237 protein-coding genes, 3 tRNA genes and 1 pseudogene (2 of these 241 running past the window's edge) are annotated in these 221,186 nt (G+C 64.8%); 126 read left to right on the top strand and 115 right to left on the bottom strand.

Annotated features, from left to right (window positions below; all coding sequences use genetic code 11):
• Positions 1 to 197: the final stretch of a Trk system potassium transporter TrkA gene (gene trkA, locus MU558_RS14485; RefSeq protein WP_246967529.1), read on the top strand. The gene continues 1,138 nt to the left of window position 1, outside the view; only the last 197 of its 1,335 coding nucleotides appear in the window; its start codon lies beyond the left edge, outside the window; the stop codon is at positions 195 to 197.
• A 27-nt stretch (positions 198 to 224) separates the two neighbouring features.
• Here the strand turns inward: trkA and MU558_RS14480 are convergent, their stop codons facing one another.
• Both MU558_RS14480 and MU558_RS14475 read right to left on the bottom strand, forming a co-directional pair.
• Positions 225 to 1,859: a potassium channel family protein gene (locus tag MU558_RS14480; RefSeq protein WP_246967526.1), complete on the bottom strand. Its 1,635-nt coding sequence runs from the start codon at positions 1,857 to 1,859 to the stop codon at positions 225 to 227.
• A 114-nt stretch (positions 1,860 to 1,973) separates the two neighbouring features.
• Positions 1,974 to 2,201, bottom strand: a complete 228-nt coding sequence (locus tag MU558_RS14475) for a hypothetical protein (protein ID WP_246967523.1) — start codon at positions 2,199 to 2,201, stop codon at positions 1,974 to 1,976.
• Positions 2,202 to 2,470: 269 nt separating this feature from the next.
• On the opposite strand from MU558_RS14475, the gene MU558_RS14470 reads away from it, so the two are divergent.
• Together MU558_RS14470 and MU558_RS14465 are read left to right on the top strand one after the other, a co-directional pair.
• Positions 2,471 to 4,012, top strand: a complete 1,542-nt coding sequence (locus MU558_RS14470; protein WP_246967520.1) for a TrkH family potassium uptake protein — start codon at positions 2,471 to 2,473, stop codon at positions 4,010 to 4,012.
• Positions 4,013 to 4,075: 63 nt separating this feature from the next.
• Complete coding sequence (locus MU558_RS14465; RefSeq protein ID WP_246967517.1) at positions 4,076 to 4,600, top strand: gamma carbonic anhydrase family protein; 525 nt, start codon at positions 4,076 to 4,078, stop codon at positions 4,598 to 4,600.
• Positions 4,601 to 4,622: 22 nt separating this feature from the next.
• Here MU558_RS14465 and MU558_RS14460 read toward each other — a convergent pair whose 3' ends face one another.
• From MU558_RS14460 to mvk, 3 genes are all read right to left on the bottom strand, one after another.
• Positions 4,623 to 5,129, bottom strand: a complete 507-nt coding sequence (locus MU558_RS14460; RefSeq protein WP_246967514.1) for a hypothetical protein — start codon at positions 5,127 to 5,129, stop codon at positions 4,623 to 4,625.
• Between the two features lie 63 nt (positions 5,130 to 5,192).
• The gene (locus MU558_RS14455; protein WP_246967511.1) at positions 5,193 to 5,936 is read right to left on the bottom strand and encodes an isopentenyl phosphate kinase; all 744 of its coding nucleotides are present in this window, start codon (positions 5,934 to 5,936) and stop codon (positions 5,193 to 5,195) included.
• Entirely contained in the window at positions 5,933 to 6,919 is a 987-nt protein-coding gene (mvk, locus tag MU558_RS14450) for a mevalonate kinase (protein WP_246967508.1), read from the bottom strand. Before mvk ends, MU558_RS14455 begins: the two co-directional genes overlap by 4 nt.
• Before the next feature lie 154 nt (positions 6,920 to 7,073).
• Here mvk and MU558_RS14445 point away from each other — a divergent pair, with 154 nt between their 5' ends.
• The 5 genes and pseudogenes from MU558_RS14445 to MU558_RS14425 all read left to right on the top strand — a co-directional run bounded on the left by MU558_RS14445 (position 7,074) and on the right by MU558_RS14425 (position 10,339).
• Positions 7,074 to 7,562: a hypothetical protein gene (locus MU558_RS14445; RefSeq protein ID WP_246967505.1), complete on the top strand. Its 489-nt coding sequence runs from the start codon at positions 7,074 to 7,076 to the stop codon at positions 7,560 to 7,562.
• Positions 7,563 to 7,711: 149 nt separating this feature from the next.
• On the top strand, positions 7,712 to 7,894 hold the full coding sequence (locus MU558_RS14440) for a cytochrome oxidase (protein ID WP_246967489.1): 183 nt from the start codon (positions 7,712 to 7,714) through the stop codon (positions 7,892 to 7,894).
• Positions 7,891 to 8,376: pseudogene (locus MU558_RS14435) on the top strand (cytochrome c oxidase subunit II); the annotation flags it as partial. The gene MU558_RS14440 and the pseudogene MU558_RS14435, both read left to right, overlap by 4 nt.
• A 14-nt stretch (positions 8,377 to 8,390) precedes the next feature.
• Entirely contained in the window at positions 8,391 to 10,145 is a 1,755-nt protein-coding gene (locus MU558_RS14430; protein WP_246967487.1) for a b(o/a)3-type cytochrome-c oxidase subunit 1, read from the top strand.
• 17 nt (positions 10,146 to 10,162) lie between these two features.
• Positions 10,163 to 10,339, top strand: a complete 177-nt coding sequence (locus MU558_RS14425; RefSeq protein ID WP_246967484.1) for a CbaC protein — start codon at positions 10,163 to 10,165, stop codon at positions 10,337 to 10,339.
• Between the two features lie 49 nt (positions 10,340 to 10,388).
• On the opposite strand, the gene rpsB is transcribed toward MU558_RS14425, so the two are convergent.
• From rpsB to MU558_RS14360, 13 genes are all read right to left on the bottom strand, one after another.
• On the bottom strand, positions 10,389 to 11,168 hold the full coding sequence (gene rpsB, locus MU558_RS14420; protein ID WP_246967481.1) for a 30S ribosomal protein S2: 780 nt from the start codon (positions 11,166 to 11,168) through the stop codon (positions 10,389 to 10,391).
• Positions 11,165 to 12,370, bottom strand: coding sequence for a phosphopyruvate hydratase (gene eno, locus MU558_RS14415; protein WP_246967478.1), 1,206 nt, complete (start codon positions 12,368 to 12,370; stop codon positions 11,165 to 11,167). The genes rpsB and eno overlap by 4 nt, the downstream gene beginning before the upstream one ends.
• Positions 12,367 to 12,546: a DNA-directed RNA polymerase subunit K gene (locus MU558_RS14410; protein WP_246967475.1), complete on the bottom strand. Its 180-nt coding sequence runs from the start codon at positions 12,544 to 12,546 to the stop codon at positions 12,367 to 12,369. Before MU558_RS14410 ends, eno begins: the two co-directional genes overlap by 4 nt.
• The gene (locus MU558_RS14405; RefSeq protein WP_246967472.1) at positions 12,546 to 12,740 is read right to left on the bottom strand and encodes a DNA-directed RNA polymerase subunit N; all 195 of its coding nucleotides are present in this window, start codon (positions 12,738 to 12,740) and stop codon (positions 12,546 to 12,548) included. The genes MU558_RS14410 and MU558_RS14405 overlap by 1 nt, the downstream gene beginning before the upstream one ends.
• Before the next feature lie 12 nt (positions 12,741 to 12,752).
• A complete protein-coding gene (locus MU558_RS14400; RefSeq protein ID WP_246967469.1) occupies positions 12,753 to 13,151 on the bottom strand; it encodes a 30S ribosomal protein S9 in 399 nt (132 codons plus the stop codon).
• Positions 13,145 to 13,627, bottom strand: a complete 483-nt coding sequence (locus MU558_RS14395; RefSeq protein WP_246967466.1) for a 50S ribosomal protein L13 — start codon at positions 13,625 to 13,627, stop codon at positions 13,145 to 13,147. Before MU558_RS14395 ends, MU558_RS14400 begins: the two co-directional genes overlap by 7 nt.
• Complete coding sequence (locus tag MU558_RS14390; protein WP_246967463.1) at positions 13,624 to 13,977, bottom strand: 50S ribosomal protein L18e; 354 nt, start codon at positions 13,975 to 13,977, stop codon at positions 13,624 to 13,626. The genes MU558_RS14395 and MU558_RS14390 overlap by 4 nt, the downstream gene beginning before the upstream one ends.
• A 63-nt stretch (positions 13,978 to 14,040) precedes the next feature.
• A tRNA-Leu gene (locus MU558_RS14385) sits at positions 14,041 to 14,125 on the bottom strand.
• Positions 14,126 to 14,253: 128 nt separating this feature from the next.
• Positions 14,254 to 15,003 (bottom strand): DNA-directed RNA polymerase subunit D, encoded by a 750-nt coding sequence (locus MU558_RS14380; protein ID WP_246967460.1) that lies wholly within the window; start codon positions 15,001 to 15,003, stop codon positions 14,254 to 14,256.
• A 3-nt stretch (positions 15,004 to 15,006) separates the two neighbouring features.
• Positions 15,007 to 15,396, bottom strand: coding sequence for a 30S ribosomal protein S11 (locus MU558_RS14375; RefSeq protein WP_006182145.1), 390 nt, complete (start codon positions 15,394 to 15,396; stop codon positions 15,007 to 15,009).
• A complete protein-coding gene (locus MU558_RS14370) occupies positions 15,397 to 15,918 on the bottom strand; it encodes a 30S ribosomal protein S4 (RefSeq protein WP_246967457.1) in 522 nt (173 codons plus the stop codon). It abuts the gene before it with no gap.
• Complete coding sequence (locus MU558_RS14365; protein WP_246967455.1) at positions 15,918 to 16,433, bottom strand: 30S ribosomal protein S13; 516 nt, start codon at positions 16,431 to 16,433, stop codon at positions 15,918 to 15,920. Before MU558_RS14365 ends, MU558_RS14370 begins: the two co-directional genes overlap by 1 nt.
• A 74-nt stretch (positions 16,434 to 16,507) precedes the next feature.
• Positions 16,508 to 16,590, bottom strand: a tRNA-Ser gene (locus tag MU558_RS14360).
• 202 nt (positions 16,591 to 16,792) lie between these two features.
• On the opposite strand from MU558_RS14360, the gene MU558_RS14355 reads away from it, so the two are divergent.
• The 3 genes from MU558_RS14355 to MU558_RS14345 are packed head-to-tail and all read left to right on the top strand — an operon-like array spanning position 16,793 to position 20,204.
• Entirely contained in the window at positions 16,793 to 17,719 is a 927-nt protein-coding gene (locus MU558_RS14355) for a DUF4129 domain-containing protein (RefSeq protein WP_246967452.1), read from the top strand.
• Positions 17,716 to 19,683 (top strand): DUF58 domain-containing protein, encoded by a 1,968-nt coding sequence (locus MU558_RS14350; protein ID WP_246967449.1) that lies wholly within the window; start codon positions 17,716 to 17,718, stop codon positions 19,681 to 19,683. Before MU558_RS14355 ends, MU558_RS14350 begins: the two co-directional genes overlap by 4 nt.
• The gene (locus MU558_RS14345; RefSeq protein ID WP_246967446.1) at positions 19,680 to 20,204 is read left to right on the top strand and encodes a DUF7519 family protein; all 525 of its coding nucleotides are present in this window, start codon (positions 19,680 to 19,682) and stop codon (positions 20,202 to 20,204) included. The genes MU558_RS14350 and MU558_RS14345 overlap by 4 nt, the downstream gene beginning before the upstream one ends.
• Before the next feature lie 97 nt (positions 20,205 to 20,301).
• Here the strand turns inward: MU558_RS14345 and moaA are convergent, their stop codons facing one another.
• A complete protein-coding gene (gene moaA, locus MU558_RS14340; protein WP_246967443.1) occupies positions 20,302 to 21,261 on the bottom strand; it encodes a GTP 3',8-cyclase MoaA in 960 nt (319 codons plus the stop codon).
• Positions 21,262 to 21,436: 175 nt separating this feature from the next.
• On the opposite strand from moaA, the gene MU558_RS14335 reads away from it, so the two are divergent.
• Both MU558_RS14335 and MU558_RS14330 read left to right on the top strand, forming a co-directional pair.
• Complete coding sequence (locus tag MU558_RS14335; protein ID WP_246967440.1) at positions 21,437 to 22,141, top strand: helix-turn-helix domain-containing protein; 705 nt, start codon at positions 21,437 to 21,439, stop codon at positions 22,139 to 22,141.
• 69 nt (positions 22,142 to 22,210) lie between these two features.
• Entirely contained in the window at positions 22,211 to 22,438 is a 228-nt protein-coding gene (locus MU558_RS14330) for a hypothetical protein (protein ID WP_246967437.1), read from the top strand.
• 30 nt (positions 22,439 to 22,468) lie between these two features.
• Here the strand turns inward: MU558_RS14330 and MU558_RS14325 are convergent, their stop codons facing one another.
• Positions 22,469 to 23,116, bottom strand: a complete 648-nt coding sequence (locus MU558_RS14325; protein ID WP_246967435.1) for a helix-turn-helix domain-containing protein — start codon at positions 23,114 to 23,116, stop codon at positions 22,469 to 22,471.
• Between the two features lie 140 nt (positions 23,117 to 23,256).
• On the opposite strand from MU558_RS14325, the gene MU558_RS14320 reads away from it, so the two are divergent.
• The gene (locus tag MU558_RS14320) at positions 23,257 to 24,525 is read left to right on the top strand and encodes a hypothetical protein (RefSeq protein WP_246967432.1); all 1,269 of its coding nucleotides are present in this window, start codon (positions 23,257 to 23,259) and stop codon (positions 24,523 to 24,525) included.
• Between the two features lie 135 nt (positions 24,526 to 24,660).
• Here MU558_RS14320 and MU558_RS14315 read toward each other — a convergent pair whose 3' ends face one another.
• Positions 24,661 to 26,121, bottom strand: coding sequence for an RtcB family protein (locus MU558_RS14315; protein WP_246967416.1), 1,461 nt, complete (start codon positions 26,119 to 26,121; stop codon positions 24,661 to 24,663).
• A 48-nt stretch (positions 26,122 to 26,169) separates the two neighbouring features.
• A complete protein-coding gene (locus MU558_RS14310; protein ID WP_246967414.1) occupies positions 26,170 to 26,592 on the bottom strand; it encodes an archease in 423 nt (140 codons plus the stop codon).
• 136 nt (positions 26,593 to 26,728) lie between these two features.
• On the opposite strand from MU558_RS14310, the gene MU558_RS14305 reads away from it, so the two are divergent.
• The 4 genes from MU558_RS14305 (at position 26,729) to bcp (ending at position 30,063) form a co-directional block, all read left to right on the top strand.
• Positions 26,729 to 27,202, top strand: coding sequence for a GNAT family N-acetyltransferase (locus MU558_RS14305; RefSeq protein WP_246967411.1), 474 nt, complete (start codon positions 26,729 to 26,731; stop codon positions 27,200 to 27,202).
• Between the two features lie 234 nt (positions 27,203 to 27,436).
• Positions 27,437 to 28,615, top strand: coding sequence for a DNA primase small subunit PriS (gene priS / locus MU558_RS14300; RefSeq protein WP_246967408.1), 1,179 nt, complete (start codon positions 27,437 to 27,439; stop codon positions 28,613 to 28,615).
• Positions 28,612 to 29,499: a hypothetical protein gene (locus MU558_RS14295; RefSeq protein ID WP_246967405.1), complete on the top strand. Its 888-nt coding sequence runs from the start codon at positions 28,612 to 28,614 to the stop codon at positions 29,497 to 29,499. The genes priS and MU558_RS14295 overlap by 4 nt, the downstream gene beginning before the upstream one ends.
• Positions 29,500 to 29,589: 90 nt before the next feature.
• Positions 29,590 to 30,063 carry a thioredoxin-dependent thiol peroxidase gene (gene bcp / locus MU558_RS14290; RefSeq protein WP_246967402.1) on the top strand — a complete coding sequence of 158 codons (474 nt, stop codon included), beginning with the start codon at positions 29,590 to 29,592 and terminating at the stop codon, positions 30,061 to 30,063.
• A gap of 85 nt (positions 30,064 to 30,148) precedes the next feature.
• Here the strand turns inward: bcp and MU558_RS14285 are convergent, their stop codons facing one another.
• A complete protein-coding gene (locus MU558_RS14285; protein WP_246967399.1) occupies positions 30,149 to 32,410 on the bottom strand; it encodes a CDC48 family AAA ATPase in 2,262 nt (753 codons plus the stop codon).
• Positions 32,407 to 32,655, bottom strand: coding sequence for an Hsp20/alpha crystallin family protein (locus MU558_RS14280; RefSeq protein ID WP_246967396.1), 249 nt, complete (start codon positions 32,653 to 32,655; stop codon positions 32,407 to 32,409). Before MU558_RS14280 ends, MU558_RS14285 begins: the two co-directional genes overlap by 4 nt.
• A gap of 316 nt (positions 32,656 to 32,971) precedes the next feature.
• Between MU558_RS14280 and MU558_RS14275 the strand changes: the two genes are divergently transcribed.
• Complete coding sequence (locus MU558_RS14275; protein WP_246967393.1) at positions 32,972 to 33,748, top strand: alpha/beta fold hydrolase; 777 nt, start codon at positions 32,972 to 32,974, stop codon at positions 33,746 to 33,748.
• Between the two features lie 6 nt (positions 33,749 to 33,754).
• On the opposite strand, the gene panB is transcribed toward MU558_RS14275, so the two are convergent.
• The gene (panB, locus tag MU558_RS14270; RefSeq protein ID WP_246967390.1) at positions 33,755 to 34,567 is read right to left on the bottom strand and encodes a 3-methyl-2-oxobutanoate hydroxymethyltransferase; all 813 of its coding nucleotides are present in this window, start codon (positions 34,565 to 34,567) and stop codon (positions 33,755 to 33,757) included.
• Between the two features lie 114 nt (positions 34,568 to 34,681).
• Here panB and MU558_RS14265 point away from each other — a divergent pair, with 114 nt between their 5' ends.
• Complete coding sequence (locus MU558_RS14265) at positions 34,682 to 34,915, top strand: DUF5822 domain-containing protein (RefSeq protein ID WP_246967388.1); 234 nt, start codon at positions 34,682 to 34,684, stop codon at positions 34,913 to 34,915.
• A gap of 21 nt (positions 34,916 to 34,936) precedes the next feature.
• Here the strand turns inward: MU558_RS14265 and MU558_RS14260 are convergent, their stop codons facing one another.
• A complete protein-coding gene (locus MU558_RS14260) occupies positions 34,937 to 35,980 on the bottom strand; it encodes an NAD(P)-dependent alcohol dehydrogenase (RefSeq protein ID WP_246967386.1) in 1,044 nt (347 codons plus the stop codon).
• 163 nt (positions 35,981 to 36,143) lie between these two features.
• Here MU558_RS14260 and MU558_RS14255 point away from each other — a divergent pair, with 163 nt between their 5' ends.
• Both MU558_RS14255 and MU558_RS14250 read left to right on the top strand, forming a co-directional pair.
• Positions 36,144 to 37,202, top strand: coding sequence for an amidohydrolase family protein (locus MU558_RS14255; RefSeq protein WP_246967383.1), 1,059 nt, complete (start codon positions 36,144 to 36,146; stop codon positions 37,200 to 37,202).
• Positions 37,202 to 37,996 carry a metal-sulfur cluster assembly factor gene (locus MU558_RS14250; protein WP_246967380.1) on the top strand — a complete coding sequence of 265 codons (795 nt, stop codon included), beginning with the start codon at positions 37,202 to 37,204 and terminating at the stop codon, positions 37,994 to 37,996. The genes MU558_RS14255 and MU558_RS14250 overlap by 1 nt, the downstream gene beginning before the upstream one ends.
• Before the next feature lie 112 nt (positions 37,997 to 38,108).
• On the opposite strand, the gene MU558_RS14245 is transcribed toward MU558_RS14250, so the two are convergent.
• The 3 genes from MU558_RS14245 to MU558_RS14235 form a co-directional block, all read right to left on the bottom strand.
• Positions 38,109 to 38,648, bottom strand: a complete 540-nt coding sequence (locus tag MU558_RS14245) for an HAD family hydrolase (protein ID WP_246967377.1) — start codon at positions 38,646 to 38,648, stop codon at positions 38,109 to 38,111.
• Between the two features lie 77 nt (positions 38,649 to 38,725).
• Positions 38,726 to 39,637, bottom strand: a complete 912-nt coding sequence (locus MU558_RS14240; protein WP_246967374.1) for a dihydrodipicolinate synthase family protein — start codon at positions 39,635 to 39,637, stop codon at positions 38,726 to 38,728.
• 112 nt (positions 39,638 to 39,749) lie between these two features.
• On the bottom strand, positions 39,750 to 40,424 hold the full coding sequence (locus MU558_RS14235; RefSeq protein ID WP_246967371.1) for a helix-turn-helix domain-containing protein: 675 nt from the start codon (positions 40,422 to 40,424) through the stop codon (positions 39,750 to 39,752).
• A gap of 350 nt (positions 40,425 to 40,774) precedes the next feature.
• Here MU558_RS14235 and MU558_RS14230 point away from each other — a divergent pair, with 350 nt between their 5' ends.
• Positions 40,775 to 41,326 carry a hypothetical protein gene (locus tag MU558_RS14230; protein ID WP_246967368.1) on the top strand — a complete coding sequence of 184 codons (552 nt, stop codon included), beginning with the start codon at positions 40,775 to 40,777 and terminating at the stop codon, positions 41,324 to 41,326.
• A 73-nt stretch (positions 41,327 to 41,399) separates the two neighbouring features.
• Here MU558_RS14230 and MU558_RS14225 read toward each other — a convergent pair whose 3' ends face one another.
• On the bottom strand, positions 41,400 to 42,647 hold the full coding sequence (locus MU558_RS14225; protein WP_246967365.1) for an HAD family hydrolase: 1,248 nt from the start codon (positions 42,645 to 42,647) through the stop codon (positions 41,400 to 41,402).
• 137 nt (positions 42,648 to 42,784) lie between these two features.
• Between MU558_RS14225 and MU558_RS14220 the strand changes: the two genes are divergently transcribed.
• From MU558_RS14220 to MU558_RS14175, 10 genes are all read left to right on the top strand, one after another.
• Positions 42,785 to 43,876: a glucose 1-dehydrogenase gene (locus MU558_RS14220; RefSeq protein ID WP_246967362.1), complete on the top strand. Its 1,092-nt coding sequence runs from the start codon at positions 42,785 to 42,787 to the stop codon at positions 43,874 to 43,876.
• Positions 43,873 to 44,508: a transcriptional regulator GfcR gene (gfcR, locus tag MU558_RS14215; protein WP_246967358.1), complete on the top strand. Its 636-nt coding sequence runs from the start codon at positions 43,873 to 43,875 to the stop codon at positions 44,506 to 44,508. Before MU558_RS14220 ends, gfcR begins: the two co-directional genes overlap by 4 nt.
• Positions 44,509 to 44,556: 48 nt before the next feature.
• On the top strand, positions 44,557 to 45,864 hold the full coding sequence (locus MU558_RS14210; RefSeq protein WP_246967355.1) for a PQQ-dependent sugar dehydrogenase: 1,308 nt from the start codon (positions 44,557 to 44,559) through the stop codon (positions 45,862 to 45,864).
• A 51-nt stretch (positions 45,865 to 45,915) separates the two neighbouring features.
• Positions 45,916 to 46,260 (top strand): glutaredoxin family protein, encoded by a 345-nt coding sequence (locus MU558_RS14205; protein WP_246967352.1) that lies wholly within the window; start codon positions 45,916 to 45,918, stop codon positions 46,258 to 46,260.
• Positions 46,261 to 46,383: 123 nt separating this feature from the next.
• The gene (locus tag MU558_RS14200) at positions 46,384 to 46,962 is read left to right on the top strand and encodes a DUF7110 family protein (protein ID WP_246967349.1); all 579 of its coding nucleotides are present in this window, start codon (positions 46,384 to 46,386) and stop codon (positions 46,960 to 46,962) included.
• 154 nt (positions 46,963 to 47,116) lie between these two features.
• Positions 47,117 to 48,103 (top strand): patatin-like phospholipase family protein, encoded by a 987-nt coding sequence (locus MU558_RS14195; RefSeq protein ID WP_246967346.1) that lies wholly within the window; start codon positions 47,117 to 47,119, stop codon positions 48,101 to 48,103.
• 156 nt (positions 48,104 to 48,259) lie between these two features.
• Positions 48,260 to 48,565, top strand: coding sequence for a zinc ribbon domain-containing protein (locus MU558_RS14190; protein WP_246967343.1), 306 nt, complete (start codon positions 48,260 to 48,262; stop codon positions 48,563 to 48,565).
• Between the two features lie 118 nt (positions 48,566 to 48,683).
• Complete coding sequence (locus MU558_RS14185) at positions 48,684 to 49,820, top strand: SPFH domain-containing protein (RefSeq protein ID WP_246967340.1); 1,137 nt, start codon at positions 48,684 to 48,686, stop codon at positions 49,818 to 49,820.
• Positions 49,821 to 49,900: 80 nt separating this feature from the next.
• On the top strand, positions 49,901 to 50,341 hold the full coding sequence (locus MU558_RS14180; protein ID WP_246967338.1) for a universal stress protein: 441 nt from the start codon (positions 49,901 to 49,903) through the stop codon (positions 50,339 to 50,341).
• Positions 50,342 to 50,491: 150 nt separating this feature from the next.
• Complete coding sequence (locus tag MU558_RS14175) at positions 50,492 to 51,463, top strand: phosphoadenosine phosphosulfate reductase family protein (RefSeq protein WP_246967335.1); 972 nt, start codon at positions 50,492 to 50,494, stop codon at positions 51,461 to 51,463.
• Between the two features lie 416 nt (positions 51,464 to 51,879).
• On the opposite strand, the gene MU558_RS14170 is transcribed toward MU558_RS14175, so the two are convergent.
• The 4 genes from MU558_RS14170 to MU558_RS14155 form a co-directional block, all read right to left on the bottom strand.
• Positions 51,880 to 52,071 carry a DUF7333 family protein gene (locus MU558_RS14170; protein WP_246967332.1) on the bottom strand — a complete coding sequence of 64 codons (192 nt, stop codon included), beginning with the start codon at positions 52,069 to 52,071 and terminating at the stop codon, positions 51,880 to 51,882.
• Positions 52,072 to 52,139: 68 nt separating this feature from the next.
• Complete coding sequence (locus tag MU558_RS14165) at positions 52,140 to 52,910, bottom strand: hypothetical protein (RefSeq protein ID WP_246967313.1); 771 nt, start codon at positions 52,908 to 52,910, stop codon at positions 52,140 to 52,142.
• Positions 52,911 to 52,986: 76 nt separating this feature from the next.
• Positions 52,987 to 53,820, bottom strand: coding sequence for an aldo/keto reductase (locus tag MU558_RS14160; protein WP_246967310.1), 834 nt, complete (start codon positions 53,818 to 53,820; stop codon positions 52,987 to 52,989).
• A gap of 110 nt (positions 53,821 to 53,930) precedes the next feature.
• Positions 53,931 to 55,301, bottom strand: coding sequence for a geranylgeranyl reductase family protein (locus MU558_RS14155; RefSeq protein ID WP_486641995.1), 1,371 nt, complete (start codon positions 55,299 to 55,301; stop codon positions 53,931 to 53,933).
• Between the two features lie 262 nt (positions 55,302 to 55,563).
• Here MU558_RS14155 and MU558_RS14150 point away from each other — a divergent pair, with 262 nt between their 5' ends.
• From MU558_RS14150 to tuf, 4 genes are all read left to right on the top strand, one after another.
• Positions 55,564 to 56,472, top strand: coding sequence for an RsmB/NOP family class I SAM-dependent RNA methyltransferase (locus MU558_RS14150; protein ID WP_246967307.1), 909 nt, complete (start codon positions 55,564 to 55,566; stop codon positions 56,470 to 56,472).
• Positions 56,472 to 57,014, top strand: coding sequence for a DUF7122 family protein (locus tag MU558_RS14145; RefSeq protein WP_246967305.1), 543 nt, complete (start codon positions 56,472 to 56,474; stop codon positions 57,012 to 57,014). The genes MU558_RS14150 and MU558_RS14145 overlap by 1 nt, the downstream gene beginning before the upstream one ends.
• Before the next feature lie 74 nt (positions 57,015 to 57,088).
• Entirely contained in the window at positions 57,089 to 57,982 is an 894-nt protein-coding gene (locus MU558_RS14140) for a universal stress protein (protein WP_246967302.1), read from the top strand.
• 88 nt (positions 57,983 to 58,070) lie between these two features.
• The gene (gene tuf, locus MU558_RS14135) at positions 58,071 to 59,336 is read left to right on the top strand and encodes a translation elongation factor EF-1 subunit alpha (RefSeq protein WP_246967299.1); all 1,266 of its coding nucleotides are present in this window, start codon (positions 58,071 to 58,073) and stop codon (positions 59,334 to 59,336) included.
• Positions 59,337 to 59,346: 10 nt separating this feature from the next.
• On the opposite strand, the gene MU558_RS14130 is transcribed toward tuf, so the two are convergent.
• The 3 genes from MU558_RS14130 to MU558_RS14120 form a co-directional block, all read right to left on the bottom strand.
• Complete coding sequence (locus MU558_RS14130; RefSeq protein ID WP_246967285.1) at positions 59,347 to 60,186, bottom strand: alpha/beta fold hydrolase; 840 nt, start codon at positions 60,184 to 60,186, stop codon at positions 59,347 to 59,349.
• 101 nt (positions 60,187 to 60,287) lie between these two features.
• Positions 60,288 to 61,829: a DUF790 family protein gene (locus tag MU558_RS14125; protein ID WP_246967282.1), complete on the bottom strand. Its 1,542-nt coding sequence runs from the start codon at positions 61,827 to 61,829 to the stop codon at positions 60,288 to 60,290.
• A 116-nt stretch (positions 61,830 to 61,945) separates the two neighbouring features.
• Complete coding sequence (locus MU558_RS14120; RefSeq protein WP_246967278.1) at positions 61,946 to 63,352, bottom strand: DEAD/DEAH box helicase family protein; 1,407 nt, start codon at positions 63,350 to 63,352, stop codon at positions 61,946 to 61,948.
• Positions 63,353 to 63,564: 212 nt separating this feature from the next.
• On the opposite strand from MU558_RS14120, the gene MU558_RS14115 reads away from it, so the two are divergent.
• The 3 genes from MU558_RS14115 to asd all read left to right on the top strand — a co-directional run bounded on the left by MU558_RS14115 (position 63,565) and on the right by asd (position 66,342).
• Entirely contained in the window at positions 63,565 to 64,794 is a 1,230-nt protein-coding gene (locus tag MU558_RS14115) for a cation:proton antiporter (protein ID WP_345781502.1), read from the top strand.
• A 145-nt stretch (positions 64,795 to 64,939) separates the two neighbouring features.
• Positions 64,940 to 65,131, top strand: coding sequence for a 30S ribosomal protein S17e (locus MU558_RS14110; RefSeq protein ID WP_246967275.1), 192 nt, complete (start codon positions 64,940 to 64,942; stop codon positions 65,129 to 65,131).
• Positions 65,132 to 65,307: 176 nt separating this feature from the next.
• Entirely contained in the window at positions 65,308 to 66,342 is a 1,035-nt protein-coding gene (gene asd / locus MU558_RS14105) for an aspartate-semialdehyde dehydrogenase (RefSeq protein ID WP_246967272.1), read from the top strand.
• A gap of 1 nt (position 66,343) precedes the next feature.
• Here the strand turns inward: asd and MU558_RS14100 are convergent, their stop codons facing one another.
• The 3 genes from MU558_RS14100 to MU558_RS14090 form a co-directional block, all read right to left on the bottom strand.
• On the bottom strand, positions 66,344 to 66,775 hold the full coding sequence (locus MU558_RS14100; RefSeq protein WP_246967269.1) for a universal stress protein: 432 nt from the start codon (positions 66,773 to 66,775) through the stop codon (positions 66,344 to 66,346).
• A 257-nt stretch (positions 66,776 to 67,032) separates the two neighbouring features.
• Complete coding sequence (locus MU558_RS14095) at positions 67,033 to 68,001, bottom strand: D-2-hydroxyacid dehydrogenase (protein ID WP_246967263.1); 969 nt, start codon at positions 67,999 to 68,001, stop codon at positions 67,033 to 67,035.
• 123 nt (positions 68,002 to 68,124) lie between these two features.
• The gene (locus MU558_RS14090; RefSeq protein ID WP_246967260.1) at positions 68,125 to 68,337 is read right to left on the bottom strand and encodes a YgaP family membrane protein; all 213 of its coding nucleotides are present in this window, start codon (positions 68,335 to 68,337) and stop codon (positions 68,125 to 68,127) included.
• A gap of 157 nt (positions 68,338 to 68,494) precedes the next feature.
• Here MU558_RS14090 and MU558_RS14085 point away from each other — a divergent pair, with 157 nt between their 5' ends.
• The 4 genes from MU558_RS14085 (at position 68,495) to MU558_RS14070 (ending at position 72,228) form a co-directional block, all read left to right on the top strand.
• Positions 68,495 to 70,219, top strand: coding sequence for a formate--tetrahydrofolate ligase (locus tag MU558_RS14085; RefSeq protein WP_246967257.1), 1,725 nt, complete (start codon positions 68,495 to 68,497; stop codon positions 70,217 to 70,219).
• A gap of 166 nt (positions 70,220 to 70,385) precedes the next feature.
• Positions 70,386 to 71,339: an NADPH:quinone reductase gene (locus tag MU558_RS14080; protein WP_246967254.1), complete on the top strand. Its 954-nt coding sequence runs from the start codon at positions 70,386 to 70,388 to the stop codon at positions 71,337 to 71,339.
• Between the two features lie 168 nt (positions 71,340 to 71,507).
• Entirely contained in the window at positions 71,508 to 71,657 is a 150-nt protein-coding gene (locus MU558_RS14075) for a hypothetical protein (RefSeq protein ID WP_246967251.1), read from the top strand.
• Positions 71,658 to 71,868: 211 nt separating this feature from the next.
• Positions 71,869 to 72,228 carry a thioredoxin family protein gene (locus tag MU558_RS14070; RefSeq protein ID WP_345781501.1) on the top strand — a complete coding sequence of 120 codons (360 nt, stop codon included), beginning with the start codon at positions 71,869 to 71,871 and terminating at the stop codon, positions 72,226 to 72,228.
• 45 nt (positions 72,229 to 72,273) lie between these two features.
• Here MU558_RS14070 and MU558_RS14065 read toward each other — a convergent pair whose 3' ends face one another.
• On the bottom strand, positions 72,274 to 72,573 hold the full coding sequence (locus MU558_RS14065; RefSeq protein WP_246967248.1) for a DUF6199 family natural product biosynthesis protein: 300 nt from the start codon (positions 72,571 to 72,573) through the stop codon (positions 72,274 to 72,276).
• Between the two features lie 114 nt (positions 72,574 to 72,687).
• On the opposite strand from MU558_RS14065, the gene MU558_RS14060 reads away from it, so the two are divergent.
• On the top strand, positions 72,688 to 73,245 hold the full coding sequence (locus MU558_RS14060; protein WP_246967245.1) for a DUF6663 family protein: 558 nt from the start codon (positions 72,688 to 72,690) through the stop codon (positions 73,243 to 73,245).
• Here the strand turns inward: MU558_RS14060 and MU558_RS14055 are convergent.
• Positions 73,242 to 75,137 (bottom strand): bacterio-opsin activator domain-containing protein, encoded by a 1,896-nt coding sequence (locus tag MU558_RS14055; protein WP_246967242.1) that lies wholly within the window; start codon positions 75,135 to 75,137, stop codon positions 73,242 to 73,244. The genes MU558_RS14060 and MU558_RS14055 overlap by 4 nt on opposite strands.
• Positions 75,138 to 75,472: 335 nt before the next feature.
• Here MU558_RS14055 and MU558_RS14050 point away from each other — a divergent pair, with 335 nt between their 5' ends.
• Genes MU558_RS14050 through MU558_RS14035 form a run of 4 tightly spaced genes read left to right on the top strand, consistent with a single transcriptional unit; the run spans position 75,473 to position 81,813 of the window.
• Positions 75,473 to 76,492, top strand: coding sequence for a 4Fe-4S dicluster domain-containing protein (locus MU558_RS14050; RefSeq protein ID WP_246967239.1), 1,020 nt, complete (start codon positions 75,473 to 75,475; stop codon positions 76,490 to 76,492).
• Between the two features lie 4 nt (positions 76,493 to 76,496).
• Complete coding sequence (gene nrfD, locus MU558_RS14045; RefSeq protein WP_246967236.1) at positions 76,497 to 77,783, top strand: NrfD/PsrC family molybdoenzyme membrane anchor subunit; 1,287 nt, start codon at positions 76,497 to 76,499, stop codon at positions 77,781 to 77,783.
• A complete protein-coding gene (locus tag MU558_RS14040) occupies positions 77,780 to 81,076 on the top strand; it encodes a molybdopterin-dependent oxidoreductase (protein WP_246967233.1) in 3,297 nt (1,098 codons plus the stop codon). Before nrfD ends, MU558_RS14040 begins: the two co-directional genes overlap by 4 nt.
• Positions 81,073 to 81,813: a TorD/DmsD family molecular chaperone gene (locus tag MU558_RS14035; RefSeq protein ID WP_246967231.1), complete on the top strand. Its 741-nt coding sequence runs from the start codon at positions 81,073 to 81,075 to the stop codon at positions 81,811 to 81,813. Before MU558_RS14040 ends, MU558_RS14035 begins: the two co-directional genes overlap by 4 nt.
• Before the next feature lie 167 nt (positions 81,814 to 81,980).
• On the opposite strand, the gene MU558_RS14030 is transcribed toward MU558_RS14035, so the two are convergent.
• The 5 genes from MU558_RS14030 to MU558_RS14010 form a co-directional block, all read right to left on the bottom strand.
• A complete protein-coding gene (locus MU558_RS14030) occupies positions 81,981 to 83,405 on the bottom strand; it encodes a carotenoid oxygenase family protein (RefSeq protein WP_246967228.1) in 1,425 nt (474 codons plus the stop codon).
• Between the two features lie 62 nt (positions 83,406 to 83,467).
• Entirely contained in the window at positions 83,468 to 85,117 is a 1,650-nt protein-coding gene (locus MU558_RS14025; protein WP_246967225.1) for an acetate--CoA ligase, read from the bottom strand.
• A 32-nt stretch (positions 85,118 to 85,149) separates the two neighbouring features.
• Positions 85,150 to 85,983 carry a hydroxyethylthiazole kinase gene (thiM, locus tag MU558_RS14020; protein WP_246967222.1) on the bottom strand — a complete coding sequence of 278 codons (834 nt, stop codon included), beginning with the start codon at positions 85,981 to 85,983 and terminating at the stop codon, positions 85,150 to 85,152.
• Entirely contained in the window at positions 85,976 to 86,611 is a 636-nt protein-coding gene (gene thiE, locus MU558_RS14015) for a thiamine phosphate synthase (protein WP_246967219.1), read from the bottom strand. Before thiE ends, thiM begins: the two co-directional genes overlap by 8 nt.
• Positions 86,612 to 86,714: 103 nt before the next feature.
• Complete coding sequence (locus MU558_RS14010; protein WP_246967216.1) at positions 86,715 to 87,404, bottom strand: triose-phosphate isomerase; 690 nt, start codon at positions 87,402 to 87,404, stop codon at positions 86,715 to 86,717.
• A 126-nt stretch (positions 87,405 to 87,530) separates the two neighbouring features.
• On the opposite strand from MU558_RS14010, the gene cobA reads away from it, so the two are divergent.
• From cobA to MU558_RS13945, 13 genes are all read left to right on the top strand, one after another.
• Positions 87,531 to 88,499: a uroporphyrinogen-III C-methyltransferase gene (cobA, locus tag MU558_RS14005; protein WP_246967202.1), complete on the top strand. Its 969-nt coding sequence runs from the start codon at positions 87,531 to 87,533 to the stop codon at positions 88,497 to 88,499.
• A 9-nt stretch (positions 88,500 to 88,508) separates the two neighbouring features.
• A complete protein-coding gene (locus MU558_RS14000; protein WP_246967200.1) occupies positions 88,509 to 89,132 on the top strand; it encodes a precorrin-2 dehydrogenase/sirohydrochlorin ferrochelatase family protein in 624 nt (207 codons plus the stop codon).
• 111 nt (positions 89,133 to 89,243) lie between these two features.
• On the top strand, positions 89,244 to 89,801 hold the full coding sequence (gene cbiT, locus MU558_RS13995; protein WP_246967197.1) for a precorrin-6Y C5,15-methyltransferase (decarboxylating) subunit CbiT: 558 nt from the start codon (positions 89,244 to 89,246) through the stop codon (positions 89,799 to 89,801).
• Positions 89,798 to 90,562 (top strand): cobalt-factor II C(20)-methyltransferase, encoded by a 765-nt coding sequence (locus MU558_RS13990; RefSeq protein ID WP_246967194.1) that lies wholly within the window; start codon positions 89,798 to 89,800, stop codon positions 90,560 to 90,562. Before cbiT ends, MU558_RS13990 begins: the two co-directional genes overlap by 4 nt.
• Positions 90,559 to 91,407 (top strand): cobalt-precorrin-4/precorrin-4 C(11)-methyltransferase, encoded by an 849-nt coding sequence (locus MU558_RS13985; protein WP_246967190.1) that lies wholly within the window; start codon positions 90,559 to 90,561, stop codon positions 91,405 to 91,407. The genes MU558_RS13990 and MU558_RS13985 overlap by 4 nt, the downstream gene beginning before the upstream one ends.
• Before the next feature lie 239 nt (positions 91,408 to 91,646).
• Positions 91,647 to 92,621, top strand: a complete 975-nt coding sequence (gene cbiG / locus MU558_RS13980; RefSeq protein WP_246967187.1) for a cobalt-precorrin 5A hydrolase — start codon at positions 91,647 to 91,649, stop codon at positions 92,619 to 92,621.
• On the top strand, positions 92,618 to 93,463 hold the full coding sequence (locus MU558_RS13975; protein WP_246967184.1) for a precorrin-3B C(17)-methyltransferase: 846 nt from the start codon (positions 92,618 to 92,620) through the stop codon (positions 93,461 to 93,463). Before cbiG ends, MU558_RS13975 begins: the two co-directional genes overlap by 4 nt.
• Before the next feature lie 2 nt (positions 93,464 to 93,465).
• Complete coding sequence (cobJ, locus tag MU558_RS13970; protein WP_246967181.1) at positions 93,466 to 94,503, top strand: precorrin-3B C(17)-methyltransferase; 1,038 nt, start codon at positions 93,466 to 93,468, stop codon at positions 94,501 to 94,503.
• Between the two features lie 24 nt (positions 94,504 to 94,527).
• Complete coding sequence (locus MU558_RS13965) at positions 94,528 to 94,800, top strand: ferredoxin (protein WP_246967178.1); 273 nt, start codon at positions 94,528 to 94,530, stop codon at positions 94,798 to 94,800.
• Positions 94,797 to 95,480, top strand: a complete 684-nt coding sequence (locus tag MU558_RS13960) for a cobalamin biosynthesis protein (protein ID WP_246967176.1) — start codon at positions 94,797 to 94,799, stop codon at positions 95,478 to 95,480. The genes MU558_RS13965 and MU558_RS13960 overlap by 4 nt, the downstream gene beginning before the upstream one ends.
• Positions 95,477 to 96,709 carry a CbiX/SirB N-terminal domain-containing protein gene (locus tag MU558_RS13955; RefSeq protein ID WP_246967173.1) on the top strand — a complete coding sequence of 411 codons (1,233 nt, stop codon included), beginning with the start codon at positions 95,477 to 95,479 and terminating at the stop codon, positions 96,707 to 96,709. The genes MU558_RS13960 and MU558_RS13955 overlap by 4 nt, the downstream gene beginning before the upstream one ends.
• 39 nt (positions 96,710 to 96,748) lie before the next feature.
• Complete coding sequence (locus tag MU558_RS13950) at positions 96,749 to 97,126, top strand: DUF3209 family protein (RefSeq protein ID WP_246967170.1); 378 nt, start codon at positions 96,749 to 96,751, stop codon at positions 97,124 to 97,126.
• A 2-nt stretch (positions 97,127 to 97,128) separates the two neighbouring features.
• On the top strand, positions 97,129 to 98,406 hold the full coding sequence (locus tag MU558_RS13945; RefSeq protein WP_246967167.1) for an outer membrane protein assembly factor BamB family protein: 1,278 nt from the start codon (positions 97,129 to 97,131) through the stop codon (positions 98,404 to 98,406).
• A gap of 39 nt (positions 98,407 to 98,445) precedes the next feature.
• Here the strand turns inward: MU558_RS13945 and MU558_RS13940 are convergent, their stop codons facing one another.
• The 3 genes from MU558_RS13940 to MU558_RS13930 all read right to left on the bottom strand — a co-directional run bounded on the left by MU558_RS13940 (position 98,446) and on the right by MU558_RS13930 (position 101,425).
• Positions 98,446 to 98,910, bottom strand: coding sequence for a type II toxin-antitoxin system VapC family toxin (locus MU558_RS13940; RefSeq protein WP_246967164.1), 465 nt, complete (start codon positions 98,908 to 98,910; stop codon positions 98,446 to 98,448).
• Complete coding sequence (locus MU558_RS13935) at positions 98,903 to 99,184, bottom strand: AbrB/MazE/SpoVT family DNA-binding domain-containing protein (protein ID WP_246967161.1); 282 nt, start codon at positions 99,182 to 99,184, stop codon at positions 98,903 to 98,905. Before MU558_RS13935 ends, MU558_RS13940 begins: the two co-directional genes overlap by 8 nt.
• A 78-nt stretch (positions 99,185 to 99,262) precedes the next feature.
• Positions 99,263 to 101,425 carry an ATP-binding protein gene (locus MU558_RS13930; RefSeq protein ID WP_246967158.1) on the bottom strand — a complete coding sequence of 721 codons (2,163 nt, stop codon included), beginning with the start codon at positions 101,423 to 101,425 and terminating at the stop codon, positions 99,263 to 99,265.
• 49 nt (positions 101,426 to 101,474) lie between these two features.
• On the opposite strand from MU558_RS13930, the gene cobN reads away from it, so the two are divergent.
• From cobN to MU558_RS13905, 5 genes are read left to right on the top strand one after another with little or no spacing between them, the layout of a single operon-like run.
• Entirely contained in the window at positions 101,475 to 105,353 is a 3,879-nt protein-coding gene (gene cobN, locus MU558_RS13925) for a cobaltochelatase subunit CobN (RefSeq protein WP_246967155.1), read from the top strand.
• Positions 105,346 to 106,098, top strand: coding sequence for a precorrin-8X methylmutase (locus MU558_RS13920; RefSeq protein WP_246967152.1), 753 nt, complete (start codon positions 105,346 to 105,348; stop codon positions 106,096 to 106,098). The genes cobN and MU558_RS13920 overlap by 8 nt, the downstream gene beginning before the upstream one ends.
• A complete protein-coding gene (locus MU558_RS13915) occupies positions 106,095 to 106,889 on the top strand; it encodes a cobalt-precorrin-7 (C(5))-methyltransferase (RefSeq protein WP_246967149.1) in 795 nt (264 codons plus the stop codon). Before MU558_RS13920 ends, MU558_RS13915 begins: the two co-directional genes overlap by 4 nt.
• Positions 106,886 to 108,199, top strand: a complete 1,314-nt coding sequence (locus MU558_RS13910) for a cobyrinic acid a,c-diamide synthase (protein ID WP_246967146.1) — start codon at positions 106,886 to 106,888, stop codon at positions 108,197 to 108,199. Before MU558_RS13915 ends, MU558_RS13910 begins: the two co-directional genes overlap by 4 nt.
• 37 nt (positions 108,200 to 108,236) lie before the next feature.
• A complete protein-coding gene (locus MU558_RS13905; protein WP_246967143.1) occupies positions 108,237 to 108,941 on the top strand; it encodes a cob(I)yrinic acid a,c-diamide adenosyltransferase in 705 nt (234 codons plus the stop codon).
• An 84-nt stretch (positions 108,942 to 109,025) separates the two neighbouring features.
• Here MU558_RS13905 and MU558_RS13900 read toward each other — a convergent pair whose 3' ends face one another.
• On the bottom strand, positions 109,026 to 111,557 hold the full coding sequence (locus MU558_RS13900) for a PAS domain-containing sensor histidine kinase (protein WP_246967140.1): 2,532 nt from the start codon (positions 111,555 to 111,557) through the stop codon (positions 109,026 to 109,028).
• A gap of 20 nt (positions 111,558 to 111,577) precedes the next feature.
• Between MU558_RS13900 and MU558_RS13895 the strand changes: the two genes are divergently transcribed.
• Positions 111,578 to 112,003: a thiamine-binding protein gene (locus MU558_RS13895; RefSeq protein WP_322987019.1), complete on the top strand. Its 426-nt coding sequence runs from the start codon at positions 111,578 to 111,580 to the stop codon at positions 112,001 to 112,003.
• A gap of 78 nt (positions 112,004 to 112,081) precedes the next feature.
• Complete coding sequence (locus MU558_RS13890; protein WP_246967129.1) at positions 112,082 to 112,705, top strand: dienelactone hydrolase family protein; 624 nt, start codon at positions 112,082 to 112,084, stop codon at positions 112,703 to 112,705.
• Between the two features lie 183 nt (positions 112,706 to 112,888).
• Here the strand turns inward: MU558_RS13890 and MU558_RS13885 are convergent, their stop codons facing one another.
• The 5 genes from MU558_RS13885 to MU558_RS13865 form a co-directional block, all read right to left on the bottom strand.
• The gene (locus MU558_RS13885; RefSeq protein WP_246967127.1) at positions 112,889 to 113,515 is read right to left on the bottom strand and encodes a universal stress protein; all 627 of its coding nucleotides are present in this window, start codon (positions 113,513 to 113,515) and stop codon (positions 112,889 to 112,891) included.
• 86 nt (positions 113,516 to 113,601) lie between these two features.
• Positions 113,602 to 115,437: an acetyl-CoA carboxylase biotin carboxylase subunit gene (locus tag MU558_RS13880; protein WP_246967125.1), complete on the bottom strand. Its 1,836-nt coding sequence runs from the start codon at positions 115,435 to 115,437 to the stop codon at positions 113,602 to 113,604.
• 53 nt (positions 115,438 to 115,490) lie between these two features.
• Positions 115,491 to 116,168 (bottom strand): helix-turn-helix domain-containing protein, encoded by a 678-nt coding sequence (locus MU558_RS13875; RefSeq protein WP_246967123.1) that lies wholly within the window; start codon positions 116,166 to 116,168, stop codon positions 115,491 to 115,493.
• A gap of 88 nt (positions 116,169 to 116,256) precedes the next feature.
• Entirely contained in the window at positions 116,257 to 116,583 is a 327-nt protein-coding gene (locus tag MU558_RS13870; RefSeq protein WP_246967121.1) for a DUF8022 family protein, read from the bottom strand.
• Complete coding sequence (locus MU558_RS13865) at positions 116,583 to 118,127, bottom strand: acyl-CoA carboxylase subunit beta (RefSeq protein ID WP_246974999.1); 1,545 nt, start codon at positions 118,125 to 118,127, stop codon at positions 116,583 to 116,585. Before MU558_RS13865 ends, MU558_RS13870 begins: the two co-directional genes overlap by 1 nt.
• 284 nt (positions 118,128 to 118,411) lie before the next feature.
• Here MU558_RS13865 and MU558_RS13860 point away from each other — a divergent pair, with 284 nt between their 5' ends.
• A complete protein-coding gene (locus MU558_RS13860; RefSeq protein WP_246967119.1) occupies positions 118,412 to 119,644 on the top strand; it encodes an ABC transporter substrate-binding protein in 1,233 nt (410 codons plus the stop codon).
• 252 nt (positions 119,645 to 119,896) lie between these two features.
• Here the strand turns inward: MU558_RS13860 and MU558_RS13855 are convergent, their stop codons facing one another.
• The 11 genes from MU558_RS13855 to MU558_RS13805 all read right to left on the bottom strand — a co-directional run bounded on the left by MU558_RS13855 (position 119,897) and on the right by MU558_RS13805 (position 135,375).
• A complete protein-coding gene (locus MU558_RS13855; protein WP_246967117.1) occupies positions 119,897 to 120,601 on the bottom strand; it encodes an ABC transporter ATP-binding protein in 705 nt (234 codons plus the stop codon).
• Positions 120,601 to 121,440: an ABC transporter ATP-binding protein gene (locus MU558_RS13850; RefSeq protein WP_246967115.1), complete on the bottom strand. Its 840-nt coding sequence runs from the start codon at positions 121,438 to 121,440 to the stop codon at positions 120,601 to 120,603. Before MU558_RS13850 ends, MU558_RS13855 begins: the two co-directional genes overlap by 1 nt.
• Positions 121,433 to 122,779, bottom strand: a complete 1,347-nt coding sequence (locus MU558_RS13845) for a branched-chain amino acid ABC transporter permease (protein ID WP_246967113.1) — start codon at positions 122,777 to 122,779, stop codon at positions 121,433 to 121,435. Before MU558_RS13845 ends, MU558_RS13850 begins: the two co-directional genes overlap by 8 nt.
• On the bottom strand, positions 122,776 to 123,879 hold the full coding sequence (locus tag MU558_RS13840; RefSeq protein ID WP_246967111.1) for a branched-chain amino acid ABC transporter permease: 1,104 nt from the start codon (positions 123,877 to 123,879) through the stop codon (positions 122,776 to 122,778). The genes MU558_RS13845 and MU558_RS13840 overlap by 4 nt, the downstream gene beginning before the upstream one ends.
• 222 nt (positions 123,880 to 124,101) lie before the next feature.
• The gene (locus MU558_RS13835) at positions 124,102 to 124,818 is read right to left on the bottom strand and encodes an SDR family oxidoreductase (protein WP_246967109.1); all 717 of its coding nucleotides are present in this window, start codon (positions 124,816 to 124,818) and stop codon (positions 124,102 to 124,104) included.
• 405 nt (positions 124,819 to 125,223) lie between these two features.
• Positions 125,224 to 125,622 carry a secondary thiamine-phosphate synthase enzyme YjbQ gene (locus tag MU558_RS13830; protein ID WP_246967106.1) on the bottom strand — a complete coding sequence of 133 codons (399 nt, stop codon included), beginning with the start codon at positions 125,620 to 125,622 and terminating at the stop codon, positions 125,224 to 125,226.
• 50 nt (positions 125,623 to 125,672) lie between these two features.
• Positions 125,673 to 126,371 (bottom strand): HEAT repeat domain-containing protein, encoded by a 699-nt coding sequence (locus MU558_RS13825; protein ID WP_246967098.1) that lies wholly within the window; start codon positions 126,369 to 126,371, stop codon positions 125,673 to 125,675.
• A gap of 129 nt (positions 126,372 to 126,500) precedes the next feature.
• Positions 126,501 to 129,704 carry a SpoVR family protein gene (locus tag MU558_RS13820; RefSeq protein WP_246967096.1) on the bottom strand — a complete coding sequence of 1,068 codons (3,204 nt, stop codon included), beginning with the start codon at positions 129,702 to 129,704 and terminating at the stop codon, positions 126,501 to 126,503.
• Complete coding sequence (locus tag MU558_RS13815) at positions 129,697 to 131,025, bottom strand: YeaH/YhbH family protein (RefSeq protein ID WP_246967094.1); 1,329 nt, start codon at positions 131,023 to 131,025, stop codon at positions 129,697 to 129,699. The genes MU558_RS13820 and MU558_RS13815 overlap by 8 nt, the downstream gene beginning before the upstream one ends.
• Positions 131,016 to 133,301 (bottom strand): PrkA family serine protein kinase, encoded by a 2,286-nt coding sequence (locus MU558_RS13810; protein ID WP_246967091.1) that lies wholly within the window; start codon positions 133,299 to 133,301, stop codon positions 131,016 to 131,018. The genes MU558_RS13815 and MU558_RS13810 overlap by 10 nt, the downstream gene beginning before the upstream one ends.
• A 1-nt stretch (position 133,302) precedes the next feature.
• On the bottom strand, positions 133,303 to 135,375 hold the full coding sequence (locus MU558_RS13805; RefSeq protein WP_246967090.1) for a PrkA family serine protein kinase: 2,073 nt from the start codon (positions 135,373 to 135,375) through the stop codon (positions 133,303 to 133,305).
• Between the two features lie 577 nt (positions 135,376 to 135,952).
• Between MU558_RS13805 and MU558_RS13800 the strand changes: the two genes are divergently transcribed.
• The 5 genes from MU558_RS13800 (at position 135,953) to MU558_RS13780 (ending at position 139,784) form a co-directional block, all read left to right on the top strand.
• Positions 135,953 to 136,354, top strand: a complete 402-nt coding sequence (locus MU558_RS13800; protein WP_246967088.1) for a DUF5820 family protein — start codon at positions 135,953 to 135,955, stop codon at positions 136,352 to 136,354.
• Positions 136,355 to 136,379: 25 nt separating this feature from the next.
• The gene (locus MU558_RS13795) at positions 136,380 to 136,838 is read left to right on the top strand and encodes a UPF0179 family protein (RefSeq protein ID WP_246967085.1); all 459 of its coding nucleotides are present in this window, start codon (positions 136,380 to 136,382) and stop codon (positions 136,836 to 136,838) included.
• 52 nt (positions 136,839 to 136,890) lie between these two features.
• Complete coding sequence (locus MU558_RS13790) at positions 136,891 to 138,117, top strand: HD domain-containing protein (protein WP_246967072.1); 1,227 nt, start codon at positions 136,891 to 136,893, stop codon at positions 138,115 to 138,117.
• A gap of 59 nt (positions 138,118 to 138,176) precedes the next feature.
• Positions 138,177 to 139,193, top strand: coding sequence for an amidohydrolase family protein (locus MU558_RS13785; protein ID WP_246967070.1), 1,017 nt, complete (start codon positions 138,177 to 138,179; stop codon positions 139,191 to 139,193).
• A 111-nt stretch (positions 139,194 to 139,304) separates the two neighbouring features.
• Positions 139,305 to 139,784 carry a universal stress protein gene (locus MU558_RS13780; protein WP_246974996.1) on the top strand — a complete coding sequence of 160 codons (480 nt, stop codon included), beginning with the start codon at positions 139,305 to 139,307 and terminating at the stop codon, positions 139,782 to 139,784.
• A gap of 11 nt (positions 139,785 to 139,795) precedes the next feature.
• Here the strand turns inward: MU558_RS13780 and MU558_RS13775 are convergent, their stop codons facing one another.
• The 5 genes from MU558_RS13775 to MU558_RS13755 all read right to left on the bottom strand — a co-directional run bounded on the left by MU558_RS13775 (position 139,796) and on the right by MU558_RS13755 (position 143,664).
• On the bottom strand, positions 139,796 to 140,731 hold the full coding sequence (locus MU558_RS13775) for a biotin--[acetyl-CoA-carboxylase] ligase (protein ID WP_246967065.1): 936 nt from the start codon (positions 140,729 to 140,731) through the stop codon (positions 139,796 to 139,798).
• 168 nt (positions 140,732 to 140,899) lie between these two features.
• Positions 140,900 to 141,895 (bottom strand): tyrosine--tRNA ligase, encoded by a 996-nt coding sequence (locus MU558_RS13770; protein WP_246967063.1) that lies wholly within the window; start codon positions 141,893 to 141,895, stop codon positions 140,900 to 140,902.
• 156 nt (positions 141,896 to 142,051) lie between these two features.
• The gene (locus tag MU558_RS13765; RefSeq protein ID WP_246967061.1) at positions 142,052 to 142,207 is read right to left on the bottom strand and encodes a hypothetical protein; all 156 of its coding nucleotides are present in this window, start codon (positions 142,205 to 142,207) and stop codon (positions 142,052 to 142,054) included.
• A 168-nt stretch (positions 142,208 to 142,375) separates the two neighbouring features.
• The gene (locus MU558_RS13760; RefSeq protein ID WP_246967059.1) at positions 142,376 to 142,645 is read right to left on the bottom strand and encodes a DUF3006 family protein; all 270 of its coding nucleotides are present in this window, start codon (positions 142,643 to 142,645) and stop codon (positions 142,376 to 142,378) included.
• Positions 142,642 to 143,664: a ComEC/Rec2 family competence protein gene (locus MU558_RS13755; protein ID WP_246967057.1), complete on the bottom strand. Its 1,023-nt coding sequence runs from the start codon at positions 143,662 to 143,664 to the stop codon at positions 142,642 to 142,644. The genes MU558_RS13760 and MU558_RS13755 overlap by 4 nt, the downstream gene beginning before the upstream one ends.
• A gap of 239 nt (positions 143,665 to 143,903) precedes the next feature.
• On the opposite strand from MU558_RS13755, the gene MU558_RS13750 reads away from it, so the two are divergent.
• Both MU558_RS13750 and MU558_RS13745 read left to right on the top strand, forming a co-directional pair.
• A complete protein-coding gene (locus MU558_RS13750) occupies positions 143,904 to 144,323 on the top strand; it encodes a VOC family protein (protein ID WP_246967055.1) in 420 nt (139 codons plus the stop codon).
• A gap of 73 nt (positions 144,324 to 144,396) precedes the next feature.
• Positions 144,397 to 144,708, top strand: coding sequence for an ASCH domain-containing protein (locus tag MU558_RS13745; protein ID WP_246967053.1), 312 nt, complete (start codon positions 144,397 to 144,399; stop codon positions 144,706 to 144,708).
• A gap of 109 nt (positions 144,709 to 144,817) precedes the next feature.
• Here MU558_RS13745 and MU558_RS23540 read toward each other — a convergent pair whose 3' ends face one another.
• From MU558_RS23540 to MU558_RS13705, 9 genes are all read right to left on the bottom strand, one after another.
• Positions 144,818 to 144,901 carry a DUF7989 family protein gene (locus MU558_RS23540; RefSeq protein ID WP_486641999.1) on the bottom strand — a complete coding sequence of 28 codons (84 nt, stop codon included), beginning with the start codon at positions 144,899 to 144,901 and terminating at the stop codon, positions 144,818 to 144,820.
• Positions 144,902 to 145,065: 164 nt separating this feature from the next.
• Positions 145,066 to 145,560 (bottom strand): SRPBCC family protein, encoded by a 495-nt coding sequence (locus MU558_RS13740; protein WP_246967051.1) that lies wholly within the window; start codon positions 145,558 to 145,560, stop codon positions 145,066 to 145,068.
• 99 nt (positions 145,561 to 145,659) lie between these two features.
• Positions 145,660 to 146,088, bottom strand: coding sequence for an HTH-type transcriptional regulator LrpA1 (gene lrpA1, locus MU558_RS13735; protein ID WP_246967050.1), 429 nt, complete (start codon positions 146,086 to 146,088; stop codon positions 145,660 to 145,662).
• A gap of 234 nt (positions 146,089 to 146,322) precedes the next feature.
• Complete coding sequence (locus tag MU558_RS13730; protein ID WP_246967048.1) at positions 146,323 to 147,258, bottom strand: thiamine pyrophosphate-dependent enzyme; 936 nt, start codon at positions 147,256 to 147,258, stop codon at positions 146,323 to 146,325.
• 3 nt (positions 147,259 to 147,261) lie between these two features.
• Entirely contained in the window at positions 147,262 to 149,163 is a 1,902-nt protein-coding gene (locus tag MU558_RS13725) for a 2-oxoacid:acceptor oxidoreductase subunit alpha (RefSeq protein ID WP_246967046.1), read from the bottom strand.
• Positions 149,164 to 149,397: 234 nt separating this feature from the next.
• The gene (gene aroC / locus MU558_RS13720; RefSeq protein ID WP_246967044.1) at positions 149,398 to 150,549 is read right to left on the bottom strand and encodes a chorismate synthase; all 1,152 of its coding nucleotides are present in this window, start codon (positions 150,547 to 150,549) and stop codon (positions 149,398 to 149,400) included.
• Positions 150,550 to 150,754: 205 nt separating this feature from the next.
• Entirely contained in the window at positions 150,755 to 152,038 is a 1,284-nt protein-coding gene (locus tag MU558_RS13715; protein WP_246967042.1) for an alkaline phosphatase family protein, read from the bottom strand.
• A 61-nt stretch (positions 152,039 to 152,099) separates the two neighbouring features.
• The gene (aroA, locus tag MU558_RS13710; RefSeq protein WP_246967040.1) at positions 152,100 to 153,395 is read right to left on the bottom strand and encodes a 3-phosphoshikimate 1-carboxyvinyltransferase; all 1,296 of its coding nucleotides are present in this window, start codon (positions 153,393 to 153,395) and stop codon (positions 152,100 to 152,102) included.
• Positions 153,396 to 153,479: 84 nt separating this feature from the next.
• On the bottom strand, positions 153,480 to 154,631 hold the full coding sequence (locus MU558_RS13705; RefSeq protein WP_246967032.1) for a LolA family protein: 1,152 nt from the start codon (positions 154,629 to 154,631) through the stop codon (positions 153,480 to 153,482).
• A gap of 126 nt (positions 154,632 to 154,757) precedes the next feature.
• Between MU558_RS13705 and MU558_RS13700 the strand changes: the two genes are divergently transcribed.
• On the top strand, positions 154,758 to 155,954 hold the full coding sequence (locus tag MU558_RS13700; protein ID WP_246967030.1) for a M24 family metallopeptidase: 1,197 nt from the start codon (positions 154,758 to 154,760) through the stop codon (positions 155,952 to 155,954).
• Here the strand turns inward: MU558_RS13700 and MU558_RS13695 are convergent.
• Positions 155,951 to 156,940: a M48 family metallopeptidase gene (locus MU558_RS13695; protein WP_246967028.1), complete on the bottom strand. Its 990-nt coding sequence runs from the start codon at positions 156,938 to 156,940 to the stop codon at positions 155,951 to 155,953. The two genes, MU558_RS13700 and MU558_RS13695, sit on opposite strands and share 4 nt — an antisense overlap.
• Before the next feature lie 145 nt (positions 156,941 to 157,085).
• Here MU558_RS13695 and MU558_RS13690 point away from each other — a divergent pair, with 145 nt between their 5' ends.
• The 6 genes from MU558_RS13690 to MU558_RS13665 all read left to right on the top strand — a co-directional run bounded on the left by MU558_RS13690 (position 157,086) and on the right by MU558_RS13665 (position 161,817).
• Positions 157,086 to 157,865, top strand: coding sequence for a prephenate dehydrogenase/arogenate dehydrogenase family protein (locus tag MU558_RS13690; RefSeq protein ID WP_246967026.1), 780 nt, complete (start codon positions 157,086 to 157,088; stop codon positions 157,863 to 157,865).
• Positions 157,862 to 159,334 carry a small ribosomal subunit Rsm22 family protein gene (locus MU558_RS13685; protein ID WP_246967024.1) on the top strand — a complete coding sequence of 491 codons (1,473 nt, stop codon included), beginning with the start codon at positions 157,862 to 157,864 and terminating at the stop codon, positions 159,332 to 159,334. The genes MU558_RS13690 and MU558_RS13685 overlap by 4 nt, the downstream gene beginning before the upstream one ends.
• Before the next feature lie 54 nt (positions 159,335 to 159,388).
• Positions 159,389 to 160,201 carry a 5'/3'-nucleotidase SurE gene (surE, locus tag MU558_RS13680; RefSeq protein ID WP_246967022.1) on the top strand — a complete coding sequence of 271 codons (813 nt, stop codon included), beginning with the start codon at positions 159,389 to 159,391 and terminating at the stop codon, positions 160,199 to 160,201.
• Positions 160,202 to 160,240: 39 nt separating this feature from the next.
• Positions 160,241 to 160,471, top strand: coding sequence for an Rdx family protein (locus MU558_RS13675; RefSeq protein WP_246967020.1), 231 nt, complete (start codon positions 160,241 to 160,243; stop codon positions 160,469 to 160,471).
• A 198-nt stretch (positions 160,472 to 160,669) separates the two neighbouring features.
• Positions 160,670 to 161,071, top strand: coding sequence for a helix-turn-helix transcriptional regulator (locus MU558_RS13670; protein WP_246967018.1), 402 nt, complete (start codon positions 160,670 to 160,672; stop codon positions 161,069 to 161,071).
• Positions 161,072 to 161,364: 293 nt separating this feature from the next.
• Complete coding sequence (locus tag MU558_RS13665) at positions 161,365 to 161,817, top strand: OsmC family protein (RefSeq protein WP_246967016.1); 453 nt, start codon at positions 161,365 to 161,367, stop codon at positions 161,815 to 161,817.
• Between the two features lie 646 nt (positions 161,818 to 162,463).
• Here MU558_RS13665 and MU558_RS13655 read toward each other — a convergent pair.
• Positions 162,464 to 162,769 carry a MazG nucleotide pyrophosphohydrolase domain-containing protein gene (locus MU558_RS13655; protein WP_246967012.1) on the bottom strand — a complete coding sequence of 102 codons (306 nt, stop codon included), beginning with the start codon at positions 162,767 to 162,769 and terminating at the stop codon, positions 162,464 to 162,466.
• Between the two features lie 129 nt (positions 162,770 to 162,898).
• On the opposite strand from MU558_RS13655, the gene MU558_RS13650 reads away from it, so the two are divergent.
• The 6 genes from MU558_RS13650 (at position 162,899) to MU558_RS13625 (ending at position 166,382) form a co-directional block, all read left to right on the top strand.
• Positions 162,899 to 163,513 carry a hypothetical protein gene (locus tag MU558_RS13650; RefSeq protein ID WP_246967010.1) on the top strand — a complete coding sequence of 205 codons (615 nt, stop codon included), beginning with the start codon at positions 162,899 to 162,901 and terminating at the stop codon, positions 163,511 to 163,513.
• Between the two features lie 84 nt (positions 163,514 to 163,597).
• The gene (locus tag MU558_RS13645; protein WP_246967008.1) at positions 163,598 to 163,810 is read left to right on the top strand and encodes a heavy-metal-associated domain-containing protein; all 213 of its coding nucleotides are present in this window, start codon (positions 163,598 to 163,600) and stop codon (positions 163,808 to 163,810) included.
• Positions 163,811 to 164,230: 420 nt separating this feature from the next.
• Positions 164,231 to 164,590, top strand: a complete 360-nt coding sequence (locus tag MU558_RS13640) for a hypothetical protein (RefSeq protein ID WP_246966999.1) — start codon at positions 164,231 to 164,233, stop codon at positions 164,588 to 164,590.
• Positions 164,591 to 164,689: 99 nt separating this feature from the next.
• Positions 164,690 to 165,136 (top strand): hypothetical protein, encoded by a 447-nt coding sequence (locus MU558_RS13635; protein WP_246966997.1) that lies wholly within the window; start codon positions 164,690 to 164,692, stop codon positions 165,134 to 165,136.
• 243 nt (positions 165,137 to 165,379) lie between these two features.
• On the top strand, positions 165,380 to 165,802 hold the full coding sequence (locus MU558_RS13630; RefSeq protein ID WP_246966995.1) for an SWIM zinc finger family protein: 423 nt from the start codon (positions 165,380 to 165,382) through the stop codon (positions 165,800 to 165,802).
• A gap of 127 nt (positions 165,803 to 165,929) precedes the next feature.
• Positions 165,930 to 166,382 (top strand): ribbon-helix-helix domain-containing protein, encoded by a 453-nt coding sequence (locus tag MU558_RS13625; protein ID WP_246974993.1) that lies wholly within the window; start codon positions 165,930 to 165,932, stop codon positions 166,380 to 166,382.
• Between the two features lie 362 nt (positions 166,383 to 166,744).
• Here the strand turns inward: MU558_RS13625 and MU558_RS13620 are convergent, their stop codons facing one another.
• The 13 genes from MU558_RS13620 to MU558_RS13560 all read right to left on the bottom strand — a co-directional run bounded on the left by MU558_RS13620 (position 166,745) and on the right by MU558_RS13560 (position 176,592).
• A complete protein-coding gene (locus tag MU558_RS13620; RefSeq protein ID WP_246966994.1) occupies positions 166,745 to 167,005 on the bottom strand; it encodes a hypothetical protein in 261 nt (86 codons plus the stop codon).
• Positions 167,005 to 167,733, bottom strand: a complete 729-nt coding sequence (locus MU558_RS13615) for a hypothetical protein (RefSeq protein ID WP_246966992.1) — start codon at positions 167,731 to 167,733, stop codon at positions 167,005 to 167,007. Before MU558_RS13615 ends, MU558_RS13620 begins: the two co-directional genes overlap by 1 nt.
• A 1-nt stretch (position 167,734) precedes the next feature.
• Positions 167,735 to 170,713 (bottom strand): hypothetical protein, encoded by a 2,979-nt coding sequence (locus MU558_RS13610; RefSeq protein WP_246966990.1) that lies wholly within the window; start codon positions 170,711 to 170,713, stop codon positions 167,735 to 167,737.
• The gene (locus MU558_RS13605; RefSeq protein ID WP_246966988.1) at positions 170,710 to 171,210 is read right to left on the bottom strand and encodes a hypothetical protein; all 501 of its coding nucleotides are present in this window, start codon (positions 171,208 to 171,210) and stop codon (positions 170,710 to 170,712) included. Before MU558_RS13605 ends, MU558_RS13610 begins: the two co-directional genes overlap by 4 nt.
• Before the next feature lies 1 nt (position 171,211).
• Complete coding sequence (locus tag MU558_RS13600) at positions 171,212 to 171,727, bottom strand: hypothetical protein (RefSeq protein ID WP_246966986.1); 516 nt, start codon at positions 171,725 to 171,727, stop codon at positions 171,212 to 171,214.
• On the bottom strand, positions 171,724 to 172,374 hold the full coding sequence (locus MU558_RS13595; RefSeq protein WP_246966984.1) for a hypothetical protein: 651 nt from the start codon (positions 172,372 to 172,374) through the stop codon (positions 171,724 to 171,726). The genes MU558_RS13600 and MU558_RS13595 overlap by 4 nt, the downstream gene beginning before the upstream one ends.
• A complete protein-coding gene (locus MU558_RS13590) occupies positions 172,367 to 174,004 on the bottom strand; it encodes a hypothetical protein (RefSeq protein WP_246966982.1) in 1,638 nt (545 codons plus the stop codon). Before MU558_RS13590 ends, MU558_RS13595 begins: the two co-directional genes overlap by 8 nt.
• A complete protein-coding gene (locus MU558_RS13585; RefSeq protein ID WP_246966980.1) occupies positions 174,004 to 174,210 on the bottom strand; it encodes a hypothetical protein in 207 nt (68 codons plus the stop codon). The genes MU558_RS13590 and MU558_RS13585 overlap by 1 nt, the downstream gene beginning before the upstream one ends.
• 3 nt (positions 174,211 to 174,213) lie before the next feature.
• Complete coding sequence (locus tag MU558_RS13580) at positions 174,214 to 174,405, bottom strand: hypothetical protein (protein ID WP_246966978.1); 192 nt, start codon at positions 174,403 to 174,405, stop codon at positions 174,214 to 174,216.
• A 9-nt stretch (positions 174,406 to 174,414) separates the two neighbouring features.
• The gene (locus MU558_RS13575) at positions 174,415 to 175,134 is read right to left on the bottom strand and encodes a hypothetical protein (protein WP_246966975.1); all 720 of its coding nucleotides are present in this window, start codon (positions 175,132 to 175,134) and stop codon (positions 174,415 to 174,417) included.
• Position 175,135: 1 nt separating this feature from the next.
• Positions 175,136 to 175,690 carry a hypothetical protein gene (locus tag MU558_RS13570; RefSeq protein ID WP_246966974.1) on the bottom strand — a complete coding sequence of 185 codons (555 nt, stop codon included), beginning with the start codon at positions 175,688 to 175,690 and terminating at the stop codon, positions 175,136 to 175,138.
• A gap of 3 nt (positions 175,691 to 175,693) precedes the next feature.
• A complete protein-coding gene (locus MU558_RS13565; RefSeq protein ID WP_246966972.1) occupies positions 175,694 to 175,978 on the bottom strand; it encodes a hypothetical protein in 285 nt (94 codons plus the stop codon).
• A 386-nt stretch (positions 175,979 to 176,364) separates the two neighbouring features.
• A complete protein-coding gene (locus MU558_RS13560) occupies positions 176,365 to 176,592 on the bottom strand; it encodes a hypothetical protein (protein WP_246966970.1) in 228 nt (75 codons plus the stop codon).
• Positions 176,593 to 176,620: 28 nt separating this feature from the next.
• On the opposite strand from MU558_RS13560, the gene MU558_RS13555 reads away from it, so the two are divergent.
• From MU558_RS13555 to MU558_RS13530, 6 genes are read left to right on the top strand one after another with little or no spacing between them, the layout of a single operon-like run.
• Positions 176,621 to 177,010 carry a hypothetical protein gene (locus MU558_RS13555; RefSeq protein ID WP_246966968.1) on the top strand — a complete coding sequence of 130 codons (390 nt, stop codon included), beginning with the start codon at positions 176,621 to 176,623 and terminating at the stop codon, positions 177,008 to 177,010.
• Complete coding sequence (locus tag MU558_RS13550; RefSeq protein ID WP_246966966.1) at positions 177,007 to 177,618, top strand: hypothetical protein; 612 nt, start codon at positions 177,007 to 177,009, stop codon at positions 177,616 to 177,618. Before MU558_RS13555 ends, MU558_RS13550 begins: the two co-directional genes overlap by 4 nt.
• Complete coding sequence (locus MU558_RS13545) at positions 177,615 to 178,058, top strand: hypothetical protein (protein WP_246966964.1); 444 nt, start codon at positions 177,615 to 177,617, stop codon at positions 178,056 to 178,058. The genes MU558_RS13550 and MU558_RS13545 overlap by 4 nt, the downstream gene beginning before the upstream one ends.
• On the top strand, positions 178,055 to 178,330 hold the full coding sequence (locus MU558_RS13540) for a hypothetical protein (protein WP_246966962.1): 276 nt from the start codon (positions 178,055 to 178,057) through the stop codon (positions 178,328 to 178,330). Before MU558_RS13545 ends, MU558_RS13540 begins: the two co-directional genes overlap by 4 nt.
• Positions 178,327 to 178,533 (top strand): hypothetical protein, encoded by a 207-nt coding sequence (locus tag MU558_RS13535; protein ID WP_246966960.1) that lies wholly within the window; start codon positions 178,327 to 178,329, stop codon positions 178,531 to 178,533. Before MU558_RS13540 ends, MU558_RS13535 begins: the two co-directional genes overlap by 4 nt.
• Positions 178,534 to 179,310 carry an ATP-binding protein gene (locus MU558_RS13530; RefSeq protein WP_246966958.1) on the top strand — a complete coding sequence of 259 codons (777 nt, stop codon included), beginning with the start codon at positions 178,534 to 178,536 and terminating at the stop codon, positions 179,308 to 179,310.
• 324 nt (positions 179,311 to 179,634) lie between these two features.
• Here the strand turns inward: MU558_RS13530 and MU558_RS13525 are convergent, their stop codons facing one another.
• The 4 genes from MU558_RS13525 to MU558_RS13510 form a co-directional block, all read right to left on the bottom strand.
• Complete coding sequence (locus MU558_RS13525; RefSeq protein WP_246966956.1) at positions 179,635 to 183,453, bottom strand: helix-hairpin-helix domain-containing protein; 3,819 nt, start codon at positions 183,451 to 183,453, stop codon at positions 179,635 to 179,637.
• A 113-nt stretch (positions 183,454 to 183,566) separates the two neighbouring features.
• On the bottom strand, positions 183,567 to 183,887 hold the full coding sequence (locus MU558_RS13520; RefSeq protein ID WP_246966954.1) for a hypothetical protein: 321 nt from the start codon (positions 183,885 to 183,887) through the stop codon (positions 183,567 to 183,569).
• Between the two features lie 126 nt (positions 183,888 to 184,013).
• Entirely contained in the window at positions 184,014 to 184,448 is a 435-nt protein-coding gene (locus MU558_RS13515) for a hypothetical protein (RefSeq protein WP_246966952.1), read from the bottom strand.
• Positions 184,445 to 184,774: a hypothetical protein gene (locus MU558_RS13510; protein WP_246966950.1), complete on the bottom strand. Its 330-nt coding sequence runs from the start codon at positions 184,772 to 184,774 to the stop codon at positions 184,445 to 184,447. Before MU558_RS13510 ends, MU558_RS13515 begins: the two co-directional genes overlap by 4 nt.
• A gap of 123 nt (positions 184,775 to 184,897) precedes the next feature.
• On the opposite strand from MU558_RS13510, the gene MU558_RS23535 reads away from it, so the two are divergent.
• Positions 184,898 to 185,095 (top strand): DUF8053 family protein, encoded by a 198-nt coding sequence (locus MU558_RS23535; RefSeq protein WP_486641994.1) that lies wholly within the window; start codon positions 184,898 to 184,900, stop codon positions 185,093 to 185,095.
• 518 nt (positions 185,096 to 185,613) lie between these two features.
• Here MU558_RS23535 and MU558_RS13505 read toward each other — a convergent pair.
• Positions 185,614 to 186,954 (bottom strand): ISH6 family transposase, encoded by a 1,341-nt coding sequence (locus MU558_RS13505; RefSeq protein ID WP_246966948.1) that lies wholly within the window; start codon positions 186,952 to 186,954, stop codon positions 185,614 to 185,616.
• Positions 186,955 to 187,080: 126 nt separating this feature from the next.
• Here MU558_RS13505 and MU558_RS13500 point away from each other — a divergent pair, with 126 nt between their 5' ends.
• Positions 187,081 to 187,650, top strand: coding sequence for a hypothetical protein (locus tag MU558_RS13500; RefSeq protein ID WP_246966946.1), 570 nt, complete (start codon positions 187,081 to 187,083; stop codon positions 187,648 to 187,650).
• On the opposite strand, the gene MU558_RS13495 is transcribed toward MU558_RS13500, so the two are convergent.
• On the bottom strand, positions 187,637 to 187,984 hold the full coding sequence (locus MU558_RS13495; RefSeq protein WP_246966943.1) for a hypothetical protein: 348 nt from the start codon (positions 187,982 to 187,984) through the stop codon (positions 187,637 to 187,639). The two genes, MU558_RS13500 and MU558_RS13495, sit on opposite strands and share 14 nt — an antisense overlap.
• Positions 187,985 to 188,256: 272 nt before the next feature.
• The gene (locus tag MU558_RS13490) at positions 188,257 to 189,072 is read right to left on the bottom strand and encodes an HNH endonuclease (RefSeq protein WP_246966941.1); all 816 of its coding nucleotides are present in this window, start codon (positions 189,070 to 189,072) and stop codon (positions 188,257 to 188,259) included.
• 299 nt (positions 189,073 to 189,371) lie between these two features.
• On the opposite strand from MU558_RS13490, the gene MU558_RS13485 reads away from it, so the two are divergent.
• From MU558_RS13485 to MU558_RS13465, 5 genes are all read left to right on the top strand, one after another.
• A complete protein-coding gene (locus MU558_RS13485; protein ID WP_246966933.1) occupies positions 189,372 to 190,037 on the top strand; it encodes a hypothetical protein in 666 nt (221 codons plus the stop codon).
• Between the two features lie 116 nt (positions 190,038 to 190,153).
• Positions 190,154 to 190,816 carry a site-specific integrase gene (locus MU558_RS13480; RefSeq protein WP_246966931.1) on the top strand — a complete coding sequence of 221 codons (663 nt, stop codon included), beginning with the start codon at positions 190,154 to 190,156 and terminating at the stop codon, positions 190,814 to 190,816.
• Between the two features lie 115 nt (positions 190,817 to 190,931).
• Positions 190,932 to 191,237 carry a hypothetical protein gene (locus MU558_RS13475; protein WP_246966929.1) on the top strand — a complete coding sequence of 102 codons (306 nt, stop codon included), beginning with the start codon at positions 190,932 to 190,934 and terminating at the stop codon, positions 191,235 to 191,237.
• A 202-nt stretch (positions 191,238 to 191,439) separates the two neighbouring features.
• Complete coding sequence (locus tag MU558_RS13470; protein WP_246966927.1) at positions 191,440 to 192,081, top strand: hypothetical protein; 642 nt, start codon at positions 191,440 to 191,442, stop codon at positions 192,079 to 192,081.
• A gap of 459 nt (positions 192,082 to 192,540) precedes the next feature.
• A complete protein-coding gene (locus MU558_RS13465; protein WP_246966925.1) occupies positions 192,541 to 193,224 on the top strand; it encodes a hypothetical protein in 684 nt (227 codons plus the stop codon).
• An 8-nt stretch (positions 193,225 to 193,232) separates the two neighbouring features.
• Here MU558_RS13465 and MU558_RS13460 read toward each other — a convergent pair whose 3' ends face one another.
• Positions 193,233 to 193,412, bottom strand: a complete 180-nt coding sequence (locus tag MU558_RS13460; RefSeq protein WP_246966923.1) for a hypothetical protein — start codon at positions 193,410 to 193,412, stop codon at positions 193,233 to 193,235.
• A gap of 348 nt (positions 193,413 to 193,760) precedes the next feature.
• A complete protein-coding gene (locus tag MU558_RS13455) occupies positions 193,761 to 194,087 on the bottom strand; it encodes a helix-turn-helix domain-containing protein (RefSeq protein WP_246966921.1) in 327 nt (108 codons plus the stop codon).
• A gap of 194 nt (positions 194,088 to 194,281) precedes the next feature.
• Here MU558_RS13455 and MU558_RS13450 point away from each other — a divergent pair, with 194 nt between their 5' ends.
• From MU558_RS13450 to MU558_RS13425, 6 genes are all read left to right on the top strand, one after another.
• The gene (locus MU558_RS13450; RefSeq protein WP_246966919.1) at positions 194,282 to 194,650 is read left to right on the top strand and encodes a hypothetical protein; all 369 of its coding nucleotides are present in this window, start codon (positions 194,282 to 194,284) and stop codon (positions 194,648 to 194,650) included.
• Positions 194,651 to 194,652: 2 nt separating this feature from the next.
• Entirely contained in the window at positions 194,653 to 194,970 is a 318-nt protein-coding gene (locus MU558_RS13445) for a PadR family transcriptional regulator (RefSeq protein ID WP_322987018.1), read from the top strand.
• Positions 194,967 to 195,734, top strand: coding sequence for a hypothetical protein (locus MU558_RS13440; protein ID WP_246966917.1), 768 nt, complete (start codon positions 194,967 to 194,969; stop codon positions 195,732 to 195,734). Before MU558_RS13445 ends, MU558_RS13440 begins: the two co-directional genes overlap by 4 nt.
• Complete coding sequence (locus tag MU558_RS13435) at positions 195,731 to 195,940, top strand: hypothetical protein (RefSeq protein WP_246966915.1); 210 nt, start codon at positions 195,731 to 195,733, stop codon at positions 195,938 to 195,940. Before MU558_RS13440 ends, MU558_RS13435 begins: the two co-directional genes overlap by 4 nt.
• A complete protein-coding gene (locus tag MU558_RS13430) occupies positions 195,937 to 196,182 on the top strand; it encodes a DUF7389 domain-containing protein (RefSeq protein ID WP_246966913.1) in 246 nt (81 codons plus the stop codon). The genes MU558_RS13435 and MU558_RS13430 overlap by 4 nt, the downstream gene beginning before the upstream one ends.
• Positions 196,183 to 196,426: 244 nt before the next feature.
• Positions 196,427 to 197,431, top strand: a complete 1,005-nt coding sequence (locus tag MU558_RS13425; protein WP_246966911.1) for a tyrosine-type recombinase/integrase — start codon at positions 196,427 to 196,429, stop codon at positions 197,429 to 197,431.
• A gap of 113 nt (positions 197,432 to 197,544) precedes the next feature.
• Here the strand turns inward: MU558_RS13425 and MU558_RS13420 are convergent.
• A tRNA-Ala gene (locus MU558_RS13420) sits at positions 197,545 to 197,616 on the bottom strand.
• 355 nt (positions 197,617 to 197,971) lie between these two features.
• On the opposite strand from MU558_RS13420, the gene MU558_RS13415 reads away from it, so the two are divergent.
• From MU558_RS13415 to MU558_RS13395, 5 genes are all read left to right on the top strand, one after another.
• Complete coding sequence (locus MU558_RS13415) at positions 197,972 to 198,169, top strand: hypothetical protein (protein WP_246966909.1); 198 nt, start codon at positions 197,972 to 197,974, stop codon at positions 198,167 to 198,169.
• A gap of 196 nt (positions 198,170 to 198,365) precedes the next feature.
• On the top strand, positions 198,366 to 198,833 hold the full coding sequence (locus MU558_RS13410) for a 30S ribosomal protein S15 (RefSeq protein WP_246966907.1): 468 nt from the start codon (positions 198,366 to 198,368) through the stop codon (positions 198,831 to 198,833).
• Complete coding sequence (locus MU558_RS13405) at positions 198,834 to 199,994, top strand: exonuclease (protein WP_246966905.1); 1,161 nt, start codon at positions 198,834 to 198,836, stop codon at positions 199,992 to 199,994.
• A complete protein-coding gene (locus MU558_RS13400; RefSeq protein WP_246966903.1) occupies positions 199,991 to 200,257 on the top strand; it encodes a KEOPS complex subunit Pcc1 in 267 nt (88 codons plus the stop codon). The genes MU558_RS13405 and MU558_RS13400 overlap by 4 nt, the downstream gene beginning before the upstream one ends.
• On the top strand, positions 200,254 to 200,895 hold the full coding sequence (locus MU558_RS13395) for a 30S ribosomal protein S3ae (RefSeq protein ID WP_246966901.1): 642 nt from the start codon (positions 200,254 to 200,256) through the stop codon (positions 200,893 to 200,895). The genes MU558_RS13400 and MU558_RS13395 overlap by 4 nt, the downstream gene beginning before the upstream one ends.
• A 228-nt stretch (positions 200,896 to 201,123) precedes the next feature.
• Here the strand turns inward: MU558_RS13395 and MU558_RS13390 are convergent, their stop codons facing one another.
• On the bottom strand, positions 201,124 to 201,561 hold the full coding sequence (locus tag MU558_RS13390; RefSeq protein ID WP_246966899.1) for a cupredoxin domain-containing protein: 438 nt from the start codon (positions 201,559 to 201,561) through the stop codon (positions 201,124 to 201,126).
• A 107-nt stretch (positions 201,562 to 201,668) separates the two neighbouring features.
• Between MU558_RS13390 and MU558_RS13385 the strand changes: the two genes are divergently transcribed.
• The 4 genes from MU558_RS13385 to MU558_RS13370 all read left to right on the top strand — a co-directional run bounded on the left by MU558_RS13385 (position 201,669) and on the right by MU558_RS13370 (position 207,270).
• Positions 201,669 to 202,388: a protein sorting system archaetidylserine synthase gene (locus MU558_RS13385; protein ID WP_246966897.1), complete on the top strand. Its 720-nt coding sequence runs from the start codon at positions 201,669 to 201,671 to the stop codon at positions 202,386 to 202,388.
• 75 nt (positions 202,389 to 202,463) lie between these two features.
• Positions 202,464 to 203,696, top strand: a complete 1,233-nt coding sequence (locus MU558_RS13380) for a HEAT repeat domain-containing protein (protein ID WP_246966889.1) — start codon at positions 202,464 to 202,466, stop codon at positions 203,694 to 203,696.
• Between the two features lie 45 nt (positions 203,697 to 203,741).
• The gene (locus MU558_RS13375; RefSeq protein ID WP_246966888.1) at positions 203,742 to 205,574 is read left to right on the top strand and encodes a phospholipase D-like domain-containing protein; all 1,833 of its coding nucleotides are present in this window, start codon (positions 203,742 to 203,744) and stop codon (positions 205,572 to 205,574) included.
• Between the two features lie 271 nt (positions 205,575 to 205,845).
• Positions 205,846 to 207,270, top strand: a complete 1,425-nt coding sequence (locus MU558_RS13370) for an MBL fold metallo-hydrolase (RefSeq protein WP_246966886.1) — start codon at positions 205,846 to 205,848, stop codon at positions 207,268 to 207,270.
• Positions 207,271 to 207,282: 12 nt separating this feature from the next.
• Here MU558_RS13370 and han read toward each other — a convergent pair whose 3' ends face one another.
• Positions 207,283 to 209,184, bottom strand: coding sequence for a Hef-associated nuclease (han, locus tag MU558_RS13365; protein ID WP_246966884.1), 1,902 nt, complete (start codon positions 209,182 to 209,184; stop codon positions 207,283 to 207,285).
• Positions 209,185 to 209,315: 131 nt separating this feature from the next.
• Between han and MU558_RS13360 the strand changes: the two genes are divergently transcribed.
• The 3 genes from MU558_RS13360 (at position 209,316) to MU558_RS23190 (ending at position 210,594) form a co-directional block, all read left to right on the top strand.
• Positions 209,316 to 209,810 carry a Mov34/MPN/PAD-1 family protein gene (locus MU558_RS13360; protein ID WP_246966882.1) on the top strand — a complete coding sequence of 165 codons (495 nt, stop codon included), beginning with the start codon at positions 209,316 to 209,318 and terminating at the stop codon, positions 209,808 to 209,810.
• 52 nt (positions 209,811 to 209,862) lie between these two features.
• Positions 209,863 to 210,306: an FAD synthase family protein gene (locus tag MU558_RS13355; RefSeq protein WP_246966880.1), complete on the top strand. Its 444-nt coding sequence runs from the start codon at positions 209,863 to 209,865 to the stop codon at positions 210,304 to 210,306.
• Between the two features lie 165 nt (positions 210,307 to 210,471).
• A complete protein-coding gene (locus MU558_RS23190) occupies positions 210,472 to 210,594 on the top strand; it encodes a hypothetical protein (protein WP_265781313.1) in 123 nt (40 codons plus the stop codon).
• Here MU558_RS23190 and MU558_RS13350 read toward each other — a convergent pair.
• Positions 210,591 to 211,283 (bottom strand): competence/damage-inducible protein A, encoded by a 693-nt coding sequence (locus MU558_RS13350; RefSeq protein ID WP_246966878.1) that lies wholly within the window; start codon positions 211,281 to 211,283, stop codon positions 210,591 to 210,593. The genes MU558_RS23190 and MU558_RS13350 overlap by 4 nt on opposite strands.
• 136 nt (positions 211,284 to 211,419) lie before the next feature.
• Between MU558_RS13350 and MU558_RS13345 the strand changes: the two genes are divergently transcribed.
• From MU558_RS13345 to queC, 4 genes are all read left to right on the top strand, one after another.
• Positions 211,420 to 211,779, top strand: a complete 360-nt coding sequence (locus tag MU558_RS13345) for a winged helix-turn-helix domain-containing protein (RefSeq protein ID WP_246966876.1) — start codon at positions 211,420 to 211,422, stop codon at positions 211,777 to 211,779.
• 298 nt (positions 211,780 to 212,077) lie between these two features.
• On the top strand, positions 212,078 to 212,560 hold the full coding sequence (locus MU558_RS13340) for a 6-pyruvoyl trahydropterin synthase family protein (protein ID WP_246966874.1): 483 nt from the start codon (positions 212,078 to 212,080) through the stop codon (positions 212,558 to 212,560).
• Between the two features lies 1 nt (position 212,561).
• Complete coding sequence (locus MU558_RS13335) at positions 212,562 to 213,383, top strand: 7-carboxy-7-deazaguanine synthase QueE (protein WP_246966872.1); 822 nt, start codon at positions 212,562 to 212,564, stop codon at positions 213,381 to 213,383.
• Positions 213,384 to 213,395: 12 nt separating this feature from the next.
• Complete coding sequence (gene queC / locus MU558_RS13330; RefSeq protein WP_246966870.1) at positions 213,396 to 214,127, top strand: 7-cyano-7-deazaguanine synthase QueC; 732 nt, start codon at positions 213,396 to 213,398, stop codon at positions 214,125 to 214,127.
• Positions 214,128 to 214,191: 64 nt separating this feature from the next.
• Here queC and MU558_RS13325 read toward each other — a convergent pair whose 3' ends face one another.
• Positions 214,192 to 215,592 carry an outer membrane protein assembly factor BamB family protein gene (locus MU558_RS13325; RefSeq protein WP_246966868.1) on the bottom strand — a complete coding sequence of 467 codons (1,401 nt, stop codon included), beginning with the start codon at positions 215,590 to 215,592 and terminating at the stop codon, positions 214,192 to 214,194.
• Between the two features lie 156 nt (positions 215,593 to 215,748).
• Positions 215,749 to 216,651 (bottom strand): DMT family transporter, encoded by a 903-nt coding sequence (locus MU558_RS13320; RefSeq protein ID WP_377070699.1) that lies wholly within the window; start codon positions 216,649 to 216,651, stop codon positions 215,749 to 215,751.
• Positions 216,652 to 216,739: 88 nt separating this feature from the next.
• Here MU558_RS13320 and MU558_RS13315 point away from each other — a divergent pair, with 88 nt between their 5' ends.
• Complete coding sequence (locus MU558_RS13315) at positions 216,740 to 217,588, top strand: EamA family transporter (protein ID WP_246966859.1); 849 nt, start codon at positions 216,740 to 216,742, stop codon at positions 217,586 to 217,588.
• A gap of 9 nt (positions 217,589 to 217,597) precedes the next feature.
• Here MU558_RS13315 and MU558_RS13310 read toward each other — a convergent pair whose 3' ends face one another.
• From MU558_RS13310 to MU558_RS13295, 4 genes are all read right to left on the bottom strand, one after another.
• Positions 217,598 to 218,155 (bottom strand): NAD(P)/FAD-dependent oxidoreductase, encoded by a 558-nt coding sequence (locus tag MU558_RS13310; RefSeq protein WP_246966857.1) that lies wholly within the window; start codon positions 218,153 to 218,155, stop codon positions 217,598 to 217,600.
• Between the two features lie 176 nt (positions 218,156 to 218,331).
• Positions 218,332 to 218,970, bottom strand: a complete 639-nt coding sequence (locus tag MU558_RS13305) for a nitrous oxide reductase accessory protein NosL (RefSeq protein ID WP_246966855.1) — start codon at positions 218,968 to 218,970, stop codon at positions 218,332 to 218,334.
• 188 nt (positions 218,971 to 219,158) lie between these two features.
• Positions 219,159 to 219,461, bottom strand: coding sequence for a DdfA family disk-determining factor (gene ddfA, locus MU558_RS13300; RefSeq protein WP_246966853.1), 303 nt, complete (start codon positions 219,459 to 219,461; stop codon positions 219,159 to 219,161).
• A 111-nt stretch (positions 219,462 to 219,572) separates the two neighbouring features.
• Positions 219,573 to 221,186, bottom strand: partial view of a PAS domain S-box protein gene (locus MU558_RS13295; protein WP_246966845.1) — the 3' portion only. The gene runs 1,521 nt beyond the window's last position; 1,614 of the gene's 3,135 nt are visible here — the last part of the coding sequence; its start codon lies beyond the right edge, outside the window; its stop codon occupies positions 219,573 to 219,575.

Here is a 221,186-nt window from a genome sequence, read left to right as displayed (position 1 = left end):
TCGGCACCGACAGCGTCCTCGCGGGCCGGGAGATCGCGGAGGCGACTGCGGACCTCCCCGACTGTGTCGTGATCGGGGCGATCTCGCGCGCGGGGAACCTCGTGACCCCTCGCGGAACGACCGTCGTCCGGCCCGGCGATCACGTCGTCGTCTTCGTCGACGCGGCAGCGCTCGACGACGTCATCGAAGTAATCTGACGGGGATGGCCGACTCGCTGCTCGCGGTCAGCCGAACAGTTCGACGAACCGGTTCGTGCCCTCGTCGGTGCCGGCGATTATCAGCTCGTCCCCTCGACGGATCCGGAAGCCGGGACCAAGGTCGGTGATGACCGCTCCGTTCCGTTCGACGGCGACGACCGTGCAGTCGGTCCGCTCTCTGATCCGGGCCCCCTCGAGCGTGTCGCCGACGAGGTCTGGCGCGGTCGTTCGGATGGTCTCGACCTGGGTGTCCGTCGAGAGTACCTCCTCGTCCTCCAGCACCTCGGAAGCGATCGACCGTCCGGTCACGGTCGCGAGCGCCAGGACGTATTCGGCTCCCGCGCGGTAGGTTTTCTTGACGGTCTCGGCCCTCTCGGCGCGCGCGACGATTTCGGCGTCATCGTTCAGGTCTCGCACGACGAGGGTCGTGAACTCTGTCACGGTGTCGTCGGACAGCGCCAGGACGACCGTCCGCGCCTCCTCGACGCCGGCCTCTCGCAACACGTCCGGATCGGTCGCCTCGCCGACGACGTCGACGCCCTCACTGTCGCGTCTGTCGACGACGGTGTAGGGAAGGTCGGCGTCGGAGAGCGCCGCCGTGACAGTCTGACCGACGTCGCCGTGGCCGACGACAACCGTCCTCCCGCGGCGAAATCGGCGGACGGTCGAGAGCGTCGCCCGTTTGAGCCGCTCGAGTTGGTCTTCGTGGCCGGTGACCAGCAGGATCGTTCCGCTGTCGAGCGTGGCGTTCGGCGGGGGCGGCGTCTCGAACTCGCCGTGGAACCACGCCCCGACGACGTTCACGCCGTAGCGCTCCCTGATGCCGCTGTCGGCCAGGGTCGTCCCCGCCAGTCTGCTCCCGTGGTGGATCGGAAACTCCGCGATGTCGAAGTCCTCGCCGATCCGGATCGTGTCGCCGAGGTTCGTGCTGACGCCCGCCGTCACCTTGTGAGCGAGACTCTCGCCGACCAGTCGTCGCGGCGAGAAGACGACGTCGGCACCCGCCAGTCTGTGGTACGTGGCCTGATCGGGCTCCTCGACGACGCTCACGACAGCGACGTCCTCGGCGGTCTCTCTGGCTGCGAGGACGATACTCGCATCGATCCGGTCGGACACGTCGGCGACGAGCGCCCGCGCGTCCGCGAGGTTGACGCCCTCGAGTCCCGACACCGACGCCGGGTCCACGTGAACGACCGTGTGCCCGTCCGCGTAGAGATCCATCGCCCGGTCGCGGTCGGGTTCCACGAGGACGTACTCGACCCCGTGGGAACGCAATTCCGCGATGAGCGTCTCGGCTCGAGCCGAGTACGAACAGATTACGACGTGATCGTTGAAGCCGTCGTCGAGTGCCGTCGGAACCGATGGCGAGAACACGTCCTCGAACAGCGGGAAGAGCAAGACGGGAAGCGCCAGGAAGAATAGCGCGACGCCAGTCAGGTCCATGAGTATGACCAGCAGGTTCATCTGGGGACTCGCCCAGGGCGAGTCCGAGCCGTATCCGGTCGCGGTGAACGTTTCGACGGTGAACTGCAGCGAGTGCAGATAGGCCTGAGACTCCCCCTCGAACGTCCGAATCCCGTAGTGGTACGCGGTCGAATAGAACACGATGAGCAGCGCGATGAACCCGAGGTAGTAGATGGCCCGACGCTGTAGGCTACGCATGTTCGCCGAATTGTTCAATATCTGTAAAATGGTTCCGCTCCCGACGATCGAGCGTAGACTGTGGCGAACCGTGAGTCGGTTTCGACGACCCACCGACACCTGCTGGAAATTCACTCACCGGCGGTCTCGACCCGTTCTCTGTGCGCTTCGCTCGAGGATCTTGTCGATCGCCCAGCCGACCCAGAAGAACACGATGGCGACGAATGCGACCATCTCGAGGCGGACGATCGAGCCGTGCCAGACGTACAGCACGGCGGCCATAACGGCGATGCCGGAGATGGCGACGCCGAACACGTCGTAGAACGACCGCGGGTTACGAATACTCGGTGCGCGAGTCTCCATGGGCGACAGTTAGACGCGAGTCAGTATAGTTCGTCGACCCACGAATGACGTCAGCCGAACCACGTGACGCTCACACGACAGCCCGTACACGCCCGATCGCGTCTCGGTATTCGTCGCCGACCAGCGTGGGCGACTCGAGTGCGATCGATCTGTGATCCGTGTTGTCCAGCAGTCGACGGGTCGATCGTCGTTGCGATGGATTAATGCACCATCCTTGATTCGCGTTACACTGTGAGTCGAACGCGACGTCGTGTGGGTGGGGGGTTCCCGTGAACGTCAGAGTCGACTGGCGTGCGAGCGTCGCGCTCACGGGGACCGTTCTCAAGTACCTGGCCGTCTCCTTGCTCGTCCCGCTGGTCGTCGCACTCGTCTACGGCGACGACGTCGCCGTCTTCGCCGGGACGCTCGTCGTTACCGTCGGCCTCGGCCATCTCCTGGAGCAACTCAGCTCCGAGCCGGACGTCAGACCGCGAGAGGCGATGTTGCTGGTCGCGCTCTCGTGGCTCGCCGTGGCGTTCGTGGGTGCGATTCCGTACGTCCTCGCGGGCTATGGCACCGACTCGACGCTCGTCGATCCCGTGAACGCACTCTTCGAGTCGATGTCCGGGTTCACGACCACCGGGGCGACCGTGATGGGCGAGATTTCGCTCGAGCAACACTCGCACGCGCTGCTCATGTGGCGTCAACTCACCCAGTGGCTGGGCGGCATGGGGATCGTCGTGTTGATGGTCGCGATCCTCCCGGAACTCGCGGTCAACGGCGCGCAACTCATCCGGGCCGAGGCACCCGGCCCACAGCTCCAGAAACTCACGCCGCGGATCGCCGAGACGGCGCGGATCCTCTGGATGATCTACTTCGCATTCACGGTCCTGTACGTCGCGATCCTCTACGGACTCCACCTCGTGGGAATGGCTCCGAACATGACGTTCTACAATGCGGTCGCACACGGGTTCACGACGCTCCCGACGGGCGGGTTCTCGCCGGAGGCCGACAGCGTCGCGGCCTTCTCGGCGGCCGTCCAGTGGGTTGCGATCCCCTTCATGGTCGTCGCCGGGACGAACTTCGCGCTGTTCTGGCACCTCTTTTCCGGCGAGGTAGAGCAGATCTTCGAGAACCCCGAGTTCCGGGCCTACACCGGCGCGATTGCCGTCCTGACCGCGATAACCGGTGCGCTCCTGTTCGGCGGTTCGGCACCCGCGCTCGCCGAACTCGGCGGCGCGACCCAGGGCGTGACCGAAAACTCACTCCGGCAGGCAGCGTTCCAGATCACGTCGATGCTGACCTCGACCGGGTACGCCACGAGCGACTTCGCCCAGTGGGACTCGCAGAGCCAACTCGTGGTGCTCTTCGCCATGTTCGTCGGCGGGAGCGCCGGCTCGACCGGCGGCGGCATCAAGGTCATCCGGTGGTTGATCGTCATGAAGGCGCTGCGTCGAGAACTGTTCACGGCCGCTCACCCCGAGGCGGTCCGTCCGATCCGCCTCGGCGGAAACGTCGTCGACGAAGACGCCGTCCGCGGTATGCTCGGTTTCTCGTTCATGTACCTCGTCGTCTTCGGTGTCGCGACGGTCGTCATCGCGATCGACGCCAGTCGGGTCGGCGACCTGTCGTTGACGCCGCTCGAGGCGATCAGCGCCAGCCTCGCGACGCTCGGGAACATCGGTCCGGGGTTCGGCGAGATCGGCCCGTACGGGAGCTACGAAGCGTTCCCTCCCACGTCGAAACTCCTGATGGTCTTTCTCATGTGGATCGGTCGCCTCGAGATCGTCCCGGCGCTCGTGTTGTTCACCGGGGGGTTCTGGACCCGGTAGCTGCGCCGTCGGGACGCGAAGAAGTTGCGAACTATTATGAGGGTCGTCGCCCCTGGAGGCGACATGATCCGATCGTTCGACGGGCACGAACCGGAAATCGCCGACTCGGCGTACGTCGACGAGAGCGCGGTCGTCGTCGGCGAGGTCACGATCGAAGCCGACGCGAGCGTCTGGCCCGGCGCGGTGCTTCGCGGCGACCACGGCCGCATCGTCTTGCGCGAGGGGGCGAACGTCCAGGACAACGCCACGATCCACGAGGGGGCGGAGATCGGTCCGTACGCGACCGTCGGCCACAACGCCATCGTCCACAGCGCGACGGTGGGACGGCGGAGCATGGTCGGGATGGGCGCGATCGTCCTCGACGGAACCGAGGTCGGCGAGAAGAGCCTCGTCGGCGCGAACAGCGTCGTCACCGAGCACACGACGATCCCCGACTCGGTCCTCGCTGTCGGCTCACCCGCCGAGGTCGTCAAGCAAGTCGAGGACTCCACCTGGCACGAGGCCGGCGACCGATACGTCGAGCTCTCGAGAACGCACGCCGAGACGTCGGAGGTGCTCGAGCGCGGGACGGTCTCCCCCGAGGACTGATCGTCGAAGTGGACGCCGGTCGCTACTCGAGGACGGTCTCCGGGCGCTTCAGGTAGAACTCCTGTTCCGTGACCCGTTCGTAGACGTCGTACAGCGTCTCGACGGCGCTCTCGTCCGGATCGAACCGGATGTGCGGGGCCAGGTGGTAGCCCTTGCAACTGGTCAGGAAGAAGTACAGCGTCTGGTGGTGTTTGGGCGTCGCGTCGACGACCCCGAGGTCGCGTCCGCCGAGGTCGTCCGAGAAGTCGTTGAGCAGCGCCGCGATGTCGTCGTGGAGCTGTTCGTCCGGTCGGTGCAACGTCGTGCCAAAGGTCTGTTGCAGGTACTTGCTCGTCGCCGCGAGAAACGGGTTCGAATCGATGCCAGTGGGATCGACGGACGCGAAGTCGTCGTACAGCGACAGCAGCGTCGACAGTTCCGCTCGAGTGACCGCGATGGGCATCACCGGGTCGCCTTCGGGGATCGAGTACGACGGGAAGCTGTGTGACTGCGGGTCGGGGAGCTCCGAAAAGATGCTATCGAGTGCCATATCAGACGTTCGACGCGCACGCCCCTAACGGTTGGTCCGGGACTCACCCGGCGAGATCAGTCGCTACTCCACCGTCGTCCCCGGTTCGTCGCCCTCGAGGAACGACTCGAGCGCGTCGAGGCCGAAGATCGACGCCCGCGCGTCTAACTCGAGCAACGCCCGGACCTTCGCGGCCATGCCTCCGGTCACGTCGGTCGCGTCGCTGCCGCCGAGGACGGCCTCGACGTCCGCGAACGACGTGATCCGGTCGATCACGGCGTCGTCGGTGTCGAGCACGCCGGGAACCGTCGAGCAGAGGCCGATCCGGTCGGCCTCGAGTGCCGTCGCGAGCTCCGCCACGAGTTCGTCCCCGCTGACGATCGTCACGCCCTCGCCGGCGTGGGCGACGACGTCGCCGTGGAGGACGGGGACGAACCCCTCCGCGAGCAAGGTCTGGACCTGTCCCGTCGACAGGTGGAGATCACCGTCGTCGTCGCGGTGGGCCGCCGAGAACGGGTGGACCGGCAGCGCCGGGACGTCGCGCTCGAGCAGGGCCTCGAGGACGAACTCGTCGAGCGTCTTCATCGCCCCGTGGATCGCGAGGGCGGCGTCGGCGTCGTGGGTCCCCTCCGTCGTGCTGACTCCGTGTTCGCTCGCGTGGTGGTGACCGAAGCTGCCGCCGCCGTGGACGACGACGAGCCGTTCGACTGCGCCACTCGAGACGGCGGCGGCCACGGCATCGGCTGCTCGCTCGAGTGCCGGCCCGTCGAGGGTCTCCGCGCGGTCCTTGTCGGTGACGACGCTTCCGCCGAGTTTCAGGACGATCATTCGAGCCGCTTCACCCCCTCCTCGGCGAGCTCCGCGCGGAAGGCGTCTTCACAGCCGGGCGTGAATTTCAGGGCCGTCTCCGTCGCGTCCGTCGGATCGAGCGCGACGATACAGCCGCCGCCGCCCGCGCCCGTCAGTTTCGCGCCGTAGGCGCCGGCGTCGCGGGCCGCCCAGACCATCGCGTCGAGCGACCGCGAGGAGACCCCAAGCGCCGAGAGCAGCCCGTGGTTGAAGTTCATCAGCCGGCCGAGTTCCTCGAGGTCGCCGGTCGCGAGGACGTCCTCGCCGTTTCTGACCACGTCGCCGATCGCTTCGACCGTGTCGCCGGCGAACTCGTACTCCTCGCGAAGTGCCCGGACGCCCGCGACGAGTGCGCCCGTATCACCTGCCCCGCCGTCGAAGCCGACGACGATCGGGAGGTCGGGGGCCTCGATCGAACGGCAATCGTCGCCCTCGACGCGGACTGCCCCGCCCGTCGCCGAACAGAACGTGTCGGCACGCGAGGCCTGTCCGTCCTGGACCTCGTACTCGGTTTCGAACGCCCGTCTGGCGATCTCATCGCGCTCGAGCGTGACGCCGAGTTCGCGGCTCGCGGCGTCGATGGCCGCGACGACGACCGCTGCGGACGAGCCCAGTCCCGCCCCCAGCGGGATGTCACTCTCGATGGTGACGTCGAAGCCGACCTCGTCTTCGCCCGTGGCGTCTCGAACCTGGTCGATCGCCCCGTCGACGTACCCCATCGCTGCGTCGATCAGCCCCTCGGAAACGTCGACGTCCGGGCGGTCGTCCGTCTGTCCGCCGTACTCGACGGTGAAGCCGTCGAGGGAGAGGTCTTCGGCGTGAACGCGGAGTTTGTCGTCGTCGCGCCGTCGCACCTCCACGCGAGCACGTCGCTCGATGGCACACGGCACCGCCGGCTCGCCGTAGACCACCGCGTGCTCCCCGAACAGGTACACCTTGCCGGGAGCGCTCGAGAGAGTCATGCCCGCCAGTTCGTCCGACGACGCTTAATAGCTGTCCGATTCGACCGCCGCGGGATGGCCGAACGATCCACCACGCACTCGTCGGCCGCTCGCTTATCTTCTCGGCTGTTCGAGTGGGCGTATGTCACGAGGCGATCGACGTTCACGCCGATCGATGCTGACGCTCGCCGGCGGAACGGTCGCGACCGCGCTCGTCGCCGGCTGTACCGAGGGGACTGGCGACGGCAACGACGTGCCGCCGTCGGAACAGGGTGAACCAGAGGGGGACCTCGACGACGTGGCCAACGACAGCGCCCCGTCGGCCGACAGAGACGAGTGGGCGGACGTCGACACGATCGAACTCGAGGCGACCACCGACGGCTGGACCGGGCGAGCGCCGGCCCACGTCGACGGCGACGTGAATCCGACGCTCCTCCTCGCAGAGGGCCGCGAGTATAAGTTCGTCTGGACGAACGCGGACGGCGAAACGCATGGGCTCGCCCTCAGGAACGACGACTACGACGAGGTCGCCTCGACCGAGATGACCGACGACGAAGGCGGTTCGCTCGAGTTCACCGTCGAGGCGACGAGCGAAATGACGCTGTACCTCTGTCTGGCCCACGGCGCCGAGATGGCCGGTGGCATCGAGACGTATTCGACGTGACCGTTCTCGTCCCTTTTCGAGAGGTACGAGAAGTGACTGGCCGACTGTGCGCGAACGAGTTGCATGCGAGACTCGACCTTCTCCAGTGGCGTCAGAAGTGGCCGTTCCGTGTTAGCTATAAGAATCCAGGCGTGGTGAGACCCCTATCCATGCCAAACTCGAGTATTGCCGTCGAGACAACTCGGGAACGCACGCTCGGTCACGACGAGTTCGACCCGATCGGGACGCTCGCCCTGATCACGCTGTACTTTCTCATTCTCGTCGTGATGTGGCTGTTCATGTACTTCGTCGAGTTCGTCGGGAACGGACCGACGGTGGTGGGTGTCGTATGAGGATACACACCTACGAGAAACTCTGGCTGGTCGGGGCGCTGGTGCTCGTCGTCGGGTTCATCGCGACGGTCACGTACGGAGCCGTCGGGCTGGGAATCTCGATGATCGACGACTCCGGTGGCACGCTCAGCCCGAACGCGGTCGGCGACGACGGGCGGTTCGCAGAGCCACGCGTTGAGCAGGTCGGCGAGAACGAGTACGAGGCGTACGTCGTCGCGTCGCAGTTTATCTTCCAGCCCGATCCGATCGAAGTGCCTGCCAACAGCACCGTGACGTTCTACATTACCAGTTCTGACGTGATCCACGGGTTCAGCGTCGTCGGGACGAACGTCAACACGATGGCCATTCCGGGTGAAGTCGCCAGGCTGACAGTCGAGTTCGAGGAACCCGGCGAGTACGGCCTCATCTGTCACGAGTACTGTGGTGCAGGCCACCACACGATGGAGGGGCAACTGATCGTCCACCCCGAGGACGAGTACGAACCGGGTGGTAACGCATGAGCACGTTCGTCGATGAGTATCCGTCCGAAGCGCGCGTGATCCGGATGTCCTTCTGGAGTTCGTTCGTCGCACTCACACTCGGTGCGGTCTTCGGGCTCATCCAGGTGCTCCACCGGACGGACGTCTACCGCTTCATCGACTCGACCGACTACTACACCGTCCTGACGGGCCACGGGGTCTTCATGGTCATCACGTTCACCATCTTCTTTCTCGTTGGCGTCTTCCAGTGGGCGGTGACCAGCAGTCTCGAGCGCGGTCCGGTCGACATACGGTTCACCTGGATGTGGTACGGCGTGATGTCACTGGGGTCGATACTGGTAGCGGTCGCGATCCTCGCGGGCTTTACCGACGCGACCGACGTGAGTTCGGACGTCCTCTTTACGTTCTACGCGCCGTTGCAGGCTCACCCGCTGTTTTACATCGGCCTGGTTCTGTTCGTGATCGGCACCTGGCTCGCCGGCGCCAGCTGGTTCTGGACGTGGTGGACCTGGAAAGACGATCACCCCGACGAGCGGATCCCGCTGCCGACGTTCATGGTCCTGACGACGATGATCATGTGGTACATCTCGACGATCGGCGTCGCGATTTCGATCCTCGCGTTCCTGTTGCCGTGGTCGCTCGGACTCGTCGACTCGGTCAATCCGCTGCTGACGCGGACCCTGTTCTGGTACTTCGGTCACCCGGTCGTCTACTTCTGGCTGATGCCGGCGTACCTGCTGTGGTACAACGTTCTCCCCAAGCTCTCCGGCGGTCGCCTGTTCAGCGATCCGCTCGCGAGGGTCGTGTTCATCCTCTTTATTCTGCTTTCGACGCCGGTCGGCATCCACCACCAGTACATGGACCCCGGGATCGCGGAGGGATTCAAATTCATCGTGATGACGAACACGATGTTCCTCCTGCTGCCGAGTTTCCTGACGGCGTTTACCGTCGTCGCGAGCATGGAACACGGTGCCCGTCAGCGCGGCGGCGAAGGGTACTTCGGCTGGCTGGGGGCACTGCCCTGGCGCGATCCGTCGTTCACCGGGATGGCGCTCGCGGGACTCGTGTTCTCCTTTGGCGGCTTCACGGGCATAGTCAACGCCGGCATGAGCCTCAACTACCTCGTTCATAACACGTTCTGGATCCCGGGCCACATTCACACCCAGGTCGGAACGGCCGTCGCGCTCACATTCATGGCTGGGTCCTACTGGCTCGTTCCGCAAGTGACCGGCAACCAGCTCGTGAGTCGGTCGGTCGGACTCTTCCAGGTCGTCCTCTGGTTCGTCGGCATCGTGTTCATGACGAACGCGATGTACCGCGGTGGGCTGGTCGGCATTCCGCGCCGAACCGCAGAACCACAGTACCAGGGTTTCGAGTACGAACCGCTGGTTGGCTCCGTTGCCGAACTGGACGCTCAGGTCGCCCTCGGCGGGACGCTCCTCTTTCTCTCCGCAGTCCTCTTTCTCTGGAACATGCTCCTCACCGCGTTCAACAGCGGCAGTGAACCGCTCGTCGACGGGACGCTTCCGCCCGCACTCTCCGGACCCGAGGACTCCCCTCGCGTCCTCGACAACCTGAAACTGTGGACTGCGATCGCCCTCGTGCTCATCCTCCTCGCGTACTCGATGCCGCTCGCGGGCATCATTCAGGACGGCGGCCTGTTCGGGCCCAACGTCGACGCGTTCCCGGTCTTCGTCGACGCCGTCTCCACCTCCGTCGACGCGACCGTCTCTTCTGTCTCGCTCGAGTCAATCCGAGGGATTATCACCTGATGCGGATCTCCCGGGCAATGCTCCTCGTGTTGATCGCGATCATCGCCGTGGTCGGCGTCGAGTTACGGACGGCACTCGGGTTCTTCGACATCCAACTGTCGATCACGTCGGTAATCGTGCTCATCGTGCTCGCGATCGGGGTGCTCGTGTTCTGGGCGACACTCCCCACTGCGGGTGAGTCGAACGAGGAGTAAACGCGACGCTCCGGCAGAAACAGAAACGGACGAGAATCGAAAAAACCGATCAGACCACGCTCTCGAAGTCCTCGAGCGAGTACGACGGCTCCGCGCCGCGGCGGTCGAGGACCTCGTTTGCGAGCAGCCAGTAGACGACCGAGAGGGCCTTGCGACCTTTGTTGTTCGTCGGGACGACGAGGTCGACGTTGCTGGTCTGGTTGTTCGAGTCACACATCGCGATGACCGGGATGCCGACCGTAATCGCTTCCTTGACGGCCTGTGCGTCGCCGATCGGGTCCGTGACGACGACGACGTCGGGTTCGATGTAGCCGTCGTACTTGGGGTTCGTGAGCGTGCCGGGGATGAACCGGCCCGTCCGTGCTCGCGCACCGACGGCCTCGGCGAACTTCTCCGCCGGGAAGCGACCGTACTGGCGCGAGGAGGTGACGAGGATCTGCTCCGGTGCGTAGTTCGCGAGGAAGTCCGCGGCCGTGCGGATGCGCTGGTCGGTCTTCGAGACGTCCAGCACGTAGAGGCCGTCGGTCCGGACGCGGTGGATGAACCGCTCCATGTCCTCGGTCTTCTGCTGGGTACCGATGTGGACACCGGCTCCGAGGTAGTCCTCGACGGGGATGAGCAGGTCGGCCTCCTCGTCGGACATCACGTCGTCGTCGAGGCTCGGCCCCTCGTCTGCTTCGGCCTCGGCTTCCGCCTCGGCGTCCTGTTCGTCCGCGGGTTCGACGTCCTCGGAGGGTTCGGCGGCGGGACCGGCTCCTTCGGCCGGTTCCTCGTCGATCTCCTCTTCGGCGGCGTCGAGCCCCTCCTGTTGTGCGTTGTCGTCAGTCATGTCGCGTCGTCTGCGATTCGAATGAGCTCGTTTAACTTTGCGGTTCGCTCGCCGCCGACAGCGCCCGTCTTGATGAACGGCGCGTCGGTCGCGACGGCGAGGTGTGCGATCGTCGCGTCCTCGGTCTCGCCAGACCGGTGGGAGACGACCGAGTCGTAGCCGTTGTGCGTCGCGAGTTCGATCGCGTCGAAGGCGTCGGTCAGCGTGCCGATCTGGTTGGGCTTGATCAGGATGCTATTGGCCGCGCCCTGTTCGATCCCCTCTGCGAGACGATCGGTGTTCGTCACGAACAGATCGTCGCCACAGATGAGCGTCTGCTCGCCCACGCGGTCGGTGAGCTCGGCGAACGCTTCGTAGTCGTCCTCGTCGAGCGGGTCCTCGACGTAGACGAGGTCGTACTCTTCGACTAGTGAGGCGACGTACTCGATCTGTTCGTCCGTGTCTCGAGTCCCGTCTCCGTACTCGTAGACGTCGGCGTCGGCGTCGTACATCTCGGAGGCTGCGACGTCGAGACCGAATTTGATCTCGAAGCCGACGTCGTCTTCGACCGTCGAGACGGCCTCGTCGACGATCTCGAACGCCTCCGCGTCGTCGATCGACGGCGCCCACGCGCCCTCGTCACCCTTGCCGCAGGCCTCGCCCCGTTCCGCGAGCAGGTCGGCGACCTCCCCGTGGACAGCGGCGTTGGCGAAGACTGCGTCGGCGACGTTCGGCGCGCCGACGGGTGCTGCAAGGAACTCCTGGATGTCGGTCGCGTCGGCGGCGTGTTCGCCGCCACCGACGACGTTGCCGAGTGGGATCGGGAAGTTCTCGCCGCGGAACGTGCCACCGAGGTGCTGGAACAGCGGCGCACCGAGCACGTCGGCACCTGCCTTCGCGGCGGCCATCGAGATGGCGACTGCGCTGTTCGCGCCGATCTCCGAAAAGTCGTCGGTGCCGTCGGCAGCGCGCAAGATTGCGTCGACCTCGCGCTGATTGCCCGCGTACGCCTCGCCGACGAGGCGCGGAACGGCGTGTTCGCGTGCCGCCGCGATCGCCTCGCCGGGCGGACGCTCGATCGCTTCGTACTCGCCCGTGCTCGCCCCCGAGGGAGCAGCCGCACGACCGAAGCCGCCGCTCTCGGTGAGGACGTCGGCCTCGACGGTCGGGTTGCCCCGCGAGTCGAGCACTTCACGGAGCCGGACGTCGGTGATCAGCGTCATTGCCCACCCCGCTTGACGGTGAAGGGAAGCACTCCCGCGTCGTACTCTTCGGCGGCGATCAGGATCGGCTCCGTCTGGTCGCTCTCGATCAGCACGGGCGCCCCGTGGGAGACCTGCAACGCTCTCGCACCGAGGATGCGTGCCTTCTCGTATCGGTTGTGGCGTTGTCCCTGCATTACTGGTATGGTGAGACGACGTCGACGAGGTCGGTGTGCGAGACGAGCATCCGTCGACAGCAGTAGCGCTCGACGCCGAGGTCGTCCAGCACTTCCGCTGGGTCCTCGTCGCCATCTTGAGCGCGTGCTTTGAACTCCTCCCAGTGTTCGCCCACGACGTTACCGCACGTGAAACACCGGACCGGTACCATCATGTCTGAATCACCTTAGCGGTAGGACTTCTGGTAGCGAGCCCGAGCGCCGGGACCGCCCCACTTCTTGGGTTCGGACTGGCGAACGTCGTTGACCAGCAGCGATCGGTCGAACTCCATGTAGGCGTCGCGGAGTTCGGCGTCGTTCGTGTACTGGACGATTCCGCGTGCGATGGCGGTTCGGACGGCGTCGGCCTGTCCGCTGATGCCACCACCTTCGACGCGAACGTCGATGTCCATCTCGCTGCGCAGGTCCTCCCCGGCGATGCGGAACGGCTCGAGCATCTTCAGCCGGGACATCTCCGGTTCGACCAGCTCGACGGGCTGGGAGTTGATTCGCACGCGACCTTCGCCGTCGTGCACCGTCGCGCGAGCGACGGCGGTCTTCTTCTTTCCGCTCGTGTTCGTTACCATGTGACGTTAGCACCGAGTTGGTCAGAGACTTCGCCCAGGTGGACGAAGCGGATGTTCGAGAGTCGATCCAGCGACGTCCCCTCGAGGATCTCGGCTTCGACGGCTTCGCCGTCTCCGCTTCGCGGACTCCGCGAGCCCGCGCTCTCCCCGTACGGGTTGCCGACGTAAACGCGGACGTTTTCGAACGCCTCGCGACCGCGCTGCTTCTTGTACGGCAGCATGCCCCGGATGGACCGCTTGAAGATCGTGTCCGGTCGCTTGGGGTAGTACGGTCCGCTGTCGGAACCGAGCTGGAGCCGCTTGCGGTACGTCTCGAAGACGTCTTCTTTGTCGCCGGTGATGACCGCGTCTTCCGCGTTCACGACCGCGATGCGCTCGCCCTCGAGGGCGCGCTCTGCGACCTGGCTCGCGACGCGACCCAGGATGCAGTCGCGGGCGTCGACGACGACGTCTGCGTCAAATTCTGCGAGACTCATCGAATCACCCGAACGTCAGATCCGTCTGGGTTCTCTTCGAGCAACTGCTCGAGCGGTACCGACTCGCCGACCTGGTCGATCTTCGTCTCTGCCGACGACGAGAAGTCGACGGCAGCGACAGTCACGTTCTTTTGCAACGCGCCGCTTCCCAGCACCTTGCCGGGAACGACGACCGTCTCTTCTTCGCGTGCGTATCGCTCGATCCGCCCCAGGTTCACCTCTGCGTGGGTGCGGCGGGGCTTCTCGAGTCGATCCGCAACGTCTCGCCAGACGTCGGCGTCCGTTTCGCGGGACGTCGACTTCAGCTCGGCGATGAGATCGTTGAGCCTCGGGTTCGTTTTACTACTCATTGATGTCCTCCAAATGTGGAAGTGGCGACTACACGGGATGTAGTCACAGTCACGGAGAAGTGATGCAGGGAGCAGGATTTGAACCTGCGGACTCCTACGAGACAGCGCCCTGAACGCTGCGCCGTTGGCCAGACTTGGCTATCCCTGCTCGCACTTCCGTCTACTGGGTGCCCCTTCAAACCCCTTTCGATTCGAGCCGATCTCGAGCGGTCGCCGGCCTCGTAGCTCTCGGCACCGGCAACCGACGTCTCGTGGGGTGAGAGGCGGGAAGTCATTCTATAGCTGTACTGCTTCTTCGAGTTCGGTCGCGCGAGCCTCGATCGAGTCGACGGCTCGAGCGACCAGTTCGTCGACCGTGAACGACCCGTCGGTCTCGACGTGGAAGACGAAGGCGTTCGGGACGTCCTCGACGCGGACCTCCTTCCCCGGGTACCGGTTCGAGAGGTCGTGGTCGAACTCGCTCGTCGGAACGAGTTCGCCGTCTTCTTCGATCACGCCGCGGACGATCCGACGCTCCTGTTCTTCGAACTCGGGGACGTCGTCGCCGACCTCCACGCGCTGGAGGTGGCGGTAGCCGACCGCGACCCCGCCCTGGTGTTTGGCGTGGTCTTTGCCTCGGTCCAAGACGGCGTCGGCCTCTGCCTCGAGGCGCTGGTCGTCTTTGAGTTCGATGATCGGGACGTTCTCGTCGGCCGGCTGGACGAGGGCGTCGCTCGAGACGAGGTCGCCCGAGTAGGCGGTCGCCGGGCCTTCGACGTCGATCGAGAGGGTGACGGTGTCATCCTCGGTGAACTCGCCTTCCGGCGGCGTCGTCAGCGGGACGAGCCCGAGCCGCAAGGCGAGTTGCTCGTCGAACATGACCGACGAGTTCTCGACGAACCTGACGGTGTCGATGGCCATGGTAGGGACGTCCGCGATCATCGCCCGGCGGATGCCGTTGGCGAACGCGGGCGTAACCCCGCGGACGAGAAATCGCGCCTTGCGATCCTCGCGTTCGACGAACTCGACGTCGTACTCCTCGGTCATGATCTAGTAGCCGCCCTTGCCTTTCGGTGCGCGCGATCCGTCGTGTGGGATCGGCGTGACGTCTTCGATGCGACCGATCTCGATACCCGAGCGTGCGAGCGCGCGGATCGTCGCCTGCGCACCCGGCCCCGGGGACTTCTGGAGGTTGCCGCCTGGGCCACGGACGCGAACGTGCAGACCCGTGATGCCGGCAGCTTTGACCTCCTCGGCGACGGACTCGGCCATCTGCATGGCCGCGTACGGCGATGCCTCGTCGCGGTTCTGCTTGACCGCCGTCCCACCGGAGGACTTGGCGATCGTCTCCGCGCCCGTGAGGTCGGTCACGGTCATGACGGTGTTGTTGAACGATGCGTGCACGTGGGCGATTCCCCACTTTTCGTCGTCTTGACTCATTTATTGACCCTCCGCGCGTTCCGGGTGGAGTTCGTCAGCGAGCGGACTGTTCTCGTCGAACGCGACGAGGCCTTCCTCGTCGACGTCGACGACGTACGATGGAACCCGCTGGCGCTGCTCGCCGAGCACGACGTGCCCGTGCGTGATGAACTGCCGGGCCTGCTGGGTCGTGTTGGCCAGCCCCTTGCGGTAGACGACCGTCTGCAGTCGGCGCTCGAGAACGTCCTCGATCTCGAGGCCGAGGACGTCGCCGAGGCCGTCTTCCTCGTCGAGGATACCGACGCGCTTGAGTCGGCCGAGGAACTCCTCGGAGCGGCGCTGGACCGTCTCGTCGCCCTGGGCCTGTCCGAGCAGGTCGCGGGCCTCGCGCCGATAGGATCGAAGTTCGGACTGGGCACGCCAGAGCTCTTCTTTGTTCTGCAGGCCGTACCGGTCGAGAAGCGAGTGCTCGGTGGCGATGCGTTCACCCTGGAACGGGTGATTCGGCGTCTCGTACTGCTTGGTATCGGTTCCAAGTGGCATTATTCACCACCCTCCTCGCCGCCTTCGGCTTCCTCTTCACGGATCTCCTCGACGTTGACTCCGATGGTGCCCTCCGTACGACCGGTGGACTTCGTCCGCTGACCGCGGACCTTCTGGCCGCGCTTGTGGCGGACGCCTCTGTAGGAGTCGATCATCTTCATCCGGTTGATGTCGTGCTGTCGCGTCAGCTGGAGATCGTTGCCGATCTCGTGGGTCGTTTCGCCGGTGTAGAAGTCCCGCTGGCGGTTGGTGAGCCACTCGGGTACCTCGTCGGCGTAGTTCTCTACGAGTTCGACGACGTCGTCGATCTGGTCGTCCTCGAGTCGGCCGAACGTCGCCGTTCGGTCGACACCCGCCTCTTCGGCGATGATTCGGGCGGTTCGGCGACCGATCCCGTTCATCTCCGAGAGCGAGCGCTCGACGCTTTTCGTCCCGTCGAGGTCGGTCTGACCGATCCGGACGAAGTATCGAAGGTCGTCGTCGTCCTCCTGTTGTTGAGGTTCTTCCTCGCTCATGTGTCGTGTATCTGTGTCTGTTGTGCGCGCGTTGCGAGTACCGGCGGAAAGCTGCCGGTGTGGTCTGAATCCGACGTCGTGGCGGGGATTCGAACCCCGGAGGCTTGACGCCACATGGTTAGCAACCATGCGCCTTGGGCCGCTTGGCTACCACGACTCGCGTCTATCATCGCCCTTCCGGACTCGGGGACGCGTCCCCTGCAGCGTATTGCACTCGAACGTACCCGCGTGGGGTACTTAAGCGCAACGAAAGTTCGGTCGGACGGTGGCGGTCTGCTCGCCGTCTCCCCTCTGACCGTGTAATGTCAACGCAATCCACTGCCCTTTATCACCACCGAACTGATACTCCGACTAGACAGGTGTCCCCGAACGACTTCCTGGGACGGCTCGCCGTCGCCGTGGTGGGTATCGTTGCCGTCGGCATGGCTGCGGCGACCGTCTCCGACACGCTCGAGGTCGGTGGATCCGGCGGCTTCGGAGCCGACAGCGGATCCGGCTCCGGCTACGCACCGCCAGCCGACGACCCCTCCGCAGGCGGCAGTTTTCCCGCCTTCCTCGAGTACCTCCTCGCCGCGCTCGTCGTCTTGCTGGCGCTCGCACTCGCCTGGTACCTCCTCGTCCACCGGCGGGAACTGGTCAAGATCCTCGCGGTGGTTCTCGTCGTCAGTGTCGTCGTAACCGCCATCGTCCTCGCGCTCTCGCAACTCGACTGGGGCAGTGCGATGAACGCGACGCCAGAAACGCCGGCGACGAACGAAACCCCTGGCGGTTCGCCGGGCGACGGCGAGGGCGAGATGCTCCCGATCTCGCTCGCTCCGGTCTTCGCCGTCCTCGCGGTCGTCGCCGCAATCTTCGCAGGCGCGCTCGTCGTCAGTCGCGACGACGAACGAGACGTGACCGTCGACACCGACTCAGACCTCACGGACGAGGACGTCGCCGCAGTCGGTGCCGCCGCCGGCCAGGCGGCCGAACGGATCGAGGGCGACGACGCGTCCGATACCCTCGACAACGAGATCTACCGCACCTGGCGCGACATGACTCGACTCCTCGAGGTCGACCGACCCGAGACGAGCACGCCAGGCGAGTTCGCGACCGCTGCAGTCGAAGCAGGGATGGATCGCGCGCACGTGAACGAACTCACTCGGCTGTTCGAGGACGTCCGATACGGCCACGCGGAACCGACCGCAGAGCTGGAGTCGCGGGCCATCGCCGTCCTGCGGGAGATCGAGGCGACGTACGCCGACGAAGACGACGAACCGACGGGAACGCGTGGTGACGAGCCGTGAGCGCGAGTCGCCGCTCGCTCGCCCTCCTGGGCGGCGTCCTCGCGTTCGCCGGTGCCGTCGCCGTCCTCGCGGGCGTCGTCGCGGTCGGGATGGTCCAGGGAACGATTCCGCTCGTCGGTATCCTTGCCGTCTTCGTGGCGGCGAGCGCGACGTTCCGGCGACGGACGACCGTCGATCGGACCGAGACGCCCGATCCCGAGCGTCGGCGGCACGTTCCGGTCCCCGGTGACGACCTCCTCGAGACGGTCGACCAGTTTCGCTCGAGCGAGTTCGGGTTCACGCCCACGACTCGCCGGATCACCGCCGGACTGCGCAGCGCGGCTGCCGCCGTCCTGACGCGGTTCGAAGGGCTCTCGGCCGACGAAGCCCGCGAACGGATCGAAGACGGGACGTGGACCGACGACCCACACGCCGCGGCTTTCCTCTCGCCGACCCTCGAGGAGCCAGGACGTCCGCTTCGAGAGCGAATCGCCGCGACGCTCGGCAGGACGTCGACGTTCCGGACCGGCGTGCGACGGACCGCCGCCGCCGTCGCGTCGATCGGGTACGCCGACGCCAGTCGCGACGAGTCGCCCGGGACGGTGACACTCCCCCGGTACGACGCCGAACGCGAGTCGGTCACCACTCGAACGACGTCCGACGCCGTCACCGGGACGGCGACCCGGACGAGTCGGTCGACGGGCTACTGGGTCGGGATCGGGACCGTCGCCCTCCTCGCGATCGGTCTCGGCGCGCTCGCCGAATCGTCGGCGGTCGTCCTCGCAGGCGTCGTCGGCATCGGCTACGCGGGCTTCGCGCGGACGAGCGAACCGCCGGTCCCCGAGATCGACCTCGAGCGGACGACGGGCGACGACTCGCCGGAACCCGGCGACGAGGTCGCGGTTACGGTGACGATCACCAACGAGGGCGGGACGCTGCTGCCAGACCTCCGGTTCGTCGACGGCGTTCCGTCCGGCCTGTCCGTGACCGACGGCTCCGCGCGACTCGGCACCGCCCTCCGTCCCGGCGAGTCGGTCACGCTCGAGTACACCGTCACCGCCCGCCGCGGCAGGCACACGTTCGATCCAGCGCTCGTACTCACCCGCGACCTCTCGCGTGCGACCGAGCGCGAGACGCTCGTCGCCGAGGAGACGACGCTCGTCAGCGAACCGGTCTCGCGTCCGACGGCGACACCGGTCCCGCTCCGGGCTGCGGCGGCGACGTTCGCCGGTCGGCTCTCGACCGCCGACGGCGGCTCCGGGACCGAGTTTCACTCCGTCCGGGAGTACCGCAAGACCGATCCGCTGAACCGCGTCGACTGGAACCGCCACGCCCGGACCGGCGACCTCGCGACCCTCGAGTTCCACGAGGAACGGGCGGCCCGCGTGCTCGTCCTCGTCGACGCGCGCGAGGCGGCTTACCTCGCCCCGGAACCCGACGCCGCCCACGCGGTCGACCGCTCGGTCGAGGCCGCGGGTCGCATCGCGGCCTCGCTGCTCGAGGACGGCGACGCGGTCGGTCTCGCGGCGCTCGGACCGACGTCACGTCCGGACGGCTCCGACGCGGACGAACCGTGCTGGCTCGCGCCGTCGTCGGGTCGCCACCACCGGGAACGGCTGCGCGAGTCGCTTGCGACCCATCCGCAGTTCTCGACGCTACCGCCCGTGCGCCAGTCGAACTGGCTCGGGCAGTTGCGGGCGATCCGTCGGCGGCTGTCGGCCGGGACACAGATCGTCTTGCTCACGCCGCTCTGTGACCAGGGATCGGTGGACGTAGCGAGACGGCTCGACGCTCGCGGGCACGCGGTCACGGTCGTCAGTCCCGATCCGACGACAGACCGGACGACGAGCCAGCAACTCGCGCGCGTCGGCCGTCGCATCCGGCGGTTCGACCTCCAGCGCGCCGGCGTTCCGGTCGTCGACTGGCAGGCCGACGAGACGATCGACGAGGCGTTCGCCCGGACGAACGCCGGTGGTCGCCGGTGAGCGAGATCACCCGCCGGCCGACGACAGTCGGGAGCGCGGTCGCGGTCGTCGCGGCGGTCGTCGCCCTCGCCGCCAGCGCCAGTTCGACGTCCGGGCTCGTTTTCGGGTTCGCCGGCGTCGGCGTCGTTACCGTCGGGGTGACTCGAGGACGCCGGCGTGCCGTCGACATCGGCGCTCTCGCGCTCTTTCTCGGCGTCGTCACGGGTGGGCTCGCCGGAGGCTCCGTCGAGGCGACCTTGCTCGGAACCGTCGGAACGGTCCTCGCGTGGGACTGCGGTCAGAGTGCGGTCGACCTCGGCGAGCAACTCGGCCGCGAGGCGGACACGTGGCGACTCGAGGCCGTCCACGCCGGCTCGAGTCTGCTGGTCGGGCTGGCGTCGGCGACGATCGGGTACGCGGCGTACGTCGTCGCCGGCGGCGGCCAGCCGGTCGCGGCTGTCGTCCTGTTGTTGACCGCGGCGATCCTCGTCACGATCGGCCTGGGCACGGATCGCGTTCGGCGCGACGGCGCTCGCCGGTAGGACTCGCGTCGTCGGTAGCGGACCGGGACGTCCGCGCCGTCGATAACGGACGGCCAGTAGCCGAGACGTCCGGGGGCGTAACTGAATCGGAACAGAACTAGACGCCGATGTACTCGTCGTTGAGTTCCCACTCGCCGTCGTCGCCGCGGACCATGTACTCGCCGTAGTAGGGGACGCGATTGGCCACGGTTTCGCGGAACGCCTCGCGGATCTCCGGTTTGGTCATCTCGCCCATCGGGCGCAGGTCGTCGTTGCGGTTGAGACAGCCCTTCAGGTAGCCGTTGTGCGTCACCCGGACGCGGTGGCAGTTCGCACAGAAGGTGGGGTTCTCGACGGGATCGACGATCTCGACCATACCCCCGTTTACCCAGTAGCGCTTTCGGTCGTGCATCTCCCGGTGTTCGACCTCGTCGGCCTGCTCGGCGAGCCAGTCGTGGACGCGTTCGATGTCGATCGCCCACTCCGGCTTGCCGGTCAGTTCGGGCATGTACTCGATGAGCTGGAGCTGGAGGCCGTCGTTCTCTGCGACGTGGTCGACCATCCCCGGCACGTAGCCCGCCGTGTGCTCGAAGACAACCATGTTGAGCTTCACGGGGTCGAGCCCCGCCTCGAGTGCCGCCTCCACGCCCTCGATCACCCTGTCGTAGGCCCCGCTCTTGGTGATCTCGGCGAACGCCTCGGGCTCGAGGGCGTCCTGGGAGACGTTGACCCGCTCGAGTCCGGCGTCGACGAGCGCCTCCGCGCGGCCCGGCAGGAACGTCCCGTTGGTCGTCAGCGATACCTCCATCGAGTCCGGCGTGCGTTCGATGATCTCCTCCAGGTCCTCCCGGAGCATCGGTTCCCCGCCGGTGAACTTGACCGCGTCGACGTCGAACTCGGCGGCGACCTCGAGGAAGCGAACGACGTCGTCGGTGCTCATCTCGTCGTCCTGTGGTTCCATCGGACCGCGCGTGTCCCCCAGTCCCTCGTTGTGACAGTAGACGCAATCGAAGTTACACCGATCGGTGAGCGAGACGCGAACCCCGGTCACCTCGCGCCCGAAGTCGTCGGTGAGCATGTCACCCTGTTGCAGTCGAAACTAATTAAATACGTTGGGGGAACCCGCACTTCGATAACCGAAACTGGTTTCGAAATAGTCGGCAGATCTGACGGTGTTCGAATCGGGACGGTCGGGGCGTCCGGACGGATCGGCCCCGTGGCTCTTTATTCGCAGGCGTGGTCGTACGTGCCCGATGGGAACGAGTACGATCGCCGAACTCGCGATCCCGACCGAGGAGTTCGCGCTCCGACGAACGCTCGAGTCGGTATCCGGGATCGACGTCGAGGTCGAGCGAGTCGTCGCCCACGAACAGGACCGCGTCATGCCGTACGTCTGGTTCTCGGACGGCGAGTCGGACCTGGCCGACCTCGACGAGGTGCTCGAGGCAGATCCGAGCGTCGAAGACATGGAACTGCTCACCGACCTCGACGACGAGCGCCTCTACCGGATGAGCTGGGTCGAAGACGTCGCGGTGATCGTCCACGTGCTCACCGAGGAGGAAGCGACGATCCTCGACGCCTCGGGCAACGCCCACCGGTGGCGGCTCCGGATCCTCTTTCCCGAGCGTGACGCACTCTCGCGGACCTACGACTTCGTGACCGACCGGGGCCTCCAGCTCGACATCGAGAAGATCCACGAACTGAACGAGGATCGACACGGCCGGTACGGGCTCACCGACGCCCAACACGAGACGCTCGTGACGGCACTCCAGCGAGGCTACTACCAGATCCCGCGCGAGGTCGACATGGAAGGCCTCTCCGACGAACTCGGGATCTCTCACCAGGCGCTGTCCGAACGGCTTCGGCGCGCACACCGGACGCTCGTCGAAGACGCGATCGAGGTCGGTCCCCCGGACGAGGGCGACTCGAGCGACCGCTTCCAGAGTGGCCAACGCTAGCCGCGGTTCGGAGTCGGCAGTCCTCGTCGCTGGCACAACAGCTACCCCTCGTGACGTCTAACGACGCCTATGGACGACGACATGCTCGCAGACCAGCATCGCCTGGTCGAACTCGTCGAAGCGGACGACTGGGAGGTGACGGACGTCGAGCTCTCGGCGTACGACAGTCCCTGGGCCGACGAGAGCAATCCCGAAGCGACGGTGACCATTACGGCGCGAAAGACGTACGAGAGCGAGGCGGACGAAGGCGGCGACGAGGACGAAGACCAGGACGACAACCCGTTCCGGGTGAAGTGATCGCAGCCGCGATCCGACTCGAGACGCGGATTAACTCACGTTCAGGAGATATTCGTCGACGAACCAGGAGATGATACTCCCCTCTGCGCGGTGGAGGACGTCGCTACAGGTCGCCTTCGAGATGCCGAGGTCGTCCGCCACCCCGGTGAGGGTCGTCTCCCGAGGCGTCGCGTAGTATCCGCCGTCGACTGCCGCCAGGAGGAGTTCTCGCTGTCTGTCCGTCAGGATTCGATCGGCCTGGTTGGTCCCGAGTTCGTGGACGTACTCGATGTCGTACGAAATGCCGGCGTCCTCGAGTCGCGTTCCGAGGTCGGACAGACGCGCCGACGACGTCGTCAGCTGCCACGTCGCCGTGCCGTCCCGGATCTCGAAGGGCATCTCGATCGGGACGCTCGCCTGCCACACCGGCAGGAGCAGCGGCGGGCTCGTCGTCTCGAGTTGCAACAGCGCGGTCTCGTCGTGCTTCCAGAGGAGGTCCAACTCGACGACGTCTTCGCTCCGATCGATGGCGGTGATGACCGGGAGTGACTCGTCCGTCCGCACTTCGACGAGCCCGATGCCCGTTCGTTCGCCGGCCAGCAGCGTGACGACCCGGAAAACGGCGTCCGGATACGTCGTCGAGACGTCGTGAATCCACGTTTCTCGAGGAACGGTGATCGACAGCTTCGCGCGCGGCATACTCGTTCTTGCTCCCGAGGGTCCCTGAGGACGAGTGCGAACATGTTCGAACGGACGAACTCGTTTGCGCTCCGCCGATGTGTTCGGCCGAACCGCCAACCGACGGGCGCGACAACTGGGAGGTACGAGGTCGTTCCAAGATGCAAATGCGCAAGGACCCGTTCCTGCTCGTCGCCGGACTGTACCTGACGGTCGGACTGCTCGCCGTCGGCGGCCGGCTGGCGTTCGAGGCAGGGCTAATCGAATCGCTCCCCCGACTCCGGTGGCTGACGATCCACTTCGTCACCATCGGCGGGATGACACAGGCGTTGTTCGGCCTCCTGCCGTCTCTCGTCGGCGCGGCGGACGGCTCGAGAGCGGACATCAACGAGGGTTCTCGATGGCTGCAGTGGCTGGTGCTGAACGCCAGTTATCCGCTCGTCCTGATCGGCATGGCGGCCGGGTCGACCATCACTGCAGTCGTCGGTGCGACGGGGGTCCTGGTGGCGCTCGCACTCCTCGCGGTGACTGTCTACCGGACGAGCGCGGGCGGTCACGAACTGCTTCGCTACTACCGGATCGCCCCGTGGTTCCTCGTCGCAGGGCTCCTCGCGGCGCTCGGCATGCTGTCGAACGTCCACGGGCCCGGCGGCTACTTCGGCTCGATCGAAGCGCACGTCCACGCCAACGTCTGGGGCTTCCTCGCGCTCGTCGTCGCCGCGACGCTCCTCCTGGTCCTCCCCGTCCTCCTCGAGACGGACCTCCGCTATCCGCACCTGGTCCCGGTCACGTTCTGGGGACTGACGCTCGGCGCTGGCGGACTCGTCGCCGGTCCGTGGCTCGCCCGCCACGCGCTCACGATGCTCGGACTCGTCGTCTACGTCGGCGGGACCGTCGCGCTCCTCGCGAACGTCGTCGGCACCTGCCGGGCCAGCGATCGCAGCCCGAACAGTCGCGTCGCGCTCGTCCTCGGGGCGTACCTGTGGCTCGTCTTCCCGGTGCCGTGGGCGCCGTTCGTGTTGCTGCTTCCGGACGTCGTCCCCGCCGGGGCGATCGAGGTCGCGGCCATCGACGGTCTCGTCTTCGGGTGGATGCTCCAGCTCGCGATGGCGTTCCTCCCGGTCGCGGCTGTCGCACTCGACCGGACCGACGGCGATCGATTTCTCGAGAACGTCGTCGCGGCTGCCGACGCCGTTCCGCGGCCGTCCTGGCTCCAGGTGGGGAGCGTGAACGTCGGGGTGCTCGCGCTCTGGCTGAGTGCGCTGCCGCCGCTCGAGGGCGTCGGCGACGCGCTGACGCTCGGCGGGTACGCCCTGATCGCGGTCGCCTGGACCCTGTTCGCGGCGTCGCTCTGGTGGTCGATCGCGGACGCACCGGCGTCCGGTACGCGGCACGTCGAGGACGTCGACGTCGTGCGAGAGCGGACGTAGCGAGCGACGACGGGCTGCGCTCTCGAAGCAAGAGTCGGGCGAGAGACCCTCTCATACGGACCGCTGTACGTCAAGTACCGGGGCAACCGCGAACCGTCTTGCGGTCGCCCCGGGACACAGGTACAGCAGACCGTATCAGCCCTTGATGTTACAGACGGGGAACGTCCGCGCCACCTTGTCGCCGATGCCGAGTTCGTCCGAGACGCGGACGACTTCGTCGACGTCCTTGTAGACCCCCGGCGCTTCCTCGGCGACGGTCGCACCCGACTGGGCTTTGACGTAGATCTGCTGCTGGTCGCGCAGTTCCTGCTGGACGTCGCCGCCCCAGTAGTCTTTCTTCGCCTGCGTGCGACTCATCACTCGACCCGCGCCGTGGGCCGTCGAGCCGAACGTGAGTTCCATCGAGTTGTCGCCACCGGAGAGGACGTAACTGCCCGACCCCATGCTGCCCGGGATGATGACCGGCTGGCCGACGCTGCGGTAGGCCTCTGGTACCTCGGGGTGGCCCGCCGGAAACGCCCGTGTCGCTCCCTTGCGGTGGACGAAGTACTCGCCCTCCTCGCCGTCGACGGTGTGCGTCTCCTTTTTCGCGATGTTGTGGGCGACGTCGTAGAGCAGTTCCATCCCCATCTCCTGCCACGGCCGATCGAAGACCTGCTCGAACACCTGCCGCGTGCGGTGCATGATGAGCTGGCGGTTGACCCACGCGAAGTTGATCGCTGCGTTCATCGCGCCGTAGTAGTCCTCTGCGAGCTGTGAGCCCGCGGGTGCGGCCGCGAGTTCCTTGTCCGGGAGCTGGTTCAACAGCCCCTGGTGTTGTTTTTCGATCTTTCGCAGGTAATCGTTACACGTCTGGTGACCCAGCCCTCGCGACCCACAGTGGATGAGGACGACGATCTGATCCTCCTCGAGTCCGTACGCGTCGCCGATCGTCTCGTCGAAGACGTCCGTGACTCGCTGGACCTCGAGGAAGTGGTTGCCCGATCCCAGCGAGCCGACCTGATTCTTCCCGCGGTCTTTCGCCTTCTGGGAGATCTTCGAGGCGTCGGCCTCCGCGCGGAAGCCCTCGTCTTCACAGTGGGCCAGGTCGTCCTCGACGGCGTGGCCGTTCTCGAGCGCCCACCGGACGCCACCCTCGAGGATCTCGTCGATGGTGTCGACGTCCGTCTCGACGACGCCGCCGCCGCCCAGCCCCGACGGAATGTTCTCGAACAGGGCGTCGACGAGCTCCTGTTCGGTGCCCTGTACGTCGTCGTAGGCCAGGTTAGTTTTCATCATCCTGACGCCGCAGTTGATGTCGTAGCCGACCGCTCCCGGAGAAATACAGCCGTCTTCGGCATCGAGCGCCCCCACACCGCCGACCGGGAAGCCGTAGCCCTGGTGGCCGTCGGGCATGCAGATCCCGTACTTCGTCATTCCCGGCAGCTGCGTCGAGTTTTTCAACTGTTCTAGGGTCTTGTCACCGGCGATCTCCTCGAGCAGGAGTTCGCTCGCGAACACGCGAGCGGGAACGCGCATGTCCCCCTCCCGTGGAATCTCCCAGACGTACTCCGATACCTGCTCGAGCGTGATGCCGTCTGCGTCGAACGTGGTCATACTCGACCGTCCGCGAGCATCGGTGAAAGACCTGTTCCTGCAACGCGGCTACACGTCGAAGACGACGTACGCCTCCCACCCCTCCCCGGTCTCCTCGAGGCGCATCTCGGAGTAGGTGACGGCTTTCACGTCGCGGGCGTCGACGGCCTCGAGCGGGACCCCGCGGGCGCTTCCCTCGAGGTGCCACTCGTCGTCGCCATCGGGTTCCGTGATCGTCGCGTGGTTGTCGACGGGGAGTTCGCCGCGAACGTCGCGCAGGTAGATCAGTTCGTCGAGGTAGTCGAACAGCAGCGCCTCTCGACTTTCGGCGCGAACGTCGACGTCGAACCGGGCGCCTTCTTCGGGCACGTCGTCGCAACTGGCTGCCGCGAGGCCGTCGGCGACGGCGGCGAAGACTGCCTCGAGCGTCGGTCCCGTCGCGGCGACGGCGACGTCGGCTGTGTGCTCGCGGAGTTCGAAACTCGTACGCATTCGACAGTGGGTTCGACGGCAGGGGTAGTAGGTCCATCGCCGCAGTGGACCGCGGCTTCGTGATCGGCTTCGAAATCGACGGACTTGCGAGCAGTTGCCGGTGGAATTATATTGACGTCGCTGTTACTCGAGGGTAGTGAGCGTCAACGTCGACAGCCGTGTCGTCGCCCCGGGCAGTGACGAGTACGTCGAAGACGCCTGGGAGCTCAAAGAGCGCATCCACCAACGCGAGGGCGTGCTCAAACAGCGACGCGGCTTCTTCACGGACGCCTACCGCCGCGCGACGGTCCACTGCTCGCTCGAGGACGAGAAACTGGTCGGCTTCGCGGCCGTCCGTCGCGACGGATACATCCTCTTTCTGGCCGTCTCGCCGGAGTATCGCGGCGAGGGGATCGGCAAGCGACTGATCGCCTGCGTCGCGGAGGATCACAACACGATCACCTGCCACGCCCGGACGAGTAACGAGAACGCCCTCCAGTTCTACGAACACCTCGGCTTCGAGATCAAACGCCGGATCGACAACTACTACGAGGATGGCGGCGACGCCTACTACCTCAAACTCGGCGACGGCGGCATCACGGATCGGATCTCGGACCTGGTACGGCGGTAGGCCCGGTCCAGTCACGACCTCCCATTCCCCCGAGCGACGCGTCGGTGGAACGCTCCTCGTCGCCTCAGAACGGTTCGCAGTGTCGACAGTCGATCCCGTCCGAACGACCCTCGTTCGAGAACGTCAGACGAGAGCGACTGACCCTCGCCGGCGACAGTCGAATGCGAACGACTCTCGAGCGGCGACGACAGTCCGGCAATATTATACCATCGGCAGGCCGAGTAAGCGAGGCGCATGGAGGAGCGAACGAGAGCCTACCTACGTGGGCGATTTCGAGATCACTACCGCCGGACGGAGATCACGCTGCCACCCGCAGCCAACGAACGCGAGTGGGGATACATCCCGTGGACGGACGGACCGGGAACGACGATGGTCCGTCACCGCTCGCTGCTCGAGCTCGGCGCCGTCGAGGAGTTCCTCGAGCGCGAACGCCCCCGGCACGTCTACTTCTCCGCCGGCCGGTACGACGATCCCGGCGCGAGCTCGATGAGCGAGAAAGGCTGGCGCTCCTCCGACCTGGTCTTCGACCTCGACGCGGATCACCTGCCCGCAGTTACGCTCGGCGAGGACAGCTACGCCGAGATGCTCGCGAAGTGCAAAGACGCCCTCTGTCGACTGCTCGACTTCCTCGAAGACGACTTCGCGTTCGAGGACCTCGAGGTCGTCTTCTCCGGCGGTCGCGGCTACCACGTCCACGTTCGCGACGAGAGCGTCCGCCACCTCGACCGCGAGCACCGCCGCGAGATCGTCGACTACGTCCGCGGCATCGGCCTCGAGTTCGACGAACTGGTCGAGACCGAGACCGTCGCCGGACTGGGACGGAAGACGCCGACGGAGCGACGCACCCTGCGGACCGACGGCGGCTGGGGCCGCCGAACTCACCGGCGGTTCGTCGCGTTCGTCGACGAGTTGCTCGAACTCGAGGAAGCAGCGGCCCTCGAGCGCCTCCAGGCGTTCGACGGCATCGGCGAGGGGAAGGCGACCGCCACACTCAACGCCGCCCGGAACAACCGCGAGGAGCTCGAGGCGGGCAACGTCACCGTACACACGGCCGTCGCCCAGCTCGCAGAACGATTCGCGACGCGGGCGGTCGAGCGCGACAACGCGCCGATCGACGAGCCGGTGACGACCGACACCAACCGGCTCATCCGGCTGCCGGGGAGCCTCCACGGCGGGAGCGCCCTCGAGGTGCGTCGCATCGACCGGGACGAACTCGACGCGTTCGATCCGCTGGTCGACGCCGTCCCCGAGACGTTCCGCAGCCACGAGATCGCGGTCGACGTCACTCGCGGCGGCGAGGTCGAACTCGACGGCGACATCTTTACAGTTCCGGAGGGTGACCAGTCACTCCCGGAGTACGTCGCGACGTTTCTCATGGCGCGTGGCAGGGCAGAAAAGGAGAAAGAACGATGAACCTAGACGAGTTGCGCACGGTCCAGAGCAAGGAGCGCCAGAAAGACAGCCTCCAGAACCTGCGCCCCTCGTTCTACCAGGAGGTCGGCGAGTACATCGCCGATCTCGAGGACGAACGCAACCGCGCCGCCGAACGCGCCGACGATCCGTTCGCCTCGCCCGAGGTGGGGCGGCTCACGGACGAGATCGAAGCCGCTCGAGACGTCGTCGAGGCGATCTACGAGCGGCGAATGGGCAAACTCGTCAAGCAGGCGAGTCTGGCCGCCGCGGGGATGCCGGCCGACGACGACGGCCTGACCGCGGAGGAACAGGATCTCTTTTCCGACCTCGTCGACCGCATCCAGACGAACAAGGGGCGCGTCCTCGACGTCCTCGAGGGGGAGCGTCCCGACGAGTCGGATGCGGCCGACGACTCGACGGACGACCCCACCGGGACCGACAGCGCGGCGACGGCACCTGCCGACGACGTACCGCCAGTACCGCCGGAAGAACCGCCGGACGACCGACCTACAGACCCGGGCGCTGCCACCGGCGACGCGGAGCCGTCGTCGGTCTCGGCAGCCGACGTCATGGCCGGGGACGTCCCCACGGAACCCGAGCCGTCCGCGGACGCCCCGCCGTCACCTCCCGACCCGGCGACGACCCGTACCCCCGACGACGAATCGGCCGACAGCGACGGGACAGAAACGGACGGCGAACACACCGACGCCGACGACCCGGACCGAAGCGTCGATCGCGTCACCGTCCGGATTACCCGAGACGTCGGTTCGATCCTCGGCGTCGACGATCGCGAGTACACCCTCGAGAGCGACGACGTCGTCACGCTCCCCCAGGCGAACGCGACGCCGCTCGTCGACCGCGACGCGGCGGAACCGCTCGAGTGAGCGACCTCGAGTAAACGGCCAACAACGTATGCGAAGTTTTCACTCGGTTGATACCGATAAACATACCTTCGATCAGTCGAATTCACGGCTATGCTTGACGTAGGGGCGGACGCACCGGAGTTCGAACTGCCCAACCAGCACGGCGAGACGATCCGACTCTCGGAGTTCGAAGGGCAGCGAGTCGTCGTCTACTTCTATCCCCGTGCGAACACGCGCGGCTGTACCATTGAGGCCAAGAGCTTTCGCGACGCCAGAGCCGCGTTCGACGACCTGGACGTGGCTGTCGTCGGGATCAGTGACGACCCCGTCGACGACTTGGCGGCGTTCGCCGACGACCACGACATTCCCTTCGACATGCTCTCGGACGAACACGGCGAGGTGTCGACACTGTACGATTCCTACGGCGAGAAACAGATGTTCGGCAACACCTTCGACGGCGTCTTCCGTAACACGTACGTGATCGACGCGGACGGATGCGTCGAGGCCGTCTACGAGGACGTCTCACCGGAGGGTCACGCCGACGAGATCCTCGCGGAACTCGAGTCGGCACCGGCGGCTCACTGAGACTCGTGTCCGGCGGTCGTCTCGGTCGATCGGAAAAATCGACGTCTCGGGGGACCGCTACGCGGTAGTCAGACCGGCTGGAACATCACTGGAACGTCCGGCCGACTTCAGCCTCGGTCTCGGGTTCGGACGTCGTGAACTTCTCTTCGATCTCCTCGTAGCGTTCGCGGGTCTCGGGGGTCACGCTCGGGCTGACCTCCTCGAGTGCGTGCTCGAAGTGTTCGCGGCTGATGCGGACGTTGCCGATGGTGTCGTCCACGTCGTCCGGATCGACGGAGTTGATGAACTCCCGGGTGGCTGCCATCGACGCCTCGCGACAGACCGCCTCGATGTCGGCACCGACGTAGCCGTCGGTCTCACTGGCGAGCCATTCGAGGTCGACCGCGTCGGCCAGCGGCTTGTCCCGGGTGTGGACTTCGAAGATCCTCTTGCGGCCGTCCTCGTCGGGGACGGGCACGTGGACGTGCCGGTCCAGTCGTCCGGGACGGAGCAGCGCGGAGTCGATGAGGTCCGGCCGGTTCGTGGTGGCGACGACGACGACGTCTTCGAGCTCCTCTAGCCCATCGAGTTCGGTCAGCAGTTGCGAGACGACGCGTTCGCCAACGCCGGAGTCGCCGGTTCGCCGGCCGCGCTCGCCCGCGATGGAGTCGATCTCGTCGAAGAAGATCACGGTCGGTGCGTTCGACCGCGCCTTCTCGAAGACCTCGCGGACGCCCTTCTCGGACTCGCCGACGTACTTGTTCAGCAGTTCGGGGCCCTTGATCGAGATGAAGTTCGACTGGGCCTCGTTGGCGACGGCTTTCGCGAGCAGCGTCTTGCCGGTTCCCGGCGGCCCGTACATGAGGACGCCCTTGGCGGCCTGCATGTCCATCTGCTCGAACACCTCGGGGAAGTCGAGCGGCCACTGGATCGTCTCGCGCAGTCGCTCTTTGGTGTCCTCTAGGCCGCCGACGTCGTTCCAGGTGACGTCGGGGACCTCGACGAAGACCTCGCGAAGCGCGGACGGTTCGATGCCCTTGAGTGCCTCCTTGAAGTCGGCCTCCGTGACCTGCAGCGACTCGAGGACCTCGGCGTCGATCTCATCGCTCTCGAGGTCGAGTTCGGGGCGGATGCGCCGCAGGGCGGTCATCGCGGCCTCCTTGGTCAGACTCTCGAGGTCGGCCCCGACGAAGCCGTGGGTGTTCTCGGCGTACTGATCCAGGTCGATCGAGTCCGACAGCGGCATCCCGCGGGTGTGGACCTGCAGGATCTCCTTGCGTCCGTCCTTGTCCGGGACGCCGATCTCGATCTCGCGGTCGAAGCGACCGCCACGGCGGAGTGCGGGATCGAGCGCGTCCACGCGGTTCGTCGCGGCGATGACCGTGACGCGACCGCGCTCCTCGAGACCGTCCATCAGGCTGAGCAGCTGGGCGACGACGCGCCGTTCGACGTCACCGCCGGCTTCCTCGCGCTTTGCCGCGATGGAGTCGATCTCGTCGATGAAGACGATCGCGGGTGCGTTCTCCTCGGCCTCCTCGAAGACCTCGCGGAGCTGCTCTTCGGACTCGCCGTAGTACTTCGACATGATCTCCGGCCCGGAGATCGTCTGGAAGTCAGCGTCGATCTCGTTGGCGACGGCTTTCGCCATCAGCGTCTTGCCGGTCCCCGGTGGGCCGTGCAGGAGGACGCCTTTGGGCGGCTCGATGCCGAGTTGCTGGAACAGCTCGGGGTGGCGCATCGGCAACTCGATCATCTCACGGACCTGGTCGAGTTCGTCGTCCAGGCCGCCGATGTCCTCGTAGGTGACGTTCGGGACGCCCTCGGGCGACTCACGACCGGCGGCGCTGATCTGCTCGGCGGGGGTCTCGCTGATCTCGATGTTCGTCGAGTCGGTGATGACGACCGTCCCGCTCGGCGAGGTGCTCGCGATCTTCAGCGGGACCGACTGACCGGAGCTGGTCATCGGCCCGAACGACAGCGAGAACGGCACCGTCTGTCCCTCGGTGACGGCCTGACCGCTCAGTTTGTCGCGCACGAGCGGTCCGATGTCCCCCCGAATGCGCAGATTCTGGGGGAGCGCGACGGTCACGGACGTGGCGGGTTTGACGTCGGCCGGTTCGACGGTGACGCGGTCGTCGATCCCGACGCCGGCCTCCTGTCGAAGGCGACCGTCGATCCGAACGACGCCGCGGCCCTCGTCCTCGGGGTAGCCGGGCCAGACCCGAGCGACCGCTTGCCCGTCGCCGTTGCCCTCGATGAGGATGTAGTCCCCGTTCTCGAGGTCGAGTTCGCGCATCGACGCGCGATCGATCGCCGCGAGTCCGCGCCCCGCATCTTTCTGCTTGAGGGGTTTGACGGTGAGTTTCATGCGTCTACCTCCATCTCGATAGTGAGCACGCCGTTTCTGATAAACGCTTGCGCGTCCTCGACGTCGGCCGGGAGCTCGAGCTCCCGCTGCTCGTCGTCGAAGACGACGATTACGGTGCCGTCGACGACGTCGACCGACGCGTCTGCACCGGCCGGGCCGAAGTCGACGGCCAGTACCGTCTCGTCACCGTAGTCGTACTGCCGCGCCAGTCGTCCGTCGTCGCGGACGAATCGTTCGAGATTCATGGTTCAACTAACTCGAGGTAAGTTCCATTCATATTTAAATCTTTTGCCCACTAATCGAAGGACGTGAGTGGGTACGGAGAAATAACGATGTTCGCGGTTCACAGTCTCCAGCGCCGCCAATCGGTCAGTACGTAGACGAGTCGGCGGGCGCGTCGCGGGCGATAGCGGACGATCGCCGGTCGCCTCCAAACGGAGTCACGTCGTCGACGGCGCGTCGATCCTCGCCCGAGCAAGTCGACAGGGTCCAGACGCCTTTGAGTACACTGGCGGTTGACCGACTCGAGGGTTTATCTTTGGAACGGTAGTTTGCATATGCATGGAGACGACGACGAATTTCGGGCGGGAGATCGCCTACGACTACTCGGACCGCGGCGGTGGCGGCGCGCCAGCGCTGTTGGTTCACGGCGGCGGCGGGACACACGCCGTCTGGAAGTCCCAGCACCGTCTCTCGGACGAACGGCCCGTCGCCGCGCTCGACCTCAGCGGTCACGGCGAGTCCGACGACGTCGACGCCAGTCCCGGCTTCACCACGCTCTCGGCGTACGCCGACGACGTTCTGGCTGTCGCCGAGGCGACGGACGCGCGAGTTCTCGTCGGTAACTCGCTCGGCGGTGCCATCGTGATGCACGTCTTGCTCGAGCGCGAGTTCGATGCCGACGCGGCCGTCCTCACCGGCACCGGGGCACGACTCGGCGTTCTGGAGGACCTCCTCGAGTGGCTCAAAAACGACTTCGAGCGGGCGCTCGAGTTCCTCCACGGCGAGAATCGCTTCTTCCACGACCCCGACCCGCGGATTCGCGACCTCTCGATGGAGACGATGCGCGAGACCGGACAGGAGATCACGCGCCGGGACTTTCTCACCAGCCATCAGTTCGACGTCCGCGACCAGCTCGACGAGATCGACGTCCCCGTCCTCGCAGTCTACGGCGAGTACGACCAGCTGACGCCACCGTGGTACCACGAGTACATCGCAGAGAACGTCGCCGACGGCACCCTCGAGGAGATCGACGACGCGGCACACCTGGCGATGCTCGAGCAACCGGAGGCGTTCAACGAGGCGGTGACGTCGTTTCTCGAGGCCGTCGAAGGCTAAAAAGTCTCAGTAGAGGCTGTCGAGATCCGTCTCCTCGTGGCTGTGCTCGTCGGCCGGGAACTCCTCGCGTTCGACCGCGGAGACGTACCCCTCGACGGCCCGCTCCATCTCCGCCCGGACGTTTCCGAACTGCTTTGCGAACGACGGACTCCACTCGCTCAGGCCGACGGCGTCGTTGAAGACGAGCACCTGTCCGTCACAGTCGGGACCCGCACCGATGCCGATGGTCGGAATGTCGAGTGCGTCGGTCACGTCCGCCGCGAGGTTCGAGGGGACATGCTCTAAGACGAGCGAGAACGCGCCCGCCTCCTCGTGTGCGCGTGCGAGTTCGAGAATGTGCTCTGCGGCCTCCTGGTCGGTCCCCTGTCGCGGGTACCCGCCGTACCGGTTGACGTGCTGGGGCGTGAGTCCGAGGTGGGCCATCACCGGGATGCCGAGCTGGACCATCGTCTCCGTGAGGTCGACGGTGTGTGGCCCGCTTTCGAGTTTGACCGCCTGTGCGCCCTCTTCTTTGAGCATTCGACCGGCGTTCTCGAGGCTGGTCCGTTCGTCCGTGCCGTAGCTGAGGAAGGGCATGTCGGCGACGACGAGCGCCGATTCGGTCGCCCGGGAGACGGCACCGACGTGTCTCGCCACGTCGTCGACGGTGACCGGGAGCGTCGTCTCGTAGCCCAGCGTGGCGTTGCCCACGCTGTCGCCCACGAGAATCACGTCGACGCCCGCTTCGTCGACGATCTTCGCCGTCGGCGCGTCGTAGGCCGTCAGCATCGTGATCGGTTCCTCGCCGGCTTTCGTTCGCACGTCCCGCACGGATGGCATACACACACGTTCGTCTCTGACGATTAAACCTCACCGTTCTTCTGCCGATTGGCGCGCGCGGCGTTCGATCGGGGAAACGGGGTGCTTAATACGACAGACGCGCGAACGGCAGTCGTGCCAGAACCCGTCGAGACGACGAATCCGGAGGGCGTCGACTACGGCTGGGTCATGCAGGTGACGTTCGTCACCACGATCGCCGTCGGCGCGCCCGTCGTCGCCCTGCTGTCGACAGTGTTCACGCTCCCGACGTGGGGTTCGCGCGTCGGATTCGCCGTCCGCGTCGGCGCAGTCATCTGGTTTTTGACGGCGCTCGTCGTCTTCGCGTACGCGAAACGCCACCAGGAGTAGGAGTGATCCAGACGTGGCCGCTCAGGGCGGAAGCACGACCGCACGACCCTCGATCTCCCCGTGCTCGAGTTGTTCGGCGACCGCGTTGATCTCGTCGAAATCGTGGCGTTCGGTGCGGAGTTCGACGTCGCCGCGATCGACGAGCGAGACGAGTTCCTGGAGTTCGGTATAGCGGCCGACGAGCGTCCCCCTGAACGAGAACTCGCCGTCTACCAGCGCCTGGCATGGCTCGTGGATGTGGCCGCCGTAGCCGACGACGTGGTGGTCGCCGCCGTCCGCGACGAGATCGGGCGCGTAGCCGGTCGTTTCGTCGGCCCCGACGAAATCGAGCACCTGCTGGGCACCCACGTCGTCGGTGAGATCTGCCACGACCGACGGCAGATCTGCCTCGCTCGAGTCGACCGTGTGGTGAGCGCCCAGCTGTTCGGCCAACTCGAGCGCCTCGTCTTTGACGTCGGCGGCAACAATATTTACGGCGCTCATCGCCTCGAGACACTGCAGTCCGATGTGGCCCAGGCCGCCGATGCCGATCACGACGGCGGTGTCGCCGGGGTTCAACTCGCGGACGGCCTTCTTGGCGGCGTGGTAGGCGGTGATGCCCGCGTCCGCGTGTGGCGCGATGTCGATGGGATCGACGCCCTCGGGGAGTGGGATGACCGCTCGTTCGTTCGTCTGCAGGTACTCGGCGAAGCCGCCGTCGGCCGTGAGACCGTTGAACTCGCTGTTCTCGCAGTACATGTCCTCGCCGAGCCGGCAGGGACGACAGATACCGCAGGTCTGGACGGGGTGGCAGATGACTGGATCGCCCTCCTCGACCAGCGTCACCTCGTCGCCGACCTCCGTGACGACGCCCGCGTTCTCGTGACCGAGCGTCATGGGGAGTTCCTGTGGGACGTACCCCTCCCACATTCCCTCGATGATGTGATTGTCCGTCTGGCACCAGCCGGCACCCTCGACCTCGACGATCACGTGATCGGACCGCTCGACCGTTGGCCGATCGACGTCGTCGATCGAGAGGGCACCGGTCATGTCCTCGGTGTACTCGTGGAGACGTGCTGCTTGCATAGTGTCGACTCATAACACACCACACTGTGATAAAAATCCTCGCAGCGGAACCGGAACCGGTCGATGACGGCCGGCGCGTCGGCTTCGGACCTGCATTCTGTCTAGACATTCTATCCGATGCGGGAAAACACAGATGTTCCATGGTATATATTACCATGGTGAGATGTACCAGCACGACGGCGAGGACGTGTTCGTCATCGACGCCCACGTTCACCTGTGGGACGCGTCCGAGGAGAACATCACACACGACGGGGGAGAACAGTTCATCCAGTGTTTCTACGACTATCACACGACGTTCACGCCCGACGATCGGCAGTGGGACATGGACGAGTATCGGAAGTACGGCCAAGAGCGGATGGTCGAGGACCTGTTCGGGAACGCCGCCGCGGACGTGGCCATCTTCCAGCCGACGTACCTGACCGACTTCTACGACGAGGGGTTCAATACGACGGAACAGAACGCCGAACTCGCACTCGAGTATCCCGAACGGTTCGTCCTCAACGGCACGTTCGATCCGCGTGACGGCAAAGAGGGACTCGAGTACCTGGAGGAACTCCACGACACCTACGACATCCAGGGCGTCAAGCTCTACACCGCCGAGTGGCGCGACGAGTCGAAAGGGTGGCGACTCGACGACGAGGAGGCGTTTCGCTTCCTCGAGCGGTGTTCCGACCTCGGGATCGAGAACATCCACGCCCACAAGGGGCCGACGATCCGGCCGCTGAACCGCGACGCCTTCGACGTGAAAGACGTCGACGACGCCGCGTCGTCGTTCCCGGAGCTCAACTTCGTCGTCGAACACGTCGGGCTGCCCCGACTCGACGACTTCTGCTGGATCGCCGCCCAGGAGACGAACGTCTACGGCGGGCTGGCCGTCGCCGCTCCGTTCGCCCAGAACCGGCCGGGGAAGTTCTCGGAGATCGTGTCCGAACTGCTGTGGTGGCTTGGGGAAGATCGGCTCCTCTTTGGCTCGGACTACGCGCTGTGGAACCCCGACTGGCTCGTCGAAGAGGTCATAGAGGCCGAGTTGACCGAGGAACACCGTGCGGAGTACGGCGTCGAGTGGGACCTCGAGACGAAAAAGAAGGTGATGGGCGAGAACGCTGCCGAACTCTACGACATCGACGTCGAGGAGAAGAAACGACAGTTCCGCGAGGACGAGATCAGCCAGCAGTTCGACCTCACGGACCACTACGGCGAACCCGCGGCAGCGGACGACTGATGACCGACGCACGCGATACGGACGAGACGATCGACCGACGCGCCGACGCGCCAAACCGAGAGCGGGTACGCGAAGCCCTGGACGACGTGACCGATCCCGAACTCGACCGCTCGATCGTCGAACTCGAGTACGTCGACGCGATCGAGATCGACGACGAGCGCGTGACGGTCGCGTTCACCCTCCCGACGGCGTGGTGTTCGCCGGCCTTTGCCTGGATGATGGCAGTCGACGCCCGCGACGGGATCGAAGCGCTACCCGGCGTCACGGAGACGCGGGTGATCCTCCGCGATCACATGCACGACGAGGTGATCAACCGCGGAGTAAACGAGCGACTGTCGTTCGAGGAGACGTTCCCCGACGCCGACGGCGGCGTCGACGCCGTCCGTGCGGAGTTAGACGAGAAAGCGCGCATCGCCAGACAGTACGACGCCGTCGAGCGGCTGCTCGAGGCCGGCCTCGAGCCAGCCCAGATCGCTGCCTTGCGGGTGGCGGACGTCGAACCGGCCGACGAGACGGGAGACGTCGCGGCCGTCTACCTGCGCGACCGCGCGCTCGCGGTGACGGTCCCGATGGAGCCGATCGAGTCCTACCTCGAGAAGGCCGAGGCGACGGGCGTCGTCTCGACTCCCGACGACGCGCTGTTCAGAACGCCGGAGGGCGAACCGATCGATCCCGAGTCGTTCGATCTGGTCCACCGGCGCGGCCGACTGGCGACGGTCAACATGTCCGGGCAGGGTGGCATCTGCGACGGCCTCCGGGAGGCACGACAGCAGCGGCTCGCGGTCGACGACTGATCGTCCAGTCGTCCCGTCGGCCGACAGTATCATACGGACCGCTGTACGTCAGTACCGGGACAACCGCGCACCGTCTTGCGGCCGCCCCGGTACACAGGTACAGCAGACCGTATCAGTGGCCGGAGGGACCGTCGCCGACGTACTCGAAATCCGTCCCCGCCTGTTTCGCCGTCTCCTCGTCGCGCGCGGAGTCGCCGACGAACAGCGTCCGCTCCGGTTCGACCGACAGCGCGCGAACGGCCACGAGTAGCGGCTCCGGGTGCGGTTTCCGGTTGGTGACCGTGTCCCGTCCGACAACGACGTCGACCGCCTCGAGCAAGCCGTGTCTCTCGAGGGCGAGGCGACAGGCTGCCTCGGAGTTGAGCGAACAGACGCCGACGGGCCCCTCGCGGGCGAGTAACTCGTCTGCGTGTGCGAGTTGCTCCGAGGTGCGCGCTCCGTCGCGTTCGTGGGCGGCGAGTACCGCCTCGACTTCTTCGTCCAGGCCGACCTCCTCCGAGAGCGCGAGCAGGTCCCAGAGGTCGTCGCTGGGCGGGTCGATGGCCGCCTCCTCGTACACCTCGCGGACGTCGACGGCCGCCGCGTCCCAGTCGACGTCGAGGCGGACGAGCGTCCCGTCGAGGTCGTAGACGACTGCGTCGTACTCTGTCACGTTCGCCGATACGGCGGCGGGACGATTCAAGACTTCGGTAACTCACTACAGGATGGTCCGTCAACCAGTCGACGGACCTAGAGCACCTCGAGTTCCTCGAGTCGATCCCGAAGGGTCGCCTGCTCGTCGTCGGTCATGGCCCGCAGGGGACTTCGCAGCGGGCCGGCGTCGAAATCGCGCAACTCGAGGGCGCTTTTGACCCCAGACATGTAGCCGCCGCCGGACTTGAACGCGTCACGGACCGCGAACGTCCGACTCTGGAGTTCGCGAGCGCGCTCTTCGTCGCCGCCGTCGTACGCCTCGTAGAGGTCGACGACGAGTTCCGGGACGGCGTTCGCGACGGCGCTGACCATCCCCGAACAGCCGATCTCGAGGCCGGTGAAGCAAAGCGAGTCAGACCCCGCGAGGAAGGTCATGTCGGGGTTGGCGTCGATCGCCTGTGCGAGCCACGGGACGTCCTTGCTCGAGTCTTTCACCCCGACGACGTTGTCGATGGCGGCGAGTTCGTCGAGCGTCGACAGGGGGATCGCGTTGCCGGTTCGGCTCGGAATGTGGTAGACGTAGACCGGGAGGGAGACGGCGTCGGCGACCTGGCGGTAGTGCTCGAGGTAGGCCTCGTCGTCTAACGGATAGTAGTAGGGCGTGACGACGACGACGCCGTCCGCGCCGACGGCTTCGGCGTGTTCGGCGCGGGCGACGGTCCGGCGGGTGCTCGGTGCACCGACACCGGCGATGACGGGGACCTCGTCGCCGACCTCGTCGACGACGGCCTCGACGACGCGGTCGCGCTCGTCGTCGGTCAGCAAGGCGAACTCCCCGTTGGTTCCAAGCGGGAAGACGCCGTGGACGCCGCGGTCGACGACGAACCGGGCGTGGGCCGCCGTCTGCTCGTAGTCGACTGACTCGTCTTCCGCGAACGCGGTGACGGTCGGTGGAACGACGCCGTGAAGCGAGAGGGGATCGGCTTCCCCGGGGTCGTGGTAAGCCATGTCGGGTCTTGCGTCGGTACAGCCATAAACACCCACGTCGGGTGAATGGCGACTCTCGAAATCGGCCGACAGGCTCGAGTGGCCGCGTCGGCACACGTCGCCGATCGGCTCGTCAGTGGGCCAGCTCGGGCGTCGGTTCGTCGAGTTGCTCGCCGGCGAGCACCTTGTTCGCCCGTCGAAGCCGTTCGGACAGCGCCTGGTGGGAGATCCCCAGTTCGTCGGCGAGTTCCTCGAGCGAAATCTCCCGCGGGACGTCGTAGTAACCGCGCCTGTAGGCCTCGCTGACCGCCTCCTCCTGGGCCTCGGTCAGCGCCGCACTGACCTCGAGATCGCCGTCGCGCCCGGCGTCGATCATCCGCTTGACGTCGATGCGGACGTCCAGGTCCTCGAGATCGGCGATCGCACTCGAGAGGGAGTCCCGGTCGGGGAACAGCAGCCGAAGCGTCCAGCGACCCGACGAACACTCCGCGTCGAGGACCGTGCCGTCGTGCTCGAAGACGATTCCACAGCGGTCGGTGACGACGTCGGCGTACTCGAATCGGTACAGCCACTCCCGCTGGTCAGGCTCCTCGAGCAGTCGCGTGAACGTCTCGACCGAGGGATCGGCCTCGAGGCCGTCCTCGAGGTCGTCGACGTCGACGCCGCCGATCCAGACCAGCGGCATCGGTCGCAACGGCCCTTCGGCGACGACGCTCTCGACGCGCAACTCGGCGTCCGGAAACGAGGTGATCGTCTCCTCGAGCGCGAGGTCTGCCGCGGACAGCGTGATCTCGGCGACGGTCGTCATAGTACCTCTCCCCCTCGCGGGACGTCTGTGAGTCGGTCGCGGGCGGTGCGACTGTCTACGGGCGTGGATACGTGAAGTTGCATGGTTCGTGGGGCAGTGTGGTGTTTCAGCCTCGGGTCCACGGATGGTGAGGGTCAGAAAAAACGGCCATCCCGATGGACCGTCGGCGGGTACGCAACGGTTGGCCGTCGATAGCATTGGCCTTCGGGCCTGTTTGTTCCGACCGCTTAAGTGCCGATCGAGAGGCTCGACTACCGAACGACCGCGAGAGCGGTTCATACCTGCTTTTTGCCAGCTTTCGAACGAGAACGAACCCAACGTTTTTGGCAATTTCGACCGCCAGACGACGTATGCACGTCGCCAGACGGGACCTCCTGGTCGGAGGGGTGCTGTGGACGATCGGAATCGCGGGCTGTCTCGACGATACTGACGAGGACGACGGTGCCGACGAAGACGACGGCGGAGCGCAGACGACCGACGGCCAGCCGAACGACTCCGATGCTGGCGACTCGACGGCTTCGGACGAAACGGACCTCGACCTCCGCGAAGCGAACGTCACCGCCGTCGCCGTCGAGCAGAACGACGACGGATACCGATTCGACGTCACGCTGTACCACGACGACGACGGCGAGGACGGCTACGCGAACTGGTGGCAAGTCGAGACGCTCGAGGGGGACCGGCTGGGACGGCGGGACCTCGCACACGCCCACGGAACGCAGGAGTTCACCCGATCCGCGACCGTTTCGGTTCCGTCGGACGCGACCTGTGTCGTGGTCCGCGGACACGACCAGACCCACGCGTACGGCGGCCAGGCGATGCTCGTGACCCTCGAGACCGGTGCGACGCGGGCGGTCCGGCAGGGAAGCGAGAACCAGTCGTTCGAGACAGCCGAGTGTCCCTGATGGACGCGACGGCAGTTACCCTTCGACGAGACGATCGGCGACGCGCACGCGCCTCTCTCGTGTCGATCGTCGACTACTGCCCGAGGCGTGCGAAGCGGTTGAGCGCGTAGATCGTTCGCAGGACGTCGACGCTCTTGCCGCGGTCGAAGACGAGTTCGTCGGTGTGGATGACGTGATCGAGCGTCTCGCGCGAGGCGTGCTCCGGCGCGGCGGCGATGCCCGCGTCGTTCTCGGCGGCCCACTCCATCACGCGCAGGTCGCTCTTGGAGTCGCCCATCACCAGCGCGAACGGGTCGTCGACGCCCAGCACGTCCAGCGCCCGCTCGACGCCGACGACCTTGTTCAGCTCGAGGCTGCCGATCTCGGCGGCGTCGGCCTCGTAGTAGGCGACGTCGATCCGCTCGAGGACGGCTGTGAGGTCGTCGGGAACGTCGGCCGGAGACACCTCGGGATAGGCCCCTTCCTGCTCGAGGACGCCCCTGATCTCGGGGTCCTGGTCGGCGTAGAACGCACGGGTCCAGGCGACGGCCTCGTCGGTCTCTACCTCGATGGCGGTGGCGACCGCGTCGGCCAGCAGATCGACGAGGTAGACCAGCGCCTCGTCGATGATCTCGCGAGCGCGTCCGGAGCCCGTCTCGTAGTTGGGCTTCATCGTGACGTTGAACTCGTTGCCCTGCAGGTGACACCCACGCCGGAGGTCTTCCGGGGCTTCGGGCAAGACGCGAGAGCGGACGTCGTCGAAGACGTCGCGGATGTCGCCCTCGAGGTCCTCGTAGAGCAGTTGCTTCGTGTCCGCGCCGTGGCCCGGCGTGAACACGCCCGTTCCCGCCTCGTAGACGATCGAGAGCTCTCCGGAGTGGACGATCTCGCTGCCGAGTCCCTGGATGGCAAAGCCCTTGACGTTCTCGAGTGTCTGTCCTGTACAGATGACGATCGGGACGCCCGCCTCGTGAAACTCCGTGAGGATGTGAAGCGTCTCGCGGGGAATCTCGTTGTCCGTCCCGCCAGCAGAGCGCAGCGTCTCGTCGACGTCTAACACGAGGACGTTCACCGGGCGACCGTACTTTGCCTCGAGGTCGAGTGCGGTGAACGCCTGATCACGCGTCGTGTGAGCGGCGACCTCCGCGAAGGTCTCGCCCGCCGCGAACTCGTTTCGGATCTCGTCCTTTCGGCGCTCCAGTTCCTCGCTCGCGCTCTGCCAGTGCTCGAGTGCGACCCGGGAGTCGATCGCCGGGAAGACGTCGACGAACTCCTGGTACTCCCGAAGCCGCTGGGTGTCGAACTCGTCGTAGAGCTGATAGACGAGGTCGTATCGTTCCATGGCACGAACACCGAAGGGCAGAGAGATAATCGTTTTCCGTCTCGATCCTCGCTTCCAGCGCAGTCCCGTTCGCCGATACGGACAATTTTACTCAATAAAGAATAAATCTTTAACCCTCTGGCTCCAACTGACACGGTATGAACGTGATCGCAGTCGAACCAGGGTCGGGCGAGCCCACTGTACTCGAGAAGCCCGTCCCCGAACCAGCGCCGGGCGAGGCTCTCGTCCGGACGCTTCGCGTCGGCGTCGACGGCACCGACCGCGAAGTGATCGAGGGACGCCACGGCGACGTCCCCGACGGCGACGACCACCTCGTGCTGGGACACGAAGCCGTCGGCGTCGTCGAAGACGCGAACGGGACCGACCTCGAGGAGGGGACGGTCGTCGTACCGACGGTTCGGCGGCCCCTGGACGGGCCGACCGAGCACTTCGAGCGCGGCCAGCCGGACATGGCCCCAGCGGGCGAGTACGTCGAACGTGGCATCGTCGGTGCTCACGGCTTCATGGCCGAGTACTTCACCAGCCCCGCCGAGTACCTCGTTTCGATCCCCGAGGAACTCGCACCGCTTGGCTTCCTCGTCGAACCCATCAGCATCTCGGAGAAGGCCATCGAGCACGCCTACGCCACCCGCTCGGCGTTCGACTGGCGACCCGAATCCGCGCTCGTCCTCGGGAACGGCTCGCTCGGACTGTTGACGCTGGCGATGTTCGAGGAGGTCCTCGAGTACGATCGCACCTACTGCCTCGGCCGACGGGACAGGCCAGACCCGACGATCGACATCATCGAGAACCTGGGCGCGACGTACGTCGACTCGAGGGAGACGCCGGTCTCGCAGGTCGCCGACGCATACGAGGGGATGGACGTCGTCTACGAGGCGACGGGGTACGCGAAACACGCCTTCGAGACGATCGACGCGCTCGCCCCCAACGGCGTCGGCGCACTGCTCGGCGTCCCCGAAGACTGGACGTTCGAGGTCGACGGCGGCCGACTCCACCGGGAACTCGTCTTGCAGAACAAGGCGCTGGTCGGCAGCGTCAACTCCCACCGCGGCCACTTCGAGTCGGCCATCGAGACGCTCGCAGCCCTGCCGACGTGGTTCACCGACGACCTCGTGACCGGCGTCTACGGACTCGAGGAGTTCGAGCGGGCGTTCTCGCTTGCCGAGGAGTCGACGTTTGCAGACGACGACACGACTATAAAAACGGCGGTCGAATTCACGTCCATATGAAAAACGTCGACGACTTGATCGAGAGTGCGGCGGAACTCGCGGATCGCGGCCTCTCGAAGGGCGAGATTGCGGACGAACTGAACGTCTCCCGGGAGACTGCGAGCTGGCTCGTCGAGCGCAGCGGCGCGGCGACCCAGGCACAGAACCGATCGGCGACCGGCGGCCCACAGGACATCCACGTCGACTGGTCGGCTGTCGGCCGGGACAGCAAGCGGATGGGCGCGATCGCGGAAGCGATGGCAGACCTCCTGGCGAAACACGGCGAGGACGTCGACCTCACCGTCGGCATCGAGAAAGCCGGCGGCCCGATTGCGACCCTCGTCGCCCGCGAACTCGAGACCGACCTCTCGACGTACACCCCCTCGAAACACCAGTGGGAGGAAGGCGACATCGAGGAACTCGGCGGCACCTTCTCGCGGAACTTCGCCGGCATCCGCGACCGCGAGTGCTACGTCGTCGACGACACCATCACCAGCGGGACGACCATGCGCGAGACGATCCAGGCGATCCGCGCCGAAGGCGGCGAGCCGCTTGCCTGCGTTGTCCTCGCGGACAAACAGGGTCTCGACGAACTCGAGGGCGTCCCCGTCTACTCGCTGTTGCAGGTCATCAGCGTCGGCAAAGAAGAGTAGCGTCGACCGTTCCCGCATTTCTATACGCTTTCGCCGCGTACTCCGACCGTGCTCGACACGACGCGCAGACGCGTTCTTGCGGCGACGGCGTCGCTCTCGCTTCCCGTCGCTGGCTGTCTTACGGACGGCAGCGAACCCCAGCTGGCAGACCCCGGCGACGCGCCGGGCGACGGCCTGCCGGTGCCGGAGTGGGAGCCGGCCGAGGGGTCGCCTTACGACGCAGCCGTCGAGGCGACGACCGTCGTCTCCGGCTTCGAGATCCCCTGGAGTCTCTCGTTTGCCGGACCCGACGTCTTCGTGACCGAACGAGACGGTGGCGTCTTGCGATTCGACCGCGACGCCGTGACCGATCGGGACGGACTCGAGCCGTCCGACGCCGAGGTCGTCCTCGCTCGCGACGAACTCCCCGACCAGGCGGCCCACGGCGAAGGCGGCACCCTCGGCGTCGCGACCCACCCCGACTATCCAGACGTTCCCGACCTGTTTATCTACTACACCGCCGACGACGGGAACCTCGAGAACCGGGTGGTGCGCTACGACGTCGACGACGGCGACCTCGAGCCGATCCTCGAGGGGGTTCCCGGCGCGATGATCCACGACGGCGGCCGCCTCGCGTTCGGCCCCGACGACGCGCTGTGGGTGACGACCGGCGACGCCGACGATCCCGCGCTCGCCCAGGACCCGTCCTCGCTCGCCGGAGCCGTCTTGCGGATCACGCCCGACGGCGACCCGGCACCGGACAATCCCGACTTCGGCGACGAGAGCGATCCACGGACGTATACGCTCGGCCACCGCAACCCGCAGGGGCTCGCGTTCACACCGGCCGACGTGCCGATCGCCGCCGAACACGGACCGAGCGCCCGCGACGAGGTGTCGGTCCTGCGGGCGGGCGCAAACTACGGCTGGGACGTCGTCCGCGGCGGCCCCGACGACCCGCAGTACGACGCCTACGGCGAGTACGAGGCGGTCACGCCGCCGATCCTGAACACGAGCCCGGACGTCACGTGGGCTCCTTCCGGCATCGCCTTCTACACCGCCGACGCGATTCCAGCCTGGCGACACCGCCTGTTCGTCTGCGGACTCGCATCGGAGACGCTGTTCGCCGTCACGCTGACCCACGATGGCGAGGAGCCGCCGCTCGAGGGCGACGCAGTCAGATACGACGCCGACTGGCTCGACGATCGCTTCACCGCGACCGCCCATCCGTTCTACGACGGCGAGTTCGGTCGGCTGCGCCACGTCGAACAGGGACCGGACGGAGCGCTCTACCTGTTGACGTCGAACCGCGACGGGCGAGCAAGCGGTGAGTTCCCTCGAGACGGCGACGACCGACTGCTTCGTCTCGAGCCCACCTGACGACCGCTCGAGGACGCAAAGTCTATCCGACGGACGCTCGTATGTGGATGCATGACGTTCCAGCCAGACAGCAGCCTCGAGCAGGAGGAAGTCGACGAGATCGTCGCGGGGGCTATCGAGACGAACGAGGTCGTTCTGTTCATGAAGGGAACCGAACTTATGCCCCAGTGTGGCTACTCCCAGCGAGCACTCGAGTTGATCGGCAACCACCGGACTGAGTACGAGACGGTAGACGTCCTCGAGTCCCTCGACGAGTACCGGACCGCACTCGCGGAACACAGCGGCTGGGAGACGATCCCCCAGACGTTCGTCGACGGCGAGTTCGTCGGCGGGTCGGACGTCCTCGCCGAACTCGAGGATCGAGGCGAACTCGCGGAGACGCTCGAGACGTCGTGATCGACCGTTCGATCCGACCGATCATTCATCCACCCCACCGGAATGGGAATTTAACAGCAGGTCATATAAGCGACGCTCCCGTACTACAAACCAGACGACTGTCGCCGCACACACCTTCCCACCATGTCAACAGAGGAATCCAGACACGTATATCGACTTCACTCGACGCTCGAACTGCCACTCGAAGACCTCCGCGAATACATCGGTGACGCGACCTACCCGGACGGGATCGCCGACGTGGAGATCACACGCAGGAACAACACGCTGATCCTCAAGGCCGTCGCCGAGGACGAGAACGTCAGCAAGTACACGCCGACGGCCCAGCTCAAAGCGAGCATCACCGAAAACCGGGTCTACGAGGAAGACCCCGACGAACGACGGAGTTCGTTCCGCTGGGACGAAGAGGAGGAAGAGGAAATCGAGTCCGAACTCGTCGAGTTCGCCGCGTTCAAAGGCGACCGCGAGACCGTCCTCCAGAACTCGCTGCTGCAGTACGAGATGTTCCTCGTCCTCTGTGGCATCGCCGAGCAGACCGAGAAGGGGACGCTGACCGCGATCTCCGAGAACGACGGTGACCTCGAGGCGACCCGCATCGTCGACGGCGAAGCTCGGCCGGCCGACGTCGAGGTCGTCGAAGGGCCACGCGACCGGCAGAGTTCGCAGGGTGGGGTCAACTGGCGAGACAACAAGTTCATCTCGTAACGGCATCTGAAAGCGTTCTACGACGAGCAGCGAATAGCGGGGTCCATCGCGGATAGACGCCTTCGCGACAGAATCCACACGGCCACGCTTCTCGACGCCTTCGTCACGTGATCGCTTCCCGGAACACTAAGGTAAAATACGTTGACATCGGCACATGAGCACCGGTGCCGACGTCGACAGTACCACTCGAGTCGCGATCGCCTGCCAGGGAGGCGGTAGCCACACTGCGTTCACCGCTGGCGTGCTCAAACGACTTCTCCGCGAGTGTGACACGCGCTCGTACGAACTCGTCGGCCTGAGCGGGACGTCCGGCGGGGCCGTTTGCGCGACCGCCGCGTGGTATGGCCTGCTCGCAGGTGGGACGGAGCGTGCCGTCGAGGCGCTCGAGGGGATCTGGCGGGATTTCTCGGCCCGGTCGCCGGTCGACAGGATCGCCAACGAGTGGGCCGTCGCGCTGGCAACGTTCGCTGCCCGCGGTGGGCCGTTGCCGTTGTTCAGTCCGTACGAGGTACCGTACACCGACGCCGGACGTGATCGGTTTCTCGACACGCTCGAGACGCACATCGGGTTCGATCACATTCCCGAACTCGCCGGCGGTGCGTCCGTGGATCTGATCGTCGGGGCGGCGGACGTCACCGAAGGCGAGTTCGCAACCTTCCACAACGAGGCAGTCACTGCGGAGACGGTTCTCGCGTCGGCAGCGATTCCGACGCTGTTCGAAGCGGTCGAGATCGACGACCACTGGTACTGGGACGGCCTCTTTTCGCAGAATCCGCCGATTCGAGACTTTCTGACGATGCCAGACGACGCGGCGGAGAAACCAGACGAGATCTGGATCGTCCAGATCAACCCCAGACACCGCGAGGAGGTGCCAAAGTCGGTAGAGGACGTCGTCGACCGACGTAACGAACTGGCGGGCAATCTCTCGCTGTACCAGGAGGTCTACTTCATCGAAAAGATCAACGACCTGATCGAGAGCGGGAGTCTTCCGGAACAGTACAAGCCGATCGACGTCGAGTTCATCGACCTGGGCAGTGACCTCTCCGTACCGTCGAAAGTCGACCGGGATCCGGAGTTCGTCGATCGGTTGCTGCAGCGGGGAACGCGACGCGCCGAGCGCTTTCTCAGGGAACGAACGTAGTTGGGCGGAGCGGATCGTACGTACGACGGGTCCGTCCGTCTCGAGCGGTTCGGCTCCGGTATTTGGCCGCCACCATCGCTCGCCGTCTCTCGTCGGAACGGCCGGCGAGGATTTCCGGGTGATACTGTTTTATTCTCGCCGTGTTCCAGATCTACCATGGACGATCCCGGAACGGTGGAAACGATCTGGCGACTCGCCGTCGCAGCGCTCGTCATGATCGCCCCGACGCTGCTCTTTCTCGGCCTGGTACGAGGGCTCGAGCGACTGCGCGACGACGCGTTCGTCGAGCGGTGGCTGCACGAACAGGGCCACGAACTCGAGGACGACGTGCTGACCGCGCTGGCGATCGGAATCGACGTCGAGGCCGATGGTTCCTCGAGTCTCAGGTGCCCGGGGTGTGGCGAATCGAATACGTCGAACGCGAGGTACTGCCGGAACTGTCTCGGGCGGCTACCGTCGTGAGCGGCGAGACGTCCCGATCCGATCGCCTCGTCCGCGCGACCCGCCGGAACCGACGAACTGGTCGTGATGTGTGACTATGTACCAAAGGTTATCTGGCCGGGCCCCTCCTGTATACGTAATGAACGCTTCGGCACTCGTTCCCCTGCAACTCGCTGACCCGGCACTCGCCGTCGGAGCGCTCGCCGTCGCGGTCGTGGCCATCACCGTCTGGCAGATGGTCGAGATCGTCGACGCGTACGACAGGGGTGCCCTCACCGTCTTCGGTGAGTATCGCAAACTCCTCCAGCCGGGACTGAACGTCGTACCCCCGTTCGTCTCGCGAGTGTACACCTTCGACATGCGAACCCAGACGCTCGACGTACCGACCCAGGAGGCGATCACGCGCGACAACTCGCCCGTGACCGCCGACGCCGTCGTCTACATCAGGGTAATGGACGCCAGACGTGCGTTCCTCGAGGTCGACGACTACAGGCGGGCGGTTTCGAACCTCGCCCAGACGACGCTGCGTGCCGTCCTGGGTGACATGGAACTCGACGAGACGCTCAGCAAGCGCGAGCGGATCAACGCGCGGATTCGCGAGGAACTCGACGAACCCACCGACGAGTGGGGGATCCGCGTCGAGAGCGTCGAAGTTCGAGAAGTGACGCCGTCCCGTGACGTGACGGGAGCGATGGAACAGCAGACCGCCGCCGAACGGCGGCGACGGGCGATGATCCTCGAGGCACAGGGCGAACGCCGCAGCGCCGTCGAACGGGCCGAAGGCGACAAACAGAGCCGGATCATCCGCGCGCAGGGCGAGAAACAGAGTCAGATCCTCGAGGCGCAGGGAGAGTCGATCTCGACCGTCCTCAGAGCCCGTTCGGCGGAGTCGATGGGCGAACGCGCCGTCATCGACAGGGGTTTGGAGACGCTCGCGGACATCGGCCACAGCGAGTCGACGACGTACGTCCTCCCGCAGGAACTGTCGTCGATGGTCGGCCGCTACGGCAAACGCCTCACCGGCAGCGACGTCGAGGGTGACGGCGCTCGGCTCGAGAGTCTCGAGTTCGACGAGGAGACGCGCGAACTGATCGGGCTGGACGACATCGCCGAGATCATCGGCGAGATCGATCGAGAAGCAGAGGTGGACCTCGAGGCGATGGAACGGGAGGCGAAGGCGATCCAGGAGGGCGAGGACGTGCGGACCGACGATGCCGGCAGTAGCGACGTGTCGGCACCCGACGACGGGCCCGAACCCGGATCGAAGCGACGCTGAACGCCACCACCTGCGGAGTCGAAACACTTCTGACCACGGAGTGAGAGGGGACACGTAGCCGAGCGAGAGGTCCCAGATCGATGTACGACAACGTTCTCGTCCCGACAGACGGCAGCAGCACCGTTCGCCAGACGCTCGAGCACGCGCTCCCGATCGCCGAGACCAACGACGCGACCGTCCACGCGCTCTACGTCGTCGACACGCGCCTCCTGCAGGCGGCGACCGACGGAACGCGAGCGGAGATCGAAGCCAACCTCGAGGGAGAAGGCCGAGACGCCGTCGCAGACGTCGCTGACCGGGCGAGCGAGGCCGGCCTCGAGACGGTCGAGGAGGTCAGACACGGCACGCCGGACAAGGAGATTCTCAGGTATGCCGACGACGTGGACGCCGACCTGATCGTCATCGGGACACAGGGGAAGAGCCCACGGGAGAAACAGATTTCGATGGGCAGCGTCTCGGAGCGGGTCGTCGACAACGCGTCGGTTCCCGTCTTCGTCGTGCGAGACGCGAGCGACGAGTAACGGGTCCTCGAGCCGATCGATTCTGTTTGTCGTCGCGTGCTGATCGTGAGAGCGCCCCAGCGACCGACAAGCGTTAACGCATTAACTCCCGTCAGAGGTTTCCGCCGGCAAAAAGAGTTTAAGCCTACTAATTATATCTAATTACACCCTATGTCCGAGAACTTCCCCGAGTACGTCGACGTCGACTACGACGATGGCGACGGCGAAGATCCGGCAGACTACCCGCGTCTCGAAGACAAAATCGAGAAGGCGATCGAGGTCACCCAGAAGGGCCTCGAGGAGTACGAGAACCCCGCCGTGATGTGGACCGGCGGCAAGGACTCGACGCTCACGCTCTACTTCGTCAAGGAAGTCGCCGAGAAACACGGCTACGACCTCCCGACGGCGATCTTCATCGATCACTTCCAGCACTTCGATGCGATCCACGGCTTCGTCGAGAAGTGGGCCGACGAATGGGACCTCGAGGTCGTCTACGCCCGCAACGAGGATATCGGCGACTACGTCGACGAACACGGTCTCGAACCGGGCGACGACGTCCCCGTCGCCGACCTCTCGGAGCACAACCAGCACCACGTCCGCGAGATCCTCGAGTACGAAGAGGACACCTTCCCGTTCCTGCTCGACACCTACGCGGGCAACCACCTGCTGAAGACGGTGGCGCTGAACGACGCCCTCGAGGACTTAGGCGTCGACGGCGTTATCTCCGGCGTCCGCTGGGACGAGCAGGAGGCTCGCGCCGACGAGACGTTCTTCTCGCCCCGTCACGATCCGGACATCTACCCGCCCCACGACCGCATCCAGCCCATCCTCCAGTTCGACGAGGCCGCCGTCTGGGAGGCCTTCTGGAACTACGTCGTCCCCGACACCGTCGAGGCGTACCCCGACGACGGCTACGTCCCACAGGGCGACGACGACCTGCCGAACGACCTCACCCAGGACGACATCCCCGTCTCGCCGAAGTACTTCGCCGGCTTCCGTTCGCTGGGCAGCGAAGTCTCGACCGAGAAGTCCGACACCGAACCCGCGTGGCTGCAGGACCTCGAGAGCACGACCGAACGTGCGGGTCGTGCACAGGACAAAGAGGACCTGATGGAGCGGCTGCGCGACCTGGGTTACATGTAACCCAAACTGGACTCCTCCGGTTCGAAAGCGACGATTCTCTTCGCATAGAGCGGTCTCGAGTCGGTCGTGTCGACGGCCGTGTCGACGGCCGTGTCGTTCCCCCTTCGCCGACCGAAACCGTCGAGAACGGTCACGAACGGGACGAGGACGCCACGGCCACGGAGTTCGTCCCGTCTGACGCCACTGGACTGTGAGCAGTCATACTGCTGGACAAAACGGTTCAGGCATCGATCGCACTCGAGACGCTGTCGCCAGCGGCGACAGACGGCGAGACGCGATCGAGTAGTCACTGACCGTTGTCCAGTAGTAACAGGATCGCGGCGATCGCCGACGCGTACGGCGAGTACGTCCGGATAGAAACGCTCGGTGGAGTTCCGAACGCGATACGGACGGTCGCGAACGCGTTCGACGGATAATCAGTGCGTCGCGCGGTACTGGCCGTGTGCGACGCCGATACCCAGCATAATCAGCCCGAATACGATCATCGACGGCGCAACCATCATCAACACGGTGTCGGCGGTCATCATCGGCGCGGCGAGGAGGCCACCGACGCCGATCCCGATCACGACGACGAACGCGATGGCCGTCTTGGCTACGTCGAGTTCCATATCTCGAGGTTAGGAGGTAGCCTACCTAATGGTATCGACAGCGGAGAGTCCATAGGGAAAACCGTCCATTACCCTCGCTCGGACGGTCTGACGAGGTTCGCCAGCGCGACGACGACGCCGAAGAACCAGCCCAGCGGGAACGAGAAGCCGAGCCACATCCCCGCGTAGGCGGCTCCCTCGAGCGTGTAGTTCGTCCGGAGGAACTCGTTGACCCCGCCGACGAACAACACGTTGTCGAGCAACCACGCCGCGAGGTCGTAACTCGGCTCGAGGACGTACCCCTCGAGCGACGGCGTGACGAGCGCCGCGACGACCGGCGGGAGGAACAGGGCCGTCATCGCGAACGGGTACGCGAGGGCGACCGACGTGCCCCGGCCGCCGACTTTCGAGAACGTCGCGGCGAGTGCGGTCGCGACCGTCGCGACGCCGCTGGCCGCCGCGACCGCGACGACCGCGTCGAGGGGGATGTCGATCTGTTCCATGTACGACATCGCCCCCCAGGCGACCGTCAACAGTCCCCAGCCGAGCAGTGCGACACCCGTGACACCGAGGATGCCGAGACGAGTCGTCGTCGAGTCGAGTTTCGCCGCGTAAAAGCGGGTCGCGAAGCCGATGACGGTCAGCGGGTAGAGGAGGAGCAAGCCGACCGTCCCGAGGACGCTCCAGAAGTGGTAGCCAATCTTCTGTGGAAGCGTCTCGGGTCGCCACTTGCCCATCACGGAGTGGCCGCGGCCACGCTGGCGAGGGAAAACGATCTCCATCCACGCGCCGTGTAACCGCTGCAAGTCGACTTTCACCGCGCCGACGATGCCACCGCTGTTGCGTGCGCGGGTAGCCATACCGAACCCGTGACACCGGCGTACCGTTAACGTTCCGGCTTTTCTCGGCACGAAGACAGTCACGTCGACTGACTGTTCATCGGTTCCAGGGACCGAAGTCCGGATCGACCTGGCGATCCGTGCGGTCGATCGCGTCGATCATCTCGACATCCTCGTCGTCTAGCTCGAGGTCGAGCGACCGCCAGTTGTCCTCGACGTGGGCCTGACTCGTCGCCTTGGGGATCGCAGTGATGCCTTTCTCGCGGAGCCAGGCGAGACTGACCTGCGCCTCGCTCGCGTCGTGTTTGGCCGCGATTTCCTGGATCTCGGGCACGTCGAAGACCTCGCCGCGCGCCAGCGGCGAGTAGGCGACGACCTCGACGTCGTGGCGCTCGCACGCCTCGCGAAGCTCCTCCTGAGGGTGCAGCGGGTGTAGCTCGACCTGGTTGGCGAAGATCGGCACGTCGCAGACGTCGACCGCTTCCTCGAGGAGGTCGGGCGTGAAGTTGCTGACACCGACCCGTTCGATCAGCCCCTCGTCGTACAGCTGTTCGAACGCCGGCAGCGTCTCCTCGGCGTCGTACGGACCCGCCGGCCAGTGGACGTACAGCAGGTCGACGTAATCGACGCCGAGCCGATCGAGACTCGCCCGCGCCGTCTCGAGGACGTCGTCGGACGCCAGGTTCGAGTTCCAGACCTTCGTCGCGAGGAAGACGTCCTCGCGATCGACGTCGGCAGCCGCGAGTCCGTCACCGACGGCCTCCTCGTTGTCGTAGGCCTGTGCGGTGTCGACGTGGCGGTAGCCGACCTCGAGTGCGGTCTGGACGCTCTCGGCGCACTGCTCGGGGTCGGTGTTCTGCCACGTGCCGAGTCCGAGGACCGGCATGCCGTTGGCTGTCGGGTAGCGATCGACGGGGATCTCGTCTGTCATCGCCGACGGGTAGTCGACCGGTGGGAAAAGGGGTTGGGATCGCGGCCAGCGGTTCGCCGTCCGACAGGGCGAGTCGCTCTCGAGTACGTACTGGCTATTGTCAGATAGTATCAGTACTTCGGCTCCGCACCCGTGACGTCGTACAGTCGGTCCATGACGGCGTCGCGCTCTTTTTGCCAGGCGTCGAAGTAGGCCGGGTCGCCCGGGTAGGAGTCGTAGACGTCTTTGAGATCGGCGGCGAGACTCTGGACCCTGTAGAGTTCGTAGAGGACGTCCCAGTGGCCGAACGTCTTCAGGATCGTCTTGAGCTTCAGGCCGAGCCCCATGGAGGCAGTGCCCCGTTTCCCGATGGCGTCGACGAGTTGCTGGCCGGGCAACGAGGTGATCACCGAGACCAGTTCGTCGACGTCGTGAGCGCCGCCGAAAATGTTGTAGAGGTCCATCGCGGCGAAGCGCTTGCCGAAGCCGGTCTGGACGCGTCGGTTGTACTCCCACAGCGCGGCCTCGCCGACGTCGCCGTCGCCGATCGCCTCGATGGCGACCTCCGCCGCCCAGTGGCCCGCCTTCGCCGCGCCCGGAATCCCGCCGCCGGTACAGGGATTGACGTGGGCTGCGGCGTCGCCGACGGCGACGTACCCCGGATGGACGGCCGAGTCGTAGGGCCGCCGGGTCGGGAGAGCGGCACCCAGTTTGTCCGTCACTGTCGCGTTCCGGAACTCGGGTCGGGTCTCGAGGTCGCGTTTGAGGTCCTCGACGAGTTTCATCGGCGGCTTGTTCATCTGAAAGCCCAGCCCGGCGTTGATCTCCGTCGAGGAGCGCGGGAAGTACCAGAGGTAGCCCAGTTCCTCGGTGGGCTTGAACACCAGCGCGTCGTCCCAGTCGACGGGGTCGTCGACCTCGAGGATCTCACGATAGGCAGAGCAGAACTGCTGGTAGGTGACGTTGGTGTCGAACGTCGACCCGGAGAAGTCGATCCTGTCCTGGAGCAACGAGAGCGATCCCGCCCCGTCGACGACGACGTCGGCCTCGTACGTGACTGGCTCTCCGTTCCGCATCGCCGTCACGCCCTCGACCCGATCGTCGGGCTGGACGACGTCCTGAACGACCGTCTCGTAGTGGATCTCCGCGCCGGCACGGTCGGCCTCGTCGAGGAGCACCCGCCCGTACGTCCAGCGGTCGACGACGCCGCCGGACTCGTCGAACGGGACGTCGATCGACTCGCCGGTCTGGGGATTCTCGAAGATCGCCCTGCTGATGTTCCGGTTGGTAAACGCCTCCTCGTCGAGCCGGTCGCGGTCGACGACGTCGGGAAACGCACTCGCGCCCTTGATTCCGTCGCCACAGGCGATGTGTCCCGCCTCCTCCTCGGTCTTGCGCTCGAGGAGGACGACGTCGACCCCTTCCTGGGCAGCGGTCGCCGCGGCGAAGCAGCCGGCGGTTCCGCCGCCGATGACCACTACGTCGTGACTTTCCGTAGACATCTCTATCGCTCCCGGAGCGGTCCCACGATAAAAAATGGGCAGGATCCGTTCTGACGCCGGAAAAACGACGAGAAACGGGTCACGAGACGACCTGCCACGTCATCAGTCACCGTCTCGCGTCGCCAGCCTCGGTTCGGTGCCGGTCACCACTCTCGTGCCCGTTCTCGAGGTCACGCCGTCGACGGCGCGGGCGCTACTCCTGGGACGTCGGACCGCCCCCGCTTCGAAACCCACAAACGGCGAGCGACCGAACAGGCGAGCAATGGAGCCACTCGAGCGGTACCGACCGATCGTCGACGACTTCGAGGCCTTCCTCGAGGCGTGTCGGCGACCGCTCGGCAACGCCGTCCGCGTGAACACGATCAAGGCGAGCGTCGAGCGGGCGACGGCCACGCTGGACGAGGAGGGCGTCGAGTACGACCAGGCAGCGTGGAACCCGCGGGTCCTGCGTCTCGAGACCGACTCGCCGGGGTCGACCTGGGCGTCGTACCACGGGTTCACGCACGGACAGGAGGAGGTGTCGGCGGTGCCGCCGGTCGTCCTCGACCCCGAGCCCGGCGACCGGGTCTGGGACGCCTGTGCCGCTCCGGGCGGGAAGACGACCCAGCTCGCGGCACTGATGGACGACCGGGGAACCGTCGTGGGCAACGACAGCAACCTCGGGCGACTCTCGGCGCTGCGGTTCAACGCCGAACGCCTCGGTGTGACCTCGATCGCAGTGACCAACCAGGACGCGCGCAACTTCTCGATGAAGCCCCTCGCGTTCGACGAGTTCGACCGGTCGCTCGTCGACGCGCCGTGTTCCTGCGAGGGAACGATCCGGAAGAACCCCGACGCGCTCTGTGACTGGTCCGTCGGTCACGTCAAGTCCGTCTCGGGCATCCAGAAGGGGATCCTCCGGCGGGCGGTCCAGGCCACCCGCGAGGGCGGGTCCGTCGTCTACTCGACCTGTACGTTCGCCCCCGAGGAGAACGAGGCCGTCGTCGACTACGTCCTCGAGGAGGAGGACTGTCGCGTCGTCGACGCCGACGCCGACCTCGAGTACGCGCCCGGACTCACCGAGTGGGACGACGAGGCGTACGACTCGAGCCTCGAGCGGGCGATGCGAATCTACCCACACCACAACGACACGGGCGGCTTCTTCGTCGCGAAACTGGAGGTGACCGCCTGATGTCGGGTGACGCGGGCGACGGCGACCTCGAGGAGAACGTCGGCCAGCGGTTCGATCGACTGCCGGCGACGGCCGACGAGCGGACCGTCGAGGGACGGGTGAGCCGTGCGGAGACCCTCGAGTACTTCGCGGACCGGTTCGGCATTCCGCCAGAAACCTTCGACGACCACACGTTCTGGGAGAAAGGAGCAGGAAAGATCTGGATCTACGCGGGCGAGTCGCCGACGCCGGTCGAACTCGAGGCACTCGGGATGACCTGCCTGCGGACGCGCCAGGAACACTGGAAGCCGACGACCGACTTCGTCCAGCGCTTTGGCGGACACGCGACCGACTGCGTGATCGACCTGACCCGCGAGCAGGCGCGGCGGTTCGTCGCCGGCGAGGACCAGGACCTCGAGTGGGACGGCGACTGGGGGTACCTGATCGCCGCCCACACGGTCGCAGGCGAGCGCGAACCGCTCGGCGTCGGACTCTACCTCCACGGCGAGTTGCGCTCGCTGGTACCGAAAGGGAGACGGCGCGACCTCGCCGGTCGAACGTAGCGGAGCGGCTCGCCGTTCGGCCGACGTGACGTCGCCACGTAGTATCTTGTACGTCGACGTCGTACCGTCGTGACATGAACCGATCCATCGAGTCGGTCCTGATCCCCACCGACGGGAGCGAGGGCGCACTCGCCGGTGCGAGGCGGGGGATCGACCTCGCGAGCACGGTCGACGCAGACGTCCACGTCCTCTCGGTCGTCGACGTGACCCACGCCGCCGAAGCCCTCGAGTTCGACGGTGACGGCCAGTCGCCGCTCGAGCGCGAGGCCGAGCGAGCGGTCGACGCGGTCGCGACGCTCGCCCGGGACGCGGGCGTCGACGCCACCACAGCAGTCGAGCGCGGCGTTCCGTTCGAGATCATCGGCGCGTACGCCGACGAGCACGACGTCGACGTCGTCGCGATGGGGACGAAAGGCCGGACAGGCCTCGAGCGGGTCCTACTCGGCAGCGTCACCGAGAACGTTCTCCGGACGACGAGTTCGCCGGTACTCGCGGTCCCGCCAGCAGCAGGCGACACGCCAGCAGACGGCTACGACTACGACGACGTTCTGTTGCCGACCGACGGGAGCGAGACGGCAGCGGTCGCAGTCGAGTGGGGCGTCACGCTGGCGGACGCGTTCGACGCGATGGTCCACGCGCTGTACTCGGCCGACACGAGCCGGCTGGTGAGCGGCGAGGGAGCAGACGAGATCTTCGAGGCGCTCGAGTTACAGGGGAAGGGTGCGCTCGCGACGGTGCGAGAACGCGCGCTCGAGGCAGACGTCAGCGTCACGGGAACGGTGGCCAGCGGTCCCCCATCGCGGGTGATCCTGACGTACGTCGAGGACGAAGACGTCGACCTCGTCGTTATGGGTACCCACGGGCGGTCCGGCGTCAAACAACGCCTTCTCGGAAGCGTCACCGAGAACGTCGTTCGCAACGCCTCTGTGCCGGTGTTGTGCGTGCCGATGGCCGACGGGGAGCCCTAACCGGCCGCGACAATCCCTTCAAATATGTTGGGTGTCCATCAAGCGTTTTGCCCTGGTGTCACGTACCATAGTACTCGAGGGGATCGAAATGGTAGATAAACCACACCAGAACCTGGCGATCATCGGCCACGTCGACCACGGAAAGTCGACGCTGGTCGGCCGACTGCTGTTCGAGACGGGGAGCATCCCCGAGCACGTCATCGAACAGCATCGCGAGGAAGCAGAGGAGAAAGGCAAGGGCGGCTTCGAGTTCGCCTACGTGATGGACAATCTGGCCGAAGAGCGAGAACGCGGCCTGACGATCGACATCGCCCACCAGGAGTTCGAAACCGACGTCTACTACTTCACGGTCGTCGACACGCCCGGCCACCGCGACTTCGTGAAGAATATGATCACAGGGGCGTCGCAGGCGGACAACGCCGTCCTCGTCGTCGCCGCAGACGACGGCGTCGCACCCCAGACCCAGGAGCACGTCTTCCTGGCACGGACGCTCGGCATCGACGAACTGATCGTCGGCGTCAACAAGATGGACGTCGTCGACTACGACGAGGACCGCTATCGCGAGGTCGTCGAGGAGGTCAAGGCCCTGCTCGATCAGGTCCGTTTCGCCACCGAGGACGCGAGTTTCATCCCGATCTCGGCGTTCGAGGGCGACAACGTCGCCGAACTCTCCGAGAACACGCCGTGGTACGACGGGCCGACGATCCTCGACGCCCTGAACGACCTGCCGGAGACGGAACCCCCGACAGACGCGCCGCTTCGCTTGCCGATCCAGGACGTCTACACCATCTCGGGCATCGGTACCGTTCCCGTCGGGCGGGTCGAGACTGGCGTCATGGAAATCGGCGACACCGTCTCCTTCCAGCCCAGCGATGTCGGCGGCGAGGTCAAGACGATCGAGATGCACCACGAGGAGATTCCCCGCGCCGAACCCGGCGACAACGTCGGGTTCAACGTCCGCGGCATCGGCAAAGACGACATTCGTCGCGGCGACGTCTGCGGTCCGGCCGACGACCCGCCGACCGTGGCACGGACCTTCCAGGCCCAGATCGTCGTCATGCAACACCCCTCGGTCATCACCGCGGGGTACACGCCGGTCTTCCACGCCCACACGGCACAGGTCGCCTGCACGCTCGAGACGATCGACCAGAAGATCGATCCCTCGAGCGGCGAGGTCGAAGAGGAGAACCCCGACTTCATCCAGTCGGGCGACGCCGCCATCGTGACCGTCCGCCCGCAGAAACCGCTCAGCGTCGAGCCCTCGAGCGAGATCCCCGAACTCGGGAGTTTCGCCATTCGCGACATGGGCCAGACGGTCGCCGCGGGTCGCGTGCTCTCGATCGACGAAGGCTGAGTGCGAGACCTCACCCGTAGGAGACCTGCGTCGGCTCGCTCGTGAGGAATCGAGTGACCCAGTTGTCGAACCCCGCCTTCCGCTCGAGGAACGCACCGTGGCGGACCTCGCGAAACATCGCTAGCTGTGCGTCAGGGATCTCCTCGTGGGTTTCTCGGAGGATCGGCTCTGGAAAGTAGAGATCGTCGGTCCCCCCGATGACCAGCGTCGGTGCGTGGATCCGTTCGAGTCGCTCCCGGCTGTCGAACTCGAGGACGGCGTCGATCGAGACGACGACGTCGAGCGGATCGGCGGGGTTCGGCGGTCGAACGCGGCCGATCGTCCGCGAGAGTCGCGGATAGACCGCGCGCCGCCAGCCGGTGTAAAGTTCCCGGAGCAGTTCGCTGCGAAGCGCCGTCCAGTCGTGCTCGAGCGCCCGTCGGCGGTTCCGACGGATCGTCGGCACGCTCTCGGCTGCGACCCGACAGCCGGAGACGGCGAGGACGAGCCGATCGACCAGATCCGGTCGGTCGATCGCGAGGTCCTGTGCGATCAGTCCGCCCATCGAGGCCCCGATCACCGACGCGGGGCCGAGCTCCTCGTCGAGGACGCGGCCGTAGTCGCGTGCCATGTCCCGGATCGACGTTCCCTTGGCGAGTCCACGCGGTCGACTCACCAGATACACCGTGTGGTCGTCGACGTACTCACGGAGAAACGCCCGGAGACCCCAGGAGGCGAGCTGACCGTACTCGCCGTCGAACAGCGCGTCGCCGATGCCGGGAATCAGGAGGAGCGTGCGTGGGCCGTCGCCGACTCGAACGTACGGAAACTCGTCCAGCAACTGGCCTCGTTCGGGTCGCGAAGTATCCATTCGAGATCTCCCTCGTCGACCGTCGTACACCGGCAACGACCAAAAAGGCCCAGTCGTGGTTGCTCGAGTCGAACTCGCTGCCGATCGGCCGCGCCGTCAGATCAACGTTCGCGGACGGTCCCGCCCGACAGCCCCTCCCACTCGACGCGGTAGCCGAGCCGCGACAGCGCCGCGCTCGAATCCGTCAGGCCGGCGTCGTCGAGGATCGCCTCGGCGTCCCCGAGTGCCATTCCCGCCTCGAGGTCGTCGGCCAGGTCCTCGAGGACGCGAGGGCGGACCAGCGTCCGGCCGACGAGTTCGTGATCGGGAAACGACGCGTCCGCGAGCGCCTCCTCGCTGACGCCGCGTCGGGCCGCGAGGTCGGCGAGGGAGATCACGTCCTCGTCGGGCACGAGTTCGTCGGGCAGGGCGGCGGCGCTTTCGGCGACCAGGTCCCGTTCGTACTCCCGGAGAACGTCCACGACGTCCTTGACGCGGACGGTGTCGGTGTAGGGGATCGCCCGGTGGTCGCGAGCCGCGATCTCCTCGCCGACGCCCAGCGACTCGTCGACGGCCACAAGCAGGTCCACGTCTTCGACCGACTCGAGTTGCGAGAGCTTCTTCTCGACGTACTCGGGCGTCCAGAAGCCCATGATCTCGAAGTAGACGCGAAAGTCGCCGTCGCATGACTCGTTCGCTGCGCTCGAGTCGGGACGCCCGTAGCGGTAGTCGAACGCGAAGTCGGGGATCATCACCCGGGTTCCCGTCGCGAGCGGTTCGGGTTCGCGAACGAGGTCCCACGGGAGATCGAGGTTCGAAAATCGAGCGGCGAAGTCGGCCTCGACGCCGCTGTCGAACGACACCGTCGCGACGGGGGCGGCGTCGGGGACGCGAATCGGATCCTCGTGGGAGAGGTCGAGCGGACGTTCGGTGCCCCGGTCGTCGATCGTCGCCTCGAGGTGCCACTCCTCGGCTCTGGCTACCGTCCGGAGCAGGCGAGCGAAGCGCGTCCCGTACCGGCGCGTGGCCCGAAAGAGGTGCGTCGGGCCCGTGACGACGACCTCGCGTCCGGCTGCCGTCTTTCGAATCTCGTACATCAGCCGGAGGCGCTTGATCGCCGAGACGAGCGCCTTCGGATCGCTCGAGCGTACCCGGACTTCGGTCGCGTCGAACAGCGCCGTCTGGGCCAGCGAGAGGTTGTACTGGGCGACCAGGCCGTCGGGGTCCCACCGGGAGTCGACCGCCGCGAGGACCTGTCGCTCGTCGAGGTCGGCGTACAGCGACGCCTCGAGGTCGTCTGCCGAGACGCCGAGTGACTCGCCCACCTGCTCGAGTGCCGTCTCCCGCTCGTCGGCCGTCACGACGCCGACGGCCTCGGCCGCCCGGAACGTCGCTCGGCGCGCCCGGACGGGATCGATCGCTGCCCGCGTCTCGAAAGTCGACTCGCGCTCGAGCAGCGCCGCGAAGCCGCGGACGAGTTTGTAGTCGTCCGCGTCGCGCTCCAGATCGGCGAGCGCGGACTCGAGGCGCTCGCGCGATTCGCCGACGTGGCCCTGGAACGTTCCGATGACCCGGGCGGCAAGCGGCCGGTGTTCGCGTCCGGCGAACTGCGGGTGGAAGCCACCGCCGGCCCGAGAGACGCGCAACAGGTCCTTCGTCAGCATCTACTCACTGGTGGGAGCGACGTCGCCAAAAGTCACCCGGACGCGGCCGTTCGACGAGCACGGTTGCTGTGCGGCTGGTGCAGTCGGCACGATACTCGAGTAGTCCGGCAGTCGGATCAGTGACGGCGGTCGGCGACGCGTTCCTCGGCGGTATCGCCGCTGACGACCTCGTACAGCAGGGCGCGGCCGCCGTCGGCTTTCGGCCGGAGGATGCGACCGAGGCGCTGGGTAAACTCGCGCTCGCTGCCGCTGCCCGAGAGCACGACCGCGACGTTGGCGTCGGGTACGTCGACGCCCTCGTCGAGTACGTTCGAGGTCACCACGCGCGAATAGGTTCCCTCGCGGAACCGCTCCAAGATCTCTCGGCGCTCGCTCGCCCCCGTCTGGTGGGTGATCGCCGGGATCAGGAACCGCTCGGCGACGTCGTACGCGAGGTCGTTGTACGCGGTGAAGACGATGGTCCGATCGTCGCGGTGGTCGTCGAGGATCTCCTCGAGCGCGTCGACTTTCGCCTCGCTGCCGAAGACGATCTCGCGGGCGCGCTGTTTGGCGAGCAGGGCCTCGCGCGCCCTGGGATCGGAGCCGGAGCGTTTGACCAGTTCCCGGTAGTCCGAGCCGCTTCGAAGCTGGAGGTTCGACCGTGCGAGGTAGTTCGTAAACACCTCCTGGTTCCGGTCGTACTCCTCGCGTTCTTCGGGCATCAGCGACACCTCGAGTCGCTTGACGTCGTAGTCGGCGAGGTGGTCGCCGGCGAGTTCGTCGACGGCGACGCGGTGACAGCGCGGCCCGACGACGTCCTCGATCACCTCGTGTGCACCGTCGGGGCGTTCGAACGTCGCGGTGAGACCCAGCCGTGCGGGAGCGGCGAGCAGGCGGGCGATCTCCCGGTAGCCCTCGCCGCCGAGGTGGTGGGCCTCGTCGAAGACGACGCAGCCGAACCGGTCGCCGACGACGTCGGCTTTCAGGTACGCCGAGTCGTACGTCGAGACCGTGATCGCCTCGCGTCGCTGTTCGCCGCCGCCGAACCGTCCCACCGGGAGCGAAAACTCCCGCTCGAGTTCGCGTGCCCACTGCTCTAGCAGGTCGATCGTGGGAACGACCACGAGCGTCGGCACGGCGAGCCGTTCGATCGCCTTCAGCGCGGCGACCGTCTTCCCGCTGCCGGTCGGCAACTCGAGCACGCCCGCTGGCGCTCGCGTCGAGGTCTCGCGGCCGTCCCAGCGATCGGTCGCGAGCCAGTCGTCGAGCGCCTCGCGCTGGTAGGACCGCAGTTCGTACGCCGAGTGAAGCGCCGAGAGGGAATCGAGGTCGAGGACGCGATCGACGTACTCGAGGCCGCTGTCGTCCAGCGTTGCGCGGAGGTCGGCGTATCGGTACGCCGGCGCGCGACGGCCTCCCGTTCGCTGGTCGGCCTCGAGCCACGGGATCGCCTCGAGTGCGTCGCCGCCGTCGACGCGGATCGTCCCGTCTTCGTACTCGAGTTCGATCGGAGCCACGTCGTGTGGTCGGGGCGGCGCGTACATAGTTCCCGCGACCGCGGTGGATCGACTGCAGGTGGACCCCCACGTGCGGAAGGGGATGAGGATTTTGTCGGTGGGTGTCGTAGCACGGGCCATGTCGGTCGCGACATCCGGCCAGCGCCGGGCGGCCGTGACGCACGGTTCGCGATGGCGGATCGGCAGTTCGTCCGACGAGTACCACGTCGAACGTCGCAGTCGAGGGGGTCGGTGAACCGGTGTCCGTCCACGTCGACCTCGACCTCATCGCGCTCGTCGCGGCCATCGTCGCATTCGGCGTCACAGCCCAGTTTCTCGCCGCGAAGTACCGCGTCCCCAGCGTGCTGTTTCTCATCGTCGCGGGCGTCACCATCGGCCCCGAGGGACTCGGCGTCATCACGACCGACACCTTCGGGGAGGCGCTCTCGACGATCGTCGGGGTGAGCGTCGCCATCATCGTCTTCGAGGGATCGTTCCGACTCGAGCACGAGACCGTCCGAAACGCACCGCGGGCGGTCTGGTGGTTGATCACGGTCGGCGCGGCGATGGCGTTCGTCGGGACCGCCCTGACCGTCCGGCTCCTGCTCGGGGCGAGTCTGGACGTCTCGCTTCTCGTCGGCGCGCTGCTGGTCGCGACCGGGCCGACGGTCATCACGCCGATCCTCGCGGTCGTTCCCGTCCGCGAGGAGGTCGCGACGACGCTCGAGACAGAAGGGATCGTCAACGACGTCACCGCGGCGATCCTCGCGATCGTCCTCTTCAAGGCGATGACGGCCCAGGAACTCGCGCCAAGAGGGTACGTCTTCCTGTTCGCACAGCGCCTCGGGATGGGAATCCTCACCGGCCTCGCGATCGCGGGCGTCGTCTGGTATCTCCTCACGCGGGTCGACCTCCCGGAGCAGGCGGCACCACAGACGGCCCGGTTACTCGCGCTGGCCGGAGCAGTCGTCGCCTTTGCGATCGCGGACTCGGTGTTCTCGGAGGCCGGCATCGCGGCCGCAGCCACCGCGGGCTTTACCCTCGGGAACCTCGAACTCCCCCACCGGGAGAGCATCCTGCAGTTCAACCAGGACGTGACGCTGCTCGTCCTCTCGTTCGTCTTCATCACGCTCGCGGCGTTGCTCGAGTTCTCGGAACTCCTCGCGCTCGGCGTCGCCGGCCTCGCGGTCGTCGCCGTGTTGACGCTGCTGCTTCGCCCGCTGCTCGTCTTCGTCTCGACGGCCGGTGGAGGGTTCTCGACCCACGAACGGCTGTTCATCAGCTTCGTCGGGCCTCGGGGGATCGTCCCCGCATCGGTCGCGACCCTCTTTGCCATCCGCCTCGAGACGGAGACGCCGCCCTCCGATCCCGCGGGTGCGGAGGTCCTGCTCGGCACGGTCTTTCTGGTCATCCTCGTGACGGTCGTCGTCGAGGCGGGCTTCGCGAGACAGATCGCGGCCGCACTCGGCGTGATCCAGTCGGACGACTGATGCGGTCTGCTGTAACTATTTTCCGCAGCGACCGCGTCCCGTCGGGCGGTCGCTGCGGTAAGTACTTACAGCGGTCCGTATGAACCCGGGTCGTCGATCAGCAGAAATGGTGCGTTATAAGGGCCTCTAGACGGAACCACTCTGTATGGCAATCAAACCGGCCTACGTCAAGAAGACCGGGAACATCCTGCTCGAGCGATACCCGGACGCGTTTACGACCGACTTCGAACAGAACAAAGACAGCGTCGAGAAGCTGACCAACATCGACTCGAAGGGCGTTCGCAACCGGATCGCGGGCTACGTCACCCGCAAGAAGGGCGCACAGGTTCCGGCGTAAACTGGATTCTCGTCTCGATTCTCCGTCCCTCGAGTTGCGACGCCGTCCCCCGTCGACGCCGATCGCGAGCGTCGGCCACCGCCTCGTGTCCGGCGAGTGCCGACCGCGGCGTTCCGGCCGATGCAAACCGTGACACGACCCAAATGGTTTTAGACCACCGTCACCGAGGGCCGTCAATGGCAGTACGAGTTGGCGTACTTGGCGCGACCGGCGCCGTCGGACAGCGATTGATCGGACTCCTCGACCCACACCCCGACTTCGAGATCGCCGCACTCACCGCGAGCGACTCGAGCGCGGGCGAACAGTACCGCGACGTGGCCAAGTGGCGCGTCGACAGCCCCATTCCCGAGGACGTCGCCGAGATGACCGTCACGGCGACTGATCCCGACGAGGTTCCCGACGACGTCGATCTGCTCTTCTCGTCGCTTCCCTCGAGCGTCGGTGCCGAGGTCGAACCCGGCTTCTGTGAGGCTGGCTACGTGCTCTCCTCGAACTCCTCGAACGCGCGGATGGCAGAAGACGTGCCGCTGGTCATCCCCGAGGTCAACGCCGACCACATCGACCTGCTCGAGGTCCAGCGCGACGAACGCGGCTGGGACGGCGCGATGGTGAAGAACCCGAACTGCTCGACGATCACCTTCGTCCCCACGCTCGCCGCCCTCGCCGAGTACGGCCTCGAGACCGTCCACGTCGCCACCCTGCAGGCAGTCTCCGGTGCGGGCTACGACGGCGTCACCTCGATGGAGATCATCGACAACGCCATCCCCTACATCGGCGGCGAGGAGGACAAACTCGAGACCGAATCGCGCAAACTGCTCGGCACGTTCGACGGGGCCGAACTCGAGCTGAACGACGTCGAGGTCGGGGCCTCGTGTAACCGCATCCCGACGATCGACGGCCACCTCGAGAACGTCTTCGTCGAGACCGAAGACGAACTCACTCCCGTGGAGGCCGCCGATGCGATGCGGGAGTACCCCTCGATCGACCTGCCGTCCTCGCCCGACCAGCTCATCGAGGTCTTCGACGAACCCGACCGCCCACAGCCGCGACTCGACCGCACGCTCGGCGACGGCATGGCCATCGCCGCCGGCGGCATCCGCGAGTCGACGTTCGGTCTCCAGTACAACTGTCTCGCCCACAACACGATCCGCGGGGCTGCCGGCGCGAGCGTCCTGAACGGCGAACTCTTGCTCGAGAAGGGCTACCTCTAGCTCACTCGCCGTCCTGCGGGAGAGCGACGACGGGTATCTCTGCGTTCCTGACCAGTTTTCGGGCCACGTCGCCCGTCAGCAGTTCCACGAGACGATTGCTCTGTCGCGGTACGAACGCCACCGCGTCCGCGTCCCAGTCGATCGCCCCGTCGAAAATCGTCTCCACGACGTCGGTCCCGTACAAAATCTCGGTCTCGACCGGGACGTCCGCCGCCTCGAGCGGCTGGCGGGCGCGCTCGAAGATCCGCTCGGCGTACCCCTCGCGCTGTTCGACCGACGCCTTGTCGATGCCGCCGCCGGCTTTCTCGACGACGTAGACGACGACGGCAGTACCCGTCGGTTCGATCTTCGGTGCGAGCGTGGCCGCGGTCCGTTCGGCGTCGTCCGGATCGGCGACGGGGACGATCACCCGCCCGTCGAACGAGAGCGTCATCGCGAGGTCACCGCCCGGTGGACGCCGTCGTTCTCGTGTGCAGCCCTCTCGTGTCGCCTCGAGACGCGACGAACTCGTGGTGAATCCATGCTGGCCGAGGGTTCGGCCTCGAATGTGATAAACCCGCGTCGACTCGAGCGCGCCGGAAGCGAGACCGGAGCCTGATACCGTCTGCTGTACGTCAGTTCTGGGGCAACCGCCGGACGGCTTGCGGGTGCGCCGGGAAACAGGTACAGCAGGCGATATGAACCCGCGAGTCAGGGCAGGACCTGGTTTTCGAGACCGTCCGTCTCGCTGGTCTCGCGAATCCGGTCGACGTTCTCGGCGACGATGTCGGCCAGTCGTTCGTAGTACTTCGGCGTGTGTCCGGCGTTGTGTGGCGTGATCTGGACGTTCTCGAACGTCCACAGCGGGTGGTCTTCGGGCAGCGGTTCGGGATCGGTGACGTCGAGAGAGGCCCCGCGGATCCAGTTCGACCGAAGCGCCTCGACGAGTGCGTCGGTGTCGACGACGGGGCCGCGAGCGACGTTCACGAGCACCGACTCCGGCGGCAGCGTGACGAACGCCTCGCGGTCGATCAACCCGCGCGTCGCGTCCGTCAGCGGACACGCGAGCACGAGGTAATCCGTTCGTGCGAGCGCGTCGTGGACGGCGTCGTCGTCGAAGCCGACCACCTCGTCGGTTGGCCCACCCTTCTCGGGGGTGTACCGGACGCCGATCGTCTCCACGCCGAAGGGCTCGAGGCGCTCGACGACCGCCCGCCCGATCGCGCCGAGTCCGACCACGGTGACGGTCGATCCCTGGAGTTCGTGGGCCCGGTAGTGGCGCCACTCCCGGCGTCGCTGTCGGCGCGCGCCCACGTGGAACCGACGGGTGAACGAGAGGATCGACCCGAGGACGTGCTCGCCCATGTTCGGCCCGTGGACGCCCGAGGCGTTCGTCACCGTGACGCCCCGTTCCCGGAGGCGCTCGAGCGGGAGGTGACCCGTCCCCGCGTAGGCACACGCGAAGACCTCGAGGTCGGCGGCGGTCTCGAGCAGCTCCTCCTCGAGAGTCATGCCGGTGACGAACCGCGCGTCCCGGATCGCCTCGCGCTCCTCGGCGGGCGTCCGTGCGAGGCGAACGTCCGTCTCGGGCAGTCGCTCTCTGATCGCCGCTGCGTACTCCTCGACTGGCGTTCCGTGCGTCCCCTTGCGGAGCACGAGGACGTCGAACTCGTCGGCCATGCACGGACACTCGCAACGATCGGGCAAGAATCTGTGGTCCCCGGCGATTCGATTGGCCGTCTGCCGACTACGTCTATTCGGTGCGTCTCGAGCGCTCTCGAGCGCCGACGCGCCGTCGATCCGTCACCGAGTCGTGTCGACGCCTGCGGCTTCGTTGATCGGGCACTTCTGGGTCGTACCGGTCACGACGAGGATCACTCCGACCAGAAGCGCTGCGACACCGATCGCGATGCCGACGGCCCAGTAGCCGGCCAGTCCGGCGACTCCGGCGACAGTGAGGAACGCTCCGACGACGATGCGTGTGGTTCGATCGATCCCGCCCACGTTCTTTTCCATACTTACACCCGCTGTACAGCCGATCTTCGCCTCGAACGGCCAAAAGGGTTCACACGAGTCGACGAAAGCGACTGTCCGCGTGGCCGATTCGGTCGTCGTTCCCGTCGAACGAGAACGGCAGCCAGAACGTTTGTCCCCGGCCCTCGTACGATCGGGTATGTCGCCACCAGATCCCCACCCGGAAGACGAAGACGAGAGCGTACCGGACGACCTCGAGATCGCACGTGCGGCAGCGCCCAGCCCGATCTCCGACGTCGCAGCGAAGCTTGGGTTCGAGCCGGACGACCTCGAGCGCTACGGAGACCACGTCGCGAAGCCGTCGGTCGACGCGCTCCAGCGGGCGCTCGAGCGCGAAGCGACGGGGAACCTCGTCCTCGTCACGGCCATGACGCCGACGCCCCAGGGCGAGGGAAAGACCGTCACGACGGTCGGACTCGGCCAGGCACTCGCCAAACGCGGCGAGTCGGCGGCGGTCGCGATTCGAGAGCCCTCCCTCGGCCCCGTCTTCGGCATCAAGGGTGGCGCTGCCGGCGGCGGCTACTCGCAGGTCCTCCCGATGGAGGACATCAACCTCCACTTCACCGGTGACATCCACGCGCTCACGTCGGCTCACAACCTCGTCGCCGCCGCGGTCGACGCACACCTCCACCACGGAGCCGATCCGCCGATCGATTCGCGATCGGTCACCTGGCCTCGAGCGCTCGACGTCAACGACCGCGCACTCCGGGAGATCGTCCTGGGTCTCGGCGGGCAGGCAAACGGCGTCCCGCGGGAAGGCGGCTTCCAGATCACCGCCGCCTCGGAACTGATGGCGACGCTCGGCCTCGCCGAGGACTACGCGGACCTGAAGGCGCGACTCGAGCGCATCGTCGTGGCCTACGACCGCGACGGCGACCCCGTCACGGTCGCCGACCTCGAGGTCGGCGGTGCCGTCGCCGCTCTGCTTCGCGACGCGTTGCGTCCGAACCTCGTCCAGACGATCGAGGGCGTCCCCGCGTTCGTCCACGGCGGCCCGTTCGCCAACATCGCCCACGGGACGAACACGGCGATCGCCGACCGCGTCGGACTCGCGGGTGCCGAGTACCTCGTCACCGAGGGCGGGTTCGGCTCGGAACTCGGTGCGGAGAAGTTCGTCGACGTCGTCACCCGCCAGACGGGGCTCGCACCCGAGGCCGCGGTGCTGGTCGTCACCGTCCGCGCGCTGAAACGCCAGGGGCTGTCGATGTGGCCGAGCGAGACAGAGCGACTGGCCGAACCCGACGTCGAGGCCGCCCTGGACGGCCTCGAGAACGCGCTCGCCCACGTCGAGATCCTCGAGCGCCTCGGGATGCCCGTCGTCGTCGCGCTCAACCGCTTCCCCCAGGATACAGACGAGGAGGTCGACGCCGTCCTCGAGGCGTTCGCCGAGCGGGGGATTCCGGCCGCCGAATCGACGGTCCACCGGGACGGCGGCGAGGGTGGCACGGAACTCGCCCAGCTGGTGACCGACGCCGTCGACGAACCGGGACGGGGACAGCCGCTGTACGACTCCTCTGCGACGGTCCGCGAGGCGATCGAGACCGTCGCGACCGAGGTCTACGGCGCTCGAGACGTCGAGTACGTCGACTCGGCACCCGACGATCTCGAGCGGATCGAACGGCTCGGACTCGAGGAGCTGCCGGTCTGTCTCTCGAAGACGCCGTACTCGCTGTCGGACGACCCCGAACGAACGGGCGTCCCGACCGACTGGACGCTCACCGTCCGCGAGATTCGGCCAGCGGCCGGCGCGGGCTTTCTCGTCGCGCTCACCGGCGACGTGCTGACGATGCCCGGGTTGCCGTCTGACCCCGCCGCGACGGACGTCGACCTCGAGGCGGACGGGACGATCACCGGGCTGTTCTGATACTACCGGACAACAGTCAGTGACTACTCGATCGCGTCTCGACGGCTGTCGTCAGCGACGACAGCGTCTCGAGTGCGATCGATGTCTGAACCGTGTTGTCCGGCAGTATGAACCCACTCGAGCACGCCTCGCGGACGTTTTTACGACGGCCGTTCTTCGTGTCCGTATGCGCGCCGTTCGATACCACGACCACGGCGGACCCGAGGTACTGACCGTCGACGAGATCGACCGACCCCAACCGGCTGCCGACGAACTCCTCGTTCGCGTCGAAGCAGGGGCGGTCAACCCCGTCGACACCTACTTCCGCGAGGGGTCGTACCCGCCTGGCGACCTGCCCTGGATCACCGGCTCCGACGTCGCGGGTGTCGTCGAGGAGACGGGCGCGGACGCCGACTTCGAGGCCGGCGACCGCGTGTTCGCGACCGGGCTGGGCAACGACGATCCGGGGACCTGCGCCGAGTACGTCGCCGTCCCCGACGACCTCGCCGCCACGCTGCCCGCGTCGGTCGACTTCGAAACGGGTGCCGCCGGCGCGCTCGTCGGCGTCACCGCCTGGCAGTCGCTCGTCGACGCCTGCGACCTCGAGCCCGGCGAGCGGGCGCTCGTCCACGGCGGCAACGGCGGCGTCGGACACGTCGCCGTCCAGCTCGCCGCCGCGACGGGCGCGGACGTGACGACGACCGCCGCCCCCGAGTACCACGACCGTCTCGCCGACCTCGGTGCCGAGACCGTAATCGACTACGCGGCCGACGACCTCGAGGAACGGATCGAGGCCGCGGGCGCACCCGACGCGATCCTCGATCACCGACTCGACGACTACCTCGGGCTGGACTGTCGCGTCGCGGCCTTCGACGCGGACGTCGCCGCGATCGGTAACACGGACCTCGAGGCGACGTTCCCGAACGTCCCTGCCGCGCGAGGGAAGGCGCTCACCGTCCACCACGTCAGCATGTTCAACACGCCCGACGTCGCGGCCGTCCTCGAGCGTCTCGCCAGGCTGTACGAACGTGGCGACGTCGAACCGGTCGTCGACCGAACGTACGACCTGGCGGACGTCGCCGACGCACAGGAGGACGTCCTCTCGGAGAGCTTCCTCGGGAAACTCGTCGTCGTTCCCTGATACGGTCTGCTGTACCGATTTACCCGTGCAACCGCAGGACGGTTGCGATTGCACCGGAAATGACTGACAGTAGTCCGTCTGACGGCACTCGAGGTCGTCGCCCTCGTCTCACCGACTCGAGTCGGGGTCCGGGGAAACCCATTTGACGAGACGCGGTGTACGGCCGGTATGACCAGACCCGGCGAACACGAACGACGGCCGTTTTACGCGTGTGACAGCTGTGGGGTCGTCTACGCACGCCACGGCAAACCGAAGGCGTGTGCCGTCTGTGGAAGCGAAACGTTCGTCGAAGTGATGCCCAAGGAACTCAAGTACTGACCCACCTCGTTTTCGCGCGTCCTGTCGTCCCGCTCGCCGCCGTCGCTCGCCGCCGTCGCTCGTCGCCGATACTGCCGGGAGGCTGTCACTTGTGGTGCAACACGACCGTCGTGCAAGTAGACCGAGTTCGGGGACGGTCGACGAGACGAATCGTTCCGTGGTACCGTCTGTCAGCGAAACACAGAGATAGCTCCGACACCTACGTCGACGCGTGACTGACGATACGAACGCCACGACGGACACGCCCGACCGACCGGTGTCGCTCGCCGACGAGGACGACCTCGACGACCTGGTCTCGAGTCACCCGCTCGTGCTGGTGGAGTTCTATACCGAAGGCTGTGGCATCTGCCAGAGCATGGAACCAGTGCTCGGCGGCGTCGCACGCTCGACGGATGCCGTCGTCGGGACGGTCAACCCGCGCGACGATCCGCCGCTCGTCGACCGCTTCGACGTTCGCAGCGTCCCCCTGCTGGTCCTGTTTGCCGACGGCGACCCGGTCGCACGCCGCGCGGACGGCTTCGTCGGTGCCGAGGAACTCCGCGAGTGGGTCGACGCAGAACGCAATCGCTGACGACGTCACCGAGATCGAAAATAGTCGTCCGTCGGATCGGACCGGTCAGGCCGCGGTCTCCGTCTCCGTCTCCGCGCCCGCCTCGAGTTCCGACTCCGCCATCTGTTCGGCCTGGGCTCTGTCTTCCAGCAGGACGCCAGCGATTCCGGCCGCGACCAGTCCGACGCCAGCGGCGCGAACCAGCCGGACGTACCACGGCCTGGGCTCGAGGTCGGCGACGTTCTCGAAGCCACAGCCCCAGATTCGGAGGTTGAGAGCGAGGCTTCGCCGGGGGCTCGCGGCGGCGGCGAGACCCTGCACGATCATCCAGCCGTACCAGAGCTTTCGGAGTCCAGATGTGACCATGCGTGGTTGTTTCACCTCGAGTGACATGAATCGTCTGGTCTCGATCTCGACGGGTCGAGACCTCCGTCGGGCGTCCTGGAACATATTTACTTCCCCCCGACCAACCGGCGGGTGATGCTCCCCACGACGGCGGGTACGTTCCGCGTGTACCCGGGACGACGCGACGACGAGTGGCTGTTCCTCGAGGTCGAGTCGGCGGACCCGACGTACGTTCCGGCGGACGCCGCGCCGGACGTCACCCCCGGCAATCGCGTAGAGGCGTCCCTCGAGTGGGACGACGAGACGCCCACGGTCGCCGACTGCGAGGTGCTCGAGGAGACGCGATTCCGGTTCGTCCGCACCGACGAGCCGATCTTCCAGGCCGCCCAGGCCTGCTTCGAGGAGGCGCGGTCGGCGGGCGAGGCGATGAACTCACGGGTCACCTACAGCACGGACAACGAACCGAACGGCGTCGTCTACACCTTCGCCGACCAGCCAGGCCAGCGCGACCTCTTCGCGGAGTTTCGCGACGGCGTCAAACCCCTCGAGCCGCTGGTCGCCCGCGCCGCCGAGTCCACCGCGCCGCCGTTCTCGGTGTGGGTGCTCGACCCGCAGGAGCCGTTCGTGCTCGTCTACATCGTCCTCGATCCCGACGGGTTGCTCGAGGAGACGATGCGCGACACCTATCTTTAGTCGGCGCTGGCGGCGACGCCGCGTCGACGGTCGACGTCGGTCGCCTCGTCGGCGTCGAAGATCTCCTCGAAGACCTTCCGCTGGCCGGCGCGGAGGTGCTGGAGGAACGTCGACTGGCTGACGTCCATCTGTTCGGCGAGGTCCTCGCCGCTCGACTCCCGCGGCCACGCGAAGAAGCCACCGAAGTGGGCACGCTGGATGGCTTCGCGCTGTCGGTCGGTGAATCGCTCCTCGAGTGTCGTCCGGAACTCCCCGCGAGTCTCCGCCGTCCGTTCGCGCTCGCGCTGTCCGACGAGGCTGGCACCCGGGTGTGACCCGGAGACGGCTTCGACGACGCTGCGAACGTCGGCTGTTTCGGAGAGTTCTGCCGTGAGCCGCCCTTCGCCGCCGTCGGCAGAGAGCGACCGGACGACGGCCCCGTGTTCCGCGAGTGTGGCGACGATCGACGATCCGGTGACGACGAACCGGAACAGGCACTCGTCGTCTCGATCGCAGACGGCCTGTGCGTCGTCGACGCCGTCGCTTTCGGCCGCGTACTCGAGGACGTCGTCTGCGGCGGTCTCGCAGACGGTGACGTACGCGACGAGGTCGCCGTCGCCGCTCGACGAGAGGCGCTCGAGGGCGAGTTCGCACTCGAGGTCGTCGGCGAGCGCCACCAGCGGGTCGTCTCCGGCGGTGAGCCGGAACGTGAGCGCGGTCACGCGATCGGTCACGAGCAACCGCTTGCTCTCGGCGGCGTTGATCGCGTACGCGACGGTCTCGCCCAGTTCGTCGAGGACGTCGACGTCGACCGCGTCGGCAGCGCCGGGATCGCTCGCGTGGACGACGAGCGCCCCGTAGCGTGCACCGCGGTACGACAGCGGAACGGCGACCGTGGCGGCCGCGTCGACCGCCGCGTACCGGTCGCCGCCCTCGTCCGTCCCTGCCACGACCTGGGTCGCGTCGGTCTCGAGTGCCCGGTCGACGGCCGTCTCGCGATCGGCGTCGTTGATCGCCGCGATCACCGCCTCGAGGGTGTCGTCGTCGACGCCGGTACTCGTCTGTGCCCGGACGGCGTCGTTGACCACGTTCCGGGTCGCGATCCACGCCGACTCGTAGGGGTCGGCCGCGGCGAACTGCTCGCAGGCCGCCGCCTCGACCTCCGCTTTCGAGTCGGCTTGCACCAGTTCGCGGTTGACATCCCTGATGACCTCGTTGGTCGTGTTCAGCAACTCGAGGCGCGTCTTCTGCTCGCGGATGCGCAGTTCGCGCTCCTTGCGGTCGGTGACGTCGGTGTCGACCGCGACGAACTGCTCGACGTCGCCGTCCGCGTCGGTGATCGGGGCGATGGTCATGTCGACCCAGCAGAGATCGCCGTTCTTTCGACGGTTGATGATCTCGCCGTCCCACACCTCGCCGGCGGTGATCGTTGTCCAGAGGTCCTCGTAGAACGCCTCCTCGTGCTCGCCGGATTTCCACAGGCGGGGGTTCGTCCCGACGACTTCGTCGGGTTCGTACCCTGTCACGTCCTCGACGGCGGGATTCGCGTACTCGATGGTTCCCTCGGTGTCGGTCAGGAAGATGGCGTGGCCGGCGTGTTCGACGGCCTTTCGGAAACTCCGCAGGCGATCGTTCGTCTCCTCGAGTTCCGTCTTGATGCGACTCTCCTCGGCGACGTACCGCGCGAGGTAGTGGACCGTCGCGACCGCGAGGACGCTGACGACCAGCCCCGGCAACTCCTCGAGTCCTGTCCCGCCGGCCGTCTGTGCCGTCCAGAGCTGGCGCGACGCCATGAGCCCCACCATTACGGTCAGGAAGGCGAACCGCCGGTCGCCACTGCGGTACAGCAACGCGACCGAGTACCCCGTCCCCGCGAGTCGCAACGCGATCGATAACGCGAGTAGCGGGTTCACTGCCACCACCCCCGACGGCCCGTTCGTCGCGACCAGAAGACGACCATACGCGACTGGACGGCTCGTCGACACAAATAGCCCGTCACGCAGTCCCGGATTCCGGGAGAAAGGCGACTCGAACTATCTCGGCGTCGATTTCGACCGTTTCGGTGAGAGCGACCTCGAGGTCGACGCACCGTCCCAAACAGTATCGGTATCCGACCGTCGTGGGTACGCTGCGCCTGCGAGCGTGCCCAACAGTATCGGTAGTCCGCTCAGCCTCCTGGGGACCCTCTCTGTACCTGTATGACTTCGAAACAGTGGGTACGGGTTCGGCCGACGGCCGGTGGGTCGCGATGAGCGGCACCGACGAGCCGCTGCCGAGCGTCCCGGACGACCCCAGCCGGGAGGCACTCGACGCCATGGTAGACCGGGAGGCGCTGGACCCGCGCGACGAACTCGAGAAGACGGCGTATCGGACCGACCTCGGTATTGCGATGGCCGAGGACGCGCGCCGCGTCGGTCGCGGCGAACTGTCGAGCGAGGCGTACTGGCAGAAGTACGACCGCGCGGCCGCCGCGGAGTTCGGCGACGACTACCGCGAGACGCCGAATCCCGCCGTCGATCACCGCGAGCAGACGATCGACGACGAGGTCGCCGAGTCGCTGTCGTGTTCGGTCGGCTCGATGGAACGCGTCGCCGAGTCGCTCGAGGTGACGGCGGTCGAGGAAAGCGAGGGCGGGATCGACGAGAAATGGGGCATGGTGATCGACCTCCAGAAGTGCGTCGGCTGTGATTCGTGTACGGTCGCGTGCAAGGCCGAGAACCGGACGCCGCCCGGCGTGACGTACAACGTCGTCATGGAGGACGAACACGGGGCGTACCCGGATGTCACGCGGACGAACGTCCCCCGGCCCTGTATGCAGTGTGACAACCCGCCCTGCGTGCAGGTGTGTCCGGTGTCGGCGACGTACAAGATGGAAAACGGTGTCGTGAACGTCGACTACGACCGCTGTATCGGCTGTCGGTACTGCATGATCGCGTGTCCGTACGGCGCGCGCTACTTCGACTTCGGCGAGAACTACGACGAGGTCGACGGCGCGGGCGAGGTCCAGAGCCCGGAGTACGGCGTCGACCGCGGGCCGCGAACCGACGGCGAGTCGCCGGTCGGCAACGTGCGCAAGTGTAGCTTCTGTACACACCGGTTGAACCGCGGCGAAGAGCCAGCCTGCGTCGAGACGTGCATCGGCGACGCTCGCAACGCGGGCGACCTGAACGACCCCGATAGCGAGGTGTCGAAGCTGGCCGACTCCTCGCGGGCCTTCCAGCTGAAGGAGGCCGAAGGGACCGATCCGAACGTCTACTACCTGAAATAGAACCATGTCGACGATAACGGACATCACGGAACGATACGACCCCGGGTTCCGGAGCGAGACGGTCCGGTACGCGTGGTACGGCCTCCTCGCCGTCCTCCTGCTGGTCGGCGGGTGGGCGACGTGGCGACGGCTCACGGTCGGCATGGCGAGTACGAACCTCTCGAGTGTGACCCCGTGGGGCGCGTGGGTCGCGTTCTACATCTACTTCGTCGGCCTCTCGGCCGGCGCGTTCCTCGTGAGCACGCTCGCCAACGTCTTCGAGATGGAGGGCTTCGAGCAGATCGACCGGGACGCGCTGTTCGCCGCGGTCATCAGCATGATCGTGGCGCTGCTGTTCGTCTGGGTCGACCTCGGCCGGATGGACCGCATGTACTACCCGTTCGTCTGGCGACAGCCGACCTCGGCGCTGTCCTGGGAGGTTCACGCGTACGTCGCGTACGTCGCCGTCCTCGTCACGGAGCTGTACTTCTCGATGCGCCTCGACCTCGCACGCGTCGCGGCGCGCGCTCGTGGCTGGCGAGCGACGCTCTGCCGGCTGTTGACCCTCGGACGCACGTCGACGGGCGAAGAATCGGGACGGACCGACCGTCGGTGGCTCAAACGCGCCGGTCTGGTCGGCATCCCGCTGGCGATTTTCATGGTCCACGGCGGGACGGGCGTGCTGTTCGCCGTCGCGAAGGCCCGGCCGTACTGGAACAGCGGGCTGTTCCCGATCATCTTCGTCGTCTCGGCGGTGGTCTCGGGAACCGCGCTCGTGACGATCCTCTACGTCGTCCGGACGAAACTGATCGCCGGCGACGCCGTCGACCGCGACCTGCTGGACCGGCTGGGACAGCTGCTCGCGGCGTTCGTCCTCACCGACGCGGCCCTCACCGCCATCGAGGCACTCATCGCGATCAACAGCCTCCACCCGCACGAACTCGAGACGTGGCTCGTCATCCTCTTCGGCGAGATGTCGTGGTCGTTCTGGTGGTTCATGGTCGGCTTCGGCTGGGTGTTCCCGCTTGTCATCTTGAGCAAGCGCTCGTGGCGACGGTCGCCGCTCCCGGCGGCGATCGCCGGGCTGTTCGTCGTGGTCGGCATCGTGGCCGTCCGGTTCAACATCGTCGTCCCACCCCAGATCCTTCCGGTGATGGAAGGCCTGCCCCACGGCTCGTACGTTCCCTCGACCGTCGAGTGGCTCACAAGCCTGGGAATCGTCGCCGTCGGCCTGCTGCTGTACTCGCTCGGCGCGGAGGTACTGCCCCTGAAACCGCTCGAGTCGACTCCCAACGGAGGTGACGACACGTGAGTTCTCACGATCCAGACGCAGACGCGACACCCGACAGTTCCGACGAACAGCCGTCGCTCGATCGACGCGACTTTGTCAAGGCGGCCGCCGGAATCGGCGCGGTCGCCGCCGCCAGCAACGCGACGTTCGACCTCGACCCGTCCTCGCTCTGGACGGACGACGATGACCACGGCGTCGGCACGGACTACGGCGAGTACGACGCCGACGACGTACTGTACACCACCTGCGGGCAGTGCAACACGTTCTGCCCGATCACGGTGCGACTCGCCGACGAGTCCGGAGACGGCCAGTACAGTTCGCTCGTGCGCAAACTGGCGGGCAACCCCTACTCGTTTCTGAACACGCAGCCGTTCGCCCAGGTTCCCTACGGGAGCGACCCCGAGGACGTCGCGACCGGCGACCTCGAGGGCACCGGCGACGTCGACACCGCGCGCTGGTCGCTGTCGGGCGGCCGGATGTGCCTGAAAGGACAGGCGGGTATCCAGACCGCATTCGACAGCTACCGCGTTCGCAAGCCGATGAAACGCGTCGGGCCGCGAGGCAGCGGCGAGTGGCAGACGATCTCCTGGGAGCAGGCGATCGAGGAGATCGTCGAGGGCGACGACGAACTCGGTCACCCCGGCATCAGGGACGTGTGGGCGTACGCCCCCGAAGACGAGGTCATGGCCGACTGGGAGGCCGTCCAGAACGGCGACCTCGAGCGAAGCGAGTTCGACGAGCGCTACGAGGACGTCCTCATCGACACCGACCACCCCGACCTCGGCCCGAAGGCGAACCGGATCGTCGACGTGGGCGGCTTCCGGCGGAACTTCATCCGGACGCGCCTGTGGCACCAGGGACTGGGGTCGATCAACAGCCACCACCACGCTGGCACCTGCGGGTTCTCGAGCGTGATGGGCAACGTCCGTTCCTACGCCGGGCAGAAGAAACGCCAGTACCCCGACGTCGAGAACTGCGAGTACCTCCTCGTCTGGGGGACGAACCCGATGGTCGCCAACAAGGGGCCGACGTGGCTCGCCCCGAAGCTGACGAACGCGATCCAGGACGGCATGCGGATGGACGTCGTCGACCCGCGGCTGTCGAAGACCGCCGAGAAGGCCGAGAAGTGGGTTCCGGTCGATCCCGGCAGCGACGCCGCGCTGGCGATGGGAATGGCCCGGTGGATCGTAGAGCACGACCGCCACGACGTCGAGTACCTCCGAAACCCCGCCGAGACAGCTGCCGCAGACGACGGCGAGCCGACCTGGAGCGACGCCACCCACCTCGTCCTCGTCGACGAGGAGGCCGCGCCGAAGGCTCGAGCCGCGGACCTCGGTCTCGAGACGGCCGGAGGCGGCGACGGGGACGAGTTCGTGGTCGTCGACGCCACGACGGGCGAGCCGGTTCCCGCGAGCGAGGCCGACGAGGGCGTCCTGGACGTCGAGTTGACGATCGACGGACGGCGCGTCAAGAGCGCGTGGACGCTGTACAGAGAGCGCGTCTTCGAGTACACCCTCGAGGAGTACGCCGAGATGGCCGGCGTCTCGGTCGCAGACGTCGCGGAACTGGCCGACGAGTTCACGAGCCACGGCAAGCGCGCGGCGATCATGGCCTACCGCGGCCCGGCGAAACACTCGAACGGGTTCTACACCCAGCGTGCGGTCGCCACCCTCCAGCACCTGATCGGCAACTACGACTGGAAGGGGGGCCAGATCACGCCCTACGCCGGCTTCGCCACGATGAGCGGCCGGTACGACCTCGGAACCGTCCCCGACGGGTACGAGCCGTGGGGGATCCCGATCGTTCGCGGCGGCGTCTCCTACGAGGAGACGACGCTGTTCGACCGCGACGACGGCTATCCGGCCAAGCGGCCGTGGTTCCCCGTCGCGCCGCCACACGAGGTCCAGGAACTCTACGCGAGCGCCGACGACGAGTACCCCTACTCGATCGGGGCGCTGTTCATCCGGCCGTACTCCAACAACCACGTGATGGCGGTCGCCGGCGGCGACGAGATCCCCGACGTGTTGGCCGACGAGGACGCCATCCCGCTAGTGGTCGCCGCAGACACGGTCATCGGCGATACGAGCCAGTACGCCGACTACGTGCTGCCGGAGCCGACCTACCTCGAGCGCTGGGAGAACTTCGGCACCTACCCGAACAAACGGCTCGCGGACGAGAAGATCAGCCAGCCGACGGTGAAAGTCGTTCCGGACGCCCGGCCGTTCGAGGAGGTACTGATCGATATCTGGAAGCGCATGGACCTGCCGGGCGTCGGTGAAGACGCCATCCTCGACGCCGACGGCGAGACCTGGCCGCTCCACCGGGCCGAGGACTTCTACCTCAAGCTCGTGGCGAACGTCGCCTACGACGGCGACCCGGTCGCCGACGCCAGCGACGAGGAACTCGCGGTGTTTCGGAACGCCCACGAGAAGGGCCTGGGCGAGCACTTCGACCTCGAGCGCTGGCGGGCGGCCGTGAGAGACGAGGAGTGGCGGAAGGTCGTCGCCGTCCTCAACCGTGGCGGTCGCTTCGAGGAACCGGTCGAGGACTACGAGGAGGCGTTCGCCGAACACGGCTACGACTACGATTACGCCGGCCGGTACGGCGACCGGTCGAACGCCTACGACGGCGAGCATATGCGGTACAAACTCGGATCGCGGGTAAACTTCTACAGCGAAGTCGTGGCGACGGGCAAACACTCCTACACCGGCGAACGGTTCGATCCACTCCCTCGCGTCGACGACGTCCGCCACTACGACGAGTCGGTGCAGGTCCCTGTCGTCTCCGAGGACGCACCCGATCGGCCGCTGCAGTTGATAAACTGGAAGCCACGCACCCAGGGGATGACCCGGACGCACAACAGCCCGTGGCTGCGGGAGACGCGCCCGGAGAATCCCCTGTGGATCAACCCGCGAGACGCCGAGGAACGCGGCATCGAGAACGGTGACGCGATCGAGATCGACGCCGGTCGCCGAACCGTCGAGGCGACCGCGATGGTCACGAACGGCATCCGGCCCGGTGTCGTCGGGACCATGTGGGGATGGGGGCGCACCGGCGACGGCGCGACCGCACAGACCGTCGACGGCTCGACTCGAGAGCCGGTCGATCGGTACGGCCACACCCCCTACGAGTTCGACACCCCGACGCGCGAGGAGGCCGGCTACGCGAAGGGCCGCGACGCCGGCTTCGCCGTCAACCATCTCCAGCCGCTCGACACCGAACTGGGCGACACCGGAATGAGCGACCTCGTCGGCGGCAGCAACGCCCAGTTCGACGCTTACGTCGAGGTCCGCAAGCGAGGTGACGGCGAGTGAGCGACCCCGAGTCGGTTGCCGATCGCGTCCGGGAGCCAGCCCCCGACTCGAGCGGACGACCCGCGGACGTCTCGCCACGCGACCCCGCGCTCCTCCGGTCGCGCTCGCGGGTGTACGCGCTCCTTGCCGCCGCGCTCGACGGCGACGTCGACACTCTCGAGGCGGCGATCGCCGAGGGGACCTTCGACCGCCTCTCGGCGCTCGTCCCGAACGAGGCCGACGTCGACCTCGAACCGCTCCTCGAGGAGACGTACGACGCGGACGCGCTTTCGATCGGGTACGACAACCTGTTCGTCGTGCCCGGTCCCCATTACGTGCCGCCGTTCGCCTCCGCATACGCGACCGACCCGAGCGAGGGGCTCGAGTCGGACTCGCGGTACCACGACGCTGGCGAGGCCGGGGAACTCCTCGGAGACTCCGCAGCGGCGATGGCGCGCCGTTACGAGCGGGTTGGATTCACTCCCGCACACGGCGACGGCATCCCGGACCACGTCGCCGCGATCCTCGAGTTCCTCGCGTCGCTCGCCGACGCGGAAGCGCGTCACAGAGCGCGCGGCGACGTGGAGATGGCCGCCGCGCTGTGTGACCTCCAGCGGGAGACGCTTGCGGACCTCGGCTGGCTCGACGCGTTCCACGAAGCCGTCGCCGAACGCGATGCGCGCGAGGGCGTCTTCGCTGCGCTGGTCGCCCTGGTCCGCACCGTCGCGGCGTGGGACGTGCGAGTCGGCGTCGAGTGATAATGGTGGCTGTGACTGGTTGCCGACGCAACCGCAAGACGGTTCGCGGTTGCGGCGGGAAAGACTCACAGCCATCGTTATAATGGTGGCTGTGACTGGTTGCCGACGCAACCGCAAGACGGTTCGCGGTTGCGGCGGGAACGACTCACAGCCATCGTTATGAGCGCTCACTCGAGGGCGTCCCGGAAGAACCGGCCGTGGAACCCGAACGGGACGGCGTGGGGCAGGTAGGCCCGCGCGCGTTCCTCGAGCGTCGCCGCGTCGAAGACGAGCAACATCGACCGCTCGCGTTTCGTGTCGAGCGCCGGTGCCAGGACGACGCCGTCGTCCTCCGCGCTGGCGTCCGGTCGCCGGACGACGCGGGGTTCCTCGACGTAGACGGATCGCTCCCACCACTCCGTTGCCGTCTCGCGCTCGGTGTCGATCTTCGCGAGACCGTTGGCACCCCGCCGGTCCGTCGCCTGCCCGTACGCGTAGCGGTACGATCGGGTCCGGACGGCCGGTGGCACGGTCGGCAACTCGAGGCCGCCGTCGTAGAGCCGCCTTCGGGCGACGGTCCCGTCGTCGAGGTCGACGCGGTATCGCACGAACCGGCCGTCGGGAGCGGCGGTGAAGGCGTCCTCGCGCAGCGTGTCGAACGAGAGCGCGTGGACGATGGCGTCGTCTTCGTACTCGACGAGGTCCATGACGATCGCCCCGTCGGTCTCGAAGGCGTTGACGTGGTGGAACGTGAAGAACGGCTCCGTCACGAGGTCGACGGCCACCGCGCCCGTCTCCCGGTCGACGGCGACGATCCGCGTTCCACGCTCGGGTCGGTACTCGAGCATATCGAGCAGGCCCTCGGTCCAGGGGGAGAGCGCCCGTCGGATGGATATGTGAAGCGGGACTTCCACCAGGACGACGTAGCCGGCTGTCACCGCGACGCTGTGGACGTACCCCGGGCCCTCGGCAGTCACGGAGCCGATGCGTTCTCGCTCCGGTTCGCCGTGGGGAACGCGGTACAGGTGGAACTGATGTGGCCGACCGAACTCGGTTCCGTACCCTATCGTCTCCGCCCGGTGCTCGTCGACGACGAGGTGTGCGCTCGCCAGGTGCGTCTCGAGGTCGTCCTCGAAGCCGAACTCGCCGCGCGTCTCGAGCGTGATCGGGTCGAACGCGACCCAGCGGGGCGCTTCGGTGAGCGCGACGTACTCGTCGCCCAGCCGAGCGACGTGGACGCAGGCATTGTCCGTCGGCTCCGGCGGTCCGAGCGCGCGGAGCCACCGGAACAGCGCCCGCGTTCCGCCGCCGCCCGTCGCGAACTCGCCGACGCTTTGCCCGTCGCTCGCGTTCTCGTACGCCTCGGTCCGGAGAAACCGGTTCGTGTACCGTACCGCGCCGTCGTCGAACGCGTACCGGCGCACCATCGCGAGTCCGTCGAACCAGTGGTTGACCCGCTCGTCGCCGACCTCGAACTTCCCGGGGCCGTTGCGAATCAGCGCTCCAGACAGCCACTCCGGAATCGATCCCTCGACCGCGAGCGGTCGTGACGCAAACTCTCGATCGACCGACCGGAAGCCGAGTTCGTACGCGGGTGCGGACGGTGACGACACGGTATGTCACTCGTTGCGAAGGACTATGAAACCATCCGCGGCGAACGCGAGGTCGTGGCCGCTCACTCGTCGAGGCCCCGATCGCGAAGGTCGAGACGACGGATCTTCCCGCTCGAGGTCGTCGGCAGTTCGTCGACGAACTCGACGTGCTGGGGGTACTCGTACTCCGCGAGTCGGTCGCGAACCAGTTCCCGGATCTCCTCGCGGAGCGCGTCGGCGTCGAACTCCTCGGTCGTCGGCTGGACGTACGCCGCGATCGCCTCACCGCGGACCTCGTCCGGAACGCCGACGACGCCGACCTGTTCGACGTCGTCGTGGCGGAGGATCGCCTTCTCGACTTCCATCGGGCCGACGCGGTAGCCGCTCGTGAGGATGACGTCGTCGGCACGCGACTGGAACCAGACGTAGCCGTCCTCGTCGCGTTTCACGAGGTCGTCGGTGAGGAACCACCCGTCCTCGGTTCGCTTCGCCTCGGTTTTCTCCGGGAGCCCCCAGTACTCGTCGAAGAACACGCGCCGATCGCCCGGTTTGACGGCGAGTTCGCCGATCTCGCCCCGCGGCAGCGTCTCGCGCGTCTCGGGGTCGAGGACGGCCACCTCGTAGCCCGGCAGCGGCTTTCCCATACTTCCCGGTCTCGTCTCGAACCAGCTAGAGGAGTTCCCGACGACGAGATTCAGTTCCGTCTGGCCGTAGAACTCGTTGATCGCGACGTCCTCGAAGGTCTCCTCGACCCAGCCGACGATCTCCGGGGTCATCGGTTCGCCCGCGGAGGCGAGCGTCTCGAGTGCGAGGTCCCATCGCGATTCGGGATCGTCGACGCCCATCAGCATCCGCAGCGCCGTCGGCGGCATGAACGCGTGCGTGACGCCGTGGCTGGCCATCAGGTCGTACGCGTCCTCGGGGTCGAACCCCTCGCGAGGCCAGCCGACGACGGTGCAGCCGTGGTGCCAGGCAGCAAACAGCGTCCCGCCGAGGGCCGCGCCCCACGCCCAGTCGGCGGGCGTCCAGAGCGTCGCGTCCTCGAGTCCCTGATCGAAGTAGTTGTACGCCGCCGCGGCACGACCGAGCCACAGCGCGTGGCTGTGGCGGACGCCCTTCGGCGGGCCGGTCGAGCCGCTCGTGTACATGATCGCCGTCGGCGTCTCCGGCGTCGATTCGTGGACGTCGATCCCCGGCTCGTGAGCCGCGAGCAGGTCGTCGAAGGCGTGGGCGTCTCCCTCGACTGCATCGCCGCCGCCGAGTTCGATCACGTGCTCGAGGTCGGGACACTCCTCGCGAACCTCGTCGATCGTCTCGCGGACGCTCGGATCGACGACGACCGCCGTCGCGGCGCTGTCCTCGAGGCGGTACTGCAACGCGTCGCGGCCGAACAGGACGGTAAGCGGCACCGACACTGCGCCGAGTTTCCAGTTCGCCAGGTGTGCGAGCGGATTTTCGGGCTTCTGGGGGACGACGACGCCGACCCGGTCGCCCTCGCTGACGCCGAGGTCCGCGAGCGCGGCCGCGAGCCGGTCCGATCGCTCGTCGAGGTCGCGAAACGTGTACGTCTCGAGGCCGTCCGCGGGCGATTCGTACCGCAGCGCGACCCGGTCTGCGTCCTCGTGCTTCCGGAGGAAGTCGACGGCGGGGTTGTACCGATCGGGGAGGTCCCACTCGAAGTCGGCTCGAGCGCGCTCGTACCGATCGTACGTCGGCATGACGTGCCAGACCATGGCGGGTCGTCTCGGCGTCGAAACTTAGAGCTTTACAGGACTCGTTCGACGCGACCCTCGAGGTCGAGCGACTCGGCGACTGCGGGGGTGTGCCCGTAGACGGCGTCGAGGAAGTTGATCCGGTAGCTTGCCGGCCCATTGTACTCGAGGTCCGCTGTCCGTTCGCCAGCAACGCCGTAGGCGAGCGTGCCGTGGAGACTCGGTGTGAGGTCGTCGTCGCCGGCACCGCAGAAGGCCGCGAGAGTCGCGCCGAGCATACAGCCGGTGCCGACCACCTCGCCTAGCATCTCGTGGCCGGCGCGCACCCGGTAGACGGCGTCCGAGTCGGCGACGACGTCCGTCACGCCGGAGGCGACGACGACCGCACCGGTCGCGTCCGCGAGCGCTCGAGCCGTCTCGTCGATCTCTGCGTAGTCGCCGATCGACTCGACGCCTTTCACCTCCGCCTCGACGCCCGCCAGGTGACTGATCTCGCCGTAGTTACCCTTGATCGCCGCGAACTCGACCTCGTCGAGGAGGCGCTCGTGGACCGCTTCGCGGGTCGGCGTCGCGCCCGCGCCGACGGGGTCGAGGACGACCGGAACCTCGAGTTCGTTCGCACGCCGGCCGGCGGCGCATAGTGCCTCGACGTTCGAGTCGGTCATCCGGCCGGTGTTGAGCAAGATTGCACCGGCGAGGTCGGCCATCTCCGGAGCCTCGCCGGGGGCGTCTGCCATGACCGGCAGCGCACCCCAGTGGAGTGTGACGTTCGCCAGGTCGTTTTTCGTCACCTCGTTCGTGAGCTGCTGGACCAGCGGCTCGCGGTCCCGGATCGCCCGCAACGAGTCCGCAAGCGCCGTGCCGGTCGCGTCGACTCGGTCAGCCATCCGTCACCTCCTCCCGGAGCGCTTCGGTCGCGGTCCGCGGATCGTCCGCCGCGGTGATCTCGCTGACGACGGCCACGCCCGTGGCACCGGCCTCGACCACTGGTGCGGCGTTCTCGGCTGTGACGCCACCGATGCCGATCACCGGGATCGACACCGAGTCGGCGATCGCGGCCACGCGCTCGAGGCCGATGCCGTTCTTTTCGTCGGCGACGTCCTTCGAGGAGGTTCCGTAGACCGCCCCGACGCCGAGGTAGTCCGCGCCCGCGGTTTCCGCCCGTTCGGCCTCGGCGACGGTCGACGTCGAGCAGCCGATCACCGCGTCGGGTCCGAGCAGGTTTCGTGCGACCTCGAGCGGGACGTCCGACTGTCCGAGGTGGACGCCGTCGGCGTCGACGGCCTGGGCGACGTCCACCCGATCGTTGACGACGAAGTCGACGTCTGCTGCGGCGGTGAGTTCCCGGAGTTCCAGGCCGAGTTCGTACCGCGACCGGGCGTCCGTTCCTTTCTCGCGCAGTTGCACGACGTCGATGCCGCCGTCGATCGCCCCACGGACGACGTCGACGGTCGATCGACCCGCCGAGAGCGATTCTTGAGTGACGAGGTACGTCCGCCAGTTCTGCTGATTCACGGGTGATACCACTCGAGGATACGTCAAAATCGCTTCGGTCCAGAACCGTCGCCGGCGTCGGATCGGGGACGTCCGTCCGTTCTGGATACCGCTCTCGAGGACGTCACTCGAGTCGTCGCGGCATGTCCTCGGCGACGGCGGTGAGCCACGCGCGTCTGTCGCTCGCCTCGAGGACGGCGGAGGCCGCACCTGCCGCGTCTGCGCCGAGGTCGAACGCTCGCGCGACGTCGTCGGCCGAACTGATCCCGCCGCCGACGAGCACCTTCGTCCGCGGGTTTCGGTCGTCGACCATCGCGACGAACTCCTCGACGAGTTCCGGGTGCGTCCGGGTGATCGCGCGACCGGTCGCGACGTCCTCGGGTTTCTCCAGGAGGAGACAGTCGGGGTCGAAGGCGAGCGCCGCCTCGCCCATCTCGCGGCCGTCGACGCAGACGATCGACTCGAGGCCGAACTCGCCACACCGGGCGACGGTCTGTTTGACCTCCTCGAGCGTCGCCCGGTTCTCGGGGTGGTTGACGAGGACGCCGTCGGCACCCGCGGCCGCGAGCGCCTGGATCGAGATGCGCCCGTTACCGCGGCCCGGTTCCATCGCGTCGACGGACTGCGCCACGACGGGAAGCGACGTCGCTTCGGCGACGAGCCGAACGTCTGGCGTCTGCGGTGCGACAGCGAACGTCCTGCCGGTCGCTTCTGTGACTGCCTCGAGCGTTCGCGCGAGCGCCAGGCCGTCTTCACCCGCGGTGCCGTCGTACACCTTGTAGTTCACCAGGAAGTGTGGATACTCGAGTCCCATCTGCGAACGGCTACTCGGTGGAGTATCCTAACTGTCCTGTTGCGATCGACGAGGGCGAGGACGGTCGGCAGCCGCCCGAGACGAATACAACTATATTGAAGTTACTGCAACTTCGATTGGTTGGCGATGGAGGACGACACCGCTCGCGGATCGACGAGCACGGACGATCCGCGCACGTCGCCCGGAGACGACGATACCGACGATCGCACGTCGGCGCGGGCGCAGGGACTCGCGACGCGAAAAACGCAGTCACCGTCCGGTGGCGAACGCGATCTGGCGTCCGTCGGCGTTCCGTCGCCGTCGTCGATTCCGGACCGGTCGCGTGCCTCGTCGGGCACGGTGTACCTGATCGGGGCCGGCCCTGGCGACCCCGACCTGCTGACAGTACGGGCGCGCTGGCTGATCGAGACCGCGGACGTCATCTTCCACGACGCGCTCGTCCGCGAGACGTTACTCGAGAGTCTGCCCGCTACCGCCGAGATCGTCGACGTCGGCAAACGCGTCGAGTACAAGACCCCCCAGGCAGAGATCAACGACCTCCTCGTCGAACGCGCGTCGGCCGGCGACGCCGTCGTCCGACTGAAAGGCGGTGACCCGTTCGTCTTCGGCCGCGGCGGGGAGGAAGCCCAGCACTTGACCGACCACGGCGTTCCGTTTCAGATCGTTCCCGGTGTCTCGAGCGTACTCGCCGCACCGGGGGTCGCCGGCGTTCCGCTCACCCACCGCGACGTCGCCTCGCGCTTTACCGTCATCACCGGTCACGAGACGCCCGAGAAAGACGAGAGCGCCCTCGACTGGGACGCGATCGCTGCGGCAGTCGAAAGCGGCGGGACGTTAGTCATCCTCATGGGCGTACGGACCCTCGAGCGGAACGTGACGGCCTTGCGCACACACGGCGTTTGCGGCCAGAAATCCGTCGCGATCGTCCAGAAGGCGACCTGGGAGGACCAGCACGTCGTCCGGGGGACCCTCGAGACGATCGTCGACCGGGTCGAAAGAGAGAACGTGGAGCCGCCCGCGACTGCGGTCATCGGCGACGTAGCTGCGATCCGGGACGAGATCGAGTCGGAACTCGTCCCCTTCGAACCCGCCTGAATCGATTCGATGCTCCCGCTCTTTCACGACTTCGAGGGCCGGTCGGTGGTCGTCGTCGGCGGTGGCTCCGTCGCTCTCCGGAAAGCTCGGACGTTCGCCGAGGAAGCCGACGTGACGGCCGTTGCCCCCGAGTTCGCCGACGGATTCGACGACCTCGAGTGTGAACTGATCCGTCGAACGCTCGAGGCCGAAGACGCCCCAGAGGTCGTCGCCGACGCCTTCCTCGTCGTGCCGGCGACCGACGACGGAAGGCTCAACGACGCTGTGGCTGCAGCAGCCCGAGAAGCTGACTGTCTGGTAAACCGGGTCGACGAACGCGGCGACGTCGTGACCCCCAGTCGGGCCGAATCGGATCGGATCACGATCGCCATCTCGACCCGGGGGGCAAGTCCCGCCACGTCGAAGTACCTCCGACAGCAGATCGAGCCGCTACTCGAGCGCGCCGATCCGATGGTTGCACTCCAGGCAGATCTGCGCGAGGAGTTGCAGGCCGCAGATGAGTCGTCTTTGGGCGAACGCCGCCGGGCACTCTGGCGCGTCCTCGAGGACGAGGAGGTCTGGGAGCACCTCGAGGACGGCCGCCACGAGGACGCGAAAGCGTGTGCGTTGGACCTCGTCGAGAGCCTCGAGTGACTGAGGGGCCGAATGAAACTCCGGTTGGGGTAGTGCAACGACAGGTGTGAAATACAGCTTTCGATAATACAAACAAAATTGTTTTTAGGGGTCGGTCGAACTGTACGGATAATGCCCCAGGTGGCGCTCCCACACGATGCGAAGGCAGGACCAACGAAACCGGAGGTCCGGGCGGTGTCGCTCGAGAAACTCGATCTTCGACAGTCCGACCACGTCGTCGACGTCGGCTCCTGTACCGGCTCGGTTACCATCGAGGCGGCCCGACGGGTCGAGCGCGTGACCGCCGTCGAGCGCAAACCCGAACGCCTCGAGGTCACAGAGAAGAATCTCGCGGCCAACGAGTACGACGCGGCCGTTACGCTGCAGGAGGCCGAAGCGCCCGAGGGACTGCCCGCGGACGCAGACGCCCTGTTCGTCGGCGGCAGCCGCAACTTCGAGGCCGTCCTCGACCACGCCGTCGAGACGGACGTCGACCGGATCGTGATGAACGTCGCCCGACTCGAGGTCGCCGGCCGGGCCGTCGAGGCCTTCCGCGAACGCGGGATCTTGGAGGAAGTCGTCCAGTTGCAGGTGAGCCACGGCTACGAACTCGTCGGCGCGACGAGTTTCGACTCACAGAATCCGGTGTACGTGATCGTCGGCCGCCGGGACGCGGAGGGGTTGGCGTGACCGTCTACGGCGTCGGTCTCGGCCCTGGCGATTCTGAGCTGGTGACGGTGAAAGGCAAACGCGTCCTCGAGTCCGTCGAGACCGTCTACTCCCCCGGTCGCCTCTCGCGATCGGTCGCACTCGAGCACGTCGACGACTCGAAGATCGGCGATCTCGACTTCCCGATGACGCGCGATCCCGACGAGCTTCGACGCGCCTGGAAGGAGGCCGCCGCGGAGGTGGCCGACGAAGCGCGCGAGGAGGACGTGGCGTTCGTCACGCTCGGCGACCCCAACGTCTACTCGACGTTCGGCCATCTTCGCCGTACGCTCGAGACGTTCCACCCCGAGGTGGACCTCGAGGTCGTCCCCGGCGTGAGCGCGATGACCGCCTTCGCGACGGCACTCGGTGTCGAGGTCGAATCCGGGACGGGACTGGCGCTGCGGGAGGCGGCCAACGGGGCAGCACCCACGGGTCCCGATCGGCTGATCCTGTTCAAGGTCACCGACGCGCCGACCACGTACGAGAGACTGACCGAGGCGGGCTACGACGTCCGTTTCGGTCGGCGACTGTTCATGGAACAGGGCGAGACGGTCGTCACGGACGATCCCGAGGAGATCGCAGAGCGCGACTACTACACGCTCGCGTACGCCGAGAAGTGCGACCTCGAGCGCGACCTGGCGACCGCGGAGTTCGACGGCGAAGCCGCGGATTCGGATGCTGACGGCGATGCGAGCGCCGACACCGACGAGGCCGAGGCGAACGCGGAGGGGACAGCATGAGCGGTGCAGACGCCGACGCTGCGGACGCCGAGGACCGGTACACCGCCGGCGACGTCCGCGAGGGCATCCCCTTCGTCGGGGCCGGCCCCGGCGATCCCGGCTTGCTGACCGTGACGGGGAAGGAACTGCTCGAGACGGCAGACCTCGTGGTCCACGCCGGATCGCTGGTCAACAGCGAGCTTCTGGAGGAGTACTGTGCGGACGCTGAACTGGTGAACTCCGTCGGCAAGGACCTCGAGGAACTCGTCCCACTGATGGCCGACGCCTACCACGAGGGACGGGCGGTCGTCCGGCTGCACAGCGGCGACCCCGCGATCTACGGGGCCGCACTCGAGCAGATGGACGCCCTGAAGGCCGAGGACGTGCCGACGTACTTCGTCCCCGGCGTCACTTCCTCGTTCGCGGCGAGTGCGACCCTCGGCACCCAGCTCACGCTGAACGAGGTCGCGAACCACGTTGCCTTTACCCGCCCGCAGGGCAAGACCCTGACCGAAGACGAGGACCACATCAGTGACTTCGTCGGGATGGGCGACGTGACGACCTGCATCTACCTCGGCACCCACGCGGTGCGGGAGACGATGGACCGGTTGCTCGCCGAGGGCCACGACCCCGAGATCCCCGTCGCGGTGGTCTACCACGCCTCCTGGCCGGACGAGGACGTCATCACGGGGACGATCGGGACGATCGCGGACGAGGTCGAAAAAGCAGGGTATCGGGCCTCGGCCCTGGTGCTGATCGGCGAGGCCGTCACCGGCGCGGGCTACGAGCGGTCGTACCTCTACGGCGACTGGGCCAACCGTGGTTCGAACGATAGTGAAGAGACAGAAGAGGGGTGTTCGGACTGAGATGACCGGTAGTGCAACACGGAGTCAACGAGAGGGTGAAAGCCCCCGGGCCGCTCGACTCCCGCGGCTCGCTGTGCGCTTCCCTCACTTCGTTCGGTGCAGTGCTTGCGTCGCCGGGGTTCGTCGAGCGGCCCGGCCCCTTTCATTCCCACCCGGGATGGTTGGTCGGGGTGCCGACTCGAGTGGCTGGATAGGTTCGCGATTCGATCGTGGAACGATCGACAATTCGGAGGTGAACGATGAGTACTGACACGAACGATTCGGAAGACGGATCAGGACACTGCAAGACGCCCGACAGCGACGGCGAGGTAGCGGAAGAGATCGCCATCGTCGCCTTCGGGCGGAAGATGGACACCGCCGAGGAGATCGTCGAGGGCATCGGCGACAGCTACGAGTCCATCGACGTCCTCGAGTACCACACAGACGTCTTCGAGGAGTACTGGGGCGAGTACGACTGTTTCGTCGGGCTGATGGCCAGCGGCATCGCGATGAGAAAGACCGCGGGCTTGCTCGAGGACAAGTGGGACGACCCGGCGATCGTCGTCATCGACGAGGAGTTGACCTGGGCGATCCCGATCACGGGTGGCCACCACGGCGCGAACCAGGTCGCGAAGGATCTCGCCAAACTGGGCGCGATCCCAGCGATGACCACGGCCTCGGAGGCGGCGGGCAAGCAGGGCGTCGAGGCCCGCGCGAAGGCGATGGATCTCCACGTCGTCAACGGCGACTCGACTGTGGCGACGAACCTCGCGGTGCTCGACGACGAACTCGGACCCGTCGCCAGGCTGGACGGCCCGAAGGCCGTGCTCGTCGGCGACGACGTGACGGTGCTCAAGCGTAACAAAGACGACGGCGTCGTCATCGGTACCGGCAGCGTCTCCGGGGCGAAAAAAGAGACCTTTCTCGAGGCCTGGGAAACCGCCCTCGAGGGGACGGAGTACGACAGAGAGGACGTCGAGTTCGTCGCGACGGCGACCCGCAAGGAAGACGAAGATGGGTTACTCGAGGCCGCCGACGAACTCGGCCTCGGCGTCGTCGCCTTCGACAGGGAGACGCTGCTCGCCCACGAGGGGCCGACCCCCTCGAAGTCCAAGGAACTGATCGGCTGGCCCGGCGTCTCGGAGGCTTCCGCTATCGCTGGCGGACGCGAGCAGGAGCTCGTGCTCGAGAAACTGAGCTACGAGGACGAGGTAACGGTGGCGATCGGCCGATGAGTGGAACGCCCGACGAGCACGGCACCCTCTACGTCGTCGGCATCGGACCGGGCCTGCCCGACCATATGACCAAGCAGGCCAAGGACGTGATCGAGACGGTCGACTGCGTCATCGCCTCGAACCTCTACCAGGAGTTCCTGCGCGAGGACGGTACGCTGCCGCCCGAGGACGCGGTCGACGAGGACGGCGTCGCGGTCCGTGAGGACGGCAGCGAGCAGGAGATCGTCCGCTCGTCGATGGGCCGCCAGATCGAACTCGCCCGCGAGGCGTTCGAGCGCGTTCGTGCGGGCGGGGACGTGGCCCACGTCTCCGGCGGCGATCCGTCGGTGTACGGCAAGTCCGACCTCATCTTCAAGATGGCAGAGGAGGAGGACGCGACGGACGTGCCGATCGAGGTCGTCCCCGGCATGACGGCGGCGCTCGGCGGGGCGGCCAACGTCGGCGCGCCACTGTGTAACGACTTCTGTACGGTCTCGCTGTCGGACAAGTGGCGCGGCTGGGACGAGATCGAGGAGAAACTGCGCGCGGCCGCGATCAGCGACTTCGTGATCGTGCTGTACAACTGCTGGCGCAACTACGAGCGAGCGGTCGAGATCGTCCGCGAGGAACGCACCGACGACGCCTACGTGGCAATCGTCAACGACGCCGGCCGCGAGGATGCCGGTCGCAACGGCGAGAGCCAGTTCATCACCACCCTCGGCGAGGCTGCCGATCACGACGACAAGGTCTCGGGGATGGGCACCTCGCTGATCATCGGCAACCACGAGACCGAAACCTGGAGCAACGACGATCGAACGTACCTCGTCACCCCGCGTGGCGGGCGTGACGTCGACGACTTCTGACCATGAGCACTGACACCGACTCTGAATCCACGGACGCTGGCGAATCGACTTCCAAGTGTGGCGCGACCGATAGCGAGGTCTCGAGCGGTTCCGGCTCGAACTGCGGCGGCTCGAGCTCGAGCGACTCGAGTTCCTCGTCCTCGAAATGTGGAGGCTCGAGTTCGAGTTCCAGTTCGAGTTCCGCTTCGGGCTCGAAGTGCGGTGCCTCGAGCAAGAAGGAGAAAACCGAGGAGAAAGTCGGCGCGACGGTCGAGGACTTCGACGGCGAACCCGGCAAACTGACCGCCGTCGGCCTCGGTCCCGGCCACCCGGAGGGGATGACCCAGCGCGCCCGCGAGGCGTTGCTCGAGGCCGAGCACATCGTCGGCTACACGACCTACATCGATCTGATCCCTGACGAGATCACCGAGGAGGCAAAGGACATCTACGACACGCCGATGTGCGGCGAAGTCTCCCGGACCGAGGAATCAGTCGACCGCACGCTCGCGGGCAACGACGTGGCGATCGTCGGCAGCGGCGATCCGAACGTCTACGCGCTCGCGGGGCTCGCACTCGAGATCCTCGAGTCGAAGGGCGCGACGGCCTCGATGGTCGACTTCGAGGTCGTCCCGGGCGTCCCGGCCGCACAGTCGTGTGCGGCCCGCCTGGGTGCCCCCCTCGTGAACGACACCGTCTCGATCTCGCTCTCGGACCACCTCGTGCCGATGCCCGAGATCGAGTCCCGACTCCACGCTGCGGCCAAGGAGAGCTTCACCATCACGATCTACAACCCCTGGAGCCGCAAGCGCCGGGAGAACTTCGAGAAAGCCTGTGAGATCCTCCTCACGCATCGGGATCCCGACACGCCCGTCGGGATCGTCCACGCCGCGGGTCGGGAGGACGAGCAGGTGATGATCACCGAACTCGGCGAACTCGAGGACCTGGGTGAAAGCGAACTCATCGACATGACGACGACGATCGTCGTCGGCAACGAGGAGACCTACGTCTGGGACGACCGGATGGTCACCCCGCGTGGTTACGAGACGAAGTACGACTACTGAAGCCGCAATCGAACCCAACACACCATGCCCACATACGAAGTCAGCCTCGAGAAGGAGGCCTGCGACGGCATCTTCGCCTGCCTGACCCGCGACCCGCGATTCGTCGAGGACGAGGACGGCCTGGCGACGATCGATCCCGACGCCGATCCGATATACGACGCGACGGGTGAGGAGACCGTTACGGTCGATGACGGCCGGGTCGTCGCCACCTTCGACGACGACCGGATCGAGGACACGAAGAAGGCCGCCCAGGCCTGTCCGCTCGACGCGATCGAGGTCCGGGAGGTGGGCGAATGAGCGGCGAGGACGCGCTCGAGCTCGAACCCCCGGCCGACTTGCTCGCCGGCCACCACGCGACGGCGTATTTCTGGGGCCACGTCGCTGGCAGCGGTGAGGTCACAGACGAGGGACTCGAGGTCGTCACCAACGACGAGACCTCCGCCGAAACGCTGGCTGCCATCGCTGGCGGCGACTTTGCCGACCTCGAGCGCGAAACGACCACCCGCGAGTACGCCCACGACGCCTCGATCACCCGGACCGAAGAGGAGTACACGGTCTCGATCGACGGCTCCGAACTGTACGGCCAGAGCGGCCCGCTCGGGTTGCCGGTCGACGGCCGTGGGAACTACCGCTTTTCGGCCTTCTCGAGCCACTGGCGGGAACTCCTGCGCGGGCTACTCGAGGGCTGTGGCACTGTCTGTTTCAAGTCCTCGAGCGGCACGGTCGGCATCTCGTTCGTCGCCGACGACCGCGGATTGCTCGAGGTGATCGACGACCTCCTCGAGTCCTGTCCCGTCGATGCGCCGACGGGCGAGATCGCGGAGACCTCCTCGGGTGGCTACTGGTTCGGTCTCGAGGACGCGGCAGTCCCCGACTTCGGTGAGTGGGTCTACAACGAGAGCGAGGAAACCGGGCTGTACGCTCCGAGTCGGCGACGGAAGCTTCGGCGGAGTATCGAACAGGCTGAAAACGTATGAGCGTCCAGAACGGGGAGCGGGAGGTCGGGGACGCACTCGAGGACGACGCCGTCCTCGTGGTCGGTCACGGCTCCCGCCGGGAGAAGTCGAACGAGCAGGTCCGAGAGCTCGCAGTGATGCTCGAAGAGCGCGTCGGTGTTCCGGTCGACGTCGCCTACCTCGAGCTCGCCGAGCCGTCGATCACCGAGGCGATCGAGGGGGTCGCACCGACCTGTGCGCACCTCTCGGTCGTGCCGCTGTCGCTGTTCGGCGCGAGCCACGTGAAAAACGACGTGCCGCTCGCAGTGCAGACCGCTCGAGCGCGATACGACGACCTGACGCTGCACTGCGGAGCCCACCTCGGGGTCCACCCCGCGCTCGTCGAGTTGCTCGACGAACGGGCCCGCGCCGTCGAGAAGGGGATCGGCGTCGACCGCGATGACGACGACGTCGCGGTCGTGGTCTGTGCCCGGGGCTCGAGCGATCCGGACGCCAACGCGGACGCCCACAAACTCGCCCGGTTGCTCTACGAGGGCCGGCAGTTTACGCGGGTCGAGACGGCCTTCATCGGGGTGACGGAGCCCCGACTCGAGGACGCGCTCCACACCGTCGCGAAGAACCGACCCGACGCAGTCGTCGTGTTGCCCTACATGCTCGGCGACGGCGTCTTGACGCAACGAATCCGGAACCGGGCCGACGACTTCGACGCAGAGTACCCCTACGTGGCCGCGGGGGCGGGCGATCCGCTCGGCACGGACGAACGGATCGTCAAGGTGCTCGCCGATCGTTTCCGGGAGGCCAGAGCCGACGGCGTCGAGATGTCCTGTGACACGTGCAAGTACAAGGTCGAACTCGACGGCTACGAGGACGACCAGGGCGGGGCTCGGGCAATGCTTCGCTCGCTCGTCCACCAGGCCGAACACGAAGACCGCGAGGACGTCGGCGACGACCCACACGTCCACGACGCCCCGGAGAACCACGTCGCCGTCTGTACCAACCAGACCTGTGCGGCGAGTGGCGCGACGACCGTCTTAGAGCGCCTCCGTCAAGAAGCCCGCGACGCGGAGGAGTGTGACGTCCACATCACCCGCAGTTCCTGTCTCGGTCAGTGTGGCGACGGACCGATGGTCGCCGTCTACCCCGACGGGATCTGGTACGGCGGCGTCACGCCCGAGGATACAGAACGCATCGTTTCGTCCCACTTAGAACGGGACCGCATCGTTTCCGACCTGGTCCAGCAGACGCTGTAGCTGTAGGACCACAGAACGAACCAACGAGACAATACGACAATGGCTTGCGCAGAACTCGAAGCGCTGAGACTCGCACTGATGAACGTGAACGGAACCGTCGACGAGAGCATCGAGCAACACGCCAAAGCAGAGATCGGCGACGCCCTCGAGGACGAGGGGCCGATCGCCGCGCTGGCGAACGCCGAGAACCTCGACGAGATCGGCCGTCACCTCGACGCGGCGCTGGTCGACCTGGAGGAAAAAGCGTCCGACGCCGATTCGAGTGAGCCCCACGGGGCGTACCTTCGTGGACGGGTTGTCGCCGTGCGGGACGCCGAACAGCGGATTCGCCGGCTCCGAGAGCGAACCGACGGCCTCCTCGAGGACCTGGGTGAGACCCACTACACGCTCCACGAGGCGTTTCCGGTAGAGGAGTGAGGATGAACGATACGCTGAGCGTCGAGGACAGCGACGGGATACTCGAGGGCGAGACGTGCCTGTCACTCGGCGACCTCGGTTCGGCAGCGAGCAGACACAACTGGCGTCGGTCGGCGGTCGCCGTCCGCGATGAGACCGTCTTCGCCGGCCTCGCGGACGGGCGCGTGATCGCCTACGACCTCGAGAACGAGGCCGAAGAACGCTGGTCCGTCGACGGCGACGAGGAGCGCTACGTCGTCTCGATGGACGCCACCGATAACCTCCTCGTGGTCGGCGAACGCGGTCCCGAGGGGCGGATCCGCGTCTTCTCGAGTGAAACCGGCGACCTCCTGTGGGAGTACGTCACCGCCGAGGACGTCGGCCCGCCAGCACGGGAGACCTTCTTTGCCCAACCCTTCGTCGTCGACGTCCGGATCGCCGGCGAGACGATCGTCGCCGCCGCACGCCGGTACGAACGCGACGGCGACGTGCAGTACTGGTCGAGCGTCGTCTACGGCTTCGACCTCGAGGGCGGCCTCCGGTGGGCCTACGACGACCAGGCCTCACCCATCGCCGTCGCCGTCGACGACGACCGGGTCGCCGTGGCGTACAACCGCTGTCCCGACAACCACGATCACGACCACGGCCTCGTGGTGCTGGACCTCGAGACCGGCGACGAACTCGCGAACTGGGACCCCGGAACGCCGGGCGAGCGTCGCGTCGGCGACGTGGCTTTCACCGACGAGGGAATCGTCGTCGCCAGCCATGGGGACAAACACGGCTACCTCCTCGACGACAACTGCGGGGAGGTCTGGCGCGTCGACCTCGCGAGTGAACGTGACCTCGAGGGAGAGACCCTCTACGCCTACCCGAACCACGTCGCCGTCGCCAACGGGACGGCGGTCTTCGTGACCGGGAACACCTTCGCCGAGGGGACCCGCGACCCCGACGGTCGCCACCCGAACGAGCACACGGCCTTCGCTGTTGACCTCGAGGGCGAAGTCGCCTGGAGTCACGACGTCCGTGGGTTCGCCCGCTGCATCTCCGCCTCCGACGGCCTCGTGGCGATCCCTTCCGCTCAGAACTTCCGCGAGCGGGACGCAGAGACTCACGCCGTGCACGTACTCGAGGCCGCGACGGGGCCGCTCGAGACCCACCCGATCGAGGGGATCTCGAGCGCCGGTGACCTCAGCGAGGGTCGGCTCGCGGTGATCGAAGAACCAGTCGAGTATCACGACGAGGGCGTTACTCGCGGGGAATACCGGCTTCACACGTGGCGACTCGACGGATCGAGCCGCTGATCGGCCCGACGCCGACTTCACCGCTTCGGACTCGAATCGTCAATACTCGAGGTAGTCGTTCAGCGTGGCGAACTCGTCAGGGGTGAGGACGACCTCGGTCGCGACGCCGTCCACGTCTTCGAAGTCGTCGTCGAGCGTCAGGATCGTCTCGACGCTCTCGGCGAGAGCGACCTGGGCGTAGTAGCCGTCCCACCCTTCGACGTTCAGTTCACTGGACAGCGTGAATCCCGAGCGGACGAGCGACTCTGGCATCTCGTCGTGCCAGTGAATGCGTTTCGCGTCCATCAGATTCTCCATGAGGTCCGACGCGCGCTCGTTCGAGAAGCCGTAGTACGACGACAGGACGTGGTGGGCATCGACGAGTGCCGGATACGGGATTACCCCATCGATCTCCCCTCTGATCGCGTCCCGAACGTAGGTGAGTGCGGACTCGCTTACGGGCGTGCCAGCGTGCGCGAGCGCGATCACGCCGACGTCGAAGAGGTATGGTCCGTCACTACTCATCTCGATCCGACCTGCGGGCCCCCTGGCGGACGGTATCCGCGTGGTCTCGAGCGTACACGTCGAGGTCGTCGTAGTCCCGTGGTTCTCGTTCGGCGGCAGCGTCCTCGACGAGCGATTCCATCCGCTCGATAATTCGATCGGGATCCGTCTCCGGTTCGACGATAGCCTTGCCGTCTTCCTCCTGGACCGCTACTTCGGTCCCGGGCTCGATTCCGAGCCGCTCGCGCACTTCCTTCGGGAGCACGATCCGTCCCTTCGAGTCTACCGTCGGCATGTTCCCACATAGTGTGGGAACGAGAATAACCGTTGTGGACCTCCCCCGAGCACGAGCGGACCGACCGTTTGGCTCCGATTACGTGCCCTCGTGACCTTGGACGGTTGCCACGGTTTCGGCCACCCGTTCGGCCGAGAGCGCCGACAGGGGAATCCGTCGACCGCCGGTCTCGGCTTCGAGGACGCCGACGAGTCCCGTCCGGTCGTCGTCGCTCGCATCGACGACCACGGTCTCACAGTCGGCTTGAGCCAGCCGACTGGCCGCCTCCCGGGTCTTGACCGTCGGGCTCCCTTCGGCGACGTTCGCCCGGCCGTCGGTCACGACGACCACGAGGCTCGCGTCCGCGTCCGCTCGAGTCACGAGCCGGGTCGCTTTCTCGAGACCTGAGGGAAGCGGCGTCCGATCGCCGGTCGGGAGTTCCTTCAGGTGGCGGGCGGCGAGGGTCACGCTGTCGGTGGGGGGCAGGACGACTTCTGCCTTCTCGCCAGCGACGGCTACGAACGCCACCTCGTCACGTTGCTCGTAAGCGTCTTGCAGGAGGGACATGACTGTCCCCTTGGCTTCGGCCATCGCCGGGCGCATCGAGGCGCTGGCGTCGACGACGAAGACGATCAGGGAGCCCGCTCGAGAGCGCCGCACCGACGTCCGGAGGTCGTCCTCCTCGACGCGGGTGCGTCCCTCCGTGGCGGCTGCACGGATCGAGGCTGCCGCGTCGACCGACTCGCCGTCCGGCGCGCGCTCGGTCCGTACCCGCGTCCCGCGGCCGCCCTCTGTCGCTTCGACGATCGCTCGAGACCCCCCTCCCGGCGCGGTCGACTCGGCGTCGACGTCCTCGACCGACGGGGCCGCGGCGGCGCCGATCTCGGCCCGTCGCTGGCCGGGGACAAGCGGGGTTGCCTCGTCCTTCTCGTCGCCGTCCCCGCCATCGCCGCCGTCGCCGTCGTTCTCCGACTCGCCGTGGTCTCGCTCGTTCTCGTCTGAATCCGGGCTCGAGGTAGAACTCGAGTCGGCTCCGCCGCCTGGACCGTCTTCGTCGTCATCGTCGTCGGCACCGTGGTCGTCCGGTCCGTCTTCGCCGCCCTCGTTCTCTTTCTCGGTTCCGTTCCCGCCATCCACGTCGTCCGGCGATTCGTCGTCGGCGTCCGACCCGTCTTCGCCCTCGTCGCTCGCGTCCCCGCCCGCGTTCTTCTCGTCGCCTTCCCCATCGTCGCCTTCCCCATCGTCGCTCCCGCCCTCGTCGTCGAAATGGTCCTCGAGTACGTCCTCCGGATCGGGGGCGTCCTCGAAGGGCCGGCTCTGCATTCGGTGGGGGAGCGCGAGCCGCGCGGCCTCCTGTACGTCGGGCTCGATGACCTTCCGCCGGCCGTCGATCGCGGCGAGCGTGCGGGCCGTGCGGGCGATGGCGACGTCCGCCCGGTGGCCGTCGACGCCCGCCTCGAGGCAGAGCTCTGCGATGTCGCGTTTGAAATCGCTGGGGAGGGACACGTCCTCGAGCAACCTCCGGGCCTCGAGCAGTCGCTCACGAAGTCGGTCGGTCTCGTCGGCGTAGCGCTCACGGAACGTCTCGGGCTTCTCGCGAGACGCGAGTGCGCGGTCGATGATCTCCACGCGGTCCTCGAGGTCGCGACAGCCGACGACCGTCGCCTGGAGTGCGAAGCGATCCCGGAGCTGTGGTCGCAGGTCACCCTCCTCGGGGTTCATCGTGCCGACGAGCGTGAACTCGGCGGGGTGGGTGACGCTCACGCCGTCGCGCTCGACGCGGTTGACGCCGCTTGCGGCCGCATCGAGGATCACGTCCACGAGGTGGTCCTCGAGCAGGTTCACCTCGTCGACGTAGAGGATGCCACGATTCGCACGCGCGAGGAGGCCGGGGTCGAACTCGGCGTCGCCCTCGAGGGCGTCGGCCACCGACAGCGTTCCCACGACGCGTTCGCGGGTCGCCCCGAGCGGGAGCGTCACGAGCGGGACCGGCCGGCGCTCGACCGGCGGATTGTCCCGAGAACGGCAGTGTGAGCACTGTCGGCCGGGGTCGTCGGGCGGACAGCCGTAGGGACAGTCGGAGACGGCCCGCTGCTCTGGAAGGAGGTCGACCAGCCCTCGGACGGCCGTCGACTTGGCCGTCCCCTTCTCTCCCTGGACGAGTATCCCGTCTAACCCGTCGTCCACTGCGACGGCTAACAACGCTCGTTTCAGCTCTTCTTGCCCGACGATCGCCGGAAACGGTGTTCGGTGACGCACCATGTCGATATGAAACCTTATTTGTAGTAGAGAAATAATGCTTTACTAAATAATGCCGACAATCGGGTTGTACACGGCGACCGAAAACGAGTTAGGTGCGATACAGCAGGCGGCAGGACGACTCGAGGAGATCGACCTCGTCGTCCGGTCGGAGAGTGACCTCGAATCGGAGACGGGAATCGAGACGTTCGTCGCCGAACTCGAGTCGGTCGACGCGGCGGTTTTCTGGCTGCACGGGGCCGAAGAGAGCATGCCCGGCTACGACGTGGCGACCGCGCGACTCGAGGAGGCCGGCGTTCCGCTGGTCGTGAAGGCGACGGGCGACGCCTACGCGCTCGAGGACACGACGGTTTCCGCGGAGGATCGCGAGCGAGTCTACGAGTACTTAGAGCGGGGCGGCGTCGTCAACCTCGAGCACTGCTGTCGCTACCTCGCCACGGAGTACGGCGACTACGACGGCGCGTACGACGACCCCGTCGAGCTGCCGACCGAGGGCGTCTACCACCCCGATTATCCCGCGGTGGAGTACGAGGAACTGCTCGAGACCCACGATCCCGACGAACCGACGATCGGCGTCTGGTTCTACGAGTCCCACTGGACGCACGCCAACACGCGGTACGTCGACGCGCTCGTGAGCGAACTCGAGGAAAAGGGCGTGAACGTCCTGCCGGCGTTCTGTAACCCCGCGACCGACGAGGAGGGCCAGGAGAACGCCGAGTGGGTCGCGCGAAACTGGTTCAGCGACGAGGACGGGCCGATCGTCGACGCCGTCGTGAGTTCCTTTATGTTCTCGCTCGGGATGAGCGAGCGCGGCCGGTCGGCCAGCGACGAGGGTCGTACGGACGAGATTTTCCTCGAGGAACTTGACGTCCCGATCCTCCAGGCGATCACGACGATGCGCTCGCGCTCGCGCTACCAGGCGAGTGACACGGGCGTGATGGGCTTCGAACTGGCCCTCTCGGTCGCGCTGCCGGAGTTCGACGGCAACGTCATCACCCATCCGATCAGCGGGAAGGAACGCACCGACGACGAGGCCGGGATCGGCAGCGCGCCCAAACAGCACTTCCCGATCGAGGATCGGATCGAACACGTCGCGAGCCTCGCAGTCAACTGGGCGACGCTTCGACACACGCCCAACGAGGACAAAAAGGTCGTCGTCGTCCTCCACAACTATCCGCCAAGCGACGACGGCATCGGCACCGCCTTTGGGCTGGACAGCCCCGAGAGCACGGTCAACCTGCTCGAGGAACTCGAAGAGCGTGGATACAGACTCGAGGATCGGCCCGAGGACGGTGCGGAGTTGATCGACGCGTTGACGTCGCAACTCACGCTCGAGGACCGCTGGGTGGCCCCCGAGGACGTCCGCGAGTTGAGCGTCGACGTGGTCTCGCCGAAGCAGTACCTCGAGTGGTTCGAGACGGCCGACGAGGGCTTTCGCGAGAACGTCGTCGAGGAGTGGGGCGAACCGCCCGAGCGACCGTTCGCCATTCCCGGCGTGGAGTGTGGGAACGTGCTCGTGACGGTCCAGCCCCCGCGTGGCTTCGGCATGGACCCCTCGAAGGTCTACCACGACTCCGATCTGCAACCCCCACACGACTACTACGCCTTCTACGCCTGGCTGCGCGAGAGCTACGAGGCCGACGCAGTCGTCCACCTGGGCACCCACGGTAGCCTCGAGTGGCTCCCTGGCAAGACCGTCGGGCTGAACGGCGAGAGCGCCCCCGACGCGCTCGTTTCGGACCTGCCGAACGTCTACCCCTACATCGTCAACAACCCCGGTGAGGGGACCCAGGCGAAACGCCGGTCGTACGCCGCCATCGTCGACTACCTCACGCCCGTGATGCGGGCGGCGGGGACTTACGACGACCTCGCCGAACTCGAGGACCTCGCCAGCGAGTACCGCGAGGCGGGAATGGAAGACGCTCGCGCCGACGAGGGCGCACAGCTCGAGGCCCTCATTCGAGAGAAAGTCGAAGAGCTCGACCTGGCCGTCGAACTCGGCGTTGCGGGTTCGATAGATGAAAAAGCCGATGTCCGAGGACCCGACGAGGCCGGCTCGACGCTCGCGGAGGGTGACGTGGACGGCGACGAGGCCGACATCGACGAACTCGTCGAACGCATCCACGAGTACCTCACCGACGTCAAGACCACCCAGATCCGGATGGGCCTGCACACGATGAGTGAGCCGCCGGAAGGCGAGCGACTGGTCGAGTATCTGGTCGCACTTACCCGTCTCGAGAACCCCGGCGCGCCGAGCCTGCGCGAGAGCGTGGCGGGCGCACTCGGCGTCGACTACGACAAAATGCTCGAGTCGCCCGGCAAGTACGACGAGGATCTGGACATGACCTACGCCGAGGCCGCCGACGTCGTCTACGAGCAAAGCGTCGAGTTAATCGAGACACTCGCGGAACACGACTTCGACGTCCCCGTCTCCGAGTTGGAGGGGGGGCCCGAGGACGAAGTGAACATCAACCTGCTCATCGTCGACCTCGAGACGATCGGCGACGCGCGCGCGAAACCGGGTGCACACGACGACCTTCGGGAGGTGCTCGAGTTCATCTGCGAGGAAGCCGCCCCGCGCGTCCACGGAGCCGAAGACGAGATTCCACGCACCGCGGACGCCCTCGAGGGCGAGTACGTCCCGCCGGGTGGCTCTGGCGCACCCACCCGCGGCGGCGTCGACCTGCTGCCGACCGCGCGGAACTTCTACACGATCGATCCCCGGAAGGTGCCGGCGAAAGCCGCCTGGCAAGTCGGCCGGGAGGTGGCGGAGGGCGTCCTCGAGCGCCACCACACTGAAAACGACGAGTACCCCGAGGAGATCGGCGTCGTCGCGTGGGGGACCCCCACGATCCGAACCCGCGGGGAAACCATCGCCCAGGTGCTCGCGATGATGGGCGTCGAACCCGTCTGGACCGACGCGGGCCGGATCGACGACGTCGAGCCCATTCCGCTCGAGGAACTCGACCGCCCGCGGATTGACGTGACCACCCGGGTTTCGGGACTGTTCCGCGACGCCTTCCCCGCCGCTGCGGGCGTGATCCACGACGCCGTCGACGCGGTGGTCGACCTCGACGAGCCGACGGAGTTGAACTACGTGAAAAAGCACGTCGAGGAGGAAGCCGCCGAACTCGCAGACGACGGCCTCGAGGAGAAAGACGCCCGCGACGCCGTCATGGACCGGGTCTTCACCACGAAACCCGGCGGCTACGGTGCCGGGACGAACAAGGCCGTCGACGAGGGCAACTGGGAGGACCGTGCGGACCTCGCGGACGTCTACGTCCAGTGGGGCGGTTACGCGATGGGGTCGCGCGGGCGGGTCTCCGACGCCCACGACGCCTTCGAGCGTCGGCTCTCGAGCGTCGACGCCACCGTGAAGATCGAGGACACGGCAGAACAGGACGAGTTCGACTCCTCGGACTGGTACGCGTTCCACGGCGGCTTCATCTCCGCCGTTGCGGAGGTCTCTGGCGAGGAGCCGGCCTCCTACGTCGGCGACTCGAGCGATCCGGACGACGTCTCGGTCTACACCAACGAGGAGAAAGTCCGCAAGGCGATGCGCGCCCGCGTGCTCAACCCCGACTGGCTCGACTCCATGGAGGAGCACAGCTACAAGGGTGCGGGCGACCTCTCGACGACGGTCGACGTCACGCTGGGCTGGGACGCCACCACGGGCGTCATCAGCGACCGGCTCTGGGAGGACGTCGCCGAGGCCTACGCCTTCGACGAGGATCGTCAGAAGTGGATGCGCGACGTCAATCCGTGGGCGCTCGAGTCGATCACCGCGACGCTGCTCGAGGCCATCGATCGGGGCCTCTGGGACGCGAGCGAGGAGCTAGAGGACAGACTCCGGGACATCAACCTCTCCGTGGAGGGAGACCTGGAAGCACGAACGACCAACGAGGTTGCGGAGGTGACCAACGATGACTGAAACCGACGGTGAGTACGAGAAAGAGTACGCCGACCTGGGCGCGACGACGCAGGAAGCGATGGAGATCGCCGAGACGAGCATGGACATCGTCCGCCAGTTCGTCCCCGACGAGACGCTCGCCGACCGCATCCGCCAGAAGTCGGTCCACTCGATGGGTGACATCGAGTTCCAGCATCTGCTCCGCTTTACCGGCGAAGACTACCTCGGGGACGACGAGGACGCCCCGATCCGGGCAGGCGCGCGAGCGGTCCTCGAGGAAGCGAACGTCGTCACGGACATCACGATGCCCCAGGCGGGGATCACCGGGCGGGGCCACGACTGTGCGAAACGCAAGGCGATCGGCCACGGGGCCGAACTCGCGAAGGAGACGGGGATGACCCGGACCGCAGCGGGCGTGCTCGAACTCGACAGGGAGGGGATCTACGACGGCGCGATCGCCGTTGTCGGAAACGCGCCGACGGCCGCGTTCGCGCTGGCCGACTGTATCGAGAACGGGACCAGACCGGCGGCCGTCGTCGCGACCCCCGTCGGTTTCGTCAAAGCCGAGGAGAGCCGAAAGCGCATCCGCGAGGTCAGTGAAGTCTACGGCGTGCCGGCGATCACCAACGTCGGCCGACGCGGCGGCAGCGGCCTCGCCGCGGCGCTGACGAACGAACTGATCCACGTCGCGAAAGACGTCCGGACGGACGCACTCGAGCTATCGCAGACGGCCGCGACTCGAGCGGGCGACGAGGAGGAGCGATGAGCGACGAGTACGACCTCGAGAGCGGGCCCGACCCGGCGACGTTCGCCGCGGCCCAGTCGGAACCGGACATCGACGAAGCGGCCGACGACCCCGTCTACGCCGTCGGCGTCGGACCCGGGAACCTCGAGTACCTCACCCCGCGTGGCGAGCGTGCCATCCGCGAGGCGGACGTCGTCGTCGGCTTTTCGACCGTCGTCGAGTTCGTCGCTGAGTGTACCGACGCCGACCTGCTGACCTGCGGGTACGAGGACGAGGCAGAGGCTCTCGCCGAGTTCGCCGAACGCGTCGCGAACGGCGAGTCAGGAACCGCCGTGGCGATGGGCGATCCCAACCACTCGGGCTACCAGTTCGTCGGGAAGGTCCAGGACGCAGTCGAGCGCGAGGACCCCGAAATCCCGGTGCGGGTGATCCCCGGAATCTCCTCGCTGCAAGTGGCTGCGAGCCGCGCGAGGACGCCGAAAGAGGACTCGGAGTTCGTCACGCTGCACAAAAGCGGCGACCTCGAGGCTGACATGGAACGGCTCGCTTCGGCTGTCGGCCAGCGCCACCTGCTCGTCCTGCCCCGGCCATACGACGTCATGCCCGGAGACGTCGCCGAATTTCTGCTCGAGCACGACGCGGATCCGAACCTCGAGGCGCTGGTACTCGAGAAGCTGACCCACGACGACGAACGGGTCTACCGATTCACGCTCGGGGAACTCGTCGAACACGCCGGCGGCGACGGGAAAGCGGAGACGCCCTTCTCCGACCTGGTGGTGCTCGCGGTTCGTCGGGAGGTCGAGATCGAATGAGCGGCGGCCCACCGGGATTCGTCCTCGGCGGTACCAGTTCGGGCGTCGGCAAGACCGTCGCGACGCTCGCGATCGCCAAGGCGCTCGAGGACGCGGGCTACGCGGTCCAGCCCGCAAAAGCCGGGCCTGACTTCATCGATCCGAGTCACCACGAGGCGGTCGCCGGCCGTCCCTCCCGGACGCTCGACCTCTGGCTCGAAGGCGAAGACGGCCTCCGGCGTAACTACTCTCGGGGCGAGGGCGATATCTGCGTCGTCGAGGGCGTGATGGGCCTGTACGACGGCGACGGCTCGAGCACGGCGATGGTCGCCGAGACGCTCGAGCTGCCGGTCGTCCTCGTGGTCGACGCGAAAGCCGGCATGGAGAGCGTCGCGGCGACCGCGCTCGGCTTTCGCGAGTACGCCGACGAAATCGGCCGCGACGTCGAGGTCGCCGGAGTCGTCGCCCAGCGCGCTCACGGCGGCCGCCACGAGGCGGGGATTCACGACGCCCTCCCGAAGGATCTCGAGTACTTTGGCCGGATTCCGCCGAACTCGGACCTCGAGATACCGGACCGCCACCTCGGGCTCCACATGGGCGAGGAGGCCCCGCTTCCCGAGGAAGCGCTTTCGGAGGCCGCCGAAACGCTCGAGATCGACCGGCTGGCCGCCGCCGCCAGCGAGGCGACGGTTCCCGACGCGCCGCTCGAGGAGAGTGCCGACGTCGCCACTCGAGTCGCCGTCGCCAGCGACGCCGCCTTCTGCTTCCGGTATCCGGCGACGCTCGAACGGTTCCGCGACCGGGCCGACGTGGTGACGTTCTCGCCGGTCGCGGGCGACCCCGTCCCCGACTGTGACGGCGTCTACCTGCCCGGCGGCTACCCTGAACTGCACGCAGCCGGCCTCGAGTCGTCGGGAACGCTCGAGGAACTGGGCCGACTGGCGAGCGAGGGTCTGCCGGTCCTCGGGGAGTGTGGTGGGTTGATGGCGATGTCCCGGTCGCTGACGACGGCCGACGGCGACAGCCACGAGATGGCCGCCATCTTGCCCGCCGACGTGACTATGCACGACCGCTATCGCGCACTCGACCACGTCGAACTCGAGGCCATCGACGGAACGCTGACGGCCGACGCAGGCGAGCGAATTCGTGGCCACGAGTTCCACTACTCGAGTGCCGACGTCGACGCCGACGCCCGGTTCGCCTTCGAGACCGTCCGTGGCGACGGCATCGACGGCGACCACGACGGCCTGACCGAGTACGACTCGCTTGGAACCTACACGCACGTCCACGCCGAGAGCGGAGCGTTCGACCGATTCCTCGAGCAGTTGTAATCGACGATACGAAACCGACCGACACCATACGCTGACCATGACCGACGACACCGACACCGATACCGACGATCCGGAGAACCAGCTCGAACGAACGCCCGGCAAGGGCCGAACGCCCGACGCCCGGCCGATCGAACCGCACGCACCCGAAGCGTTCGGCCTCACGCAGGTCTGGTGGGGCGACGGCAAGGGCAAGACCACCGCCGCGCTCGGCATGGCCTTCCGGGCCGCCGGTCACGGCTACCGCGTCCACCTCCTGCAGTTCATGAAAGGCGGTGCCTCGAGCGTCGACGACGTCCGTGGCGAGTACAACGCCATCGAGGCGATGCCCGGACTGAGCTACGAGAACACCGGCCACTATGGCTGGCACGGATTTCTCGACGGCTCCGAAGACGGCGAACACCGGGCGAAAGCACAGGGTGGCCTCGAGCGAGCGCGCGACCTCGTCGACGCGGCTGCCGATGTCGACCTCACCGAACCGCTCGCGCTCGAGGGCACGCCCGAGGAGGGGATGCACATGCTGATCCTCGACGAGGTTCTCTACGCGGCGAATCGCGAGTTGATCGACCCCGCCGACGTCATCTCACTCGTCGAGGCAAAACCCGACGACCTCGAGCTCGTGCTCACGGGCGCGCACGAACGACCCGAGTACGTCGTCGACGAGGCCGACCTGGTCACGAACGTTCGCAAGGAGCGCCACCCGATCGACGCCGGCCAGCGGGCGCGGAAGGGGACCGAGTACTGATTCGTACGGACCGGTGTACGTCAGTACCGGGATAACCGCGACCCGTCTTGCGGTTGGCCCGGTACACAGTTACAGCGGTCCGTATCAAACCAGCGGGAGTTCGATCGCGACGATCGTCCCGCGTGGCTCACGATCCTCGATCCAGACCTCGCCGCCGTAACCGTCGACCAGTGCGTTCACCAGAAACAGCCCGAGTCCGGTACCGGGACTCTCGAGGCCCTTGACGCCGCGCTCGAAGACGACCGCCTTCAGGTGGTCGGGGATCCCCGGGCCGTCGTCTGCGATGTGAACGACGAGCGTCATTTCGTCGGCGGTCGCACGGACGGTGACTTCGGGTCGATCCGTATCGTTGTGCCGGACGGCGTTGTTCAGGACGTTGCCGAACACCGACGAGAGCATGCCATCGGCTTCGACCCGGACGTCCGGGATCGAGCCGTCGATATCGACGATCACGTCCTCGTGGTGCGTCCGGAGTTTCTCGATCTCCGACTCGAGAAAGCGACTGGGGGCGACGGGACGGAGCTCTCGTGGCTCGTCTTCGACGATCGCGTTCGCCAGGTGACGAGCGTCGTTCGTCAGGTCGATCGTGTGCTGGGCAGACGATTGAATCGTCTCGAGTCGCGACCGGGCGTCGCCTGTGGCGTCCTCGAGGAGGAGATCGGCCCAGCCGTACACCATGTTCATGTCGTTTCGAACGTCGTGGCGCAGCACCTGATTGAGCACGGACAGCGCCTCAGTTTGTCCCTCGAGGCGCTGCTCGCGACTCACGCGGTCGACGGCGCTCGCCGCTGCACCGGCGAGGAGTTCGGCGAGTTCTCGGCCAGCAGCGTCCAGTCGTTCCTGGGAGTCGAACGCGACGACGACGGCACTCCCGTCGCTCGTGGCAGTTTCGACCGCCACCGTCTCGTTCTCGGAGACCGACCGGTCGTCGCGCGCCAGTCCCGACTGCACCGCCACGTCGTCGGCCGGCGACGGCACGTCTCGTGACGTCTCGACGACCTCGACGTCGACGTCCGGACGCCCATCACAGACCGCGCTCGCTGTCTGTCGGACGATCGTCTCGATCTCGCCGACGGTCGTCGCCTCGAGGAGTGCTCTGACCGCCGCGTTGAGCGACTCGAGTTGGCGTTCCCGCTCGAGCCGTTCGCGGATATCGCGGAAGATACCGTGGACGACCGTCGCCCCCTCGAGTCGGACCGACGCCCGACTGATCTCGACCGGAATCGTCTGGTCGTCGGCGTCAATGACGTGGAGCTGGCGGTCGTCGGTCGCGCGAAAGCGGTGGATGCCGTCGGTGGCAGCCGAGAACCCCTCGACGTACCGCTCGCGCTCGTCGGCCGGATGAATGGCCGTCTGCGGCGTGCCGACGATCTCCTCGCGGGAACGACCGAACAGGTCCTCTGCGGCCTCGTTCACCTCGACGATCTCGCCACTGTCGGCGTTTGCGACGACGATGGGGTCGGGTGCGGCGTCGATCAGCGTCCGGTACTTGCGCTCGAGTGCCCTGATCCGACGAATCCGATCTTTTCGACGCGTGACGTCGCGGATCACGCAGACGCTACCGCCGCCGTCGAGGGCCGCAAGCGAGAGTGCCTGGTCGAAGGTCGTGCCGTCGCGCCGTCTGCCGACCGCCTCGCCGCGCCAGTTGCCACGGTCCGCCAGTTCCGGCAGGATTTCGGTCTCGAAGCGCTCGCGTTCGTCGTCGTCGTAGAGGGCGCTCCAGCGCTCGCCCAGCAGCGGTTCGGGCGAGTCGTAGCCGTAGCACTCCGCGTGTGCCTGGTTGAGGTAGACGTACCGTCCGTCGTCGTCACACACCGCGATCCCGTCCATCGAGGCGTCGACCGCTGCCGAGAGCCGGCGAAGGTCACGCTCGCGCTCGCGGCGTTCGGTGACGTCGCGTGCGATCGCGACGATCCGCTCCTCGCCGTCGAAGCTGATTCGATCGAGGTGGATCTCGACCGGGAACTCGGTGCCGTCGGCCCGCCGATGGCGGCCGGTCAGGCGCGTCGGGTGATCGAACTCGCCGCTCCAGACGTCCTCGAGTTCCGCCTCGTCGAGGCCGACTTCGACGTCGTAGATGGATCCCGCCAGCAGCTCCGCTCGCGAATAGCCGAGACTGCGACAGGCCTGCTCGTTGACGGCGACGACGTCGCCGTCGACGTCGTGGACGGCGATCGTGTCCGGTGACCGTTCGACGATCGATCGATACCGCACCGCCTCGCGTCGGGTCGCTCTCGACTCCAGCGCACCGTCGATCGCGTTCGTCAGCACGCGCTGTGACCCCGGTGTGTCGCGGTGGACGACGTCGTCGACGCCTGCGTCGATCGCCCGCCCGATCGCTATCTCGTCGTCGGTTCCCGTCCAGAAGACGGTCTGGACGTGCGAACTCCTGATTCGAACCGCTTCGAGGATCTCGACCGGGTCCGTTTTGCCGGTCGAGTCGCCGACGACGACGCACCCGACGCCGTCGTCGACTCGTGATCCGATCGCGTCCGGAGCGACTCGTTCGACGTGCCACGTCCGGTCTGTGGTGTGTTCGAACGATAGCACGTCGTCTGTTCGCTCGAGTCCGACACACGCGACCGTCTCAGCTCGCGTCGAGACGTCGATCTCCATTCTCAGACCCGAGTATCAGAATGCCAGCGAGTAAACAGTTCCGCTCCCGCGAGATCGCCGCGGCCCGGAGGTTGCCCCGCAAAAGAACTTGCTGTCTGACGTGGTACGCCACCCGGAACGCTGGCCCGCCAGCGTTCACACAGGAGGTGACGAACGTGACAGCAATCGCCAGACTCGAGATCATTCCGGTTCGTGAACAGCACATGTCAGACGAGATCGCCGCGGCCCTCGAGGCGCTCGACGAGTTCGACGTCACGTACGAACTGACGCCGATGGACACGGTCGTCGAGGCGGACTCGGTCGGTGAGCTCTTCGACGCGACGAAGGCGGCCCACGACGCGGTCGACGGTGAACGCGTCATCACGTCGCTCGAGGTCGACGATCAGCGCGACCGCGAGCAACACGGGTCCGACCGCGTCGAGACGGTCGAGCGCCGACTCGGGTAGTCGACGGCTCCAGACGGGGCCGCTCGCAGTGCCCCCGTCATCTAATAGCATTGCCGTGGAACGACGACCGATCGGACCATGATCGTCACGATCCCCGCAGACGGCGTCGAACTCGAGGGAGAGTTACTCGTTCCGGACGGGGCGAGCGGACTGGTCCTGTTCGCACACGGCAGCGGGAGCAGTAGACACAGCCCACGAAACAACTTCGTGGCCGAACGGCTCCGGGAGCGTGGCGTCGGGACGCTCCTGTTCGACTTGCTCACCGAGGCCGAAGACCAGACCTACGAGACCCGATTCGACATCCCGCTTTTGACCGATCGACTCGTCGACGCGACCCGGTGGGTCCGGAGCCGGGACGAGACGAGCGACATGTCGCTTGGTTACTTCGGGTCGAGTACCGGCTCGGCCGCCGCGTTGCGCGCCGCGGCCCGCGACGAGACCGACGCCGACGCCGTCGTCTCGCGAGGCGGGCGGGTCGACCTCGCCTCGGAAGTGATCGACCAGGTGACCGCGCCGACGCTGTTCATCGTCGGCGGCAACGACCACCAGGTGCTCGAGTTGAACCGAGAAGCCTACGACGAGTTGCCGGGCGAGAAGGAACTCGAGGTGGTCGAGGGTGCGGGACACCTCTTCGAGGAACCGGGTGCGCTCGAGTCGGTGGCCGATCTCGCGGCGGCGTGGTTCGCCGACCAACTCGGGTGATACTGCCGGCCAACAGTCACTGAACACTCGATCGCGTCTCACGAGTTGTCGCCGCTTGCGACGGCCGTTCGAGTGCGATCGATGTGTGAATCGTGTTGTCCAGTAGTATGAGCAGCCGTCGATCCGGGACTACCGGGGCCTCGAGACGTCCGCGACGAGACGTGCGTTCGGTCCTCGAGCGCGTTATTCGTCGATCCGTGCGAGGCGGACGTCGCCGGTCGCCGCGTCGACGTGGATGTGAACCGTGCCATCGTCGGTTTCTGCCGGAACGATCCACGAGCCGCTGGTCCGGTAGGGTTCTTCGGAGACCGACGCGTCCTCGTGACCCCGTTCTGCGAGCGCCTCGCGGGCGAGGTCGACGGCCTCCTCGTCCGTCGCGATCTCGACCTCGTCGCTCGTCCGGACGGTGACGACGGGTACGTCGGCGTTTCGGACGACCTGTTCGGTGACGCTCCCGACGAGGACGCGATCGAGGCCCGTGCGACCGTGCGTCCCCATGACGATCATGTCGACGTCGTTGTCCGCGGCGTACGAGAGGATCTCCTCGTGGGGGACGCCGCGTCGGAGTTCGGTGACGACGTCGACGCCCTCTCGCTCGGCCTCGACTGCGACCCGTTCGACCGCCTGCTCTGCCGCGCGTTTGCTCTCCGTTCGGCTCTCGTCGCTCTCGAGCGAGCCATATGGCCCCTCGCTGAGCACCGACAGCGCGTGCAGCGTCGCGTCGAACCGACGAGCGATCGCCGTCCCGTGGACGACTGCCGGTCGAGTGCCGGCGCTGCCGTCCGTCGGAACGAGAAGGTGATTGTACACACGCCCGTCTTGGGCCGACGATATAAATAGACTGTCGGACGACGCGGGTCACACGCCGATCACGCTCGACCGGTCGCCGATCGCGCTCACTCGAGGACGACCAGCGTATCGCCCATATCGACGCTCTCGCCTTCCTCGACGGCGATCTGCGTGACCTCGCCGCCCTGGGAGGCGACGATGTCGTTTTCCATCTTCATGGCCTCGAGGACGACCAGCACGTCGCCGGCGGCGACCTCGTCGCCTTCCTCGACTTCGACGTCGAGGATCGTCCCCTGCATCTCGGCGTCGACGACCTCACCGTCGCCTGCGATGTCGGCCTCGTCGCTACCCGAGCCACCTGCCGGCTCCGGACGGCTGGCCTGTGTGCCGCTGGCGTCGACGTCGCCGACCGGGATCGCCGGCCCGCCGTGTTCCTCGAGTTCGACCTCGAAGCGCTTGCCGTTGACTTCGACGGTGAACTCGCGTTCGACGGACTCCTCGTCCTCGTCGCTTGCACCATCGCCGGTGTCGCCGCCCCACTGTTCCTGGGCTTCCTCGATGCGGCTCTCGTCTAACTCCTCGTCTAAGTACTTCGTGGTGTGGGTACTCTCGACGAACTCCTCGTCGGTGAGCATCAGCCGGTGGAACGGGATGATCGTCGGGATGCCCTCGATGTCGTACTCACGGAGGGCACGCAGCGAGCGCGCGATACACTCGTCGCGGTCCTCGCCCCAGACGACGAGTTTGGCGATCATCGAGTCGTAGTCGGTGACGAGCTCGTCGCCCTGCCGGAGCGCGTCGTCCATCCGGACGCCGATTCCGCCCGGCGGGTCGTAGGTCTCGAGGGTACCGCCGGTCGCGGGCGCGAAGTCGTCGGCGGCGTTCTCGGCGTTGATCCGAAACTCCATCGCGTGGCCGTCGATCTCGACGTCCTCCTGGTCGAAGTCGATCTCTTCGCCCGCGGCGATCTTGAGCTGTCGTTTGACGATGTCGATCCCGGTGATCTCCTCGGTGACCGTGTGCTCGACCTGAATCCGCGTGTTGACCTCGAGGAAGTAGAAGTTCGCGTCGGGGCCAAGCGGGCCGTCGCGGCCGGGCTCCTCCTCGACGAGGAACTCGACGGTGCCGGCGTTGGTGTAGTCGGCGGCCGCGACCCCGCGACGGGCAGCTTCGCCGATCTTCTCGCGCAGTTCGTCCGAGAGCGCCGCCGAGGGCCCTTCTTCGATGACCTTCTGGTGGCGGCGCTGGAGCGAGCAGTCGCGCTCGCCGAGGTGGCGGACGTTGCCGTGCTCGTCGGCGACGATCTGGACCTCGATGTGGCGTGGCTTCTCGAGATAGCGCTCGAGATAGACCGAGGCGTTGTCGAAGTACGCCTCACCCTCGCGCTTTGCGCTCTCGAGTTGGTCTTCGACTTCGCTTTCGTCCCAGACGACCTTCATACCGCGGCCACCACCACCACCTTCGGCCTTGATGGCGATCGGGTAGCCGTGTTTCTCGCCGAATTCCTCGACCTGCTCGGGGTCGGTGACGGGCTCGGTCGTCCCGGGGACGATCGGGACGTCGGCCTCCTGCATGATCGAGCGGGCCTTGGTTTTCTCGCCGAGGGCCTCCATCGCGTCGCCGGATGGACCGACCCAGGTGATCCCCTCCGTCTGTTCGACCTTGCGGGCGAACTCGGCGTTCTCCGCGAGGAAGCCGTAGCCGGGGTGGATGGCGTCGGCGTCGGCCTTCTTGGCGGCCTCGATCACCGCGTCGTGGTCGAGGTAGGAGTCGGCCGCCCTGGCCGGGCCGACGTTGTACGCTTCGTCGGCGTACCGGACGTGACCCGAGTCCTTGTCGGCCTCCGAGTAGATCGCGACGGTTCCGACGTTCAACTCCTCGCACGCTCGCATCACCCTGACCGCGATTTCGCCGCGGTTCGCGACGAGAACCTTCCGGAACATTCCTGTTCAAAACGTCGCAAGGACACTACCTTACTTTTTCGCAACCGACAACGTCACCGCAAATCTTGCCGCCCGTTTGCGAGTCGACGAATGACTGTCGCTTCGGCCTTCTGGAGGTGGTTCGAGGCCGTCGACGGCGCACAGCCGAGCACGTCGGCGACGTCCGCGACCGAGCCGGTCCGGGGGACGTCGTAGTAGCCCACGTCGGTCGCGGCGGCGATCGCCTCACGCTGTCGGTCTGTCAGCGCCGTCGCGACCGTCCCGTACCGGCTGTCGTACTCGCCGATCTCGAGGACGTCACACGCGATCTCGTCGGGAACGCCGTCGAGGAGCGTCTGCAAGTTCTCGCCGTCGCCGACGATCGTCATCGTCATCGCGGCCTCGTCGTCGTAGACGATCGGCGGGACGACGACGAGTTCGAGCGTCGCGAACGCCTCCCTGAACAGCAGATCCTCTTTGCGCGTCTGCTGGCGGGCGTAGGCGTACAGCGAGTTGTCGTCGATCGGCGTGATGTCGTACTCGAGGATCGACGCGACGTCGTCGACCGCGGCCCGGTACCGGTCACGATCCGTCACCTCGACGTAGAACAGTTCGTACTCGATCTCCTCGTCGGGCAGGAGGTTCCAGGCTCGCAACTCCTCGTAGACGACGACGTCTCCGTGGCGAATGAACTCCTGCATCGGGTGGAGCATCCAGTCGGGCTGGCGAAACCGGACCTCGAGGAACTTCACGCTCGAGACGACAGTTCCACCTGCTCACACGTAAATGGTGAGATCGAGTCAGACGGTTCGAAAACGGTGACGAGATCGCAGAGCGCGGTCAGAAACGGTCCGTCCGGCCGGCGGCAGCCCACGCGTTCGTCGGTGCGGTCGTCGGGACTCTGACGGACTGGCCCTGCTGTCCGCGGACGCGGCCGGCGAACGACCAGCGCTTGCCGTCCCAGGTCTCCTCACTCGCCGCCGCGGCAGCGGCGGCGGCGAGCTCGAGGTCGCGGACGTGTGCGCCGATCGCCGCGATGATGGCCGCCGCCTCCTCCTCGGTCGCGTCGTCGGGGAGCACGAGTTCGGCGTCTGCGGGCAGGACGTCCTCGAGCGGATCGGGATCGTCGACTGGGTCGCCGTTTGCAGGTGTCGATTGCGAAGCCATTACAGTGGGATGTTGCCGTGTTTCTTGTCGGGCTGGTCTTCGCGCTTCGTCTCGAGCATCTCCAGGTCGTCGATTAGCCGCGGCCGGGTCTCGGTGGGGAGGATGACGTCGTCGAGGAAACCCTTGTCGGTCGCGGTATAGGGGTTGGCGAACTCCTCGCGGTACTCCTCGATGAGTTCGTCGCGCAGGGCGTCGGGATCGTCGGCCTCGGCGAGTTCCTCGCGGTAGAGGATGTTGACGGCACCTTGCGGACCCATGACGGCGATCTCGGCGGTCGGCCAGGCGTAGTTGACGTCCGCGCCGAGGTTCTTCGAGGCCATGACGCAGTAGGCACCGCCGTAGGCCTTGCGCGTGATGACGGTCAAAAGCGGGACGGTCGCCTCGGAGTAGGCATAGAGCAGTTTCGCGCCGTGGCGGATGATGCCGCGGTGTTCCTGGTCGGTGCCGGGCATGTAACCGGGGACGTCGACGAAGGTGACGATCGGGATGTTAAAGGAGTCACAGAAGCGGACGAACCGCGACCCCTTCATCGAGGCGTCGACGGTGAGCGTCCCCGCGTTGACCCGTGGCTGGTTCGCGACGATCCCGACCGAACGGCCGTCGAGTCGACCGAAGCCGACGACGATGTTCTGGGCGAAGTTCTCTGCGACCTCGAAGAACGACCCCTCGTCGACGACGCTGTCGATGACGTTGACCATGTCGTATGGCTTCTGTGGGCTCTCGGGGACGATCGACTCGAGCGCCTCGTCCCGGCGGTCGGGGTCGTCCCAGGGCTCGACTCGCGGCGGGTCCTCGACGTTGTTCTGGGGGAGATACGACAGCAGGCGCTTGATGTCGTCGAGCGCCTGTTCCTCGCTCTCGCAGGCGAACTGGGCGACGCCGGTCTTGTCAGCGTGGGTCATCGCCCCGCCGAGTTCCTCGTGGGTGACCTCCTCGCCGGTGACGGTCTTGGTGACGCCGGGCCCGGTGATGTACATGTGGCTCGTGTCTTTCACCATGAAGATGAAGTCGGTGATCGACGGGGAGTAGACCGCCCCGCCGGCACATGGACCCATGATCGCCGAAATCTGGGGGACGACGCCGCTTGCCTCCTGGTTGCGCCGGAAGATCTCCGTGAAGCCGGCGAGGCTCTTGACGCCCTCCTGGATGCGTGCGCCCGCGGAGTCGTTCAGGCCGACGATGGGAGCGCCGACCTCCATCGCCATGTCCATTACCTTGGTGATCTTCTCGGCGAACACCTCGCCGAGCGAGCCACCGAAGACGGTAAAGTCGTGAGCGAAAACGAAGACCGTCCGGCCGTTGACCTCGCCGTAGCCGGTGACGACGCCGTCACCGAGGATCTTCTGTTCTTCCATCCCGAACTGGCTCGTCTGGTGCGTTCGGAGCTGGTCGAACTCGGTGAAGGTGCCGTCGTCGAGGAAATAGTCGATCCGCTCGCGGGCGGTCATCTTCCCCTTCTCGTGCTGGCGCTCGATTCGGTCCTCTCCACCGCCTTTGAGGGCCTCTTCGCGCATTTCCTCGAGTTCGTCGATACGCTCTTCCATCGTCATAGATATGCCCTCCCGTGACGAGTCATTGTGCGGTGCAAGGATAAGGGGCACAAAAAGCGTTCTGCAACGACACAATCTTGGCCGCGGATTCGACGACTGCGAGCGATCGATTCGCCCGAATACCTCGTGTAGCGTCGCCGACTCTGACGGATCGATCACGTCTCCTCCGCGGCAAATTGTGTCGGTAAATGACCCGGTACAGTGTCCCGAGCGGCTCGTAGACGCGGCAGTCAACGTCTCACATAAACTCTTTATACCTCCTCTTATCTTGTAGGCACATGGCACGAAAGATCGGCAGACGAAAGGTGCTCGAGGGGCTCGGTGCCGCAGGTGCGGTCAGCGTCGCTGGCTGCCTGGGCGGAAACGGCGGTGGCGGTGGTGACGCCGACGCGATGGTCGGCGTCCTCCAGCCCGTCACCGGCGACCTGGGGAACCTCGGCGGCCCGATCCGGGACGCGGCGATCCTGCCCGGAACGCAACTCGAGAACGAGGGCGTCGACTTCACCATCGATATCCGCGAGGAAGACACCGAAACCAGCGCCGAGGCCGGTGTCAGCGGTGCACAGTCGCTCGTCGACGCGGGGTATCCGGCGATCACGGGCGCTGCGTCGTCCCAGACGACGATCACGGTCGCCGAAGACGTCCTGATTCCAAACGAGGTCGTCGGTATCTCGCCCGCAAGCACTGCACCCGGCATCACCAACCTCGAGGACGACGACTTCGTCTTCCGGACCTGTCCGAGCGACGCGCTCCAGGGGGAGGTCATGGCACAGGTCGCCTACGAGGAACGTGGCCTCGAGTCGGCCGCCTCGTTCTACCTCAACAACGACTACGGCCAGCAACTGTCGGACTCGTTCGTCAGCGCGTTCGAGGACCTGGGTGGCGAGGTCACGGACGCCGTCCCGTTCGAGAAAGAACAGCCGTCGTACACCTCCGCGCTCGAGACCGCCCTCCAGGGCGAACCCGACGTGATGATCGTCATCGGCTACCCAGCCAGCGGCGAGCAGATCTTCCGGGACTACTACTCCGACTTCGACACCGGCGAGACGATCATGGTGACCGATGGCCTCCGTGACAGCGCCCTGCCGGGCAACGTCGACAACCCGATGGAAAACGTCGTGGGCACGGCCCCGCTCGCCGCCGGACCGGAAGAGGAGGCGTTCGTCGAACTCTTCCAGAACGAGTACGACAGCGACCCCGGCGTGTTCACCGCCCAGGCCTACGACGCGACGGCCGTGATCATCCTCGCGAGCATCGCCGCCGGCGAGACCGACGGTCCCGCCGTTCGTGACAACCTCCGCGAAGTGGCAAACCCCGGCGGAGAAGAAGTCGGTCCGAGCAACCTGGCCGACGGCATTCAGCTGGTCGCTGACGGCGAGGAGGTCCAGTACGTGGGTGCCTCGAGCAGCGTCGACTTCGACGACAACGGCGACATGCGGGCCGTCACCTACGAGATCTTCGAGTTCGGCGACGGCATCGAGACGGTCGACGAGATCGACTTCGAAGCGTAGTCGACTCGAGCACTCGCGTTTTTCGGAACCCGTTCGACAGCGACGGCCCAGCCTCGAGACGGTGACGTTAGCGGTTTGGTGAGGGTTCTAATACTACTGGACAACAGTCAGTGAATACTCGATCGCGCCTCACCGTCTGTCGCCGCTGTCGACAGCGTCTCGAGTGCGATCGATGTCCGAACCGTTTTGTCCAGCAGTATAAGCCCCCACCCTCAAGGAGCGAACGAACGTGAGCGAGTAGGGTTGGATAGTTCACCCGCCGAGGAAATCCTGGCGAACCTGCTCGTCGGCGAGCAACGCGTCGCCGCTGTCCACGTATCTGTTCTGCCCCTGCACGAGGACGTAGCCCCGGTCACAGCGTCGTAGCGCCTCCTTCGCGTTCTGCTCGACGAGCAGGACCGCCGTCCCGTCGTCGTTGATCTCGTCGATCCGGTCGAACATGTCGTCGACGAGGTCGGGTGCGAGCCCGGCGCTTGGCTCGTCGAGCATCAGCAGGTCCGGGTCGAGCATCAGCGCCCGCCCCATCGCGAGCATCTGCTGTTGTCCCCCGCTCATCGTCCCCGCCTTCTGGGACTTGCGCTCCTCGAGGATCGGGAACCGATCGAAGATACGCTCGAGACGGTCTTCCGGAACCTCGTCCAAGATGTACGCGCCCATCTCGAGGTTCTCGATGACCGACAGCGACGGGAAGACGTTGTCGTTCTGTGGGACGTAGCCGATGCCGGTCGTGATGATGTCTTCGGGCCGGTAGCCGCTGATCTCCTGGCCGTCGAAGTCGACCGAGCCGCCCATGTACGTCGTCAGTCCGAAAATCGACTTCATCACCGTCGACTTCCCCGCCCCGTTCGGGCCGACGATGGTGACGTACTCGCCTGCATCGACGGCGAGATCGACGCCCTCCAGGATCTGCAGGTCGCCGTACCCCGCGTCGAGGCTCGAAACCTCGAGCAGCGCCATCAGACGTCACCCCCGAGGTACGCCTCGATGACCTCCTCGTTCGACGTGATGTCGTCGGCGGTACCCTCCGCCAAAACAGCACCCTGGTGCATGACGATGATGTGTTCACAGTGGTTCATAATGACGTCCATGTCGTGCTCGACGAGCAGGAACGTGTAGCCCTCCTCCTGGAGTTCGTGGATGTGCCCCAGGAGCTTCTTCTCGAGGGAGGGGTTGACGCCCGCCATCGGCTCGTCGAGCAACAGCATCTCCGGATCGGTCAACAGCGCCCGCGCCATCTCGAGCAGCTTTCGCTGCCCGCCCGAGAGGTTCCCGGCGTACTCCTCGGCCAGGTGGTCGATCTCGAAAAACTCGAGCATCTCCCAGGCGCGTTCTCGCATCTGCTCTTCCTGCTCGACGACCTCCCCTCTGGCGACCGGCGCGACCGACCGCCACAGCGACTCCCCGAGCTGGCCTTTCGGCGCGAGCATCATGTTCTCGAGGACAGTCATCTCGGGGAACTCGCGGGCGATCTGGAACGTCCGGACGAGGCCGCGGTTGGCGACCTGGTAGGGCTCGAGTCCCGTGATCTCCTCGCCGTCGAAGACGACCGAGCCCGCGTTCGGCGTGTGGACGCCCGTGATGCAGTTGAACGTCGTCGACTTGCCCGCACCGTTGGGACCGATCAGGCCGGTGATCGACCCCTGTTCGACGCCGAAACTCGCGCCGTCGACGGCGACGATGCCGCCGAAGCGCTTCTCGAGGTCGCGGATCTCGAGGATCGGCGCGTCGGTCGATCGGCGTCCGGTATCGGTCGTCGTCTGCTCGTCTGCTGGCGCTTCGGTTTCGACGTCACTCATCGGTCTCACCTCCGTCCGTCGCAGCAGGACGACGCGAGAGGTCGGTCGCCGCCGCGATCTCTTTCCGGTGGCCGAGCAGGCCGTCGGGTCGCCAGATCATCAGCACGATCAGGACGACGCCGATGAAGATAAACCGGATCTCGTCGAGACTGTCGATCAGGTAGCCGACGAGCGGTACCGGATCGAGCGATCCCAGTGAGACGAAGGCGTCGTAGATCGTCGGCGGCGCGCGGACGTCGAAGTTCGCCCGGGCGATCGACCGGAGGTACCGGGGACCTTCCCAGAGGAACGCGGCGAAGACGAAGCCGCCGACGATGCTCCCGGTGTTCGACCCTGACCCGCCGACGATGAGCGCGACGAAGATGTAGAACGTGATGATCGGCATGAAGTTGTTCGGACTGACGAGCGTGCGACTGCCCTGCCAGAGGATGCCTACGAGTCCCATCAGCGCACAGCCGAGCATGAAGACCTTGATCTTCGTGCGGTTCGTGTTCTTTCCAAGCGATCGGGCCGCGAGTTCGTCCTCACGGATCGCCTTTAGCACCCGGCCGAACGGGGAGTAGGCGATTCGGGTCAACAGCACGTAGAAGACGACGACGAAGACGATCAACACCAGCGTGTACGTGCCCTGTATCATGATCGATCTCGTGACTCCCAGTGCACCTCCCAGTCCGAACAGCACGTCGCCGAAGATCGTCGGGTCGCCGCCGCGCTCGCCACCGCCGAACAACAGGTAGTTGGCGACGACGTCGATCGGCGGGGCCCGGATACCGCTGCCGCCACCGGTCCCGAGTTCGACCGTCGGCACGGTGATCGGACCGACGCTGTACCCGCCCAGTTCGAACGATCGGAGCGATCTCGAGAGGAGGGCCCGGCGGATGATCTCGGAGAGGCCGAGCGTGACGATCGCGAAGTAGTCCGCGCGCACGCGAAGCGCTGGCAAGGCGGCGACGAATCCGACGGCTGCGGCAGCGAGCATGCCCCCGACGACGCCGACGATCAGCGGCAACCCCAGTCCGGGCGGCGAGCCGTCCGGTGCGGCGGTCAGCATCGCCATCGTGTACGCGCCGACGGCCATGAACCCGGCGACGCCGATGTTGAACAGGCCGGTGTACCCCCAGTGGAGGTTGAGCGCGAGCGCGGTGAGCGCGTAGACGGCCGCGAAGAACGTGATCTGCTGGAAGGTGCCGACGATCGAGTTGACGCCGACGCCGAACGCCAGTCCGACGACGGCGAAGAGGGCGTACGTCGCCAGGACGATCGCACCGATGAGCAAGACGTCGCTTACCCACTGGGGCTGTCTCGAGAACATCTCCGAGACGTCGTCTATCGCCGTCATGCCGTCTCCACCCCGCTGAACAGTCCGTCAGGCCGGAAGATCAACACGAGGATCATCAGCAGGAACGCGGCGATCTCGTTCATGTCCGCCGGAATCCAGACGAGCGAGAGGTTGATCGTGATGCCGATGACGAGCGAGCCGGCGAGTGCCCCGTAGATCGACCCGATCCCGCCGAGGATGACGGCAGCGAAGATCAAAAGCAGGAGGAACCAGCCGAGGTTGATCATGATCGTGCCGCGGTCGAGGACGATCAGGTAACCGGCGACGCCTGCGAGGCCGGCGCCGATCACCCAGGTCGCGAAGATCACGCGTTCGGTCGGAATGCCGGTGATGAGCGCGAGGTCCTTGTTGTCGGACATCGCCCGCATCGACTTCCCGAGTTTCGTGTACTGCAACAGCAGGTGGACCCCGAGCATCAACGCGACTGCCGAGAGGACGAGCGTCGCTTCGTGGAGGTCGATCGCTTCGACCGGGAGCAACGGCGGTTCCCACTCGGGTGCCGACCCCACGACGCCACGCGAGTCCGTCGTGTAGAACAGGGCGATGAGATACCTGAGTGCAAGTGCGACGCCGACGCTCGCGATGAGCAGCGGGATGCCACCCTCGTCGCGCAGTCGCCGGTAGATGAGTCGGTCGATGGCCAGCGCCACGGCGATCGTGACGACTGCGGACGTAATCAGTCCGAGGACGATCGCGAGCGGATTCGCGAGCACGTCCATCCCGAGCGCACCGGGCGGAGCGCGACCGTCCGCACGCAACAGAATTCGACTGCTGAACTCCGCGACGCCAGCCCCCCCGACGACGTAGGCGACGGTCCAGCCGGAAAAGGCCCCCGTCGTGATCAGGTCCCCGTGCGAGAAGTTCGCGAATCGAAGGATGCTGTAGGTCATCGAGAGGCCGATGGCCGCCAGGCCGATGTACAGCGAGTCGACGATGCCACTCCAGAGGTACGACCGCAAGCGATCGGCCGAGAGCTCCCCCACGACAACTTGCCGAACCAGATCGAAAAAGAGAACGACGATTCCGAGCAGGATGAGCGCCCCCACGAGTTCCTGCCCCGTCACGTCTGATACTTTCCTTCTCACGTCAACTGTACTCATGCTTGTTCGAGTGTTACGTCCCTGGTTGATATACTTCACGCAAACACGCGACACTCGCAAATTTTGTCGACGAACTATCTCGATTCCTGCCGGTTTTCTTCTATCAGCAGCTAGATCGACAAAATCACCGATTGCTGGATTCGTACGGTCCGCTGTGACGATTTACCGGCATAACAGCGAACTGTCTGCGGTTGTTCCGGCAATGGCTTCTCACGGTCCGTATCACGCCTCGCCGTACACCGGAACCGCCGCCCCGCTCGTGACCGACGCACCGTCGCTGCAAAGAAACGCCAGGACGTCGGCGATGTCGGCCGGATCGACCCACGAGTCGTGATCCGCGTCGGGCATCATCTCCCTGTTCATCGGCGTGTCGATCACGCTCGGCATCACGCAGTTCGCTCGGACCGTACCTCGATTCTCCTCGGCGAGTGTCTCGGTCAGTAGCCGAATCCCCGCCTTCGTGATCCGGTAGGGACCGTCGCCTTCCCCACCCTCGAGCGACGACCGCGAACTCACGCTGACGATCGACCCGTCCTGGGCTCGCAGGTGGGGAAGTGCGTGTTTCGAGGCCAGAAACGCCGTCTTCAGGTTGACGTCGACGAGGAAGTCGAACTCCGACGTGTCGGTCTCCTCGATCGGGTCGCCGCCACGCCAGGTCCCCGCGATGTTCAGCAGGTGATCGATCCGCCCGTGGTCGTCGACGACCCGATCGATCACCGTCTCGACTGCATCCTCGTCGGTCAGGTCGCCCCCGTAAAACTGCGTCCCATCGCCGACCTCGAGCATGGAGTCGTCGTCGCTCGGTTCGACCACGTCGACGGCACAGACCGTCGCACCAGCCTCGCGAAACCGCTCGACAGCGGCGCTTCCGAGTGCGCCGCTTGCGCCCGTGATCACCGCGACGGTTCCGTCGAAGTCGAATGTGGTTGTCGATTCCATACCACACGTATTCCGTCGAGGTGGATCAATCCGGTGGTCGGGCCACGACGATCGTTGACCTCCTCCCACCCCTGAAGGGCTGTCTCTTACCCATACGTCGGAGTCTCGCGAAAGCTGCGTTTCGGAGACTCTCGAGGCAGGCGAGAACGAACTGAGATCCACCGGGAAGAGAGACGAGATCGACGCCTGGTCACGGAGAGTGGTACTCGAGGCGACTGCTTTTGGATCCAAAATCACGGATTTCACCCGGCGAAAGACGCTGAAAACTGGTATCCCGAAAGCCACTCTCCGGTGGATCGCTCGCAGACTGGTGGCGCAACGTGTGGGTAAGAGACAGGGCTAAAGCCGTGAGCTTTCGCCTTGTACCCCCTGTAAGCGACGCAGCAGTTGCAGTCGAGTCGTCGATCAGTCGCCGCTCGCGGCCGTCGTCGTCACCGACACGCGACGCGTCCGCGGACCGTCACACTCGACCAGCAGGATCGACTGCCACGTTCCGACCGCGAGGCTGCCGTCCTCGACCGGCACCGTCACCGAGGGGCCGAGCAGCGTCGCCCGCAGGTGTGAGTCGGCGTTCCCGTCGAGTTCGTCGTGAGCGTGTCCCTCGTTCGGGACGAGATCCGACAGGAACGTCTCGACGTCGCCGCGCAGTCGCGGCTCGTTTTCCTGAACGACCAGTGCGGCCGTGGTATGCTCGACGAACGCAGTGCAGACGCCCCGGTCGACGGCCTCGGGGACAGCGTTCGCGACGCGGTCGGTCACGTCGACAGTCGTCAGTCTGGCGTCGGTGTCGACGGTAAACGTCATAGGCGTCGTGGCGACGACTGGCCCCAAAAGCGTGTCGCTCGAGGAGGTAATCACTCGGGCAGTTCGGCGAGCGCCCAGGAGGCCTGCTGGCGAACGTCGGGGTCGGGATCGTCGGCTGCGACCGCTGCCAGCCGATCGCGTGCCTCGACGATCTGGCCACGTCCGAGTGCGAGACAGGCGTTGCGGCGAACCGGGGCGTGATCGTCCGCGAGATGCTCTTGCAGGTGGCTTCGGGCCGGACGGACGGCCACTGCGGAACTCGCCGCGACGTGAGCGAGCGTGCACACTGCGTGTTCTCTGACCGACGGGTCGTCGGTCTCGAGCACCTCGACGATCGCGTCGACGTGGCCGACGACGGCGTCGGGCCGTCCTTCGGCGACGTGGGAGAGACAGCGAAGCGCGTGTGTCGTCTCCGGCCCCGGTTCCGACGTCTGTCCCTGGGCGAACTCGACGATCGCCTCGACCGACGGCGCGACGTCGTCGGATGATTCGGCAGCCAGCTCGGCGAGACAGTAGGCGACGTCCTCGTGGAACTCGAGCGACTCACGCTCGAGGAGCCGTCGCAGCTTCGGAACCGTCGGCAGATACGCCGCTGGATCGTCTTCGACGGCCGCACGAACGGTCTGGACGGTCTCGAACTGGACGCTCGCGTCGTCGGCGTCGAGTCGTGCGAGTATCGACGGCAAGTGAACGTCCTCGACGGCCGTCGCAGCGCCTCGCCCGGTCGAACGGGCCCCTTCCCCCGCCATTGTACCCGATACGTACAGTGTGACCAATAAAGACGTTCTGGCTTCAGTGGCAGAATTCGCAGGGATTTCCCCGACCGACTGCAGGCCGCGTCGCACGCTCGAGGAGCCGATAAACGGAGTTGAGAACGGCTAGGCCAGCCACTCCTCGGGTTTGGTGTCGTAGTCGACGTCGTCGGCCGCGAGGTGTTCGACCGCCTCCCACGGAACGTCTTCGACCGTTACCTCCTCGCCGTCGTAGCGGATCAGTTTCCCGCGCTCTTTCGGTTCGGGTTCGCGGTTGCGCCGCTTTGCGACCTCGATGTCGTGTTCGTCGACCTCCTTGACGATCGTCAGCAGGTTCACCGGCCGTCCCCAGAGCTCGAACACCCGTTTCAGCGTCTCTTTCGCCTGGCCGACGTCGAGCATGACGCCGTTGTACTGGTGGCCCAGCAGCAGTTCGCTCGCGTTGTTGTAGTTGCCGTCGTAGACCGCGATCGTCGGCTTCCCGAAGTTGGTAAACTGGAGCAGCAGCTTCTTCTTGACGTCCTCGGCGTCGGTACTCGAGACGTGGAAGCCGCCGGTCGCCTGGGAGTACTCGTAGGTGAAGTAGTCGTTCTCGGTGATGAACTCCTGGGTGAGAAACTCGTCTAAGAACGTCACGTCGTTGTGGTTCTCCCTGACGTCGTACATCCGGTCCCAGCCGGCAGTGAAGTCGACGTCCGCGAGCGCCTCCTCGACAGACGAGTAGCGAGCGTCGTCGAAGAGGTACCGGCCGATCCGCTCGAGTTCGTTCTGGTTCACGCTCGCGAGGAACCCGCGGTGCTGGCGCTTGACGAGCGAGTAGTGGCGGCGGGCCAGGCCCTCGTAGGTCAGTACCTTCCAGGGGTAGCGATCGACGTCGATTTCGCCCTCGCGGGCAGCCTCGAGCGCCTCGCGGTCGACGTACCGGTCGTCGACGTCCTCTAAGGCGTCGAGCGAATCCGACGTGATCGAGGCGATCGCCTCCGGTGGCTCGAGGGACTCGAGGACCTCGTCGAAGTCGACGACGTCGGTGAGGTTGCGCCAGGAGACGCCCTCGATCCGGAGCAGGCGTTCGATCACCTCGCGGCGGTTGGTCTTGTTCTCGACGTATCTCCACAGCGCGAATCCGAGGCTGTAAGGGTTGAGCCCGCCCGAGCCCAGCACTTTCGCCATGTGGTCGGCGTAGTTGAGGAACTCGTCGTCGCCGGCGAAGGCCTCGCCGCTCATCATCTTCGACTCCCAGTACGAATTGTGGTTGACGAAACCTGCGCCAGCGTATCGATGTGTCTCCTCGACGGAAACGTCGTAGACGGTTCCGGTAGACTCTTCGATCGACACGACTTCGTCGGTCCACGCCTCTTGCTCGTACCACGAGAGATCGTCGAGATACGCCCGTAGAGCGTCGGCCTTCTCGTGGTATCCGAACCCGATCTCCTCGGCGAACGTCCGGGCCGACTCCCCCGTGAGGTGGACGTGATAACAGCCGTCCGTTTGTTCTCGCCGTCGGCCGAGGATTCCGAAGTTCGTCAGGAGCAACAGGACTTGCTCGCTCATCTCCTCGCTTTTCGTCGTGAGAATGGCACCTTGTTTCCCGGCGTACCCGTCCGCGTCGAAGAGGCCACGAAGGAACTCGGCAACGACGCTCCGGGGCGATCGGAGAACCGGCTCCGGAATCGTCTTGCTACCCGCAGCCTTTCCATCCGGCATTCCGAGCACCTCCTGTAGCAGATCGACCAGGTTCCTGGAGTACGCGTACACACGCCACCGTTCGTCCTGCTTCTCGATCGTCGGATCGATCCCGAAGAGTTCGTCGACCAGTCCCGCGAACTCCTCGGCGTGGCGCTTTTCGCCGTTCGTGAACCCGACCTGTCCGGCAGCCGAAGACACGTGGCCGTCACCCACGAGTAACCCGAGGAATCGGCCGACCTGTTCGTCTACCGTGTCGGGAACGGCGACCGGGTCACGCTGGGCCAGTCTCTGGTCTTCCCCTTCGTACTTGGCCAGGGCGTTCTCTATGGCCTCGGCCTTCCGTGCCCGTCCGACCCGGCGGTACCGCATGACAGTCGAGACCGAAACCCCGGCTTCCTCGGCGACGTCGTCCAACGTGACGTTTTCGGGTGGTTCCCACTCGAGATCGACGTACGTCGACGGCCAGGTATCGTTTCCGCCCGTGATTTCTATCTCGTCGCCGATCGACAGTTCGTCGAGCCGAGCCCACGAACCGTCCGGAAGCCTGATCCGGTGGTTGTTCGACCCGGTCAGTTCGAAACCACGACGGGTCTCGATCGTCACGGTGTCGTGATCCGGGATAATATTGGAGTCGTAGACTTCTCGAGTGGTTTCGCCGTCGGAGACGGTCGTGTGGTCGTCGACAACGTCTCGCATCGGAACGAGCCCGTCGGCGGTGAATATCGGCGTTTCCGGGTCGACACAGGCCCACCCCTCGTTCATCACCTTCGTCATCTTCTGAGCAGCGAAGTAGTACGCCTCGGCGCGCATCATGTCGAGGACGTCGCGTTGCCACTCCGCCATCTCGACGGCCTTGCCCGACTCGGGGTCGTACTGCTTGCCGTGTTCGCGGACGAACGCCAGGATGTCTTTCTCCGGCTCTTCGGGGACGCTCGTCACGCCGTCGCCGTTCTCGAGCGCCTCGAGCCACTCCTCGTCGAAGACCTCGGCTTTGACCTCGTCGGAGAGGTCGAGTTCGTCGAGTTTCTCCGCGAGGTCCTCGTCGATTTCGTCCTCCGGTCCGCTGCCGAGGTCGAGTCGGCGGACGAACACCCGGTGTTGATCGATGTTGTCCTCGAGCGTGAGTGCGTGATCGATCCACTTCTCGACTTCGGCGCGGTCGATCTCGGAATCGGACATGTAGTCGCCGATCGCCCTGGCGTGGCGTTCGAGCATCGCCGCGGCGTCGACGGACTCCTCGTCTGCGCGCCCGGCAGTGAACATGCCGAACCACTCGTTGTTCGCGAAGAAATCGGAGTGAGCCTCGACGTGGGTGATCACTGCCTTCTGGTCTGCGACCGTGTTCGACTCCTGGAGGAAAGCGTGGGCGGGGTTGTCGTTGTTGACGATCTCGAATGCTTTCCCGCCGCTGTAGCGGTCCTGTTTCTGCTGGCGGTCGTACTGCATGCCCCACCGCCAGTGGGGATAGCGGGACTGGAACCCACCGTAGGCGATGAGTTCGTTCATCTCGTCGTAGTCGACGATCCAGTAGTTGACTGGGTACGGCTCGAGACCGAGTTTCTCTGCGAGGTTGCGGGCCTCGCGGACCGGTTCCTCGAGGTCGGTCGCGATCGCCTGTTTGCGGAATCTGTCGGTTTCACTCATCGGTCTCACCCTCCGTGCTGAGAATTTCGTAGATTGCGTCGGTCACGTCCGCCTCGCCGTTGACGTACGCCACCGCAACGTCGTCGTCGTCGTCGCCGAAGTGACGCTCGAGTTCCTCGGCGTGAGTGGCGTTGATCGCGTTCCCGCTGGGCTGGGTCTCGACGTAGGCGTGGAGGTTCGCCGGGATCTGCTCCATCAGCGGAATGACGCGCTCTTCGGTGTCGTTGCTCGAGTTCTCTGAGTCCCCGGCGGCGAAGACGTAGCGGTTCCAGTCGTTCCAGGGATACTCCTCTAACAGTTCGGCGGCAAGCTCGTACGCGCTCGAGATCTTCGTCCCGCCGCCCGATCGGATGCCGAAGAAGTCCTCGCGTTCGACTTCCCAGGCCTCGGCGTCGTGGGCGATGTAGACGAACTCGGCGTTGTCGTACTTGCCGGTGAGATACCAGTCCAGTGGGGTGAACGTCCGCTCGACGAGTTCGCGCTTCTTCTCGCGCATCGACCCGGAGACGTCGCGGATGTTGACCACGACGACGTTCTTCTCTTTCTCCTCGACGATCTCGGGGTGGCGGTAGCGTTCGTCCTCCCGGCGGAACGGGACGTGCTTGATCCCCTCGCGGCGGATCTTCTGCTGGACGCTCTCGCGGTCGACGTTCTCCTCGACCTCCTCGATCGAAGACCACGTTCCCAACTCGTCGTCGGGGAGTTCGCGGAACGCCTCCTCGATCCAGGCCATCGAGACGGGGAGGTTCTCGCCGCGTGCCCACTCGAAGACCTCTCGGGGGGTGATCCCCTCGACTTTGCACACCTCGCGCAAGAACTCCTCGTCAAAGTCCATCGCGAGTTTGCGCTTGAGGCCTTCTTTGAACATCCGCTCGAAGTCGAGCGTGCTGTCCGGCCCCGATCGCGTGAGGTCGGTAAACGGCCCCTCTTTCTCCTCGATCACCCGCTTTCCTTTCGGCTCCAGGTCGAGTCCGAGTTCCTCGTCGAGTTCCTGGGCGAACTCCTCGGGATCCATCTCGTAGTACTCGTGCTCGCCGCCGTCCTCGCCGGGCTCGTCGCCGTCGCCGTCGTCGTCGCCGGGCTGGGGCTGTGGCTGGCCGACGGGCTGGCCCACGTCGGGCGTCCCGCCGTCGCCCTGGCCGACCCCGCCCTTGTCTCGCTGGTCGTACTCGAACTCCGGCAGCGAGACGATCTTGACCGGGATGTTGATCTCGTCGGGACGGCTCCCCCCGAGGTCGCCGTACTGGATGAAGTCGGCGAGGTCCTCGCGGCGCTTTTCACCCACTTCACGGAACCGCTCGAGGTCGTCTCTCAGTCCCATCGGTAGCTCACCTGCCCCATGACGTGTCTGCTGGTCAGTTCTGCGGACGCCTCGGTGTAGTCGAAGAGGTCGCTCATCGTCTCGATGGTGTCCTCTTTGACCGCCTCGGTCTCCGTCCCGCTTGGCGGGTCGTCCCACTGACGGGGGTCGAAGTCTTCGAAGGTCCGACGGACGTCGTCCCAGTCGTGGGTCTCGAGGACGGTCTTGATCACCGGAATCGCGGTCAGGTCGACGTCCTCGACGCTGAAGTCCTCGTTGCGCTGTTCCCACGCGTGGCGGTTCAACGCGGTGATGACCTTCTCCCGGCGGAACTGCCGGACGCTCTCGCGGGGGCGGTTACCCTGGTAGGCCTCCTCGGCGAACCGCCCGAGGTGCTCGACCTCGAAGACTTTCATCTTCAGCGGGTCGGGTTCGACGCGCTCGCCGCGGTCGTTGTACAGCGGTTCGTCGGTCTCCCAGGCGTAGACGTGCTCGACGTACTCGGCGACGGTGTCCTCGTCGACGCGTTTGTCGTGCATGATCGCCTCGACGACGTCCTCCTCCTGTCGATCGAAGATGCGGTTTTTCACTGGCACCACGCGGTTCTCGAACTCGGACCGTTCGCCCGTCGAGAAGACGGGCGCGTCGCCCAGTCCGTCCGCCATCGCGTTCAGGACGTCACGTGGCATGATGACGTCCTCGACCGGCAGTTCCGGGTGGTGTCGGTCGCGGTCTGTCTGCAGCAGGTCCGCGAGCGTGTCCCGCGTGTACGTGACCGGAATGCCGTGTTCGCCGTTCTGTGCGCCGTCGTCGAAGTCGAACTCGTCTTTCTCGCGGCGGGTGTCGCCCTCCTGGAGGAAGCCCTGATCGAAGATCAACGCCTTGTCGACGAGGTCGAGCCCCGACGGCAGATCCTCGTCGGTGAGTCGCGTGACGACGGCGTACAGCGCGGCCGCCTCGAGCGCGTGCGGGGCGAACTCCCGCTCTCTGAGGTCGTCCGCGGCGTCTTTGACCGTCACCGTCACCGGTTCGCGGATCTTCGCCTCGAGTTCGTCGTACTCCTCGCCCTCCCAGACGGCCGTCTCGCCGGTGAGCTCCCGCCGAATGAGCTCCGTCTCGAGGCTGAGGTTCGTCAGGTAGCCAAACTCGTGTTTGTCGAGGCGGCGTTTCAGCGCCTTCAGCGGATCCATGCCGTTGCGATCTGCGTGCTGGTTGAGCTGGGCCTCGAGGTCGGGATTCGAGATGATCAGCAACTGGGTGTCGACGTCCATCCCGATGCCCTTGTCGAGTTTGACCGACGACTCGTCGGGGACGTTCAGCAGCTTCTGCAGGAGGTCGGCGTGCTGGGCGGCGTCCTCGACGATCGTCAGCGCACCGTTTCCCTGCGAGAGCACGCCGTCGTAGGAAAAGGCCTGCGGGTTCTTCCGGCCACGCGAGTCGAGTTCCTGGAGCATGCCGTGCATCCACGAGCCCACGAGTCGCTCTTTGGGCGGGCCGTCGTCTTCCGAGTGGAGGACGCCGACGCCCTGGCCGACGTCGACGACGTAGTTTTTCACCCGCAGGTGGTTCTCGTCAGTGATCGCCGAGAACAGCCCCTCCTCGCCCTGCCGGCGGTACCGTTCCTCGAGGAAGTCGTAGGCCTCCCGTGAGAAGGGATCGAGGCGGGCGTCGACTTCGATCGGGACGTGGTCGTCGAGTTGGTCGTTCAGTTCCTCGAGTAAGTCCGTACGGATCTCCTCGGGGAACACCGACAGCGGGTGAGCCTGAACGGGACTCTCGTACCAGTTCTCGTCGTCGGTCGCGGTGGGGTCGCCGCCGTAGCTCAGTCCCCGGGAGTCGGCGTCTGCGCTCTGGACGTTCCACTCGACGGTGTACCGTCGCCCCTCGGGCGTCTTCGAGTACTCGCGGAGACCGTTGACGAGACAGCGTTTCAGCTCCGACTTGCCCGTGGCCGTCGGCCCCTCGAACCAGATGATCTTCTCGTCTTTCCCGCGACCCGCGGCGATCGATCGCAGGTCGTCGACGAACCCGTTCAGGACCTCGGTGTTGCCGAGGATCGCGTGCTCGCCGTCGTTGTACGGGTCGTCGAAGAAGCGGTACCGCTGTTTCTCCTCGCCTTCCTCGACGACGGTCCGGGTTCCGGCGGCTTCGATCGCCTCGAGCAAGTACTTCGAGGCGTGGGAGGCGATCGTCGGGTTCTCGAAGATCCGGTCGACGTACGCCGCGAGGCTCATCGGCTCCTCGTAGGTCTCCTCCAGGGTGCGGTCGGCGTCGCGAACGTACTCCTCACCGGTCATGCTAGTCTTCGATCTCCGCTTTCGCGACCTCCGCACCGGCGAACTCGAGGACCTCCTTTGCGCCCTCCTCGGAGTACCCCTGCTCCATCAGCGCGTCGATCCACGAGGAGCGTTCGTCGTCGTCGAACTCGTTTGCGCTCACGAGCGCGGAGAAGTTGATGTTGTGTTTCTTGTCCTCCCAGAGCTTGCGCTCGAGTGCGCGGCGCAGGCGCTCGTTGTCCTGCGGGTTGAAGGTGTCCCCCTCGCGGGCGCGCCGGGAGACCCAGTTCGACACTTCCTGGCGGAAGTCGTCCTTGCGGTCTTCGGGCACGTTGAGTTTCTCCTCGACGCTTCGGAGGAACGTCTCGTCGGGCTCCTGCTCGCGACCGGTGAGTTCGTCCTCGATGGTGTCGTCGTCGATGTAGGCCATCACGTGGTCCATGTACTTCTCACCCTGGCGCTGGATCTCGTCGATGTCGTAGGCCAGCGCGTGGCGGACGTCCTCGATGGCCCGCTCGCGGTACTCCTCGCGGACCGTCTCGAGGTAGCGGTAGTACTGCTCGAAGTTCTCCTCGGGGATCGAGCCGTGGTGTTCCAGGTTCTCCTCGAAGAAGTTGAACACCGTAAGCGGCGAGAGGAAGCCACGACCACGGTGTTTCGAGTCCATGATCGCCTCGGCGATCTCGTCGCCGATAAAGCGAGGCGAGACGCCGACCATGCCCTCGCCGATCTCCGCCTTCTGTTCGGCCTCCTCGCGCAGTTTCTTCACGTCGATGTCGTCGCCCTCGTCGATCTCGCCGTTGTAGGCTTTCGCCTTCGAGAGCAGGTCGATCGTCTCGGTGTCGGGTTCTTCGATCCGGGTGAGCACGCCGAACAGGCCCGCCATCTCGAGGGTGTGGGGCTCGACGTTGATGTCGGGGACGTCGGCGTTGTTGAGCATCTTGTTGTAGATGAGCGCCTCGTCTTCGTACGAGAGGACGTACGGGAAGTCGATCCGCTTGGTGCGGTCGTTGAACGCCTCCATCTTCTCGTCGCCTTTTTTGTCCTTGTACTCGGGCATGTTCGTCCGCCCGACGATCACCTGGTCGATGTCGATCCGCGGGTTGTTCTTGGGCTTGATCGTCATCTCCTGGGTGGCGTGCAGGAAGTCGTAGAGGAACTCCCGCTGGAGTTTCAGCAGCTCCTCGCCGGAGAACACCCCGCGGTTCGCGTTACAGAACGCCCCGGAGTAGTCGAACGCTCGCGGGTCGGACTCACCGTAGATCGCGATCTTCGAGTAGTTGACGTCGCCGGTCAGTTCGGTCTCGTCCTGGTTTTTCTTGTCCTTGGGCTCGAACGTCTCGAGACACTGCCGTTTGTTCTCGTCTGCGACGAGGCGGACGATCTCAACGTGGTTGCGCAGGACCGTCTCGAGGTCGTCCTCGTAGTGGGCGAGCAGCCGATCCATGTAGAACTCGCTTTCGGGATCGAGACTCTGCTCGTTCTGGATCGTGTAGGGGGCGTCGAGTCGCTCGTTTAAGTCGTCGATGACCGACTGGCGCTGCTCGAGTGGCAAGAGGACGAGCGGATCCTGGTTCATCGGCGAGCGGACGGTGTCGTCCGACGGGTCCTGGTCGTCGATGACCTCACATAGATTCGTCCAGCGGAAGGTGTACATGCGACCGTCTTCGCGGAGCGTGTAGTCCTCGAAGTACCGCCGGACCTGCTTGTCGAAGTGGGACTTCCCGGAGCCGACGGGACCGAGCAGGAGCTTGATCCGTCGTTCCGGCCCGAGCCGGCGGGCGCCGGATTTGACCTTGTTGACGAACTCGTGGATCGACTGGTGAATTACCTTCCCGTAGAACGTGTTCTCGCCGTCGTTGAGTGGGTCGTCGGAGGCGAGTTGGTACTCGACGACGCCTTCGGTCTCGTCGTAGCTGGTCCCGTAGTAGTCGAACATGTCCGCGACGCGCTGGTGGGCGTTGCGGGCGACCTTCGGGTCTTCGTAGAGCTCCTCGAGGTACCAGTCGAAGCTCTTGGTCTCCCGCAGGTCCGCGGGCATCGACTCCTTGTATGCGTTGCTTATGTTCTCGAGCGTCTCGATGTCACCGTTCATGGTATCATTGCCAGTTGTCGTTCCCCCGTCCCCGTCCGTTCTGCGCGCCGCTTCCGAAGCGAACGGAGTTCCCTCTTCGGAACGCTGTCCGGTCGACCTCGTCGCGATGACGACTGGCCGACTGGCTGTCGAAATCCGTCCCACGACCGTTCGAACCCCGGACCGGCGACTCTTCGTGGGGACACGCGTCGAAGAGTGTGGGTCCGCTCGGGCGGCGTCGGGTTGCGGGTCATGTCTGAACTATCGCCACTCTGCCTGGTACCGACCTGATCGACGGCAGACGACGTCGCGCTGGGGACGAGCGCGGAGTGGTGCGGTGTGGTTCGATCCGGCGAACGGATATCGATAGTATTTAATGAGTGAGTAATCCACATACTTAAATCTGGCCCCAAAAGGTATTTACCAGGAGCAAATTTCGATACCGATCTGACAGAATCGTAGATTGTGAATGCATATCACACCGGCCGTGGGGTCCCGGTACGTATAAATGATCGGCTGGAATGATCCGGTCGTGCTCGCGCGCGCTCCAATGCGCGAGACGACAGGGGATATAACGACGCCGTCCCTACTACCCTGCATGACCGACTTCGCAGATCTCCCTGACGGGTGGGTCGTCTGGAGCGACGAGGACGACGGCCGGAGCGTCCTGGCCTACCGGCCCGACGTCTTCAACGCCGACGACTTCCCCGCGCCCTGCCTCCCGACGCTGTATCTCACCCAGGGGAAACGCTCTCGCCGTCCGGGCGTCAATCCTGCCGATCACGTTTTCGACGAAAACTGGTACGTCACGCTCTACCTCGAGCCGGACGTCTCCCTCGAGGCGGACCGATTCTCGAGTCGGGAGAAGGCCCTCGAGCGTGCCGTCTCGCTCGCCCGCCAGTTCGACGACGGTGAGATCGACTATCGCGACCTCTACCAGGTCCCTCGCGAGCGCTACTTCGAACGTCTCGACGAGCTCACTGGACGACGTGAGCCTTAACCGCACTCGACGAGAATCCACTCGTATGTCGACCGTCACCCTCATCGGTACTCGCCTGGCCGAACCCGACACCGAGTTCGTCTACCACGGCGAGGCCGACGCCTGCGCTGGCTGTCCCTACCGGAGCCAGTGTCTCAACCTCTCTCCCGGTACCCGGTACCGCATCACCGACGTCCGCGAGAACGCACAGACCCTCGAATGTGCGATGCACGACGGCGGCGTCCGCGCCGTCGAGGTCGAACCCGTCTCGGTCAGAGCGAACATCCCTTCGAAAGGAGCCTTCGCCGGGAGCAAAGCGAGCCTGCAGGGGCCCTGTCCCTACGTCGAGTGTCCGAGCCACGAATACTGCGAACCCGACGGCATCTCCTTCGACGAGGAGTATCGCATCGCCGAGATCGTCGGCGATCCGCCCCACGACGTCTGTCACCTCGACCGGTCGCTGGAACTGGTCGAACTCGAGACCGACGCCGACGGACGGAACTGACGCACTCGAGTGCAGGCGACCGTTTTTGTAGGATTCGGCCGAAACCCCGGCAATGAAGATCATCAAGGACAGCGTCCACGACCACATCGAAATCGACGGGGTCGCTCGAGACCTCCTCGATACGCCGGCTGTCCAGCGACTCCGGGGGATCTCACAGCTCGGAACCGTGTCGCTGGTCTACCCGTCAGCGAACCACACGCGGTTCGAACACAGCCTCGGCGTCTATCACCTCGCGTGTGAGGCACTCGAGGGATTCGGCGTCGAGGGGCGACAGGCCGAGCGCGTCCGGGCGGCCGCGCTCCTCCACGACGTCGGGCACGGACCGTTCAGCCACAACCTGGAGGACCTCACGTACCGACGGACGGGCAGGTACCACGACGACGTCCACGCCCTGCTGGCGTCCGGGCAGGTCGGGGACGTGTTGTGCGACCACGACCTCGATCCGAACGCGGTGGCGGATCTGGTCGCGGGCGAGGGGCGGTTCGGCCAGGTCGTCTCGGGCGAACTCGACGTCGACCGGATGGACTACCTCGTGCGAGACGCCCACCACACGGGCGTTCCCTACGGCACGATCGACCACGGCCGACTCGTGCGCGAACTGACCTTCGTCGACGACGAACTCGTACTGGGCGAGGGGAACGTCCAGACCGCCGAGAGCTTGCTCGTCGCGCGGGCGCTGATGAACCCGACGGTCTACAACCACAGCGTCGCCCGGATCAGCAAGGCGATCCTCCGACGAGCGAGCGAGCGACTCCTCGAGTCCGGCGCGGTCGACGCGGCGACGCTCCAGCGGATGGACGACCACGACCTGATCGTCACCTTGCGCTCTCACGAGGCGACGACCGAGTTCTCGCGGCGGCTCGACGAGCGGGACCTGTACAAGCGGGCGGTCTGGGCGGAGATCGACGACGTACCCGGCGGCATCATCGAGGCCGACCACGACTCGATCCGCGAGTTCGAACGCGAGATCGCGGACGCTGCGGAACTGGACGAGGCACACGTCGTCCTCGACGTGCCGGATCGGCCGTCGATGACCGAGTCGACGAGTCGGGTGGTCGTCAACGGCGAAATCCGCCGGCTGGGCCACCAGTCGCCGCTGGTCGACGCGCTGCGGGCGGCCCAGTACTCCCAGTGGCGACTCGGCGTCTACTCGCCGGCAGACGTCCGCGAACGGGTCGGCCGCGCCGCGGTTGACGTCCTCGGGCTGGACATCGACGGCTCGCTGGTGAGCGAGACGCGCGACGGCCTCTACGCGACGCTCGACCAGTTCCTCGAGTGATCGTGAGGACGACGGTGCCAACGCGAACGGTTCAAGACGCTCCCCTCGCAAGCGAGCGTATGGAACGCGCCGGGACGATCCTCAGGGGCCGAGAACTCGAGCCAGTCGAGGGGCGAGTGATCGTCGACGACGAGGGACGCATCGACCGGATCGAGGAGGAACCCGTCGACAGCGACGACATCGTCCTGCCGGCGTTCGTCAACGCCCATACGCACGTCGGCGACTCGATCGCGAAAGAAGCCGGGGGCGGCCTCTCGCTCGAGGAACTCGTCGCCCCGCCGGACGGGCTCAAACACCGACTGCTCCGGGACGCCACGCGGGAGGAACTGATCGAGGCGATGCGTCGGTCGCTTCGCTTCATGTCCCGTGGCGGGACGGCGGCCTGTCTCGACTTCCGCGAGGGCGACGTCGACGGCGTCCGACTGCTGCGCGAGGCGGCGAGCGGCCTCGAGATCGACGCGTTCGCGTTCGCCCGCGAGTCGGCCGAGGCGATGCGAGCGGGCGACGGGTTCGGTGCGAGCGGGGCGAACGACGACGTCTTCGACGCCGAGCGGGCGGCCACGCGGGAGGCGGGCAAACCCTTCGGCATCCACGCCGGCGAGGCGGACTCGAGCGACGTCGACCCGGCGCTCGACCTCGAGCCCGACTTCCTCGTCCACGTCGTCCACCCCGAACCGGCTCACCTCGATCGAATCGAGGACGGCCACGTTCCGGTCGTCGTCTGCCCGCGATCGAACCTCGTCACGGACGTCGGTCTGCCGCCCGTCGAGGACCTCGTAGAGCGGACGACCGTCGCGCTCGGGACCGACAACGTCATGCTCAACTCCCCGTCGATGTTCCGCGAGATGGAGTTCCTCTCGAAGCTGTCGGAGCTGTCGGCCCGCGACGTCCTCCGGATGGCGACGGTCAACGGGGCCGAGATCGCCGACCTCGAGTACGGCGTCGTCGAACCGGGCAAGCGAGCGCGACTGACGATCCTGGACGGCGACTCGGACAACCTCACCGGTGCGCGCGATCCCGTACGGGCGGTCGTCAGGCGGGCGAGCGTCGACGACGTTCGAGAAGTTGTCGCCTGATTCCCGATACTCGGTGGCCAGCCGCCCGTAATCCCGTGTTACCGCGCCGTGTGAGATTTTTGCGCGGCAATACTTATTATAGTTCGCGATAGTATGTCATACGATAGCACGATGTACGACACTATCCTCGTCCCGACCGACGGATCGACGGAGGTCGAACGCGCCGTCGAGTACGCGGTCGATCTCGCGAGGGCCCACGACGCGACGATCAAAGCGGTGTACGTCGTCGACGTGGCGAGCTACGGTGGGTTGCCGATGGAGACCGCCTGGGACGGTATCAGCGACACCTTGCGCGAGGAAGGCGAGGCGGCCGTCGGCCGGGTCGAGGAACTCGCGGGTGACGTCCCCGTCGAGACGGACGTTCTCGAGGGATCGCCGAGTCGGGTCATCGTCCAGACGGCCTCGTCCGACCGGTGTGACCTCGTCGTGATGGGGACACACGGCCGCGGCGGCATCGACCGACTGTTACTCGGCAGCGTCACCGAACGCGTCGTGCGCTCCTCGCCAGTGCCGGTGCTCACGGTTCGGGTCGACGAGAGAGAGCGAGAGCAGGACGAACCGCCCGTTAACGCGCGCGCAAGCGCAGAATAGTTACTACGTCGCTACGTCGGTCGAAGGTGTTCGCAGTCGCCCGCCGACACCTGCCGACGTTCGTCGCCTACCTCGACGACGAGCGCGCCGGACTCCGTGACGTCGACCGCGTCGCCGACGAGTTCTCCGTCCGGCAGGTCCACCCGGACGCGCTGGCCGATCGTCAGCGCCAGTTCGCGCCACGCCGGGATCACTCCCTCGAGGTCGCGAAAGGCGTCGAACTCCTCGAGCAGGTGCTGGACGAACACCCGGCGATCGAACTCACCGACTTCCTCGCGGATGCTGGTCGCACTCTCGGGGAGCGCGTCGCCGTCGACGTCCGCGTTGACGCCGATGCCGACGACCAGCCACGCGATCCGGTCGGTCTCGGCTTCCATCTCCGTCAGGATTCCCGCTAGCTTCTGGTAGTCGCCCTCGTCGCCGACCGGAACGACGACGTCGTTCGGCCACTTGATGCGGGCGTCGACGCCGGCCTCTCGCGCCGCGCGCGCGATTGCGACGGCCGCAGCGAGCGTAAACAGCGGCGCTCGAGCGGGCGGGACGGTCGGCCGACAGACGAGACTCGCCCAGACGCCGCCCGGCGGCGCGGTCCACTGCCGCTCGAGTCGGCCGCGACTGCCGGTCTGTTCGTTCGCGACGACGACAACGTCCGCGACGCCCTCGGTCGCCAGTTCGCGCGCCCGGTCGTTCGTGCTGCCGATCGTCTCGTGGTACTCGACCGAGAACGGGGCCTCGAGGCCGTACTCGATCGCCGGTCCGTTGTACTCCGTCACGTCGACGAGTTCGTACCCGCCGGGACCGCTCTCGATTTCGAAGCCCGCCTCGCGCAGTTCTTCGACGTGCTTCCAGACGGCCGCCCTGGAGACGTCGAGCGAGTCGGCCAGCGTGGGTCCCGCGACGGGGCCGTCCGCGAGCGCCTCGAGGATCCGTCGGCGCGTCTCGTTCATGCCCTCGAGAGGGAAGCGAACGCCCTTGAATCGAACGGGTCGACGCGACAGTCGTTCTCATACTACTGGACAAAACGATTCACACATCGATCGCACTCGAACGGCCGTCGCCAGCGGCGACGGGACGTGAGACGTGATCGAGTGTTCAGTGACTGTTGTCCGGCAGTATCAGTCGCGAAACTCGCGGAGCTTCTCGCGGCCAGGGGCGATCAGTTCGTCGAGGTACGTCGCGAGCGTGCTCTTGGCGTCGGCAGGGTGGAGTTCGCCGGACTCGAGGTCGGCCGCGAGCTCCTCGTAGTCGTCGTAGGTGAGGTCGCCGCCGTACTTTTCGGGGCGCTCGACGGTGACAGACTCGAACCGCGGGAAGACGTGGTACTCGAACAGCTCGAGGACGGGATTCTCGCGCTCGTTGCCGTCTTCGTCCGGTTCCGGATCGCGCGTCGGCGGACAGAAAGCCGAGTTGACCTTCTGTTCGATCTCCTCGGTCGAGTCCTCCATCGAGATCGTGACGCCCTCGCTCGAGGACATCTTGCCCACGCCCGTCGTCAGGTCCGCGAGGATGGGCGTGTGCAGGCAGGGGCGGACCTCGTAGCCGAGTTCGGGCAGTTCCTCGCGGGCGAGCATGTGGACCTTCCGCTGGTCCAGTCCGCCGACGGCGAGGTCCAGGTCGAGGTACTCGATGTCCAGCGCCTGCATCAGCGGGTAGACGACGTGGCTGACTTTCGCTGCCTCGCCGCTCTGGAGTTCGGCCATCGCCCGCTGGGCGCGGTTGAGCGTCGTCGCGAGCTCGAGGGTGTGCAAGTCGAGCGTGTACTCCTCGTCGAGCTGGTACTCTGAGCCGTAGACGAACTCCGTGCGCTCCTCGTCGAGCCCGTAGGCGAGAAACTGGGCGCGCATCTGTTCTGCCGTCTCGCGGATCTCCTCGAACGTACCCTTGCCGTTGAGGTAGGCGTGGACGTCCGCGAGCAGGACGACGACGTCCATGCCGGCCTCCTGCAAGTCGATGAGCTTGTTCGCGGTGAGCAGGTGGCCGAGGTGGAGCACGCCGGAGGGCTCGTAGCCAACGTAGACCCGCTTTCCCTCGGGTTCGGCCGCGAGCTCACGGACCTCCTCGTCGGTGACGACCTCCTCGGCGTTTCGCGTGATCAACTCGTAGGCGTCCATATCTTGTGGGTACCGGAGGAAGGATTTATGACTTCTTGAACGCTGTTACCGGGTCGGTCGGCGACCACGACCTGCCGGTTCGGCGACGCTCTCGCCTCGAGTAGACACGCCCACACAGGCTACGGTGCCCAAGCGGGCCGTACGACCGTGACGCGCTCATTCGACGAGTCGAAACCGCTCGCTGCCACAGGGGCACCTCTCTCCGGTTCCGATCGGACGAACCGTTCCGTCCGGCCACAGCCGCGCTGCGAAGATGGAGCCACACTGTTCGCAGATTGCGGCCGTCTTCTCCGTCCCTTCGAACGATGCCATGCAGTTACTGCTACGACCACGTCAGGACGCATCAAGGTTGGTAATAAAGATCCAGAATATGTGAGCACAAGGATTATCTCGTTCGACCGATCGGTCGATGCGGTATCGATGCGTCTCCAGTGAGTGACGGCAACGCATCGTCGCCCTGACAACCCGAACCCGCCGCGATCACTCGTCCAGCCGCTCCGAGAGCCGGTCGAACCGCTCTCTGGCAGTTTCGCGCCGTTCTCGCGTCTCCTCCGGTCGGTAGGTCGCCTCGACGAGCGATCCGTCGTCGATCGAGACGTCGAACACCGCGCCCTCGCGTCGCCCGACTTCCGGCAGCGTCTCGACGTTGACCACCAGTTCGTCGACGACGCGGTCGGCCGACTCGAGCAGCAAGACCGCCTTCTGTTCGTCGACGATCCGATCGAGGACCGCGGTCGCGGATTCGGTCATCGGCCACCCGTAGGGACTCCAGTCACATCAATCGGCGGTCGACCCAGCGAGGCCGACGCGGCCTCGTGCTTGCGCTCGAGCAAGGCCGTAGCGTCCGTCGGTCCCGATCGCTCCGTCTCGACGTCGACATCCTCGCCGTCGGTCGTCACGACGACGTCGCCGTGGACGGCGGTCCAGTAGGTCTCGATCCCGCGCTCGGCGAAGGCCGCGAGCACCTCGTCGTGGGGGTGGCCGTACTGGCTGTCGAGGGCGCTCGAGATCACGACGACCTCGGACGAGACGGCGTCCAGAAACGGCGGGGTCGAACTCGTCGACGACCCGTGGTGGCCGGCCTGGTAGACGTCGGCCGCGAGTTCGTGGCTCCAGTCGTCGACGAGCCGTCGTTCGACGTCGGACTCGGCGTCGCCGGTCGTCAGGTACCTGAACGAGCCGAACTCGATCGCGAGCACGATCCCGTCGCCGCGGGGGTCGGCCCCGCCCTCGGGCGGACTCAGTACCGTCGCCTGGATTCCCTCGATGGGTAGTTCGTCCCCCTCCCGGACCTCGTAGAGGGGCACGTCGTGGCGTTCGACCGCGTCCAGGTACTGGTCGTAGGTCGCGGTCGTGCGGACGATTCCGGGATCGTAGACCGCGCCGACGCCGTCGCCGTTCGCCTCGACGTGATCGATGACGGCCGCGTGGCCGCCGACGTGGTCCGCGTCGGGATGGGTCGTGACGAGGTGGTCGACCCTGTCGATTCCAAGCCGCTCGAGGGAGGCGACGACGTCCTCGCCGTCGTCTCGCCAGTCGCCCGTGTCGACGAGCACCGTCTCGTCGGCGGGCGTAATCAACAGCGTCGCGTCCGCCTGCCCGACGTCGAGGTGGTGGATCTCGAGTTCGCCGTCTACCGGATCGGACTGCGAACCCGTCCCTCCGTCGCTGTCGGTCGTCGGATCGACGTCGGCGTCGGTCGGAGCCCCGGCACAGCCCGCGAGGACGAGTCCCGCAGCGACGATAACGACGAGGAAGGTGTGGCGCATACCGTAACGTATTGAGTAGCGGTACGTATGGGGATTCTGATCGACGGCCTGTCGAGAAACTCACACTACGACGGTACCCATTCGATCGCGTCTCGACGTCTGTCACAGCCAGCGGCGGCGTCTCGAGTACGATCGACGGCCGAACCGTGTCGTTCGGCAGTATCAGGACGGCCGCAGACTGGAGTCCCCTTGCCGTTCGAGACGAAGCGTTTTTTTCGGTCGCCCCCGCGACGCCACGCATGACCGAACTTACTGCCCACCACGTCGGCGTGACCGTGACCGACCTCGAGGAGGTCCTCGCGTTCTACCGCGACGTGCTCGGCTTCGACGTCCTCGATCGTTTCACCGTCTCCGGCGAGGCGTTCGCCGACGGCGTCGGCGTCGTGGGCGCGACGGGCAGGTTCGCCCACCTCGACGGCGGAAGCGTCCGCGTCGAACTCGTCGAGTACGATCCCGAGGGGTCGAACTGTACGGCGGACGCGATCAACCAGCCCGGCGCGAAACACGTCGGATTCGTCGTCGACGACGTCGCGGCCTTCTACGACGGCCTCCCTGCGGACGTCGAGACGCTGAGCGAGCCCCGGACGACCGAGAGCGGGACGACCATCCTGTTTCTCCGCGACCCCGAGGGCAACCTCGTCGAGGTCCTCGAGACGTGAGGGCGGGTCGAAACTCCCGGAAGCGCCCTCCCCGAACCCAACGGTTTTGCCCGGACGAGCCGAACGGACGATCATGAGCGAACTCGAACCCGACACTCTGTTGCCCAGCGATCGGATGCGAACGCAGGCGCTCGAGGGCGAGGTGACGCAGATCCACCGCGGCCAGCAGTACGCCGAGGAAGGCGACACGTTCACCATCGACGACGTCACGTTCGAGGTGGTCGAGGTGACAGACCGCACGCTCGGCGACCTGACCGACGACGACGCCCGCGCCGAGGGAATGTCGGGACTCGAGGAGTACCGGCAGGTCCTCGAGCGAGCACACGACAACTTCGAGTGGGACGACGACTCCGACGTCGTCTTGCACCGTTTCGAACGGCGGTAATCGTCGGCCTCGAGGCCGTTGCTACTTCTCGCGGCACCAGAGGGAGTCGACTACCGGCCGCAAGGCTGCGGTAGGACTCGACCGTTCGATTCGAGGAGTGTTTCTTCCGTTATTCGTTCTCGGTGCGTCGACCTCGATCCCAGACGTTCGTCACGGACTCGCCGTTCGGTGGTGTGTGACTCACGTCTCTCATCGTCTGCTTTGCCATATTGTACCACGGTACCGAACGGCACTACATAACGCTTGCGTATAGTAGATGCTTACAATATTATGTGTTAATATGCCGTACAGCGATCACCGTCGCCCGTCACGATCGGTCGAAGCAACCGAGCGCCCGATTACGGCGTCCAGCCACAATCACGCGCGGACACGTCCCTCGAGTTCCTCCCGCGTTTTCCGGTGGCGGTAGCGAAACATCGGATCGAATCCGACCCGCGAGAACGGTGCGAGTGCGCCACCGAGTTCGCCCATCGGGAGTTCGTACTCGACCAGGTCGCGGACGATCGTCTGCTCGCCGTCGGCGTAGAACGCGTGGGTGTGGATCCACCGATCGAACGGACCGTCGACCATCTCGTCACGAAAGTACGCCGTCCCGTCGGTTCGTTCGCGCTCCGTGATCAGCGACGTCCAGTGCTGGCGCGGCCCCACGCCGAACGGCTGCATCGACAGTGCCACCTCCGCGCCTGCCTCGAGAATCTCCGGGTTCGACTCGCCGTCGGGACCGATCACCGACTCGACGCGAAGCGCCAGCCACTCCGGGGTCAGCGCCTCGAGTCCCTCGATGCGTGAGTGAAACTCCCAGACGTCCTCGAGCGGGGCACGGACGCGCGTCTCGCGTTCGTAGCTCGGCATACACGAACAGACGGTGTCACCGGCCAAAACTCCGGGGCTTCCGGCGACGCGCTCGCCGAGTTCGACGGTGCCGATCCGGTCCGGTTCGTCGTCGCTACGTCACTTGAGTCGTTCTTGCAGAAACGAGGGGTGGGCAGCGGTGACGCCGTCGATCTCGAGAATTTCCTCGGAGATGATCGCACCGAGTTCGTCGCCGTCGGCGGCGCGCACTTCGGCCATCAGCATGTGGTCCCCGCTCGAACTGTAGAGCGCCTCGACTTCGTCGAGCTGCTTGAGGGCTTTCGTCGCCTCGACGTACCGTTCGCTGGCGACGTCGATCCCGACCATGGCGATGGTCTGACTCGAGAGTTTCTTCGGGTCGACGTCCGCCGAGTATCCGACGATGACGCCGTCGTCCTCGAGTTGTTTGATGTACTTTCGAACCGTCGGCTTCGAGACGTCCGCCCGATCTGCGATCTCGGCGTAGGACGCCTGGGCATCCTCCTCTAGAACGTCGAGGATGCGGTCCTCTGTAGATCGGCTACTCATGTCGTTATATTTTGCCGGGTCGGAAAAATATCTTTTGTATTCGAAAACGCCGACACCTCGACCGAAAACCCCCGCCCGTCGTGCGATTTGTCGTCGTCGTTTCAGCGATTCTGAACGAGTCGGCGGTCGGCGCGTCGACGGTGCGATCTCGCTGGTTCGACCGTCACCGCGATCAACGAAGACGAGGAGTCGTCGAAACAAAAAACGAGGTCGACCGGGGGTCGTTCGCCAGCGTTACTTGTGACGCTCGAGCAGGTCGTAGCTGCGTTCCCACTCGTAGTCGTCGTCGAAGTATCGCTCGGCCAGCGGCTCGTCGGGCACGTCGCCCAGCTTCTGTTTCTCCTCCTGGTAGGACGGGCGGTCCTCGTTGACGTAGTAGCGTCCGGTGAGGACAGTTCCCTCGTAGAGGGCGCTCTCGGTCTCGAACATCATCTCGGCGGCCTCGCGACGGTCGTGGACGTCGAAGTCGTAGTCCTCGGACTCCTGGACGTCGACGTACGGGACGTACTGGCGTGCGTCCTTGTTCCAGGTCGGACACTGCGTGAGGAAGTCCACGTGGGCGAAGCCGTCGTGTTCGATGGCCTCCTTGATGATCTCTTTGGCCTGGTTCGGGTTGACGGCAGCGGTGCGTGCAACGTACGTCGCGCCGGCGTTCAGCGACGTCGACAGGGGCCGAAGCGGCGACTTGGCGCTCCCGTGTGGCTGGGTCTTGGACTTGTGACCTTTCGGCGAGGTGGGCGAGGTCTGGCCTTTCGTCAGGCCGAAGACCTCGTTGTTGAACACGATGTAGGTCATGTCGTGGTTCTCCCGCGCCGTGTGGATGAAGTGGTTCCCACCGATACCGTAGCCGTCGCCGTCGCCACCCGCGGCGATCACTTCGAGGCCGTCGTTGGCGAGTTTGGCGGCGCGAGCGACGGGCAGTGACCGGCCGTGGATGGTGTGGAAGCCGTACGTGTCGAGGTAGCTGTTCAGCTTGCCCGAACAGCCGATTCCGGTCACCGTCAGCACTTCGTCGGGCGTCAGGCCGAGTTCGGGAAGCGCCTGTTTCAGCGCCTTGAGGACGCCGAAGTCACCGCAGCCCGGACACCAGGTCGGCTGCGGCTCGACCCCGGGCGTGAACTCGTCGCGGTCGATCTCGCGGTCTTCTCCGATTGCGTTGAATGCACTCATGAGTTAGTCACCTGCGGCAGGTTCGATGCGTACCTGTGCGGTCGGTTCCTCGTCCGCCCCGTCGACGTTGAGTTCGTAGCCCTCGACGATTTCGGCGGGTTCGAACGGCTCGCCGTTGTACTTCAGCAGGCTGCTCAGCTTCTCGCCGTACCGGCCGAGTTCTTTCTGCATCAGCCCACGGAACTGGGCCGTCGCGTTCATCTCGACGATCATCGCCTCGTCGACGCTTTCGAGGAACTCCGTCATCTCCGCTTCGGGGAACGGCATCATGTCGGAGACGCCGACGCCCTTTACCGAGTGTCCTTGCTCGTTCAGACGGGCGACAGCTTCCTCGACGGCACCCTGCGAGGAGCCCCACGTGACGATACCGAAGTCGGCCGTCTCGTCGCCGAAGTACGTCTGCTGGGAGTCGTGTTCCTCGTCGAGTTCCTCGCGGATCGCCTCGAGTTTCTCGAGGCGACGTTCCATCTGGTAGACGCGGTTGTCCGGGTCCTCGCTGATGTGTCCGACGGGACTGTGTTCGTTACCCGTCGCGAGGTAGCGCCCGTCTTTCTGACCGGGCAACGAGCGCGGACTGACGCCGTCCTCGACGTCGTGCTGGAACCGCTGGAACTTGCCGGAGGCGTCGTGTGCCGCCTCGCGGAGTTCCTCCTCGGTGAGCGTCGAGCCGAGTGTCGGCTCGGGTTCGCGGTCGAAGAAGCTCACGTCGACGTTCGTGTTCTCGCCGCTGAGCTTCTGGTCGTAGATGACGATCACCGGGATCTGGTACTCGTAGGCGACGTGGAAGGCCATCCGCGTCTGGTCGTACGCCTCCGCGACGTTGCCGGGTGCGAAGACGACTCGCGAGGAGTCGCCCTGGCTCGTATAGAGGACGTGTTCCAGGTCGCCCTGCTCCGGCTTCGTCGGCATCCCCGTCGAGGGACCCGCTCGCATCGCCTCGACCAGGACGAGCGGCGTCTCGGTCATCTCCGCGAGACCGAGGGGTTCGCTCATCAGCGCGAAGCCACCGCCGGACGACCCGGACATGGCCTTCGCGCCGGCGTGGCTCGCACCGAGTGCGAGCGCCGCGGCAGCGATCTCGTCTTCGACCTGCTCGGCGATGCCGCCCATGTCGGGGAAGTTCTGCGAGAGGATGGTGAAGACGTCCGTCCACGGCGTCATCGGGTAGCCGGCGATGAACCGACAGCCAGCGTCGATGGCACCGTAGGCGATCGCGTTCGATCCCGACAACAGCGCCTGCTCTCGCTCGTGCTCGCCCGAGGGCGCGCGCAGGTCGTGCGTGAAGTCGTACTCGTCGCGAACCGTCTCGTAGGCCTCGTGGAGGATCTCGAGGTTGGCCTCGAGGACCTCGCCACCCATGGCGTCTTCCATCAGGTCCTCGATGTGCTCTAGGTCCATCTCGAGCAACGCCGCCGTCGCTCCGACGCCGGCGGTGTTGCGCATGACCTCGCGGCCGTGCTCTCTCGCGAGCGAGCGCAGGTCGAGCGGATAGACGTGCCAGTCGTTCTCCTCGGCACGCTTCTCGAGGTCGAGTTCTGCGACGTCCTCTTCGCTCAACAGCCCCTCGTCGTAGACGATGACGCCGCCCTCGCGCATGTCGTCTAAGTTCTCCGAGAGGGGCTTGATCTCCTCGTTGCCGTAGAAGGCCTCCTCCTGTGGGTTGCGGGCGAAGGAGTCGCCCAGCGCGAGGAGGAAGTTGTAGCCGTCTCCCCGTGACTGTACCTCGTGGTCTGCTGCGCGGATCTCGACGTACGTGTGGCCACCGCGAATCCGTGACGGATAGTGTCGGTGGGTAAAGACGTCCAGACCCGAGCGCATCAGCGCTTTCGCGAAGTTCTGGCTCGTCGAGTCGATTCCGTCTCCGGAACCACCTGCGATTCGCCAGATGAGTTCATCGTCGCTCATAGGTAAGGTTGTGGCCCTGTGGGCCAGCGGTATGCGGAATTTTGCTCTACCGAACCTAAAGCCTTTGCTATACATTACCAAGGATCTTTCGTGAAGAATGGACGTCCTTGTGCTATTGACCGTTTTTGATAATGTGAATATACACGGATCTCGTTCAAAATAAGACACTATCGGCTGAACGAGAGTCGAGCGGTCCGCTTCGAACGGAAGAATATCTGGTTTCGATCGGCGACGCTACTCGTTTCGCGGATTACTCGGGTGGTAGTCCGTATCGTACTTCCCCGGCGTTCCGTCGACGCGGTCCGGGTTGATGCGACCCGAAAGCAGCATGAAGTCGACGAGCGTCAGCGCGAGCATCGCCTCGACGACCGGTACGCCACGGGGCGGCAACACGGGGTCGTGGCGACCGATCACTTTCTCTTCTTTGACCTCGCCGGTCTCCCAGTCGACCGTCTGCTGACTCTTCGGGATCGACGTTGGCGCGTGGAGCGTGACCTCGCCGTAGATCGGTTCGCCACTCGAGATCCCACCCTGGATGCCGCCGTGGTCGTTCTCGATGGGTTTCGGGTCGCCTCCGGGGCCGAACTCCCAGTCGTCGTTTCGCTCCTTGCCCGTGTACTCGCGGGCCTCCCGTCCCAGTCCGAACTCGAAGGCCGTCGCGGCCGGAATCGCCATCATCGCCTGGCCAAGCCGCGCCGACAGCGAGTCGAACCGCGGCGCGCCGAGTCCGACCGGAACGCCCCGCGCCTCGAAGTAGATGCTGCCGCCGATCGAGTCTCCTTCCTGCTGGTACTCCTCGATCAGTTCCTGCATCTTCTCGGCCGTCTCGGGGTGTGCACACCGGACGTCGTTCTCCTCGCTGTGTTCGACGAGCTCCTCGAAGCTCACGTCGGGCGCTTCGACCTCGCCGATCTGGTTGACGTGTGCCTTGAGTTCGATCCCCTCGAGTGCGAGCAGTTTCTTCGCGATCGCGCCTGCGGCGACCCAGTTGACCGTCTCGCGGGCCGACGAGCGGCCGCCGCCGCCCCAGTTTCGCGTCCCGAACTTCGCGGAGTAGGTGAAGTCGCCGTGGCTCGGCCGCGGTGCGGTGATGAAGGGTTCGTACTTGCCCGAGCGAGCGTCTTTGTTCTGGATCACCAGGCCGATCGGCGTCCCGGTCGTGTAGCCGTCCTGGATGCCGGATTTGATCGAGACCGCGTCGGGCTCGCCTCGACTCGTGGTGATCATCGACTGACCGGGTTTGCGCCGGTCGAGGTCCTCCTGGATGTCCTCCTCTGTGAGTTCGAGGCCGGCGGGACAGCCCGACACCGTACAGCCCATCGCCTCCCCGTGGCTCTCGCCGAACGTGGTCACCTGGAAGAGGCGACCGAAGCGGTTGCCGTTCATTACGGAGTCCTCGGAGGCGGGGACACTTAGCGGTGAAGGATTGGTGCAAGAACGAGTCGTGCCCGCGTTTATATACGAGGGCGAGGCCAGCGTCGGTGTGCGCTGACCGTCGCCGTGGCGAGTCGAGCGGAGCGCGACGCAACTCGTCACGGAGCACGTGCGTCGCCAGTTCGCCCACGAGCCGAGAGCGACCGCCGCCTGTAACTCAGTCTGCGAGGTCGTCGAGTCGGACCGCAGCCAGGGGAACCAGCATCTCCTCGGGCGTCAGTTCGCCGTGCATCCCGACCAGTTCGCTGTCCCCCGATCGCCAGCAGAGACCCCGAGTTCGGTGGATGACGATCAGATCGCCACAGCGGCGTTCGAACAGCTCCGACGGATTGCCGGTACCGAACAGTCCCCGTTCGAGTGCCTCGCTGCGAGTGAAGGTCCGCACGTCGTCGCCGACGGCCGACTCGACGATCGTCCGTGCCTCCTCGAGTCGATCGGGTCGCACGTGGAGGTGGACGTTCCGCGGACTTCCGGTCGGACGTCGCGGCTCGCCGTCGTCGTCGCGCCGGAAGGTCTCCCGGAGCGTCGGCCAGTCGTCCCACGCGGTCACGTCGACGTTCTCGGCGGGAACGGTGTCGACGATTCCGTGGTCGGCCGTCAGGACGAACAGAGTCCGTTCGGCCACCGCCGGATCGAGCCGCTCGAGCAGTTCTCGCCGGAGACACGCCGTTATCGACGCGAGGTTCGCCCGATACCGTTCGGTCGTCGTCCCCTCGACGTGTGCGATCTCGTCGAGCGTGGGTGCGTACGCGTTGACGTACGTCGGCCCCGACGCGTCCTCGAGCGTCCGTCGGATCGCCAGCGCGAGATCCGCCGCGGTCTCGTAGCCCGTTCGCTCGGCACCCGCCGTCACGGCCTGCGTGTAGCCCGAGTCGGCGTACGCGGCAGGCTGAATCACCTGTACGTCGATTCCCGCCGCTGTCGCCCGTTCGTACAGCGACTCGCCCGCAAACAGGTCGCGCGCGTCGGCGTTCGGGGCGACCTCCCCGAGCGGTTCGCCGGAGAGCGCGAGAAACGGCAGCGTCACGACGTCACGGCCGGCCGACTCGAGGTACTGGTACCAGCCGAGTAGCCCGTGTTCGACCGGCTCGAGTCCGGTGTGGAGCGTCGTGATCGCCGCCGCCGTCTCGGAGGGGTAGATCGAGGTCAACGGCGTCACCGTTCCGCGGTCGGCCAGCCGCGACAGCAGGTCGTCGTCTCGCCACGCTCGATTCCAGCACTCGTATCCGAACCCGTCGAGCAACAGGAGGACCACGTGTTCGACGTCGGTCGCGACCTCGTCGAGGACGCTGTCGGGAAGCAGGCGATCGAACGACTCGTCGAGTAGCGAGAATGTCGTCTCGGGGACGTTCGCGAAGCAGTAGTCGTCGTACGCCGGAAACAGGTACGCGCCCTCGAGTCGCTCCTCGCGCAGTCGACGTTCGACGCCCTGCCGTGACACGCCCTCGTCTACGCGGCCCCGGCACTAAACGAGCGGTGGTCGAACTCGAGCGACGAGTCGTTCACTCGTGGCGCTCGAGTTTCGCCCCGAGTTCGTACAGCACCTCGAAGAAGTCGGGGAACGAGACGTCGACGTGCTCGGCGCCGGTGATCGTCGTCTCGCCGTCTGCGACGAGGGCGGCGATGGCGAGCGACATGATGACCCGGTGGTCGTCGCGGCCGTCGACGGTGGCTCCCTCGAGCGTCGACTCGTCGCCGTGGATCGTCAGCGCGTCGTCCGCCTCGGTCGTCGAGACGCCCATCGTCTCGAGTTCCTCGGCCATCGCGCTCACGCGGTCGGTCTCCTTGTAGCGGACGTGTTCGGCGTTCGTAATCCGCGTGTCGCCGTCGGCGACCGCCCCGAGGACGGCGATCGTCGGCAGCAGGTCGGGCGTGTCCTCGACCGACACCTCGATCCCCTCGAGGTCCGACGAAGCGACCTCGAGGATGCCGTCCTCGCGGTGCCAGTCGATCTCGGCACCCATTCGCTCTAAGATGTCGACGATCGCGGTGTCGCCCTGTGCGCTCGGGTAGGCACCGCGCACGCGGACGGCGTCGTCGCCGGCGACGGCCCCGGCCGCTGCCAGGTACGAGATCGACGAGAAGTCTCCGGGGACGTGGTACTCGCCGTCGGTTGCCTCGTAGAACTGGCCGCCGTCGACGGCGAATCCGTCGTCGGTGTGGCGGGCGTCGATTCCGAACGCCTCGAGGACCTCGATCGTCACGTCGACGTAGGGGGCCGACTTGAGTTCCGTCTCGAGATCGACCTCGATCCCCTCGTCGGTGGTCGCGCCGGCCATCAGCAGCGCGGAGATGTACTGCGAGGAGACGTCCCCGGGGATCGAGACCTCGCCGCCTTCGATCGGTCCGGTGACGACGAGCGGTGCCTGCCCGTTCTCTCGCGTGCTATCGGCCTCGCCGCCGAGGTCGGCGATCGCCTCGAGGAGCGGCCCCTGTGGTCGCGACCGGAGCGAGGCGTCGCCGGTGAGGACGGTCGTCCCATCGGCGAGGGCCGCCGCCGCAGTAACGAGTCGCATCGTCGTCCCGCTGTTGTCGCAGTCGATCACGTCCGGCGGGACCGCGGGGCGGCCACCGAACCCGTCGACCTCGAGGTGGCCGGTCTCTCTGTTGCGGGTGACGTCGCCGCCAAAGAGGTCGACTGCGCGAGCGGTCGCGCGCGTGTCGGCACTCCAGAGCGGGTCGTAGACGAGCGCCCCGTCGGCGTAACCGGCCGCGAGAATCGCCCGGTGGGTGTAGCTCTTCGACGGTGGCGCACGAGCCTCGCCGCGAACGCTCGAGGGTGTGATAGTGACGTCCATGGTCGTCCTGTGGATCGGCCGCTCCTTACCGGTACCGATCCTGCCAGTGTGAGGGGGGTCCCGATCGGTCGTCGCGGCACATCGTCAATGGCAGCCGATCGACGACGCGATCTCGAGGAGGGGCTCGGGTCTGTCGATGGTAGGACTCGTGACCTCGTAGTTCAGGTCGTCACACGCCCAGAAGATACTCTCGAGTTTGCCGTCCCGATGGTAGGCCGTGTGGCCGTCGAACTCGATCTCCTCGAGGACGCTCGGTTTGAACCGCTGTGTCTCCCGGACGGCGACGTAGAGCTCCCGTGCGTTTACGTCCGGGTCGGTGTACCACAGCGTCGTGGTCGTACCTGACTCCGAGGACCGCTCTACGACCGTTACCCGGTCGAGTTCGTACGCGTCGGGGACGTCCGGATCCGGCAGGTCGTAGGGAACGACGGTCGCCGCAGCCTTTCGCGTCTCGAAGACGCCGTCGGGCTGGACCCCCTCCGTGTTGACCTCGGCGTCGGCCGGCGGCTGGTACGTGAACGTCGCTGGACCGAGCCACTCGTCGATCGACAGGTCCTCGTACGTGACCGACAGCCGGTGAAGCACCTCGTCGCCGTCGCGGACGACGTGGCGTTCCCTGATCGGGTACCGGTACTCGTCGTCGATCCAGACGGTCCGGGAGACGGAAAGCGCTTCGAGGTCGTCCGTCGGATCGAGCGGGATCACGTACACTGTATCCCCGACGAGGAGGTCGATCGCCGGCCCGGTCTCGTCGGCCGGCGGTCGCGTCTCGATGACGTGTGCCTCGCGGCCGTCGACGGTCGCCGTACCGCCGTACTCGAGTCGGTAGTCCGCGAGGAGGTTCTCGAGGACGAGCCGCGTCCGGTCGGTGTCGACCTTGTTCGGGTGATACTGTTTGTCGACGACGTTCGTCTCCGGATCGTACTCCCACGTCACGGTTCGGTTGGTGACCGTAACCGACCCCACCGGCTCGTCTGGGTCGGTCGACTCGAGCACCTCGATGCGCTGGCTGGCCGGGGGCCGTCGGAAGACGCGCTCCGTTCGGTCGACGGCCTCAGTCGGCGTCTCGATCGCCACGGTTCGGCGGGCCGTGAGGTCGGTCATCCGACGGCGCGTCTCGATCGCGTCACGGACGAGTCCCTCGCCTGTGGGCTCGTCGGCGTCACTCGCGGAATAGCTGACACAGCCGGCGAGCGCGGCTACCGCACCCGCCGCCAGAAGCCGTCGCCGATGCATACAAGGACTGAAAGTCACGTCGAGTGATAACAGTGTAGGGTTCACGTCGAGGGTGTCCGAACCGGTACGGCAGACCATATGGCCGACTCCCGCGGGGTTATGTAGCCGCCGGTCACAGTTCCGTGCATGAACGTGGACGGAGACTTCTCTCCCCTACACGAGTATCTCGAGTCCGAAGACGTAGACGGCTACCTGATCGACGACGACGCGTCCGATCCGGACCAGCGGTACGTCTCCGGGTTCGACGCGCCCGACGCCTACCAGACGCTGGTGACGAGCGACGGCGTCACCCTCCTCGTGTCGGGACTCGAGTACGGTCGCGCCGTCAAGGAGGCCGGTGCGGACACCGTCACTCGGCTCTCGGAGTACGATCACAGGTCGCTACTCGAGGAGTACGGGCCGTACGAGGGTCGGATTCGAACGATCGCGGCGTTCCTCGAGGACGAGGGCGTCGAGTCGGTCGCCGTGCCGGCGGGATTCCCGACGGGGACGGCCGACGGGCTGCGAAACCAGGGCGTTTCGGTGACCGTCGAACCCGAGGGGATCGTCGAGGACGTTCGCGCGACGAAGACGGAGTGGGAGATCGAACGCGTTCGCGCGACCCAGCGGGCGAACGAGGCCTCGATGGCGAGCGCCGAGGAGCTGCTCGCAAGCGCCGAGGTCGACGACGGCGTCCTGTACCACGAGGGCGAACCGCTCACGAGCGAGCGCGTCAAGCGGGAGATCGAGATCACGCTCCTGGGCCACGGCTGTTCGCTTGACGACACCATCGTCGCCTGCGGGGCGGACGGCGCAGATCCCCACGATCGGGGCAGCGGCCCGCTCGAGGCGGGCGAACTCGTCGTGATCGACATCTTCCCGCGGGACAAGGAGACGAAGTACTTCGCCGACATGACCCGGACGTTCGTCCGGGGGGATCCCAGCGAGGAGATGCGCCGCCGGTACGACGTGACCCGCGAGGCCTACGAGGCCGCACTCGAGGCGATCGAGCCGGGCGTGACGGGTGCCGACGTCCACGACGCGGCGTGTGACGTGATCGAGGCAGCGGGATACGACACCCTCCGGAGCGACCCGTCGGCGGAGACGGGCTTCATCCACAGCACGGGCCACGGCGTCGGACTGGCGATCCACGAGCAGCCGAGCCTCTCTCCGTCGGGTGGCGAACTCGAGGCGGGCCACGTCGTCACGGTCGAGCCAGGACTGTACGATCCGGAAGTCGGCGGCGTCCGGATCGAGGACCTCGTCGTCGTGACCGAGGACGGCTACGAGAACCTCACCGAGTATCCGGTATCGATCGAGCCGGAGCCGACGGCGGGCCGCTAGCGAACCGGGATCCGTTCGCCCTCTCGTCCTCGTCGTCCGTTCTGCTGCGTGCGCGCCCGTTCCACGAGGCGGTCGATCCGCTCGTCGGTGGAGGGGTGCGTCGAGAGGAGCCGTCGCCACAGCCGTTCGTCTTCGGTCTCGGTCTCGTCGGTGTGGACGTACAGTGGCGAGAGCAGCCCCCAGTCGGGGTCGGCAGCGCGCTGGATCTTCCGGAGCGCGCGTGCCAGCGCGAGCGGCCGCCCGGTGACGGTCACAGCGCGATCGTCGGCGGCGTACTCGCGGCGCCGCGACCGGGCGAGGACGACGACGGTGAACGCGAGCGAGACCAGCAACACCGCCTGTTCTGCCCGCCGGAGCAGCCGTCCGAGGAGCGTGTTCGTCCACGACGACGGCCGCCCGCGCATCCACGCGATCGCGCGAGCGAACCCGCCGATCACCAGTACGACCGGGAACGACGCCAGGAGCGCGAACCCGACGAGCGTCCGGAACGCGGTGTAGGCGAGCGTCTGGACGAACGCGTCGTACCCCTCGAGGTGGGCGAGTTCGTGGGCGACGATCGCCTCGAGTTCGTCGACGGTCAGCAGCCCGAACAGCGAGCGGTCGAGTACGACGACGCCCGAGCGCGGACTCCCCAGCGCGAACGCGTTCGGCGTCGGGAGTCGCGCGACGAGTATCTGGGGATCGCCGGCGTCCATTCGGTCGACGAGGCGATCGAACCGCCGGTAGAATCCAGGGGCGCGCGACCGGGGGAGTTCGACCGCCTCGAGTCCCGAGAGCAACTGCGCCGTCCCGAACCGGTAGCTGAGGTAGCCGACGACGAGTGTGCCGACCGCCACGACGAGGAGGGTCGTCTCCAGCCCCGGCGTGGCACTCCAGAGCGCGACGAGCGCGCGATAGCTGAGATACGCCAGGCTCGCGTAGAAGACGAGCAGCGACGCACCGACGAGGACCATGAGCGGATGCGTACCCTGTCGACGCGTTCCCATCGTATCGAATTCTACGTCGCGTCGTCGGAAACGCGTGTCGGCCGCGGCGTTCCGGGTGGTGCCGTGGCTCAGGTGTGTGCGACGACCGGCCAGCGACTCCCGCCAATCGAACTCCTTTTGGAACGCCACGGGGTACGGTTTTCCGATGGAGGTACTGATCGTCGGCGCGGGTGCGATGGGGCGGTGGTTCGCGAGCGCGGTGGACGCGACGATCGCGTTCACCGACGTCGACGACGAGGCTGCGGCGACCGCTGCGGCGGCGGTCGACGGCGACGCCGTCCCCCTCGAGGGAGACGACCGCTTCGACGTGGTCTGTCTCGCCGTCCCGATGGGCCACGTCGAGGCGGCGATCGAGAACCACGCGCCGCGGGCGAGCGAGGCACTACTCGACGTTTCGGGCGTGATGGAACCCGCGCTCGAGGCGATGGCGACGCACGCGCCGGATCTCGAGCGCGTCAGTCTCCACCCGCTTTTCGCTCCCGAGCGCGCACCCGGATCGATCGCCGTGGTCCGCGACGAAGGAGGACCGGCCACGGATGCGCTGCTCGCGGACCTCGAGACACGCGGCAACGACCTGGTCGAAACGACCGCGGCGGAACACGACGCGGCGATGGAATCCGTGCAGGCGGCCGCCCACACAGCCGTCCTCTCGTTCGCCCTCGCCGCCGACGCCGTTCCGTCGGCGTTCGAGACGCCGATCTACGAGGGGCTCCGGGAACTCACCGAACAGGTGACAGAGGGAACTCCACGCGTCTACGCCGACATCCAGGCGACGTTCGACGGTGCCGATGCGGTCGCCGAGGCAGCCGCCAGGATCGCCGACGCCGACGACGAGGCGTTCGAGTCGCTGTACCGCGAGGCCGCGAGTCGCTGGCATCCCGACGGACCGACCGCCGAGACCGACCCCGGAGGTGACCAGGAGTGACCGATCGACGCGAGGCCGTCCGTTCGAACGCGAAGTACCTGCGAAACGTCAGACCGATCGATCCGACGGAAATCTCCGAGTACGTCGCGGGCCAGCCCCACCCCGCGGTCGTCCGACAGCTCCTCCGCGAGGAAGCGCCCGACCTGGGACTGATCGAACGCGACGACGGCACGTTCGTTCCCGTCGACGACGAGCCCGTCTCGCCACGTCGCGAGCCAGTCCGGCGGTTTCCCGAGTCGTACGCGACCGCCCTCGAGGACCTGCTCGCGGATCGCTACGGGCCGACCTGGTACGACGGCGCGTCGGGCGACCTGCTTCGGTCGACGATCCGGCGGTTCAAGGCTCGCTACCTCGAGGGGCGCCCGGTCGAGTACGACGACGACGTCGCCGCCGGCTACGCGATCTATCACCTGCCGGGCTACTACGCCGCCGTCCAGTACGCGCTCGACGACCTCGCCGAACGCGGCCTGCTCGGGCGCGACCTGCGCGTGCTCGACGTCGGTGCCGGCGTCGGCGGCCCCGCGCTCGGCCTCTGTGACTACCTCCCCGAGGACTCGCTCGTGGAGTACCACGCCGTCGAACCGAGCGCCGCCGCGGACGTCCTCGAGGAGGTGCTCGCGGAGACGGGGCCGAACGTCCACGCGACGATCCACCGGACCACCGCCGAGGCGTTCGACCCCGACGGCGAGTACGACCTCGTCCTCGCGTGTAACGTCCTCAGCGAACTCGACGACCCCGAGCGCGTTCTCCGGTCGTCTCTCGAGGTGCTCGCCGCCGACGGCTCGCTGCTGGCGATGGCCCCCGCGGACAAACACACGAGCATCCAGTTGCGCGAACTCGAGCGCGCGGTCGAAGGCGAGTCGGTCGACGCCGCGACGGACGCGGCCGACGCCGACGGTACCGGCGAGGTGACGGTCTACAGTCCCGCAGTTCGGCTCTGGCCCGGCGAGACGCCGTCGGATCGGGGCTGGTCGTTCGACGTCCGACCCGACCTCGCCACGCCCGACTTCCAGCGGCGACTCGACGAGGCCGCGACCGACGACGAGCACAGCCCCGGCGAGTTCGTGAACGTCGACGTCCAGTTTTCCTACTCGATCCTCCGGCTCGACGGCCGCCGCCGGATCGACCTCGACCTCGACGCGAGTCGGTGGGCGAAGATGGCCGACATGGAACAGCACGTCACGAACCGCATCGACCTCGTCGCGGCGAAGCTCAGCCACTCGCTGAGTGGCGACGAACGGTCGGACCGCTCGAGCGACGCGAACCCACTTTTCAAGATCAGCGACGGGAGCGAGCAGGTCGACCACTACGCCGTGGTCACGAACGAGACGGCGCTCAACCGGCCGTTGCTCGAGGCCGACTACGGCGAGGTGTGCTCGTTCGAGTCCGCACTCGCGCTCTGGAACGACGACGAGGGCGCGTACAACCTCGTCGTCGACGAGGAGACGGTCGTCGACCGCCTCGGATAGGTCCGAAAACGGAGCGCTTTTCGTCACTCCCTCGCATTCGAGAGACACGAACACATGAGCGACTCCCTCGAGATCGTGCTCACGAACGACGACGGGATCGACAGCCCCGGCATCCACGCGCTGTACGACGCGCTTACCGAGGTCGCCGACGTGACCGTCGTCGCACCGGCAGACGACCAGAGCGCCGTCGGCCGGTCGATTTCGAGTGAGGTCGACGTCTTCGAACACGACCTGGGCTACGCGCTCGAGGGGACGCCCGCCGACTGCGTCGTCGCTGGCGTGGGCGAACTCGGGCCGAACCCGAGTCCGGACCTCGTCGTCTCTGGCTGTAACCGGGGGGCCAATCTCGGAGAGTACGTCATCGGCCGATCGGGGACGGTCAGCGCGGCCGTCGAAGCGGCGTTCTTCGACGTCCCTGCGATCGCGGCGTCGCTGTACGTCCCCGCGGGCGATGGCTCATACCGCGACGTCGAGATCACGCGTGAGGACTTCGCCGAGGCCGCACGCGCGACCAGGTATCTCGTCGAACGCGCGCCCGACGCCGGCGTCTTCGAACGTGCCTCCGTCCTCAACGTCAACGCGCCCCTCCCCGACGGCGAGCCGGCTCCACTCGAGGTCACTCGCCCCTCGACGCGCTACGAGATGGACGCCTCGCTCGACGGCGACTCCGTCGTCCTCCAGGATCGCATCTGGGAGCGGATGGACGTCGAGTCGCTCCCCGATCCGGACGGCACCGACCGTCGTGCCGTCGTCGAGGGCCGGATCAGCGTCTCTCCGCTCGGCGTCCCGCAGGCGAGTGCCCACCACGACGAACTCGCCACGCTCGCCGATTCGTATGCCGACGCCGTCCCCGAGCCGTGGCGGTGAACCCCGACAGATTTGTACTCGCGGCGTGAACGCTCGGTTATGACGACCGTTCAGATCGAGTACTGCGTCCCGTGTGGCTTCCTGAACCGGGCCGAAGACGTCCAGCACGCGCTGTTGACTAACTTCGGCCAGGAACTCGAGGCCGTCACCCTCCGAACCGGCGACCACGGTGTCTTCACCGTCCACGTCGACGACGAGAAGGTGTTCGATAAAGCCGACGACGAGTTCGACGTAGACGAGATCGTTCGATCCGTTCGCGAACGACTGTGATCGGGCGACGGACTGTCAGAGTGGGCAGTATGATCGGCTTGCGAAGTGCAAGGCTGTCGTTATTCAGCGACGCTGTTCTCTCACTACTGGAGACACAACAGTCGCCGACGACGACACAGAAATATAACGAGCCGAGCATAAAACCAAGGTAAGAGCGCGTCCAATCGGCGATAATCTCAGTGGATGGTGATCGACAAGATGGTATTTAACACGTTATGGGCCCGTCTCTCGTCTCTCTGGCGAGCGGACTCGACAGACGAGGAGTCGTCAGAAACCGAGTCCGACGCGACCGAGGGAGACGAACCGGACCGGGCAGACGGCGACGAGACGTTGAGCTACGCCGAACAGGTCGAGTACAGTTCGGACGAACGAGAACTCTCGGACGAAGACAAGGTCCTCCGCCTCCTCGTCAAACGCGGCGGCCGAGTCGACGAAGCGACGATCGTCGACGAAACGGGCTGGTCGAAAGAGCGCCTCCAGCGCGTCGTCGACGAGATGGAAGCTGACGATCAGATCAGCGCGATCACCGTCGGTCGCAAACGCGTCATCTGCCGTCGCGGCTTCGAGCCCAAGGGCTACCGCTCCCACCTTGGCGAGTGACGAACGCCCACGTACCTCTCGCTCGAGACTGCCCGACGAGCCGACCGTACGCGAGCCGTCGCTCTCGACGGAAGGTCGAACTCGTGTTCGCTGCTCGAGTGTCGGCGTCGTCGATCGGCAGCATACGTGGCGAATGTTACCGCCAGCAGCGAGCAGTCTCGAGCGACCGATTGGTCGCAACAAGCCGTCTGAGCAGGTGACGCGGTCCGTCGTCGCTACTCGCGACGTCACCGATACCGACCGGCCTTTCCACTACCGGATCGACTACGTGGCGCTGGCTACACGTCGACTGTATGAGCGAATCGGAGCTGACCGAACGCTTCCAGGTATCGGCGAACGCGGTGAGCGACACGAAGACGACCGTCGAGACGCGGGGCTTCGAGTTCGTCGTCGACGAACCCGCCCCCCTCGGCGGTACGAACGACGGCCCGAACCCCGTCGAATACTTGCTCGGGGCCTGGGCCGGCTGTCTCAACGTCGTCGCCCACACCGTCGCCGAGGAGTACGCGTTCGAACTCGAGGACGTCCAGGTCGACCTCGCAGGCGAACTGAACCCGGCCAGGTTTCTCGGACTGTCCGACGACCCTCGAGCAGGCTACCAGGAGATCGAGGTGACGATCTCGGTCGACACCGACGCCGACGAGGCCACGCTCGAGGAGTGGGCCGGGGAGGTCGAAGAGCGCTGTCCCGTCGGCGACAACGTCCAGAACGCGACGCCTGCTACTGTCGACGTCGAGACCATCTGAGACGAGACGAGGCGGGTCGTCGCTTCCCGTCAGAGCACGGCTCGGTTGCGACCCGACGTCTCGCGACGGGTCCCGAGTGCCGTCTCCTGCGACTCGAGAACGCAGACGCGGAGCGGCCCACGTCGCGGCGGCCCTGTCACTCGAGTCGCGATTGCTCTTCTGCATTTCCGAAAATTTCCGTCTCGTCGACGGCTCGGAACGAGGGCTCGTCACAGCCACAGGCGTTGTTGGGACTGACCGGTCGAACCGTCCCGTCCTGCCACACCCACACCGTGAAAAACTCACCACAGTTGTCACACACACCGGGGGCTTTCTCTCTGTCTCCGTCTGGTGGTGTCACAGCGTCGAACCGTCGTGACCCCCCACAACGCGCTCCAGCATAAAAGTTCCAGGGGTCGGGTGGTCTGACAGTCGGTCGGTATCGACGCGGACCAGAACGCGGGCGACGACCGGCGACCGCGAGTCACTCGCGAACTGAACGGCGACCCCACGGCCGATCGGCAGACGGCCAGTTCGGGTACTGGACGCTCGGATACCCCGCGTCGAGAGGTTCCGGTCCTCGCGCCCACCTCGAGCGAGGACGTCTCCACCGTCGATCTCGGGGCGGCCGACGGGTTCGGAGACGTTCGAGGCGGCCCGTGCAGGTTCAGTTACCGGACGAGGCGGTGTCTGATTCGGCGATTCGCTCGTCGTACTTCTCGAGTGCGTCGTCGAGTGCGTCACTCGCGTCGATCTCGACTGCGTCCGCGAGCGCGAGGAGTGCAAACAGCACGTCGCCGATCTCGTCCGAACGAATCTCGAGGTCTGTCGGCGACTCGCCGTAGTCGGTCGATTCGGTCGCGTCCTTCGCGACTTCACCGACCTCCGAGACGAGGTCGAGGAGTCGATACGCCGGTGGCGCCTCAAGTTCGTGTTCCCGGACGAATGCGGCTACCTTCCGTTGTTCGTCCATATATATCGACGGATTCGGCTATATATCAGTAAATCTATCTGGTTTCACGATACCGGACTCAGCCGAGTGGACCCTCTCCATCCTCCGATAGCAAACCATTCATTACACGTTTTCCAATAGTCTGAGTCAATGACAGTCACGGAGGACGATCTCACCAATGCGATCATCAAGAGCAATAGAGAGTATCACGAAACCCTGACAGCGGACGAGTCCGGGTCGTGGGAACTGACCATCTGTCCGGAAGCCCACTACAACTACTACGGGACTCGAGGGGTGGCAGACCTGTTCATCGACGAGACGTATTCGGGCGAGTCCTGGATCACGATCTATGAACTCAAATCGGAATCGGCCGTGAGAGGGGCCACCGGCGCGAACGAGATCGTTCGCCAGTTCAACAAGATGCGGCGACACTTCTTCAAAGACGAATCGAACGAACGGGAGTACGTGAAAGACCTCCGCTTCGAACTGTGCTTTACACCGTCTCGATACACCCTCGAGCACGTCTCCGACAACGTCGACATCTACCGGTCCGTCTCGGATCAGGTCCTGACGGACGTGAACTTCGAACGCTGGGGTACCGACGTCACGATGCGCTCTCCCGACGACGTCCGGCCCATTCAGTTCTTCGGGACCGACTGGAGCGAAGCCCGTCCCTTCGAGCATCACGCCGAAATCGCCAACGAGGAGCTCTTCGAGGAGTACGAGAACCTGTTTCGAAAGATCTCGAACAGGTTGTTAGACTGAGCCACGTGCTTCTTCGCCCGTCGTATCAGGCGTGCTGTAGCATGATAGCTTTATACCCTGTGTGATGGTTGGTCCCCTTGGACCATGGCAGTAGTCTCAACCTACCAGATAGAAGTATCTGACATGATGTGCAACGGTTGCGAAGACACGATACAGGACGAGTTACGCCGCGCCAACGGCGTCAATCGTGTCAGTGCGAACTTCATCGAGGGAACAGTCGAGATCGAGGGTGGCGATCACATCGACCGCGAGAAACTGGTCGGCATCGTCAACGAACTCGGGTTCAGCGCCGAGTGATCGACTCGAGACTCGAAATCACTCTCGTTCGCTCGGTCGCCGCCACACGCGAGCGCCGGTGTTTCGACGGTGGCCACCCCCATTATTTCTGATAGACGCGATCCACGCGTCGTCTTCGCTCGTCCGAATCCAGTGCTTACATTTCGACGATCGCGTTCGAGAACGGCGGTAGAGCGATGTTCGGAAACCGACCCCACACAACTACCGATTGGTGTCACATTCGAACCGCGACCGCGAGCGGGCACCGCTCATCACGGTCCCGGGATACTCGCCCCCGGCGGACGTCCCCAACGGCGTGCCTCCATCTGGCGGTCGCTACGATGAGCACGAAGCGCAAACGCGGTGCGAATCAGCCAGTATAGACCGTCTCTCGTTCTGTCGGACGCAAACTATTACTTTCCTGGGAGGAACCTCTCACGTATGGGTGACCGACCCCACTCGAGTCGGCTCGTTCGCGCTGTGGCAGTCTTCGGGGTCGGCATCCCGCTCGTCGTCCTCACTGTCATCTATGCCGGCAGTCGAGCGGCGAATCTCGAGTTCGGTAACGTGGTGTTCGTCCTCACCGGACTGACTGCCGTTGCGTGGTTTGTCTTCGCAGGATGGGGACGGCGGATGGACGCGGCGCGTCCAGCGAGTGAACTTTTCCGCTTCTCGGCTACAACCTACGCGAAAGACGTCTCCGAGGGAACGTACGCCCGGCTCCCACTTCCGACCCGGCTGTTGTTCGTCCTGACCGGGGCGGTCGTCCTCGGGTGGGTCGTGCTTCTGGCCACGTTCTAGGCAATAGGCACGTGTACTTCTCACGGATGCTGCTCGTGAGATACGTCCCTCTGGAACTCACCCTAAAAATTTTCCTCAGTGGCGTGTTGGGTGCTGACTATGTTCAATATTCCTTCCCGCCGCACTGTTCTTCGCCTGCTGGCGGTGAGTGGACTCGGTGGACTTGCCGGATGTAGCGATGCAAATGCCTCTGGGAAACCTGCACACACTGTGAGTGTGTACCTGGGCGACCGTGACGCTGTCCGTAACGTCACCGTAACGGTCGAGGAGGGCGATGGAACGGGTGTGTTTGAACGTAGTTACTCCCTTTCTGATGACAACGAAGCCCACGAGGACGCAACATTTCCCGAGTCAACCGATCCACGTGACGTCGTCGTGACTGTCGATGGGAAACAGTTCGAGCGTCCGTGGCCGGCATTCGACGATCCGGATACCCGGTGTTCCGAAGGCAACTGGGAAGGTATCGAAGTGTGGATTGAAGGCGGGCCGGATGAGTCTCCGACTGTTCGTCTAACAGGCAACTGCCAACACGTCACCCTCGAATAACGGTCCGATCTGCAACACGGCTGAATACCGCTCGTGAGGGCCGTTCTGTGCGCTCTCTGTGCCTCCTATCTACCGGGTTTCAATTGTTGGCGAATCGAAGACCAGCCGGAGAAATCGCCACCCGGCGGAGACGTACTACTGAAGCCTTCTATGACATAGGCGGAAGAACGGTAGTGGACTCGCCGGGCGGGCAATTGGAATCCGGAGCCATGAAAAATCGCGGTACAACGGAGGGGTTCGTCCATGAGTACGTTCCCACAATCTACCGACGTCGAACCTCTCGACTTTCTGACCGAACGCGACGATCAGACGGGATCGTGGACTCGAGCGCACCCCGACGACGCACTGATCGAACCGTTCGGTCGGTTCGGCTACAAGGTAACGCTACGCGGCGGTGACGACGTCCACTATTGCGCACTCGGTCTCGAAGACGGGGAGTACACCGGCCGGTGCGACTGCAAAGGCTGGCAGTACCACGACGGGCCGTGTGCGCACCTCTGCACGCTTCGGAAGGCCCACTTCCTCGGTCAGATCGACGTCACCGAGACCGACGGTAGCCTCGAGGACGAGCACGAGATGCACCACGCGACGGGCGAACACTTCGACGGCGAGCGGTTCGACACCGTGGTCGAAAAGGCACAAGCGCAGGAGGTGGCCCGCCGATGACGCGCGCACGCACCCGCGCACGAGACCGCTTCGGAGGTTACCCCACCCCCCTTGCATCCGAACTGTTTAACTCGACGCCGTCTGCGTATTCACGGCTTATGCAAATCGGGGTGAGTCGATGAGTCGGATGGACCACAACCCGACGAGTCGAACCTCGTTCGGGTGTCCCACCGATCTCCTCGAGCAGCTCGACGAAATTGCCGAGCGCGAAGACAAGAGCCGGAGTGAGAAGCTTCGCGAACTCGTTCGTCAGGAGGTCGAAGCGAAGGGCGACCTCGACGAACCACAGCCGGTGCTCCCCGACGACGAACAACTCGCCGACGCGTACCGCACGCTTCACGATCGCGCTCACGCTCCCCACAAAACCAAGCCGCGTGTAAAACTCGAGACCGCGAAGAACAAGCTCTTCACCAACGACACGCCGAAGAGCGCCGTCCTCGACGATCTCATCAAGCCGCTCGAGCGCCTCGGCTACATCTCTGTCTGGCCGGGTAACCAGCACGTCTGGGTTGTCGTTCCACCGATGCGCTACACTGACGGTGAGGACATCGTCAAGCCCGCAGAGAAAGTACCGGCGTAGACGGAAACGGAGGGCGTCATAGAACCCTTCCCACGGTGTTGATTACACCAACTTCTCTTGCGAACCGACCGATACGTAGGTCGTGCATATTGAACAGATGTTAGCCACCGCACATTTATGCAGTCACACCGAAAAGGGTCAAATATGACTAAACAACAGAAGGAACAACTTGGGATTATAGCAGGGATTCTCGGCATCCTCGGGTCGTTATTAGTTATTTATCTCGGTATCGTGTGATAACCTCTCGCTGATTCTCCGCCTGTTAGAAGTCAGGTAACTCGGTATCTGTATACCCTGTATCTATCGAATCAGAGCGTCTACATAGTAGATGAGAGCCGTTCTGTGATACCCTCGGAAAACGATCAGAACAAAGACGACACCGCAGTTCCGACAAGTCCGGAGCCAACGAGTAGGGCGGAGATCCACTTTCCTCCTTTGTAGATCAGCCAGAGTCGATCCGTACGCGGCTTGACGCCGGCCAAATCGTCCTCGAGATCCTCGAGATCGTCCTCAAGGTCTCCCTCGAGGCGCTCGAGAATCTCGCTCTGGTGATCGAGCTTCTCCTCGAGGCGGGCAAGGCGTTCGTTTAGCTCGGACTTCGAAGGTGGACTCGAGGAACTCATTAGGCGAGATGTAACACCCCGTCAACCGTCTGGGCGGCGCTGCTGGCGTCGATCACCCGCACGGTCGCCTCGGCGCCGATCGCCAGGAGGTCGATGGTAGTCTCGGTTCCGCCGGCCACCCCGCTATCGATCTGTTCCGTGAACAGTTCGGTCCCGTCCTCGGCGAGCCAGGCAACCTCGACATCGTAGCTCCCACTCGAGACGACCCGTCCCCGGAGGCGGTCGGCGCCGATTGCCCCCAGCTGGATCGAGAGCGAGCCATCGGCCGACAGGCTGGCGCTGTTCCAGTCGCCCCGGTCGGAGTCTGGGAGTTCAGTGACGTCGACGTCGCCCAGATTGCGAGAATCCCGACTCGAGACGTCGATCACGCCCTGGTGCTCGACCGGCACCGTTGCCGCCGAAACGTCGAGCGGCGTATCCTCCTGGACGGAGACCGTCGACGCTGAAACATCGAGCGGCGTGTCCTCCTGGACGGAGACCGTTGTCGCCGAGACATCGAGTGGATCCTGGACCGCGTCGACGGTGACCGTGCCGGGGACCGTCACCTCTACCTGCTCGAGGATCTCCCCGATAGTGATGTCGTTGGTTGGGGCGACCTCGATCAGGTCTTTGGTCCCTTCGATCGTTACCTCGATCGTATTCTCTGCCGGATTCGCACCCGGGAAGTTCGCCAGGTAGGGAATCGGCGAGCCTTTCGAGAACTGCTCGGATTGTTTTCGTGGTGCCATGTTAGTGATTCACCGAGTGAGTTTTTTCTCGGAGGATCAGGTTGCCAATATCAGGATCCTCGCCCGGTTCAACGTCGAGCCGGCGCGTCCGGTATCTCGGATCGCCATCTGCGAAGATGATGGTCGGGTCGAGATCGCCGTGTGTCGGGACCGGAACCATGAGTTTGCCGTCCCGGTTGCTCTCCGTGATCGCGCCGAAGACGTCAACCGTTGCCGTCGTTTCATGGATCGGGTTACTGCGCTCGTCGATCACCTCGAACTCGAGAATTGCGACGTCGCCGAACGACGGACCTTTTTCCTCGAGCTCGTCGGTGAAGTCGACCACGAACAGGTCTCCCTCCTCGGCGACCCAGGCCCGCCGCTCGAACTGCTCGAACGCCACGACGTCGTACCTCGTCTGTGGCGGGATCGTCGGGATGCGAACCTCGCCCTGGCTGTCCGTTCGGGCGTAATATTCGCCGATCTGGATGATTATATCCTCGAGGGGGCGGCCAGTTGCGGGGTCTTTTAGAATGACTTTGATACCGCCGAACTGAAAGTCAACCTCGGTATTCGGAACCGCCTCTTTCGAGACCGCCCCTGACAGAGACACGAGGTCAAAATCTATCACGACGGGGCCGACGATCTCATAGTATCCGTCGGCGTCAGTACGTGCCCACAAGGTCAGCGAATCCGTCTCAACGGCAGCGCCCTCGACGGGGACGCCATCGACGTCCGTGACGTAGCCCGAGTACAGGGCCGAGCCGAGAGAGAACGCCGTGAGAGACGGATACTCCTCGTACTCTTGGACCCAGACGGTGCCGAAATCGAACCCGGTGAGATTGTCGACGGCGTCCGGTCCGGTCATCTCGGCAGTCGTCAACTCTGTTGCATCAGTGAGGGACCCATTTTTCCCGACAGCCACAGTGACGCCAGTCGCTTCACCGTCCCAATAGACGTTTTTGTCGGAGCCGATATGTAGTTCCGAGGATTCTTCGACTATGCTACCGATAACACCTCCGGCATCGCCGGAACCGGATGATAGCTCTCCAGCTGCGAAAACGCGGTGCAAGTCGCTGTTGAGTGCATATGCATATCCAATAACTCCGCCAACAATGGCCTCCGTGTCCGCCGTCGACGAGACGGATGCGGTAGAGTAGCAATCGGATACTAGCCAGCCGGTGTCGTTGCTTGCGTAATAGTCTTGTAAGTCTCCCACGATACCGCCGACTCTGCTTGATTCGGCGGAGATCGTTCCAGTTGACGAACACTCGACAAGTTCAGAGTCTATACTCTCCGAATCCGACACTCCCATGGCGAGAATGCCGCCGGCTTGCATACCTGATGCGTCGATAGTAACATCAGCATGGCACTGAGAGAAGATTCCTGTTTCAGCAAAACCAGCAATTCCTCCCACAAGGTGACCAGTATCGTTCAACGGCGTTGAAACGAGTTCGGACTCGACAACGACGTTTCTAATCCGCGGTGGGATGCCGAGTTCGTCGAACTGCCATGACAGATTTGCTGCGATGGTTCCCAGAGTATCGGCTCCACGAATGTAGGCGTTCGTGACCGTGAGATCCCTCACATATCCGAATAGCTCCGTGAACAGGCCGACTCCTGCGGTTTCGTCCCGGTCGATGTAGAAGCCATCAATTTCGTAGCCGTTCCCGTCAAGAGTGCCGTGGAGCTCGGGTATTGGCTCGAATCCCTGCGGGGTACCGAACGCATTTTCGTTCCATTCCTGTGTCGGCGATGCATCAATGTCGTTGACCAGTTCGTAATCTGCACCGGGGAGGTCGCGGATGGTATCGAGATCATCCAGCGAGTCGACGGGGATCGTGAAATTGGCCTGCAACTCGAGATACTCGTTGGGGACGGGGGTCCAGTGGCTGTTTAAATCCCACTCGTCAACGATTCGAGACCAGAGTTCAGTCCCTTTGAGCTGATCGCTCTCGAGTCCCACGATAGCGCTATCTCCGAAATGCACGCCATCAGCAGTTTCATAGATCGCGTCAGGCATCGTCGTCTGGTCCGCGTCCCACGCGTCGCCAGCGGTACCTCCTGCGTGGACTACGAATGCGGCGTATCGAGACGACCCTTCTTCGACACGTGATGCCAGTGCAGTATAACACTGGTCGATGTCGCCAGTATGTTCGTTGACGAATCCGCCAGTATTGTTTCCGCCAACAAGTTCGCCCCCTCGAGCATAGCAGGAGAGGATTTCACCAGCGTTATTGTTCACGAAGCCGCCGGTCGCGCCGCCGGTCGCGTAGATGTCGCCCTCCCATGAGCAACACGATATGAGCCCCCGCGCAGATCCAACGAAACCACCGACCCCCTCAACGTCGGAGTCGATAGTGCCTTTTGCAGAACATCGGTGTATCACGCCATCACCGACTTCGCCGACAAAACCGCCGTGTGAGGTGGTCGCGGTCGCAGACGACTTGAGCGTGCCGTCGAATGAGCATCCCTCGATGCGAACAGTGCCCTCAATCGCCGTCTCTCCTAATTGCACACCCACTGCACCGACGAAACCACCAGCGGGTATTTCGGTTCCTGTCGTGACAGTTGTGTTGCGGACAGAGCAGTCAGAAATCAGCGTGTCCCCAATTGTCGCCATTATGAGTCCTGACGCAGCATAGGAACCTTCGAGATCAGCATCAACAACATGGACATTATCGATTCGGCAATGTACTGCCTCTCCGAGAAGAACGGAGCTCATCTCTCCACTGAAGGAGATATTCTCGAGCGTCAGATTGCGAATTTCGGCCTCACGAGCAGTAGATAGGAACGTCTGCGGAGGAGACGGGCCGTCTGGGCCGGTGAGGCCCTTGATTGTGTGGCCATTGCCGTCAAAAACGCCAGTGAACGGCTCTCCGAAGATGTCCAGGGTCCACTCCGACTTTCCCGTCGCGTCGATGTCGTCGACGAGTTCGTAGTGGCCGCTCGGGTCCGACATACTTTGCAGTTCTTCGTACGTGCTGATCCTCGTGGTCATAGCTTGAGGTAGAGTTTTCCGCTCACGTCAACGGTTGATTCGGCTGCCTCGGCGAGTTTCGCCTCGTAGACGATCTTCTCCTCGATCGGGAACATGACGCCGAGTTCCTTGACGAACGAATACGGCGATCCCATCGTTCCCATCGGCATGACTCGCCAGCCGCCGGCCACGCTTTTCTCGTAGTCGGCCCGGATCCGATAGTAGACGTCGCCCTGGTTTGTCGCCCCAGCAGCGATGAGATGGAAATCTGACGTCGTATCGTACTCGGCGATCGTCACCTCCTCACCGGGCTCGATCGTGACGGTCCCGTCGGGGTTGGCTTCCTCGAGGAGCGGCGTCTCGACGACGTGGAGCTGTCGAGGGTCGATCTCCATCGGTCCCGACTGCTGGACCTGTGGCTGAGTGGATCCCTGCGGGAGGGATCCAGTATTCGCCGCGATCTGTGCCAGGAGTTTTACCATTTGTTCGTTGCTGTCGTCGAACTTTGGGAATCCCATATTAGCGATCACCTCCCGCGATGACGACCGGGGAGTTGGGTAGGGCGTTGCTCCGGTTGAGGACGAAATGCAGCACGATCGCCAGGACGATCAGGACGACGATCGTGTCTTGGATCGTCTCGACTCCCGGGATCGCATCCCGGAGCTTCTCGAGCAGGGGTTTCGGATCCGTCTCCGTTCCGTCGTCACTGCCACTGTTGCCGTTCGTGGCGGTGGCCGCGTCAGCCTGGAACTGGCTCATGTCAGCGTACGCCTCGGCCTCGCGGGCTGATGCCTGATCGCGCCAGACATCTTGCTGGCGCCAGGCGAGACCGCCGGCTCCGGCTGCGCCGGCCGCTCCGGCGCCTCGAGTCGCCCACCAGCGGGCCGCGCTCTTGCCGGAGTCGGTTGCCTCGTCACCGCCTCGAGCGGCGGCACGGGCGGCGTCGTCACTCTCGTCGATGTACCGGCCCAGGCGGCCGACGAGACGCCGGCCACCACTGACACCGGCACGGGTTCCTCGAACTGCCCAGCTCATGCCGACTCACCTCCGAATTGAGAGCCGACAATCGGGAGTTCGGAGAGATCGCCGTCGTTGCGGTAGTAGTAGACGGCGAAGACGATCAGGATCACGACGATCGCCTGGCCGATCGTACCGAAGTTGCCGACGATCGGGAGGCTTCTGACGAGCGGGATCCCGCCGGCGCTGCTGGGCCCTCCTGGTCCTGTCCCACCTGGGGCCGCCGGGCCGGGTCCCGGATCCGAACCCGTCGGCTTGTCGTCGTCGGGGACATCGCCGTCCTCATCTCGCTGAAAGTACGCCTCGAGGGCGGCGTTCACTTCGTCCATGCTGTCCATGACGACGATGTTGTCGACGACGGTCCCGTCGGTATCCAGGAAGATTCTCCGGCCGTCTGATGCGGTCCCTGTAATGTGGAACTGGACGCGGTCCTCGGTGTTGTGCTCGCGGCCGTAGATATACCACTCAGCAACGCGATCGACACGGACCCACTCGGTCCAGGCCGGGGCATCTCCGTCGTCCTGGTCGTCGCCGTCGCCGTCGCCGTTGCCGTTGCTACCCGAAAAATACGCTTTTCGGGCCGCTCTGGCGCTGTTGAATTGCGCGAGACCGCCAGATGACGATCTGCCACCTCCGCCGCCGCTGTCGAGTTTTGCGCTACTCATCGGTTTCGTAATAGCCTCCGTCTGCTCTGTTTGCCGCCTGTGCTACCTGTGCGGCCGACACTTCTGCCTGCATGGGCTCGCCGTCAGGCCCCAGGATCGTGACTGTCGATCCCGCCATGTCCAGCAGCACGGTATAGCCGTCTGTCTTGGACCAGGATCCATCCGGGTCGAACTCCTCGACCTCGCGGAGTTGGCCGCCTCCCGGGTGGTCCTGGGTCGGTTCCAGATCCTCGACGTGGTGGAGGAGGAGAGACCGGCCGTCATCGGTCTCGACCTCGAGCTCGTCCTCGTTGGCGAGCGGGTTTGAGTCTAATCCGAGACCGTCGAGTAGTCCGGCCTCCTCGGCGCCGGCAGCCGCCAGGAATCCGCCGCCGCCGATGGTAGCGGCCTTGCGCTTCCGGGTTCCCCAGAGGGCGTTCCGGACTCGCTGGCCCCACGACGCGCCTTCGTCGGCGCCTCGAGCGCCGGCTCGGCCGGCACGGGTTCGGGGCGATCGAGAGCCTCGTCTCGCGGCCCCGGCCGCGTCGTCGCCGGCGCGGGCTCCGGCTTCGGCCGCCTCATCACTCGACCGAGTCCCGCGCTGGGCGGCGCGCGATCGCCGGGATCGACTTGCCGCCCGGTTGGCCTGGCCGCCTCGAGCTCGACGTGATCGGGTTGCGCCGTCGATCGCCTCGTCGACCTGGCGCTGGGTCGCCTGGGCGACGTCGTCGGACGATCGGGCGCTGGCCTCTCTAGCGTCGTCGACGATGCGGAAGGTGTCGGTAGACTCGTCGGCGACTCGTCCGGGGAGTGCCGGGGTGTCGTCGACAGTTCGACCGGTGGCCTCAACGACGTCGTCCGCCGATCGGCCGCCATCGGTTGCGAGGCGGGCCCCGTCGTCGCCAGACCGGCCGAGCAACTGCCTCAGCGTCCCGTCTGCCATCGATCCGTCGCGGGTGGTGAGGGACAACTGATCGCGGAGTTGATCGCTGGCACGGGCGGCATCTGTCGTCTCGTCTCCTCCTCGAGCGGTGGCACGAGCGGCATCTGCCGCCTCATCGCTACCTCGAGCAGCGGCACGGGCGGCATCTGCCGCGTCGTCGCCGATCCGGAAGACGTCCCGCGCCTTCGAGAGGCCCTTAGATGCGCCTCGAGCACCGACACTAACCCCTCGGCTGGCGACTGCTCCCGTTCCGAGCGATCCGACCGTGAGGGCGGTGTCTGCCAGCGCCCAGGCGTCGGTCTCGAAATCAGCGTCTCCTTCTTCGATGTCCATCCCGGTCGTCGTGCCGTAGACGTTGCGGATGGTATCGCCGACGAGGACGTCGGTGCCTTTCCGACCAAGATCGACGACCCGGTTGTCCTCGAGGCCGGCCGCCTCGACGCCGCTGTCGATCGCGTCGGTCAGAGCCTCGTCGGCCTGTTGGAACCCACGGGCTGCCTGATCGCCAGTAACCCAGGTGGCTTCCCCCTGTTGGATGGTTTCGACTGCCGACATGGGGGCCTGGATCAGTGCGCCACGGGTGACGTCCTGGGCCTTGCCGCCGGCCGATCGAGCGGTGTCTTCAACGTCGTTGACGCTCACGACGTCGGCCTCGTCGGGGTCGGTCGTGAACTTGTAGTCGGTGCCGGGGATGCCGAGATCCACCATCAGCTACCCCTCCGGCGGAGCTCCCGCCAAATGAGGAATAGCAGGACGACGGTGAAGACGTCGGCCCACATCTGTACGTCTGTCTTTTCGAGTTGCACCACCGGAGCGACCGCTTCGGCGGCCGTTGCGGCCTCCTGGGCCTGCTCGGCCACGTCTTCGGCGCTCTGGTAGTGCGGACTCTCTCTGAGTTTTTGCCTGAATGCCATCGTTTACAGTAAATTCGTGACCGCGATCAGGAGCGAGAGGATCTGATCCGTTGACTCAGCGTCGACTTTCCACTCCTCAAAGTCGTAGTTCATCGAAAACGGATCAGTGTCCTCGCCGACTGAAACGGACGGTTCCGGGTCTGGATCAGTCGGGGCGTCTTCCTGCTCGAGGTCGAGCTGCTCTAAGACGCCCATCCCGACACCTCACAGAGTGATCGAGAGATCGACCTCGATCTCACTCACGTAGGCACCGGGATAGTCTGCGTCTTCCCAGACGATTTGTTCCTCAGACTCGAGGCGGAGCTCGAGTTCCTCGTTGTGGCCCCAGGTTGCCCGGCCCTGCATGGTGATCTCGCGGCCAGCGCGGATCTGTTCCATGTCGTGGAAGCGGAAGACTGGGAATCCCCACGGGTAGAGTGTCCCCTGATCCTGATTGAGCGCGTTCTTCCCGCCCCACTTGACCGTCCCCTTCGTGAGGATCGGGTACAGTTTGACGTCGTCGCCAGCCGCGACGTCGGCCTCGGGGATGACGACCTCGTTAGTGTGATAGTCGACGGTGAGGTCCTCTGGCGCGATCTCGGCGCCCTGGGTGACGTTGACCGCCTCGACGACCGGATACGTCTGGTCGGCGATCTCGGTCTCGCCGGCGATCGGCTGGAGGTTCGCCTCGAGCGAGACCGTGCGCTCAGCCTCCTCGAGGGCGCCGCTCGTGTCGTCGTCGGCCATCGTCGCCGACTCCATCGTCCGAGGCTCGAAGCGGATCGGGTGGCGGTCCCCGACATACTCGAGTTTCTCGAACTTGTCGGGGCACTCGAACGAGATGATCGGGTCGCGACGCGCCGGGCTCGTCTGGTTGGTCTCGAGAGTAACGTACTCGTCGCCCAGGACGCTCCCAGTGTGCGAGACGGTGTACTCCTCCGCCATCTTACTGTCCTCCGTTCGCCTGGCTCGCTCGTTTCACGGCCGCCGATTCTTCGTTTGTGAGGTCGTCATGGTCGACGACTTCGACGGGGGTGCGGAACTCGCTGGTCGTGTCGCCGATCGAGAGCTCGGACGAATCCGGGTCGAACGCCTCGGCTCCATCGGGAATGTCCAGGAAGATCCCGGCACGTTCCCGCTCGTCGAGCATGAGGTCGGCCTGGGTGTACCTCATGTAATCCGGATCGTTACGGAATTTTTCCACGTTGAACTTCCCGAACAGCTCGTTGAGGACGATCCCGTTGCCGAGTTTGTCCCCCTGCTTGTTCATCTTCTGGAAGATGATCCGCGTCGAGTCGTCGAGGAGGTTGCCATTGGCGTCCCGAAGGATCGGAGCGAACAGCGTTCCAGCAGGGATGAACAGGACGTACCCCTCTTGCCCCTTGAAGTGGTACGCTGGCGTGTTTTCGTCGCCCGGCTGCACCGTGTTTTGTTCGTTGATGAACGGCTTGTCGGGCGTGAGCATGATCTCCTGCTCGACACCGGTGCCACCGATCTGCATAGTTTAAACCACCCCGTAGTCAGCTGCGACCGTTCGGACTGCCGTGGCGGTCGATCCGAGGGCGATGTTCCGACCGTAGCCGTTCGGAAGGACCATGAGGGCGATGAGTGCACCGACGAGCGCATAGATCGCGTCGCCGCCGCGGACCTGGACGTCGTAGACGTTGCTTCGCATATACGACACCACTACCTGAGCGAGCAGCGAGCCCACGACGATCAGGACCGCGCTCTTGAGGAACGCAGCGCTGGTCAGCGTCGAGGTCGCGCTGTTGAGATTGATCGCTGCCATGTTGGCAGGTCAAGTTGTCGCGCTCACCCCGATTAAACAAAAGGCGAAAATAGGGAAATGGCGGAATTGGCGGCCGGTCACCATTTCTTTGGGCTTAGACTCATCAGGAATTGGGGGTATTTTCGAGGTGGTGCGACGGCGCGTTGCAGACGTCGGTCGCTCCCAATTCCCCTGCTACGTATGACGATTCAACTGCCCCAATTCCCCCATCTCGAGGAGGGACGATAATGGACGACCACTGCAAGTATTGTGGATCGGCCCGTACCGTCCCGGTCCTCGACAAAAGAATTGAAAGATCCCCCAAACCGGGGAACAAGTATCGAGCAGCCTGTTTAGAGTGTGAACGGTGGCTTCCAGTCACCTCCGAGTCGGAGTTCCGTCGCCACTCAAATCCGCACGTTCTCCCAGCCGATGCCGCATCCGACGCCGTACATCGGTTGATTCCCCTCGAGGAGTACGATTACGACGACGAATGGGCTGATCTGGTCGAGAGCGAAACCGAGGTCGATACTGGCCAACGGGCGATCGCGGACGGCGGTGCCGAGGAAGTCTACCGGTTCCTGTGTCCGGAATGTTCCCACGTTGTCGACGGGAAACCGGACGAGTGTCCCCACTGCGATACCTCCTACAGGTGGTAATTCAATGGATCAAACAGCCCAAGAGATCAAAGACCGTGAGCAGCAGAGTGAGATGGATGAACCGCCTGAAATCGCCGACGGTGACGACAGTGATGACGAGTCCTCGAGTCTCCCACTCCCGTCAATCGACAGGCGACACGTGGCGGTGATCGGCGTGATCCTCGTGGCGGTCGTCGCCTGGAAGCTCTATCAACGGCGTAACTCCAGCAGCGGCTCCTCGATTGCTGCGGAACGTGAAAAGCTCGAGAAACGCCACGAAGTCGAAGCCGCACCGGACGAGCAAGAGGAAGAACGGATCAACGTTCCCATCGACCCGTCTGACCCGCTTGCCGCCGATCGTGCAGTCCTCGAGGCTCTCCGCAACAACGGGAAGCTCTACGACCCTGACCAATGACGCTGGAAGAGCCTGATGTCGTCGAGGAAGACGACACAGAAGAGGAACTGAACGACGTCGACGATCGTGACGAAGATCTCGAGAAGAGCGAAGATGAGCCGAGTGTCGACGACGTCGATGAGGCGGTCGTCGATCTGACCGAGGATGACCTGGGCGGCGGCCTCTTCGATGGCGTCGAAGACGATGACGCCACTGAGAGCGACGAGAGCGGATCTTCCGATGGCGACGAGGGAGAACACCCCGATAGCTCTTCAGACCCGCTCGAGGTCGATGCAGCCGCTATTGAGGAGGCCATCAACGGTGGCGCGGCGCGTCTCGGCGTCTTCGGTCTCTCCGAGGAAGACCTGGCGGACAGCGACATGACGAAAGACCAGCTCGAAGAAGAACTCCGGGCGACATTCGAGGCATTCCACCTGGGGCACTTCGGGAGTCGATTCGTCGAAGAACACGTTCTGACCCCGGCCGACGGTGACATCGATCCGACCTGGGGTCTACTCGGTACATCACTCATGGCAGCAGCAACGATCATCTACCTGCGACCGGACGGGGAGGAAAAGATCGGCGACCTTCGCGACGCGATCGGCAACCTCGCCGGTGGTCTCGCATGAACCAGAATCCGTTTAGCGGCGACGTGCGGCCGTCACAGATCGCCAGCATGATGCGGGACCCATCGCGGATCGCGGGCTTCCTGACAGAGGATGTCCCCGGTGTCGGCTCGTCAGGTGCCGCAATCTTCTGTGATATCGTCAACGTCCAGCGGGCCGACCTGAAGCAACTCGCCGAAGCCCACGACGTCGACGTCCACATCGAACGGATGAGTGAAGATCGAGCGGCCTCGCTGCTCGCCGGCGTCGTCGACGGGAACGGTCACGAGGTTGTCGAGGTCTTCAACAAGATGGCGCGGAAACGCGACAAGATCCTTCGCGACGTCCTCGAGGACGACGAGTATCAGCAGTTTATGGCCGCGAAGGCCCAGATGATGCTCACCGACGATCCGGATACCTTCGATGCCGATGTCGCCGAGGAGAACGGAGGCGATGGCGAATGAGGATCGGGTTCTCCCTCAACAAGGCCCAGCAGAAGCTTATAGCAGCATATCTGCTGATCCTGATCGTCTGGCTGCTGTGGCGGATCGACGACCATCTCGCGAGGATCGAAGCAACCCACCATCGCGAGGCCATGCGTCGACGTCGACGCCGCGATCCCGCGCAGGTCGGGGTTCGCGATCGTCACGAGGAAGACAGCGAGTTTGACGAGGAGACTGACGACCTCGAGGTCGAACTGGACGAACTGGTTCAAGACGTCGAGGAACGAGCATGACACAGGAACAACTCGCACTCGGCTACGCAGACCAGATCGAGGCGTTCGAGAACGCTGAAGCGGCTATCCAACGTGACTTCGATGCCGGCGTCGTCGACGGTCGCGAATGGGGCGGCTCGCTTACAGCGGGCGAGGTTGTCCGGATTCTGGCCGAGGCGTACACCGGTCAACTGGACCTCGAGCCCGCTCGGGCGGAGGGATAGATGGGACGTATCGCCGTGATCGGTCAGTCTGGAACGGGAAAGTCCTGGGGTGCAGGTGCCGTGATCGAGCGGATTCTGGATCCAAACCATCCGCGGAATCCTGGCGAGACATTTGACTACGCCGTCCTGTTCGATCCAGAAGACGAGGAACGTGGGCTGTGTGATACAAACGGGAAGCACGACCCTCTCTTTCGGCGTCTCGAGGTGACCATCGAGAAGGCGAAAGAACTCGATTGGCGGAAGGTCTTGTACAACCACCGCCGGATCCGGGTTGTTCCAGACATGACTGAGGAGGACATGGCACCGACCTACGGAGCGATCTGTGGGGCTACGTTCGAGTTGTGTAAGGATCTGACCCCCTCGCGTTCGGCGCTCGTCTGTGGCGACGAAGTTGGACAGTACGCCAGTGAACACGGCATCGACGATCGTGTGCTCACACTCCAGTCTCGAGGCCGGAAACACGAAGCCGAGACCGTCCACATCATGCAGCGCCCCCAGCAGGTGAACAGCGAACTCATCAGCCAGTGTGACCGGCGGATCTACTTCAGGGTGAACGACGACAACGACTTGGGGAAGATCAACAAGAGCGCCACGTTCAACGTCTACAGTATCGACGAGGCAGGTGGTCGTGGCCTCGAGGAGCTCAACGATCGCGAGGTCGTGATCGAGAACGTCGGGGCGGGTGAGGTCCTGGTCGAGTCGACGAACGACTGGAACCGCCTCCGCCCGCACCTCGCGAAGGACGACGGCCTGTTAGATCAGGTCCTCGGCGTCTAATTCTTCTCCATTCCACTCGAGCCAATACGTCGACGCTATCCAGCGGTCTTCTTCGCCTTTTTCGCGGATCACTCGGTATCGGTTCTCTCCGTCGACGAACTCTCCCACCGTGAACTCGACATCGTCCTTATCGTCGGCGGGTGAGGGGGCAGGCTGATCAGTCATTTGTCCCCTCTCCGTCTTCCGTAGCGGAACCTCCAGGTCCGAGGCCAAACCGCTTCCGAGCAGCGTCCAAGGCGATATCGTGCCAATCTTTTGGCGACATGACCGCTAGGCCGACCGCGACTGCAACGATGTACGCCGTCTGCTGAAGTGATAGACAGGTCATGAGAACTCGAGGATAGGGTCGTAGACGTCCGCCTCGATTTCGACGTCGACACCCGCAGTTTCTGGCGTAACTGGCCCTGAAACGGGTTCGGGGACATCGACGTCCGGCACCTCCGGTACGCCGTCAAAGTCGATCGGCTCCTGGCCGTATGCTTCTCTGATCCCGTTGATAATCGCCATCGACCGCTCTGCGTGCTTGGGTTCGCCCTGATAGTCTTTGATCTTTTCAGCCGCCTCGACCGCCTCGTGGCCCTTTTTGATTGCCTGTTTGTACGACGTCCAGGCCGTCGAAAGGGCGCGTTTGGCCTTCGGCGGAAGTTCTCCGTCGGCACGTTTGGCTTCAGCGAGGAGTTCTTCGGCCTCCTCACGATCAAAGCCGCATTCCTCGACGAGCGCCTTGCAGGCGTCTCTGTCTCCGTCAGTACAGTCGTCCTTGGTGTTGTCGCAGTCTGTGTCTATTTCTGTCGGATCTATTTTGGGGTCGTCGGCGACGTCGTCCTGGACGTCGCCGGCGTTGTGATCGACGAAAGCGGCGCGGACCTCCTCGGCCGAGCCGTCGCCGACCCCTTTCAGGTCGGTGACGTCGTCGGCATTCGCGACGGCGCTCGCAACGTCGTCGATCGTGTCGTAAGAGTCCTTCAAATGGTTGGCCGTGATCCGGTTGATACCTCTCGCAACGAGCGCGTCGGACAGGTCATCCGTCTCGGGAACATCGTCGGCCTGGCCGGTGTCCTCGTCAGGGTCCTCGAGGATAGCCTGAGACGGCTGGCCGTTCACATTGACGGTCGTCGAGTTGACGCCTTCGGTTGTGTCGTCCCGGAGATTGTCGTAAACACCGGCCTCTTTCATCCGGTCAAACAGCTCTCGAGCGGTGTCCTCGCTAATCCCGTCGACGTCGGCGACTGCTCCCCAGTTGCTCGCGGCTCGCTGGGCAACTGATCGACCGTCGTCGAACGCCTCGAGGAGTGCGTCGGCTCGCTTCGGGCCGATTCCTTCAACTTCGAGTAGGAGATCGCGGTCCTCCCCAGGAGTGGTGTCGGTCTCAGTATCGATCGCGTCGTTGTCGCCGATCTCGAGGTCGTCCGTCGGATCGTAGACGTCGTCACTGTCGTCGGCGTCGGTTCCGATCTCGTCGGCGGCTTCGATGATTACCTCGCGGATCTGCTCGGCGTCGTCCTCGCCGGCACGCTCCTGGATCTGGTTCCAGGCGTCGGCCGGGTCGACGTCTTGATAGCGGAAAATTGGCTGCGTGACGCCCTCGTCGGCCAGCGAGCGCGGCGGTTCCGTCTCGGCGGCGCGGCGAATGTCGGCGACCGCCTCGACGCGTTCGCCGTAACTATCGCCGTACTCGGCGCGCAGGGTCTCGAGAGCCTGGGCCCACTCATCGACGTCATCGGCGTTGTCCTGATCGTCGATGTCGTCGGCCGGCGGCACCGGACTTCCGGTTTCGTCGGTCGTCCAGTCGGTCGGGTAGAGGTGCGAAATCCCGGTCACCTCGAGGTTGCCCATGTTGCGCTCGGCGGCCTGGCGGCCAGCCTGCCAGGTGTCGCGGGAGTCGAGGAGATCACCGTCGTCGTAGTCATCCGGGCCGAACGTCTCCATGTACGCCTCGGCGAACGCCAGCGCGGCGTCGCGAGAGGCGCCGGTAAGAACGCGATTCGGGTTCGATTTCAGCCCGCCGTGGCGCTTCCGGTAGGAGACGGTGACCGAATAACCGACGTCGTTCTCGTCTACGCGAACCTTGTGCCACGGGGACTCAGTCCGGTGGGTTGCCGAGATTTCGGAGGGTTCGCTCCCGCTGTAGGCGTACCATTTCAGCGACCACGGCGCACTATACTCGGTGTCGAGGGTGAACTCGCCGACCTCGCGGGGGACGTCGTCGGGGACATCGACTTCCCAGACGCGGAGATCGTCGTCGGCGCCGTCGTCCTGGGCGCTGTTCTCGTCCTCCATGTCAGCGATCGGGTCGTAGACGCTGGCGTCTTCGGCGTCCTTCATACGCTGCTCGTGCTCGATCTGTTGGGCGAGGTCTTCCGCGATCGCAGCCTCCTCGTCGTCCGGGTACTGGTCCTCGCGGTGCTGATCGTCGGGATGAGGGCCGGTTCGGTCGTCCATCGTGAACGGGCCGGCCTCCTGGGGATCGACCATCAGGTCGCGCTCCTCGAGCGGCGTTCGCCGAATATACTCGGGGACCTCCATTTCTTTCCGAAACGCCTCCTCTCGCTCCTCGATCGTCGTGGCAGCGGTCTCGGCCCACTCCTGGATAGGGTCGTAGGTGTCGCCGGAGAGGTCGAAGTCTTCCGGCATCACGATGTTGTCGCCCTCGATCAGTGCGTGAGCGTCAGTCTCGGGGTGATGGAACAGGACGACGTAAGAGGCGTGCGGTTTGCTGTTCGACGTCGTGACCACCTCAACGTGCTCGCTGGCGACGTCGGGGTTTGTGTAGTCGGTACCGAACAGGACAGACAGGAACTCGACGGTCTCTTTCGGCGGGTAGGCCGCACCTTTCTCGAGTCCTTCCGCTGGATAGCGGACGACGCTCCGGCCTTTTGTCCGCATGGAGGTTGCGGCGCCGCTGGCGGGATGGAGCCCGGATAGGGTGTCTTCCTCGGGGTCAAACTCGAGCGTCGATCGAGGAAAGTCGTCGCCGGTGGCAAACGCGAACTGATAGGTCCCGTCGGGGTTGTCGGCCTCGGCCGGGCGGTGCTCGGGAGAGCGCATATTGCCGTAGAACCAGGCCCAGTTTGCCTGATCCCACGGGAACCCGCCGAAAATGGCGTTGGGGAGCCCACCCAGCTGTTCGCCCTCGTCGTCGTAGACGACACCGGTCGTGTAGCCGGTGAAAATCCGCATGAGGTCCTGCGGGTCTGTCTCGTCGACGAATTCGGCGCCCAGGATGTCCTCGAGCGCCGAGTCATGCCAAGCGGGGGCGACGCCGAAAAAGGGGGCGCCCATGTCCCACCACTCTCCGACGGTCTCGACGTCCAGATCGACAATCAACTCGGAGCTGTCGCCAATCCCAGTTACCTCGGTGATGTGGTCGTCGAGAGTGAGGCCGCTGTCCTCGATCTCAGTCTCCGGGAACAAGCCGCCAGTCTCGTAAGCCGAGGGGTCGACGTGATCGGTAGCCGCCACTTGCTCGATCTTGCTTGGAATCTCGTCCGCCGGGATGATGATCGAGTCGGTCCACTCCATCCCCCGCTCGGTGATGCCGTGCGGCGTGACGGTGAACTGCTCTGGCTCGTCGTAGTCGTCGAGATTGCGAGGGACGGCGGTGAACTGCTCCGCCTCGTCGACGTACTCGTCGCGTGATCGGCCGGCACTCGAAAACTCGACGGTCCCGTCGTCGAATCCAGTCGGTTCGACGGTCTCGAAATACCGGCTCTCGACGTCGTCACTGTAGAGGACTAGATCGCCTTCGCGCTTTTTCAGCCACCCGTAGGTCGGTTCGTGGACGTCGTCCTTCAGATTGTGTTCGTTGTCCACCTCGAGGCGACGGACGTTCACGTAGTCGGATCCACCGCCACCTCGAGGTCGGACTTTTACCGCGTCGAGAACCGAGCGCGACCAGGCGATCATCACACCTTTCTCACGGACCTCCTGGTCGTCATCGATGCCTTCGGGCTTGGCGACCCACCCATCCTTTCCGACGAGTTGGTCGTTCTCGCGCTCGACGACGAACGGACCGAATCCGTTGACCCAGAACCGGGAGTCTTCCCGGAGCTTCTTGAACTCTTCTCGTATCGTCCGATCGTTCTGATCTTCTACCTCTTGCTTCCAGAGGTCGTCAGAATCGTCTGGATATTCTCCGGCCATATGTTGTAGCCGGTAACGGGTTCTCTCCCTGCCGATAAATCAAAAGGCGAAAATCTGAAAACCGCAAGACTGCGGGGAGAAATTGATCCAATCCGATTGGTGCGCTCTCGTGGCTATCGGGACTCGATGAAGTCCTCGAGGCGTTGGTTCTTCTCTTCCCGGGTATGGCCGTCGTAGTCGTGGGGTCGCTTCGGGAGGTCGACCGGTTCCACGAGTTCGCGGGGGACGTGCCAGCTGACCTGCTTGCCCTCGAGGATGGCCCAGACGATCGCCCACTCGTCGGCATCTGCGTCGTCGACGTCGGGCTCGGTCCAGCCGCCGGCGTACTCGTGGAGCGTTCGGCTCGACTCGAGACGATACGCCATCAGGGAAATGGCGGCCGCGAGCAGGTTCCGATCTCGATAGACCTCCTGTATTGTTTTCTCCTCACTCATGGGTCTCCTTGAGAGCGGGTCGATTCCGACGTCGCCGTCGGACCTCGGCAGCAACTCGGCCAATTGCGACGGCGGCGATGCCGGCCCCGAAGATTGCCTTCGACTCTGGACTCGCTGATCGGCCGGTCATGCTACCAGGCCGGCAGTGAAGCCGACCACGCGGATGATAGCCACAACAAGGCCGCCAGTGAACGTCGCAACGAATTGGCCGAGGAAAAGGTATTGTGGCTGCTTGATCGTCCACTTGGCCACCCGGCCTCCGACGATCGGCGTGCAGCGGACACAGCCGACGGCTACGATCGCCAGGGGTACTGATAGCGCGATCAGGGCGTTGAAACCCAGGACGAGGCCGAGAAATAGGGGAACGAACCCCGCTCCAAAGGCATGAAGCTCCCGATAGGTCAGATGAGTCAGGGTCCGCTTGATGGCGTCGATCGCCATTTGCTCCGGCTTGATCAGATCACCGTCGACGACGTCACTCGAGAGAACGCGATCGTCCTCGGAGACGTCGCTCGGGTCGTGGATCGACGTCTCAGTACCATCGAAAAGGTCGTTGCTCATCGGTTTCCCTCCACAACTTGATAGCCGTCAGTCAGTGTGGCCGACATCCCGATCGGGGCGACGTCGACGCCGTCGATGGGGAGACTCACGTCATCCTTGAGGGCGAGCGGACGCGGGCCCGCCCCGCTGAAATGGTTCGCACACGTCCCGCAAAGACGAACGGGACCGTCGCCCTGCTCGAGCACGGACCAGTCGTCCGACTCGAGGCTGCACGCGCTTTCGACGACCTCGCCGTCGACGGTGACGACGTGGGCGGACAGGCCCCCAGGAGTTCGGGCGAGTGCGTTCCAATTCTTCGGCCTATTAATTGGGCTGGAATCGCTCATTCGTAAGTGACGAGCACCTCACCTCGAGGAGAGCGGCCGTGGTCATAGCGGTCGGGAATATCATAGTCTCGTACTGGTGAGACCAATGTTTAAACAGATTCAGGGACAGTTACGAACGTAGCCATGCCGATCCATCAGTTGGTACAAGTTGGTCGTACGTCGGGCGGTGTTGTGCTCCCGAAGAGCGAACTTCGGGCGCTTGGATGTGTCGACGAGGATGGAAATGTGAAAGATCAACCAGTCCGGATTATACACAAAGACGAAGGTATCTGGGAAATAGCATTAATTGATCCAGATGAATATCCGCGCCCAAGACGATAAGTTTAGGTCTGAAATGAGAAGATATCTATTAATGTTAAATTCCCCTATCGACCCTCTTATCCTGAGCATTTTCGGGCTATTGTTAGATCTCATTGGCGCAATTCTTCTGGCACCATCAATCCTTCCTAAAGCATATCGTGCTAATAAGATGTATAAATTGCTAAGGACAGACGGGTTTGAACCGTCTCCTGCTACTGTTTCGATGTATCTTAGTGATTTTGAGCCAGAACCCGGCAGATTGGACACTCCCAGAGAAGAACTTAGAAAATTCAGGCGTCAGTGGGCGCCTGCTGCTATAGGAATTTCTCTCCTGATACTGGGATATATTCTCCAACTAGTTAGTGCACTAATACAAAATTCGTGTTGAAGGGAATACTTGTGTCGTAGAAATTTTTTCTTTCGAATAATAGCCAAGCTACTAGAAATGAAAAGTCCGTGAAAACCGTATTCTAAGCTCTAAAAGTGCTATTAGTAGGACTTCGGGGGTGTTCGAAAAGTTGGTCCCGTCACAAACTCGTCTAGAGTTCGCCTCTGGTAGCGTCAACTGACACCTCCAATGTGATGGCTGTTTTGGCTGAACGCTCGAGCAGTTCGTCGGCGAACGCCGCGAACTGCTCGGACTCGGCATATCTCACGAGATTGAGCCAGAGGAGCGATTCTAAGCCGGACTCTGTCCATCTCATCCACTGGTTTTTACACCGCTTCGAGATTTCGCCCATGGCTCGTTCGACCACGTTCGACGTCCACAGAACCTCTTGTCCCTCGAGTGCGAGTTCGGCGAACGTGACGGTTGCTTCTGCCCATTTTCGGAGGTACGCCGCTGCTTTTGGAGAGTCCTGTTGCTCTAAGCGCCACGCCTCCTTCGTGAGGTTCTCGAGCGTTTGGGCGATCCGCTCGCGGATCGCCAAACGCTCATTCCTCGGTGCATGGAGCGCAACCGAGTTTTTCAGATGGAACAAGTCGTTTGTGACGTCTGAGGCGATCGCTTTCCGCGTTTCGAGCGAAAAGGTACCGTCCTTCCACAGCTTGTATCCAAGCGTTCGACCGACATGAACGAGATCGAGCTGATGAGATCGATAGCTGGTCTCGAAGGCGTCGACGAGGGATTCCTCGGCGTCACTGACGACCGTCGCGTCGTCAGTGATCGCCTCGTTCTCTTCGAGATCTTCTGCTGTATCGTCCCACGGCTCGTTGACATTGACGTCTAAGAGCGTGGTTTCCGCGTTGTCTTCGGTGATCTGTCCGAGAGTGACGTTGACGTCGTGGTACGTGCAGTGATCGTCCTGGCTATGACACTTCGTTCCGTCAGGAACGACAGTGTCTGCATTCGTCCCAGGAAGCCGATCACGAACGAAGTCACCGAGTTTGCTGCCGTACTCACGGACTCGGCGGTTGATCGTCGTTCTCGAAGGCATCGGAGTGAAGCCGTCGCCGTGGGCGACGGCATCACGAAAGCTGAGCGACGTAGCGAGTTCGGTACTCTGGAGTGAAATATCCTCTTGATAGATGCGCTGCCCGTCGAATTTGATGAGATCTTCGAGAGGGCGGAAGTAGGTAGGATTGTCACCGGTGGCAGCGGTATCTTTGACGTGATGAAGGGTGAATTCGTGCTCTCCTGCGGTTGTCACAGCTGTTCGTGTTGAGGTTCCGGCGCGCTGGAAACGGCGATCGCCGTTTCCGCGCGCGTGCTTCTCCCCACAGTACGCCTCGACGAGGCGCTCGTCGAGGCTTTTGACAAGCTCCTCGAGGATCGTCGCCTCGAGGTGAAGCTCTGTAAAAGATTCAGCGAGAGTGGCAAGCGGTAGCGTTTTGTCTAAGTCGATACTAACCGTGACTTGCGCGTCGATTGTGGCGTGCATGGGTCACTTCGGGGTGGATACCAGAGGTGACCCTGTTTCCACAGGAGTCAGTTACGACTCTAGACGAGTTTGGGACACGACCGAAAAGTTTTACCCATTAGAACAGTGTATGTTTATCCCAGAACAATGGGTGAGGCTCCAGGAATCCCACGAGTAGTGCTCAGATATTGGGCCGTGCTTGGATTCTTCCTTGTACCTATTAGTCTCGGTCATACCCTCTTTCTGAGCCCAACCCTGATCGGGAGTTATATTTTTAGCCCTGAACTTGCGGGCTACGTCATGTATACTGCAGTATCGTGGTTTGTCATCTATACAGCGTTGACTGTTTCCTTATTCCGCGTTTCCGGTGTGGACTCCATTCAGGAGTTCTTTGAAGATGTAAATAGCCAAGAGAAACAATATCTTCTAGTATTTATTGCTGTATTCGTTAATACGATTGTGCTGATCGGTGCTCTACTTGGATTCACTATTGGAAGTATATCCACTCCTGCACTAGGCATTACAATTGCTGTTGTGTATCCGATATTTGAGCTTAGATTCATGCTGGCAGTCCCTACTCCTGCCCGTTTAGTAATACAATTGGCAGTCTCTGTGGCACACATGTTTGGTGCCGCCAAAGACGTCACCGCAGATGCGCTCTTAGATAGTATTGCTAGAGGAAAAAATAATTCTCCTCCATCTTCTATTGCGCATTGACCAGTTCGAGTTCCTCTGTTAGCATACATCGAAGTGACAACCAACTTCCAGCGGTAAGTATAGACCACGCTATCGTCTTTGATTCTAAAGCAGTTGGAAGGATTGGAAGTGTTGAGAGGGTAAAATCAACAAGAGTTGTAGTTGTGAATATGAATAATCCCATTGGTATGCCAATGATAATAATGACTTCAATACCTGCTTTCAGCCAAAATCCAATGATCCGCTTGGGTGTACTGTTTGACTCATATCGCCAGCGCACGATTCGTTCCTGCCATGTTTCGGGCTGCCTTTCTATCTCTTGATCTGAATTGCTTTCAATTTGTTCTGTTGCCATTTCTTATAGTACCGCCTACTTCACACCCTTTCGTCTTCAAAGTAGTCTATTAATCTATAGAGTTGGCGGGACACTGGCAGAACAATACTCAAAGAGTATACCACTGTTGAAAGATCGTGTCCACAAAACTGTCTTCAAATCCGTTCCAGGGATATATTCTCGCTACTCCCCAACCAATTATGGCATTTCTCATGGTGAGTATCACCAATAGGGAGAGCATCTCTACTTACTGGAGTACTGTGTCCGCGAATCCCGTCTTCGAGGACAATCGACTACCTCGGGAGTAGTTGTTCTGCTCTGCCAATCAGATCTTGATTAAATTCGTTTCCATTACGCCCATGGTGGACCCGTCGATGGCAGTTCGGACATAGTGCGATCACATTCTTTGGGTGGTCGGCCCCACCGTCGCTGCGCCGGCGAAGATGGTGTACCTCGAGGAAGGGTTCTCCATCATCAGTGAGAAACGGGGCATCATCACCACAGCCTTGACACACACCGTCAGCGGCTCGAAGCGCGTATTTTCTAACAACCTCCGATCGTGAATACGTGGTGCGAGATCGCGATTCGCTCGTCGTTCGACCTTCGCCATTCACACTCGCCTCAGCCTGATCGTACAGTTCATCTACGGGGATGTCATCGAGGCTTGTGACCCCAGTATCCATTTCCACACCACCGGCAGGGACGAGCTCGAATCGGACTGCATCGCGCATATTATCGCTACGATCTGGGAGACGCGTCCAGTGATGATCCTCATATTCAAACTGACCGACATAGGACACCTCCCACGCACCTTCACCGCTTTCGAAGACATGAATCTCGTCGTTATTTTCTTCGTGGTCCCGGATTGCTGCATTTCCGGCCTCCATTGTCATGTCTCCGTCTCGTCCTTCACCGGTGTAGAGTAGCCTTCCATCCTCGAGGAGTTCATCGTCATATCCGTGCCATTCTCCGGATTCGCCGAAGAAAATGAAGACGTACGGGTAATCCCCACAGGGCGCGATTCCGCTATACCTGTTTCCGCCGAACTCTTCGTGAATATCCTCGACCCGATGGTACGTCCGCCCGATTTCAAACGGAAGCTTACTCATAGAATAGCATTTGTGTTGGTCAAATAAATAATCGTCTCGATAGATATAAGACCAATTTAGAATAGGATTCTATCTGGCAAATGGATAGTCGTCATTCAGATATTGAACCTGTCCCTGAGTCTAAGGCATTCAAACAGGATATTGATTCTAGTAGTTTAGTCGACTTTGAGATAGCGTTCTTTATGCTAGTGTTGACGGTCGTTCTTGCTTATCCTCGTAATGGGGTTCTGACTTACCAAATCTTAAAACTCCTTCTGGTGGCTTTTGCGTTTTTGACTGTAATTCGGAGAATCATTGTTATGAGAAATGAGTCGGATATCTATTCTCAGTTCATGACTGTGTCTCTTGTAATTATGATTGAGATCAGTATCCTTGGGGTCGTGTACCTTGTTGTCCAGTTATCCCACATAATGGGTCAGCATCTCCCTCTAAGCTACGTATCGTCATTCGTTATACTGAGTGTCGTTCTCTTTGTAACCCCTCTTCTAATCCAAATTGTATACGACCAAGAGGAACTACTGTTATTTAATATTGTAGTGGCAAGTTGGGAGGCAAATACAGCAGATACGGTGTTATGGAGAAGAATACAGAGAAACAAGGCAATCAAGCAGGCCAAAAAAATCGATCTTCCAGATAATGAACTTCCCGAAGAAGTCGTTCAGTTGCAGCAAAAAGAGCCTCGTCAAATAATGCCTCCTCTTCCAGGCGAGCTCGGCCAATTTCTTCATGGGGCATTTCTCACACTGCTTCGACGACCGATTAGCGTGTTCTGGGGTTGGATGATTTTTGGTAGCCTCGTTGTGTCACTCATGATTTTTGTCTCAACGATGCTAGTTGGATCTCTACTTAATATGCTCTACAAGCGATACGGTGCAGGAGAATTCTATCGTAGAATGGACTCACGGACTCGGATCCTCCTCCAAAATCTGACAATATTATATGCCCACTTTCTTGTCCTCTCGTAGTAATGTCCGCGAAGCCTGTATTCGAGGACATTTCGATCGAGATCGAGCCTGATTTGCGTACTGATAACCCGATCCTTCATGTTCTGTAGGGACAAAACTGAGGATCGAGGACACCGATGAGACTCAAGCCGTACCCTCACCGCGAGGGCAAGCGAGTGTGGTTGAGCGACGACGAACTCGAGTCCGTCATCGCGGAAGCGAAAAACACCGAGCAGACGATCGCGTTCTTACTCGCCGGGCGCTGCGGACTGCGCCGCTGCGAGATCGTCCAGGTGACGCCCGCCGACGTCGTCGAAACACCGACCGGCACGCACCTGCGAATCTGGGAGAACGTCGCGAAGCAAGAGCACTACCGCGAGCCGCCTGTCCCTGATCGACTGGTGACCTACATCGACGCGCACACCGACGCCGCCGGGATCGGACCGGGCGAGCCGATCGTCGACGTCGCCGACAAGACGGTGTATCGCTGGGTTCGCCGAGCTGCCGAGCGACTCCAGGTTGAAACCGGAGATCGCGGCTGGTCGTTCCTCGACGTCCACGACCTCCGGCGGACCTGGGGGACGAACCTGCTCGAGCAGGGTGTACTTCCTTCCGTTGTAATGGACTGGGGCGGCTGGGAGGATTGGGAGACGTTCCGACGGCACTACCTTGGGGAGTTCTCACCGGAAGCGATTCGACGGGAGCGAGGAAAAGTGAATTATTTGAATGGAAATCCAGACACTGAGCATACGCAAACAGACCGCGTAAAAACACCACTCACAACAAATTCAGGTAGCTAACTAAATTCTCTACAGAAAGAGACTCTTTTCAGAAGACAATTATACCTCCTCCAAGATTGATGTGCATAGCGATCAAACGTATAGATAGGTTCCAAGAATGCCCGCTAAAAACACCGTGAAGCTCCCTAGGGGGGTTACGCAAGAAGACGCGCGGAGCTTCATCCAAACGCTGGCTGAGGAAGAGGATCTGATAATTGAGTCTGTCGATGTGAGTGGTGGTGAAACGTGGATCTCTCTGAAAACCCAACCTAGCTTGCTCTCGTGGGGTGAGAAAATCAATTTAAGAATCGATGACGATGAAATTGAGATAGAGAGTAAAGCATCCAGTCAGATCATAGATTGGGGTAAACCAGATGACAACGTTGATCTGGTCACTCAAAGACTGAAAAGCGACTTCGGGAGAAGAAGTAACTACGTATAAATGCGGGTTTTTGTGGAGTGCTATAACTGTGGTGAGAAGATCTATTTAGAGGATATTCGTGACAGACGTAATGAATATCCAGCCAATATTCAACTAGAATGTTCAAATTGTGGTTCTGAGTTTTACTACGCTCGAGAAGATATCCATGCGGAGCCATCCGGAAACTCGACAGCCGCAGGTGCTATTATAGGAGGTGCAGCAGGTGCTCTTGCCGGACCCATTGGCGTTCCAATTGGTGCCGGAATCGGAAGTATACTTGGACAGAATGCTGACCAAGAGGAAAAAGAAAATATTGACAGATTCTATGGGCGAGATTCCGGAATCAAGTGAAGCGGCAACTCCTACAAATAAGCCACTAGTCCTAGCTGCTGCTATCGTCGTTGCCATCTGGATATCTCGCACTTATTTTCCCGTTTTCGATATTGTTGAGGAAAATATCGTATTTCTAGCCAGGATTGTTCAAGGATGGGCAATTGTAGTCTATTTTCTCATAATAGTGAAATTCACTTTCGACTCTGGACTTATAAATAGCTACAACCCTCGAGAAAGGACTGCTGTTACTGTCGCAAAATATGGTGGCCCGATCTTTGGCCTCTTCACCGAATTAACGCGTATTATAACGTACTCGCAGATATCCATGCTTCTCTTCTTCGGGATCACATTTAATGGTTGGAATCACAATTTCTCATCAACCGGTGCCAACTATTGGCTACTAACAGCTCTCGCTGTTCTCGTTGGGATTCTTGCAATAATGGATGTTGGTGCCAGATCACGTGACCTCCGATATTGGTCAAATGTAAACGAATTTGTTCCTGGCGAAGTCGATGTTCTTGACGACGACTGATCAAATTCACTGATATTTTGTGGGTCGAGCGACGACCAGCTGTACGATGAGACGGGCGATGCCGGATGGGATCACCTCGGCTTCCACGATTTCCGACGGACCTGGGGGACGAACCTGCTCGTGCAGGGTGTATTTCTGCCCTTTGCGATAGACTGGACCAGTTGGGAAGACTGGAAGACGTTCCGACGGCACTATCTCGGAAAATTCTCACCGGAGGCGGTTCAGCGAGCGTGTGGGAAAGTTCGCTATCTTGGCGGAGAGAATCGAGAACAGATGAGTTGAGATCATACAAGGTGGTTGGTCACCGTAGATTAACATAGAGTCATCTTTATTCCCAAAAGGAAGTTAGAAGTTTCACGAATAATTATATCTAAGACAGATCTATTGACTATGGCTTGGAGTCATCATTTACATAGTGCAAATAAACCTCAATCAGTACAGGCACCCAGAAGTTCTGTCATGGTATTCAAGGTGGTTTCGTTTTTAATATTGTTTTTGATTTCTTCCATATTACTTATAGTTGTTCTACTCATTGAACCACCAACTGTGTCCTTTTTTGAAGCGCTATGGCTATTTTTCATAATATACTTTACAATCATAATCTCTTCCGTTATCGCAATTTACTCTTGGCGGTTTGGAGATTACCTCCAGAAAGAGATGGGAAAAGTATGGGGAAAATATCTTGGTGAGGTAGATTCTGAAACAGAGTTTCCTACTATACCAGGGTTCTTATCTTATTTCTTTAAAGAGGAGATCCCCTATATTCCTCCGTCAAGGCAGAAACCTGGCCTATATACTGGCTTTCAACAAACCCTTGCGGGATTTTTCACGCTATTAATATTGGTAATCTTAGTAGGAGGCGCTTTTCTATTATTCGATTATGTTGGTTGGGTATCGCTCTCTAGTGTTTCAACATCAGATGGTTTTCAATCTGAATTCTTGCCCATATTCGGATTAGCAATCTCTGCAATAGGTGGGAAACCTCTAGCACTACTAGCTGTTATTGGTTTTGTTTTTTTCCAGTCTGCAACCTGGACAGTATTCTTACTCTTAACAGCGGGACCAGCATCATTCTATGTGCTTGTTGGCATTGCGAATATATCTATAGAACTTGAATATAGATTGATAGAATACGTAATTTAATAATACATTCATAACTGGCCTGGAACATCCTCGAGCGTCAGTCCCTCGCTTGCCGCAACTTCGTGAGCGAGTTGAATTGCTCGTTCTTCGCGATCGCCCTCACAATCCCAGCGCGCGTATCGGACGAGCGCATCAGCAACGAGTATGCAGTCTTGTGTATCCCAGTCATCCGGATATTGAATGTACATCAGCGGCTTTGGCTGCGTTTTCTCTTATAAAATCTCGGGAAAGACAGAACGACGATCAACTGCGAAGAACACGAGCAGTTGGTCGCGGTTGGTGATCTGCATCGATTTCGCCCTCCAAATAGAGTTTTCCCCACCTTGTGATCTCATACATCTCATGATGTATTGGTGCAATTAGCCCAGCCCAGGTGAGTACTTGACATCGCTCTCGTATCCGGGCTTTTGACGCATCAAACTCAGGTTGTGAAGCCATTAGTGATACTGATGACCACGATTCTTCGCTCAGGTGCTCAAGAATCCGATCGTCAAGTTGCTGCATCCACGTCGCTGTTTTTCTAAGAGACATCGTTTTCACCCAGCGTGATTCGATCCTGTTTCTCCGTTTCCATTCCCGTTTTCGTCCGTAACATCAATCGGGGTCTCTGGAGCGTCTTCGCTTGTATCGAGTTCGCCGTCGAGATATGCTTCTCCCCGCTCTGTAATCACGTAAACTCCGTTTCCAAGATGGGTAAGTAGACCATGCTCTGCTAGTTTTCTTAGACGTCGAGAGATATGAGATTTCGAAACTCGAACGTAACCACTCTCCTCGAGCTCTTTGGGCGATCCTGATCCCTCCCTACGTATGTACTCAAGTATACGATCGTCCCAGATCGTCATCCATGACCCTGATTTACGCATTCACGTCCCCTTTACACCTTTTAGTACCCTATTTGCCCCGAATAGTGCTATTTAGACACAGCGTTACATTTATGCAACGGTAGGACATTGGTAGCTGATGAGGAGCTACCAACTCGGCTGAAGATGACTCTTGTTGGTATGTGAGACCGGGCGGCGTTGCAGCGCCGCCCAGAAGGTAGCTCCGTTCACCAAGGATGATTGACGGAACCACTGTGGGGCTGATCCCCCACGCACGACAAGAGGCATCGCCGACGAATAATACTGACGCTCGTTGCGACTGCGGCGCTCGAGCGGACGGCTACGACGCCCGTCGCGGTGAAGCGACGTGCCGAGTCTGTGCGCAGACTCGAGCCGATGGCGGCCTCGAGGAGACGTCGCCGACGGAACGCCAGGCCGACGCGCTCGAGGCGATCGCCGAGGAGATGCGCCACCAGAACGCTGTTCTCACCGAGATCGTCAACACGCTCGATGCGATCCACGGTGAAGGGATGCGCTCGCCGACGGCGATCAACACGGCGATCGACGACCACGCGGTCACGCGCGACGAGCGGGAGGGGATCTGAACATGACCACGTGGTCAGACCTCACCGGCTTCCAGCGTGACGTCCTCGAGGAGACCGCTCGACTCGAGCGCGACGGCGAGGATCCCTACGGACTCGCGATCAAGGAGATGCTCGAGGAGCAACACGGCGAAGTGCTCCACGGCCAGCTGTACCAGAACCTCAACACGCTCGTCGACGACGGGCTTCTCGAGCGCGACGAACTCGACGGCCGAACGAACAGCTACACGCTGACGTCCGACGCGAAAGCGATGCTCGAGGAGAGTATCTACCGCCGAGCCGACGCGTGTGAGCTCTTGGTGACCGACGGAGGTGAGCGATGAACTCGCTCTACTCCTGCGACACGCCCGGCTGCGACGGCTGGAAAGAGGTCATCACGCCCGACGGCTACGTCTGCCGGGACTGCGCCGACAAACTCGAGGAGTACTACGAAGCCGAACCCGAACTGGTGACTGATGGTGGCGTCGCCGTCGACGACACGGACACGTTCGCCGACGAGTTGGAGACGCCCGAGGATCCAGGTGCGATTCGGCTCCCTCACTCGTTCCTCGTCACCGCTTCCGGACCAGTGACCCGCGTCACTGAACGGAGCGACGACACGATCGAGAAGGTGCGCGTCGACGTCTCGATCACCCGCCGACTCGAGACGCTTGCGGCGTTCGCTGACTTCTGGAAGCTCCGGAACCAGCGCTACTGGAAGGCTGGCGCGGTCGAGACGCTGCTCAACAGTGAGGACGCCAACACGAACTACGAACTCACTCGAGAGGACATCGAGGACTGGGACGTCGTCGCCGACGGCCGTGTCGAGGCGTTCGTCGGACTCGCCCGAGCGATGGTCGACTACGACGGTTCCGATCCTCGAGGAAGCGACCTTCCGAGGACGATCGCCGACCGACTCCGTCTCGCCGGCGAAGGTCACCGTGACGTCGACCACGTCGTGACGGACTTCGCCCGAGATCTGCGCTCGTCGGATCTCTGGGGGAAGGGTGCCGATCTGGCGTACATCAACGTCAGGCACGCCCAGCACGAGGACATCGAGAGCGACCTCGAGCGCGTTCTCGAGGAGTTGCAGGAGGGATCGGAATGACGGTCGTGCCCGAGACCGTCACCTGCGCGACTTGCGGTAGTACCGCTCGTCGAGCGACCTGGGGCAGTACCGACACCATCTGCTACCGCTGTACGGAGTGCCACGCTGGCGGACACATCGCGCACACCGACGACGGCGAGGAACTCCGACGTGGTGGCGTCTTCGAGCCGCTCCAGAACTACGCAACGCGGAGGGTTCGAGCATGAGTGACGACGACGCGATCACCATCACGACAGAACTCACGCGCGGGACGTCGACCGACGATCGCGACAAGATCCGCGCAGAAGTGAGCGCCGAGTCCGTCGACGAACTCGATCACAAACTCGAGCGGGTTCGCCGACAGCTCGAAGATTGGGCCGACGAGGTCCGAAACATCCAGCCGGAGAACTCTCGAGGACGTCGTCGCCTTGCCGACGATCAGTCCGAACTCGGAGAGGTGGAAGCATGAACGGATACTGCACGGGCGGTATTGAACGCCAACACGCGCTCGGAATGTCGAACGGCTACTGGCATCAGTGTCGTGAGTATGATGAGCCGGTGATGGCCTTTCCGGATACGAATGGCCGCCTTCGGTGCGCTCGATGTGGTGCGTTCTGCAAGACGAGTACCGGAATCACGCACGTTGACGTACATCCGATTCGGTACTCGGAGCGGTACGTAGACACGGACACTGAACATGAGCGAGGTGACCGATGAGCGACCTCGAGCCGATCACGCCCCAGGAGGCGGTCGACCTCTACGTCGCCCACCGCGAACTCGAGGTGAGCCGGAAGACGTTACAGAACCACAGGTACCGGCTGAACGCGTTCGTCGAGTGGTGTGACGAGGTCGGGCTCGACAACCTCAACGATCTCACCGGGCGAGACCTTCACCGCTACCGCGTGTGGCGACAGCAAGACGTGAATCTCGTCACACTTCGCGGTCAACTGGCTACACTGCGTGTCTTCCTCGAGTTCTGCGCGTCGATCGACGCCGTCGAGCCGGGGATGCGCGAGCGGGTGAAGTTGCCCGACGTCGATCGCGACGACGAGGCGCGCGACGAGATGCTCGACGAGGACCGAGCTCGGGAACTTCTGAGCTACCTCGAGCGGTACCAACGGGCCAGCCGAGAGCACGTCATCATCGCAGTGCTCTGGCACACGGGGATTCGCCTCGGTAGCCTCCGGGCGATCGACCTCGACGACTACGACCCGGACGAGCAGTACGTCTGGCTTCGCCACCGACCCGAGACGGGAACGCCGCTGAAGAATCAGGGGCCGGCCGAGCGGCCGCTCGCACTCGACGACTACTACTGCGATGTGCTCGACGAGTACATCCGGTTCCATCGGCACGACGTCGTCGACGAGCACGGACGCGAGCCGCTTATCACGAGCGACAAGGGCCGGCTCAGTGCCGGTCAGATTCGGTCGGAGGTGTACCGGCTCACTCAGCCCTGTCTCTACGGTGAGTGCCCACACGACCGCGATCCAGATGACTGCGAGGCGCGCTTCTACGGCCACTACTCGACGTGTCCGAGTAGCCTCTCGCCACACACGATCAGGCGCGGCTCGATCACCTACCAGCTACGCGAGGACGTCCCCGAGGAGATCGTCACCGATCGGTGTGACGTTTCGTCGGACGTTCTCGAGCGACACTACGACCGCAGAACCGACCGCGAGAAAATGGAACAACGCCGAGACTTCATCACCGACATTTAAAAGAGCATGACTCAGAGAAACCGCGGAGACCGCACTCCCTCACACAGTGACATCGAGAAGCCGCGAAAAGCCAGAAACCAAGGGGTAGAAGCCTTGAGAACCTTTTTTAGAAGTGGACTCGCCGGGATTTGAACCCGGGGCCTCTCCCATGCCAAGGGAGTGATCTACCGCTGATCTACGAGCCCTCGTTCGCACTCAATTCTTTCCGACGGGAATAGATAAACCCCTCGAATTCCTCGAGTCCACGTCACTGTCCCACACTCTGCTGTCGATCGATCCGACGCTCCCTGCACGAAGATGACGCTACACCACACAGTTCAGTAACTATAAGTAACACGCCAGACACCATTCGTACGGAAGCGACGTCCCGACCAGTCGCGGGGACATGCGCCGAAATGCCCCGGGTGCCAGAACACCCGAGACGTGGCTTCCAAGCCGCAAGGCTTCGAAAGCCATGACCGAGTTCATTCTAGCGAGACATAAACGTCTCGCAAGACAGACGTATCGCACCACGACTCGAGTGACCGCCGGAGGTGTCCGATGAGCGACTCGAGCGACGACGCGACGCCGTACTACGAGCCGCTCGTGGACGCCGAACAGCTGGTCGGCGAGTGGCTGGCACCGGCGTGTCCGCGCTGTGGCGACCCAGTGATGTGGGTCCACTCGAGGGGGCCGGACGATCATCGCGCGTCGCCGTGTGGGTGTCGGCTCGGTGCTGTGGAGGCCCGGGAGCTGTAGCGACTGTCACGGCAGGCGAAGACTCGAGGGCGCGAGAGGTAGAAACCCTTTAGTCGGCGAGTGGCCAACCTCCGGTGGGAAGCGCACGGCCGCAAATCTGACTCGTCGTCCGATTGGACGGCTTGGGATTGCGGAAGTGCACCCGGTGAGAGCCGGATTCACGCGAAGCGGTCAGTGCGATTCCTATCCTCGACCAATGGCACGAATGCACACCCGCCGTCGCGGCTCGTCCGGTTCGGACAAGCCGACGGCAGACGAACCACCGGAGTGGAGCGACGTCGACCCAGAGAAGATCGAAGAGCGGGTCGTCGAACTGGCAGAGCAGGGCTACGATCCCAGCCAGATCGGGATCAAGCTGCGCGACGAGGGCGTCACGGGCACACCCGTACCGGACGTCAAGCTGGCGACCGGCAAGAAGGTCTCCGAGATTCTCGAGGAGAACGACGCGAAGTCGGACGTTCCCGAGGACCTGCGGAACCTGATGGAACGTGCCGTGCGCCTGCGCGAGCACGTCAACGAGAACCCGCAGGACTACCAGAACAAGCGCGCACTGCAGAACACCGAGTCGAAGGTGCGCCGGCTGGTCGACTACTACCGCGGGAAGGAACTCGAGCCCGACTTCACGTACTCCTACGACGTCGCGAAACAGATCCTCGAAGCGTAAATGTCCACCACGGGTCGTCCAGCAGCGTTGCCGACCGCAGCCCTCGAGAGCGCCGGCTTCGTCCGGATCGTCTCGCGGGCCGACGGTGACGCGCTGGCGGCCGTCGGGATCGTCGCTCGCGCGCTCGCCGAACGAGAGACGCCGTTCCAGGCGGCAGTTCGACCAACGGTCGGGTCGCGAACCGACCGGGTCGCCGCCGCCGACGACACGACGGAAACGCTCGCCATCGGCGCGATCGACGGCGACGCACACCGACTCGCGCCGAGCGATCGCCCGACGACGCTCGCGGCCTGCGATCTCTCGCGGGAGCTCGGCGTCGAACCCGATCCCGTACTCGCGCTCGCTGGCGCGTTCGCGGCTGGCGTCGAACCCGGCGCTGGCGAGACCGAGCACCTGCTCGAGACCGCCCGCGATCGGGGCCTGCTCGAGCGCCGTCCAGGCGTCGCGATCCCGACCGACGACGTCGCGGACCTCGCGTACTCGACGCTGTGTCGAGCGCCGTGGTCCGGCGACAGCGAGGCGACGACCGAGTCACTCGCCGACCTCGACTTCGACTCCGAGGACCTCGACTCCGAGGACCTCGACGACGAGACGTGGCGACGCGTCGGCTCGCTGGTCGCGCTCGAGGCGGTCGGCGACGAGCCGGCGACGGAGAGCGCGGCCCACGCGATCGGCCGCGTCCTGAACCCGCATGCGACGCCCGAGGGGCCGTTCGCCACGGTCGGTGGCTACGCCGACGTCCTCGAGGCGACCGCCCTCGTTGCGCCCGGAACGGGCGTCGCGCTCGCGATCGGCCACGACGCAAGCGAGTCGGCGCTCGAGGCCTGGCGCGAGCACGGCCGACGGGCACACGACGCGCTCGACGGGGCGTCGACGGGCCGGTACGACGGCCTGTTCGTCGTCGGCGTCGACGACGGCCCGGTCGAGACGGTCGCCAGCGTGGCGGCGCGATACCGGTCGCCCGAGCCGTTCGTCCTCGCGATCGGCGAGGGCGAGGCCGGGATCGCCACGCTCGAGGCGCGCTCGCTCGGCGGGCCGCTCGAGGCAGTTAGTCGAGAACTCGAGGCCGACTACGACGTCGGGAGGCGACGTGGCTACCTGCAGTACGACCCGGAGATGGACGATTCGACGATTATCGCGACGGTGAGGGATCGACTATGAGACGAGCGACGATTCGGACGGAACACGACGACCCGGAACTGGTCGCGAGTGCGATCGCGCCCGACAACACCGCGGAGATGGCGACCGACGTCGACGGCGACGTCGTCGTCACACGGATCGAACGCGAGACGACGGGCGGACTCCACTCGACGGTCGACGACTACGTGGTCAACCTCGACGTCGCGACGACGGTAGCACAGCACGCACGAACGCAGACCGACGCCGACGAGGCGTCTAGCGATACACACGAACCAGATCAATGAGCGAACGATCAGTCTTACGCACGAAACAGGAAAAGCGGTGGTACACCGTCCTCGCCCCGGAGCAGTTCGACCGGGAAGAGCTCGGCGAGACCCCCGCAGACGAACCGGAACAGGTACTCGACCGCACGATCGAGACGACGCTTGGCGACCTGACGAACAACGCCAGCGAGAACAACACGAAACTCACCTTCAGGATCACCGACGTCGGCAGCGACAGCGCGTACACGGAGTTCAAAGAGCACTCGCTCACCCGTGACTACCTGCGCTCGCTGGTCCGACGCGGAGCCTCGAAGATCGAGGCGTACGTGACGGTCCTCACGACGGACGACTACCGCGTGCAGGTCCAGCCCGTCGCGTTCACGACGAAGAAAGCCGACGCGAGCCAGGAGAAGGCCATCCGCGAGACGATGGTCGAGATGGTCGAGTCGGCCGCCGAAGAGCGCACCTTCGAGGAACTCATCGACGGCATCGTCGAGGGGCGACTCTCCTCGGCGATCTACGGCGAAGCCAAGACGATCTACCCGCTTCGCCGCGTCGAGATCCAGAAGGCGACCCTCGAGGCACACCCCGAGGAAGTCGCGGAAGAAGAGGCGACGTCGGTCGACGTCGACGAAGAAGACGTCGCTACCGACGACTGATCCCGTCGGTTGGCCGTCACTCCCGGAGCAACCACGAACGTCGTTCGGTTGCACCGGTAAACAGATACAGCCGACGTTACGACGAGGTTGGCGAGCGATTTTCGATCACGTTTTCGAAACGCAACGGACAGCGGTGCGCCTCGCGCACGCTCGAGCGACGGCGCTGCTGGGCTGCTGGACGACCGAGATCGGAAAACGAGTTTCGATCCGTCGCGGGAGCGGGAGTCATCACTCGGTGACGACGACCATGCCAGCCATCCCCGTCCGTTCGTGGGGGAGACAGACGTAGCCGTACCGTCCCGGCACCTCGAACGTGTGTTCGAACGTCTCGCGCGTGTCGAACCCACCTCGCCCCTCGCTCCAGGCCTCGCGGGCTTCAGTCTCGCTGTCGTAGCCGCCGGAAGCAAAGTACTCGGCGTCCTCGGGAATGCCGTCGTCGTAGGCGGTGACGGTGTGGAGTGCAGAGCTCGTGTTCTTCCAGACGACGGTCTCGCCGACCGTCGCCTCGTACGTCTCGGGGACGAACGCGTTGCGGGTCATCCCGATATCGTACTCCTCCTCCTCCCCGCCGAAGAGACTACTCCCGACATCTCCGAGCGCCGTACAGCCGGCGAGTCCGACGAGCCCGCTGCTTCCGAGTGCGGCGAGGTAGGCGCGCCGATGCATGGTCGAACGTTGGGAAAGAGGCGGTATAACGACCCCGGTTCGATTCTCGAACGCGCCCGGCCACGAAACGAAAACACGTAAGGTCGCTGCACGCAGAATCCGCGAGTATGCTGCCCCGGTTCGTCGGCCGTCTCGGCGTCGCCGACGCGGTGACGATCGCCAACGCCTCGGTCGGCTTCCTCGCGGTCGTCGTCGCGTTCGCCGACGTCCGACTCGCCGCCCGACTCGTCTTGCTGGCAGCGATCGCCGACGGACTCGACGGCATCCTCGCACGGCGGTACGGCGGTACCCCCGTCGGTCCGTACCTCGACTCGCTGGCGGACGTCTCCTCGTTCGCCGTCGCACCCGCCGTCCTCGCGTTCGTCGTCGTCACCGACGGACTGGGCGTCGACCTCGAGATGCTCTCGCTCGAGTTGCTGCTGACCGGCGGCGTCTGTGCGCTGTTCGTCGCGATGGCCGTCGCCCGCCTCGGGATGTACACCGCCTACGACACGGCCGACGACTACACGGAGGGGATCCAGACGACGCTCGCCGCGACGATCCTCGGCGCTGCGATCCTCGCCGGCGTCGCCGACCCGTGGCTCGTCCTCGGCGTCACCGCGGCGTTTTGCTACCTGATGGTCTCACGGATTCGCTATCCCGACTTGCTCGCCCGCGACGCACTCATCATGGGCGTCGTCCACGCGCTCGCGATCCTCGTTCCGAACGTCGCCGGTCGGACGTTCCCGTACGCGCTGCTCACGCTCGGACTGGCGTACATGTTCCTCAGTCCGCGGCTGTACTGGGCTCGAGAGCCGTCGCCGTCCGGAGTGTATGGAAACGCTTAGGAGTGTCCTGGTCACACCTCCCCGTATGAACACGGTCACGAGTGCCACGCCGGCGACGGCTCGCCGGGTGGAACCATGAGCGACGAGGAAGCGTCGGAGAGCGCCGTCGATTCGCTTCGCGACCGCATCGAGTCGATCCAGGACGACCTCGAGGCCGCCGAAACCGAATCTGACCTCGACGAGATCGACGCCGAGATCGAGGCCGTCCGCGACGACCTCGAGGCCGCCGACCTCCCCGAACCCGACGAGGACGAGGAGGACGCAGAGGATCCCGCCGCAGAACTCGAGTCCGACCTCGACGACCTCGAGTCCGCCGTCGAAGACGAACGCGGACCCTACGCCGACGACGTCGTCGCGGAGATCGACGACGCCAAAGCCGACATCGCGGAGACGCGCTGGACCGAACAGGGCGAGAGCGAACTGGTCGAGGTCGTCGAGTCGTTCCTCGCCGACCTCGAGGCCGAACTCGACACGTCGCTGTCCCTCGCCGACAGGGACGACGTTCCCTCCCGCCTGACGGCGACGCTCGAGAACGCAGGCGTGGCGGTCGAAGACGCGACCCTCGACCCCGACGACGACGCCGAGACCATCGCCGCGTTGCTCGAGGCCACTGACGACCTCGCCGCCGGCGTCGACGACGCCCAGTCCTGGAGCGACCTCTCGGTGCGCGAGCAGCTCGAGTACCAGGGCTACTACGACGTCCTCGACCACGTCAAAGACTACCCGCCGGAGTGGCACGCGCTGAAAGTCCACGAGAAGCGCGGCAACGTCGAGATGGTCCTGCTCGCACTCGAGACGTTCGACTCCGACTTCATGCAGGAACACTGCATCGAGGCCCTGATCCGGATGGGCCCCGAGGAAGCGATCGAGCCGATGCTCGAGCGCGCCGGCAAGCGCGACAGGGACGCGATTACCGTCCTCGGAAAGATCGGCGTCGCCGACGAGGACGTCCTCGAGACGCTGCTCGACTACGTCGACGCGGAGTCCGACCCGCTGCTCCAGAAGACGACCTTCAAGGCGCTCGGCGAGATGGGTGCCGAGGAGGCCGTCCAGCCGATCGCAGACCAGCTCGTCACCGACAACGCCGACGTTCGCAGTGCGGCCGCTCGCGCACTCGGACTGATCGGCGACACGCGTGCGATCGACCCGCTCGCGGACGTCCTCGACTCCGACGAGGAAGACACCGTCCGCGCCAGCGCAGCGTGGGCGCTCAACCAGATCGGCACCGAAGACGCACTCGAGGCCGTTTCCGGGTACGCGGACGATCGCTCGTACATCGTCCAGGCCGAAGCCGAGAAGGCGGTCTGACGCCCGACCCACTATTTAAGTACGATAGCGCGGCCAGACCCGCCGATGCGTACCGGGCTGGTCGCCGTCGTCCTCGTCTGTTCGCTCCTCGCCGTTCCGCCGATAGCCACCGGGACGGACGACGGCCCCGTCGGTCCCGGCGCACTCTCCTCTCTACAGTCTCCGCTCACGAACGATCCGACCACGGACGCACCGCCGCAGCCAGGGTCGACGTCGCTCGAGTCGTCGCCCCCACCGGTGGCCGCTCGCTCGCAGTCGGTCGCCGATCGCTGTCCCGACGGTCCGACCGAGTCGACCCGCCAGCGGGCGGCGGCGATCGATCGCGGCGACCAGCCGCGGGTCGTCGAACTGTATCCCAATCCGACGACGGACGGCAACGTCGGCGAGTACTTCGTCGTCGCGTTCCCCGACGAGACGAATCTCGGAAACTGGACGGTGACGGACGGTCACACTACCGCCGGATTCCCGAACGACTCCGTCGCCGGCCGAGTCGCGTTCAGTCTGGATCCCGCCGAGACACGCCGACTGACCGACGACCCCGTCGTCGAACTCGAGGGACACCTCCGGCTGGCCGCGGACGGCGACGATCTCGAGTTGCGCCGCGAGGGTCGTGTCGTCGATGTCGTCTCGTACGATCGCGCGCCGACCGCCGACGTCTGGTACCGAGCCGACGGATCGGGTGGCGTCTGGTGGCCGGACGGTACGACCTGCCTTCCCGTTTCGACCGCTGACGCCGACGAGGCGACGGCGTTCGTCCTGCCCGACTCGCCAGACGTCCCACTCGAGACGCTCGCCACTGCCGACGAACGGATCCTGCTGGCGGGGTATACGTTCACGTCGTCGGCCGTCGCTGACGAACTCGTCGCCGCCGCAGATCGTGGCGTCGACGTCGCGGTTCTCGTCGAGGCCGCCCCGGTCGGTGGAATGCCGGAAGGGACGCGACCCGTCCTCGACGACCTCGCCGCGGCGGGCGTGACGGTTCGCGTCCTCGGCGGTGAGAGCGCACGGTACGCCTACCACCACCCGAAGTACGCCGTCGCCGACGACCAGGCGCTCGTACTCACCGAGAACTGGAAGCCGTCGGGCGTCGGCGGTGCCTCGAGTCGCGGCTGGGGCGTCCGCGTCGACGACCCGGACGTGGCGACGACCCTGGCGACGGTCTTCAGTGCGGACGCCGACGGCCGGGATACGACGCCGTGGGTAGACTACCGCGAGACGGCGCGGTTCGTCGACGACGAGCCCTCGACGGGCGAGTTCGCCACGCGAACGACGTCCGAGACCGTCGCAGTCGACTCGGTCGAAGTGCTTCTCGCGCCCGACAACGCCGAAGCGCGCACGCTCGAGTTGCTGGCCGGTGCCGAGGAGTCGATTCGCATCGAACAGGTCCGGATCGGCGACCGCACGTTCCCGTTGCTCGAGGCGAGTCTCGAGGCGGCACGCCGCGGCGTCGACGTCCGCATCTTGCTCGACGCCACGTGGTACGTCGAGGACGAGAACCGTGAACTCGCGGCCTGGCTCGAGCGGACCGCCGACGCCGAGGACCTGCCACTCGAGGTGCGACTCGTCGAGCCCCGGGGTCGGTTCGAGAAACTCCACGCCAAGGGAGTCGTCGTCGACGGCGAGACGGTGATCGTCGGGAGTGCGAACTGGAACGACAACTCGTTTCGCGACAACCGCGAGGTCCTGCTCGTCCTCCACGGGTCCGAGGTCGGGACGTTTTACGCCAACGTCTTCGACGCCGACTGGGACGGCGGGTCGTGGCCGCTCCCGGTCGCTCTCGTCGGAGTGCTCGCGATCGCACTCGCAGCCGCAGGTCTCGCGGGCCGGCGATACGTCGAGTTCGACGCTCGAGGGGGGTCGGATGATACGTTTCGCTAGCGGCACTCGAGTCGATACTGCCCGTGCGATGGAAGCGACTCGGTATCCATCCGGTTGGCATCCCTTAACTCTGTAATTGGAGCACTATCTCTCGTCGGTCCGCGCTCAGACACCGTTATCGGCCGAAAACGCACGAGAATTGCGCTCCCGGAACGGAACACGTAGGTGAACGATGCACCAACTATTCGGATCTCACGCCCTTCTCAAGAGACGTATACTGTACCCGATAGGTTACTCATAATAAAGGTCGACACCGGCGAGGAGAGACGGTATGCGAGTAACGTACCTCGAGTCAGCGGCAATCGTGATCGAAGACGAGGATACGAAGATCCTCTGTGATCCCTGGCTGGTCGACGGCGCGTACTACGGATCGTGGGCGCACTACCCCGAACCGGATTTCGAACCCGAGGACTTCAACGACGCCGACTACATCTACATCTCGCACATTCATCCCGATCACTTCGACCCCGCGACGCTCGAGCGTCTGGACACTGACATTCCGGTGTTAATTCACGATTACCGATGGGATTACTTGCGGGAGGCGATCGAAGAGCTGGGATTCGAAGTCATCGAGCTGCCACACGGGGAACGGACGCAGTTGAACGGGGACACGCACATTAACGTCCTCGCAGCAGATGGCTGTGACCCGGAGCTATGTGGTAACTTCTTCGGCTGTACGTGGTACGATACCGAAGCCGAGAAGACCGGGTCGACGCAGGTCGACTCGATGGCGGTCGTCGACAACGGGGAGTACACGGTCGTGGATACCAACGACTGCCCGTACCCGATCGCCGAGTCTGTGTTCCAACGAATAAAACACGAGTACGGGCACATCGACTTGCTCTGTCACCAGTACAGCGCAGCCCAGTTCTACCCGCAGGCGGTGACGAATTACGACCACGAGACGAAACTCCGCGAGCGCGACCGCGTGATCCGCGAGAAACACGAACTGGCCCTCGAGTTCATCGACATCTTCGAACCTGATTACTACATGCCGTTTGCCGGCGAGTACGTGCTGGCGGGGAACCTCGCGCACCTGAATCAGTACACGGCGAACCCGCCGAGAGAACGGGCCTACGAGTTCTTCCGGCAAAACGTCGATCCGGACGAACACGAGTGCGTCTTTTTGAACTCCGGTGAGTACATCGACCTCGAGACCGGCGAGCGGTCTGCGCCGTTCGAACCGATCGATCAGGAGGAGAAACGCCGGTACATCGAGGAGGAACTCGCGCCCCGAACCTTCGACTACGAGACCGATCCGATGCCGACGCTATCGGAACTCAAGGCGTACGTCCCCTACGCCTACGAAAACTTCGAGGAGAAACGCGAACGAATCGGTTACAACACCGATACGACGGTCCTCATCCCATTGCTAGACGACGTCTGTCTCGAACTCTCGGCAAACGGCGAGGGGTACCGGTACGTGACGGACGTCGACGTCGACGACTACGATGGGTATCTCAAGATGGAGGTCGACCCGCGACTCTTAAGACGGCTCTTCGACGGCCCGCACAACGCCTACTGGGCGGACGCGAAGATCGGCTCGCACATCGGGATCAGCAAGGAGCCGGACATCTACGAACGAGGCCTGTTCAACTGTCTCGGCTCGTTCCACACCCACGGGTACGACGTCGAGACCGACGCCGACGTGGAGGCCACCGAAACGACGGAAGTCACCGAATCCGCGGGCGACTGACGCTCGCTATCGTTAGTCGTCGATCGGGACGGCGCTCGAGAGCGCTTCGTCGATGTCGGCGGCCGCCATCTTCTCGACGAGTGCGTCGATGACCTCCTCTCGTTTGCCCTTGACGAACTTGATCGAGCCGACGACGAGGTGACCACCGCCGGAGACGCCCGCGCCGGGGACTTCCGCCTCGAGTTCCGAGACCATGTTCGGGATGTCGAGTCGGACGCCGTCACTGCGGAGGACGGCGAAGTCGGGACCGTAGCCGACCGTGATGACCGGGTCGCCGGTCTCCTCGATCTTGCGGTCGTGGATCTCGCCGGTCGTCTTCCCGGGTGCGGGGTAGGTAAAGCGGTGGGCGTAGTTCTCGACGTCGATCCGGTAGAGGTGGACGTCGTTGTCGAGCACCTCGTGTTCGACGTGGGCCATCGCGGCGTCGAGTTGCTCGTCGACTTCCTCGCGGGCGCGGTCGGCGAAAAACGAGACGAGGTCGCGGTGGCGCTGCTCGTCGTCCGCGTCGACCTCGAGGAGGTCGCTGATGAGCTGGTCGCCCGAGTTGTACCGCAGCCAGAAGGCCGCATAGTCGAGTGCCTCGCTGACGTCTTTGAGGCGCGTCTCGTCGTACCCTTCTTCGGCTGCCAGCTCGAGGTACTGGTCCATGGCGTCGGCCTTCGAACGGTCGGCGAGGCCGGCGACGGCGGGGATGTGCCGGAGTTCGTCGGTGAGCTCGGGGTAGATCATCCGGGCGAGTTCGACACAGAGCATCCCGGTCGTGATCCGGTAGTCCTCGTCGTGGAGGTAGGGATTGACGTGGGCGTCGAGCAGGTCTTCGACGGCCTCGGGGTCGGGGTGGTGGTGGTCGATGGCGACGATCGGGATGTCGTAGTGGGTGAGCGTCTCGTAGGCCGGGACGTCTTCGACGGTCGAGCCGTTGTCGAGCATCAGCAACAGTGGGAGCTGCTGGCCGTGTTTGGCCCGGTCCTCGAGTGCGAAGTTGAGGTCGCGAGTCGCGTCTTCCATCTCGTAGAACGGCGCTTTCGCCGGCAGGCGCTTGACGAGGTGACGCGGGGCGTCGTCGTCCTCGTGGACGTCGGCGATGAACTGCTCGAGTGCGATCTGGACCGGGACGGCGGCACACATCCCGTCGCCGTCGGCGTGGTGGCGCACCCGGATCGGGCGTCCCTCGAGGACGGTCCGCCGGAGCAGGCGGGCGACCTCCTCCAGGTCGGGACGGAGTTTCTCGAAGGCCGGCCAGTCGATCAGGGGTTCGACCTCGTGTGGCTGTGCGCGGGCCTCGAGCGCCTCCTCGAGGCGTTCCCGTGCCTCGCGTTCGACGTCGCCGTCGAGCGTCGAGAGGCCGTCGACTTCGATCTGGACGGTTCCCTCGTGTCGTTCGGGCGTGCCGGTGACGCGCACGAGGTCGCCGACTTCGATCGAGGGGTACGCGCGGACGCCGGCCTCCTCGAAGGCGGCACAGGGGACGACGCCGTCCTCGTCGGCGACGTGAAAGAGCGTCGGGCCGCCGGTCTGTTTGACCTGGACGACCTCGCCCTCGAGGTGGATCTGTTCGCCGACGTTCGCCTCGAGGCGGCCGGTCCCGGTCAGCGCGTAATCGTGGGAGACCGATTCGACGTCGTACTCCTCGACGTCGACGGGTTCGAACGCCAGGTCGCCGTTCTCACGGACGTTCTCGAGTTCGACGACGAGTTCGTCGCCGACGCGGTAGGTTCCCTCGAGGACGGACTCGTGGACGAGTCCGGAGATCGAGTCAGAGAGGTCGACAAAGACGCCGTACTCGACGATACCGTTTATCTCTGCGAGGTAGGCGGTTCCCTCTTCGACGTCCTCTGCGGTACAGTCGGGAGCGAGATCGTAGACGACGGAATGTCCGTCTTCGCCGGCCTCGCCGGCAGAATCACGTGTCATCGTTGGGCGTAATTTGAGACGGTCGCGTATAACGCTTGCCAAGAAACGACGGCCGCGTGACGAGACCGCCCGCACGTTCGGCTGGCGCGCCTTTCGGAACGTTTAGCAACGGCAAGCCCGCAATGACCGATATGGGGCTGTTCGACGCGCTGTTTCGCTCGAGCGAGATCCTCGGCATCGCCGGGGAGACACTCGAGTTCGCCCTCGAGTCCGCCGAGGCGTCCCACCCGAACGAGTACATGGGGATGCTTCGCGGGACCGAGGCCTCGCAGCTGGGACTCGACCGGGACGGACTCGTCATCACGGACGTCCTCGTCATCCCTGGCACCGAGACGAACAGCGTGAGTGCGACGGTCAAGACGAATCAGATCCCGAACGACGTGCGGTCACTCGGGAGCGTCCACTCGCACCCAAACGGCGTGTTGCGGCCGAGCGATGCTGACTTGCAGACGTTCGGTCGGGGCTCGGTGCACATCATCATCGGCGCGCCGTACCGTCGCACCGACTGGCAGGCGTTCGACTCGCACGGACAGCAGACGACGCTCGACGTCATCGACGTCGAGTTACCGGACGCCGAGGACTTCTTCGACTTCACGCAGGCGGATATCGACGAGGAGCTACGGTGACGAGACCGACATCGACGATCATGACCGGGACACATCCGACGACGGTGACGACATGACACGGACAGTAATCGCACAGGGGACGTTCGACGTTCTCCACCCCGGCCACGTACACTACCTCGAGCAGGCCGCGTCGATGGGCGACGAACTCTACGTCATCGTCGCCCGCAAGAGCAACGTCGACCACAAGGAGACGCCGATCTGCGCCGCGAGACAGCGCCGCGACGTCGTCGCCGCCCTCGAGGCCGTCGACGAGGCGATCCTGGGCCACGAGGAGGACATCTTCGTTCCGATCGAGGAGATCGACCCCGACGTGATCGTCCTCGGTCACGACCAGCACCACGACGAGGCGGCGATCGAGGACGAACTCGAGCGCCGAGGGATCGACTGCGAGATTCGTCGCGCCGAGGGAAGAGAGCCGCGCTACGAGGAGGAACTGCTCTCGACGCGGCTGATCGTCGATCGGATCCTCGAGCAGCGCGGTAACCGGTCGCCCTGATAATGATTGCTGTGACTGGTTGCCCACGCAACCGCAAGACGGGTCGCAGGTGAATCGGTACCGGCTCACAACATACGAGACGGGAAGACGACGCGCCGGCTGCCCTCTTTCGAGTATCGGCACCGTTTCTGAAACGTTAAGAGGTCCCGGCACACACCGGCGAACATGAACGAACTGACCGACGCGATCCTTTCGACCGAGACCGCGCTGCCCGAGGTCACCGGCTGGGCCGTGCTGATCGTGAGCCTGCTTATCACTGTCGTCTGGCTGCTGTACCTCTACCGCTAGGCGTCCGACGTCTCGACCCGTTCGCGGAGCCACGCGGCGGCCGACTCGACGGTCGTCTCGTCCGTCCCCTCGATCGAAAGCCGGACGGAGTCGCCGGGGTAGCTCCCGACGGTCACGTCGAACGTTTCGCGAAGCGTCTGTACCCGCTCGAGGAGTGCACTCTCCGGTTCGTCGGCGACGACGACCTCGCGGTGGCGTGGCTCCCCGGTGAATTCGCTCTCGATCGTCTCGAACATCGCTCTCATCTCTTCTGGCACGCCGGGGAGGACGTAGACGCTCTCGAGTACTGCCCCCGGTGCGACGCCGACCTCGTTGTGTAGCGCCCGCGCGCCGGCTGGGAGCTCCTCCGTTCCGTCCGTCAGGTCGTCGCGCTCGTAGCCGCCGACCTCGGTGAGCCACTCGAGCGCGTCGTCGTGTTCCTCGAGTTCTCGACCAAGCGCGGCGGCGACGCCCTCCATCGTAACGTCGTCGTGGGTGGGACCGAGACCGCCAGTGACGACCACGGCGTCGTACTCGGCGCGGTACTCGTTGACGACGCGGGCGATATCTCGAACGCGATCTGGAACCGTCGTGACGCGTTCGACCGCCACGCCGCGGTCGGTGAGTCGTTCACAGAGCCACGTTGCGTTGGTGTTCGTCGTTCGGCCGGCGAGCAGTTCGTCTCCCACGGTCACGACCGCTACGTCCATACCCGCCGTTCGTTCCGACGGACCAAATGCGTCTCGTCACTGCACCCTGTCATATATGATTTAATGACAGTCATTCTAAGAAAAAACTCAGTTCGATCGTAAGGTTCAATTTTGATAATTGGTGTTGTCTATAGTGATGGCACATGGTGGTTGGACGAAACAGCAGGAACCGGAATCGAGCACGCTGCTCTCGGCGCTCGGGAACAAGTACAGCGCGGAGATTCTCTGTGCTGCGGGGACGCCGAAGTCGGCACAGACGCTGAGCGAGGATATCGAGATTCCGATCGCGACCTGCTACCGACGGATCGAGGAACTCGTCGACGTGGGGCTGCTCGAGTGTGAAGGCCGACAGCTCTCCGACGAGGGGCGACGGACCAACATCTATCGACGGACGCTCGACGAGATCGAAATCGACTTCACCGGCGACCGACCCCAGTTCTCGCGCAAACGGCGTACCGAAGCCAAAAATCGGCTGGAAGAGCAGCGGCAGCGGTAACGTTTCACTTTTGCTCGTCGCGACGGACCGGTCCGTTGCGGCACCGCCCGTCGTTCGCCAATCGACGCGTATCTGACCAACTGATACTACCGGACAACAGTCAGTGACTACTCGATCGCGTCTCGACGGCTGTCGGCAGCGACGACAGCGTCTCGAGTGCGATCGATGTCTGAACCGTGTTGTCCGGCAGTATGAGACGAGCGACACACCCGACAGGTTTCTCGCGAGAGCTATCGGCTGGCCGTCGGTGCCTGCGACGATCTGCAACCGTTAAGTAATCTCGAGAGAATACCTGGGTATGACTAGCCGACCTGGCCAGCCGGATCACGACGCACACACGCGAACGATCGACGACGGACCGATCGGGAGCCATCGCGTCATTCACGTCGGACGAGACAGCCCCATCCGAATCAGTACGGGCCACCGACTTCGCCACCACGACGGAAAGTGTGCCCGTCCACACGGTCACAACTACGAAATCACCGTTTCCGTGGCCGGAAAGCTGACCGACGAGGGCTGGGTCGTCGACAAAGGCGATATTACTAACGTGATCTTCGAGTGGGACCACATGTTCCTCCTCGAGGCGGGCGATCCGCTGATCGACGCCTTCGAGTCCGCGGGCGACGACGACGCGGTCGTCGTCCTCGAGCATCCGCCGACGGCGGAGGTGATGAGCGCCGTCCTGGAGGAGAAACTCGAGGCGGCGCTGCCCGAGACCGTCTCCGAGGTCGCCGTCGAGGTTCGCGAGACGAGCGAACTCTGCGGTGGAGGTCGCTTCTGAGATGCCGGTCTCCGACGCCGTCGACCGGGAGGACGCCACCGATCGCGAGGACGCCCTCCCGATCAACGAACTGTTCACGTCGCTTCAGGGTGAGGGAAAACTCGCCGGCGTTCCGTCCGTCTTCGTCCGCACGAGCGGCTGTAACCTCCGGTGTTGGTTCTGTGACTCCTACCACACCTCCTGGGAGCCGACCCACGCCTGGATGGACCTCGAGTCGATCCTCGCCGAGGTCGAGTCGTCCGACGCGACCCACGTCGTCGTCACCGGCGGCGAGCCCCTGCTCCACGAGACGGTCGTCGACTTGCTCTCCGCGCTCGACGACCGGGGCTACCACGTCACCGTCGAGACGAACGGCACGATCTACCGGGACGCCCCGATCGACCTCGCGTCGATCAGCCCGAAACTCGAGAGCAGCACGCCGACGCCGGAGCGCGATCCGAGAAGCGAGATTTCGGAGGATTCTCCGAACGGTCGACGGCGACCGGAGGGTGCCGTAAACCGGGGCGAGTGGGCCGACCGCCACGAACGCGACCGGATCGACCTCGAGACGCTCGCCCGACTGGTCGAGTCGTTCGACTTCCAGCTCAAGTTCGTCGTGACCGACGCCGACGACGTACCCGAGATCGTAGACCTCCTCGAACGTCTCCGTGCGGTCGCGTCGGAACCGATCCGCGACGAGGACGTCCTGTTGATGCCCGAGGGGGCCACCCGCGAGCGACTCGCGGAGACCCGCTCGCGGGTCGCAGACCTCGCGCTCGAGTACGGCTTCCGGTACACGCCCCGCCTGCACGTCGACCTCTGGAACGACGCCCCAGAAACGTAACGCACGCAACCGATGACTGCCACTTCCCAGACAGCGACCGACGAATCGTCGACGAAACGCGCCGTCGTCCTCCTCTCCGGCGGCATGGACAGCGCCACCGCCGCCTACGAGGCTCGCGAACGCGGGTACGAGATCTACGCGTTGCACACCTCCTACGGCCAGCGTACCGAGGATCGCGAACTCGAGTGTGCCCGCCGGCTCGCCGACGACCTCGACGCGGCCGAGTTCCTGCGAATCGAGACGAGTCACCTCGCCGCGATCGGGGCCTCGAGTCTCACCGACGACGACCTGACCGTCGCCGACGCCGACCTGGAGAGCGACGAGATTCCGTCGTCGTACGTCCCCTTCCGGAACGCGAACCTGCTCGCGATGGCCGTCTCCTACGCCGAAGCGAACGACTGCGACGCGGTCTTCATGGGTGCCCACAGCGAGGATTTCTCGGGATATCCGGACTGCCGTCCGGCGTTCTTCGAGGCTTTCGAGACCGTAGTCGACGTCGGGACGAAACCCGAGACCGAAATCGCGATCGAAGCGCCGTTCGTCGAGTGGTCGAAGACCGACATCGCCGCACGCGGAGTCGAACTCGAGGTGCCGTTCGAACACACCTGGAGCTGTTACCGCGAGAACGAACCGGCCTGTGGCACCTGTGACGCCTGCGCGTTTCGCCTGCAGGCGTTCCAGAACGTCGGCGTCTGCGATCCGATCGAGTACGCCGAGCGCCCGTCGTACGTCGAGGACGCGTAGCCACTCGAGCAGCGGCCGTCGACGACGGCACACGGGACGCGAACTCGAGGACGCGTCTCACTCGTCACTCGTCGGCGGCCCGTCGACGGAGCCACTCGAGGACGAGTGTCCCGCCGGCGACGCTCGCCCCGGCGGTGAATCCCGGGGTGTCGTCGGCCCCGTCGGTCGATTGGCTCTCGACGTCACTGCTCGCCTCGTCTCCGTCGCCTGCGGACGTTTCCTCGTCGTTGCCGCCGGCACCGCCGTCACCCCCGCTTTCGTCTTCGGTCCGAATCGCGAACAGCGCGTCACCGCTGGCGTAGACGGTGTCGCCGACGACAGCGAGCTGGCGCGGCGTCGCGTCGACGTCGACGTGCCACTCGCGGGTTCCGTCCGTTCGGCCGAAGGCGGCCACGCCGGACGCTTCGAGTCCGACGTAGACGGAGTGGTCGTCGACGGCGGTCGAAACGGGCGAACCCGCGCGGTCCGACGGCTGCCAGACGCGGTTTCCAGTCTCCAGATCGTAGCCGGCGACGGTCGTCCGATCCCCCTCTTGGTCGATGACGGCGTACACGCGGTCGTCGCCGAGGACGTCCAGTGAGTGGCTCGGCACCGTCGATCGTTCCGAACCGGTTTCGGCGTCGTAGATCCTCACGGCGTCGGACTTGACGACGGCCACGACGCCGCCAGCGGCGACCGGGTAGCCGGTGAACGTGTTCGATCGCCAGTCGTCGACCCTGTCTCGCCACCGCTCGGCTCCGGTTTCGGCGTCCAGGGCGAACAGCCGGTTGTTACTCACGGCGAACACCGTTCCGTCGGCGACGGCGACGGGCTCTCGCTGGAAGCCATCGCCCCGCGTCCGACCGTCGCCGATCGGCATCGGTTCCGGCTTGAACTGCCATCGCCGCTCGCCACTGCGCGCGTCGAGCGCGTACAGGACCTTGTCCGCGACGACGAACACCCGGCCGTTCGCGACGACGGGTGCCCGATTCGTCTCGTACCCGAGGTCGCTGGCTTGCCAGCGTCGGTCCCCTGTCGCGGCGTCGAGCGCGGTGAGGTCCGGGTCCCGTCCCCTGGTGGTGACGTAGACGGTGTCGTGTGCGACCGCCGGCGGTCCCATGACTTCCACCTGTTCCGCACCGTCCGCCGTCGTGATCGCGGTTTCCCACTCGAGTGATCCGCCGATCGCGTCGATCGCGTGCACCCGTCCGTCGGCGGCGAGGTAGACCGTCCCGTCGACGACGGCGAACGATCCGCCGTGGTCGTACTCCCAGGCGACGGCAGCCGGCGACGTCGGCCCCGTCGCGTTCGGAGCGAATCCCGTGTTTCCGGCGTCGCCGCGAATCGACGACCAGCCGCTGGAGTCGTCGGTTGTCGCCGACTCGTCGTCTGCCGATCCGTCTGCCGTTACCGTCGTCACACCCATCCCGATCGCCACCGAGAGTCCAGCGTACCGCACCACGTCTCGTCTCGTCTGCTCGCTCATAGTCTACCCGAAGGCAGCCACCGGTCAGGGTTACTTATCCGCCCGGTAGTACCGTCCCGACTCGGAAACGCAGGACGTCGAACGGTTTCCGCAGCGAAATGGTTGCAGCGTCGACGGATTCGAACCCGATCTGGCGGCTACCACGTCCACTCGAGTCTATACGTCGCTGTGTCGCTCGCGCTCGATCGTCGTCACGTAGATCCCCGCGAGGACGATCAACCCGCCGACGACCGTGATCGCGTCGGGCACCTCGGCGAGCAACAGGAACGCAAGCACCGTCGATCCGACGGGTTCGCCCAGCCAGGCGACGCTCACCACGACCGACTCGAGGTACTCGAGCACCCAGTTGACGACGGTGTGGCCGAAGACGCCGGGGCCGACGGCCATCCCGAGAAAGAGCAGCCACTCGCGGGCGGGGTAGGCGACGTAGGCGTGTCCCTGCGCGCCGACGAACGCGAGGAGTGTGAGCGCGCAGGCGGTGTAGACGACGGTGACGTACGGAAACAGCGAGACGCGCTGGCGGATCGACCGACCGGCCAGGACGTAGCCGGCGACGGTGACGGCACCGACCAGCGCCAGGCTGTTACCGTACAGCGTCGCGTCCGAGATCGGCGCTTTGCCTGCGTCGCCGAACGACATCGCCGCAGCCCCGACGATCGCGACTGCGATCCCGACGATCGTCTCGCGGCTCACCCGCTCGCCGAGGACGAGTCCCGCGCCCATCGCGACGAAGATCGGCTGGGTCTGGACGAGCGTTACGCTCGCTGCGACGCTCGTGTGATTCAAACTCTCGAACCAGGCCGCAAAGTGGACGGCGAGTGCCACACCCGCGACGACCGCGAACCCGAGGTCTCGACTCGAGAGGCGACCGAACTCCTCGCGGTGACGAACGATCGCGATCGGCGCGACGAGCAGCGTCGTAAACAGCACTCGATAGAAGGCCGCGACCGAACTCGGTGCTGCGCTCCAGCGGACGAGAATCGCACTCGTACTCGCTGCGAACACCGCGAAAGCGAGCGCGATCGCCGGCGTCACCTCGTAGTCCCTGTGCACGTTCACGTCGTGACGTCGCAGAGTCGGCCTAAAGCAGTGACGGAATCGACGACGAGGCGTCATCGTTTTGGTCGCGTCACGTCAGCGATGGAGTATGGACGACGACTCGGTCGGCGTCGCCCTCGTGCTCGCGTCGGCGGTCGGCTTCGGGACGCTCGGCGTGCTCGGCAAACTCGCCGCCGACGCGGGGCTCTCGATCCCGACGGTACTCGCGTTTCGCTTCGCGCTGGCGACGGTGATCCTCTGGCCGCTGCTGTGGTTCCGGGGCAGATTCCAGTTACTCACCGGACGGACGCTCGCTGTCGCCGCCGGACTCGGCGGACTCGGTTACGCGACGATGAGCGGGCTGTACTTTCTCGGACTCGAGTACATGACGGCCGGGCTGGCCGCGATCGTTCTCTATACGTATCCGGCCATCGTCGTCTGTTTCGTCGCGGTCGCGAACCCGACCCGGGTGACAAAGACCGTCCTGGTCGCGCTGGCGCTCTCGATCGGCGGGGTCGCGCTCATCACCGGCGCAGACCCGGCCGGCGTCGACCCGCGGGGCGTCGCCGTCGTTCTCGGCGCGGCGCTCGCGTACGCCACCTACATCGTCACGAGTCAGCGCGCGCTCACGTTGACGGCGTTCGTCCTGCCCGCGGCGGCAGTGAGCTTTTTCGGGTTCGGTCTCGGAACGAACACACTCACGGTGCCGGCCGGACCGACAGCGTGGAGCGTCGTCGTCGCGCTCGCCGTACTCGCGACGGTCGTCCCCGTCCTGGCCTTTTTCGCCGGCCTCTCGCGGATCGGCGCGAGTCGGGCGAGCATCGTCAGCACCGCCGAACCGGCCGTCACGGTCGGACTCGGTGCGGTCGTTCTGGGAGAACCGATTTCGACGGTGACGGTCGTCGGCGGGGCGCTCGTCGTCACTGGCGTCGTCCTCGTCCAGCGCGACGGGTCGTGACCGGCCCCGTCACTCGGCGTCGGCGGGCACGTCGAAGTCGTGGAACCGTTCGCCTTTCTCCTTGCTCAGGATGTCGAGCGCCGCCGCGCCGCCGTCGCCCGCGGAGATGATCGCCTGCCACTTCTCGGCCCGTGCCGTTGCGCCGACTGCGTAGGCGTCGTCGACGCTCGTCTCCATGTCGATGTCGACGTCGATCGGACCCTCGTCGGTCGTTTCACAGCCCAGGTCTTCGGCGAGGTCGCGATTCGTCCCCGTCGCGAAGACGACGTAGTCCGCGTCGTACTCGTCCTCGTCCGTCGTCACCCGGAACCCGTCGCCGTCTCCCTCGACGCCCGCCACCTGCTCGTCCTGGCGACGGTCGACGCCGTACTCGTCGACCTGGTCGCGGGCGTCTTCCATAAACTGCGACCCGTCCTCGCTCTCGATGCCGAGGTAGTTGAACAGGTGTGCCTTGTGCATCCACGTCTCGTCGGTGTCGAAGACGGTCGTCTCGAGGCCGTTTTTCGCGGTGAACAGTCCGGCACTGAGCCCGGCGGGTCCACCGCCCACGATGACTACGCGTGTCATGTCATTGCATATACGACCCGGGAGAATAAATCTGGGCCCGAGTCTCATAATGGTGGCTGTGACTGATTGCCGACGCAACCGCACGATGGTTCGCGGTTGCGGCGGTACAGACTCACAGCCATCGTTATCAGTCGCTGGTCGCGTTGCCGAGACGCGTCGACTCGAGTGCCAAGCGTCTAGGCCTCGTCTTCGTCGTTCCCGTCGTCCTCGAGGAACCGCCCTCTGTACATCTCGGCGGTGTCGCGGTCGAAGTCCTCGAGCCGTACGATGTCGTCTTCGGTGAGGTCGTCGTACTCGTCGACGTACGCGACCGCGTCGTCGCGGTCGGTGAACGGTGCGGGATTTCGCATCATCGGATCGTCGATCCGGTCCGGATCGGTCTCGAGGACGTAGTACGCCTCGGTGCCGTCGACGAGTTCTCTCGTCTCGAAGTCGGTCGCCCAGACGCCGGCGATCTCCGAGTCCGGGGCGTCGAACTCGTCGGGAACGGCGTAGTACGTGGACATACAGCCGGACGTACAGAAGTACGCCCGGTCTTCGTTCTCGTGGACGAGCTGTGCGTTCCAGTCCGGATACTCCGCGGCGATCATGTTACAGACCGCACACTCCTCGTCGTCGGGAAACTCCGTCGGCTCGAAGGTCTGTTCGGCGTCGCCGTCGTCGCCATTGTCTCCGTCGTCGCCGTCGTCACCGTTCTCACCGTTCTCGTCGTCTTCCCCGCCGCCGAGACAGCCGGCGACGCCGATGGCTGCACTGGCACCGATCGCACCAAGTACCCGCCGTCTATCGACTAGAGTCTCCATCTCAGATGACATGTGAAAGAGTACACCCGCAGCCAGCAAAATACGTCTGGTCTACCCGTCGAATGTCTTCGACGATTGCGCTACTGAGGAGTGTCGGTGACGTCCCGACCGCTCGCCGACGGCGTCGCCACACTCGAGTCGCGGTCACCCTCGCTGTAGCACGCAGGTCCGTGAAAACGACGCAGAGAGACGACTCGCTTCTAGCGAGACGATTCGACGGTAATCTCGCCGTCGGCAGTGACCGTTACGAGGCAGTCGTTGTACTCGAACGTTACCGATCCCCCAGTTCGGAGTCCGTTCGCTCGCGGTTCGAAAAGCCGCTCGAGCGCGTCGGCGTTGATCGCGTAGTGAAGCGGTTCGAGTTCGGTCACGTCTGTACCGGAGAAAGCGGCGACTGCATCGGCGATAGCGACGCTCAACGGTTCGTCGTCGAGCCGATCGTACTGTACAGTGTATCGTTCGTCCGTCGACGGCCGCGATGATCCTGTCGTCATCTCAGTCATGGTTGTACGTTCCCCAAGACCTCCCAAGGGACGTTACTACCCGTTCACGATTCGAGATAAAGAGGCTAATCACTAATTCTATAACGCCGTTCGAGATGAGCGGTTAAAATATTAACCTCCGCTAGCGATCCGGTCCTGGTCGAACAGCGCCGAGAAGATTTTTCGCTGAACAGTCCGGACGTGGTTGTGAAATGCCGGCGGGGAAATCTCGAGTGAGTCTGCGAGTTCTTCGCCCGTACTTCGCCGGGGCCACTCGAAGAATCCGCCGTGGTAGGCAGCCTGGACGACCTCGCGCTGGCGGTCGGTCAGTTCGTCCAGCAGCGTGTTTCGGCTGGGGCGATGTAACGTGCCGTTCTCGCCATCGGTTCGCTCGCGTCGGGCGAGCAGGGAGACGGAACAGCCACGGCGGTTGATCCATGTGAGAACCTCGCGAACGTCGACCGACCGGGGGACGTCGATCGTCGCACGGACGCCGTCTTCGTCGGCCGTGAGTTTCCGTAACGTCCCGCCGTGATTCTCGACGATCGATCCCAGGAACGGTTCCGTAAACCGGACGCGGAGTAACGTCGCCTCGTCCCCTCGATCGATGACCGTCGCGTCGTCGAAGATCTCGATATCTTCGACTTCGTCCGCCTCGAGGGCCGTCTCGACCGCCACGAAAATGATTGCCGACTCCTCGGCTCGTGGAACGATGCCCTCGAGGGAGACGGCGGCACCGAGTCGCTCCGACAGCGCCCCAAGCGGCGAGTCGCCCGTGATCTCGAGTTCGATCTCGGTCACCTCGTCGCTCATCAGCGCGTTCTTTCGCTGGACGGCGTCGATCGTGTAGCCGATGGTCTCCCCGAGTTCGGCGAGCGTCGACTCGATCGCGTCGTCGAAGCCCTCGCGGCTGTCGGCGTACACCGAGAGGATACCGTAGAGGAAGTCGTCGTAGACGAGCGGAACCGAGACGACGGACTGGAGGTTTCGCGATAGCGCTTCGGCCTGCCAGGCACCGCTTCGCATCGACTCGGCGACGTTGTCGACGGTCGTCAACGAGCGCGTCTTCGCAGCCCGCCCCGCCGGTTCGGCGTCGTCGTCGTCGACGGCCGTCACCGTGACGGCCTCGAGGTACTCGCGTCCCGGTCCGGCCGCCGCTCGCGGCACGAGGCGGTTGCCACCGGGATCCGGCTCGCCGATCCAGGCGAACGCCCACTCGTTGGTCTCGACGAGTCGCTCGCATACACCCTGTTCGATCTCTGCTCTGGTGTCGGCACGGAGCAGCAGCTCCTCGACGTCTTCTCTGATCCGTCCCGCACGGTTCAGTTGCTCGAGGCGGGCGTTCTGGCGCTCGAGTTCGCGTTCGCGATCGTGAAGGCGTCTGGTGCGTCCGATGCGGTCGAGTGCAGCCTCGGTTGTCGCGCCGAGTAACCGAGCGAGATCGAGCGTGTCCTCGTCGTACGTTCCGATTTCGTCCGAGAGCGCGGCGATGACGCCGTGCTCGCCGAGAGGGACGAAGAGCCCGCTGCGAGCGGTCTTGACGCCGCCGTAGACCGTCTGTGACTCTCTGATGTCGTCGAATACCTGCGACGTCCCCTGGACGAACGTCTCCCACGCGATGCTCTCGCCCGGTTCGAGGCGAGGCGGCGATCGAATCGATTTGACGAACTCCGTCGAGTAGGCTGCCGGGACGAGTTCGTTCTCTCGCTCGTCGAACCGGTAGACGACGACAGCCTCGAGTCCGAG

The organism is Natribaculum luteum (assembly GCF_023008545.1).
GTDB classification, from domain to species: domain Archaea; phylum Halobacteriota; class Halobacteria; order Halobacteriales; family Natrialbaceae; genus Natribaculum; species Natribaculum luteum.
Note: the sequence above shows the minus strand (reverse complement) of the source record. Positions and strands in the feature narration are given on the sequence as shown.

Excerpts from the sequence above, each read along its gene's own strand:
- MU558_RS14065 (WP_246967248.1), bottom strand. The coding sequence starts at position 72,573 with ATGGTCACATCTGGACTCCGAAAGCTCTGGTACGGCTGGATGATCGTG.
- MU558_RS13945 (WP_246967167.1), top strand. The coding sequence starts at position 97,129 with ATGAACGATACGCTGAGCGTCGAGGACAGCGACGGGATACTCGAGGGC.
- MU558_RS14410 (WP_246967475.1), bottom strand. The coding sequence starts at position 12,546 with ATGCAGGGACAACGCCACAACCGATACGAGAAGGCACGCATCCTCGGT.
- MU558_RS13565 (WP_246966972.1), bottom strand. The coding sequence starts at position 175,978 with ATGGCAGCGATCAATCTCAACAGCGCGACCTCGACGCTGACCAGCGCT.
- MU558_RS13575 (WP_246966975.1), bottom strand. The coding sequence starts at position 175,134 with ATGGCGGAGGAGTACACCGTCTCGCACACTGGGAGCGTCCTGGGCGAC.
- MU558_RS14025 (WP_246967225.1), bottom strand. The coding sequence starts at position 85,117 with ATGGTCTGGCACGTCATGCCGACGTACGATCGGTACGAGCGCGCTCGA.
- MU558_RS14125 (WP_246967282.1), bottom strand. The coding sequence starts at position 61,829 with ATGCTGACGAAGGACCTGTTGCGCGTCTCTCGGGCCGGCGGTGGCTTC.
- MU558_RS14075 (WP_246967251.1), top strand. The coding sequence starts at position 71,508 with ATGACCAGACCCGGCGAACACGAACGACGGCCGTTTTACGCGTGTGAC.
- MU558_RS14395 (WP_246967466.1), bottom strand. The coding sequence starts at position 13,627 with ATGAGTCTCGCAGAATTTGACGCAGACGTCGTCGTCGACGCCCGCGAC.
- MU558_RS14140 (WP_246967302.1), top strand. The coding sequence starts at position 57,089 with ATGAACCGATCCATCGAGTCGGTCCTGATCCCCACCGACGGGAGCGAG.
- MU558_RS14095 (WP_246967263.1), bottom strand. The coding sequence starts at position 68,001 with ATGGCCGACGAGTTCGACGTCCTCGTGCTCCGCAAGGGGACGCACGGA.
- MU558_RS13855 (WP_246967117.1), bottom strand. The coding sequence starts at position 120,601 with ATGGCGCTGCTCGAGGTTTCGAGCCTCGACGCGGGGTACGGCGACCTG.
- MU558_RS13410 (WP_246966907.1), top strand. The coding sequence starts at position 198,366 with ATGGCACGAATGCACACCCGCCGTCGCGGCTCGTCCGGTTCGGACAAG.
- MU558_RS23190 (WP_265781313.1), top strand. The coding sequence starts at position 210,472 with ATGAACGAACTGACCGACGCGATCCTTTCGACCGAGACCGCGCTGCCC.
- MU558_RS13775 (WP_246967065.1), bottom strand. The coding sequence starts at position 140,731 with ATGAACGAGACGCGCCGACGGATCCTCGAGGCGCTCGCGGACGGCCCC.
- MU558_RS13825 (WP_246967098.1), bottom strand. The coding sequence starts at position 126,371 with ATGGCGGGGGAAGGGGCCCGTTCGACCGGGCGAGGCGCTGCGACGGCC.
- MU558_RS14235 (WP_246967371.1), bottom strand. The coding sequence starts at position 40,424 with ATGACGACCGTCGCCGAGATCACGCTGTCCGCGGCAGACCTCGCGCTC.
- MU558_RS14180 (WP_246967338.1), top strand. The coding sequence starts at position 49,901 with ATGTACGACAACGTTCTCGTCCCGACAGACGGCAGCAGCACCGTTCGC.
- cobA (WP_246967202.1), top strand. The coding sequence starts at position 87,531 with ATGGAGGACGACACCGCTCGCGGATCGACGAGCACGGACGATCCGCGC.
- MU558_RS13905 (WP_246967143.1), top strand. The coding sequence starts at position 108,237 with ATGACCGACGACACCGACACCGATACCGACGATCCGGAGAACCAGCTC.
- bcp (WP_246967402.1), top strand. The coding sequence starts at position 29,590 with ATGCTTGACGTAGGGGCGGACGCACCGGAGTTCGAACTGCCCAACCAG.
- cbiT (WP_246967197.1), top strand. The coding sequence starts at position 89,244 with ATGCCCCAGGTGGCGCTCCCACACGATGCGAAGGCAGGACCAACGAAA.
- MU558_RS13555 (WP_246966968.1), top strand. The coding sequence starts at position 176,621 with ATGGATCAAACAGCCCAAGAGATCAAAGACCGTGAGCAGCAGAGTGAG.
- MU558_RS13380 (WP_246966889.1), top strand. The coding sequence starts at position 202,464 with ATGAGCGACGAGGAAGCGTCGGAGAGCGCCGTCGATTCGCTTCGCGAC.
- MU558_RS14190 (WP_246967343.1), top strand. The coding sequence starts at position 48,260 with ATGGACGATCCCGGAACGGTGGAAACGATCTGGCGACTCGCCGTCGCA.
- MU558_RS13510 (WP_246966950.1), bottom strand. The coding sequence starts at position 184,774 with ATGAGCGATTCCAGCCCAATTAATAGGCCGAAGAATTGGAACGCACTC.
- MU558_RS13705 (WP_246967032.1), bottom strand. The coding sequence starts at position 154,631 with ATGCATCGGCGACGGCTTCTGGCGGCGGGTGCGGTAGCCGCGCTCGCC.
- MU558_RS13810 (WP_246967091.1), bottom strand. The coding sequence starts at position 133,301 with ATGACCGGTGAGGAGTACGTTCGCGACGCCGACCGCACCCTGGAGGAG.
- MU558_RS14230 (WP_246967368.1), top strand. The coding sequence starts at position 40,775 with ATGCACGTCGCCAGACGGGACCTCCTGGTCGGAGGGGTGCTGTGGACG.
- MU558_RS13440 (WP_246966917.1), top strand. The coding sequence starts at position 194,967 with ATGAACTCGCTCTACTCCTGCGACACGCCCGGCTGCGACGGCTGGAAA.
- MU558_RS13965 (WP_246967178.1), top strand. The coding sequence starts at position 94,528 with ATGCCCACATACGAAGTCAGCCTCGAGAAGGAGGCCTGCGACGGCATC.
- MU558_RS13845 (WP_246967113.1), bottom strand. The coding sequence starts at position 122,779 with ATGACGGCGATAGACGACGTCTCGGAGATGTTCTCGAGACAGCCCCAG.
- MU558_RS13600 (WP_246966986.1), bottom strand. The coding sequence starts at position 171,727 with ATGAGCTGGGCAGTTCGAGGAACCCGTGCCGGTGTCAGTGGTGGCCGG.
- MU558_RS14335 (WP_246967440.1), top strand. The coding sequence starts at position 21,437 with ATGGGAACGAGTACGATCGCCGAACTCGCGATCCCGACCGAGGAGTTC.
- MU558_RS14090 (WP_246967260.1), bottom strand. The coding sequence starts at position 68,337 with ATGGAAAAGAACGTGGGCGGGATCGATCGAACCACACGCATCGTCGTC.
- MU558_RS14390 (WP_246967463.1), bottom strand. The coding sequence starts at position 13,977 with ATGAGTAGTAAAACGAACCCGAGGCTCAACGATCTCATCGCCGAGCTG.
- MU558_RS14185 (WP_246967340.1), top strand. The coding sequence starts at position 48,684 with ATGAACGCTTCGGCACTCGTTCCCCTGCAACTCGCTGACCCGGCACTC.
- MU558_RS13690 (WP_246967026.1), top strand. The coding sequence starts at position 157,086 with ATGGAGGTACTGATCGTCGGCGCGGGTGCGATGGGGCGGTGGTTCGCG.
- MU558_RS14175 (WP_246967335.1), top strand. The coding sequence starts at position 50,492 with ATGTCCGAGAACTTCCCCGAGTACGTCGACGTCGACTACGACGATGGC.
- MU558_RS13910 (WP_246967146.1), top strand. The coding sequence starts at position 106,886 with ATGAGCGGCGGCCCACCGGGATTCGTCCTCGGCGGTACCAGTTCGGGC.
- MU558_RS13605 (WP_246966988.1), bottom strand. The coding sequence starts at position 171,210 with ATGGGATTCCCAAAGTTCGACGACAGCAACGAACAAATGGTAAAACTC.
- MU558_RS13415 (WP_246966909.1), top strand. The coding sequence starts at position 197,972 with ATGAGCGACTCGAGCGACGACGCGACGCCGTACTACGAGCCGCTCGTG.
- MU558_RS13495 (WP_246966943.1), bottom strand. The coding sequence starts at position 187,984 with ATGGCAACAGAACAAATTGAAAGCAATTCAGATCAAGAGATAGAAAGG.
- MU558_RS14425 (WP_246967484.1), top strand. The coding sequence starts at position 10,163 with ATGCTCCTCGTGTTGATCGCGATCATCGCCGTGGTCGGCGTCGAGTTA.
- MU558_RS13465 (WP_246966925.1), top strand. The coding sequence starts at position 192,541 with ATGGTATTCAAGGTGGTTTCGTTTTTAATATTGTTTTTGATTTCTTCC.
- MU558_RS14080 (WP_246967254.1), top strand. The coding sequence starts at position 70,386 with ATGCGCGCCGTTCGATACCACGACCACGGCGGACCCGAGGTACTGACC.
- queC (WP_246966870.1), top strand. The coding sequence starts at position 213,396 with ATGACTGCCACTTCCCAGACAGCGACCGACGAATCGTCGACGAAACGC.
- MU558_RS13880 (WP_246967125.1), bottom strand. The coding sequence starts at position 115,437 with ATGTTCCGGAAGGTTCTCGTCGCGAACCGCGGCGAAATCGCGGTCAGG.
- priS (WP_246967408.1), top strand. The coding sequence starts at position 27,437 with ATGGAGGAGCGAACGAGAGCCTACCTACGTGGGCGATTTCGAGATCAC.
- MU558_RS13930 (WP_246967158.1), bottom strand. The coding sequence starts at position 101,425 with ATGGTGCGTCACCGAACACCGTTTCCGGCGATCGTCGGGCAAGAAGAG.
- MU558_RS13745 (WP_246967053.1), top strand. The coding sequence starts at position 144,397 with ATGAGCGAACTCGAACCCGACACTCTGTTGCCCAGCGATCGGATGCGA.
- MU558_RS23540 (WP_486641999.1), bottom strand. The coding sequence starts at position 144,901 with ATGAGAGACGTGAGTCACACACCACCGAACGGCGAGTCCGTGACGAAC.
- MU558_RS14370 (WP_246967457.1), bottom strand. The coding sequence starts at position 15,918 with ATGCCACTTGGAACCGATACCAAGCAGTACGAGACGCCGAATCACCCG.
- MU558_RS14475 (WP_246967523.1), bottom strand. The coding sequence starts at position 2,201 with ATGGAGACTCGCGCACCGAGTATTCGTAACCCGCGGTCGTTCTACGAC.
- MU558_RS13840 (WP_246967111.1), bottom strand. The coding sequence starts at position 123,879 with ATGAGTACAGTTGACGTGAGAAGGAAAGTATCAGACGTGACGGGGCAG.
- MU558_RS13310 (WP_246966857.1), bottom strand. The coding sequence starts at position 218,155 with ATGACACGCGTAGTCATCGTGGGCGGTGGACCCGCCGGGCTCAGTGCC.
- MU558_RS14430 (WP_246967487.1), top strand. The coding sequence starts at position 8,391 with ATGAGCACGTTCGTCGATGAGTATCCGTCCGAAGCGCGCGTGATCCGG.
- MU558_RS14170 (WP_246967332.1), bottom strand. The coding sequence starts at position 52,071 with ATGGAACTCGACGTAGCCAAGACGGCCATCGCGTTCGTCGTCGTGATC.
- cobN (WP_246967155.1), top strand. The coding sequence starts at position 101,475 with ATGCCGACAATCGGGTTGTACACGGCGACCGAAAACGAGTTAGGTGCG.
- aroC (WP_246967044.1), bottom strand. The coding sequence starts at position 150,549 with ATGAACGGCAACCGCTTCGGTCGCCTCTTCCAGGTGACCACGTTCGGC.
- MU558_RS13780 (WP_246974996.1), top strand. The coding sequence starts at position 139,305 with ATGTACGACACTATCCTCGTCCCGACCGACGGATCGACGGAGGTCGAA.
- MU558_RS14380 (WP_246967460.1), bottom strand. The coding sequence starts at position 15,003 with ATGACCGAGGAGTACGACGTCGAGTTCGTCGAACGCGAGGATCGCAAG.
- MU558_RS13765 (WP_246967061.1), bottom strand. The coding sequence starts at position 142,207 with ATGGCATCGTTCGAAGGGACGGAGAAGACGGCCGCAATCTGCGAACAG.
- MU558_RS13395 (WP_246966901.1), top strand. The coding sequence starts at position 200,254 with ATGAGCGAACGATCAGTCTTACGCACGAAACAGGAAAAGCGGTGGTAC.
- thiM (WP_246967222.1), bottom strand. The coding sequence starts at position 85,983 with ATGGCTGACCGAGTCGACGCGACCGGCACGGCGCTTGCGGACTCGTTG.
- MU558_RS13595 (WP_246966984.1), bottom strand. The coding sequence starts at position 172,374 with ATGAGTAGCGCAAAACTCGACAGCGGCGGCGGAGGTGGCAGATCGTCA.
- MU558_RS13760 (WP_246967059.1), bottom strand. The coding sequence starts at position 142,645 with ATGACCGAATCCGCGACCGCGGTCCTCGATCGGATCGTCGACGAACAG.
- MU558_RS23535 (WP_486641994.1), top strand. The coding sequence starts at position 184,898 with ATGCCGATCCATCAGTTGGTACAAGTTGGTCGTACGTCGGGCGGTGTT.
- MU558_RS13940 (WP_246967164.1), bottom strand. The coding sequence starts at position 98,910 with ATGAGTAGTGACGGACCATACCTCTTCGACGTCGGCGTGATCGCGCTC.
- MU558_RS13670 (WP_246967018.1), top strand. The coding sequence starts at position 160,670 with ATGGTATTTAACACGTTATGGGCCCGTCTCTCGTCTCTCTGGCGAGCG.
- MU558_RS13790 (WP_246967072.1), top strand. The coding sequence starts at position 136,891 with ATGAAGATCATCAAGGACAGCGTCCACGACCACATCGAAATCGACGGG.
- MU558_RS14110 (WP_246967275.1), top strand. The coding sequence starts at position 64,940 with ATGGCAATCAAACCGGCCTACGTCAAGAAGACCGGGAACATCCTGCTC.
- MU558_RS13730 (WP_246967048.1), bottom strand. The coding sequence starts at position 147,258 with ATGAGTGCATTCAACGCAATCGGAGAAGACCGCGAGATCGACCGCGAC.
- MU558_RS14000 (WP_246967200.1), top strand. The coding sequence starts at position 88,509 with ATGCTCCCGCTCTTTCACGACTTCGAGGGCCGGTCGGTGGTCGTCGTC.
- MU558_RS13390 (WP_246966899.1), bottom strand. The coding sequence starts at position 201,561 with ATGCATCGGCGCGCCTACCTCGCCGCACTCGGAAGCAGCGGGCTCGTC.
- MU558_RS14330 (WP_246967437.1), top strand. The coding sequence starts at position 22,211 with ATGGACGACGACATGCTCGCAGACCAGCATCGCCTGGTCGAACTCGTC.
- MU558_RS14165 (WP_246967313.1), bottom strand. The coding sequence starts at position 52,910 with ATGGCTACCCGCGCACGCAACAGCGGTGGCATCGTCGGCGCGGTGAAA.
- MU558_RS13580 (WP_246966978.1), bottom strand. The coding sequence starts at position 174,405 with ATGGGCGTCTTAGAGCAGCTCGACCTCGAGCAGGAAGACGCCCCGACT.
- MU558_RS13400 (WP_246966903.1), top strand. The coding sequence starts at position 199,991 with ATGAGACGAGCGACGATTCGGACGGAACACGACGACCCGGAACTGGTC.
- MU558_RS14240 (WP_246967374.1), bottom strand. The coding sequence starts at position 39,637 with ATGGCTTACCACGACCCCGGGGAAGCCGATCCCCTCTCGCTTCACGGC.
- MU558_RS13640 (WP_246966999.1), top strand. The coding sequence starts at position 164,231 with ATGGGTGACCGACCCCACTCGAGTCGGCTCGTTCGCGCTGTGGCAGTC.
- MU558_RS14150 (WP_246967307.1), top strand. The coding sequence starts at position 55,564 with ATGGAGCCACTCGAGCGGTACCGACCGATCGTCGACGACTTCGAGGCC.
- MU558_RS13795 (WP_246967085.1), top strand. The coding sequence starts at position 136,380 with ATGTCGACCGTCACCCTCATCGGTACTCGCCTGGCCGAACCCGACACC.
- MU558_RS13430 (WP_246966913.1), top strand. The coding sequence starts at position 195,937 with ATGAGTGACGACGACGCGATCACCATCACGACAGAACTCACGCGCGGG.
- MU558_RS13645 (WP_246967008.1), top strand. The coding sequence starts at position 163,598 with ATGGCAGTAGTCTCAACCTACCAGATAGAAGTATCTGACATGATGTGC.
- MU558_RS13950 (WP_246967170.1), top strand. The coding sequence starts at position 96,749 with ATGGCTTGCGCAGAACTCGAAGCGCTGAGACTCGCACTGATGAACGTG.
- MU558_RS13900 (WP_246967140.1), bottom strand. The coding sequence starts at position 111,557 with ATGGAGATCGACGTCTCGACGCGAGCTGAGACGGTCGCGTGTGTCGGA.
- MU558_RS13665 (WP_246967016.1), top strand. The coding sequence starts at position 161,365 with ATGAGCGAATCGGAGCTGACCGAACGCTTCCAGGTATCGGCGAACGCG.
- MU558_RS13805 (WP_246967090.1), bottom strand. The coding sequence starts at position 135,375 with ATGAACGGTGACATCGAGACGCTCGAGAACATAAGCAACGCATACAAG.
- aroA (WP_246967040.1), bottom strand. The coding sequence starts at position 153,395 with ATGGACGTCACTATCACACCCTCGAGCGTTCGCGGCGAGGCTCGTGCG.
- MU558_RS14100 (WP_246967269.1), bottom strand. The coding sequence starts at position 66,775 with ATGACGCTCTCGTTCGACGGGCGGGTGATCGTCCCCGTCGCCGATCCG.
- cobJ (WP_246967181.1), top strand. The coding sequence starts at position 93,466 with ATGAGCACTGACACCGACTCTGAATCCACGGACGCTGGCGAATCGACT.
- MU558_RS13405 (WP_246966905.1), top strand. The coding sequence starts at position 198,834 with ATGTCCACCACGGGTCGTCCAGCAGCGTTGCCGACCGCAGCCCTCGAG.
- MU558_RS13635 (WP_246966997.1), top strand. The coding sequence starts at position 164,690 with ATGTTCAATATTCCTTCCCGCCGCACTGTTCTTCGCCTGCTGGCGGTG.
- surE (WP_246967022.1), top strand. The coding sequence starts at position 159,389 with ATGAGCGACTCCCTCGAGATCGTGCTCACGAACGACGACGGGATCGAC.
- MU558_RS14375 (WP_006182145.1), bottom strand. The coding sequence starts at position 15,396 with ATGAGTCAAGACGACGAAAAGTGGGGAATCGCCCACGTGCACGCATCG.
- MU558_RS14280 (WP_246967396.1), bottom strand. The coding sequence starts at position 32,655 with ATGAATCTCGAACGATTCGTCCGCGACGACGGACGACTGGCGCGGCAG.
- MU558_RS14275 (WP_246967393.1), top strand. The coding sequence starts at position 32,972 with ATGGAGACGACGACGAATTTCGGGCGGGAGATCGCCTACGACTACTCG.
- MU558_RS13540 (WP_246966962.1), top strand. The coding sequence starts at position 178,055 with ATGAGGATCGGGTTCTCCCTCAACAAGGCCCAGCAGAAGCTTATAGCA.
- MU558_RS13655 (WP_246967012.1), bottom strand. The coding sequence starts at position 162,769 with ATGGACGAACAACGGAAGGTAGCCGCATTCGTCCGGGAACACGAACTT.
- MU558_RS14145 (WP_246967305.1), top strand. The coding sequence starts at position 56,472 with ATGTCGGGTGACGCGGGCGACGGCGACCTCGAGGAGAACGTCGGCCAG.
- rpsB (WP_246967481.1), bottom strand. The coding sequence starts at position 11,168 with ATGACTGACGACAACGCACAACAGGAGGGGCTCGACGCCGCCGAAGAG.
- MU558_RS13340 (WP_246966874.1), top strand. The coding sequence starts at position 212,078 with ATGACTAGCCGACCTGGCCAGCCGGATCACGACGCACACACGCGAACG.
- mvk (WP_246967508.1), bottom strand. The coding sequence starts at position 6,919 with ATGACTCTCTCGAGCGCTCCCGGCAAGGTGTACCTGTTCGGGGAGCAC.
- MU558_RS13585 (WP_246966980.1), bottom strand. The coding sequence starts at position 174,210 with ATGGCATTCAGGCAAAAACTCAGAGAGAGTCCGCACTACCAGAGCGCC.
- MU558_RS14120 (WP_246967278.1), bottom strand. The coding sequence starts at position 63,352 with ATGTACGCGCCGCCCCGACCACACGACGTGGCTCCGATCGAACTCGAG.
- gfcR (WP_246967358.1), top strand. The coding sequence starts at position 43,873 with ATGAAAAACGTCGACGACTTGATCGAGAGTGCGGCGGAACTCGCGGAT.
- nrfD (WP_246967236.1), top strand. The coding sequence starts at position 76,497 with ATGTCGACGATAACGGACATCACGGAACGATACGACCCCGGGTTCCGG.
- MU558_RS14455 (WP_246967511.1), bottom strand. The coding sequence starts at position 5,936 with ATGATCGTCCTGAAACTCGGCGGAAGCGTCGTCACCGACAAGGACCGC.
- MU558_RS13305 (WP_246966855.1), bottom strand. The coding sequence starts at position 218,970 with ATGTCATCTGAGATGGAGACTCTAGTCGATAGACGGCGGGTACTTGGT.
- MU558_RS14225 (WP_246967365.1), bottom strand. The coding sequence starts at position 42,647 with ATGGAACGATACGACCTCGTCTATCAGCTCTACGACGAGTTCGACACC.
- MU558_RS14285 (WP_246967399.1), bottom strand. The coding sequence starts at position 32,410 with ATGAAACTCACCGTCAAACCCCTCAAGCAGAAAGATGCGGGGCGCGGA.
- MU558_RS13490 (WP_246966941.1), bottom strand. The coding sequence starts at position 189,072 with ATGAGTAAGCTTCCGTTTGAAATCGGGCGGACGTACCATCGGGTCGAG.
- MU558_RS13985 (WP_246967190.1), top strand. The coding sequence starts at position 90,559 with ATGAGCGGTGCAGACGCCGACGCTGCGGACGCCGAGGACCGGTACACC.
- MU558_RS13460 (WP_246966923.1), bottom strand. The coding sequence starts at position 193,412 with ATGTACATTCAATATCCGGATGACTGGGATACACAAGACTGCATACTC.
- tuf (WP_246967299.1), top strand. The coding sequence starts at position 58,071 with ATGGTAGATAAACCACACCAGAACCTGGCGATCATCGGCCACGTCGAC.
- MU558_RS13650 (WP_246967010.1), top strand. The coding sequence starts at position 162,899 with ATGACAGTCACGGAGGACGATCTCACCAATGCGATCATCAAGAGCAAT.
- MU558_RS14460 (WP_246967514.1), bottom strand. The coding sequence starts at position 5,129 with ATGGCACTCGATAGCATCTTTTCGGAGCTCCCCGACCCGCAGTCACAC.
- MU558_RS13615 (WP_246966992.1), bottom strand. The coding sequence starts at position 167,733 with ATGGCACCACGAAAACAATCCGAGCAGTTCTCGAAAGGCTCGCCGATT.
- MU558_RS14320 (WP_246967432.1), top strand. The coding sequence starts at position 23,257 with ATGCAAATGCGCAAGGACCCGTTCCTGCTCGTCGCCGGACTGTACCTG.
- MU558_RS13865 (WP_246974999.1), bottom strand. The coding sequence starts at position 118,127 with ATGGAAGAGCGTATCGACGAACTCGAGGAAATGCGCGAAGAGGCCCTC.
- MU558_RS13520 (WP_246966954.1), bottom strand. The coding sequence starts at position 183,887 with ATGAGTGAGGAGAAAACAATACAGGAGGTCTATCGAGATCGGAACCTG.
- MU558_RS13895 (WP_322987019.1), top strand. The coding sequence starts at position 111,578 with ATGCCAGCGAGTAAACAGTTCCGCTCCCGCGAGATCGCCGCGGCCCGG.
- MU558_RS14050 (WP_246967239.1), top strand. The coding sequence starts at position 75,473 with ATGAGCGGCACCGACGAGCCGCTGCCGAGCGTCCCGGACGACCCCAGC.
- asd (WP_246967272.1), top strand. The coding sequence starts at position 65,308 with ATGGCAGTACGAGTTGGCGTACTTGGCGCGACCGGCGCCGTCGGACAG.
- MU558_RS14160 (WP_246967310.1), bottom strand. The coding sequence starts at position 53,820 with ATGACAGACGAGATCCCCGTCGATCGCTACCCGACAGCCAACGGCATG.
- MU558_RS14200 (WP_246967349.1), top strand. The coding sequence starts at position 46,384 with ATGTCAACAGAGGAATCCAGACACGTATATCGACTTCACTCGACGCTC.
- MU558_RS13955 (WP_246967173.1), top strand. The coding sequence starts at position 95,477 with ATGAGCGTCCAGAACGGGGAGCGGGAGGTCGGGGACGCACTCGAGGAC.
- moaA (WP_246967443.1), bottom strand. The coding sequence starts at position 21,261 with ATGCTCACCGACGACTTCGGGCGCGAGGTGACCGGGGTTCGCGTCTCG.
- MU558_RS14250 (WP_246967380.1), top strand. The coding sequence starts at position 37,202 with ATGACCGACGCACGCGATACGGACGAGACGATCGACCGACGCGCCGAC.
- MU558_RS14440 (WP_246967489.1), top strand. The coding sequence starts at position 7,712 with ATGCCAAACTCGAGTATTGCCGTCGAGACAACTCGGGAACGCACGCTC.
- ddfA (WP_246966853.1), bottom strand. The coding sequence starts at position 219,461 with ATGACTGAGATGACGACAGGATCATCGCGGCCGTCGACGGACGAACGA.
- MU558_RS13800 (WP_246967088.1), top strand. The coding sequence starts at position 135,953 with ATGACCGACTTCGCAGATCTCCCTGACGGGTGGGTCGTCTGGAGCGAC.
- MU558_RS13425 (WP_246966911.1), top strand. The coding sequence starts at position 196,427 with ATGAGCGACCTCGAGCCGATCACGCCCCAGGAGGCGGTCGACCTCTAC.
- MU558_RS14400 (WP_246967469.1), bottom strand. The coding sequence starts at position 13,151 with ATGGTAACGAACACGAGCGGAAAGAAGAAGACCGCCGTCGCTCGCGCG.
- MU558_RS13480 (WP_246966931.1), top strand. The coding sequence starts at position 190,154 with ATGAGACTCAAGCCGTACCCTCACCGCGAGGGCAAGCGAGTGTGGTTG.
- MU558_RS13445 (WP_322987018.1), top strand. The coding sequence starts at position 194,653 with ATGACCACGTGGTCAGACCTCACCGGCTTCCAGCGTGACGTCCTCGAG.
- MU558_RS13315 (WP_246966859.1), top strand. The coding sequence starts at position 216,740 with ATGGACGACGACTCGGTCGGCGTCGCCCTCGTGCTCGCGTCGGCGGTC.
- MU558_RS13815 (WP_246967094.1), bottom strand. The coding sequence starts at position 131,025 with ATGGGACTGAGAGACGACCTCGAGCGGTTCCGTGAAGTGGGTGAAAAG.
- MU558_RS13450 (WP_246966919.1), top strand. The coding sequence starts at position 194,282 with ATGATTGACGGAACCACTGTGGGGCTGATCCCCCACGCACGACAAGAG.
- MU558_RS13360 (WP_246966882.1), top strand. The coding sequence starts at position 209,316 with ATGGGGCTGTTCGACGCGCTGTTTCGCTCGAGCGAGATCCTCGGCATC.
- MU558_RS14205 (WP_246967352.1), top strand. The coding sequence starts at position 45,916 with ATGACGTTCCAGCCAGACAGCAGCCTCGAGCAGGAGGAAGTCGACGAG.
- MU558_RS13590 (WP_246966982.1), bottom strand. The coding sequence starts at position 174,004 with ATGGTGGATCTCGGCATCCCCGGCACCGACTACAAGTTCACGACCGAC.
- panB (WP_246967390.1), bottom strand. The coding sequence starts at position 34,567 with ATGCCATCCGTGCGGGACGTGCGAACGAAAGCCGGCGAGGAACCGATC.
- MU558_RS13835 (WP_246967109.1), bottom strand. The coding sequence starts at position 124,818 with ATGGAATCGACAACCACATTCGACTTCGACGGAACCGTCGCGGTGATC.
- MU558_RS13485 (WP_246966933.1), top strand. The coding sequence starts at position 189,372 with ATGAGAAATGAGTCGGATATCTATTCTCAGTTCATGACTGTGTCTCTT.
- MU558_RS13375 (WP_246966888.1), top strand. The coding sequence starts at position 203,742 with ATGCGTACCGGGCTGGTCGCCGTCGTCCTCGTCTGTTCGCTCCTCGCC.
- MU558_RS14480 (WP_246967526.1), bottom strand. The coding sequence starts at position 1,859 with ATGCGTAGCCTACAGCGTCGGGCCATCTACTACCTCGGGTTCATCGCG.
- MU558_RS14010 (WP_246967216.1), bottom strand. The coding sequence starts at position 87,404 with ATGGGACTCGAGTATCCACACTTCCTGGTGAACTACAAGGTGTACGAC.
- MU558_RS13770 (WP_246967063.1), bottom strand. The coding sequence starts at position 141,895 with ATGGACGCCTACGAGTTGATCACGCGAAACGCCGAGGAGGTCGTCACC.
- MU558_RS13610 (WP_246966990.1), bottom strand. The coding sequence starts at position 170,713 with ATGACCACGAGGATCAGCACGTACGAAGAACTGCAAAGTATGTCGGAC.
- han (WP_246966884.1), bottom strand. The coding sequence starts at position 209,184 with ATGACACGTGATTCTGCCGGCGAGGCCGGCGAAGACGGACATTCCGTC.
- MU558_RS14195 (WP_246967346.1), top strand. The coding sequence starts at position 47,117 with ATGAGCACCGGTGCCGACGTCGACAGTACCACTCGAGTCGCGATCGCC.
- lrpA1 (WP_246967050.1), bottom strand. The coding sequence starts at position 146,088 with ATGAGTAGCCGATCTACAGAGGACCGCATCCTCGACGTTCTAGAGGAG.
- MU558_RS13890 (WP_246967129.1), top strand. The coding sequence starts at position 112,082 with ATGATCGTCACGATCCCCGCAGACGGCGTCGAACTCGAGGGAGAGTTA.
- MU558_RS13515 (WP_246966952.1), bottom strand. The coding sequence starts at position 184,448 with ATGAGCAACGACCTTTTCGATGGTACTGAGACGTCGATCCACGACCCG.
- MU558_RS14295 (WP_246967405.1), top strand. The coding sequence starts at position 28,612 with ATGAACCTAGACGAGTTGCGCACGGTCCAGAGCAAGGAGCGCCAGAAA.
- MU558_RS13920 (WP_246967152.1), top strand. The coding sequence starts at position 105,346 with ATGACTGAAACCGACGGTGAGTACGAGAAAGAGTACGCCGACCTGGGC.
- MU558_RS14255 (WP_246967383.1), top strand. The coding sequence starts at position 36,144 with ATGTACCAGCACGACGGCGAGGACGTGTTCGTCATCGACGCCCACGTT.
- MU558_RS13455 (WP_246966921.1), bottom strand. The coding sequence starts at position 194,087 with ATGCGTAAATCAGGGTCATGGATGACGATCTGGGACGATCGTATACTT.
- MU558_RS14260 (WP_246967386.1), bottom strand. The coding sequence starts at position 35,980 with ATGCAAGCAGCACGTCTCCACGAGTACACCGAGGACATGACCGGTGCC.
- MU558_RS13335 (WP_246966872.1), top strand. The coding sequence starts at position 212,562 with ATGCCGGTCTCCGACGCCGTCGACCGGGAGGACGCCACCGATCGCGAG.
- MU558_RS13700 (WP_246967030.1), top strand. The coding sequence starts at position 154,758 with ATGAACGTGGACGGAGACTTCTCTCCCCTACACGAGTATCTCGAGTCC.
- MU558_RS13385 (WP_246966897.1), top strand. The coding sequence starts at position 201,669 with ATGCTGCCCCGGTTCGTCGGCCGTCTCGGCGTCGCCGACGCGGTGACG.
- MU558_RS13695 (WP_246967028.1), bottom strand. The coding sequence starts at position 156,940 with ATGGGAACGCGTCGACAGGGTACGCATCCGCTCATGGTCCTCGTCGGT.
- MU558_RS13725 (WP_246967046.1), bottom strand. The coding sequence starts at position 149,163 with ATGAGCGACGATGAACTCATCTGGCGAATCGCAGGTGGTTCCGGAGAC.
- MU558_RS13435 (WP_246966915.1), top strand. The coding sequence starts at position 195,731 with ATGACGGTCGTGCCCGAGACCGTCACCTGCGCGACTTGCGGTAGTACC.
- MU558_RS14060 (WP_246967245.1), top strand. The coding sequence starts at position 72,688 with ATGCTCCCCACGACGGCGGGTACGTTCCGCGTGTACCCGGGACGACGC.
- MU558_RS13530 (WP_246966958.1), top strand. The coding sequence starts at position 178,534 with ATGGGACGTATCGCCGTGATCGGTCAGTCTGGAACGGGAAAGTCCTGG.
- MU558_RS14445 (WP_246967505.1), top strand. The coding sequence starts at position 7,074 with ATGCTGACGCTCGCCGGCGGAACGGTCGCGACCGCGCTCGTCGCCGGC.
- MU558_RS14315 (WP_246967416.1), bottom strand. The coding sequence starts at position 26,121 with ATGACCACGTTCGACGCAGACGGCATCACGCTCGAGCAGGTATCGGAG.
- MU558_RS14155 (WP_486641995.1), bottom strand. The coding sequence starts at position 55,301 with ATGTCTACGGAAAGTCACGACGTAGTGGTCATCGGCGGCGGAACCGCC.
- MU558_RS14325 (WP_246967435.1), bottom strand. The coding sequence starts at position 23,116 with ATGCCGCGCGCGAAGCTGTCGATCACCGTTCCTCGAGAAACGTGGATT.
- MU558_RS13535 (WP_246966960.1), top strand. The coding sequence starts at position 178,327 with ATGACACAGGAACAACTCGCACTCGGCTACGCAGACCAGATCGAGGCG.
- MU558_RS13525 (WP_246966956.1), bottom strand. The coding sequence starts at position 183,453 with ATGGCCGGAGAATATCCAGACGATTCTGACGACCTCTGGAAGCAAGAG.
- eno (WP_246967478.1), bottom strand. The coding sequence starts at position 12,370 with ATGACGCTGATCACCGACGTCCGGCTCCGTGAAGTGCTCGACTCGCGG.
- MU558_RS13675 (WP_246967020.1), top strand. The coding sequence starts at position 160,241 with ATGACGACCGTTCAGATCGAGTACTGCGTCCCGTGTGGCTTCCTGAAC.
- MU558_RS13370 (WP_246966886.1), top strand. The coding sequence starts at position 205,846 with ATGCGAGTAACGTACCTCGAGTCAGCGGCAATCGTGATCGAAGACGAG.
- MU558_RS13570 (WP_246966974.1), bottom strand. The coding sequence starts at position 175,690 with ATGCAGATCGGTGGCACCGGTGTCGAGCAGGAGATCATGCTCACGCCC.
- MU558_RS13740 (WP_246967051.1), bottom strand. The coding sequence starts at position 145,560 with ATGCCGAGCTACGAACGCGAGACGCGCGTCCGTGCCCCGCTCGAGGAC.
- MU558_RS14220 (WP_246967362.1), top strand. The coding sequence starts at position 42,785 with ATGAACGTGATCGCAGTCGAACCAGGGTCGGGCGAGCCCACTGTACTC.
- MU558_RS13355 (WP_246966880.1), top strand. The coding sequence starts at position 209,863 with ATGACACGGACAGTAATCGCACAGGGGACGTTCGACGTTCTCCACCCC.
- MU558_RS13625 (WP_246974993.1), top strand. The coding sequence starts at position 165,930 with ATGGACCACAACCCGACGAGTCGAACCTCGTTCGGGTGTCCCACCGAT.
- MU558_RS14365 (WP_246967455.1), bottom strand. The coding sequence starts at position 16,433 with ATGAGCGAGGAAGAACCTCAACAACAGGAGGACGACGACGACCTTCGA.
- MU558_RS14130 (WP_246967285.1), bottom strand. The coding sequence starts at position 60,186 with ATGGATACTTCGCGACCCGAACGAGGCCAGTTGCTGGACGAGTTTCCG.
- MU558_RS14465 (WP_246967517.1), top strand. The coding sequence starts at position 4,076 with ATGATCCGATCGTTCGACGGGCACGAACCGGAAATCGCCGACTCGGCG.
- MU558_RS13960 (WP_246967176.1), top strand. The coding sequence starts at position 94,797 with ATGAGCGGCGAGGACGCGCTCGAGCTCGAACCCCCGGCCGACTTGCTC.
- MU558_RS13325 (WP_246966868.1), bottom strand. The coding sequence starts at position 215,592 with ATGAGCGAGCAGACGAGACGAGACGTGGTGCGGTACGCTGGACTCTCG.
- MU558_RS13820 (WP_246967096.1), bottom strand. The coding sequence starts at position 129,704 with ATGAGTGAAACCGACAGATTCCGCAAACAGGCGATCGCGACCGACCTC.
- MU558_RS14405 (WP_246967472.1), bottom strand. The coding sequence starts at position 12,740 with ATGATGGTACCGGTCCGGTGTTTCACGTGCGGTAACGTCGTGGGCGAA.
- MU558_RS13345 (WP_246966876.1), top strand. The coding sequence starts at position 211,420 with ATGGCACATGGTGGTTGGACGAAACAGCAGGAACCGGAATCGAGCACG.
- MU558_RS13750 (WP_246967055.1), top strand. The coding sequence starts at position 143,904 with ATGACCGAACTTACTGCCCACCACGTCGGCGTGACCGTGACCGACCTC.
- cbiG (WP_246967187.1), top strand. The coding sequence starts at position 91,647 with ATGAGTACTGACACGAACGATTCGGAAGACGGATCAGGACACTGCAAG.
- MU558_RS13545 (WP_246966964.1), top strand. The coding sequence starts at position 177,615 with ATGAACCAGAATCCGTTTAGCGGCGACGTGCGGCCGTCACAGATCGCC.
- MU558_RS13350 (WP_246966878.1), bottom strand. The coding sequence starts at position 211,283 with ATGGACGTAGCGGTCGTGACCGTGGGAGACGAACTGCTCGCCGGCCGA.
- MU558_RS13755 (WP_246967057.1), bottom strand. The coding sequence starts at position 143,664 with ATGCGCCACACCTTCCTCGTCGTTATCGTCGCTGCGGGACTCGTCCTC.
- MU558_RS13830 (WP_246967106.1), bottom strand. The coding sequence starts at position 125,622 with ATGACGTTTACCGTCGACACCGACGCCAGACTGACGACTGTCGACGTG.
- MU558_RS13500 (WP_246966946.1), top strand. The coding sequence starts at position 187,081 with ATGGGTGAGGCTCCAGGAATCCCACGAGTAGTGCTCAGATATTGGGCC.
- MU558_RS14310 (WP_246967414.1), bottom strand. The coding sequence starts at position 26,592 with ATGCGTACGAGTTTCGAACTCCGCGAGCACACAGCCGACGTCGCCGTC.
- MU558_RS13550 (WP_246966966.1), top strand. The coding sequence starts at position 177,007 with ATGACGCTGGAAGAGCCTGATGTCGTCGAGGAAGACGACACAGAAGAG.
- MU558_RS13630 (WP_246966995.1), top strand. The coding sequence starts at position 165,380 with ATGAGTACGTTCCCACAATCTACCGACGTCGAACCTCTCGACTTTCTG.
- MU558_RS13870 (WP_246967121.1), bottom strand. The coding sequence starts at position 116,583 with ATGGCTTCGCAATCGACACCTGCAAACGGCGACCCAGTCGACGATCCC.
- MU558_RS13860 (WP_246967119.1), top strand. The coding sequence starts at position 118,412 with ATGGCACGAAAGATCGGCAGACGAAAGGTGCTCGAGGGGCTCGGTGCC.
- MU558_RS13785 (WP_246967070.1), top strand. The coding sequence starts at position 138,177 with ATGGAACGCGCCGGGACGATCCTCAGGGGCCGAGAACTCGAGCCAGTC.
- MU558_RS13935 (WP_246967161.1), bottom strand. The coding sequence starts at position 99,184 with ATGCCGACGGTAGACTCGAAGGGACGGATCGTGCTCCCGAAGGAAGTG.
- MU558_RS13850 (WP_246967115.1), bottom strand. The coding sequence starts at position 121,440 with ATGAGTGACGTCGAAACCGAAGCGCCAGCAGACGAGCAGACGACGACC.
- MU558_RS13620 (WP_246966994.1), bottom strand. The coding sequence starts at position 167,005 with ATGAGTTCCTCGAGTCCACCTTCGAAGTCCGAGCTAAACGAACGCCTT.
- MU558_RS13505 (WP_246966948.1), bottom strand. The coding sequence starts at position 186,954 with ATGCACGCCACAATCGACGCGCAAGTCACGGTTAGTATCGACTTAGAC.
- MU558_RS14085 (WP_246967257.1), top strand. The coding sequence starts at position 68,495 with ATGTCGCCACCAGATCCCCACCCGGAAGACGAAGACGAGAGCGTACCG.
- MU558_RS13915 (WP_246967149.1), top strand. The coding sequence starts at position 106,095 with ATGAGCGACGAGTACGACCTCGAGAGCGGGCCCGACCCGGCGACGTTC.
- MU558_RS13975 (WP_246967184.1), top strand. The coding sequence starts at position 92,618 with ATGAGTGGAACGCCCGACGAGCACGGCACCCTCTACGTCGTCGGCATC.